The 230686-nt window shown below is 34.9% G+C and carries 176 protein-coding genes and 2 tRNA genes (2 of these 178 running past the window's edge); 100 read left to right on the forward strand and 78 right to left on the reverse strand.

The window, feature by feature from the left end; genetic code table 11:
- From ACJJVT_RS14105 to ACJJVT_RS14130, 6 genes are all read right to left on the reverse strand, one after another.
- A protein-coding gene (locus ACJJVT_RS14105; RefSeq protein ID WP_405399542.1) for a chitobiase/beta-hexosaminidase C-terminal domain-containing protein crosses the window boundary here: on the reverse strand, positions 1 to 345 show its 5' portion. The gene continues 450 nt to the left of window position 1, outside the view; only the first 345 of its 795 coding nucleotides appear in the window; it begins with the start codon at positions 343 to 345; its stop codon lies off the left edge, out of view.
- Entirely contained in the window at positions 342 to 1376 is a 1035-nt protein-coding gene (locus ACJJVT_RS14110) for a 6-bladed beta-propeller (protein ID WP_405399544.1), read from the reverse strand. Before ACJJVT_RS14110 ends, ACJJVT_RS14105 begins: the two co-directional genes overlap by 4 nt.
- Positions 1376 to 2869 (reverse strand): DUF1501 domain-containing protein, encoded by a 1494-nt coding sequence (locus ACJJVT_RS14115; protein WP_405399545.1) that lies wholly within the window; start codon positions 2867 to 2869, stop codon positions 1376 to 1378. The genes ACJJVT_RS14110 and ACJJVT_RS14115 overlap by 1 nt, the downstream gene beginning before the upstream one ends.
- Positions 2870 to 2871: 2 nt before the next feature.
- Positions 2872 to 5217, reverse strand: coding sequence for a PSD1 and planctomycete cytochrome C domain-containing protein (locus ACJJVT_RS14120; RefSeq protein ID WP_405399546.1), 2346 nt, complete (start codon positions 5215 to 5217; stop codon positions 2872 to 2874).
- Between the two features lie 189 nt (positions 5218 to 5406).
- Positions 5407 to 5934 carry a ribosome maturation factor RimM gene (gene rimM, locus ACJJVT_RS14125; protein WP_405399548.1) on the reverse strand — a complete coding sequence of 176 codons (528 nt, stop codon included), beginning with the start codon at positions 5932 to 5934 and terminating at the stop codon, positions 5407 to 5409.
- A 13-nt stretch (positions 5935 to 5947) separates the two neighbouring features.
- The gene (locus ACJJVT_RS14130) at positions 5948 to 6514 is read right to left on the reverse strand and encodes a 30S ribosomal protein S16 (protein WP_405399550.1); all 567 of its coding nucleotides are present in this window, start codon (positions 6512 to 6514) and stop codon (positions 5948 to 5950) included.
- A 401-nt stretch (positions 6515 to 6915) separates the two neighbouring features.
- Between ACJJVT_RS14130 and dnaE the strand changes: the two genes are divergently transcribed.
- From dnaE to ACJJVT_RS14170, 8 genes are all read left to right on the forward strand, one after another.
- Positions 6916 to 11352: a DNA polymerase III subunit alpha gene (dnaE, locus tag ACJJVT_RS14135; protein WP_405399551.1), complete on the forward strand. Its 4437-nt coding sequence runs from the start codon at positions 6916 to 6918 to the stop codon at positions 11350 to 11352.
- Between the two features lie 210 nt (positions 11353 to 11562).
- Complete coding sequence (gene trxA, locus ACJJVT_RS14140) at positions 11563 to 11880, forward strand: thioredoxin (protein WP_024481982.1); 318 nt, start codon at positions 11563 to 11565, stop codon at positions 11878 to 11880.
- A gap of 117 nt (positions 11881 to 11997) precedes the next feature.
- Entirely contained in the window at positions 11998 to 12927 is a 930-nt protein-coding gene (locus ACJJVT_RS14145; RefSeq protein ID WP_405399552.1) for a DUF58 domain-containing protein, read from the forward strand.
- A 72-nt stretch (positions 12928 to 12999) separates the two neighbouring features.
- Positions 13000 to 13073: transfer RNA gene (locus ACJJVT_RS14150), tRNA-Asp, on the forward strand.
- 401 nt (positions 13074 to 13474) lie between these two features.
- Positions 13475 to 13765 (forward strand): hypothetical protein, encoded by a 291-nt coding sequence (locus ACJJVT_RS14155; RefSeq protein ID WP_405399554.1) that lies wholly within the window; start codon positions 13475 to 13477, stop codon positions 13763 to 13765.
- Positions 13755 to 14459, forward strand: coding sequence for an SDR family oxidoreductase (locus tag ACJJVT_RS14160; RefSeq protein WP_405399555.1), 705 nt, complete (start codon positions 13755 to 13757; stop codon positions 14457 to 14459). Before ACJJVT_RS14155 ends, ACJJVT_RS14160 begins: the two co-directional genes overlap by 11 nt.
- Complete coding sequence (locus ACJJVT_RS14165; protein WP_405399556.1) at positions 14459 to 15781, forward strand: ANL family adenylate-forming protein; 1323 nt, start codon at positions 14459 to 14461, stop codon at positions 15779 to 15781. The genes ACJJVT_RS14160 and ACJJVT_RS14165 overlap by 1 nt, the downstream gene beginning before the upstream one ends.
- Complete coding sequence (locus tag ACJJVT_RS14170; RefSeq protein ID WP_405399558.1) at positions 15775 to 16398, forward strand: hypothetical protein; 624 nt, start codon at positions 15775 to 15777, stop codon at positions 16396 to 16398. Before ACJJVT_RS14165 ends, ACJJVT_RS14170 begins: the two co-directional genes overlap by 7 nt.
- Here ACJJVT_RS14170 and ACJJVT_RS14175 read toward each other — a convergent pair.
- Positions 16381 to 16560: a DNA methyltransferase gene (locus tag ACJJVT_RS14175; protein ID WP_405401042.1), complete on the reverse strand. Its 180-nt coding sequence runs from the start codon at positions 16558 to 16560 to the stop codon at positions 16381 to 16383. The two genes, ACJJVT_RS14170 and ACJJVT_RS14175, sit on opposite strands and share 18 nt — an antisense overlap.
- Before the next feature lie 402 nt (positions 16561 to 16962).
- Here ACJJVT_RS14175 and ACJJVT_RS14180 point away from each other — a divergent pair, with 402 nt between their 5' ends.
- Together ACJJVT_RS14180 and ACJJVT_RS14185 are read left to right on the forward strand one after the other, a co-directional pair.
- On the forward strand, positions 16963 to 18525 hold the full coding sequence (locus ACJJVT_RS14180; RefSeq protein ID WP_405399560.1) for an SIR2 family NAD-dependent protein deacylase: 1563 nt from the start codon (positions 16963 to 16965) through the stop codon (positions 18523 to 18525).
- A gap of 261 nt (positions 18526 to 18786) precedes the next feature.
- Entirely contained in the window at positions 18787 to 20478 is a 1692-nt protein-coding gene (locus ACJJVT_RS14185; protein ID WP_405399562.1) for a hypothetical protein, read from the forward strand.
- Positions 20479 to 20891: 413 nt separating this feature from the next.
- On the opposite strand, the gene ACJJVT_RS14190 is transcribed toward ACJJVT_RS14185, so the two are convergent.
- The 4 genes from ACJJVT_RS14190 to ACJJVT_RS14205 form a co-directional block, all read right to left on the reverse strand.
- Positions 20892 to 21122: a hypothetical protein gene (locus tag ACJJVT_RS14190; RefSeq protein WP_405399564.1), complete on the reverse strand. Its 231-nt coding sequence runs from the start codon at positions 21120 to 21122 to the stop codon at positions 20892 to 20894.
- Positions 21123 to 21219: 97 nt separating this feature from the next.
- Entirely contained in the window at positions 21220 to 22143 is a 924-nt protein-coding gene (locus ACJJVT_RS14195; protein ID WP_405399566.1) for a type IX secretion system membrane protein PorP/SprF, read from the reverse strand.
- Positions 22144 to 22158: 15 nt separating this feature from the next.
- Positions 22159 to 32052 (reverse strand): gliding motility-associated C-terminal domain-containing protein, encoded by a 9894-nt coding sequence (locus tag ACJJVT_RS14200; RefSeq protein ID WP_405399568.1) that lies wholly within the window; start codon positions 32050 to 32052, stop codon positions 22159 to 22161.
- A 345-nt stretch (positions 32053 to 32397) separates the two neighbouring features.
- Positions 32398 to 32667: a hypothetical protein gene (locus tag ACJJVT_RS14205; protein WP_405399570.1), complete on the reverse strand. Its 270-nt coding sequence runs from the start codon at positions 32665 to 32667 to the stop codon at positions 32398 to 32400.
- 246 nt (positions 32668 to 32913) lie between these two features.
- On the opposite strand from ACJJVT_RS14205, the gene ACJJVT_RS14210 reads away from it, so the two are divergent.
- Positions 32914 to 33204 carry a transcription termination/antitermination NusG family protein gene (locus tag ACJJVT_RS14210; protein ID WP_405399572.1) on the forward strand — a complete coding sequence of 97 codons (291 nt, stop codon included), beginning with the start codon at positions 32914 to 32916 and terminating at the stop codon, positions 33202 to 33204.
- Here ACJJVT_RS14210 and ACJJVT_RS14215 read toward each other — a convergent pair.
- A complete protein-coding gene (locus tag ACJJVT_RS14215; RefSeq protein ID WP_405399574.1) occupies positions 33115 to 33852 on the reverse strand; it encodes a WecB/TagA/CpsF family glycosyltransferase in 738 nt (245 codons plus the stop codon). The genes ACJJVT_RS14210 and ACJJVT_RS14215 overlap by 90 nt on opposite strands.
- A 561-nt stretch (positions 33853 to 34413) precedes the next feature.
- On the opposite strand from ACJJVT_RS14215, the gene ACJJVT_RS14220 reads away from it, so the two are divergent.
- Positions 34414 to 35901, forward strand: a complete 1488-nt coding sequence (locus ACJJVT_RS14220; RefSeq protein ID WP_405399575.1) for a right-handed parallel beta-helix repeat-containing protein — start codon at positions 34414 to 34416, stop codon at positions 35899 to 35901.
- A 15-nt stretch (positions 35902 to 35916) separates the two neighbouring features.
- Here the strand turns inward: ACJJVT_RS14220 and ACJJVT_RS14225 are convergent, their stop codons facing one another.
- The 8 genes from ACJJVT_RS14225 to ACJJVT_RS14260 all read right to left on the reverse strand — a co-directional run bounded on the left by ACJJVT_RS14225 (position 35917) and on the right by ACJJVT_RS14260 (position 51957).
- Entirely contained in the window at positions 35917 to 36852 is a 936-nt protein-coding gene (locus ACJJVT_RS14225; RefSeq protein WP_405399576.1) for a nucleotide-diphospho-sugar transferase, read from the reverse strand.
- On the reverse strand, positions 36849 to 37736 hold the full coding sequence (locus ACJJVT_RS14230; RefSeq protein ID WP_405399577.1) for a glycosyltransferase family 2 protein: 888 nt from the start codon (positions 37734 to 37736) through the stop codon (positions 36849 to 36851). The genes ACJJVT_RS14225 and ACJJVT_RS14230 overlap by 4 nt, the downstream gene beginning before the upstream one ends.
- A gap of 20 nt (positions 37737 to 37756) precedes the next feature.
- Positions 37757 to 39052, reverse strand: a complete 1296-nt coding sequence (locus tag ACJJVT_RS14235) for an oligosaccharide flippase family protein (RefSeq protein WP_405399579.1) — start codon at positions 39050 to 39052, stop codon at positions 37757 to 37759.
- 71 nt (positions 39053 to 39123) lie between these two features.
- Positions 39124 to 40386: a hypothetical protein gene (locus ACJJVT_RS14240; RefSeq protein WP_405399581.1), complete on the reverse strand. Its 1263-nt coding sequence runs from the start codon at positions 40384 to 40386 to the stop codon at positions 39124 to 39126.
- 42 nt (positions 40387 to 40428) lie between these two features.
- Positions 40429 to 42741 carry a GumC family protein gene (locus tag ACJJVT_RS14245; RefSeq protein ID WP_405399583.1) on the reverse strand — a complete coding sequence of 771 codons (2313 nt, stop codon included), beginning with the start codon at positions 42739 to 42741 and terminating at the stop codon, positions 40429 to 40431.
- Between the two features lie 111 nt (positions 42742 to 42852).
- Positions 42853 to 43644 carry a polysaccharide biosynthesis/export family protein gene (locus ACJJVT_RS14250; protein WP_405399585.1) on the reverse strand — a complete coding sequence of 264 codons (792 nt, stop codon included), beginning with the start codon at positions 43642 to 43644 and terminating at the stop codon, positions 42853 to 42855.
- Between the two features lie 202 nt (positions 43645 to 43846).
- Positions 43847 to 44539 carry a 4'-phosphopantetheinyl transferase family protein gene (locus ACJJVT_RS14255; RefSeq protein WP_405399587.1) on the reverse strand — a complete coding sequence of 231 codons (693 nt, stop codon included), beginning with the start codon at positions 44537 to 44539 and terminating at the stop codon, positions 43847 to 43849.
- Positions 44540 to 44574: 35 nt separating this feature from the next.
- Complete coding sequence (locus ACJJVT_RS14260) at positions 44575 to 51957, reverse strand: amino acid adenylation domain-containing protein (protein WP_405399588.1); 7383 nt, start codon at positions 51955 to 51957, stop codon at positions 44575 to 44577.
- Between the two features lie 528 nt (positions 51958 to 52485).
- Between ACJJVT_RS14260 and ACJJVT_RS14265 the strand changes: the two genes are divergently transcribed.
- Positions 52486 to 53361, forward strand: a complete 876-nt coding sequence (locus tag ACJJVT_RS14265) for a methyltransferase domain-containing protein (protein WP_405399590.1) — start codon at positions 52486 to 52488, stop codon at positions 53359 to 53361.
- Between the two features lie 8 nt (positions 53362 to 53369).
- Here the strand turns inward: ACJJVT_RS14265 and ACJJVT_RS14270 are convergent, their stop codons facing one another.
- Together ACJJVT_RS14270 and ACJJVT_RS14275 are read right to left on the reverse strand one after the other, a co-directional pair.
- Positions 53370 to 57353 (reverse strand): amino acid adenylation domain-containing protein, encoded by a 3984-nt coding sequence (locus tag ACJJVT_RS14270; protein WP_405399592.1) that lies wholly within the window; start codon positions 57351 to 57353, stop codon positions 53370 to 53372.
- Between the two features lie 474 nt (positions 57354 to 57827).
- Positions 57828 to 58079, reverse strand: a complete 252-nt coding sequence (locus ACJJVT_RS14275; RefSeq protein WP_405399594.1) for a hypothetical protein — start codon at positions 58077 to 58079, stop codon at positions 57828 to 57830.
- Positions 58080 to 58954: 875 nt separating this feature from the next.
- Here ACJJVT_RS14275 and gmd point away from each other — a divergent pair.
- The 3 genes from gmd (at position 58955) to ACJJVT_RS14290 (ending at position 62670) form a co-directional block, all read left to right on the forward strand.
- Entirely contained in the window at positions 58955 to 60067 is a 1113-nt protein-coding gene (gene gmd / locus ACJJVT_RS14280; protein ID WP_405399596.1) for a GDP-mannose 4,6-dehydratase, read from the forward strand.
- Positions 60068 to 60113: 46 nt separating this feature from the next.
- Positions 60114 to 61205 carry a GDP-L-fucose synthase family protein gene (locus ACJJVT_RS14285; protein ID WP_405399598.1) on the forward strand — a complete coding sequence of 364 codons (1092 nt, stop codon included), beginning with the start codon at positions 60114 to 60116 and terminating at the stop codon, positions 61203 to 61205.
- 118 nt (positions 61206 to 61323) lie between these two features.
- Complete coding sequence (locus ACJJVT_RS14290; protein WP_405399600.1) at positions 61324 to 62670, forward strand: exopolysaccharide biosynthesis polyprenyl glycosylphosphotransferase; 1347 nt, start codon at positions 61324 to 61326, stop codon at positions 62668 to 62670.
- Here the strand turns inward: ACJJVT_RS14290 and ACJJVT_RS14295 are convergent, their stop codons facing one another.
- The 13 genes from ACJJVT_RS14295 to dinB form a co-directional block, all read right to left on the reverse strand.
- Positions 62671 to 63540 carry a DUF808 domain-containing protein gene (locus ACJJVT_RS14295; protein ID WP_405399603.1) on the reverse strand — a complete coding sequence of 290 codons (870 nt, stop codon included), beginning with the start codon at positions 63538 to 63540 and terminating at the stop codon, positions 62671 to 62673. It lies immediately after the preceding gene.
- A gap of 246 nt (positions 63541 to 63786) precedes the next feature.
- Positions 63787 to 65358 carry a hypothetical protein gene (locus tag ACJJVT_RS14300; RefSeq protein ID WP_405399605.1) on the reverse strand — a complete coding sequence of 524 codons (1572 nt, stop codon included), beginning with the start codon at positions 65356 to 65358 and terminating at the stop codon, positions 63787 to 63789.
- Between the two features lie 114 nt (positions 65359 to 65472).
- Positions 65473 to 67788: a GumC family protein gene (locus tag ACJJVT_RS14305; RefSeq protein WP_405399607.1), complete on the reverse strand. Its 2316-nt coding sequence runs from the start codon at positions 67786 to 67788 to the stop codon at positions 65473 to 65475.
- Between the two features lie 80 nt (positions 67789 to 67868).
- A complete protein-coding gene (locus ACJJVT_RS14310; protein WP_405399610.1) occupies positions 67869 to 68726 on the reverse strand; it encodes a hypothetical protein in 858 nt (285 codons plus the stop codon).
- On the reverse strand, positions 68723 to 69742 hold the full coding sequence (locus ACJJVT_RS14315; RefSeq protein ID WP_405399611.1) for a Gfo/Idh/MocA family protein: 1020 nt from the start codon (positions 69740 to 69742) through the stop codon (positions 68723 to 68725). Before ACJJVT_RS14315 ends, ACJJVT_RS14310 begins: the two co-directional genes overlap by 4 nt.
- On the reverse strand, positions 69739 to 70512 hold the full coding sequence (locus tag ACJJVT_RS14320; protein ID WP_405399612.1) for a WecB/TagA/CpsF family glycosyltransferase: 774 nt from the start codon (positions 70510 to 70512) through the stop codon (positions 69739 to 69741). The genes ACJJVT_RS14315 and ACJJVT_RS14320 overlap by 4 nt, the downstream gene beginning before the upstream one ends.
- 5 nt (positions 70513 to 70517) lie before the next feature.
- Positions 70518 to 71621, reverse strand: a complete 1104-nt coding sequence (locus ACJJVT_RS14325) for a glycosyltransferase family 4 protein (RefSeq protein WP_405399614.1) — start codon at positions 71619 to 71621, stop codon at positions 70518 to 70520.
- Positions 71618 to 72526 (reverse strand): sugar transferase, encoded by a 909-nt coding sequence (locus ACJJVT_RS14330; protein WP_405399616.1) that lies wholly within the window; start codon positions 72524 to 72526, stop codon positions 71618 to 71620. Before ACJJVT_RS14330 ends, ACJJVT_RS14325 begins: the two co-directional genes overlap by 4 nt.
- A gap of 8 nt (positions 72527 to 72534) precedes the next feature.
- Positions 72535 to 73764, reverse strand: coding sequence for an O-antigen ligase family protein (locus ACJJVT_RS14335; RefSeq protein WP_405399618.1), 1230 nt, complete (start codon positions 73762 to 73764; stop codon positions 72535 to 72537).
- A gap of 15 nt (positions 73765 to 73779) precedes the next feature.
- Positions 73780 to 75021 (reverse strand): lipopolysaccharide biosynthesis protein, encoded by a 1242-nt coding sequence (locus ACJJVT_RS14340; protein ID WP_405399620.1) that lies wholly within the window; start codon positions 75019 to 75021, stop codon positions 73780 to 73782.
- A gap of 133 nt (positions 75022 to 75154) precedes the next feature.
- A complete protein-coding gene (locus ACJJVT_RS14345) occupies positions 75155 to 76264 on the reverse strand; it encodes a glycosyltransferase family 4 protein (RefSeq protein WP_405399622.1) in 1110 nt (369 codons plus the stop codon).
- 859 nt (positions 76265 to 77123) lie between these two features.
- Positions 77124 to 80153: a DNA polymerase III subunit alpha gene (locus ACJJVT_RS14350; protein WP_405399623.1), complete on the reverse strand. Its 3030-nt coding sequence runs from the start codon at positions 80151 to 80153 to the stop codon at positions 77124 to 77126.
- Positions 80154 to 80545: 392 nt separating this feature from the next.
- The gene (gene dinB, locus ACJJVT_RS14355; protein ID WP_405399625.1) at positions 80546 to 81760 is read right to left on the reverse strand and encodes a DNA polymerase IV; all 1215 of its coding nucleotides are present in this window, start codon (positions 81758 to 81760) and stop codon (positions 80546 to 80548) included.
- Between the two features lie 276 nt (positions 81761 to 82036).
- Here dinB and ACJJVT_RS14360 point away from each other — a divergent pair, with 276 nt between their 5' ends.
- Positions 82037 to 82942 (forward strand): hypothetical protein, encoded by a 906-nt coding sequence (locus ACJJVT_RS14360; RefSeq protein WP_405399627.1) that lies wholly within the window; start codon positions 82037 to 82039, stop codon positions 82940 to 82942.
- A gap of 1 nt (position 82943) precedes the next feature.
- Here the strand turns inward: ACJJVT_RS14360 and ACJJVT_RS14365 are convergent, their stop codons facing one another.
- Positions 82944 to 83897 (reverse strand): hypothetical protein, encoded by a 954-nt coding sequence (locus ACJJVT_RS14365; RefSeq protein ID WP_405399629.1) that lies wholly within the window; start codon positions 83895 to 83897, stop codon positions 82944 to 82946.
- Positions 83898 to 84170: 273 nt separating this feature from the next.
- On the opposite strand from ACJJVT_RS14365, the gene ACJJVT_RS14370 reads away from it, so the two are divergent.
- The gene (locus ACJJVT_RS14370; RefSeq protein ID WP_405399631.1) at positions 84171 to 85532 is read left to right on the forward strand and encodes a hypothetical protein; all 1362 of its coding nucleotides are present in this window, start codon (positions 84171 to 84173) and stop codon (positions 85530 to 85532) included.
- Positions 85533 to 85710: 178 nt separating this feature from the next.
- Positions 85711 to 86754, forward strand: a complete 1044-nt coding sequence (locus ACJJVT_RS14375; protein WP_405399633.1) for a DNA cytosine methyltransferase — start codon at positions 85711 to 85713, stop codon at positions 86752 to 86754.
- Positions 86755 to 86775: 21 nt separating this feature from the next.
- Here ACJJVT_RS14375 and ACJJVT_RS14380 read toward each other — a convergent pair whose 3' ends face one another.
- The gene (locus ACJJVT_RS14380) at positions 86776 to 87597 is read right to left on the reverse strand and encodes a type II CAAX prenyl endopeptidase Rce1 family protein (RefSeq protein WP_405399634.1); all 822 of its coding nucleotides are present in this window, start codon (positions 87595 to 87597) and stop codon (positions 86776 to 86778) included.
- Between the two features lie 155 nt (positions 87598 to 87752).
- A tRNA-Leu gene (locus tag ACJJVT_RS14385) sits at positions 87753 to 87832 on the reverse strand.
- Between the two features lie 191 nt (positions 87833 to 88023).
- Between ACJJVT_RS14385 and ACJJVT_RS14390 the strand changes: the two genes are divergently transcribed.
- The 3 genes from ACJJVT_RS14390 to pth all read left to right on the forward strand — a co-directional run bounded on the left by ACJJVT_RS14390 (position 88024) and on the right by pth (position 90353).
- On the forward strand, positions 88024 to 88965 hold the full coding sequence (locus tag ACJJVT_RS14390; protein ID WP_405401043.1) for a ribose-phosphate pyrophosphokinase: 942 nt from the start codon (positions 88024 to 88026) through the stop codon (positions 88963 to 88965).
- Between the two features lie 41 nt (positions 88966 to 89006).
- Entirely contained in the window at positions 89007 to 89636 is a 630-nt protein-coding gene (locus ACJJVT_RS14395) for a 50S ribosomal protein L25/general stress protein Ctc (protein ID WP_299798010.1), read from the forward strand.
- An 87-nt stretch (positions 89637 to 89723) separates the two neighbouring features.
- On the forward strand, positions 89724 to 90353 hold the full coding sequence (pth, locus tag ACJJVT_RS14400; protein WP_405399635.1) for an aminoacyl-tRNA hydrolase: 630 nt from the start codon (positions 89724 to 89726) through the stop codon (positions 90351 to 90353).
- Here the strand turns inward: pth and ACJJVT_RS14405 are convergent.
- On the reverse strand, positions 90350 to 91036 hold the full coding sequence (locus ACJJVT_RS14405; protein ID WP_405399637.1) for a hypothetical protein: 687 nt from the start codon (positions 91034 to 91036) through the stop codon (positions 90350 to 90352). The genes pth and ACJJVT_RS14405 overlap by 4 nt on opposite strands.
- Positions 91033 to 94797 (reverse strand): reprolysin-like metallopeptidase, encoded by a 3765-nt coding sequence (locus ACJJVT_RS14410; RefSeq protein ID WP_405399638.1) that lies wholly within the window; start codon positions 94795 to 94797, stop codon positions 91033 to 91035. The genes ACJJVT_RS14405 and ACJJVT_RS14410 overlap by 4 nt, the downstream gene beginning before the upstream one ends.
- 53 nt (positions 94798 to 94850) lie before the next feature.
- Here ACJJVT_RS14410 and ACJJVT_RS14415 point away from each other — a divergent pair, with 53 nt between their 5' ends.
- The 18 genes from ACJJVT_RS14415 (at position 94851) to ACJJVT_RS14500 (ending at position 113113) form a co-directional block, all read left to right on the forward strand.
- Positions 94851 to 95777 carry a bifunctional riboflavin kinase/FAD synthetase gene (locus ACJJVT_RS14415; protein WP_405399639.1) on the forward strand — a complete coding sequence of 309 codons (927 nt, stop codon included), beginning with the start codon at positions 94851 to 94853 and terminating at the stop codon, positions 95775 to 95777.
- Between the two features lie 2 nt (positions 95778 to 95779).
- Complete coding sequence (locus ACJJVT_RS14420) at positions 95780 to 97111, forward strand: HTTM domain-containing protein (RefSeq protein ID WP_405399640.1); 1332 nt, start codon at positions 95780 to 95782, stop codon at positions 97109 to 97111.
- A 155-nt stretch (positions 97112 to 97266) separates the two neighbouring features.
- Entirely contained in the window at positions 97267 to 98538 is a 1272-nt protein-coding gene (serS, locus tag ACJJVT_RS14425; RefSeq protein WP_405399641.1) for a serine--tRNA ligase, read from the forward strand.
- Between the two features lie 261 nt (positions 98539 to 98799).
- Positions 98800 to 101538: a T9SS type B sorting domain-containing protein gene (locus tag ACJJVT_RS14430; RefSeq protein WP_405399643.1), complete on the forward strand. Its 2739-nt coding sequence runs from the start codon at positions 98800 to 98802 to the stop codon at positions 101536 to 101538.
- A gap of 213 nt (positions 101539 to 101751) precedes the next feature.
- Positions 101752 to 103293 carry an amidase gene (locus ACJJVT_RS14435; protein WP_405399644.1) on the forward strand — a complete coding sequence of 514 codons (1542 nt, stop codon included), beginning with the start codon at positions 101752 to 101754 and terminating at the stop codon, positions 103291 to 103293.
- Between the two features lie 103 nt (positions 103294 to 103396).
- Positions 103397 to 104251 carry an endo alpha-1,4 polygalactosaminidase gene (locus ACJJVT_RS14440; RefSeq protein ID WP_405399646.1) on the forward strand — a complete coding sequence of 285 codons (855 nt, stop codon included), beginning with the start codon at positions 103397 to 103399 and terminating at the stop codon, positions 104249 to 104251.
- A 45-nt stretch (positions 104252 to 104296) separates the two neighbouring features.
- Positions 104297 to 104623 carry a DMT family transporter gene (locus tag ACJJVT_RS14445; protein ID WP_405399647.1) on the forward strand — a complete coding sequence of 109 codons (327 nt, stop codon included), beginning with the start codon at positions 104297 to 104299 and terminating at the stop codon, positions 104621 to 104623.
- A gap of 115 nt (positions 104624 to 104738) precedes the next feature.
- Positions 104739 to 106526, forward strand: a complete 1788-nt coding sequence (locus ACJJVT_RS14450; protein ID WP_405399648.1) for a tetratricopeptide repeat protein — start codon at positions 104739 to 104741, stop codon at positions 106524 to 106526.
- A gap of 75 nt (positions 106527 to 106601) precedes the next feature.
- Positions 106602 to 107234 (forward strand): DUF4286 family protein, encoded by a 633-nt coding sequence (locus tag ACJJVT_RS14455; RefSeq protein WP_324024191.1) that lies wholly within the window; start codon positions 106602 to 106604, stop codon positions 107232 to 107234.
- Positions 107235 to 107254: 20 nt separating this feature from the next.
- Positions 107255 to 108121, forward strand: coding sequence for a 16S rRNA (adenine(1518)-N(6)/adenine(1519)-N(6))-dimethyltransferase RsmA (gene rsmA / locus ACJJVT_RS14460; RefSeq protein ID WP_405399649.1), 867 nt, complete (start codon positions 107255 to 107257; stop codon positions 108119 to 108121).
- Complete coding sequence (gene mgtE, locus ACJJVT_RS14465; protein ID WP_405399651.1) at positions 108108 to 109463, forward strand: magnesium transporter; 1356 nt, start codon at positions 108108 to 108110, stop codon at positions 109461 to 109463. Before rsmA ends, mgtE begins: the two co-directional genes overlap by 14 nt.
- Before the next feature lie 117 nt (positions 109464 to 109580).
- A complete protein-coding gene (locus ACJJVT_RS14470) occupies positions 109581 to 109946 on the forward strand; it encodes a cupin domain-containing protein (protein WP_405399652.1) in 366 nt (121 codons plus the stop codon).
- A gap of 10 nt (positions 109947 to 109956) precedes the next feature.
- Entirely contained in the window at positions 109957 to 110901 is a 945-nt protein-coding gene (locus ACJJVT_RS14475) for a 2-hydroxyacid dehydrogenase (RefSeq protein ID WP_405399653.1), read from the forward strand.
- 1 nt (position 110902) lies between these two features.
- A complete protein-coding gene (locus tag ACJJVT_RS14480) occupies positions 110903 to 111358 on the forward strand; it encodes a DUF1801 domain-containing protein (protein ID WP_405399654.1) in 456 nt (151 codons plus the stop codon).
- 6 nt (positions 111359 to 111364) lie between these two features.
- The gene (locus tag ACJJVT_RS14485) at positions 111365 to 111751 is read left to right on the forward strand and encodes a VOC family protein (RefSeq protein WP_405399656.1); all 387 of its coding nucleotides are present in this window, start codon (positions 111365 to 111367) and stop codon (positions 111749 to 111751) included.
- A gap of 54 nt (positions 111752 to 111805) precedes the next feature.
- Positions 111806 to 112198: a TM2 domain-containing protein gene (locus tag ACJJVT_RS14490; RefSeq protein ID WP_405399658.1), complete on the forward strand. Its 393-nt coding sequence runs from the start codon at positions 111806 to 111808 to the stop codon at positions 112196 to 112198.
- A gap of 79 nt (positions 112199 to 112277) precedes the next feature.
- Positions 112278 to 112601, forward strand: a complete 324-nt coding sequence (locus tag ACJJVT_RS14495; protein ID WP_405399660.1) for an ArsR/SmtB family transcription factor — start codon at positions 112278 to 112280, stop codon at positions 112599 to 112601.
- Between the two features lie 11 nt (positions 112602 to 112612).
- Complete coding sequence (locus tag ACJJVT_RS14500; RefSeq protein WP_405399661.1) at positions 112613 to 113113, forward strand: GNAT family N-acetyltransferase; 501 nt, start codon at positions 112613 to 112615, stop codon at positions 113111 to 113113.
- Between the two features lies 1 nt (position 113114).
- Here ACJJVT_RS14500 and ACJJVT_RS14505 read toward each other — a convergent pair whose 3' ends face one another.
- The 3 genes from ACJJVT_RS14505 to ACJJVT_RS14515 all read right to left on the reverse strand — a co-directional run bounded on the left by ACJJVT_RS14505 (position 113115) and on the right by ACJJVT_RS14515 (position 116783).
- Complete coding sequence (locus ACJJVT_RS14505; RefSeq protein ID WP_405399663.1) at positions 113115 to 114935, reverse strand: GNAT family N-acyltransferase; 1821 nt, start codon at positions 114933 to 114935, stop codon at positions 113115 to 113117.
- An 81-nt stretch (positions 114936 to 115016) separates the two neighbouring features.
- Positions 115017 to 116264 carry an aspartate kinase gene (locus tag ACJJVT_RS14510; protein WP_405399664.1) on the reverse strand — a complete coding sequence of 416 codons (1248 nt, stop codon included), beginning with the start codon at positions 116262 to 116264 and terminating at the stop codon, positions 115017 to 115019.
- 36 nt (positions 116265 to 116300) lie between these two features.
- Positions 116301 to 116783 carry a GNAT family N-acetyltransferase gene (locus ACJJVT_RS14515; RefSeq protein ID WP_405399665.1) on the reverse strand — a complete coding sequence of 161 codons (483 nt, stop codon included), beginning with the start codon at positions 116781 to 116783 and terminating at the stop codon, positions 116301 to 116303.
- Positions 116784 to 116890: 107 nt separating this feature from the next.
- Here ACJJVT_RS14515 and fbp point away from each other — a divergent pair, with 107 nt between their 5' ends.
- On the forward strand, positions 116891 to 117901 hold the full coding sequence (fbp, locus tag ACJJVT_RS14520) for a class 1 fructose-bisphosphatase (protein ID WP_303598317.1): 1011 nt from the start codon (positions 116891 to 116893) through the stop codon (positions 117899 to 117901).
- A 53-nt stretch (positions 117902 to 117954) separates the two neighbouring features.
- Here fbp and ACJJVT_RS14525 read toward each other — a convergent pair whose 3' ends face one another.
- A complete protein-coding gene (locus ACJJVT_RS14525; protein ID WP_405399666.1) occupies positions 117955 to 118377 on the reverse strand; it encodes a TerB family tellurite resistance protein in 423 nt (140 codons plus the stop codon).
- A 102-nt stretch (positions 118378 to 118479) separates the two neighbouring features.
- Between ACJJVT_RS14525 and ACJJVT_RS14530 the strand changes: the two genes are divergently transcribed.
- The 5 genes from ACJJVT_RS14530 (at position 118480) to ACJJVT_RS14550 (ending at position 125318) form a co-directional block, all read left to right on the forward strand.
- Positions 118480 to 119508, forward strand: a complete 1029-nt coding sequence (locus ACJJVT_RS14530; protein ID WP_405399667.1) for a ligase-associated DNA damage response exonuclease — start codon at positions 118480 to 118482, stop codon at positions 119506 to 119508.
- A gap of 70 nt (positions 119509 to 119578) precedes the next feature.
- On the forward strand, positions 119579 to 121249 hold the full coding sequence (locus ACJJVT_RS14535) for an ATP-dependent DNA ligase (RefSeq protein ID WP_405399669.1): 1671 nt from the start codon (positions 119579 to 119581) through the stop codon (positions 121247 to 121249).
- A 49-nt stretch (positions 121250 to 121298) separates the two neighbouring features.
- Positions 121299 to 123770: a ligase-associated DNA damage response DEXH box helicase gene (locus ACJJVT_RS14540; protein WP_405399670.1), complete on the forward strand. Its 2472-nt coding sequence runs from the start codon at positions 121299 to 121301 to the stop codon at positions 123768 to 123770.
- A 14-nt stretch (positions 123771 to 123784) separates the two neighbouring features.
- Entirely contained in the window at positions 123785 to 124456 is a 672-nt protein-coding gene (gene pdeM / locus ACJJVT_RS14545; RefSeq protein ID WP_405399671.1) for a ligase-associated DNA damage response endonuclease PdeM, read from the forward strand.
- A gap of 58 nt (positions 124457 to 124514) precedes the next feature.
- Positions 124515 to 125318, forward strand: coding sequence for a tryptophan-rich sensory protein (locus ACJJVT_RS14550; RefSeq protein WP_405399672.1), 804 nt, complete (start codon positions 124515 to 124517; stop codon positions 125316 to 125318).
- Here the strand turns inward: ACJJVT_RS14550 and ACJJVT_RS14555 are convergent.
- On the reverse strand, positions 125315 to 126664 hold the full coding sequence (locus tag ACJJVT_RS14555; RefSeq protein WP_405399673.1) for a dihydrolipoyl dehydrogenase family protein: 1350 nt from the start codon (positions 126662 to 126664) through the stop codon (positions 125315 to 125317). The two genes, ACJJVT_RS14550 and ACJJVT_RS14555, sit on opposite strands and share 4 nt — an antisense overlap.
- A 126-nt stretch (positions 126665 to 126790) precedes the next feature.
- On the opposite strand from ACJJVT_RS14555, the gene mfd reads away from it, so the two are divergent.
- From mfd to ACJJVT_RS14580, 5 genes are all read left to right on the forward strand, one after another.
- A complete protein-coding gene (gene mfd, locus ACJJVT_RS14560; RefSeq protein WP_405399675.1) occupies positions 126791 to 130159 on the forward strand; it encodes a transcription-repair coupling factor in 3369 nt (1122 codons plus the stop codon).
- Positions 130159 to 130485, forward strand: coding sequence for a TerB family tellurite resistance protein (locus tag ACJJVT_RS14565; RefSeq protein WP_405399676.1), 327 nt, complete (start codon positions 130159 to 130161; stop codon positions 130483 to 130485). The genes mfd and ACJJVT_RS14565 overlap by 1 nt, the downstream gene beginning before the upstream one ends.
- Positions 130486 to 130635: 150 nt before the next feature.
- On the forward strand, positions 130636 to 130965 hold the full coding sequence (locus tag ACJJVT_RS14570) for a hypothetical protein (RefSeq protein ID WP_405399677.1): 330 nt from the start codon (positions 130636 to 130638) through the stop codon (positions 130963 to 130965).
- Positions 130966 to 130973: 8 nt separating this feature from the next.
- On the forward strand, positions 130974 to 131306 hold the full coding sequence (locus ACJJVT_RS14575) for a hypothetical protein (RefSeq protein ID WP_405399678.1): 333 nt from the start codon (positions 130974 to 130976) through the stop codon (positions 131304 to 131306).
- A gap of 162 nt (positions 131307 to 131468) precedes the next feature.
- Complete coding sequence (locus ACJJVT_RS14580; protein ID WP_405399679.1) at positions 131469 to 132788, forward strand: TlpA family protein disulfide reductase; 1320 nt, start codon at positions 131469 to 131471, stop codon at positions 132786 to 132788.
- Here the strand turns inward: ACJJVT_RS14580 and ACJJVT_RS14585 are convergent.
- Positions 132785 to 133444, reverse strand: a complete 660-nt coding sequence (locus ACJJVT_RS14585; protein WP_073241969.1) for an aspartate kinase — start codon at positions 133442 to 133444, stop codon at positions 132785 to 132787. The genes ACJJVT_RS14580 and ACJJVT_RS14585 overlap by 4 nt on opposite strands.
- A gap of 88 nt (positions 133445 to 133532) precedes the next feature.
- On the reverse strand, positions 133533 to 133892 hold the full coding sequence (locus ACJJVT_RS14590) for a YraN family protein (RefSeq protein ID WP_405399680.1): 360 nt from the start codon (positions 133890 to 133892) through the stop codon (positions 133533 to 133535).
- Between the two features lie 186 nt (positions 133893 to 134078).
- Between ACJJVT_RS14590 and ACJJVT_RS14595 the strand changes: the two genes are divergently transcribed.
- Positions 134079 to 135572, forward strand: a complete 1494-nt coding sequence (locus tag ACJJVT_RS14595; RefSeq protein WP_405399681.1) for a DUF1800 family protein — start codon at positions 134079 to 134081, stop codon at positions 135570 to 135572.
- 11 nt (positions 135573 to 135583) lie between these two features.
- Positions 135584 to 137287: a DUF1501 domain-containing protein gene (locus ACJJVT_RS14600; RefSeq protein ID WP_405399683.1), complete on the forward strand. Its 1704-nt coding sequence runs from the start codon at positions 135584 to 135586 to the stop codon at positions 137285 to 137287.
- A 56-nt stretch (positions 137288 to 137343) separates the two neighbouring features.
- Here the strand turns inward: ACJJVT_RS14600 and ACJJVT_RS14605 are convergent, their stop codons facing one another.
- Positions 137344 to 137523 carry a hypothetical protein gene (locus ACJJVT_RS14605; RefSeq protein ID WP_405399684.1) on the reverse strand — a complete coding sequence of 60 codons (180 nt, stop codon included), beginning with the start codon at positions 137521 to 137523 and terminating at the stop codon, positions 137344 to 137346.
- 211 nt (positions 137524 to 137734) lie between these two features.
- Here ACJJVT_RS14605 and metG point away from each other — a divergent pair, with 211 nt between their 5' ends.
- A complete protein-coding gene (metG, locus tag ACJJVT_RS14610; protein ID WP_405399685.1) occupies positions 137735 to 139825 on the forward strand; it encodes a methionine--tRNA ligase in 2091 nt (696 codons plus the stop codon).
- Positions 139826 to 139901: 76 nt separating this feature from the next.
- Here metG and ACJJVT_RS14615 read toward each other — a convergent pair whose 3' ends face one another.
- Positions 139902 to 142193, reverse strand: a complete 2292-nt coding sequence (locus ACJJVT_RS14615) for a hypothetical protein (protein ID WP_405399687.1) — start codon at positions 142191 to 142193, stop codon at positions 139902 to 139904.
- A 185-nt stretch (positions 142194 to 142378) separates the two neighbouring features.
- Between ACJJVT_RS14615 and ACJJVT_RS14620 the strand changes: the two genes are divergently transcribed.
- The 3 genes from ACJJVT_RS14620 (at position 142379) to ACJJVT_RS14630 (ending at position 146325) form a co-directional block, all read left to right on the forward strand.
- A complete protein-coding gene (locus tag ACJJVT_RS14620; protein WP_405401044.1) occupies positions 142379 to 144502 on the forward strand; it encodes a Tex family protein in 2124 nt (707 codons plus the stop codon).
- A gap of 8 nt (positions 144503 to 144510) precedes the next feature.
- Complete coding sequence (locus ACJJVT_RS14625) at positions 144511 to 145413, forward strand: histone deacetylase (RefSeq protein ID WP_405399689.1); 903 nt, start codon at positions 144511 to 144513, stop codon at positions 145411 to 145413.
- A 78-nt stretch (positions 145414 to 145491) separates the two neighbouring features.
- Positions 145492 to 146325 (forward strand): phosphatase PAP2 family protein, encoded by an 834-nt coding sequence (locus ACJJVT_RS14630; RefSeq protein ID WP_405399690.1) that lies wholly within the window; start codon positions 145492 to 145494, stop codon positions 146323 to 146325.
- 19 nt (positions 146326 to 146344) lie between these two features.
- Here the strand turns inward: ACJJVT_RS14630 and recQ are convergent, their stop codons facing one another.
- The 3 genes from recQ to ACJJVT_RS14645 form a co-directional block, all read right to left on the reverse strand.
- Complete coding sequence (gene recQ, locus ACJJVT_RS14635; RefSeq protein ID WP_405399691.1) at positions 146345 to 148429, reverse strand: DNA helicase RecQ; 2085 nt, start codon at positions 148427 to 148429, stop codon at positions 146345 to 146347.
- Between the two features lie 143 nt (positions 148430 to 148572).
- On the reverse strand, positions 148573 to 148905 hold the full coding sequence (locus tag ACJJVT_RS14640) for a single-stranded DNA-binding protein (protein WP_133686091.1): 333 nt from the start codon (positions 148903 to 148905) through the stop codon (positions 148573 to 148575).
- Between the two features lie 265 nt (positions 148906 to 149170).
- Positions 149171 to 149857: a GNAT family N-acetyltransferase gene (locus ACJJVT_RS14645; RefSeq protein WP_405399693.1), complete on the reverse strand. Its 687-nt coding sequence runs from the start codon at positions 149855 to 149857 to the stop codon at positions 149171 to 149173.
- A 209-nt stretch (positions 149858 to 150066) separates the two neighbouring features.
- Between ACJJVT_RS14645 and ACJJVT_RS14650 the strand changes: the two genes are divergently transcribed.
- On the forward strand, positions 150067 to 151569 hold the full coding sequence (locus tag ACJJVT_RS14650) for an ATP-binding protein (protein ID WP_405399694.1): 1503 nt from the start codon (positions 150067 to 150069) through the stop codon (positions 151567 to 151569).
- 22 nt (positions 151570 to 151591) lie between these two features.
- Here the strand turns inward: ACJJVT_RS14650 and ACJJVT_RS14655 are convergent, their stop codons facing one another.
- Positions 151592 to 152227, reverse strand: a complete 636-nt coding sequence (locus ACJJVT_RS14655) for a CatA-like O-acetyltransferase (RefSeq protein WP_405399696.1) — start codon at positions 152225 to 152227, stop codon at positions 151592 to 151594.
- A gap of 233 nt (positions 152228 to 152460) precedes the next feature.
- Here ACJJVT_RS14655 and ACJJVT_RS14660 point away from each other — a divergent pair, with 233 nt between their 5' ends.
- From ACJJVT_RS14660 to ACJJVT_RS14675, 4 genes are all read left to right on the forward strand, one after another.
- Positions 152461 to 152583, forward strand: a complete 123-nt coding sequence (locus tag ACJJVT_RS14660) for a CDGSH iron-sulfur domain-containing protein (RefSeq protein WP_405401046.1) — start codon at positions 152461 to 152463, stop codon at positions 152581 to 152583.
- Positions 152584 to 152692: 109 nt separating this feature from the next.
- Positions 152693 to 153985, forward strand: a complete 1293-nt coding sequence (locus ACJJVT_RS14665; RefSeq protein ID WP_405399698.1) for a Zn-dependent hydrolase — start codon at positions 152693 to 152695, stop codon at positions 153983 to 153985.
- A gap of 6 nt (positions 153986 to 153991) precedes the next feature.
- Positions 153992 to 154435 carry an SRPBCC domain-containing protein gene (locus tag ACJJVT_RS14670; protein WP_405399699.1) on the forward strand — a complete coding sequence of 148 codons (444 nt, stop codon included), beginning with the start codon at positions 153992 to 153994 and terminating at the stop codon, positions 154433 to 154435.
- Between the two features lie 57 nt (positions 154436 to 154492).
- Entirely contained in the window at positions 154493 to 156043 is a 1551-nt protein-coding gene (locus ACJJVT_RS14675; protein WP_405399701.1) for a M20/M25/M40 family metallo-hydrolase, read from the forward strand.
- Between the two features lie 4 nt (positions 156044 to 156047).
- Here ACJJVT_RS14675 and ACJJVT_RS14680 read toward each other — a convergent pair whose 3' ends face one another.
- The gene (locus ACJJVT_RS14680; protein WP_405399702.1) at positions 156048 to 158636 is read right to left on the reverse strand and encodes a cyclic nucleotide-binding domain-containing protein; all 2589 of its coding nucleotides are present in this window, start codon (positions 158634 to 158636) and stop codon (positions 156048 to 156050) included.
- A 203-nt stretch (positions 158637 to 158839) separates the two neighbouring features.
- On the opposite strand from ACJJVT_RS14680, the gene ACJJVT_RS14685 reads away from it, so the two are divergent.
- The 16 genes from ACJJVT_RS14685 (at position 158840) to ACJJVT_RS14760 (ending at position 172647) form a co-directional block, all read left to right on the forward strand.
- Entirely contained in the window at positions 158840 to 161995 is a 3156-nt protein-coding gene (locus ACJJVT_RS14685; protein ID WP_405399704.1) for a WD40/YVTN/BNR-like repeat-containing protein, read from the forward strand.
- 6 nt (positions 161996 to 162001) lie between these two features.
- Positions 162002 to 162574, forward strand: coding sequence for a pentapeptide repeat-containing protein (locus tag ACJJVT_RS14690; protein WP_405399706.1), 573 nt, complete (start codon positions 162002 to 162004; stop codon positions 162572 to 162574).
- An 11-nt stretch (positions 162575 to 162585) separates the two neighbouring features.
- Positions 162586 to 162690 (forward strand): DUF4177 domain-containing protein, encoded by a 105-nt coding sequence (locus ACJJVT_RS14695; RefSeq protein WP_405399707.1) that lies wholly within the window; start codon positions 162586 to 162588, stop codon positions 162688 to 162690.
- 89 nt (positions 162691 to 162779) lie between these two features.
- Entirely contained in the window at positions 162780 to 162992 is a 213-nt protein-coding gene (locus ACJJVT_RS14700; RefSeq protein WP_405399709.1) for a DUF6500 family protein, read from the forward strand.
- 306 nt (positions 162993 to 163298) lie between these two features.
- Positions 163299 to 163856: a hypothetical protein gene (locus ACJJVT_RS14705; RefSeq protein WP_405399711.1), complete on the forward strand. Its 558-nt coding sequence runs from the start codon at positions 163299 to 163301 to the stop codon at positions 163854 to 163856.
- 147 nt (positions 163857 to 164003) lie between these two features.
- Positions 164004 to 164513: an outer membrane beta-barrel protein gene (locus ACJJVT_RS14710; RefSeq protein WP_405399713.1), complete on the forward strand. Its 510-nt coding sequence runs from the start codon at positions 164004 to 164006 to the stop codon at positions 164511 to 164513.
- 207 nt (positions 164514 to 164720) lie between these two features.
- On the forward strand, positions 164721 to 165293 hold the full coding sequence (locus tag ACJJVT_RS14715; protein ID WP_405399715.1) for a Crp/Fnr family transcriptional regulator: 573 nt from the start codon (positions 164721 to 164723) through the stop codon (positions 165291 to 165293).
- A gap of 118 nt (positions 165294 to 165411) precedes the next feature.
- Positions 165412 to 165894 (forward strand): cupin domain-containing protein, encoded by a 483-nt coding sequence (locus tag ACJJVT_RS14720; protein ID WP_051941812.1) that lies wholly within the window; start codon positions 165412 to 165414, stop codon positions 165892 to 165894.
- Positions 165895 to 165927: 33 nt separating this feature from the next.
- The gene (locus ACJJVT_RS14725) at positions 165928 to 167025 is read left to right on the forward strand and encodes an L-dopachrome tautomerase-related protein (protein ID WP_405399717.1); all 1098 of its coding nucleotides are present in this window, start codon (positions 165928 to 165930) and stop codon (positions 167023 to 167025) included.
- Positions 167026 to 167158: 133 nt separating this feature from the next.
- Positions 167159 to 168097, forward strand: coding sequence for a cyclase family protein (locus tag ACJJVT_RS14730; RefSeq protein WP_405399718.1), 939 nt, complete (start codon positions 167159 to 167161; stop codon positions 168095 to 168097).
- A gap of 25 nt (positions 168098 to 168122) precedes the next feature.
- Positions 168123 to 169331 (forward strand): MFS transporter, encoded by a 1209-nt coding sequence (locus tag ACJJVT_RS14735; protein WP_405399719.1) that lies wholly within the window; start codon positions 168123 to 168125, stop codon positions 169329 to 169331.
- Between the two features lie 3 nt (positions 169332 to 169334).
- Positions 169335 to 170273: an aldo/keto reductase gene (locus tag ACJJVT_RS14740; protein ID WP_405399720.1), complete on the forward strand. Its 939-nt coding sequence runs from the start codon at positions 169335 to 169337 to the stop codon at positions 170271 to 170273.
- A gap of 57 nt (positions 170274 to 170330) precedes the next feature.
- Entirely contained in the window at positions 170331 to 171317 is a 987-nt protein-coding gene (locus ACJJVT_RS14745) for a TIGR03571 family LLM class oxidoreductase (RefSeq protein ID WP_405399721.1), read from the forward strand.
- Positions 171318 to 171372: 55 nt separating this feature from the next.
- The gene (locus ACJJVT_RS14750) at positions 171373 to 171753 is read left to right on the forward strand and encodes a VOC family protein (protein ID WP_405399722.1); all 381 of its coding nucleotides are present in this window, start codon (positions 171373 to 171375) and stop codon (positions 171751 to 171753) included.
- A 51-nt stretch (positions 171754 to 171804) separates the two neighbouring features.
- Positions 171805 to 172296 carry a DUF6265 family protein gene (locus ACJJVT_RS14755; protein WP_133686072.1) on the forward strand — a complete coding sequence of 164 codons (492 nt, stop codon included), beginning with the start codon at positions 171805 to 171807 and terminating at the stop codon, positions 172294 to 172296.
- Positions 172297 to 172647 carry a hypothetical protein gene (locus ACJJVT_RS14760; RefSeq protein WP_405399723.1) on the forward strand — a complete coding sequence of 117 codons (351 nt, stop codon included), beginning with the start codon at positions 172297 to 172299 and terminating at the stop codon, positions 172645 to 172647.
- 115 nt (positions 172648 to 172762) lie between these two features.
- Here the strand turns inward: ACJJVT_RS14760 and ACJJVT_RS14765 are convergent, their stop codons facing one another.
- Complete coding sequence (locus ACJJVT_RS14765) at positions 172763 to 173227, reverse strand: CBS domain-containing protein (protein WP_036151428.1); 465 nt, start codon at positions 173225 to 173227, stop codon at positions 172763 to 172765.
- 120 nt (positions 173228 to 173347) lie between these two features.
- Between ACJJVT_RS14765 and ACJJVT_RS14770 the strand changes: the two genes are divergently transcribed.
- From ACJJVT_RS14770 to ACJJVT_RS14785, 4 genes are all read left to right on the forward strand, one after another.
- On the forward strand, positions 173348 to 175630 hold the full coding sequence (locus ACJJVT_RS14770) for a M28 family peptidase (RefSeq protein WP_405399724.1): 2283 nt from the start codon (positions 173348 to 173350) through the stop codon (positions 175628 to 175630).
- Positions 175623 to 176429, forward strand: coding sequence for an SDR family oxidoreductase (locus ACJJVT_RS14775; RefSeq protein ID WP_405399726.1), 807 nt, complete (start codon positions 175623 to 175625; stop codon positions 176427 to 176429). Before ACJJVT_RS14770 ends, ACJJVT_RS14775 begins: the two co-directional genes overlap by 8 nt.
- Before the next feature lie 125 nt (positions 176430 to 176554).
- A complete protein-coding gene (locus ACJJVT_RS14780) occupies positions 176555 to 176929 on the forward strand; it encodes a hypothetical protein (protein ID WP_405399727.1) in 375 nt (124 codons plus the stop codon).
- A gap of 135 nt (positions 176930 to 177064) precedes the next feature.
- Complete coding sequence (locus ACJJVT_RS14785) at positions 177065 to 177769, forward strand: hypothetical protein (protein ID WP_405399728.1); 705 nt, start codon at positions 177065 to 177067, stop codon at positions 177767 to 177769.
- 196 nt (positions 177770 to 177965) lie between these two features.
- On the opposite strand, the gene ACJJVT_RS14790 is transcribed toward ACJJVT_RS14785, so the two are convergent.
- The gene (locus ACJJVT_RS14790; RefSeq protein ID WP_405399729.1) at positions 177966 to 178466 is read right to left on the reverse strand and encodes a hypothetical protein; all 501 of its coding nucleotides are present in this window, start codon (positions 178464 to 178466) and stop codon (positions 177966 to 177968) included.
- A gap of 63 nt (positions 178467 to 178529) precedes the next feature.
- Here ACJJVT_RS14790 and ACJJVT_RS14795 point away from each other — a divergent pair, with 63 nt between their 5' ends.
- Both ACJJVT_RS14795 and ACJJVT_RS14800 read left to right on the forward strand, forming a co-directional pair.
- Positions 178530 to 179471: an NAD-dependent epimerase/dehydratase family protein gene (locus ACJJVT_RS14795; RefSeq protein ID WP_405399730.1), complete on the forward strand. Its 942-nt coding sequence runs from the start codon at positions 178530 to 178532 to the stop codon at positions 179469 to 179471.
- A 122-nt stretch (positions 179472 to 179593) separates the two neighbouring features.
- Positions 179594 to 180016 (forward strand): hypothetical protein, encoded by a 423-nt coding sequence (locus ACJJVT_RS14800; RefSeq protein WP_405399731.1) that lies wholly within the window; start codon positions 179594 to 179596, stop codon positions 180014 to 180016.
- 109 nt (positions 180017 to 180125) lie between these two features.
- Here the strand turns inward: ACJJVT_RS14800 and rimK are convergent, their stop codons facing one another.
- The 6 genes from rimK to ACJJVT_RS14830 form a co-directional block, all read right to left on the reverse strand.
- Positions 180126 to 181499: a 30S ribosomal protein S6--L-glutamate ligase gene (gene rimK / locus ACJJVT_RS14805; protein WP_405401047.1), complete on the reverse strand. Its 1374-nt coding sequence runs from the start codon at positions 181497 to 181499 to the stop codon at positions 180126 to 180128.
- 38 nt (positions 181500 to 181537) lie between these two features.
- Entirely contained in the window at positions 181538 to 183064 is a 1527-nt protein-coding gene (locus ACJJVT_RS14810) for a bifunctional GNAT family N-acetyltransferase/carbon-nitrogen hydrolase family protein (protein ID WP_405399732.1), read from the reverse strand.
- Between the two features lie 116 nt (positions 183065 to 183180).
- Positions 183181 to 183504 (reverse strand): hypothetical protein, encoded by a 324-nt coding sequence (locus tag ACJJVT_RS14815; protein WP_299798197.1) that lies wholly within the window; start codon positions 183502 to 183504, stop codon positions 183181 to 183183.
- 2 nt (positions 183505 to 183506) lie between these two features.
- Positions 183507 to 184484 carry a deoxyhypusine synthase family protein gene (locus ACJJVT_RS14820; protein ID WP_405399733.1) on the reverse strand — a complete coding sequence of 326 codons (978 nt, stop codon included), beginning with the start codon at positions 184482 to 184484 and terminating at the stop codon, positions 183507 to 183509.
- A complete protein-coding gene (speB, locus tag ACJJVT_RS14825; RefSeq protein ID WP_405399734.1) occupies positions 184471 to 185409 on the reverse strand; it encodes an agmatinase in 939 nt (312 codons plus the stop codon). Before speB ends, ACJJVT_RS14820 begins: the two co-directional genes overlap by 14 nt.
- Before the next feature lie 93 nt (positions 185410 to 185502).
- Positions 185503 to 186915: an arginine decarboxylase gene (locus ACJJVT_RS14830; protein ID WP_405399735.1), complete on the reverse strand. Its 1413-nt coding sequence runs from the start codon at positions 186913 to 186915 to the stop codon at positions 185503 to 185505.
- Between the two features lie 484 nt (positions 186916 to 187399).
- On the opposite strand from ACJJVT_RS14830, the gene ACJJVT_RS14835 reads away from it, so the two are divergent.
- From ACJJVT_RS14835 to ACJJVT_RS14875, 9 genes are all read left to right on the forward strand, one after another.
- Positions 187400 to 188149 (forward strand): hypothetical protein, encoded by a 750-nt coding sequence (locus ACJJVT_RS14835; RefSeq protein ID WP_405399736.1) that lies wholly within the window; start codon positions 187400 to 187402, stop codon positions 188147 to 188149.
- Positions 188150 to 188945: 796 nt separating this feature from the next.
- A complete protein-coding gene (locus tag ACJJVT_RS14840; protein WP_405399737.1) occupies positions 188946 to 189764 on the forward strand; it encodes a DUF4412 domain-containing protein in 819 nt (272 codons plus the stop codon).
- A 10-nt stretch (positions 189765 to 189774) separates the two neighbouring features.
- The gene (locus ACJJVT_RS14845; RefSeq protein WP_405399738.1) at positions 189775 to 190395 is read left to right on the forward strand and encodes a hypothetical protein; all 621 of its coding nucleotides are present in this window, start codon (positions 189775 to 189777) and stop codon (positions 190393 to 190395) included.
- 7 nt (positions 190396 to 190402) lie between these two features.
- The gene (locus ACJJVT_RS14850) at positions 190403 to 192445 is read left to right on the forward strand and encodes a hypothetical protein (RefSeq protein ID WP_405399739.1); all 2043 of its coding nucleotides are present in this window, start codon (positions 190403 to 190405) and stop codon (positions 192443 to 192445) included.
- 2 nt (positions 192446 to 192447) lie between these two features.
- On the forward strand, positions 192448 to 194229 hold the full coding sequence (locus tag ACJJVT_RS14855) for an OmpA family protein (RefSeq protein ID WP_405399740.1): 1782 nt from the start codon (positions 192448 to 192450) through the stop codon (positions 194227 to 194229).
- Between the two features lie 17 nt (positions 194230 to 194246).
- A complete protein-coding gene (locus ACJJVT_RS14860; protein ID WP_405399741.1) occupies positions 194247 to 194687 on the forward strand; it encodes a hypothetical protein in 441 nt (146 codons plus the stop codon).
- Between the two features lie 66 nt (positions 194688 to 194753).
- Positions 194754 to 195395: a hypothetical protein gene (locus tag ACJJVT_RS14865; protein WP_405399742.1), complete on the forward strand. Its 642-nt coding sequence runs from the start codon at positions 194754 to 194756 to the stop codon at positions 195393 to 195395.
- 357 nt (positions 195396 to 195752) lie between these two features.
- Positions 195753 to 196316: a hypothetical protein gene (locus tag ACJJVT_RS14870; protein WP_405399743.1), complete on the forward strand. Its 564-nt coding sequence runs from the start codon at positions 195753 to 195755 to the stop codon at positions 196314 to 196316.
- Positions 196317 to 196413: 97 nt separating this feature from the next.
- Complete coding sequence (locus tag ACJJVT_RS14875) at positions 196414 to 199116, forward strand: CHAT domain-containing protein (RefSeq protein ID WP_405399744.1); 2703 nt, start codon at positions 196414 to 196416, stop codon at positions 199114 to 199116.
- Here the strand turns inward: ACJJVT_RS14875 and ACJJVT_RS14880 are convergent.
- Positions 199096 to 199833 carry a tetratricopeptide repeat protein gene (locus ACJJVT_RS14880; RefSeq protein WP_405399745.1) on the reverse strand — a complete coding sequence of 246 codons (738 nt, stop codon included), beginning with the start codon at positions 199831 to 199833 and terminating at the stop codon, positions 199096 to 199098. The two genes, ACJJVT_RS14875 and ACJJVT_RS14880, sit on opposite strands and share 21 nt — an antisense overlap.
- Entirely contained in the window at positions 199830 to 200402 is a 573-nt protein-coding gene (locus ACJJVT_RS14885) for an RNA polymerase sigma factor (protein WP_405399746.1), read from the reverse strand. The genes ACJJVT_RS14880 and ACJJVT_RS14885 overlap by 4 nt, the downstream gene beginning before the upstream one ends.
- 109 nt (positions 200403 to 200511) lie before the next feature.
- Here ACJJVT_RS14885 and ACJJVT_RS14890 point away from each other — a divergent pair, with 109 nt between their 5' ends.
- Positions 200512 to 201108 carry a hypothetical protein gene (locus tag ACJJVT_RS14890; RefSeq protein WP_405399747.1) on the forward strand — a complete coding sequence of 199 codons (597 nt, stop codon included), beginning with the start codon at positions 200512 to 200514 and terminating at the stop codon, positions 201106 to 201108.
- A 177-nt stretch (positions 201109 to 201285) separates the two neighbouring features.
- On the opposite strand, the gene ACJJVT_RS14895 is transcribed toward ACJJVT_RS14890, so the two are convergent.
- Positions 201286 to 201858 carry a RidA family protein gene (locus tag ACJJVT_RS14895; RefSeq protein WP_405399748.1) on the reverse strand — a complete coding sequence of 191 codons (573 nt, stop codon included), beginning with the start codon at positions 201856 to 201858 and terminating at the stop codon, positions 201286 to 201288.
- Positions 201859 to 202097: 239 nt separating this feature from the next.
- On the opposite strand from ACJJVT_RS14895, the gene ACJJVT_RS14900 reads away from it, so the two are divergent.
- Complete coding sequence (locus tag ACJJVT_RS14900; RefSeq protein WP_405399749.1) at positions 202098 to 203342, forward strand: MFS transporter; 1245 nt, start codon at positions 202098 to 202100, stop codon at positions 203340 to 203342.
- A 74-nt stretch (positions 203343 to 203416) separates the two neighbouring features.
- Here the strand turns inward: ACJJVT_RS14900 and scpA are convergent, their stop codons facing one another.
- From scpA to ACJJVT_RS14930, 6 genes are all read right to left on the reverse strand, one after another.
- Positions 203417 to 205579, reverse strand: coding sequence for a methylmalonyl-CoA mutase (scpA, locus tag ACJJVT_RS14905; RefSeq protein ID WP_405399750.1), 2163 nt, complete (start codon positions 205577 to 205579; stop codon positions 203417 to 203419).
- Positions 205572 to 206945 carry a methylmalonyl-CoA mutase subunit beta gene (locus tag ACJJVT_RS14910; protein WP_405399752.1) on the reverse strand — a complete coding sequence of 458 codons (1374 nt, stop codon included), beginning with the start codon at positions 206943 to 206945 and terminating at the stop codon, positions 205572 to 205574. The genes scpA and ACJJVT_RS14910 overlap by 8 nt, the downstream gene beginning before the upstream one ends.
- 106 nt (positions 206946 to 207051) lie before the next feature.
- Positions 207052 to 207858 (reverse strand): DUF6503 family protein, encoded by an 807-nt coding sequence (locus tag ACJJVT_RS14915; protein WP_405399754.1) that lies wholly within the window; start codon positions 207856 to 207858, stop codon positions 207052 to 207054.
- A gap of 293 nt (positions 207859 to 208151) precedes the next feature.
- Positions 208152 to 208307: a YqaE/Pmp3 family membrane protein gene (locus ACJJVT_RS14920; protein WP_073241915.1), complete on the reverse strand. Its 156-nt coding sequence runs from the start codon at positions 208305 to 208307 to the stop codon at positions 208152 to 208154.
- Between the two features lie 105 nt (positions 208308 to 208412).
- Positions 208413 to 208829 (reverse strand): response regulator, encoded by a 417-nt coding sequence (locus ACJJVT_RS14925; protein ID WP_073241913.1) that lies wholly within the window; start codon positions 208827 to 208829, stop codon positions 208413 to 208415.
- Between the two features lie 11 nt (positions 208830 to 208840).
- The gene (locus ACJJVT_RS14930; protein ID WP_405399755.1) at positions 208841 to 211141 is read right to left on the reverse strand and encodes a PAS domain S-box protein; all 2301 of its coding nucleotides are present in this window, start codon (positions 211139 to 211141) and stop codon (positions 208841 to 208843) included.
- A gap of 331 nt (positions 211142 to 211472) precedes the next feature.
- Here ACJJVT_RS14930 and ACJJVT_RS14935 point away from each other — a divergent pair, with 331 nt between their 5' ends.
- Genes ACJJVT_RS14935 through ACJJVT_RS14950 form a run of 4 tightly spaced genes read left to right on the forward strand, consistent with a single transcriptional unit; the run spans position 211473 to position 218747 of the window.
- On the forward strand, positions 211473 to 214322 hold the full coding sequence (locus ACJJVT_RS14935) for a TonB-dependent receptor domain-containing protein (RefSeq protein WP_405399757.1): 2850 nt from the start codon (positions 211473 to 211475) through the stop codon (positions 214320 to 214322).
- A 23-nt stretch (positions 214323 to 214345) separates the two neighbouring features.
- A complete protein-coding gene (locus ACJJVT_RS14940) occupies positions 214346 to 215644 on the forward strand; it encodes a DUF4249 domain-containing protein (RefSeq protein ID WP_405399758.1) in 1299 nt (432 codons plus the stop codon).
- Between the two features lie 7 nt (positions 215645 to 215651).
- Positions 215652 to 216959: a DUF4249 domain-containing protein gene (locus ACJJVT_RS14945; RefSeq protein WP_405399760.1), complete on the forward strand. Its 1308-nt coding sequence runs from the start codon at positions 215652 to 215654 to the stop codon at positions 216957 to 216959.
- A gap of 9 nt (positions 216960 to 216968) precedes the next feature.
- Complete coding sequence (locus tag ACJJVT_RS14950) at positions 216969 to 218747, forward strand: hypothetical protein (protein WP_405399761.1); 1779 nt, start codon at positions 216969 to 216971, stop codon at positions 218745 to 218747.
- Between the two features lie 29 nt (positions 218748 to 218776).
- Here the strand turns inward: ACJJVT_RS14950 and ACJJVT_RS14955 are convergent, their stop codons facing one another.
- The 4 genes from ACJJVT_RS14955 to ACJJVT_RS14970 form a co-directional block, all read right to left on the reverse strand.
- Positions 218777 to 219901, reverse strand: coding sequence for a glycerate kinase (locus ACJJVT_RS14955; protein WP_405399762.1), 1125 nt, complete (start codon positions 219899 to 219901; stop codon positions 218777 to 218779).
- 10 nt (positions 219902 to 219911) lie between these two features.
- On the reverse strand, positions 219912 to 221516 hold the full coding sequence (locus ACJJVT_RS14960) for a sodium:solute symporter (protein WP_405399764.1): 1605 nt from the start codon (positions 221514 to 221516) through the stop codon (positions 219912 to 219914).
- Positions 221517 to 221637: 121 nt separating this feature from the next.
- Complete coding sequence (locus ACJJVT_RS14965; protein ID WP_405399766.1) at positions 221638 to 222951, reverse strand: amylo-alpha-1,6-glucosidase; 1314 nt, start codon at positions 222949 to 222951, stop codon at positions 221638 to 221640.
- 178 nt (positions 222952 to 223129) lie between these two features.
- Entirely contained in the window at positions 223130 to 225805 is a 2676-nt protein-coding gene (locus ACJJVT_RS14970; protein WP_405399767.1) for a TonB-dependent receptor domain-containing protein, read from the reverse strand.
- A 195-nt stretch (positions 225806 to 226000) separates the two neighbouring features.
- Here ACJJVT_RS14970 and ACJJVT_RS14975 point away from each other — a divergent pair, with 195 nt between their 5' ends.
- Positions 226001 to 227026, forward strand: coding sequence for a LacI family DNA-binding transcriptional regulator (locus ACJJVT_RS14975; RefSeq protein ID WP_405399769.1), 1026 nt, complete (start codon positions 226001 to 226003; stop codon positions 227024 to 227026).
- Between the two features lie 51 nt (positions 227027 to 227077).
- On the opposite strand, the gene ACJJVT_RS14980 is transcribed toward ACJJVT_RS14975, so the two are convergent.
- The 3 genes from ACJJVT_RS14980 to ACJJVT_RS14990 all read right to left on the reverse strand — a co-directional run.
- Positions 227078 to 228619, reverse strand: coding sequence for an acyl-CoA carboxylase subunit beta (locus tag ACJJVT_RS14980; protein WP_405399771.1), 1542 nt, complete (start codon positions 228617 to 228619; stop codon positions 227078 to 227080).
- A gap of 28 nt (positions 228620 to 228647) precedes the next feature.
- On the reverse strand, positions 228648 to 230120 hold the full coding sequence (accC, locus tag ACJJVT_RS14985; RefSeq protein WP_405399773.1) for an acetyl-CoA carboxylase biotin carboxylase subunit: 1473 nt from the start codon (positions 230118 to 230120) through the stop codon (positions 228648 to 228650).
- A 107-nt stretch (positions 230121 to 230227) separates the two neighbouring features.
- Positions 230228 to 230686 carry the 3' portion of a biotin/lipoyl-containing protein gene (locus ACJJVT_RS14990; protein WP_405399775.1) on the reverse strand. 21 nt of this gene lie beyond the right edge of the window, so the window shows 459 of its 480 coding nt (coding positions 22–480); the start codon falls outside the window, past its right edge — the gene reads right to left on this strand; its stop codon occupies positions 230228 to 230230.

Below are 230686 nucleotides of genomic sequence, written 5' to 3' on the forward strand. Positions count from 1 at the left end.
AATCGCATGTTCTTTTACAATTTTTACCACTTCTAATTGCACCTCGTCACTTTCCAAATAATCTGAGTGATACATAATTGCTCTTATTACGGCGCTTTCTGCAATTTTTAATGGCTCATTATAAACTTTAGAGTCTTGATTTACTTCGCTGCCATCCAACGAATATTTTATAATTGAATTAGGTAAGTCCTTTACAAATTCAAGTGTTGTAAACGAATCGAAAAAAACAGCGGAAACCTTCATCTTCGGTGAAGCTAATTGAAACATTTCTGTTGCGGCATTTTGAGATATTCCAACTTTGCAGAACAACATTACTACAAGAGAAAAAATAATTCGCTTCATCATATTCTATTCAATTTTATAGGATATGTTTTTCCTGAATTCCACTGCGCTACATATAAATTATCATCATCGTCTACACACACATCATGCGGATGGGTAAATATTTTGATAGATTGATACATTGGCTTCAACATATTATTTTCATAAACAGGAGTGCATCCGCCTGGAGCAGAAATCAATTTATTGTCTTTATCTAAAATGGAAATAAAACCAGTGCCATCAGATCCGTCTCCAGACCAAATGGTTGCCAAATACACGTTATCACCCTTTATTACAGGTCTACATATAAACGCTCCGGGTAAATCTATGCTTTCTATAAATTTACCATCCATAGTAAAGCGTTTCAACTTATTCTGTTGTCTGGCAGTAATAAATAGCTCTGGACTTTTACCCCCTCTAGTATCAATACAAATACCGTGGGCATTATTAAAAAGGTGATCTGCATCGCCCCTACCACCAAAAGTCTGTAGCAACTCGCCTTTAGCATTATAACGCATAATATATTGTGCACCATAACCATCGGCGATATACACGTCTCCGTTTTCAGCAATGGTAGTTTCGGTAGGTATATATTCGTCTTTAGAAGTATATTTTCCTGATTCTTTCGGATAAGTAAAAACCTGTATTACCCTACCATCTATAGTTGTTTTTATAACTTCATGACGCGTATTATCTGATATATAAAGGAAATCTTCACCATTTTCAACATTCAAGGTCAACCCATGAGCACCTGGGTAATCGGTACCCCAAGTTTCTAATAACTTGCCCGAACGGTCATAAACGATGATGTTGTTTTTAGTGTGGTTGGTTAATAGTAAAATTCGCCCTTTAGAATCTTGCACCATTTCATGACAATCGTTCACCGGGTAATAATTCGGATTCAATGCGCCCCAATTTAAATCAATCTTATACTGATGACTACCATGCCCAATAATGGCATCTTTATACGCTAATAAATTTGCACCCACAGTGGAACAAGTCAATAAGCCCGCTGACGCGGCAGCAGTATTTTTTATAAAAGTTCTTCTCTCCATTAAGATAAAATATCTTTGATTACTTTGCCTTCTACATCGGTTAACCTAAAGCGTCTTCCTTGATATTTATAGGTGAATTTCTCGTGATCAATCCCTAATTGATGCAACATAGTCGCTTGAAAATCATGTACGTGTACTGGGTTTTCAGTAATATTATACCCAAATTCATCAGTTTCGCCGTAAACAATACCAGGTTTAATACCGCCACCTGCCATCCACATGGTAAAGCATCTTGGGTGGTGATCCCTACCATAAGTAGTATCTGTTAGCAGACCTTGAGAGTAGTTTGTTCTACCAAACTCTCCGCCCCAAACAACTAGCGTATCTTCTAGCATACCACGTTGTTTTAAATCGGCAATTAAAGCTGCAGAAGCTTGATCTACATCTTTTGCTTGTTTTTGAATAGCACCGGGCAAATTATCATGCTGATCCCAACCCATATGGTACAATTGTATAAAGCGGACATCTTTTTCTGCCAAACGTCTTGCCAACAAACAGTTTGCTGCGAATGTACCCGGAATCTTAGCATCTGACCCGTACATTTTATAGATATAATCTGGTTCACCTTCAGTATTCATAACATCAGGAACAGAAGTTTGCATTCTATATGCCATTTCGTATTGGGCAATTCTACTTTGTATTTCTGGGTCGTTAGATTCTTGATAATGCTGATCGTTCAGCTCAGCCAATTTATCGAGCATAGATCTTTTGACATCTGCTGTAGTTCCCTTTGGGTCATTTAAATATAGAACAGGATCTTTAGCCGCTCTAAACTGCACACCTTGGTGAAGAGAATGTAAAAATCCGTTACCCCAAAGTCTGGTATATAATGGCTGTCCGTTTGGTCTACCCGAACCTCTTGATAGTAGCACTGTAAATGCCGGTAAGTTTTCATTTTCACTACCAAGACCATAACTTAACCACGAACCAATACTAGGTCTGCCCGGTTGTTGAGAACCTGTTTGAAAGAATGTAACTGCAGGATCATGATTTATCGCCTCGGTATACATGGACTTCACGATACAAATATCATCAACCATTTTAGCCGTATAAGGCAACAAGTCACTTATATAAGTTCCGTTTTTACCATGCCTTTGAAACTCAAAATTAGAGCCTACAAGCGGGAATTTATCTTGACCAGAAGTCATACCCGTTAAACGTTGCCCGTTTCGAATAGACTCCGGTAAATCTTCACCTCTACGCTGATTCAATAACGGTTTATAATCGAACAATTCTAATTGTGATGGTCCACCACTTTGAAAAAGATAAATAACTCTTTTTATTTTCGATGGATGATGCAATGAATCTAATACTCCTTTTACTCCAGCTGGTCCGCTATCGGCAGTATACAATCCGTTTTCACCTTTTCTAAATAAGTTGGTGCCTAATAAAGATGCTAATCCTATTCCACCAACACCCATTGCTGCCTTTCCTAAAAAAGATCGTCTATTTAAAATTAGAGACCGCTCTTCTACTATTTTCTTCTCGCTCATAATTAGCCTCTATTTATGGTTTCGTCTAAATTTAAAATCGTGTGTGCCGTTAGGGTCATTGCCACTAGTTTCTCTTTATTCAGTTCTGTAGGCACTTCACTTCTACCAATACTTAAATACTCGCTTACCGAAACTTCACCACTCTCTACTTTACCCAACATTTCAGTGTAATAATCAACCAGCGACTGTACTTCAATTTCATTTGGTAATCGAGAAGTAGCTTTATAAAACAAAGTCTTTATCTGCTCATTCTCAGAATTAGGATGCGCAGTCATTTCACCCACAGCAGCTACTCTCGCAGCTTCCACTATCTGTGGATCATTTAGTAATACCAAAGCTTGCAATGGAGTATTGGTTTCTTGTCTTTTTACAGAACAATAATCTCTAGAACTACTATCAAAAGTCATCATACTAGGTGGTGGCACGGTACGTTTCCAAAACGTATATATACTTTTTCTATAGACATCCTTGCCTTCACTTAAAGTATACGATGCAGTACTTCCGCCGCCGCCACCGGTAGTTTCTTCCCAAATACCTTCAGGCTGATATGGTTTTACACTTGGTCCGCCAACTTCTTTATTCAATAATCCGCTAAAAGCTAGCGCTTGATCACGAATTGCTTCAGACGATAAACGTAATCGCGATGCACGTGCTAAATATTTATTTTCTGGATCTTGTTCTAATTTCTCAGGACTAGCTTTTGTGTCTTGTTGATAGGCTTCAGACATAGCAATGTACTTCAGCATCTCCCTAGTATTCCAACCTTCATTTTTATATTTAATAGCCAAAAAATCTAACAATTCCGGATGCGTAGGTAACGACCCTTGATTACCAAAATCAAACGAAGACGCCACAATTCCGCTACCAAACATTCGCTGCCACAACCTATTAACCGCAACCCTTGCCGTAAGTGGATGCTTATCTTCAAAAAGCCATTGTGCCAATCCCAATCTATTCTTCGGATAATCATCGAAGGAAAGAATAGACGTAGGAGTATCTGGAAAAACCTCATCACCATATTGATCATAAATACCTCTTTTCAAAATAAACGTAGACCTAGGCTGGTTCATTTCTTTCATCACCATTACCGGCACCTCTTTCATTTCACTTTTTTCAAGATTAATGAATCCGAGAATGTCATTTACTTCTTTCGAAGTAACCTTTATATATGGTTCTGGCAATTCTGCAGCATTAGCCAATAGTCCTTTTTCAGGAATATTATTAAAAAAACTATAGAATTGAAAATGTTCTTTTTGACTGATAGGATCGTACTTATGATCATGACAACGCGCACATTCTAAGGTCAAGCCTAAAAATGCAGTACCTAGCGTGGTATTTCTATCTTCAACATATTCAACCCGGTATTCTTCAGGAATCACTCCGCCTTCAGCAGTAATTTTATGATTCCTGTTGAAACCGGTAGCTAATATTTGTTCTAGATTGGCATTTGGCATTAAATCACCTGCCAACTGATATGTTACAAATTGATCATAAGGCATATTCTCTTTGAAGGAATGAATAACCCAATCTCGCCAAGGCCACATAGTGCGCTCAAAATCATCTTGATAACCATGAGTATCTGCGTATCGTGCAATATCCATCCATTCAGCTGCCATATTCTCTGCATAATCAACAGATAACAATAGTGAATCTATTATTTCTTCATACTTCTCTTTAGAAGGATCAGCCGCAAATTTTTCTAATTGATTTAAAGTTGGCGGAAGTCCGGTTAAATCGAATGTAATTCTACGTAGTAATTTCTCGCTACTTGCCCGATCACTCGGGGTCATATTTTTTTCCGTCAACTTATTTAAAACAAAAGCATCAATTTCATTATTCCCCCATTCCTCATCATTACCAGGTACTTCTTGTTGTGCTGGTGGAATAAATGCCCAATGCGTTTTATATTCAGCACCTTGTTCTATCCATTTTTCTAGAATCTTCTTTTCATATTCTTCTAAAACTAAATTAGATTCTGGCGGAGGCATAATTAAATTCGAATCATCACTAAAAATACGCTCGACCAAACTACTTTTAGTAGCATCACCAGGAACAATGGCAGCGTGATCTTTTAACTCGCCCAAAGCTCTGTAAGCCTCTTCTGCGGAATGAAGCGAAAGGTCACCTTCTACAGCGTTCTTATCAGGACCATGACATATAAAGCAACGATCAGATAATATGGGTTTTACATGAAATGTGAAATCAATTTTTTTAGGAATACTGTTTTGACCAGTACTATCATTTAACGCAATTGTTTTTTCTGATTTTGACGAACAACTCAACAATACACAGCAAGCAAGTGCCATGTTAATAAAACCGAGGGAGCTGCTCATAAAGTTTTTGGACATTGGTGCAGGTTTTTTAATACTGCATTGAACTTACAAACTTTACAATATAATAACAGTTAAAATTCGACCAATAACGAAGTAAAGAAGCTAGATACTACTAGAATTTTAAAAAATGAGGATAAAATTTATTATTATGATAAAATCTAAAGGTCGAACCTAAGATAATAACAATGTAAAATTGTAGTTAATTTACGAAAGATATAAATCTACAAGTCCTTCGGGTGTAGTGACGAAAATACTTTTGTTCTCGCGGTCTATTTTGGTAATGATATCATCACTAACAGGTATAAGCAGTTGCTTATCTTCTTTCTCCACTTCGAACAAGGCTTGCGCTGTAGTATCGTTTACACTTTGAACGATACCAATATCACCATGAACCGAGTCTATCATGGTAAAACCGATAATTTCGTGGTAATAAAACTTGTTACCCGTAAGTTTAGGCAACATGGTAAGTGGTAAATAGAGTCCAGATTTCATAATGCGGTCTGCATCAGATTCTGATTTCACCTCTTCAAAATCTATACGAAGTAAGTTCGATTTATGAAGTCGGCATTTTTTAATAAAAAATGGAACCAGATTGTTTCCTAAAGAAACGAATACTGATTCCATGTTTTCGTATATCTCGGGATCATCGGTATCTAGTTTTACTAGCACCTCACCTTTGAAACTATATTTTGAAACGATATTACCTAGGTAGAAACAATCTTCCTTTCGCATCGTTTCTTATAATTTAAGCTTTATCTTCTTCAGCAGCCGGAGCTTCAGTAGCTTGCTCTGGCTCGCCAGCAGCTTCAACAGCTTCTACCTCAGCATCAGCGTTTTCACCTTCAGCAACTTCTGGTAAAGCAGCAGCGGCAGCATCAGCAGCACGCTTATCGTTTACTTCTTTTTCTGCTTTTAACGCAGCAGCTCTAGCATCAGCTTTAACCTTATCTATACCACCAACTTTATCAGCAATAGCTTGTTCTTTTTCAGTAACCCAAGTATTGAATTTTTCTTCAGCTTGCTCTTCAGTTAATGCACCTTTACGAACACCACCTAATAAGTGATGCTTCAAAAGAACACCTCTATAAGAAAGAATAGCTTTAGCTGTATCTGTAGGTTGTGCACCGTTTTGTAACCACTTTACTGAACTATCAACATCAAGTTCAATAGTTGCAGGGTTTGTATTAGGATTGTAGATACCTAATTTTTCTAAGAATTTACCATCTCTTTTAGCTCTTGCATCTGCTGCAACTACCCAATAGAATGGTTTTCCTTTTTTACCGTGTCTTTGTAATCTAATTTTTACTGGCATATCACATTAATTTGTAGGGTGCCCGACCCTTGATTATTAATTCTAGTTTTTTAACTCGTTCGCCATCAGTGAGCAAAGCTAATCTGAAAGCGGGTGCAAATATAATTCAAATTGCTGAATTGGCAACAATGATTAATATTTATTTAAATAACCATAAAATTATTTCATTTTAATTCGGATGCAAAAATAAAAAAACCTCAACAAATACTAACAATTAACAACCCTCAGCCCTGTTTTACGAAAACTAAAATTTGATGAATTATACATAAATATATGCTCACAAATTCATCCGTTAATAACTCTTTGTAATTCTACTTTTTCGAACACCTCCTTTTTTGTAATTTTATATGCACTTTTTAGGTCAAGTAACTGACCGCTTTTGAACACACAGAAAATTCGCTATGTACCTCATCTTTGATACCGAAACCACCGGTCTTCCAAAAAACTGGAACGCCCCTATTACCGACACTGACAACTGGCCACGTTGTATACAGATTGCTTGGCAGTTGCATGACGAAATGGGAAAATGCATTGAGCACGAAGACTATTTGGTTCGCCCAGACGGATTCAATATTCCCTATGATGCCGAGCAGATTCACGGTATCTCTACGGAGTTGGCAGAGCAAAAAGGTATTTCTCTATCTGAGGTATTAGAGAAATTCAACATTGCCATGTCTAAAACAAAATTTGTGGTTGGGCAGAATGTGGGGTTCGATTTAAATATTATGGGTGCCGAGTTTCACCGTTTGGGTGTTGAAAATCCGCTACAAGAATTACCCATTTTAGATACCTGTACAGAGCACACCGCAAAACTTTGTCAAATTCCTGGTGGTAGAGGTGGTAAATTTAAGCTACCTACACTAACAGAACTACATCAATATTTATTTGGTGAGCCATTTGGCGAAGCGCATAATGCAACTGCCGATGTTGAAGCCACCACGCGCTGTTTTCTAGAGCTTATTCGTAAGCAACAGTATACAAAAGAACAATTAGATGTTCAGCCAGATTATTTCAAGAATTTCTCTGAGGCGAATCCGAAAGAGATTGAACTTATCGGTCTTAAACACATTAACCTAAAAAAGGCATCGAAAAAAATAGCCGATGCACTTTGGGCAAAAGACACTGGCGGGGTTTCTCAAGAAGAAATAGAAGAAAACTTAGCAACATTAGAAAATGCAAGTTTTGCCCATTTACATAATCACACCCAATTTTCCATTCTTCAATCGACTATAAGCGTACCTGCTTTAGTTGCAGCTGCCGCAAAAGCAAAAATGCCTGCCGTTGCCATGACGGATCATGCGAATATGATGGGGGCCTTTCATTTCGTAAACGGAGTACTGAACCATAATAAAGGTGTAGTATCTAGAAATGAAGCCAATCAAAAAAGATTCGAAGCCACACAAAACGGGACTTTAGAAGAAGGGCAAGAACCTTTAACTGAATTACCCGAGCCAGAACAAGAAATTACACCAATTATAGGTTGCGAATTTCAGGTCTGTGAAGACCACACTAACAAATCGCAAAAAGACAACGGCTACCAAATAGTAATGCTTGCCAAGACCAAACAAGGGTATTTGAACCTTGCAAAAATGTCTTCTATAGCATTCGTTTCGGGTAAGTACTATGTACCTCGTATCGATAAAAAAGTTATTGAGCAGTACAAAGAAGATGTCATGGTACTCACAGGTAACTTGTATGGTGAGGTACCAAGTAAAGTATTGAACGTAGGTGAAAACCAGGCTGAAGAAGCATTAATTTGGTGGAAAGAAACTTTTGGCGATGACCTTTATATCGAAATCATGCGCCACGGTCAAGAAGATGAAGATCGTGTAAACCAAGTACTAATTCAGTTTGCTAAAAAACACAATGTAAAGCTAGTAGCTACCAACAACACTTATTACGCAGAGAAAGAAAATGCACATGCGCATGATATTCTTTTATGTGTAAAAGATGGCGAAAAGCAAGCTACACCAATAGGCCGTGGTCGTGGTTATCGCTATGGGCTACCGAACCAAGAATACTATTTTAAGTCATCTGATGAGATGAAAGAGCTTTTTAAGGATATACCTGAAGCTATCATCAATGTTCAAGAAATCATAGACAAAGTAGACACCTTTACATTGGCTAGAGATGTACTGTTACCTGCTTTCGATATTCCTGAAGAATTTCAATTCGAAGAAGATAAATTAGATGGCGGTAAGCGTGGTGAGAATAAATTTCTACGCCATATTACCTATGAAGGCGCCAAGAAAAGATATGGTGAAATAACACCGGCTATTGATGAGCGACTTGACTTTGAGCTTAAAGTAATTGAGAAAACCGGTTACCCTGGTTACTTCTTGATTGTAGAAGATTTTATTAGGGCTGCAAGAACTATGGATGTATCTGTAGGTCCCGGTCGTGGTTCTGCTGCAGGATCTGCCGTTGCATACTGTTTATGGATTACGAATTTAGATCCTATTAAGTACGACCTACTTTTTGAGCGTTTCCTAAATCCGGATCGTGTAAGTATGCCCGATATTGATATTGACTTTGATGATGAAGGGCGTGGTCGTGTAATGGACTATGTAATCGACAAATACGGCTCTAATCAAGTAGCACAGATTATCACGTACGGTACCATGGCTGCCAAGTCTGCCATTAGAGATACGGCTCGTGCTTTAGATTTGCCTTTGCAAGATTCTGACCGCATGGCGAAGTTGATACCCGATATGTCTAAGCTAAAGAAGATTATTGGGATCGATGAAAAAGTCTTACGATCAAAGTTTAGATCAGAAGATTTAGAAAAAATAAATGAACTTTTAGCAATTTCTGAAGGCGATGGTCTCGAAGCAGAAACCTTAAACCAAGCCTATATTCTAGAAGGATCTGTACGTAACACCGGTATTCATGCCTGTGGGGTAATTATTACTCCCGATGATATTACCAAGTTCGTTCCTGTGGCACTTGCCAAAGATTCCGAGATGTACTGTACCCAGTTCGACAACTCTGTTGTGGAAGATGCAGGATTGTTGAAGATGGATTTCTTGGGATTGAAAACGCTGACCTTAATTAAGGATACCGTTAAAATCGTGAAAGCGAAACACGGTGTTGAATTAGACCCAGAGAATTTTCCGCTAGATGATGTAAAAACATACGAACTCTTCCAGAGAGGCGAAACTGTCGGTGTGTTCCAATATGAATCTCCTGGAATGCAGAAACACATGAGGGCATTAAAACCCACCGTTTTTGCAGATTTAATTGCCATGAACGCCTTGTATCGTCCTGGCCCGATGGAATACATACCTAGTTTCATTGCCCGTAAACACGGTACCGAAGAAATTGTATATGACCTTGATGCCAACGAAGAATACCTAGCAGAAACCTATGGTATTACGGTATACCAAGAGCAAGTGATGTTGTTATCGCAAAAGTTGGCAGACTTTACAAAAGGTGAAGCCGATGTCTTGCGTAAAGCGATGGGTAAAAAACAAAAGCACGTACTTGATAAAATGAAGCCTAAGTTCATTGAACAAGCTTCAGCAAAAGGACATGCCGTAGATAAATTGGAGAAAATCTGGAAAGATTGGGAAGCATTCGCAGCCTACGCCTTTAACAAATCTCACTCTACCTGCTACGCTTGGATCGCTTACCAAACTGCATATTGTAAAGCCCACTACCCTGCCGAATATATGGCTGCGGTATTGAGTAATAATATGAACGACATTAAGCAGGTTACCTTCTTCATGGAAGAATGTAAGCGCATGGGCTTAGAAGTATTGGGACCAGATGTAAATGAATCGTATTATAAATTTGCCGTGAACGATGCCGGTGCCGTACGTTTCGGAATGGGTGCCGTAAAAGGTGTTGGTCGTGGAGCTGTTGAAACCATAGTTGAAAATAGAAAAGAAGAAGGAGAATACAAATCGGTTTTCGATTTTGCAAAACGAATAGACCTTCGTGCCGCCAATAAAAAAGCATTTGAGAGTTTAGCGGTTGCAGGAGGATTCGACTCTTTCGGTGATACGCATAGAGCACAATATTTTCATAATGAAGGAGACGGAGTCACCTTTTTAGAGAAGACTATTAAATATGGTGCTAAGTTTCAAGAAAGCGAAAACTCTAGTCAAGTAAGTTTATTTGGCGATGCCAGTGAAGTACAGATACCAGAACCTGTGGTACCGCCATGTGAAGAATGGGGTACGATGGAAAAACTCCGCAGAGAAAAAGAAGTAGTAGGTATTTATATATCCGGTCACCCGTTAGATGATTTTAAAACCGAAGTAAAGGCTTTTTGCAATGCCAATATAGCTTGTGTACACGATTTACCTTCCTATGTAAATAGAGAACTTACCTTTGCCGCCGTAATTACAGACGTACAGCACAGAGTTTCTAAAAACGGAAAAGGATGGGCAGCATTTACGATGGAAGATTACACGGACTCTTATGAATTCCGGATTTTCGGTGAGGAGTATCTAAAATTCAGACACTTCTTAATGATCAATTCTTTTGCTTATGTTAAATTATTTGTTCGTGACGGATGGATGAATAAAGATACCGGCAAAAAAGGAGACCCGAGAGTGCAGTTCAATAGCTTTATGTTGTTACAAGAAGTTATGGAAACATACGCCAGAAAGCTTACGATAAAACTAAACATTGCCAATCTAAAAGAGGAGAACGTGCGCACATTAAAAGACACCTTTACCAATCATAAAGGAGAGCACAATGTCAACTTCATCGTTTATGAAATGCAAGAAAAAATTAAGGTAACTTTAAATAGCAGAAAACAAAAAGTAAATATTTCGACCGAGTTATTACAACTTTTAGAAAAACAAGACGTTCACTTTAAACTAAATTAAAGCAGTATGCATTCTTTATAGTAAGTAAAAAAGTGATTTTCGTATGAGACGGTAATTAAGCTTAACTTTTATTTAGCTTTATAATGTAAGAAATGAACTATATAAATTGATAAATTAGCTTGATACCTGAATAGGTAAAACGAATTGTTGACCTGTAAGGAAACAGAAGAATAATTGACTAAATTTGCATAATCAATAAAAGATATTAAGATGGCATTAGAAATAACAGATGCTACTTTTGACGAGGTAGTTTTAAAAAGCGATAAACCAGTAGTAGTAGATTTTTGGGCAGCATGGTGCGGTCCTTGTCGTATGGTAGGTCCTATCATCGACGAAGTTAGTACTGAATATGACGGCAAAGCTGTTGTTGGAAAAGTTGATGTTGATGCAAATCAGGAATTCGCAGCCAAGTACGGGGTACGTAATATACCTACCGTATTAGTTTTTAAAGGTGGTGAAATTGTAAGCAGACAAGTAGGTGTATCACCTAAGAAAGTTTATACAGATGCTATTGACGCAGCTTTGTAAGCACAACACACTTATATAAAAGATAAAAAGAGCTGGCATATGCCAGCTCTTTTTATTTGGCACAATTTTAATTCGACCAATACAGTTAGTTCATATGTCTTTATTATCTTTAGAAGTGTGAATCTACAATCAGAATTAAATAAATCATCTTTATTCTCTAACCTAGAGCTTCTCGCTAACCAAGTGGTAGAAGGTTTTATTAGCGGAATACACAGAAGTCCGTTTCACGGGTTCTCTGCGGAGTTTGCCGAACATAAAATCTATAACAATGGTGAAAGCACCAAACATATAGATTGGAAACTTTTTGCAAAGACAGATAAGCTATACACCAAAAGATATGAAGAGGAGACGAATTTAAGGTGTCACATGATTTTAGATAATTCTGCATCTATGTATTATCCGCAGGTAGATAATTTAAGTGTCGATTCTTTAAACAAAATAGGATTTAGCGTCTTAGCAATTGCTGCGTTAATGAACGTGCTTAAAAGACAGCGTGATGCAGTCGGGTTAAGCATTTATTCTGATAGTTATAATTATTACGCACCAGAAAAAGGAAGCGAGCGTCATTTTCAAATGTTATTAGCGCAATTAAGTGCAGTTGGTATGGCTAAAAATCCAACAAAAGAAACAAACACTTATACCTATTTGCATCAAATTGCAGAAAATATTAAACGTAGAAGTCTCATTTTTCTATTCACGGACATGTTTCAAACCGAAAAAAACGATGATGAATTGTTCGAAGCCCTCCGTCATTTGAAATATAATAAGCATGATGTCGTACTTTTTCACCCGATGGATAAAAATCGCGAATTATACTTCAATTTTGAAAATACACCGAAGAGATTTGTCGATGTAGAAACCGGCGAACATTTAGACTTATATGCCGACAATATTAAAGAAGCTTATAATGAACGTATTACCGCTTATTTATCTGACATAAAAATGAAATGCGCACAGTATAAAATTAAATATGTGGACATCGATATACACCGAGATTTCTCAACAGTGCTCAATACTTTTCTCGTAGAAAGAAATAAATTTCTATAGATTGAAAAAAAAGTAAAAAAAATGTTTGCGCAATACAAATAACTACATATATTTGCACTCGCTAAACGCCACGGTCTGGTAGTTCAGTTGGTTAGAATACCTGCCTGTCACGCAGGGGGTCGCGGGTTCGAGTCCCGTCCAGACCGCTAAAAGCTCTCAAGAAATTGAGAGCTTTTTTCGTTTCTTATCCTATGTAAATAAACACTTTACATTATAATTAATCATATTTGAGACCTCAAGAATTAGGGGTAAGGATTAAATTGAGCACCAAACTATGTAGTTTATTTGTTTTTAGTATAAATTTCAATTGGTGTTTTATCCTCATAAATCGAATTTTTCCAACAAATTTAATCCTCACTTAGACCCAAATTAGTGGATAAATTTATATCGTATTATTTTCGGTACCATGTAGGACTGGTTTTTAAATAAATTTGAATTATTGGTTTCTTGTAACTGAAGAAATACTTTTTTCCTAAAACACAATCGGAGTGGTTTTTATATCAGAGATGATTTTTTTGTATAAAAGAAAAAGACATAACTTTGTTTCATGAAAGAAAAAATTAAAGATAGTTTAGTAAAATTACTTGGTCAATTTGTTGATGAGAATGAAATTGAATTAAATAAAGAAATTAATCTAGATGAAAACATAAGATTAATTGGAACATCTTCAATTTTTGATTCTATGGAACTTGTCCAATTTATCGTTGAGGTTGAGAGTTTATTAGATGACGAATTTGAGATAAATATTGAACTAACATCAGAAAAAGCGATGTCCAGAAGAAACAGCCCTTTTATATCTATTAATACTTTATTAGAATACATAGTAGATGAATCATAAACAGAAAACCATTTTAATAACGGGAAACAGGAAAGGAATTGGACGGTATCTTTCCGAATTCTATTTAAAAAAAGGGTATAATGTCGTGGGGTGTTCTAGATCTGATTCAGATTTATCACATAAAAATTACACCCACTATTTATGTGATGTAAAAGTAGAAAGTGAAGTTAAAACAACTGTTAGAGAAATAAAAAAACATAAAGGGGGGGTTGATATATTAATAAATAATGCTGGTAAAGCCTCCTTAAACCATTCTATTCTTACTCCCTCTGAAACGGTTAAAGATCTTTTTGAAACTAACTATTTAGGTAGTTTTTTATTTTCCAGAGAGTGTTCTAAACAAATGATCAAAAAGAAATGGGGAAGAATAATCAACTTTTCTACAATCGCTGTTCCTCTTGATCTTGAGGGGGAAATGGTTTATGCGTCCTCGAAGAGTGCCATTGAGAAAATGAGTAGAATAATGTCTAAAGAATTATCAACGTACAACATTACTATTAACACCATAGGTCCAACTCCTGTATATACTGATTTGATTAAAGTTGTACCAAAGGATAAAGTTGAGGAAATCATAAATATGCAAACAATAAAACGGTTTGGATCCTTAGAAGATATTTCAAATGTGACTAATTTTTTTATCAGCAATGAGAGTTCTTTTATTACAGGTCAAAAAATATATCTTGGAGGAATATAATGATTGAATTAATCAAAAAATACGAAGGAGAATGTATAACTGACCTCAATGGTAGTTATACTTTTTCCGAACTTGTCGATCAAATAAATGAGTTTAAAAATCAGTTATCTAATAAGATTAGAAATCATGATCGAGTTTTAATCTATTCAGATTATACTTTTCACTCTATATCACTACTGGTATCATTATCTAATCTCAATATTAATATTATACCTTTAGTTAAAACTACGGAAGCAGAATATCAAGAAAAAGTTGAATCAGTTTATCCAAATTTGATTCTTTCATTTGATGACAATAATAAACTAATCACTAAAAATTCTACATTAACACCAAATAAAGAAGAGGTCTTTAATGATGTAAGTAAAAAGGGAGATACAGGTATAATACTCTTCTCGAGTGGTACTACTGGAAAACCCAAAGTAATGATCCAAAACCTCACCAAAATTATTTCATCGATTAAGACACCTCGAAGACAAAAATCCTTAAGGTTTATTATCCTATTAATGTTTGATCATATAGGAGGATTAAACACATTGTTTAATTGCCTGATCAATGGGTCTCCCTTTGTTATTCCGCAAGAAAGAAGTCCTTCATTAGTGATTTCTTTAATAAATAAACATCAAATTAATATCCTTCCCACAACACCAACATTTTTAAACCTTTTGATGATAGATGAGAGTTTTGATTCATCTAAATTAAAATCTCTAAAACTTATTACATACGGAACTGAACGGATGTCAGAAGTAATGTTAAATAAACTAAACTTAAATCTTCCCAAAGTAAAATTATTACAAACTTTCGGAACAAGTGAAACAGGAATTCTCAAAACACAAAGTAAATCATCAAATAGTTTATTTTTTAAAATAATTGATGAAGAAAAAAAAATTAAAATAGTAGGTGATGAACTTTATTTGAGATCAAAAACCCAAGTTAATGGATATGTAAATCATAACAATGATAGTTTTTTAAAGAATGGCTGGTATGCAACAGGGGACATCGTAGAAACAGATAAAGATGGTTACATTAAAATTATCGGAAGAAAAAATAAAGTAATTAATGTGGGAGGTTTAAAAGTTCTTCCGAAAGAAATTGAAGATGTTATCAATTTAGTAAATGGAGTTGATGATTCTACAGTTTTTTCAGAATTAAACAATCTAGTTGGCAACATTGTTTGTGCTAAAATTTTCACCCAATTAGAGAATACCAAAGAATTAAAATTAGAAATCAAATCAGTCTGTAGAAAAAATTTAGACAAGTATAAGGTTCCAGTTAAATTATACTTTGAAAAACTAGAAATGACAAAAAGAGGTAAGAAATGTTAAAAATAGGTTTATATGGTACAGGGGGGTTTTCTTTGGAGGTTTTTGATTTAATCAAAGATATTTACTCAAATACAAATTTCAATATTGATGAAAATGTTTTTTTTATTGATGATTTAAATATTAATAAAAATCATCTAGGATTAAATATTATCAAGTCATCAGAAATTAACTTTGAGAAATCAGAAATTATCCTAGCTATAGGAAATTCTATAGTAAGAGAAAAAATTGTAAATAGTCTTCCTTCAAAAACAAGATATGGAACTCTTATCCACCCGTCTTCTTATATTTCTCCAAGTGCTAAGATTGGAAAGGATGTAATTATTTCTCACCAATGTGTTGTTTCTTCAAATGTTCAAATATCATCCCATTCTCACTTGAATTATCAGACATGTATTGGTCATGAAACTAAATTGGGTAAATATTTTACCTCCGCGCCCGGTGTCAGATTAAGTGGAAATTGTAATATAGGTGAAAACGTTTATTTCGGGACTAATTCATGTACTATTCAAGGTGTAAATGTTAAAGACAATATCAAAGTTGGAATAGGATCAGTTGTTGTTAACAATCTTAAAAAATCAGGAACCTATATGTTCAACCCTTCAAAAAAAGTTTTTTAAATCATACCCTACAAAACTCCTCCCCAACTTATCGCAAACCCTTCCAGTAGTTCCACTTCCCACGAATGGATCTAACACTAATTCAAACTCTTTGGAAGTTTGAAGTATAAATGAGGTGATGATTTCCTCAGAAAAAGATTTAGATTTTATTTGAACCGAAATTAAGTACTCAACTCAGATAAATCATTTACTCATCAGGTTTTAAATTCACTCACTGATTACGAAATCAACAAATTCAGTACTCAATGAGTACAAGCATAATTTTTAAGTATCTGAATTATACAATTTTATAAATAGATTCGAGTCCCTTCCAGACCGCAAAGCAATTATGCTAAGCCTTGTAAACATTAAGTTTACAAGGCTTTTTTTATTTCAGGGGATGAATGAGGGGACGAATAAAATAAAAATATTTGAGATATTTTAAAACATCTACTCCAATAGTATTTTATATACTTATTCTTAAAATCAAGATACTACAAGTCCACAAGAGTTTTTCTTACAAGTATTGATTACTTTAGTTCTCATAAGAGAATTAGGTTTAAAATGTAATCAACTATCAATACAATGATTGTAGAACAAAAAATAAAAGACGCTATACTTCAAAATAATCTTGTAATTTTTGCCGGTTCAGGATTATCTAGTGATTTTAAATTACCCAATTGGAACAACTTAGTCAAGGATGTAATCAATAAAATTGGCAAGAAAGAATTCCAAACATTTATACCTGTTCTGGAAATGGAACTTATGCAACCAATTGAAGTTCTACAAAAAATCAAATCAGAGCACAGCCTAATCAAATCATACATAAAAAGCAATTTCAATATATCTCCCAGCTTAAATTTTGATGTACATAAAAAAATACTTGAATTAACAGGTCAAGTAATTACCACTAATTATGACAATACCTTTGAAATTGCTTCAAATAATTCAATTATACCTTCGGTTTACACTGATGCTTTTAATATAAATGAGATTAGTAAAAATGAAAATCCATATATATTTAAACTTCACGGGAGTTACAACGAACCTTCAAATTGCATAATTTTTGAAGAAGATTACTTAAAACTTTACAATTCTAATAGTGGCGCTATAGAAAAATTAAAAACTATTTTTTCTGAAAAAACCATACTTTTTCTAGGGTTTAGTTTTAGTGATCCTGACATAAACTTAATTTTTGATAATCTCGATAAAGCATTTGAAAATAATAACAAGCATTTTATCTTAACCAAAGAGCCCGAAAAATTTGATAAATTTAATTTCCTTGATACAATAAAAATCACAGATTATAATGAAATCAATAAATATGTTGAAGTTTGTTTAAAATATAAAAAAGAAGAAAAAAATAGTCGTACCATTACAACCAAGAAAGTTGGAATAAAAAGGAATAAACAAAAAATAGCTATTCTATCAGCTAATCCAATTAATTCAGATTATAGTTCTGAAATCATTCAAGTCATTAACAATTTCAACTCATTAGATAGTTATATTTATAAAGGGTGTTTAAATATTAAAACTTTACTGAATCTTGAAGATTATGATTTAATAATTTTAATCTCCAAAGCATACAAGTCTAATATATATATATATATCGAAGAAGACAATTTACAAAGCAAATTATTATCCGTCGAAGAGATTTGCGAAAACATCCCTAATGATACAATTCCTTTAGTATTTATAACAGATACTATTATTGCTCAAAATACTACAAACCCTTCTATATATTTATCAAGTTTCAAAAATTCAATTATAAAAAAATTCATTTACAAAACCTTAAAAAACAAAGAGACAATATATAAAGAAAGTGAAATTGTAATCAATCTAAAAAAGCTGGAATTTCAACCTTTCAAAAATGGGATTGCAACATTTAAGTCAATCTATGGTAATGATCGTGATTTAGATATTGGTAAAAAATCACTTACTAACATTGTAGGTCGAATTGAAGAACAATCTATAATTACTACAAGACTTATAAATATTATTAAATCCAATAAACTTCTTAATATAAAAGCATCTGGAGGTACAGGTAAAACAACCCTAATTAAAAAAAGTGCTTATGAACTATATAATAGGGGATACTACAAAGAAGGAGTAAACTTTAAAACTTGCGAAAGCATAAAAGATTATTAAGGATTTGAAGAACTATTAATAGAAGGGTTTAATCTTTACAATATTTCAGAGTTTAAAGAATATCTAGTACAAAATTTCAGCCAAAACAAATTAGATTTATTAGTAATACTAGACAATTTTGAAACAGTAAAAAACTCACTTAACAGTGATGAATTAAATAAGGTTAATGAATTATTAAGATTCGCAACTGATTACGCAAGTATAGTAATTACTTCAAGGGAAACGATTAATAAAAATGAAGATTTTGAAGATGTATACTCATTGACCCCATTAATTACAGATGATGCCTTAATTCTTTTTCAAAAATATTATGGTCTGATATCAAATGAAATAAGAATTTTAAGAAATGATATCCTAGAAGATTTACTCAACAACAATCCTCTTGCAATTAAGCTTGTTACAAATTCAAGAACAAAATTCAAACATATTTCAGAGTTAAAAGAGCAACTAAAAACTCATTTTTTCGAATCTACAAACGAAGATTTTTCAACTGTATTTAAAGATAATGCTGATTTAAATATTGAAAGAACAAGATCAATATATCAGTCAATAAATTACTCCTACTCAACTTTAGATAGTAATTCTCAAATTGCATTTCAACTTTTGAGCTTGTTTCCTGATGGCATTAGCCTATCCGATTTTAAGAAGTGCTTTAATAAAAGTACATCAAAAATTAAAATAAGCGATAAACACTTAAGAATCTTAAGAGACAAATCATTAGTTGAAGACTACAATGGTACTTTACAGCTTCAGCCAATTATTAGAAGGTTTTCAAATTTTCAATTTTCTAAACAACCTCAAGAAAAAAAGAAAAAATTCTGCGCAGATGCATATAGCTACAACTGTTTTATTTTAGAAGTTGTTGAGCATATTGAAAGGAAAAAATCGAGGACCGAATCTTTAAAAATATCTAGCTTATTTAAAAATAATTTTTTAAATGTTTTATCATATATACCTGATATAGAAATAAGTAAAGATAGCTCTGTACCAGAAAAAAAATACTTACTGAACTACATCTACAGTGTCAATGACCAGTTTATAAGCAGGAAAGAAGTATATGAATTCCTTGATAAATTAACAATAGTTAAAGAATACTTTGACGATTTACCAAACGCAGATACTCTTATTAAGGTTTTAGCTCTTAATAAGAGATATTATCACTTTGAATTTGATGCACCCTATAAGGAATTATCAAAATTATTTTCTGCTACGGAAATGGGTAAAAGAATCTTTAAGGAAGAAGATTATATAGAAAGAAGATTTAAATCTATGATTAGTGGTATTCATAGCATGGAAGGACACACACTAAGTAGAGTTGAATCATTTATCCAAAATGACCATATAAATTCATATTTAGACTCACATCTTTTCTATTTAGGAATACCCGATAATATATCTAGAAAAAAAACAGGATTTTATAATTTTGAGTATGATTTAATGCACAGTAATTGCAATGTAGAAGAATTAAAAAATTACATTGATTCTCTTTATATGGATGAACATTTAGAAATAATGCAATCCACGTATACTTTATCTAAAATTGAAAAACTGGATAAAAAAACAATTTCTAAATTAGTAGTAACAAATCCCTATACAAAAGGTCTTAAAGATTTAATGCTAGCTTTTAATTCAAAAAATGATGAAAGAAAAACAGCATATTTCATAAAAGCATTGAATAATCTTTCCCATATAAAATATTATTATCTTGAAGCATTATATTATTACTCTCTTTTCTTAAAAGAATACGACATCGAAAAATTCACTGAAATAAAGCAAGAAGGTTTAATTAAAAGTAAACAATTCCACTACCAATATATTCACCATTTATTTAGTAATATAGGCACCTCAAAACAATACAATTTTGATTACTCATTTTATCAGACAATAGGTCTTAAAGAATTTGTCACCAAACACAATGAGTTTTGGGAAGATGAATTTAAAAAGGACATATAAAATATAATTAAAAGTTAGAAAATACATAGAGCCTATTATTTTCAATAAGCCCTAAGTATTTTTTTACTCAAAAAAATCTATAATTAATTCAGCCAATGAGTAATCTACATGATTTGATAAGTTTTTAACATCAAGATATTTTAGAATTTCTTTTGACATTATCAAAAACTGACAATATATTTTTTCATCATCTTCCAATATTGTAAGAATTCTAAATTCATCTATTAAACAATGCCTAATCAAGTAAACAGAATAGTCAAACTCTACCATTTTAAGCTCATAATCTTTAAGTTGTTTTTCATTTGACTCAATCTTGCTCTTATCAAAAGTTAAATAAATGCCGAATTCTATATTAGAATCAAATAAATAATTCTCTAACTCTTTTTACTCTATTACATTCATTTTCATAACTCTCATTTCGCTGTTTTATTTTTATCGTCTAATCGTTTGTAAATTGGTAATGTTCTTCTATTCAAGTCTATACTTTTTACTTCTAAAAAAGTACGTTCCATAGTGTCCTTGACCTTGAAAGTGCCTCTTATGGAATTTAATCTTTCAAACTGTTCAACATATTCAACTGTGGTATAAAAATCCGTATACAGCCTTGAAATACGTTTAGAGTAGTTCTGTAAGTAGTAATTCAATTTTGTATTTCGTGAACATGTGTTTTCGTTAGTAGTTTAATCCAAACAAAAAAGCTCTCAATTTCTTGAGAGCCGTTCTTAATTTACACTTTATAGTTTAAAAGAATCTTGGTGACTTAATTATTCTATTACTAGATTTCAGCATGAATCTTAAAAAGATTTCGTGCGTACCAGAATTATATGCCGTTAATTGGGTGGTAGAAAAATCATAGGCATATCCCATATTTAACTGTGGTGTAATTTGCAATCCGAAAAGGGCACTTACACTATCATCCCATCTATAATTTAAACCAAGGGTTAATTTTTCGTTCATTAAGAAGTTTGCCGATACATCTGCCGAAAGTGGTGCACCTACAACATGTTTTACAAAAAATGAAGGTTTAAACTTCAAAAACGGATTTAAATCAAATACGTAACCACCAATTAAGAATATATGAATACGCTCTACAGATTCTGCTTCTTGTATTTCATCATAATGGGTATTTGTCAAAATATTCGGTGTAGATAATCCTATATATGCATTTTTAGTATAATAAAAAGCCCCTGCACCAATAGACGGTAACAGCTTTCCGTTTACATTTTCGTTTAAAAATACATCACCCTCATCTCTATACAATCCTTTGCTCCAATCTATACTTAAAAATCGTACACCGGCTTTTAATCCGAATGCAAGTTTATCTCCCTTTCTGTTTACAACTATTTGATGAGCATAATTACCATCAATGTAAGTTTCAGATGATGGTCCGATTTCATCTTGTACGATTGAAAGTCCAACGCCATCATATTTACCAATTGGGGAGTCTATACCGAAGGTCAGTGTTTTTGGAGCACCTTCTACACCCACCCATTGATTTCGATACAATGAAATTATAGCTAGATTACCTCTAGACCCAGTGTATGCCGAATTAACGGTCATTGTATTATAGTTATAATGGGTATACTGCGGATCCTGTTGAGCGAATCCTTCTGTAGTACCAATTAGAATTACTATTATTATCGTTATGTATAAGCTAAGCTTCATACCTATTTTAAAATTTTATCTTGTTATGTATAACCAACCTGTTTTTGGCTCTGAACCATCACCGAAATCGATTAGATAGAAATATGTACCTACAGGTAGTTTTTCTGATGCATTAACCGTTGCTCTTCCCATTGAGGTGCCATCCCATGTATTATCATAATTATCCATTTCAAATACTTGGTTACCCCATCTATTAAATACTTTTACATTATTATTCGGGTAATTCTCTATACACTCTATAAAGAACACATCATTAAAACCATCGTTATTCGGTGTAAACTTGTTGAATACGGTAAAACATTGTGCTTGAGTAACTACTGGTGTAGCTTCTGCCCTATCGTTATCTATATTAAGATCTACTTGATCCACATAAATTAACTCCGCTACATTGGTATAATCATCAACATCTGTTACGTTAACCGTCATTTCTAAAGATGCTGTTGCACCAATTGCTATACTTGGAATATCCCAAGTTGATGTTGTTTCACTATAGTCTCCATCGGTAGCTGTCGCAGCAACAAACTCATAACCTGACGGAAGCACATCTTCCACTCCGATATTTGTAGCGGCGTAAGTACTGTTATTAATAACAGTTACTGTAAATACCACAGTATCTTCAAAGAAGGTTTCCTCTTTATCTACGGACTTCGTTATTTCTAAATCTACCGTTGGCGCATTTATCATATGACTGACCTCATCATCTTCACTTTGATCTCCGTCATCATTATTAGGAGTTGAGTTCGGATCAAATTGATCAGATGAAATTACTTGTGCGATATTGGTATACTCATCTGCAACATTGTTAGGCGCATTTAAAGTCACCTCATAGCTCACTACTTGTGTACCTAGAGGCACATTGGCAAAGCTCCAAGTAATCACATTTCCAGAAACGCTACCACCGTTGTTTACTGTACCTAAAGTATAACCACTAGGCAAGGTATCTTCAATACTCACATTTGTAGCAATACCAGGTCCGTTGTTTGTTAAGGTCAATTCAAAGGTTACCGTATCTCCTGCATTTGGTGCTGGGTTCGATGCCGCACTTAATGCTTTATCCAAACTTAAATCTGCCGGAATTAATACGATTTCTGCGTTATCTTCATCATCTTCACTTTGATCACCATCATCATTATTAGGAGAGGAATCTGGATCTAACTGATCTACATTTACAATCTGCACCGTATTTAAATATTCATCTGCAGTATTTGTTGGTACATTAATAGAAGCTTCAAATGTTAATGTGGTAGTTGTACCGTTAGGAACATTCAACACCGTCCATAGAATTTCATTACCCGTTTGCACTCCACCGTCATTTACATTTACCACTGTAAATCCGGAAGGAATAATATTAGATATCTCAACATTCGTGGCATCATCGGTTCCGTTATTAACTACCTCAACAGTAAACGTTAATACATCACCCGGATTACCTGTACCTGGCGCAACGGTATTTATAATTTCTAAATCTGTTGATTGTAATCTTAACTCCACATTATCCTCATCATCTTCACTTTGATCACCATCATCATTATTAGGAGTAGAATCATTATCAAACTGATCCACCGCAATAACCTGTACCGTATTTAAGTATTCATCTGTCGCATTTACAGGATTATTTACATCTACATTAAAAGTCAATGTAGTCGTTGTTCCATTTGGTATCGTTAATCCGGACCAAGAAATAGTATTTCCGCTTTGCGTACCACCATCATTTATTCCTGTTACCGTAAAGCCTACCGGAACAACATTTTCTATACTGGCATTGGTAACGTCATCAGGACCATTATTAAGAACATCAACAGTAATTATCAATGCATCACCAGGATTTCCACTTGGTTGTGAAATTGTATTTGTCACTTCTAAATCTGCCACCTGAGGCACAATAAATGCAGATGCCTCATCATCTTCACTTTGATCTCCGTCATCATTATTAGGTACAGAATCAGAATCGTAATTTGTTGCCGAAGTTACCTGTGCAATATTCAGATATTCGTTCGCCGCACCTGTAGGGGCATTCACTATAGCCGCTATTTCTACCGATACACTTGCACCGTTAGCCAAACTAGGTAAAGTCCAGTTTCCAGTTGCGGAATCATATATACCATTAGCAGCACTACCTGTATCGCTAACATAAGTATATCCTGCGGGAAGCAAATCGTTAATTACAGTTCCGCCCGTATCATCACTAGGTCCGTTATTGGTCGCAGTTAGGGTGAACGTAACCGTATCACCAACATTAGGATTTGCAACATCTACTGAATGCGCTATTTCAATATCTGAAGTAGCATTCACAGTTATAGTTACACTATCAGTATTTTCGCAAGTATTGCCATCTGTACCTACCACCGTATATGTTGTTGTTACTAAAGGATATACCGTATCTCCATCAGAAACACTATTATCCCACACATATGACGTAGCACCAGAACCAGTTAAGGCTACCGGTTCACCAGCATTTATTGTGGTTACGGATGCATTAGCTATTACATTAGGCAAGGCATTTATTGTTAAGCTAACAGGAGTTCTAGTAAAACTTGTACAAGAACTAGCATCATCTACTTTTTCAGCATAATAAGTTACTGAACCTACAGCATTTAAAATCGGACTAGCGACTATATTACCACCAGTTGCAGCATCGTACCATACAATACTATAACCAGATGGCGCAGTTGCAGTTGCCGTAAGTGTTTGCATCGGACTCTCTTCACATTCCGTTTGGTCACCTCCGCTAATTGGTGCAGGCGGAGTTGCTTGAATGGTCAAGACCACTTCAGTTCTTGTACTACTTAAGCAGTTGGTCACATTCTGCACACTTTCGGCAAAATAAGATACCATGCCTACCGTATTCAGAGATGGATCTGCAACTATATTTCCTCCAGTTGCCGCATCATACCAAACTACAGTTGCATCTGCGGGAGGTGTTGCCGTAGCGGTTAATGTTTGAATAGGATTCTGTTCACATTCCGTTTGATTACCACCACTTATTGGAGCATCGACTACAGGACAAGCACAATCAGGTGCTGTAACTGTCAAAGTTTGCGTACAAGCATTTGGTGCCGTAACGGTCAATGTTAAATTATTTCCTGATGTAATATCTGATATCGTCCAATTATTTCCGCCGTTGTCAACTACAGTACCTTCGCTAGAAGTTACAATACCTTCGCTAACATCTACAGAAACTGAATATGTCAATAGATCAGGGGCACAAGTTGCTGCCGTAGCGATTGTAATATCAGGAGTATCTTGAATAATAAGTTGTACAGCAGTTCTTGAAAGACTTCTACAAGAAGTCGTATTATTTTCGCTTTCGGCGTAATAGGTTGCCGAACCTACAGTATTTAAAATCGGACTAGCAACTACATTTCCTCCCGTAGCGGCATCGTACCAAACTATGCTTGAACCTGCAGGAGCAGATACTGTTGCCGTTAACGTTTGAATAGGTGATGTTTCACATTCCGTAATATCTCCACCACTAACTGGAGCGGTTGGTGCTGCCTGAATAGTTAAGGATACTACTGTTCTAGATAAACTAGTACATGATGAAGTTGTATTTTCACTTTGTGCATAATAAATGGTTGTACCTACAGTATTGTGTGTAGGACTAGCAACAATATTCCCGCCAGTAGCTGCATCGTACCAAACTACATTTGAACCTGCTGGGGCAGTTGCTGTTGCAGTTAATGTCTGAATAGGATTCTGCTCACATGCTACTTGGTCACCGCTACTAGTTGGAGCTGTCGGAGCTGCTTCAATAGTTAAAACAACTGCCGTTCTTGTACTACTTAAACAATTCGTAACATTATCACGACTTTCGGCATAATAGGTTACTGTACCTGTTGTATTTAAAGAAGGGTCGGCTACTACATTTCCGCCAGTAGCGGCATCATACCATACTACCGTAGCACCCGCTGGTGGTGTTGCCGTAGCGGTCAATGTCTGAATCGGATTCTCTTCACATTCCGTTTGATTGCCAGCACTTACCGGAGCATCGACAACAGGACAAGCACAATCAGGAGCAGTAATATCTAAAGTTTGCGTACATGTGTTTGGTGCCGTAACCGTCAATGTAATATCGTTACCAGAAGTTATATTTGAAATCGTCCAGTTATTTCCACCATTATCAGTAACCGTACCTTCTGTCGATGTAATCATACCTTCGCTAACATCTACAGAAACTGAATAGGTCAATAGATCCGCTGCACAAGTTGCGGCCGTTGCGATTGTAATATCAGGAGTATCTTGAATAGTCAAGCTTACTGGTGTTCTTGTAAAACTTGGACAAGCACTGGTATTATCTTCACTTTCCGCATAATAGGTTACCGAACCTACGGTATCTAAAATCGGACTAGCGACTACGCTTCCGCCAGTAGCGGCATCGTACCAAACAATACTTGAACCTGCTGGAGCAGTTGCCGTTGCTGTCAAGGTTTGTACTGGTGATGTTTCACATTCTGTAATATCCCCTCCACTAATTGGAGCAGTCGGTGTAGCATTTATAGTCAACATTACTGCTGTTCTACTTCCGCTTACACAATTCGTTACATTATCACGACTTTCAGCATAATACGTAACCGTATTTATAGCATTTAGTGTCGGGCTAGCTACAATATTTCCGCCAGTTGCGGCATCATACCATACTACCGTAGCACCCGCTGGTGGTGTTGCCGTAGCGGTCAATGTCTGAATAGGATTCTCTTCACATTCCGTTTGATCACCTCCGCTTATAGGCGCATCCACTACAGGACAGGCACAATCTGGAGCAATAATATTTAAAGTTTGTACACATGTATTTGGTGCCGTTACCGTCAATGTAATATCGGTACCAGAAGTAATATTTGATATCGTCCAGTTATGTCCTCCGTTATCAGTAACCGCACCTTCGCTTGAAGTTACTGTACCTTCGCTAACATCCACGGAAACCGAGTAGGTCAATAAATCTGCCGAACAAGTTGCAGCTGTTGCAATCGTAATATCTGGCGTATCTTGAATCGTTAAACTTACCGGTGTTCTTGTAAAACTTGGACAAGCACTGGTAGAATCTTCACTTTCCGCATAATAGGTTACCGAACCTACGGCATCTAAAATCGGACTAGCGACTACGCTTCCGCCAGTTGCAGCATCGTACCAAACTACACTCGAACCTACAGGGGCTGTTGCCGTTGCTGTCAAAGTTTGTACTGGTGATGTTTCACATTCCGTAATATCCCCTCCACTAATTGGAGCTGTCGGTGTAGCATTTATAGTTAATACTACTTCCGTTCTTGTTCCGCTTACACAATTCGTAACATTATCACGACTCTCTGCGTAATAAGTTGCTGTACCTGTTGTACTTAAAGATGGGTCCGCTACAATATTTCCGCCAGTAGCAGCATCGTACCACACTACCGTAGCACCTGCTGGTGGTGTCGCCGTAGCTGTCAATGTCTGAATCGAATTCTCTTCACATTCCGTTTGATCACCTCCACTAATCGGGGCATCCACTACAGGGCAAGCACAATCAGGAGCAGTAATATCTAAAGTTTGTGTACATGAATTCGGTGCCGTAACCGTCAATGTAATATCGTTACCAGAAGTAATATTTGAAATTGTCCAATTATTTCCTCCGTTATCGACTACTGTTCCTTCGCTTGAAGTTACTGTACCTTCGCTAACATCTACGGAAACTGAATAGGTCAATAGATCTGCTGCACATGTTGCTGCTGTTGCTATTGTAATATCAGGAGTATCTTGAATCGTTAAGTGTACCGGTGTTCTATTTTCGCTTACACATGAAGTGGTCGTATTTTCACTTTCCGCATAATAAGTAACACTACCTACGGTATTCCACGTCGGACTTGCAACCACACTTCCGCCAGTAGCAGCATCATACCAAACAATAGTTGAACCTGCAGGGGCAGTTGCCGTTGCAGTTAATGTTTGAATAGAATTTTGCTCACATTCTGTTATATCCCCTCCACTAATTGGAGCAGTCGGGTTGGGGTTAATAGTTAAACTTACAGCCGTACGAGAATGACTTACACAACTTGTAGCATCATCTTGACTTTCGGCATAAAATATTTCAGTACCAACAATGCTCCATTCCGGATTCGCAACAACATTACCACCAGTTGCCGCATCGTACCATATAATTGAAGTCCCAGCCGAACTTGTAGCTGTTGCAGTTAAAGTTTGCGTTGGTGAAGCTTCACATTCCGTTTGGTCACCACCACTTATTGGAGCGGTAGGAGCTGCTTGAATTGTTAGGTCAACAGCTGTTCTTGTTGTACTTGTACACGCATTTACATCGTCAACACTTTCTGCGTAATACGTAATTGAACCGACGGTGTTCCAAGTAGGACTTGCGACCATATTTCCACCCGAAGCAGCATCATACCACACAACACTTGCTCCCGCAGGTGGTGTTGCGATAGCTGTTAAGGTCTGTATAGGGTCTTGCTCACATTCCGCGTGATCACCACCACTAGTTGGTGCGTTTACTGTTGGGCAAGCACAATTTGGTGCATTTATACTGATAGTTTCCGCGCAAGTATTGGCATCGGTTACGGTAACAGTAATATTATTTCCAGAAGTTACTCCCGATATTGTCCAGTTATTTCCTCCATTATCAGTTACTGTTCCCTCAGTAGAAGTTACCGTACCTCTATTGACATCGACAGAAACCGAATAGGTCGTTAAATCTGCAGAACAGGTTTGCGAACTTGGGGTAATTGCAATCGTCGGAGTTGAATTCATGGTTAATACCACTGCTGTTCTTGTCTCACTTATACAACCACTACTCGTAGTTCTACTTTCCGCATAATAGGTTACCGTACCCACTGCATTTAAAGTAGGGCTACCAACTATACTACCGCCAGTTGCCGCCGTATACCAATCAACAGTTGAACCTGCAGGTGCAGTTGCCGTTGCAGTCATAGTTTGTGTTGGATTACCTTCACATTCTATTTGATCACCTCCACTAATTGGAGCATCAGGTATTGCGTCAATAGTTAATGTAACCGGGGTTCTTGAAAGGGAAATACAACTGGTAGTGTCATCTTGACTTTCCGCATAATAGGTAATTGAACCTACTGTATTCCATTCAGGACTGGCTATAATATTGCCACCCGTTGCTGCGTCGTACCAAATTAAGGTAGTACCCGAAGCTACTGTTGCCGTAGCAGTTAAAGTTTGTATAGGATTCTGCTCACATTCCGTTTGATCACCACCACTGGTTGGAGCATTTGGTGCAGGTTGTATAGTAAGAGCTACTGGTGTTCTTGTAAAACTAGGACAACTAGTAACATCATCTTGACTTTCTGCATAATATGTTATAGTTCCTACGGTACTCCAATCAGGATTCGCCACTACATTTCCACCACTAGCAGCATCATACCATACTAGAGTTGCACCAGAAGGTACCGTTGCAGTTGCCGTTAGTGTTTGGATAGGGTCTTGCTCACATTCCGTGATATCTCCACCACTAGTTGGAGCTACCGGTGCAGGTTGTATAGTTAAGGTAACCGCAGTTCTTCCCACACTTGGGCAGCCATTTACGGTATCATTACTTTCTGCATAATATGTAATAGTACCAACAGTGTTTAATATTGGACTAGCCACTACATTTCCACCTGTAAGGGCATCATACCATATAATATTCGCTCCGGAAGGCGGTGTAGCCGTTGCCGTTAATGTCTGAATAGGATTTTGCTCACATTCCGTTTGATCGCCACCGCTTGTTGGTACAACCGGTGCTGTATTTACAGTTAATACCGCCTCATCTGAGATTGCATCGGAACAACTCGCAGCAGGACTAGTAGCTATTGCTCTATATCTATTACCGTTTAATGCCAACGTTACATTTGAAACAGTAAGTGTATTTGTATCTACATCGCTATATGGTGCAGTTTCAGTTAAATCGACCCAACTAGAGCCATCAAAAAGTTGCCATTGTATCGTACCTGAATCTGTAGCTACGGCATCAAAAGAAACCGAACCTCCTTCACAAACCGCTTCGTTTGTTGGTTGAGTTGTAAAAACCGGTGCATCATAAACATTTACTTGTAATCTGGTTCTACCACCTTCGCAAGTTGCACTTCCATTTATACTTGATTGTGATACCCAATATGATTGTTGACCTGAAACAGCAGTAGTTGGTACGGTAGTTCCTGGTAATTCATTTCCTCCGGTTGCAGCATCATACCACTTTAAATTTGTACCTGTTGCATGGGAATCTAATGGTTCTGCCTTGTCTCCTAAACAATAATCTACGGGAGAATCAACTACGGGAGCAGTTGGTATCGCATATACAATTACATCTATTTGGGTACGATCACTTTCACAAGTTGTTGAGTCGTCCGTTTGACTTACATAATATGAAGTCGTTCCAGCACCAGAAGTACTTGGCGTAGGTGCCGTTGAAGCGGCAGTACCACCAGTAGCAACCGTGTACCATTGTAAAGTATGATTTGATAAGGCTGTACCCGATAAAGGTATAGCTGTTTCGCCCACACAATATTCTATAGGACTATCGGCAGCCGGTGTCGGTGGCTTAGGTATTTGATATAAATCTATTGACAAAAAGTTTTCACTTGTACACCCATTGGCATTCTGTGAATACACTAAATAATTTCTATAAAACTCACCTGTATTAGGTGCCGTATATGTGGTAACACCCGTGGCTACCAAAGTACCATATTCATCGTACCAGTTAGCCGTTTCTCCACCTGCAACATCAACAGATACCGACATTTCAGGAGGCGTATCTCCCTCACAGTACATATATTCAGTTGTACCTGAAGGCGGGTTAACATCATTCTCTACAGTGATATTAAAAGATCTTTCCACGAAGTTTCCAGAAGCATCTCTCACCGTATAACGTATGGTAGTTGTACCAATATCGAATTGATCACCACTATTTAATCCCGTACCATCAGTTCTAAAAATTACATAATCCGCAATTTCACAACTGGTATCGTTAATGTTGGTAACGATAGTTCCAGGGATAAGCAAATCATCTAAATAAGCCTCCATTCCTGAATTAAATAAAGAAGTAGAAGAATATCGAATCTTAATTTGATAATTACCTACCAGATTAAAAGGAATGATTTCTTGTTGTACACCCGTTGTGGTATATATTTTCGAAAAGTAGCTAGAAGTTATCGTAGTTCCATCTTCATCTAAAACATCTAAGTGAATAGAAGGAGAATTATTAGTGCTTGATATACTGTGCGAAAAAGTAATTTCTCCGAATCCGTTAAAGTAAAAAACAGGGGTAGTCATTGAACTAGCAAAAAAAGTACCGCTAGAAATACCTGTAGAAACTAAATTTCTTGTTCCGTTTATGACTCCGCCACCTTCAATTGAAGAACGAACGAAGGTATAACATTGGTTAATTGCGTTTTCAAAATCTTGAAGCACGGAAGCTTCCCCTTCACCAGCCGGACAATTATCTGAAGCCGTAGGCTCTACCCAAGTATGAGCAGCTGTACATGTATCTGGATCAGCTGTTAAAGTTACATCTGTAGGAAAAGTGTCAAAAACAGGATCTTGATTATCTTCAACAGTTACATTAAAAGTACAGACCGTAACATTACCACCTGCATCTTCTGCTCTGTAAATTACAGCGGTTGTACCCGGAAGAAAAGAATCACCAGAACTATAATTACTTGTTACACTTACCGCATCTGCAGAAGCAGTTGGGGGAGTCCAAGTTACAACAGCACTACATTCATCAGTAGTATATGCTATGGATATATCTGAAGGTGGGCAATTTGAAAAAGTTGGAGGTACATCTACAGCAGCATCATAGGTTTCATCCAAAACCGTATGCGTTAAAATGCTATTAGTATATATATCATTAGCAGTTGAAAAGCTGGTTAAGCCCATCAACAGTAATAATGAAAAAAGTAGTTTAGTAAGTTTGGACATCATTGAGTTATACTTTGCTCTAATGATTTCATTTATTCTTAAATACTTAAAAAGCATTCGTAAATAAGTTCAATCACTATCTAGCAAAATTTAACTTTTAATGTCTTATATCAATATAATTGTTGTGAGATGCGGGGTATTCTGTTGTTATTTGCGATATTTTGTGGTTTTTCATCGATTAAATTTGCCTATTTGACGCATTTAATTATGTATTTTGTAAAAAACGCATTTAAAAATCCGATGAAATTTTGAAATTTATATTCCCTTAGTTGTATTAAAAATATTACTAACTATTAATTGACTATAATATAAATAGTTACATTAAAAAAAGATGTTTTAAGTATTTATTTAGACCAATTTTCTTCGCGTTCTCATCATTCGTTCTTGCATTATTTTAGCGTAAATAATCTGATTTTCTTCAATTTGCTTTTCTAATGAAGAAACTACGGCTGTAGCTTTTTCTTTTACAGCACTAACCACTTTCTTATTCTCATGTTTATTTGTACTATCGATTGTTAAATCATTCAATAAAGAATTCAATTCGTTAGAAACAGAACTTTTAGAAAGAGACTGTGTATTCTTCTCGTTAGAACTAGACTTAAATAGGTTTAAAAACATAAGGCGATAAGATTTTGAGGTTTTATATAAAACGACCGAAATGTAATAATAGTATAAATTAAGTAATCTTTTTCTTACATTAAAATTAAATGACGATTTCTTTATTCCGATTCAAACAACAAGGACTTAACATTTTAAGCTATAAAAGCGCGGTAAACCTTTATGATATTCATATTTTAGGGTACTTGTAAATACTAGAAAAGGAAAAAGAGTGTTGTCTTATTACAGAATCTACTTTTAGACACTATGTCAAAGAATTGGTATGTACTTTATGTTAAACCAAAAAATGAAAAGAAGGTAGCCGAAAGGTTATCGGCTTATCAGGTAGATGTCTATTGCCCAATGATTAAAGAAGTAAAGCAATGGAGCGATCGCAAAAAGACGATTTTCAACTTTAAAGAAAACTCTTTTCTGTTATTTAAACAGAAAACTAATAGTAGAATAGAATTAATTTCTAAATTTTGCTTTCAACAAATGCTTGCCAAATATTACACCGTAATATACATACCTTCTAAACATACGTTTAGGCTCCTTTAAAAGACGTCCAAACCACTCTAGTCCTAAACTTCTCCAGATTTTATTAGGTCTTTTAACGGTACCTGCATAAAAATCAAATACAGCCCCTATTGAGCATATTATTTTAGCATCTAGATTTTCTTTGTTGACATGACTCCATTTTTCTTGTTTTGGTGCTGTCATACCTACAAACAATACATCTGGCTTAAAACTGTTTACAGCTTCGATCATTGCCGCTGTATCTTCATCTGTAAAGGTTGGTTTATATGGTGGAGAATAGCTAGCAAAGGAAACGTTTGGGTATTCTTTTTTTAATCTTTCCCCAATTTTTAAAAGTGTTTCGTTTGACGCTCCTAAATAGAAACAAGATCCATGAATTTCATTCAATCTTTTCAATTGATATTCATGAAAATCTGCGCCAGCTATTTTCTTTACCGAAACTCCGTTTAGAAATCTTGACGCAATTACAATACCAACACCGTCAGGTAATATAACATCACTTTCTAACAATGCCTTTTTAAAGGTTGAATCTTCTTGAGAAATGCAATACGAATATTGATTAATTGTACTTACCAATAACTTAGATTTTAAAGGCAAATTATCAAGTGAAGTGTTAAATACTGGAAAATCCAGACATAAAACTTCAGTTTCGTTTTGTTTAATACTCATAGGGCTCTTGTAAGAAGCATGGTGCATGTATTTCACTTTTAAGCCTAAATAACTATTTAATCTCATTAATCAAGCAAAAATGATTTTAGCAAATATAACTTGCATCTATCATTAAATCCGAGTAAATGTATTACAAGTAACTAGAACATAAATATAGATTCGTTAATGTGTTATAGTTTGTGGTTTTTATGTAAAATTTTTAGTTAATTATACTTCCTGAATTATAAATTAACAAGTATAGTTACTAATGAAATATTAAAAATTTAAAAATAACAGTAGCCGATATTGATTATTAATAAAGAGAATATTTTTGATTATTTCTTTTTTTATATTGCCATACTAATATGGCAATATTATTTCATTGATTGCATTAAACCATATGTTATTACTGAATAAGAGTAATTAAAACAAGGTTGTATTTAAATCAAACTACACAAGAAGATATCATATTTGACTTAGTTAAAAAATAAGCCGTTAATCGAACTTACAATATGAAAGACAACATAAAATAAGAAACCTAGTTATCTAAAAGGAGTAGGCATTCAAACTAAACTAGAATTTATGTATTCATGGTTTGGTGAAAAAATTAGAATTATGGCTAAAACTAGACTTCAACCTATGTACTTCAATACTTCAATACTTTTTTTAATGGTATTAGTACTCCCTCTACTGCAACTGGGATCTTGTTCGTCGGATCACGATATTCTTAGCGAATCTATTATTAAAGATGCCGCTACAGAAGAATCTATTTTTATTCCAGTTCTTCAAATTACTGAGTTTAGCATTCAATCAATTGATAATATAGGTTTGACCTCAGATATTATAGGTGTAATCGATGAAGAAACAAATCTTATATATGTTGAAATTGATACCAATATCGTATCTACGCTTCAACTAAAACCTAACATTACCATTGATTCGGCTACAACGGTCGTACCCGATACAGATACTCCACAAGATTTTAGTGAAGAAGTTACCTATACTGTAACTTCTGAAAATGGGGCTGAAGAAAACTATACCGTAGTACCAACCATTGCTGAAACTGAGATTGTAGAACCCGAGGTTGAAGAAACCCCGTGTGCGAGCAATCGTCAAGATTCAGGACCAATAGTTGTCACTGAAAATAATCAGCGCATAGAAAACCTGCATATAAAAACATCAAATCAACATGGTATAGAAATTAATGGTTTTACCGGCGTGGTAATATCTAATTGTATTATAGAATACACTGGTGCTTATATGGGTATTAAATTCGCTGAGGCAGATAACCTAACTATTGAAAACTGTTCCATAAAATATACAGATGCTCCCTCTAGTGGACCTTTAGCGGATGCTACTAGAAATTGTATTGAAGGGTTTGATTCTGAAAATTTAGTGATTACGTATGTAAAAGTTGAAGATGGCTCTACAGGTATTCGATTAGATCAATGCGATAAATCTGTATTGACCTATATTGAAGGCCACAATATGAGAGGTCCTTTTCCTAGAGGGCAATTAGTACAATACGATAAATGCATTGGCGGATTATTGGAGAATTTTTCTGTAATCAATGACCGAGAGATTGCATGGACAGAAGATAATATTAGTATCTACAAAAGTGCCGGTCAACAGATAAAAAAAGGTTTGATAGTGGGCAACAATAGCCCTAGGGGTGTTGGTGTGATGTTTGAAGATCAAAATACCGAAGGTGCACGTGGAGGCACTGGCGGACTTGTTGAAGATGTTGACTTTTTGGAAATGGGCAACGGTGTTGCATCTTCAGTTGAAGGTTCTGGAAACGTAACCTTTAATAGATTACGTGCCAAAGAGATTATATGTGGCGAGTTAGGTCAAGGAAGAGGTACACCAGAATCTAACTCTTTAATATTTGCAGCTTTTGAAACTACCGGTGGCAATAAAATAATTGACTGCCTGGTTTATGAGTCATGCAACCCTACAAATATTATTTGGCCAGAATATAGCTTTGAAGTTGTAGACTACAGGGACGACATCGATTTTGAACCGAGAGACCCTATTGTACTTAATTTCAGCTGCCCTTCTGACAATTAATCTATTTCATAAACATTAACCCCAATTTGTATAACCAGGTACTCTGAGATAAGCAAATATTTTTCTACGTAGAATAGTTATTATAAAAAACTTTTTAAAATATCTTCTATCAGCTTTACCATCTCTTATAATAAAATTAGGATGGGCTAGTGGAAAACTAATATCAGAAGCTTTATTCTCTTGCCTTTTATCATTTGCACTTGTAGTATGGGTGGCATCTTCCCCAAAACCTAAATTTTGAATCATGTTTTGATGCGGAATAATTGATAATCCTGAATTGATCAATTTGGTATAATCCCATTGATAATCCCACCAAGTAACTTCTTTTGCATTGATTGTTTTTTCAACCTTACTAAGTCTGTATTTTTTCTCAATAAAATTAGAAAAGTACTTATCAAAATATCCTTTCTTTTTTAACTCCGGATACGTTGACACCTCATAATCATAATGTTTCCAAGCTCTTCTCCAGCTAGCCCAACCCCACTCATGACTGAAATTAGAGAAGTAATAGGAGTAATCTGAATCAGAAACCCATCCGTTCTGAAAATTAGAACCGCCAATATGCATAATCTGGCTATTATGTCGATACTTTTCTAACAGTTCTGAACAGAATTTAAAAAAGCTTTCTGATGGCAAACAATCATCTTCTAGTATAATGCCTTCTTCTTCATTTTCAAAAAACCAATCGATTGCTCTTTTTGGTCCTAACCCACAACCTATGTTTTCATCTCTAAACAGTGTTTTAACCTCACATTCCCAATCCACTAAATCTATAATAGCTCTAGTTTCTTTACAACGTTGATTGTCTTTACCATTATTTCGTGGTCCATCGGCCGCAACATAGAGTTTTTTAGGTTGCGCCTTTCGTATCATTTCAAAAACCTTTTTTGTTTGTTCAGGCCTATTAAAAATGATAAAAAGTACGGGTGCTTGTGGTGTGGTCGTTCTCATTTTAAATAGTCTTCATTTTTAAATAATTGCCAAATAATAGGGAATAAGGTTTTACCCCACAACAGTAAGAATGCAATTGGCAAATGATAAGGTAAATGACTTTTTACAAATTGTAAATATTCATTATAAGACAAACCCTTATGGCTATACAAAAATGCTATTCGGTCTTTTAAATTACTATTCTGCTTTAACCAATTTACACCATGATCATATTCACAATATCCACAGAAGCTGCTTGAAACATATGTTTTAATTCCATGTCGCAAAGCTTTCAATGTATAATCATAATCAGCAATTCCATGGGTGTATTTTTTTGAAAGTGAGCCAATTTCTTTATACACTTCTTTTGGCACTAACATAATATTAGCATTACCCAATTCACATTTTTGAGGAAACTCATTGTTAGGCATAACCATTTCACCCCTAAATAAAAACCAATTTAGAATTCTATGTCCGCCATAAGATATCTTCTTAGTTTCAGGATTTTGAGTAGGACCAACAATTATACTCTTAGGTTCATTTACATATTCCAAATCTCTAAACAATCTAGTAATGGTATCTTCAAAAACAATGGTATCGTCATTTAATAGTAAATAATAATCCGTATTTTTTTCATGCTCATTCGCATATTGCCAGGCCATTCGCATGCCGCCTGCCCAGAATAGACTTCCAGATCCTTGTATAATTTGAAGGTTATCAAACTTACCCTGTAAATACTCGGTTGTACCATCGGTACTACCATCATCTACCAAGAATATATTCAACTCGAAACCATCATCTAAAGTACATTTAGACAATGCTTGCAAACAGTTATATGTTTTCGTCTTACGATTGTGACACGTAAGCAAAACAGTAATTAATTTCTTTTCATTAGTTGACATCATCTCTACTTTATTTCAACTTACTAAGCTGTTAACTTTCGATTTTTTCTCATTTCAACATACACTTGGTATGGTGCTACTATTAATCCATTGACATTGGTTACTACAATCGCCATACATATTCCAAAAATACCGTAACCCATGTCTACTGATAAGAAATACGCTATCGGCACAAAGAATATGATTACAAATATGGAAATATAGAATTGTAAATTTACTTTACCCATTCCGTTCAATACACTGATAAATATTTCTGAAAAGCAATTTGATAGTACTATTAGGACAACACCCAATGAGGTTATAAATGGTATTGATATAATATCACCGATCCATAAATTATAGATAGTAGGTGCTAAGAATAATACGATAACACAACCTACGGCAATAACCACCCAAATAAGTAGTAGCTTCTTTATTAATTTTTTAATCCACGTATAATCATTATTTACTTGGGCATTGGTAACCGAACTCCACACCGGACTCAATATGATACCAAATACTAAAGAAGCAACGCTAAACAGCTTAAAAGCAATATTAAACTCGGTAACCTTCTCTGGTGAAAAATATTTACTTATTAAAAAATTACTCGTTTGAAACTGCACCATATATGCAATGTTCAAAAAGAAAAATTTAATACCAAGAGAAAATATAGAACTTAAAGTATCTGTAGTAGGTCTTTCTATTTTTTGTATCAAATCGCGTCTTTGAACTAAAAAGAAATATGCAGTAAATAAAAATATGGAAAGCACATTACTACCCATTACTACAAAACCTAAATTGAATAATGAAGGCTCAGAAAATTCTCTTAAATACAAAATACCTATTAACCCAAGCACATTACCTAATAAGATCGTTCGTGCAATCATTGCCGGTTTTTGAAGGGCAAATTGTATAGGGTTATAAATTTGAAATATAAATTGTAGACTAAAGAAGGATATTAAAAGAAAAATCAATTGCTGTAGTTCTGTTCGGTATGATGCATCTACACCTAGAAATTCATCCCATTTTATTTGATCCGTAAATACTACATTTAAGATAAATATGATGGTGGAAATTAATATCAATACTGCTGCCGTAGTATGTATTAATTTTCTTTGTTCTTTAATATCATCAATGGCTACAGCTTCAGAAAATTTATTTCGCAATCCGTTACCAAAACCTATATCTAACAATGTAAACCAGGTTAATACAGAACTTAAGGTCAACCAAATACCGTAACGTTCAGCATTTACAAAATTTATAACCAGTGGAACAAACAAAAAGTTTATAGCCGTACCCAAACCTCTTAATATCAACGAGGAAAAAACATTCTTAATCAACAGATTAGTCCTAGAATTTCCTTGGAAATAAGATTGGATAGTTACCCTTATGGAATTAAACCTTTTGATCATTATAAATTATTAGGTTTTTGCAATTCTAAATATTTTGTTCGGTAATTAAAGGATAAAGCTGAAAAATCTTGATTTTTAAATGTTGGCATAAAAATAAATATTACACAAATGGGTAACATTAGTATAGGCTCGCCAAAACTTAGAATTATTAAAATCAATATGGAGTAGATTACATATTCCATTTTTCTTAAATAAACCTTGCATAGTTTGCCATATCGATAAAGCAAAACGAAAAGACCTACCACACCAAACTTAGTTATGAAATCCATTATACCATTAGAAATATTGACATTATATTCATTAATATAATACTCGTCATATTGATTACTTACTCCTAAAAACAATTTCCAATCGAATTGCTCGTATAGAAAAATTACACTGGCAAATCTATTCAATGGAATTTGTCTCTCTACATTATCATAATAAGTTGATAGTTGCTCAAGCTCTTTTAAATCTCTAATATCTTGTTCATAGATTTCAACTATTTTTTCACCTAAGAAAGGCACATTAGGTATAGCAAGTGCAAATACGACTGCAAATACGATGATAGCCATTTTACTTCCTTTATTAAGTACTCGATATCTTAGGAAAAATAAAAGAAATACACCTAAATATGCCGTAGTAGATACTGTTGTTAAAATTGCCAATGTGATTATGAACGCCTCTTTATTCAACTTGAAGTCATTTATTAAAAAATTGAATAAAAGTGCTAAAGTCAAAAATGAACCGAAAGCACCAGGTTCCCAACAGAAGCCTGAATTTCTGTAATAATGAATATCATCAAAAGTGTAGAATATAAAATTAGTATACCTAAAGGACCCATCATTTACGGTAATACTTTCAAAGGCAGTACCAATTGCTTTAACTATAGCACCATGCTGGACTAATTGTAGCGCATAAAAAACAAGAGATACGATTGCTAAATGGGTAATCACTTTTACCAAATAATAAAGTGCCTTTTCTTTTAAAATTAAGCAGAACAAATATGAAGTGAATACGAACTTGAAAAAGTAAAATACATCACTAGTAAAATAATCAGATGGTAATTTGTTCAACTTAAATCGAACCAAAATATAAATAAAGAAGATACCCGCACTGACTAGAAAAAACTGAACATCTTTTTTCTTGAACCTTTTTAAATGAAAGGCAACAAAAATCATAAATACCTCTAAACCAAACCACGCGACATTATATTCAACTAAAAAATTGGCTTTAGAAGAAAATAACAGGAAAAGTAAAACTACAAGGTAGTATAAATTCATTCTGGTTTTTTACGTGTGCTTATGGCGGTTAATTGCTACTAGTTATTTAGTAAAAACATCATTCATCACCACCATCGGATTTTTAAACTTTTTATTTGTTCTAACGTCTTCTATAATGCTTAAATCTTCTAGAGTAGAATGTTTTGCACGTACCATATAAAGACAGCAATCTGTAAACTTTGAAAGCGCAAGGGTATCTGCCAACTTACCAATTGGTGCTGAATCGATTAGAATGTAATCGAACTCTTGCCTCAACTGAGCCATCAAAGTTTCCATTTTCTTAGAATTGAATGATTCTAGTCCGTCAACCTGTTCTGAACCCAAACCAATAGCAAATAGGTTTTCATTGTCTTTCACCGGAATCAACAGATCATTTACCGTAATCGTATTAAAAGGTTGATTAAGATAATTAGTAACTCCGTATTCCTTTTTGGTTTCACCAAGCGTTTCTATTAATTCTGGATTGTGCTTATCTAATTCTAAGATGACCACTTTAGAGTTTGATGATGCCAAGGCTACTCCCATATTAGAAGAAAAGAATGTTTTGCCTTCTCCTTTAATTGCAGAGGTAACCAAAACAGTCTGTACCTTCTTCTTAGAAAGAATAAAATCTAAATTCATTCTCATCATTCGAAAATCTTGAGCCAAGGCACTTACTTCTTCGCCTTTTTCTATTAAATTTTTACCAGATTTATTATGGGCAATTTCACCTATTACAGGTACACTTGTTCTTTTCTCAATATCGTTCTTGCCTTTCACTTTAGTATTCAAAATATCTCTCAAGTGAATAATAGCTATAGGTAATGCTAAAGCCATTAATAAGGCTATCAATACAAATAGTTTTTTACTTGGCGAACCAGATTCGTAATCAGTAATAGCTTTATCGATAACGGTAAAATTATCTTGCTTCGCCCCTACCATTAATGCTGCCTCTTCTCGTTTTTGAAGTAGGTATAAAAACAGATTTTCTTTAATACCTTGCTCTCTACTTATTTCAAGTAATTGTTGTTGCATTGCAGGTATTCTCTGTTTCTTTTCTGCAAATTGATCAGACCTATTTTTAATACTACCAATAGTACTACGTAGGCTTTGTTTTGATGTAGAAAGGCTACCCAGAATATTACGCTTTAATTGCGATAATTGATCTCTAATATCGACCATTCTAGGGTTATTCTCTGGCACTGTTCGTTGCAAACTTTTTCTATCGATCTGTAATTTGTTATAACTATCGATTAAATATGTAAGATTAGAACTTGAAACATTTAAAGAGTTTATAGTCGATTCATTATCGCCCCTCTTTAAATTACGTTCAATTGAACTCAGTACTTTTAACTCAATTTCAGAGTCAGCTAATTTGCGATCATAATCAATTTCTTGTTCTGAAAAAGAATTTGCATCTAACTCAACATTGGCAAGTTCATTATCTGTTTTAAACTGTGCCACGTTCATTTCTACTTCACTAAGCTCTGTAGAAAGAGTATTTAAACGATTATCAATAAATTTTACATTTTCTAGTGCTACAGCATTCTTTTCTAAAAATGCTTTATAACCGTACATTTCAACTAGACCATTGATAATATCTTCACCCTTCTCTGGGTTCGATTCTTTCAATTCAATATTTATAACCGAAGCATCTTTATTGACTACATAAATATTTAATACCTTTTTTACATAGTCATGTGCCAATTCATCAATATCTCTAAATTCGGCAACAAACTCAGTATCTTTCGAAGTCGTTTTTTCATTCTCTACAATATGAAAAATGCCGTATGGTTTTTCAATTTTATAACCATAATTATAAGTGTTATAGCCATAAGAACTTGAAGTACTAGAATCTGTTAAGGCATCTTCGAACTCTTCAGTAATACTAAAGCTATCTGCACCTTCAATTTTGATTTTTAAAGTAGTTTCATAAGCAAGTGAAAATAAGGTATCAACAACGATCTTAAAAGGCAGTTCTGAACCATATAATTCTATCTCAGGAAAAACATCAGGAGCTATAACCTTGGCTTGTAACGACAAACTATCTAAAACAGATCGCATTAAATGCACAGAAGTAAGTACTTCTATTTCGTTATTTACCTTTTCAGAGTTACTAAACGGATTATTATTCACCAAGTTATTACCCGATGCATCAATAGTAGCTGTTTCGTTCTTTAATAATATTTTGCTAGTAACATCATACGATGTTCGCACAAATTGCAAGGCAGCCACAGCTAAAGCCAAAAATACAATCAAAGAAATTAGAAAAAATTTCCACGATTTAAGGTATTTGGTCAACAGTGCTTTCAAATCAAAATTTTCTCCGTTTTCTTTAGAAGACATTTGTGAATCGAAATATTCCTTTTCAGTCATTACATTCAGTTTTATATGGTAGTTAAGCTACAGTACGTATAACCGATATAGATTGGTTATATCACTTTAAGTTTTAGGTAAACTCTTTTTTATAAGGATATATTGTTGCGTTTACTTGAAAGTAGAAATAGAGATTACCGCTAATGATAACGAACCTAATATTACTGAAAACCATTGGGCAGCGTTAGATGTATTTCTAACCTTTCTATCGTTAGGCTGAACATAAACAATGTCATTTGGTCTCAAGTAGTAATTCGGAGAGGTAAACAATTCATCTGAAGTTAAATCAATTCTTTTTGTACTCTTTACTCCATCTTCTTCACTGATCAACAATACGTTGTTTCTCTGTGCGTAAATGGTCATATCACCTGCCATACCTAAAGCCTCAAGTAACGTTACCTTTTCATTCGGAATGGTAAATACTGCAGGCTGATTTACTTCACCTAAAACAGAAACCTTGAAATTCATAAATCGAATATCTACAATCGGCTCCATTAATAATCTTTTAGAGATCAATTCTTCTCTAATATATTCTCTTAGTTCTTTCTTGGTCAAGCCAGAAACTTCTATTTTACCTAAAACCGGGAAACGGATGAAACCATCTTGATCGATTAAATATCCTATAGGTTGTGCACCACCAGCGTTATTGGCTAGATTGAACATCTCTGTAACCTCTGCATTTAAACTCGTTATGTTTATGCTTAACAAATCGTTCTTCTGTAATATCGGTTCTAATGGCTCAAAATAAGTAGCAAACGAATTGTTACCTACTTCATTGAAGTAAGAAGACTTTTTTGCACTACCACAAGATGAAATTTGTACTGCAACTAATACTAGCAAGGCATATTTAAGTACGTTTACTCTTGTCTTTTTTAGGTTAAATGGGGAAATAATAGCTTTCATAAATAAAATAATTTGACGCTTATAGTTATTAAACATGGTAAGGTTCAAAATTACTTCAAACAAAAATCTATTTCATCTTAATTCCGATATCCTAGTTTATAAAATCGTCGTAATAAAGAAATAACGTAATTATAACCGTATCAGTATGTAGAATACATTAAGAGGAGAACACTTTATCGGCCACATACGATGTTTACCGCCGTTATCGAAAAGACTTTAAGTTATTTACCGACCCAAAATCGGTAAGTAAATGGGCTTTTAGACCTGTAACTACTAAATTTTTTTTATGAATTAAGCTTTGAGTTGCTATATGACACTTATAGTCAACATCTATACTGATTTCATTTAAAAAATAGGGCTGGTCAGCGATGACTGTAGATTGATTGCTGATTTCAAAGGATTGTAAAGGAATATGCAAGCCAGACCCGTTAGATTTGACCACAGCTTCTTTTTGAGTCCAATAGATATAGAATTGCTCTAATTCTTTTGGTGCCCCAACTATGGCTTCATATTCTGATGGTGAGAATTGATCTTTGAAATCTTCAATAGCTATAGCATTGATTTTCTCTACATCAACACCAATATCACCCGCCGATGTAATTGCACAAACAATTACATCATTAGCGTGTGAAATGTTGAATTGAATAGATGAGTTTTCTAAAAAGGGCTTTTTATCCTTTGAGAAATTCATCTTGAGGTTATCTATATCTACTTGATATAAATTCTTTAATCCGTATGCTAAAAGCAACCTACCTAATATGGTCGATTTCGCATCTTGCCAACGTTTATATTTTGAATATTTACGTACAAACTCCTCCGAGAACATATGCTCTGCATCTGCAAAAAAAGCATCGTTGCCGTCATCGGTTAAATACGTAAATAATAGATGTGTCATTTAAAAAAGCAATCTCAGATTTAAAATTTTATATTTTAAATCTCAATTTTCATATAACCACTTTCTTGGCTAGCATCTGCTACATACCAAGCTGGTTGACCTTTTTCATCTCTACCCAAACGTGCACCAGGTACCGGAGGCGTATTTAGTTTATCAAAAGAAGATTGCGAGCTAACCACATGATTACCATTTACACCTTCTTTAGTAAGTATACCTACAGCCACCAATTCGTCTATTGAAGACAATAGTGTTTTCATTAAGAAATCAACGTCATCACTCGTATATGCTGTGGTTAAGAAACAAGGGAAACCGTCCCAAATATGAATTCCTTTTTCACGCATACTAACGAATAGCAATTCTGAATACGGAATATCTTTCTTGAATTTCAATCTCCACAAAGAACCAAAATAAGTGATTTCAATTGGGAGTCCGTCTTTTGCAAAAGTAGTATTCAAGCTTTTTACCATACGCTCTGTCATAGCAGACACATTTGCCTGCAGACTTGGACCTTGTTCTTTCATATGAAGCAAGGCTGCCTTTGAAGAAGCCAATGCTAATGGGTGACGTACAAAAGTACCTGCAAAGTAAGTAACACCTACCTCAGGATACGAGTCATCACCATATTGCCAAAATCCGCCATCAAGCGCATCCATATACTCTTTTTTACCTACAATAGCACCGATGGAAACTCCTCCGCCCATAACTTTACCGTAAGTTGCTAGATCTGCCTTTACATCAAATAATGCCTGTGCACCACCCGGATGCATTCTGAAACCGGTAATAACCTCATCGAAAATAAACGGAATTTCTTCTGCAGTAGTTACCTCTCTAACATTCTTTATAAATTCTACGGGTTGAAACTCTGGTCTACGACTTTGAACAGGTTCTATAAGCACTCCCGCAATTTCATGTGCTCTTTCTTTAATTATCTGTAAACTTTCGTCTGTTCCATAATCAAGAATCAACATATTTTGAACTGCTTCTGGAAGTATACCCGCAGCAGCCGGGAATGTTTTTTTCTTTTGAGAACCTCTTACAATGCCTTCATCGTTAATACCATGGTAAGCACCTGTAAATGCAACAATAAGCGAACGCCCTGTTACTGTACGTGCAATACGCATAGCACCAAGAACCGCTTCTGACCCTGTGTTACATAAAGCAGCTCTATCATGACCTGTAAATTCACATAGCAGTTCACAAACCTCACCCGCTAATGGGTGTTGTGGCCCTACTTCATAACCCAATTCAATTTGGTCATGCATCGCTTTTTTAATGAAATCTGGTTGATATCCAAAGAAACAAGAACCAAAACCATTTAAAGCATCTATATATTCATTACCATCTACATCCCATAGACGGTTACCTGAAGATTTACCGATTACTACTGGGTAAACCAACTCTTTGGTCAATGGCTTAAAACCAGATACTACTCTAGGATCTGCCATTTTAGCTCTATTATCTTGAGCGTAATTTTTACTGCCAATGGTTTTGGCATTGTACTTTTCAGTAAGTTGTTTTAAATATTCTGATTGTACTTGATCTAAACCCGTTGATTTCTTCTCAATTCTTGGTGAAGCACCGAACGGTTTTTTATGTTCAAGCTTTTCTTGTTCTGAACGAGCATCTAAACTAGCTGTACCGTTCACCACTTTTGCTGGCACAGGCTTTTGAACAGCAACAGGTTGTGGAGCTTGAGCTACCGTATTACCTTGTAATAACTGAAGTTGCCTACTTAATAAGTTAAGCTGTTCACCTATTAAGCCAATAGCCGTTTGATTGGTAGCCGAAGTATTATAATTAGCAGGAACAACTTGTTGCACGTGATTAACAGTGGCAACTGGTTGAGGAGCTGCTTCTGCAACTGGTTTTGGTGCCATTACATCTGCCGGTAAATTCTTATCTAGGTAATTGGCTAAAAGCTCAGGCGTATTGATATCTTCATTTAGCTGTCTAAATGTAATCGGAATCTTAAATTCTCTTTTACAAGTAATTGCCATTTGTGTTAGAATCAAAGAATCTAATCCTAATTCTAGAAAGCTGCTGTCTTTGTCGGCAACTTCAAGCTCAATTCCGTATGAATTTGAAATTAGCTCCGAAATTTTATTTAAAATAGAGACGTTTCTCATTGGTGCGGCACTTTTTGGTTTTTCTATTATTCTAGTTATCGGCTGATCGGCATTCAAATGGGTTCTTTCTTTAGGAATAGATACCAACGGGTCGATCCAGCATGGTTTACGGTCAAAAACATAGGTTGGTAATCTAAGTTTTTGCCTTTCTTGATTTGTGTATAAGGCGTTCCAATCTACAGTAAGACCAGTTAGCCATAATTTACCTAAAGCTTTCAATACCCCGTGATAAGAATTTTCATCTTTTTTCGGGATATGTAAAGAAGCCAAAGATTTTATATTTTTTGCACCTTTGTTCTGGCGACTTAAAGTGGTAAGCGTGTTACCCGGACCCATTTCTAACAATACCACGTCTTCTAACTTTACTATGGTATCCATAGCATCTGAAAAACGTACGGTATCTCTTAAATGGTTTGTCCAGTATACAGGATCTACAGCCTCTTCATTCGTAAGCCAAGTACCTGTAACGGTCGATATTATTGGTAGTTCAGGAATATTTAAGTTGATATTCTTCACCACATTACCAAATTCCTCTAAAATAGGATCCATCATAGATGAATGAAAGGCATGACTAGTAGCTATTAAGCGGTATGGTAAACCTTGTTCTTTTAAAAGTTCACTAAATTTCGTAACCTCATCATCTTCGCCAGAAACCACACAAAGTTTTGCAGAATTTACAGCTGCTATCGATAATGTCTTCGGAAGAATTTTTTCTAAAGATTCTTGATCTATTCTAACGGTTAGCATACTTCCTTTTGGAAGTCCGCTTACCAATATACCTCTCATTGAAACCAATTTCAAGGCTTCTTCTAAACTGAAAACTCCGGCTAAATGAGCACCTACAAATTCCCCAAGGCTATGTCCACATAATACGGTCGGCTGTATTCCCCAGCTCATCCACAATTGTGAAAGCGCATATTCTATGGTAAATAATGCAGGTTGTGTATAACGGGTATCTTTTAACTTGTTTTCTGCTTCCTCAGAATTCACATCCTGAAAAATAATTTCTCTGATATCTACATTAATAGAATCTAACAATAAATCGGCACAAATATCAACAGCTTCTCTAAAAACGCTTTCCCCTTCATAAAGGTCTTTACCCATATTTAAATATTGGGAACCCTGACCTGGAAGTAAGAATACAATCTCACTTGGCACCGTTTTTACTACCGAAGACTGTACTGCCTTTATATCGTTATCTACTAAAAACTCAGCAGCAGTGATTGCATCATCGGCTAAAATAAATCTACGATTATTGAAACTAGCTTTAGTAGTACTTAAGGTATAAGCAACATCTGCTATATTCAATTCTGGTTTAGTATCAATATGTTTTTTTAGCTCAGTTTCAAATCCTGCTAAACTGGTTTGTGTTTTTGCAGAAATAGGTAGTAATTGTAAAGGACGTTGAAATTTAGAAGTCTTCGCTTCCATTTCATACTCCTCTACTACAACGTGTACATTGGTTCCACCTACACCAAACGAACTTACACCTGCTCTTCTAACCCCTTCAACATTCCAATCCGTCAGCTTATTATTGACATAAAACGGACTGTTTTCAAAATCTATTTCAGGATTAGGTTTATCGAAACCTAATGAAGGTGGTATTACTTTATGGTTAAATGCTAAAACTGTTTTTATTAGACCGGCAACACCTGCTGCTGCAGTCATATGTCCCATATTACTTTTCACAGAACCTAATCCGCAGAAATTCCGCTTTTCTTGTGCTCCAAAGGCAAGATTTAGTCCGTCAACTTCTATAGGATCACCTAAAGGTGTAGCCGTACCGTGCGTTTCAATATAACTTATGGTATCTGGTGAAACATTTGCATCATTAATAGCTGCTGCAATCGCATTCGCCTGACCCTCTGCACTAGGTGCCGTAAAGCTACCTTTATGTCCACCGTCATTATTGATACCAACACCTTTTACAACGCCGTAAATAATATCACCATCTTTCTTAGCCTCTTCTAAATCTTTCAATATAATTGCACCCGCACCATCACTAAAAACGGTACCCCTTGCTTGAGCATCAAAGGGTCTACAATGACCATCTGTACTCAGCATAGACCCTTCTTGATACAAGTGACCGCTATTCATTGGGGCAGTAATACTAGACCCACCTGCAACAGCAATTTCACATTGTCCGTTACGTATGGCTTCAACTGCCTCGGCAATTGCCAATAACGATGTAGAACAAGCTGAATGTATACTTACCGCCGGACCTTTTAAATCTAACTGGTATGCCGTTCTCGATGCTATATAATCTTTCTCATTTGCAGTGTCTAACTGCAGTTGACCAATAGTTTCTACTATTTCACTATTAGGCAGTATATTCTTTTTATAATATGTATTTGTACCCGTACCGGCATAAACCCCTACTCTACCTTTATAATGTTCTGGTAAATGACCTGATTGCTCAAGTACTTCCCAAGCCAGTTCTAAAAACAAGCGTTGCTGTGGATCCATTGCCTCGGCAAATTTCGGCGTCAGTCCGAAAAAACGGGCATCGAATGTTTTCGCTAGCGGCACAATACCTCTTGCGGCAACATACAAACTGTCTTTACGTGTAGCTTCAGGTATACTTTGGTCTAATTCTTCTGGAGTAAAAAATGAAATTGTTTCTTTTCCATTCTTTAAAACATCCCAAAATTCATCGATAGTATTAGCTCCTGGAAATCTACCTGACATGGCAATAATTGCTACATCTTTAGATGCATTGGCATCTTTCTTCTTGTACTTAAATTCCAGAGGTGCATTCTTATTATTTCCATCAAGAAATAATGAAAGAGATGCTATAGTCGTGTATTGATATAACTTGGTTACAGGTATACGAATACCCGTTGTCTTCATCATGGCATTGGCGACCTTTTGTGCCATGAGTGACGTACCACCCATTTCAAAAAAGTTATCATCTAAGCCTATACCAGATATACTTAATTCTTTTTCCCAAATAGCCGCAATATTCTTTTCTATTTTGGTACGTGGTTTTCTAAAAATTACATCTGAACTAGATCTTTCATAAGACGGTTCAGGCAATTTACTTTTATCAATTTTATCGTTGGCATTGGTAGGAAACTCATCTACCCACATAAAGAAAGCAGGTACCATAAATACCGGCAATTTTTCTTCAAGTCCCGATTTTAAATCACTAATTGATGGTTTCTCACCGTTAGCCTGCATATATGCAACCAATCTCGTTTCACCATCTTTATTGGTATTGGCTAAAACAACCGCTCTCTTTACACCTGAAATTTCATTTAAGGTAGATTCAATTTCACCGAGCTCTACTCGGTGACCACGAATTTTTACTTGGTGGTCTATTCTACCAACGAATTCAAAATTACCGTCTGGCAACAAACGTACTAAATCGCCTGAGCGATACATTTTCTCGCCTGGTAAAAAAGGATTAGCGGCAAACTTTTGCTCGCTAAGCTCTGGTCTGTTTAAATAACCGCGTGCAAGACCATAGCCAGAAACACATAACTCCCCAATAACACCAATAGGCTGCAATTGGTCTTGACCGTTTACAACAAACGTAGATAATGTAGGTATAGAATTACCAATATTAGAAACATTGGTTCTGATGTCCTCATCATCAATCATTTTAAAAGTTACAAATACCGTAGTCTCTGTAATACCATACCCATTTACAAATTGTATAGCTGGGAATTTTTGGTGCCATTTCTCTAAATACTTAGGAAATAAAGACTCGCCACCAAAAATGACATATCTTAATTTTAAATCAACATCGCCATCGGGTAAGCTACCCATGATATTCAAGAAAGAAGATGGTGTTTGACTTAAGACGGTCACTTTCTCTCTAATAACTAGGGACATAAATTCATAGGGGTCCTTAATTACCGAACTAGACGGGATAATTAATTTTCCACCGAACAACAGCGCACCGTACATTTCCCAAACCGAGAAATCGAAACAATACGAATGAAACATGGTCCAAACGTCAGTTTCATTAAAATCAAACAACTGATTATCATGTACGAACAAACTAACAATATTTGTATGTTCTAACATTACCCCTTTTGGGTTCCCCGTGGTACCAGAAGTATAAATGATATAAATTAAATCGTTAGGCTTTAAGTCAACACCTGTAATTTCTTCTGTAGAATAATCAGCTATTGTTGCATTAAATTCTTTTATTGTAGCTGCATCTACCGTAAAGTCGCAGTTACTATCTTCTTTTATATATTCTTTTCGTTTATTGGGGTAATTAGGATCAACAGGCACATATGCTGCACCAGCCTTCATAATACCCACCATACTGATAATAAGCCATTCGCTTCTTTCTAGAATCAAACAAGCCAAGTTACCTTTAATGGCCCCTTTTTTCTTAATTAAATAGGCTGCAAATTGATTGGAAAGTTTATGCAGTTCCTTATAGGTTAGACTACTATCTTCATATACTACCGCTATTCTATTCGGTGTCTTTTCAGCTTGTTCATTTAAAAGATCAACAATGGTTTTTTCTCTTGGGTAATCTACATAAGGTGAGTTGAAATCATTCAATATGGTAGATTGCTCTTTTTCTAATAGAATATCAATACTTCCTATCGCAGCAGATGGTTGTTCAATTAAACGTGACACCAAAGTCTTAAAGTGCACCATGAACTGTTCCATCACATCTTTATCGAAAACATTTTCATTGAAAATAACATCGAAATTGATATGCTCATCAGCAATATCCAATACTACCTTAATATTTGAAATAGAATCGACTGCGCCAACAAACTTGATAGCATCACCTGCATTTGAAATAGCAGGCGAGTTTTTTATAGCATTTATCGCTAGTACAAAATCTAAAACAGCATTCTCACCATTGTCCTTAACTAGATTAAAATCTTTTAAAAATTTATCGGTCGGGTATGGATTCGCTTTATGTAAAGCAAGTATCTCTTTTGTTTGATTATTTAAAGTAGTAAAGTCTGCAGTAGGGTCTATGTTATTTCTAAATAGTGATAGCTTATTATGAGCATTGTCGTTATCATCGATAGTTAAACCAAATGCAATATCAATTTGATTCGTGTATCGCTGTAATAGAACACTTAATGCCGTAATTAAAAATACTTCAATCTTAATATCGCCAGCTAAACTAACTTTTACTTTACTAGTAACATCACCAGAAAATCGGGTACGCAACAACGACCCTTGACCAACGCTATTCTTTACAGTAAGCTTTCTACTCGGCAGGTCCAATAATTTTACATCATCCAATAAAACATTCTTCCAATAGGCTATTGTAGAATCAGTTATTAAATTCACTTTTTTGGCTTCCATTATAAAATGATAATTAGATATAGACTTGTGGGGTTGTTATTTACTTATTTTCAAAAGGAAAATCATGATCGTTTTAAAACGCTATATGAATAACTTAATAATTATATAAAAATTTTAATTCATTAATGCTTTACGAATACTTTTAATTAAAGTTCCTGTATAAAATAATGTAAATAGACAATGCAGTAAAATTACTAAATATCATAAACATTTTTGTTTCAAACAAGTAGCGCAAAAGTAGTATTTTGATAATTAAAATTAAATAAAATATTGTTTATCAGTTACTTACATTGAATAATTATACTGATTGCGTCATTCATTATTTTTTTATCTCCTAAAATTTCATCGAGAAAAAAATAACGTTCTTCGAAATTGAATTGAGATTGCAAAATGAGGCCAAATAACCATAGTTTATAAGCAGATTTCGTCGGTAAATAACTGTAAATATTTACCAATGATATTAAGTTCTTAAAAAAGTTTTCGACAAAAGAACTATTATTACATATCAATTCTTTATTTCACCCCGTGATGAAAAGTAAAATTGTAATTCTTATTGGGAAGATTCTCCAGTTATTAATGCCGAAAAAAGCAAAAGAATTTGCTGAAAATGGCATGACGATAACAGATAAAAAATCTATACACCTGATAGATCTTTTTATGCGTAAAGCGCTATTGAAGAAGGCGGAGCAAGAGTTGGATTACGCAAAACTTTCTAAATTTCACGAAGCTTACTGGAAAAAACAAGGTGCCACTTATTTCTCTGCAACTGATGATTCTTTTGAAAATTCATTCTTACCTGAATGCACGTTTTTATTCGATCTTCTGGAGTTAAAATTATCTATGGAAAAACATAATTTTCATACGATTGTAGAAATAGGATGCGGCAATGGAAAGGTATTGAACTATTTAAGTACCAAATTTCCGAATGTTGATCGATTTGTTGGAATTGATCTTAGTCAACAACAAGTATCATTGAACAAGGATGGGTATTCAGGAAATGAAAAGCTTGAATTTGTAGCCTCTGATGGTTTTGAATGGGCAAATACCCACGCTACAGAGAACATGATATTTGTTACCTCTAGGGGTGTGCTAGAGTACTTTACAGAATCTAAACTACAAGAATTTCTATATCAATTAAATGCTCTGGGTAAAACAACGTTTATAGCTATTGAACCCAACGGAGTACATCATAATTTAGAAACCAACAAGACATCTCAACCCTACGGATATGAACGTTCGTTTTCACATAATTATGAGACCTTATTTAACACCGCCGGCTTTGACCTATGGCATAATACCAAAAAAGACAAGGGCTTAGATTATTACCTAAGGTATATGGCCGCAGATAACTACAGTAACATAGCCACTAGATCTTCAGCTCTATCCAAATCTCTAGTAAGATAATTAGAACCTTAGTTATTGGTATCTAACACTTTTTGCAGCGATGCTGATAAAACCTTATCATTTGGCGAATAAAACATACTCAGGTGGTCCCCTGGTACATAGTGTAGCTCAATACCCTTTTCAGCAAAAGATTTCCAGCCGAGATTTACGCTATCGTGTGTATAATCAGTTACCTCTTCAATTCTAAATAAGTCGACCTTTATAGCTAATGGTTGTAAATGATATTTATCGACAACCTTATTATGCTCAATAATTCGACTTTCATACTCCCAATCATAATCCGTTTTGGCTACTGTAGCTTTATCTTTCTTTAATCTTAAATACAATTTCTTCAAGTTAGCTTTAGTGACTCCGATTCTATATTTAAATCCTTCTACACTTGATAATTGCTTTAAAACATGTAGGGTCTTATTCGCTAAATAATTAAAATACGCCATCTTTTTGCCTAAACTGGTACTCTTGCCATAATGTGCATATGCGTAGGTATCTAACAGCGCTAAAGCAGAAATCTCTTCTCCTTTTGCCATTAATTGTTTTGCCATTTCATAGGCGATAATACCACCAGATGAATAACCCGCCAACTTATAGGGTCCTTTTGGCTGTGTTGCCAAAAGCGCTTCATTATAATGCGCTGCTATTTCTTCGACCGAGGTCAATAGTGACTCTTTACCATCTAAACCTTTTGCCTGAAAACCGTAAATAGGCTGATCAGCATCCATATGATCTTTTAGTGTTTTAAAAGAAAGTATATTTAAACCTGCACCGTGAACAATGAATAAAGGTGTTTTAGATCCATTAGGCTGAATAGGTACCATAGAATCCCAAGTAACTACGTTTTCTTCTATTTTTAATAAACTCGCCAGACTTTTAACCGTTGAATATTCAAATAATGAAGATAAAGGTAATCGCTGACCAGATTTCTCCTCTAGCCTAGTCATTACTTTTGCAGCAATTAACGAATGCCCACCTAATTCAAAGAAATCATCGTTTAGATTAACGTTGTCTAAAAACAAACACTCTTTCCAAACCTCTGAAACCAATTTTTCGGCTTTTGTAAACGGTTGAATACTTTCTTCGTTAGTAGTGATGATATGCGTGTCATCTGGTAGACTTTTTCTATCTAATTTACCGTTAATAGTTACGGGCAGTTTATCTAATTTAATATATTCATGAGGTAACATAAAAACTGGTAACTCCGCCGCTAATTGCTTCTTCCAAAGTGCTACGTCAGTATCCCATTCGTTACCATTATAAACTATATATGCTTTTAAAGCATTGTTTCTAACATCGGTGGCTGCTGATTGAATTCCTTTTAGTTTATTTAAAGAATGTTCAATTTCTCCGAGTTCTATTCTATGTCCGCGAACTTTAACTTGTCCGTCTTTACGACCTAAACATTCAATTTGACCGTTTGGCAAAAGCTTACCTAAATCTCCTGACAAATACATTTTAGTATTAGCATCTGCTTTAAAAGTATTGGTTACGAAACGTTCATTTGTAAGTTCTTCTTGTCCTAAATATCCATTGGTTACTCCGTCGCCACCAATTGCTATTTCTCCAACTTCGCCAGTTCTCACAGGTTTACCGTTGGTATCTAGAATATAAATATCGGTATTTGCAATAGGCTTCCCTATGGTAATCGGATCATCTTGATCTGATATGTTTGTCAGAATACAACATACGGTAGTTTCCGTCGGACCATAAATATTCCATACTTCATCAACCTTTTCAAGTAATTTTAATGAAAGTGCTTTGGAAACCGGTTCACCACCAATAAGCGCTTTAATATGCAATGGTTTTTTCCAACCAGAGTCCAATAAAATTTGCCATATCGTTGGCGTTCCCCAAATTACGGTTATTTCATCTTCTATTGCTTTTTGTAATAAAAGATGTCCATCTTTTCGTGTTTCTTCATCGACCAATACCACACTGGCACCATGAACCAATGGCAAGAAGATCTCCATCACCATCGCATCAAAAGATATGGTGGTAGTTGCAAATATTTTATCGTTCTGTGTAATACCTGGCTCTTTGCCCATCGAAAACAACAGGTTAACAACATTATTATGTGTTACCTGAACTCCCTTTGGCTTTCCTGTAGATCCAGAAGTATATATAATGTATGCTCCTGCATCAGAAGGTACATTTACATCAATTATGGTTTCACTAGTTTCGTTTGCTTTGATTCTTAATTCTTCAATAAAAATCGTTTTAGCACCATGCTCAAGTGCTTGTTTTGATTTGTCACAAATAAAGAAATTTGATTTAGCATCTGAAATCATCAATAAGGTACGATTATCAGGGTAGACGGTATCTATCGGCACATATCTAGCTCCGCACTGAAGAATTGCAAATAAAGTTGCAATTAACTCAGGTGATCTTTCCAATGAAATAGCTACTGTATCTCCGGGTCTTATGCCTTTTTCCCAGAGGTAAACAGCAGTACTATTAATTTTTCGCTGTAACTCTGCGTAGGTAACCTTCTCATTTTTAAACTCTAATGCAATTGCCGTTGGTGTACTTGTAGCTTGCTTATATAATAACTCATGAAGGGTAGTGTTTGGATAATCTAATGACACTCCCGTTACAATACTATCTTCGTTAGCTCTATTTAGTATTTCAGACAATTTAGCATTAGGCTGTTCAATCAATTTATTTAAAATGGCATTGAACGTTTCACCCATAGCCTGTATAGTACTTTCTTCGAACAAGTTGGTATTATAAGACCACTCCAACACTATATTGTCTTTCGACCCTGTTGCATTCAAGAATAATTCGAAAGTCTCATACTCTCGTTCGTTACTATGGTATTGATACGAAAGTCCCTCAAAAGTAACGCCTTCGTCCAAGTCCATATCAACATTAAAAACTACCGGTACCAATGGCACTCTACCCGGAGTTCTTGGAATGTTAAGCTTCTTTAATAAGCTACCAAAAGACAATTCTTGATTTTCGAAAGCATCAAAATTGGCAGATTTTCTTTTCTTTAAATACTCTATAAAACTGTCGTCAATATCAAGATTACTTTTCATCGGTAACAACTTCACACAATGCCCAACAAGATGTTTTGCCCCCATTGATGATTGCCCCGCAACAGGCAACCCAAGCACAATACCTTCTTGTTCGGTAATCTTATATAGCAAAATTTCAAAAGCCGCCATTAAAGTAAGTACCAAACTAGAGTTACCTTTAATTCCGGTTTGCTTAATACCTTTTACTACATTTTTATCTAATAACTGGTTAATACGTGCACCGTTATAGGTTCTCTTTGTTATTTGTTTAAAATCTGTCGGAAGATTAGTTTTCGGTATATCGTTTTGAAAAACCTTCAACCAATATTGTTCGGTTTGATTGAATTCAGGACTTAGTTTTATTTCATTTTGATGCGCCACATATTCCGTATACGGTACAGCATCCGGAAGGTTATGAGATACATTTTTGACCTTTGCAGAATATAAGGCTCCTAATTCTTGCATGATAATACCTAAAGACCAACCATCACATACAATATGATGCGTAGTCATTATAAACTGAAATTTATAAGCTTCAGTTCTAAGTACGGCAAATCGTATTAATGGTTCTTTCGTTAGATCAAATGCTTTACCAGTATCGTTCTTTGTATAGTTTTTTATGGCAGCTTCCTTCTCTTTAGCAGACAAACCAGCGTAGTCTTGCAAATCTATGTTTGCGATGATGGAAGCAAATACATTGATAAATTTTCCATCGGGACTAAATACAGAACGTAAAGCTTCATGCCTACTAATAAGCATGTCAACAGACCATTGCAAGGCGGTAATATCTAAATTACCTTCAAATTCAATAGTCAATGAGAGGTTATACGCCTTATTCGCATCGTCACCACCAAAATAACAAGAATACCAAATTTCTTCTTGCGCATCTGTAGTGTGCAGAATATGTTTTATCTCTGGACCTTCAAAAGGGTTAAAATGTGTTAGTACTTCCAAGCTTCTTAAATAATATAGGTTATGCAATTCAAAATTTTGGGGAACCAACAGTCACAAAGATCTTATAATTTAAAGTTTCTTTATTCCTTTTAATCAAGTATTTATTACTTATTTAAAAACAAATTAAAGATATCGAATTCATTAAACGAACATCATCATGGCTGTGATTAAAAATTTACAATTATTACATTGTGCGATAAATATATTATTAATCTAAAGAATAGAAATTTAGTTTCGCTGATGTGTAGTGAATACTAGATGTGCGTTTTAATTGGCAAAAAAATCGAAATTTTATAGGTGATTTTTAAACTTTTAGACGTTTATTAATTGGCTAAAACGGGTAAACTCTATTAGCCATTGCGTTTAATTTTAAAACAAAAAAAGTGTAGGAATGAATTACTTAAAATTCAATACTACACTTTATATTAAGTACCAATTGAGCACTACTTGTTTAAAATAGAAAACACTTTCATAAAGAAAACATTCTCATTTTCTAATCGCCTAAACTTTCAATAACCTTTCGGTCATAATTTTGGCGTACAAAATTTGATTTTGCTCAATGGAGTTGAATGCATTTTTAACTTGTGCACTCTTAGATTTTTCACGAGCCAATACGTTATCGGTTTCGTTACTCTTCGCACTTTTCTTTAAGCTAAAATAAGGCTTAAGGTGCATGTAGCAATCTTCAAGAGAAACTAACTTTTTCTTCTGATAAGGAAATGTTAGCTTCCCGTTTAAAATGTTAGATATCATCGTATGGTGGTTTAAGTTGATAAAATAACGGGGAAAAACAGTAAAAATTATATATCTAAGTAAAAATCTGATTTCTAAAACAATAGAGATAAAAATTGAACTTTGATAAAATAAACTTAAGCTAAATATTGATAACCACACCAATTTTATACGAATATTACCAAATTTTAACAATTTTCAATGCATATTGATAACAATACAAAAATTATTTGGGTATCCCTAAACCTAATTATTCAAGTACTTTATTAAGAAATCTGCCTCTGCATATATAAATGTAAAACTTCAATGATTTAAAGCGTAATTATATCATTGACTTAGTCACAATAAAAAGATTAATAATTATGAAGTCAGAATAGTATAAAAGCTTCAATAAGATTAATTGTAAACTGATATATTATGATTTTAAGAATCAATATACTAATGATAACCTTCAACATAATGAATCATCAACAAAGAAATTCTGTATTTATTCATAATTCATTACCATTACAGCACTTTATAATCATAAAAATAGCACAAAAACACAGTTTAACGATTATATGATTAATTGGTCTAAGGTTTGTTTGCATTGATCTGTAATACACAAATAATATCCTAAATTTGCTGCACAACCATTAACCATAGTTACAAGATTAAGAATATTTACATTTAATCTTAATAACTTCTGATACTTTAATTATTGTTATCTCGTTAATGGTAAAATTGAGCTTTTGCCTTCAATAATCTAGTTATACTAATTAAGAAACAATCGTTTAATTTCTGTAAACTATTACGCTATTATTCAGTGTATTGTAGAATACTATGATACTTGGTAATAGTTAAAATTGAAATTGAAATTGAAAAAAAAAACATTTATAAATCCATTTTACAAGAGTATGAAAGTAGCATTAATTACCGGAGTCACAGGTCAAGACGGCGCCTATTTGAGTGAATTTTTATTAAAGAAAGGTTATCAAGTACACGGTCTTAAAAGAAGAGCGTCTATGTTCAATACTGATAGAATTGATCATCTTTATCAAGATCCACATATTGAAAACAGAAATTTTGTACTTCATTATGGTGATATGACTGACAGTACTAATCTTATTAGATTAATACAAGAAATTCAGCCAGATGAGATTTACAACTTAGCGGCAATGAGCCACGTTCAAGTTTCATTCGAAGTTCCAGAATATACCGGTAATGCAGATGGTTTAGGTACACTTAGAATTTTAGATGCCGTTCGTTTATTAGGTTTAGAGAAAAAGACACGTATTTATCAAGCATCCACTTCAGAATTATATGGTAAAGTACAAGAAGTACCTCAATCAGAGACTACTCCTTTTTACCCACGTAGCCCTTATGCAGTTGCAAAAATGTATGCATTTTGGATTACAGTAAACTATAGAGAGGCTTACGACATGTTCGCATGTAATGGTATTCTTTTTAACCATGAATCGCCGATTAGAGGAGAAACTTTTGTTACTAGAAAAATAACAAGAGCAGCAGCAAGAATTGGTCTAGGCTTACAAGATAAAGTATACCTAGGTAATTTAGATGCACAAAGAGATTGGGGTCATGCTAAAGATTATGTTCGCATGATGTGGATGATTCTTCAAGCTGAAGAGGCAGAAGATTGGGTAATTGCTACGGGTAAAACTACTCCTGTTCGTGAATTCGTAAGAATGGCGTTTGCAGAAATGGGTATTGAACTAGAATTTAAGGGTGAAGGTGTTGAAGAGAAAGGTTATATTAAATCATGTTCTAACCCAGATATACAAGTAGAAATCGGTAAAGAAGTTCTTGCGGTTGACCCTAAATATTTTAGACCTACAGAGGTAGAATTATTAATTGGTGATGCAACAAAAGCAAATACTAAATTAGGCTGGATCCCTGAATATGACTTACAAGGTTTGGTAAAAGACATGATGACAAATGATTTAAAATTGATGCAAAAGGATCAATATTTGAAAAAAGGTGGTTATGTAACCTATAATTATTTTGAATAAATAATTATCAATATCAATTCTTATAATCATAGGTAAATAATACCAAATGTTAAATAAAGAAGCTAAAATATATATCGCGGGTCACCGTGGTCTTGTGGGTAGTGCAATAGTTAAGAATCTTGAAAGTAGAGGGTATTCAAATTTAGTTTACCGAACACATAAAGAATTAGATTTAACTAATGCCATAGACGTTGCGACCTTTTTTGAGGTTGAAAAACCATCTTATGTTATTCTTGCTGCTGCCAAAGTTGGTGGTATCGTTGCGAATAACACCTATAGGGCAGATTTCATTTATGAGAATCTAATGATTCAAAATAATGTTATTCATCAAAGCTATGTTCATGGGGTGCAAAAATTACTCTTTTTAGGTAGTACCTGTATTTATCCTAAAAATTGTCCGCAACCGATGAAAGAAGATTATTTGTTGACCGACGTATTGGAGTATACGAATGAACCTTATGCCATTGCTAAAATAGCAGGTATAAAAATGTGTGAGAGTTACAATTTACAGTACGGCACAAACTTTATTTCTGTGATGCCTACCAATTTGTATGGTCCAAATGATAATTTCGATTTAGAAAAGTCGCATGTATTACCTGCATTAATTAGAAAGATGCATTTAGGTAAGGCTTTGGAAAATAATGATTGGAATACAATCGCAGAAGATTTAAATGCGCTACCTATTGAAGGAGTAAATGGAAAATCATCTGAAAAAGAAATACTTGCCGTATTAGACAAGTATGGCATTAAAAGAAAAGATGACACCATTTACCTAGAAATATGGGGTTCAGGTAAACCGATGCGAGAGTTTTTATGGAGCGAAGATATGGCAGATGCCTGTGTCTTCTTGATGGAGCAGCGAGATTTTAAAGATTGTTATTCACATGACACCAAAGAAGTGCGCAATACGCACATCAACATTGGTACTGGTGTAGATATCACCATTAAAGATTTAGCTGAACTTATACAGCAAACAATCAATTTTAAAGGTGAATTATACTTTAATACCGACAAACCAGATGGAACATTAAAGAAACTAACAGATCCCTCAAAATTACATGACCTAGGATGGAAGCATACGGTTTCTTTATCACAAGGAGTTGAACAAGTATATTCTTGGTATACCACTAAGAATTAATTATTTACCTACAGATTTCTATCAAACTTAATTTAGCGTTGACCTTCAGCTTTACAGCTGAAGATCAACCTTAATAACCTATCATTAGCTCTTTGACCAACCATTACTAAAAGCTTAAATGAAGAGATCGAATTTCATAATACCATTATCATTTGTGGTGCATATACTGTTAATTAACCTAACACTATATGCATACATACCCGATACCTATTTTAATGGTTATAGCATACTTTATTATAATCTTACATGGCTTATAACCACGTATAGCTTAAACTTCTACCCTACAGCTAGAAGAGATGGTTTTATGACCAATCTTAAAACGTTTGTTGTACTATTTGTTATTTATGGCTTGGTCTATTTCACATCATTTGTATTCTTAGGCATGCCCTCGCATACACCTTTATACCTATCATTGGTATATGTGCAAATTTGTTTTCTACTGACTTTGTTTAGAGTACTATTCTATTGGTCTAAAAAATTATATCGAGCCAAAGGATTCAATAGTACTAGAGTCGTTGTGATTGGTAAAGACAAAAACCTACAAAAGTTAAAACGCATTTTCGATAATCCAGAATATGGGTATCGGTATATGGGCTATTTTGATAATGTAAAATCAGATCACCCAACCTGTCTGGGCGATATTGAAAGTTCTTTTAATTATATTTTTGAAAATAATGTTGAAGAAGTGTATTGCATGGCTTCAAAATTATCTAAGGCTGAAATACAGTATGTCATGAAAATAGCCGATAATAGTCTTAAAAGAATAAAAATCATCCCCGACAATAAAGAGCTTTTTTCTAAAGCAATGTCCTTAGAATTATATGGAGGTGTCCCTATCTTAAACTTAAGAGCTTCACCTTTAGATTTAGACTATTCAAATTTAATAAAACGAACTTTCGATATTCTGGTTTCGAGCTTTGCCATATTGTTTGTACTGTCGTGGTTAACACCCATTGTCTATATATTAATGAAAATTGAATCTAAAGGACCTTTGTTTTTTAAACAACAACGACACGGCGTCAATAGAGAGGTCTTTTGGTGCTATAAATTTAGATCAATGACCAAAAGTACTACGAGCGATACTCAAATGGCCACCAAAAATGATGTCAGAATTACGAAATTGGGCAAAATTCTAAGAAAAACCAGTATAGATGAGCTACCCCAATTTTTCAATGTTTTAATGGGAGATATGAGTGTCGTTGGTCCAAGACCACACATGGTGGTGCATACACAAGAATATGAAGGATCGGTAGATAAATATTTAGTGCGCCATTTTCTAAAACCAGGCATCACAGGCTTAGCCCAAATACAAGGTTGTAGAGGTGAAATTATAAATCGATCAGATATTGTAAACAGAGTTCGATACGATATTTTTTATATGGAAAAATGGTCGCTTGCTTTAGATGCTAAAATTGTTTTCTTAACGGTTTACAATGCTATTAAAGGCGAAGCTAGAGCCTATTAATTACTTCTTTTTGAATATGCTTTTAACGCCGTTGAATAGTAACAGCGCCGCAAACCCAATGATAAGTCCTACAAGAAACTCTACTATAATACTCGGTACATTAGGAAGCAGGTGATGTAGAAAATCAATATTATGGACAAATATTCCGCCTGAAACTAATAGTAAAGCTATAGTTCCTATAACCGATAAAGCCTTAATTACTTTAGGTAATGCATTAACAAAAAACCTACCTATTTTATCGGAGATACTATTCTCTTGTTCGTTTAAGTTGATTAATCGTGTACCAAACTCATCCATACGTACAATTAGAGCTACAATACCATAAACACCAACGGTAGCTAATAAAGCCACAACAGATACTACAGCAATCTGGGTTACTAAAGGCTCCTTTATAACCGCACCTAAAGCAATGATAACTATTTCTATGGATAATATAAAATCTGTTACTATCGCAGATTTTACTTTGGTTTTCTCTAATTCTAGAATCTCTTCTTTGGTCATTATCTTAGATTCTGCAGTAATATGCTCATGCTCGTGAGGTACAAAAAATTCGTGAATTTTTTCGGCACCTTCAAAAGCAAGATAAATTCCACCAAGCACTAAAACTACCGTAACTGCCCAAGGCAAAAAGGCACTTAGTAAGAAGGCAATAGGTAGAATGATAATTTTATTCAACAACGACCCTTTCGTTATCGCCCATAATACCGGTAATTCACGCTGAGAGACAAAGCCTGAAGCTTTTTCTGCATTTACGGCTAAATCGTCACCTAAAATACCAGCCGTCTTCTTAGTGGCTATTTTACTCATAGCAGCAACATCATCTAAAAGTGCTGCTACATCATCTAAAATTGCAAAAAAACCTGAAGCCATGTATTTCTAATTTTTGTTAAAAATAATTCAAACAAAACATAATTCAGAATTCTATACAAGTTAATGTTGACTTAAGGTACATTTTTACTGGCTTAGCACACTTTTGAAATTTAGAGATTTAGAGATTTAGTATACCGACTGTACGAGCAATAAAGCTTAAAGATTAAAAAACGCAATAAATTTAGTGAAATGGTAGAATTAAATATAAAAAAACAAGAAGTATATAAATTAGAAATTTAATCAAACTTAGTTAATTTGCTGCCATTCACTTCCATCACTTTGCAACCAAATAACATTATTACTTGGCAAAAAGCTTATTCTATCACCTTTCATATCGACATACTTTAGATTAATTTGCACAGGAATACTATTCAAGTTTTTAAGTATAAAAATGTGACCTAGGTTTGAATTTAACGCACTAGGCATTGAAATTTGTATAACAGTAGATGTTATTAATAAGGTTTTATCATTTATAGAAATCGCCTCCTTCTTCTTAGTCAATTTTCTAATAGCATTTAAAGTTGATTCTGCATTATTCTTATATGTGCCGGTGGAGGTTGTTATACTACCATCAACTATTAAATCGCCTCCAACGTGAAGTGTTGCTTGAGGTACCTGCACTTTAATACCGACTCTTAGATTAGGGGTAGCCCTAAATACTTCACTTCCAGCTACTGAAAAACCAATATCCCCAGTTGGAAGCCAAAACATACCCGAATTAAAAGCTAGTGAAAAATGATACCCTGGAAAAGCAATTGTACCTGCAGCATTACTAATTCTGTTTGTCCGCATAATACCATTCACATGCAAACTATTTAAGGGTGTAGAAATACCTACACCAAGTCTTTTATTAACGTTATCCCAAAATAAATTATCATTATCTTGAGTTGGATCACCTGTTGTATTATTTGCAAAAAAAACAGAACCTGAATCACCAAAATGTCTACCATCAACATTACCTATAAAAAAAGTAGTTTCAATATCTTGTTCATCCGTATAAGTATAAGTTCCATCACCATTATTTACTAAAGTTGAAACCACAGCAGATTGAGTATTGTTTAAGTCAAAAGTAGTTTCAACATCTTCTTCATCTGTATAAGTATAAGTCCCATCGCCATTATTTACTAAAGTTGAAACCACAGCAGATTGAGTATTGTTTAAGTCAAAAGTGGTTTCAATATCTTGTTCATCAGTATAGGTATATGTCCCATCACCATTATTTACTAAAGTTGAAATTAAAGAAGATTGCGAATTGTTTAAGTCGAAAGTTGTTTGATTAGATGCTTCGTCGGTATAAGTAAAGGTGCCATCACCATTATCTTCTAAAGTAGAAATTAAAGGTGTCTGAGAAACGTTTAAATCTATAATTGTTTCAACCCCAAGCTCATTTGTATATGTAAAAGTATTATCGCCATTAGAAGTCAGTGTTGTTGTTGATTCGTTAGCACCGTTAAAACTAAAAGAAAAATCATTTCCATTAAAAACGTTAAAAGTACCATCACCGTTTTCTATAATTGAAACATCATTGAGATTTGTATTTGAACACATGTTAATCCAATTGTTACCGTTGAAATAATGCAAACATTTTTCGTCAGTATTATATACAACTGCCCCCTCAAGAGGAGTCAACAGACTCATTTGAATGTTATTCATTCTATTAACTACAAAAACTTTTGTAGAACTATCAAGTTCTAAAAGAGAATTTGGATTCAAATTTTGTGGATTGTCACCAATTTTAATTTGGCTGTAAGTAATATTTACACTTAGAACAGCTATTAAAATATAGGTAATAACACCAAATTTACTTTGTAAATACATCTGATAATTTTTTAGGAATAAAGTCTGTCTGTAAAAGGTTAATTCTAATACTTATTTAAAAATTATTAATTAAACTATTCTGTATGAGCACTTTATCATATCAGCAATAAAATTTTAAACACCATAACCGTATTTATATCCGTAATTATACGCTTTACTTTTATTTAACTTAACATCATTTAGAACATAAGCCATATTACGAAGCTTTTGATTTACGAAGAGTTCTTCTGAATATTGTAATAAGCGTTTGTCCGTGAAATCAGCGCGTGCAACAAATAATGTAACATCAGCCAATTCAGAAATGACCAAAGTATCTGCTACTAACATGGTGGGTGCTGTATCCACAATTATATAATCAAATTTTAATTTCACCTTAGAAATAAAATTTATAAAACGTTCGTCTGACAAAAGTTGAGCAGCATTTGGCGGTACTCCACCGCTAAAGCAAACCTTATGAAATGAATTAGCACCAATACCGTTTTCTATACAATCATTTAAATCTACGTATTCATCACTTAAGTAATCTGAAAGTCCAAGAATATTCCTTTCTACATTAAATTGATTATGTAATTGCGGATTTCTTAAATCTGCACCAACCAATAATACCTTCTTTTTAAAACTTGAGTATGACAAAGATAAGTTTAAGGCAATTTGAGTCTTACCTTCTCCCTCTACCGCAGAGGTAACAAATATTACTTGACCTGTATTTTTCTCTTTATTAGGTAACAAATAGTCTAAATTAGTTTTTAAAATTCTAAAAGATTCTGCTCCTAATGAACGATCATCAAAATCTGAAAGAACAGCTACATTATCTAAATGTGGAATTTCTGCAACTACAGGTACACGTTTAACTAATCTTGTTATGTCATCTTTAATCTTAATAGTATTATCTAAGGCAAATTTTATAAAAAGAAAACCAAAGGGTAATAATAAACCCATTAATATGAATGCAGGTAATATAATACTCTTATTTGGAGAAATAGGTGCTGTTTCAGTTAAAGCAAAATCTACAATCTTTATTGATGGTGCTGTAACAGCAAAATTAATTGCAGCTTCCTCCCTTTTTTGTAATAGCAGTAAAAATAAATTTTCTTTAATACTTTGTTGACGTTCTATAGAACGTAGTAGTTTTTCTTTTTCTGGTAGGCTAGAGAAAATTGAACTTGCGTTATTTCTCTCAAGATTTAAGCGACCTAAAGATGTTCTAAGTTGTCCTTGATAAACATTTATAGTTTTAATAATGTTCGATTTGGCTTGATCTAACTGAGAAGATATTGTAACTAATGTAGGGTGACTCTCCCCTACAGTTAAACTTAGGCGTTCACGCTCCAATGCCATTTGATTATAAGCGTTCACTGAAGAATTTAAACCCGCATTATCCAAACCTATATTTACAGGTAATAAAGCGTATTGAGATTGGCTTATTACTGTCTTTTTTAAATCAGAGGCTAAGGAAATTTGCGTTTGTAGTTTAGCAACTTCATCTTCAGTTTCAGCTTTTCTCTCTATTGAAACTTCAGTATCAGATTGAATATAGGAAAGGTTATTTTTTCTTTTAAAATCTTCTTTACCACCTTCAATAGAATCTAATTCTGTTGTTAAATATAAAAAACGTTCATCTATAAATTCCAACGTCCTTTTGGAAACCTGTTGTCTGTCTAAAATACCATCTTGATTGAACTTTGAAATTATACCGTTCAATATTGTTTCAGAAAGTTCTGGACTTTCACTATTATAAGACAAATACAATGTTTCACTCTTATTCTTAGAAATATCTACAACTAACCGTTTTGATAGTGCTAGTACTGATTCTTTCATATCATTAATTCGAACTTCAAAAATCTTGCTTTTAGAATTCGAGAGTATTTCAGGATCATTTAAGGTTACCTCAATTGGATAATTTGATTTATTAAATAAATTTACAACTGAGTCAAGGGATTGTGTATTACCCTGAGAATCGGTTATAGTGGGGGGCGAAGTCTCAAAAGACAATTTAAAAGTTATACTCTTTTTTATTTTATCACTAGAGAAAAGTTTTTTTATTTCAAAAGGAGCTTCATAAATTCTACTACTTTTAACATTACCTACTTCATAATAGGATATGTCTAGATTTAACATCTTAACAACTTGTTCCAATAGCCGAAAAGATTTAATTACTTCTATTTCATTATCAACATTTACACTAGAATTACCTGTTAGAGCAGCTAAAGGGTTTGCTGCTATATCTAATTCCTTACTATCGTCTATTAATTGGATTTTTGCTGTTGTCTTATAAATTACAGGAGCATATCTTACATAGAGATAGCCTAATAATAAAAAAGCAAAAGCAGCAACCAAAAACCATCTCCAATATTGAAGGTAATTTAGAAGATTTTCTTTTATCTTAAAAGACTCCACTTCATTGTCCAAAATATAATGCGATTCTTTCATTTTAAAATAATTATTGTCTAAATTATAATTCAAAGATTATTAAATCGTTTGATTGCTAATTACTTATTATAAAAATTAAGCTACAGTGCTAAGTCTAATAACTTTTTAGTCTCTAGTATATGATTTGGGGTAGATGCCCCAAATAATACAGAATCAACACCTTTAATAGAATTAATATAATCACTTGCCGAATCAGGTCTGATAGCACCAGAAGCCAAAAAGGACATTGCTATATTATAACTATCCTCTTTTGCCAGTGTATTTTCAACTTCCTGTTTTGATGGGTTCATTCGGAATCCAATTTTATTTATATTACTTACAATAATTGGATTATCCATTTTTAACTCATTTACCAAAACATCATGCAGTTTTACATGGTTCATTGTAAAAAAACCAGCTTTTACATTATATTTTTCCTTAGCGTATTTAACAAATTCATTAAGTATATTATGCATACCGAGACCTAAAAGTAAATCTGTTACTATATTTAGCAAGAAAATTCCTTGAACGTTCATACCTTTAAGCAGCTTCATTTCAGAATCAACAAGTAACTGCATAATAGGAATAGGATTAGCTGTAACAAGCGAGCCAACTCCCTTGAGTCCAGACAAAATTTTATTACCAGGGGTAAACTTACTTATCATCTCAAATGGACCTAAATCAACCAAAGCAGCTGCGTATTTATGAGCATAGGGCATACTTGGGTAGAGTTTAAAATCGTCAAACTTTGGATTCTTTTTCATTTTTTCAAAGACCGGTTCCAATTGGTCGTGAGTAGTAAACATAAAGCTCTTAATACCAATATCATTTACATATTCCAAAGTTTTATAAATATCATCAGAAGTTCTGAATCTTTGTGCCTGTTTTATAGACGTTTGCTCTGACATATGGTTTACGCCAAAAAACTGATTATCACCAAAAATAACTTTATCCATCATCTTAATTTACTATTCAAATTCATTATATCTTCCATTAACCTGTCAGCAATACTAGCATCATATAAAGATGACTCAGACTTTTCAATTTTCCCATTAACTAAATCCGAGAAATTTATTAATTGTCTAGTAAAATCTTCTCCACGTAGGTAATAAGGTACGTCCATGTTTTCATCAGTAACAAAAAGTTGATTCCAACCTTTAACCAAAGACAATTCCTTATTTTCCTCGTTTAGATAAATACTTAACTCCTGTTTGCCAGCATTTAACTTACCTTTTGTGCCCATAATTTCTATTGAATTGGTAGCCTTTCTTACCGAACTGTCAGACCAATTAATATAATTGAAACCAACTATAGAATTATTATGAATTAACGTTGAATAAACCAGATCGTCAACGTTAGTAGAGAATACCTTCTTCAAAACAGCAGAAGAAACTGTAACATCAGTACCAAAAAAATAATTAGACAGATCTAAGCAGTGAGGTCCATAGTCAAAAAGGCAACCACCACCCTTTGAATAATCATTTCGCCAACCTTTGGTATTTTCTTTAAGAATAACACCACCAGTCATTTTGTTTACATAACTAGTAACATTTCCAATTACACCTGCATCTAATAATTTTTTTACTTTCTGAAAAATAGGGTTAAACCTATTGACATACCCAACTTGCCCCTTAACATTATGTTTAGCAGCTAAATCAATTAATTGTACACTTTCAGAATAACTTAATGTCAAAGGTTTCTCAATAAAAATATGCAACCCTTTTTCAATACATTCTTTAGCTATCTCAAAATGATAACTATTAGGCACCAATATCATAACTGCATCTAATTCTAGTTCAGATATCATCTTTTTATAGTCGCTATAACACTTAAAATCTGTGTTCTTTTCTATAACTCTTAACAGAGGTTTAGAAGTATCACATATAGCTTCTACTTTTATATTAGCTGTTTGATTGGCTATAGCCAAATGGCTTAGCCCCATTTTACCTATACCTATTAAAGCAATTTTCTTCATTTTATTTTTCCTATTTTTTTAATTCCATCTCCAATTGCACTGAACATGAATTGATAACTATTTAAATTTCTTTTGAACATTCTTGGTTCTAGAATAAGTCGATACAACCATTCAAACCCTAATTTTCTAAATGGAAGTGGTGCCCTTTTCGCTGTTCCGGCATAAAAGTCGAATGCAGCCCCTACACCAACTGACCATGGTATGTTTAATAATTCTTTATTTTCTGCAATCCAATTTTCTTGTTTTAATAAACCTAAACCTACCCAAATTATGTCAGCATTTGAATTGCTTACTTCTTTCAGCATGCTACTTTTCTCTTCCTCATTCATCGTTCTAAATGGAGGACAAAAAGTGCCTGCAACCTCTAATTTCGGAAATTTCAACTTTAAGTTCTCTACCAATAAATCTGCTACCCCTTCTTTACCTCCATAAAAAAAATGACGCCACCCGTACTCTTGTCCATATTCACAGCACGAAAGCATAAAATCTGGACCATTAAATCTCTTTATGCTTTGACCTTGAAACTTTCCTGCGATAACAGAGCCAATTCCATCACATAACGAAAATGTAGCTGATGTCACATACTCATTAAATTCGGGTAATCTCTTAGCATAGTACATAGCCTCTGTGTTAGTAATACCTATATGCCTCTTCTTTCTATCACCCTCTATAGAATTTTTCAAATAATCTAAGAACACCTCTTTAGGGTAAGAGTGCACGGGTATACCACTAACCAAAATCGGTTTAAATTCTTCTTCTAAATGCTTCATCAACTTTAATTATTTATTTTATGAAGAATGTTTATAAAATTATCTTCAAATACTTTGTTGGTGAATTTTTCTTCATAAAATTTACGCCCTTTATCACCCATTATTTTCCTCATTTCCGGATTTATTATTAAATCTTCTAATTTAACTGCCAAATCTTTAATGTTATTTTTTTCAATTAAATAACCGTTTTCATTATTAATAACTATATCAGGAATACCCCCCTCAAAAGACGACACTATTGGCAATGAATATTGCATAGCCTCAAGTAAAACTAAAGGAAAACATTCATTGTGGTAATAGGTAGGAAAAACAAAAATATCAGCTTTAGAAAAAGCTAATTCTTTTTCTCTACCAAATTGTTTTCCTTCATATGTAACGACATCCTCTACACCTAAACTATTAAGTTTTTCTTGAAACATTTCTCGGTCAATATCGCCCTCTCCTCCTATAAAAGTACAGTCAAAATTCAACCCTCTCCTTTTCAGCAATAAACATGCTTCGAGAAGTACAAATACTCCTTTAGACTCTATTAAATTGGATAAAAACAAAAGGTGAACTCGGTCTTCACCACCTTTGTTTTCTATTACAAGTTCATGAACATTTGTATCGACAATACCATTAGGACAATAAAAGATATTTCGAGATTCCACGTACTTTTCTATATCAAATAATAAGTATTTTGAAAGCAAAATTACTTTAGTATTATTAAAAGTTAATTTATACAATAAATTATCTAAAAATCTATGCTGATATAATGAAACTCCCTTATTATGAAAATGTAATACCAGTTTCACTCTAAAGATTTTTGCAAACAAAACCACAACAAAATCTTTGTAAAACGCAATACCTTTTGCGGTAATGGCCAAATAAACCAAATCTGGTCTATTAAAAAGAAGTTGTTTTAAAATAGAAATCAGAATCTTTATGTAAAGTAAAATTTTTCTAAGTCCTTTTCTGCCATTGTCATCAAGACTTTTAGAAGTCATTAAATTTATATAAGATGTCTTAAATTCAGATTTAATTCTGATATTATCCATTATAAACTTACCTACAACAGAAGAACCGTGAACAGGCGGAGGAATATGCAATATGAATAGTACTTTTTTCATATTTTAATTAATCCTTTTATTTTCTCTAATAGTATTGTACTTGTAGAAAAAAAATATGCAAATTCCTTAACCAATGTTTGGTCCATTTTAGAATATTTTTCAAATTTAAAGTCTCTTTTATTTTCGTAATCTAACCTCGACTTAAAGCGAGTTGCACCTGCTGTATGTGTAGCATCATCACCAAAGCCAATATTTGATAATTTTGAAATAGTTGGAAATACCGTTTTTTGATTTTTCTTAAATTGATTATAACAAAACCGTATAGCCCATGAATCTATTTTACCATTCATTTGATTATTTAACATACGCACTAGGTCTGAACCACCTTTTTTAAATCTTTTCTTTTCTTCTCTATTTACTTTGAACGCTTCATAATCAGAAATCTCCCAGTCAACAGAATTCCAACGGTCTTTCCATGTCCCCCATCCCCATGATGAAGCACGATAACCGAAGTAATAATCTTTATTTACTGGCAAACTTGGCATGTTCAGTGTAAACCCAGAAATAGAAATAATATTTTCATCATTTCTATAAAAGTCTAAACTTTGCTCCATAAAATCTAAAAAATTAGGTGAAGTAATCAAATCATCTTCCAAAACGATTACACTATCATTAAATTCCAATATTCGACTTACTCCATCGATAATAGATTTTGCTAATCCTTTATTTTGTTTAGCTTCATTAATGCTAACCGATTTAAAACCATCAATTGAATGAAGATATTCTCTTACCTTGTTAACTTTTAATTTTTCTTGCTCTGAACGCGGTCCATCTGAAAAGACATTTAAATGATAATTTTTAGCTAAAAAATTATACTTTAAAGCCTCTACTGTTTTTACAGTTTCCTCAAGACGATTAAACGTAAATAAGCATATTGCAGCATTTTGATTTTTAGAATTCTCCATAGTTTGCATTATGCCTTTATTGTTAGCTTTGCAACCCTCATTTGAGAGTTATTCATCATTAAAATAAAATAGAATAGAACTGAAATTAACATGAAAGGTTGTGTCAAATAACTTTCAACCGTACCTCCAATCAGAATAGCAGACATTATTGCTTTTTCTATTCTGGTTAATGAATTCCAGGATTTAAATAGAATCCAAAAAAATAATAGTAATACCAACACCCCTCCACCGGCTAGTAATTCAACAATAGATGAATGAAAATATAAAAACTCAAGAGTGTCTAAATAATGAAATCCTGTACCTATATTATTTTTCAATACAATATCGTTTAAATTAAATAAGCCACTCCCATTAAAAATTCCTTTTTGAAATACTTCAACTAATGCAATTCGCCAAATTTCTAATCTACCAGAAGACAAACTATTTAAACGATCTACAGATACTCCGTATACTATTTCATCAAAATAAAAGATGAAAAGTGGTGAAATTATTAAGAGCAAAGCATATAAATAATTTTTAACATTGTATACCACAAAATAATATAGCGGTGCAACTACAACAATTAAAAGCGCATTTCGAGAAGAAATAAATGCAAAAAAGGCATACAATATTATCTGTAATAAATTTAATTTAGAGTTATCCTTTTCAATGTCATTAAAACGCATATAAAAACAAACTAAAAAACCTGTTGTTGCATACAACCCAAAATGAATTTTATCTTGAAAGAATCCACCAAATTCTCCTAAATCATCGCTAAAGTCAACATTGGCGATAAATGACAAGAAGAACCAAAAAATTAGATTCCAAAATAAAGCAATACGAAAAACTTTAAAAATTTCAATCTTTGTATGTTGATATGATTTACTCTTTTTTTCTTTAAAATATACTCCCCACAATATCTTCGTCATAAAAAAATAATAAAACACATAAAAGAAAAGTGTTAAATTATAAATAAGGTTTCCAATTTTATTTTCATGAAATACATTAATTATAGAAAAAAATACCAATAAAATATAAATGAGCAAATAAGCCCAATTATTCTTTAATTTGACACTGTACCCTGTTCGGTTCAAAAATGGAGTAAAAACTAAAATGGAAATTAAAATAATAGCCAATTTACCATACATACCTATAAATTCTACAATCTGAAAAGACTTTATCGAATTCATTACTATAAGAGTAATAAAACAAAATATAAATGTTTTAACTAAATTTTGATAAGTAAAAAAATTAATCATTCTTGCTGTTCAAAATTATTGAGCGAATATTCGACGATAAATAAAATAATAGATAAGCTGATAAAAAAGATTTTCGATAAGCATGGTATAAAATACGCCATACAGCCCGTAGTTCGATATTAAAAAATACCCTAGAACCACTGCAATAATACTTCTTGGAATCAGAATATAGAAACCAACATCTGTTCTTTTGATAGCATTTAAAGCTATTTTATTAGGTTGAAAGAAAATATTTATAGCTTGGTAAATAAATGGGTACACAATCAACAACCCTAAGTCATTGTATTGTACCCCAAATAATAATGACACAATATTTTGACCTAAAACATATCCTATAATAATCAAGAGAAAAGCCATTGAACCAAAAACAATTTGCCATTTTGTAGTTAAAGACCTTACATCATCATAATTGTTATTCTTTTTGACGAAAATAGGTAATAAGTAAGAAGACAAAGCGGTTAAAACTGGGCTTATTAATCCAGCAACACTCATTAGAACTGCAAAAATTGCAATATTATCTTTACTAGAAAGGTATAATAAAAACCATGGATAAATATTAGAACTAATATGAAATAAAAAGTTCGCTCCTAATAACCATTTACCTACTTTCCAATTTACTTTCCAATAGCTTAAATATTGTTTCCATATAATTTTTCGCCTTTTACTATTATTGATTAAATAAATTATAGTGGTAGACAAGTATATTACTGAAGCTATTCCTAAAAAAATCTCTATCCTTTGGATTTTTAAAAAAAAGATAAAAAACAACAACGTACCTAAGGCTATCGAGCAAACTAATCCATAAATTAAATTTTGTTTAGTCTTACGTTCACTAAGTAGCGTTTCTCGTACAAAAAAATACGATGAGTGAGAAACTAAATATAGTAAGAAAAAAAGAAATCGTTTGCCATTCCATATTTCAAAAGACAAAAAATAAAATAAAGGAAAAAAGAGGCATAATAAAATTGTAAAAAGCAATTTAAGATTCAAGTTAAATTGAAAATATCCCTTATCAGAATCCATATTAAAGTCATTAAGACTAATGGCATAAGGTTTAGAGATGATAGAACTTTGAAAACCTAATACAAATAAGGCTATAGAAAAAAGCAGAACAAGATCAGCATAATCTATTTTATCGTAAGTTCTTACCAGTACTATTGTAGTCAACAAGGTAATAATACTCATTAGCCCCTGATCAAGTACAACGCTAATTAGCCTTGGTATTTCAGCATTCGTTTTTGTAAAAATGTTTTTCAACTTGATCACTTTATACACAATTAAAAGAATGTCTATTGTAATGTTTCATTATAAATTATGTTTTTATAACTCTTGCGTAATTTACACTAAGCATGTTCAACTAGTTAAAATTAACTAATCACATAAATGAATTTTACAATTTAGGAATCTCTATTTTAATTTTACCGTTGCGTTGTACCAGTAAGAATGGAAATAAACAAATAAGTGGCAATACTACACTAATTATATATAGTTGTACGGTTAAATACAAATCGCTTAAAACAAATGCTATTTGAATTACAAAAATATTACAAATAGCTACTATTAAAGTCGATTTAATATGTGAAAAACCATTATCTAAAAGACGGTGATGTATATGGTTACGGTCTGCCGAAAATGGACTTTTACCATTATTTATTCGTATAATAAATACCCTAACCGTATCTAAAATTGGATATGCCAATATTGCTAACACCATAATAGGAGCATTAGAAACAGTATATGCTGTTTGTTCCATTTCATTAACACTTAAGAATGATATAGCTTGATAAGCTAACAAAAAACCAAGAAACAAAGACCCAGAATCTCCCATGAATAATTTACGTGAACGAGACAAATTATATCGTAAAAAACCCAGTAATACACCAATTAAACTAAAACTGACCAATACAAATAAGTATTCTTTGTTCATTGCAAAATAAACACCAAAGGAGGTATTCACAATAATAGCTACAGAAGATGCCAAACCATCTATGCCGTCTATCAAATTAAACGCGTTAATTATAAACACAAATATAAATATGGAGAAAACTACCGAAAACACATAGTGCAAATCACCCACACCAAACATTCCATAAAAACTCTCTATTCGAACATCTGTACATAAAACAACTAGCGCAGCAGAAAATATTTGTCCAACAAATTTCTTTTTAGGGGAGAGATCTAATAAATCATCTTTTATACCAAGAAATAAAAGTATAATTATACCACCTAATATCGATAATAACTTTATTAAATCTTCTTGATTAAGCTTGGTAAGAATACCAAGTAAAATAATAGCTAATGAAAAGGTTATAAACATACCTATACCGCCAAGTGTTGCTGTTTTATTAACATGACCACTTCGTTCAATAGGATCGTCCATCAATTTCTTTTTATGTGCCAAATATATAATTACCGGATATATTCGCATTGACACTAAAAGTGAGAAAACAATTGAAAAGAATGCTAAAAAGTAAATGTTGCTAAATAAATCGTAAATCATAATCGTTATTTGTCTATTATCATCCCCCCGAGGGAAGGGCATGAACAACTAGACCAAAAACACAAGTGCATTTAGATATTGAATACGAAATACTATAACCATCTTAAAAAAAGAGGGTTATTACTTAATGGTTTTGTTAGTGTTCTAACACAAAAGTATTCTTTATTTTTTCTTTTTCTTAACGTATTAACCATCTTTATTGTTTGTATTCGACGAACTGCATGATTAATTCGAAATACTGCATTAATATATTTTTTTAACAAGATTACACTTACAATTAAATTATCCACTTACTGAGACTTTTATAGCTATATAGGGCATTTGAGAAGGTTTATCATCTATAAATCGACCAAAATAAAATATAACTTCAATAGCTCTAGCATTTAGAGATGATACTGATTTACCCTTATAATTTTCTGCTTTTTTAATAAAAATGTGTTTAAATATTATTTCTGGTAGTATTATAAGTAAAAAAACTTATTAGTTAATCGCATATTCTACCAGTTAAACACCAATACCTCTTTTCAAGCTAATTTTCACCCCAATAACAACCAAACAAACCCGTAAATTGCCTTCATGAAAAAACTAATACAATTCTTAGGTGCCTGATACGGTGCTAAAAAAATAGGCGGAGGTAAATGTGGTTGTATAGGAACCTTTTTTGTGTTCCTTATACTTTTCTGGATATTAGGTTATGTGCTTGATGCTTTTTAAGGATGGTTGTTAGTTGTTGGTTGTCGGTTGATGGTTTTTGCGCTATACGCTGTACGCGTAATTTGCGCTAAGCGCGTTGCGCATTACGAATAGCGGTTTCTCTCTTCTCTATTTTCTATACTCTATTTTCTGTTGTTCCTTTAATCTATTCTCTAACTTCTATTTTCTCTTCGCCAGTTATCTTTTTATCAAAAACCTTTGCACTAGTTTTCATATCGGCATACCTTGGATCTTGAATGAAGTCTTGTTTTATTAGTTTAATGACTTCTATACTCAAAAAACCGAATTCACTGACTACTTTTCCATAGAACCTATAAATTCCTCTTCCTCTAAACATATATTTTGCCGCTACTGGTGGAAATAACACGGCATCAAAAACTTGCCCTTGTTGGTCTAATAGTGTTGCAAAGTACATTGCTTTACCGGTGTGGGTTTTTGCTCGCTTGATAGTAATCAGATATCCGTAGATATCGATATTTCTATTTAAATACTTTTCAAAATCTTTACTACCAGAACTATTCAACGGTATCACCTCCAATAGTTCAAACGGACTACATAAACTAAACCCTAACAACTCTAATTGCGTAAAGGCAACTTCTAAATTGGTACTGTACAATGACGGAATTTCAAAATGTTGCTGTTTTGGCGCGAACAGTTTTGGGTGGTCTATTTTCTTGGTTTTGTTCAAAAACAAGTGTGCTTTCCAAAGGAGTTCGTGTTTATTGGTATCCGTAAACCGGAAGGCATCAATACGTATTAAAATACTGACTTGTTCTATGGAGATGATCAACCTATCCAAGAAATCTTCCAACGATATAAAATCACCTTTTACAAAGCGTTCTTTTAAAATACGCTCCATTACCCGTTGTTCCAATTCCCGCAAATAGCCTAATCCTAAATACAAATCCTTACCATAAATACGATTACCTGCATTACTTTTATTAACGCAAGGCGAATGTATCGTTGCGCCCAACATACGAGCTTCATGCACGTAGAACTCAGGCTTATAAAACCCGCCACCATTATTAAGAACTGCCACCATGTATTCTAACGGATAGTAGGCACGTAAAAACAAACTCTGGTAACTCTCTACGGCATACGATGCCGAATGCCCTTTAGCAAAAGCATAGCCTGCAAAACTTGCTACTTGGTCCCAAATTTCTTGAATGAGTTTCTCGGCATATCCTTTTTTACGACAGTTGTCCATAAACTTGTCTTGCACTTTTTGAAACTCCTCTCGAGAACGGAACTTACCACTCATACCGCGTCGTAATACATCAGCTTCGCCTAGATCTAGATCTGCAAAATGGTGGGCAACTTTTATCACATCTTCTTGGTAGACCATTACTCCGTATGTCTCTGGCATAATTTCTAACATCACCGGATGCGCCAGCTCCTCTGCCCTGCCCTTGTTACGATGGCGAAGAATATACTCGCGCATCATTCCGCTTTTAGATACTCCCGGGCGAATAATAGAACTTGCCGCTACCAAACCCAGATAGGTATCAACTTCTAGCTTTTTTAATAACATCCGCATGGCGGGAGATTCCACATAAAAACAACCCATGCACTGTGCTGTTTTTACTAAATTATTGATTTTAGGGTCTCTCTTAAACGCCTTGATATCATGAATATCAAACTTGGCAAATTCCTCGGGTCGGTCACGTTCTAAAATATCAAGCGTCTCCTTTATTTTGGAGAGTCCGCGTTGAGCTAGAATATCGAACTTAAAAATACCGACATCTTCAGCGATAATCATATCGAACTGTGTGGTTGGGAATCCCTTTGGCGGCATATTGGTCGCCGAAAACCAGTGAATAGGTTTTTCGGTAATTAAGATTCCGCCTGCATGTATACTCAGGTAATTAGGCATACCGTGAAGTAGCTGTGTGTACTTCAATACTAAAGTTGATATAGTATCTAACCTGCTTGCCTGAATATTACCATCGCACAGTAAATCTATTTCATCTTTTGGCAGACCGAAAACTTTACCAAGCTCACGAATAACTCCCCGAGATTGGAAAGTAACGTAGGTACCCAACAATGCGACATTTTCAAAACGATTAAAAATATACTCCGTCATAACCGGTCTGTCTCGATGCGAAAAATCAATATCAAAATCGGGCGGATTCACACGATACAGATTTATAAATCGCTCAAAATACAAATCGAGCTCCATAGGATCTACATCGGTAATAAAAAGCAGGTATGCCACAATACTATTGGCACCACTACCCCGACCTACATAAAAGAAATTCTGTTTTCGGGCATAGGTGACAATATCCCAATTGATAAGAAAATAAGAGACAAAATTCATCTCTTTAATGAGGTACAGCTCTTTCGCTAAGCGATCCAACACAGCCTGGTCAATTTCTGGGTAACGCTTGGGCAATCCCTCGTGACATAACTGCTCTAAAAACACCTCATCTTCTTCGGTACTGCTTAAATACTTACTTAAATTCTGAGGTTTTCGCCCTGTAGTAAAATCGAAATGAATGGAACAGACATCCATCAACTGCTGGGTGTTCTCAAGAATAAAACTATGTTCAGAAAAGTGCGCCGCCAAGTTTGGTATCGCATACATATGTTCATCATCACGCGCCTGTTCGGTAACCGATAACATGCTCAATAAGGTGTTGTTGTCTATAGCGCGTAACAAACGGTGTGCATTAAAATCGCGCTTGTTTCTGAACGTGACTGGCTGCAGCAATACAATTTTATCGCGCTGCTCTAATAACTTTGAAAACCGGAGTCGTTTTAGCTCATTTACAGAAACCCCAATAAACTCATGCGCAGCAAAGACTTTCTTTTCACTCTCTAGAACTTTCTCAAAGGGATAAATAACAAACACCTCTTTAAACTGCGGAGCGATATCGGGTATTTTCTTGTTTTGATGTATGTGATGCGACAGAAAATTATTGAGTTCTAGAAATCCCTCATTATTCTTTGCTACACCTACAAAGCAAGGTTCTACTCCGTTTCTGAAATCAATACCCAAAATAGGTCGCACATCAAATTCGGGTGCTTTACGAACAAAGTTTAAACAAGCCGATGTATTATTAATGTCCGTCAACACCAATTGCGTTACCCCATGCGCCTTCGCTAATTGCAAAAGCTCAATCTCGGAGAAAGTCCCGTAGCGAAGGCTGTAGTATGTGTGGTTGTTTAGGTACACTTTTTTCGTTGTTGGTTGTTCGTTGTTGGTTGTTCGTGTTTTGCGCTTCGCTTTTTGGTTGATGGTTTTTTGCGCTGAACGCTTGACGCTACGCGCTATACGCTGTGCTTTTGGTTGATGGTTTTTTTGCTTCGCTATGCGTAGTGCGCTTTTTATTGTTCATTTTTTGCGCTTCGCGTGTTGCGCAGTGCGTTTTCTCTCTTCTCTATATTCTATATTCTTTTTTCTAACTCAGCACTTCACTTCGGCTACGCTCAGTGAACGGGTTTCGTCTTTGCGAGGTATTTTGCGCTTAGCGTGTAGCGCAATGCACATTACGCTTTCTCTCTTCTCTATATTCTAACTTCTTTTCTCTTTTCAACAACCAACAACGAACAACCAACAACCAACAACTAAATTTTCCTATGCGCCAACACAACAGGTGGCAATCCGTTGAAAGGGTTATGCATTCTTCCTATTGTTTTTGCCCCCATGCCCGATGCTCGCAGTACACTTTTGTCTCCGTATCGTTTTCGAATATTATCCATTGCATTATAGAGGCTTAGTATTTCTTCGGTATCATCAAAAAGGTTGATTTGATAATTACCAGATACCAAATGACTGAAACGTATACCAATCAACCGTACTAATAACCTACGGTTATATAAGTTTTTGAACAGGTCTAGAATTTTAGGTATTAGAATATGGTCTCCGCTGGTATATGGAATACGCATTTGCTTTGAATAGGTATTAAAATCTGAATATCGAATCTTTACTGAAATACAAGCGGATAACTTATCTCCACGTCGTAATTGATATGCCAGGTTTTCGGTCATGGCGATGAGAATACCACGTAATCTGTTTACATCAATCGTATCTTTATTAAAAGTGCGTTCAGTAGAAATCGATTTTCGCTCACAAAACGGAATCACAGGTGTATTATCTATCCCATTGGCACGATTCCATATTACTCCGCCATTAGCACCTAAAACCCGCTGCATTACTTCCATCGGCATCTCTTGCACAGTTCGTACTTGTCGCAAACCAAGATTCCGTAAGGTCTGATAGGTTTTATCGCCTACCATTGGTATTTTTTTTATGGATAACGGAGCAAGAAAAGGCTTCTCCAACCCCTCATCTATCTTTAACTGATTGTTTGGTTTCGCCTCATTAGTCGCTACTTTAGAAACCACTTTATTCGCTGATAACCCGAAGGAAATGGGGAGTCCCGTTTCACGAATAATCCTCTTTCGCATTTGAGAAGCATACTGGTAGCAACCAAAAAAGCGATCCATACCGGTAAGGTCTGCATAAAACTCATCGATACTCGATTTTTCGAATACCGGTACGTACTCCTTAATAATTTCCGTCACTACATCCGAGTGTTTACTGTAGTCACCTGCATTACCTCGAATTACAACAGCATCAGGACACAGTTCGCGTGCCATTTTCATAGGCATACCAGAATGCACTCCGAATCCGCGGGTTTCATAACTGCATGCCGCTACCACGCCACGGTCTCCCGTACCGCCTACTAATAAAGGTTTGTTCTGCAACTCACGATTATTGAGTCGCTCTACAGATACATAAAAAGTATCTAAATCTATATGAAGTATTGTCTTGCTCATAACTATCCCTCTAAAAAATCGGGATAGCTAAATTATGGATTATTTCCATTTATTAGGATTATTTCCATTTTTTAACATTAAAAAATAATAGCTATAAGTATTATATAATTAGTAAAACAGCTGTTGAAAAAAAATTAATATGACCTAAATGAATTAAAAGGCTCTTGCTATTATATTAAAATGGCATAAATTTTCGTTTAGTGTCATATATCTTGTAGATTATAGAAGTCTTAAACAAGAATCGTTTAATACCATCTTTAAGATAATACAGTACACATGCGCCAAATTTATTTTATATTTTTATCTGCCTTACTATTAGTATCTACTATTAGTTTTGCGCAAGATATAGCTACCATAAATATCGTTTCCCCAAATGAAAGCACTGTCTGGAATATTCCCGATAAAATTGCTTTACAATGGAATACCGTAAAAATAGATACTAGCAAGTCCATTCGTTTTTTTCTAGTACGTAATGAAATGGTCGTACAAGAACTGGGTTCTTTTAAGAATGATGGTTTTGAAGACGGAATAGAATTGGCGAAAAATATTGGATCCGGCAATAGATATCAAGTGGTTGCCATAGAATTATTCCCCGATGACAAATTCAATATTGCTAAAAAGGCTACTCCGTTCTTTTCGATTACAAACGCAGCATCTGACGAAAGAAAGAAAAAGCAGCAATTGGCAAATGCCAATACAGTAGCACCGAAAAATAAGAAGTCTAGATCGAAAGCAAAGAAAAAAGCAAAAGAGAAAATAGCACCTAAGCGAACTGCAGTTGCCAAGGCAGAAAAAAAGCCTGAACCTACAACCGAAAGCAAACCTGAAGTTAGAGATAGCTTCGATGGTAGAAAAATTTCATATACCAAAGAATTCGAATTCAACTCTGAAGATATTGTTATAAAAATATGGGATCACGGCAGGCAAGATGGCGATATTGTATCTATCTATCTGAACGGCGTTCAAGTAATTAAAAAGTACTATTTAACCTATTGGAAAAAGGAATTCAAAATTAAACTTGACCCAACAAAATCTAACGATTTATTTCTTTACGCCCATAATTTAGGCGATTCGCCACCAAATACGGTTTCGGTAGAAATATCTGATGGTGAAAAATCTGAAAACATCGTTTTGAACTCCGACCTAAAAAGTTGCGAGGCGGTATTGATCAGTGTAAAATAAGTTATCCTTTCATAAACTGAATTAGATAAGCAATTAGAATACTCACGAAAAGACCCATGTTTACTTTAGCAAAATCATTGACTAACATTTTATAGGTTTTCTTCAATTCTCCTTTTTTTAAACGGTAGCTTATAGCAATTTCTCTACCCGCCAAAATCCCTATAAACGCCCAAGTGGTACTCATTGGTATGGTGTTTACTGATGTAAAAAAGAACAATAACAACGCATAACAAGCATCTATTATAGTTGCCGAACGAATATGTTGTGTATTTGATTTTTGATTCACTATACCTTGAATCTTGCCTCCTTTCGAATTAAATATATAGGCCATAATAAGCAAAATGAGCGCTAAGGAAAATACTAATTCGTAAAGTGATAATTGCCTTGGCAGAAATACAAAAATATTGGCAAAATCTTGTATTAACCACTGCGACCAAAGAAAGCCTGTTGAAAACCATTGCGCAACGATCCAATAAGGTCGCTGCTTTTTCTTATCCATTAATCGAATAGATGCCGGAGATTCAAATTTTTTCGTCAAAAACAGATACAACACAAATGCGGCAACGAAAGCCAGTGAATATCCGAATACCGACTTAAGAATCATTTTTTCTATCAATTGACTCGATGAAAAAACACTTAAAATCATAAACGTAGTACTTGCAGGTATACCAAAACGAGTAATTACCATTAAAGAAATCGGAGCCAATAAATACCACCAGGGCATTGGATCAGGTAGCGGAATATTCGACAACCTACCATAAGAAACATCACCACCGTTCATATACCAGCCATAAACTAAAGTTGCCGTTAAAATAGAGCCTGCAAAGCCCCATAAAAGCCACCATTTCACATTTGCGTTAGATGTCATAAACGTACCTAAGGTCTGTATAACATCATTGGCAATTACCGCGTAAGCAGCTACAATAAAACCTAAATAAAAAATGTATTGTTCCATTTATAATTTTGACATATAGCCTTTTTTACCACTAACAATCAATGCATTACCCTTTAAAAAATAAAGGTCGAAAGTAGTACTAAAATTGATACGCCGATTTTATTTTATGAACTATTTATCAGTCCTTTTTTCTACTACAAAAAATCATTTCACCACCTTCTTACACCCACCACAATTGTTCAAGACATAAGCATTAAAAGAAACAGATGCCTATCTTTAAAGCACAGCCTAACGCAAAAATCTAATTAGGTAGCATAACTATTATTACTATAAATGCCATTTAAAACTTTCCTTGATGAACCCGATAACTATAAAAATCGATTTGATTTTTATGAACAAGGCGGCTCACCTTTATTGCTTGAAAAGTTTATTGAAACTATTGAGCAGCAAAGAGGTGATATTGAAGAAATCAACATTTCTTGGTATTTGTACAACAACCAACATTTGCATGACTATCTAAAAGAAGTAGCAGCAGATGGCATTATCGTGAATGTCATTACGATACCATTAGAAGGCTATGACAATAACAAACCTAAATTTCTAGAAAATCTTATAACGGGAGAAAAGTCAGACAAAAGTGCGACCAAATATAATTTAGCAAGAAAAATTTATGGGGAAATGTACAGATCAACATTGCACGAGCATTTTAATTTATATGTGTTCCCTCATTTATATGTACGCAGTGCCCGCGTAAAAAAATTCTCAAGAGGCTCTCTACCCTATTCATTACATATTAAATCGGCTTACATTAAAAAGAAAAACGGATATCTAATACTATTGAGTTCATCCAATTTAGCAGTACGAGATTTGGTGAAAAACGAATCTATGATTTGCATAGAAGACGAACCAAACTATGAGGAGAACATAAAAGCATTTTACAAGAATCTGATCCGTAATTCAATTGCTATTAAAGATTACAAAACGTCTTTAAACACTACATGCAATACGTATGATAAACTTGAATATAAATTTTCAAATTCGGCATTTATTACTGCACCATTTTATGACAATTCAGCGAATATTCTAGAAAAAACATTATCAGAACATATATTAGCAGCAAAAGAAAGAATTATAGTTTGCGCTCAGCATTTGGCAGCGTTTAATTACAAATTCAATGCTAAGCATCATGCTACTATCAATAAAAGTGAAATTCGTAAAGGTATATTAGGTAATGTAATTGCCATGACGAACAAAGGGATAGAAGTAACTTTTTTATCACAGACTTTTGCACCTTTAACCGAAGATGCAGAGAAATTTAAAGAGATGAAATTTAGAAGACCTGCGAACGCAAATAGTTTTCAGCAATTCTACAGTAAGATCAAGAGCTCTGAGAATATTGAATACTTTGTAAATGAGCACATACACTCGAAATTTATTCTCATTGATAATATGCTAATTTACTGTTCTTATAATTTCACTCCCACCCAATTTATCTATCTAGACAACGTGAATATCACTCAATTCACCAACATGCCAGAATTAAACTATAGCGGAATACATTGCGAAGTAGGTATGCATCTTGTTATTAAAGACCAAAATACCATAAAGGCTTTTGAAAATAATGTTACAAGTATTAAACGTAAGAAGGAAACCATACAAGTAACTAACTTTGGGTGCAAGCCCACGAGGCATTAAATTGAAAACATAATTAATATTTAGACGCAAGCATAGAACATTCAAATCTCAATTACCGAGTAAAATAGATGATTGATTTAAAAGCAATTTGAAATTCTAAAATGTATTTTTGCCTTCATGTGATGAGTTTCTAAAAACCCTTTTAGAGAATCTAAGAAATATAGAATAGCGTAAGAAAATGAATATAGTATCCTTTTTTGCTGGAGCAGGCGGACTAGATCTTGGTTTTGAACAAGCTGGTTTTAATGTGATATGGGCAAACGAATATGATAAAGATATTTGGGAGACATATGAAAAGAATCACCCCAATACTACATTCGACAAAAGAAGTATTGTTGATATACCTGCGGATGATGTACCCGATTGTGACGGAATCATTGGTGGACCGCCATGTCAAAGCTGGAGTGCCGCTGGTGCCGCAAGAGGTATTCAAGACAAAAGAGGACAGTTATTCTATGATTTTATTAGAATACTGGAAGCCAAGCAACCCAAATTCTTTTTAGCAGAAAACGTAAGCGGAATGCTAATTGGCAAACACAGTACAGCGCTAGATGGCATTAAAAAGCTTTTAAAAAATGCTGGTACAGGTTATGACCTTTCTTTTCAAATGCTAAATGCATCAGACTACAATGTACCCCAAGACAGAAAAAGAGTTTTCTTTATAGGCATTAGAAAAGACTTGAATTTCAAATATGAATTTCCGACCGAAACCTTTCCTAAAATTACTCTTGAAACAGCCATTTCAGATTTAAAGGATGCGGCAATACCTGCGCTAGAATTCAATAACACTAATGGCAAAAAGTGTACTATTCCCAATCACGAGTATATGATCGGTGGTTTTTCAACCATGTACATGTCTAGAAATCGTGTTCGCAATTGGGACGAACAATCTTTTACCATACAAGCAGGTGGCAGACACGCACCTATACATCCGCAGGCACCAAAAATGAAACTTATTGAGAAAGATGTTCGCGTATTTGTACCAGGTAAAGAAGATTTATACAGAAGGTTAAGCGTACGAGAATGTGCTAGAATACAGACTTTCCCCAATGACTTTACCTTTCATTACAAAAAAGTGGCAGCAGGCTATAAAATGATCGGTAACGCAGTACCCGTTAACTTAGCGAAGTTTTTAGCCGAGAGTATTATGGCTCAATTAAAGGCTAATGAAACTAAAGTAGCTAAAGATAAAAAAGCTAAAGCTTATAAGGTTTTAGAATAGTCAAAAACTATATCATTAGTATTACTCGCCTATTAGTTCTTTTGTTTCCGCATTCATCTTCGGCGGCATAAAATACATAAAAACCAACATGATAAGAAAATAAAGAACCGCAAATGTAGTATAGGTATTGTCACCCGCATCTGGTGAAATCGGCAGTAAAACAAGAGACATATTTAACATCGATTGTATTACCAATACACATATTCCACTTTTAGTTTTTGAGTATACAATAGCACACATACCAGCAGCTCCCATCATATTTAAAAACAAGGGCCATACCGGTAAATCTTCTATTACTCCGACATTTATAAAAACGGAAGGTAACCACCATAAAGACCACACAAAACCGATAACCTGAGTTGCGTAAAATGGTTTAGTAATTTTCGAAAGTTCACGAAATGCATATCCGATCCATACCACTTCACCTAGAAATGCCCAAGACAAAAGAAATAAAGTGAATTTTAAGCTTGGTATATAAATTTCGAAATCTAGAATGGACATATCTCCATTGTAAAAAGCTACAATTACCAATGTCATCAAACCTATTATAAATGCGAATAGTAAACTAAATAGATACCATTTTGGGTGCACTTTCCAAATTAGCATAGGTCTAAACAAATTCTTTATGCCCTCATTGCCTTTTGTGATTTTTACAATAAAAAGCAATAAAAACATTAGTGCGTAAAAACGACCGTTGGTATATGGGAAAAATTCAATTACCCCCTTACTTTTCAAGTAAGTAATAACAAAATTAAGTAAAGGCGCGAGTGCTAAAAACACCCATATTTCATACTTCTTTAGAAAACCGACCATTTTTGGAACCATAAATAAATTACTAGTCATATTTCAACACTACCCATTTATCATTTTAAACACAAAACTTCAGATAAATATAGTTTATGCTAAAGTAGTTTAACTATACTTTATTATACATAATAATCTCTAAAAAATAAAAACCCCTAACAATCTAACAATAAGATTACTAGGGGTTTCAAAAGTACTCGAGGCGGGAATCGAACCCGCACTCCGAAGAACTGGATTTTGAATCCAGCGCGTCTACCAGTTCCGCCACTCGAGCATATTTTACCATTAAGACACGGCATCCTGTAAAACAGGACTGCAAAACTAAATAATTATTTTCTTTCCAACACCAAAAATATCAAGATTTATGCATTAGCAACCGAATTTAATTTTTAAATTTGCACCTCCTTAAAAACAAAGACCTCAATAAATTATTGAAGCAACTGTTTGGAAAACAATAAGAAAGACATGCCATACCAAGTTCCACAACCGAAAATATTTGCTTGTACACAAAGTAAAATCTTAGGCGAGAAAATCGCTAAGGCTTATGGAACCGAATTGGGTAAAATATCTTTTTCTCGTTATAGTGATGGGGAGTTTCAACCTTCTTTCGAAGAATCTATTCGTGGAACGCGAATCTTTATTATAGGTTCTACACATCCTGGTCCTGAAAACTTGATGGAAATGTTGCTAATGATAGATGCTGCAAAAAGAGCATCTGCACGCCATATTACAGCAGTTATGCCATACTTTGGTTGGGCAAGGCAAGACAGAAAAGACAAACCTAGAGTACCTATTGCTGCAAAATTAGTTGCTAAAATGCTGGAAACAGCAGGTGCTACTAGAATTATTACAATGGATCTACATGCTGATCAGATACAAGGGTTCTTTGAAAAACCTGTTGATCATCTTTTCGCATCTACGTTATTTTTACCATACCTAAAAAACTTAGGTCTAAAAGACCTTACTATAGCTTCACCAGATATGGGTGGTTCAAAAAGAGCATACGCATATTCTAAAGCATTAGATAGCGATGTTGTTGTTTGTTACAAACAAAGAGCTAAAGCAAACGTCATCTCTCATATGGAGCTGATAGGTGATGTAAATGGTAAAAATGTTGTACTAGTAGATGACATGGTAGATACTGCGGGTACATTGACCAAAGCAGCTGATTTAATGATGGAGCGTGGTGCTCTTAGTGTTAGAGCTATAACCACACATGGTTTATTGTCAGGTGATGCATACGAAAAAATTGAAAAATCGAAATTAACGGAATTGATCATTACCGATTCTATTCCGATTGAAATAAAGAGTGATAAAGTAAGAGTATTAAGTTGTGCTAATCTATTTGCCGAGGTAATGGATAAAGTTCATAACAATAACTCTATTTCTTCTAAGTTCTTAATGTAAGTTAGAAGCAAAAACAAGAATATTAATTTTTAATACATATAATGAAGTCAATTACAATTAAAGGATCAGAAAGAGAAAGCGTGGGCAAAAAAGCAACCAAAGCCTTACGTAATGCTGGAAAGGTTCCTTGCGTAGTATACGGAGGGGATAAACCATTACACTTTTCAGCAGATGAACTAGCGTTCAGAGATTTGGTTTACACTGCAAATGCGCACACAGTTGCAATTGAATTAGATGGTGGAGCTTCTGTAAAAGCAATCATGCAAGATATTCAGTTTCACCCTGTAACAGATGCTATCATCCATATTGATTTCTATCAATTATTCGATGATAAAATGGTTACTATGGATATTCCTGTAACATTAGAAGGAAATTCACCAGGTGTACGTAACGGTGGACGTTTATTGTTCAGAAAACGTAAACTTTCTATTAAAGCTTTACCTGGCAAATTACCTGATTTCTTCAACATTGATATCTCTAAGTTGAAAATCGGTCAGAACATCGATGTAGCATCATTATTAAATGATGATTTCACGATTTTACACCCAGATAGCCAAGTTGTAGTACAGGTTAAAACTGCACGTACCGCTGTTGTTGAGGATGAAGATGAAGAAGGTGAAGAAGGAGCTGAAGGTGCAGAAGGTGCATCTGAAGAAGCTGCTCAAGAGTAGTCTTTACAATTTTAAGATTCATAATAAAGCATCCTGGTACTTGTATCAGGATGCTTTTGTATTTTTATCAATTAAATCACAATACAAATGTTCGGTTTTCTTAAAGCTCTTTTTACAAAACAGAACATCATACTTGAAGAGAAAGATCCCATGAAGAAATTTTTAATCGTAGGCTTAGGTAATATCGGTGATGAATATGCAGAAACCAGACATAACATTGGCTTTAAAGTACTAGACGAAGTAGCCAAAGTAAACGACTTTACTTTTGAAACTGTTAAGCTTGGTGATATAGGGTCATACAAGGTAAAAGGAAGAACTATTATTTGCCTTAAACCTTCTACATATATGAACAGAAGTGGAAAGGCTCTGAAGTATTGGATGGATAAAGAAAACATACCTCAAAGTAACATTCTAGTAATAACAGATGACATCAACTTACCGTTTGGCACTATTAGAATTAAAACCAAAGGTAGCAACGGTGGTCATAACGGACTAAAAGACATAGAGCTATTTCTACAGACCATACTTTACAATAGGTATCGTTTTGGAGTTGGCGCCGATTTTGGTAAAGGGAGACAGGTAGAATATGTATTAGGGCAGTGGAGCGAAGAAGAAAAAGCACTAATGCCAGAACGATTAAAGAAATCAACCGAGATTATAAATTCGTTTGCTCTAGCCGGTATTGCTAGAACTATGAATCAATTCAATAATTCTTAAAGCACTTTAAAAGTAAATACACCAGTATCTGATCTATTACCCTCTTCGTCAATAACGACAACTTTCCAGTAGTACACCGTATCTGATGTTACAGATACTTTAATACTCGTTACTGGCGATGATAATTCTCGAATTAAATTTATTGGTGGTGTTTCTACAGAGAAATACACTTCGTAACTAGCGATATCATCATCTAAATCAGCAGCAGACCATGTTAACTCAACCTCATTATTAATATCTTTAAAAACATTATCTGAAGAAGCCGGACTTATAATAGTTGCAGGAAAAGGTGCAAATGTGGTTCTAGATCCAGAATTATAAAAATACCACTCTTTACTAGATACCGTTTGCTCTACTTCACTATTTCTAGAGCGTACAAGCCATGAAAATTGCTCGCCTTTTGCCAAAGGTAATTGAGCAGAATTCGATGCCGAAACAATGGTCTGTACTGTACCAGTGGCGATATTGGTAACACGTAATTCATAGGTCTCTGTATTATCTGCCGATCCCCAGCGAAACTCAACCCTACTCGTCTCCTCTCCTAAACTACTACCTGTAGTACATTCAGAATTTTCTTCTGGAAATACCAAAAGCACTGCTTCAGGTGGATTTGCAGCACTTTTCTTTTTACAACTCGTAACAGCCATAAATAAACACGTAATAAGTACTAAAAAGCGCATCATTCTTTAATTACTTTAGAAGTTCCATTTATTGTTCTACCCACATACTTTAAGTAATAAATACCCGTAGACAGTGAACTCAAATCTAAACTTATGATTCCGTTTAATGGCTGTATAGAATTACTAGAAATATATCTACCGTCGGCACTAAAAATACTTACAGTTACTTCTTCGTGCTGAGCACCTAAATAGACTTGAACAATATCTTTTACAGGATTTGGATATACAACCGGCTGTACATAAAAACCTATCTGCTCTTCATAAACACCTTGGCATGGTATATCTGTAAAAACTTTTAAAGTATTCAATCCTTTATCTAAATCTAACGCCACTGTAGATTCTTCTGTTTGTATCGCTACTCCGTTTAGTTCTATAGTATAAAATGATGCCCCGTTCATTTCAAGTGTTACTTGAGAACCATCTACGGCTATTTTAGAAGTTACATTAAGTGGCGAAGGTTCTGTAATCTGCACTTCAACACAATACTCTTGGTACGCGATAACGCCATCTGTACCCGTCATACACAAAGTATATGTACCAGATTCTAAATTTGCTAAATTAAAGGCATTCGAAAAATTCTGTGTTAGATTTAATCCATTGCCAGAAACTACTACCTGGTAATCTAGCGCCAACTTTGGCACAATAGAAAGCGAACCATCGTTATTATCTCTACACGTTTCACTTTCTAAGCTAACAATAAAGTTCTCAACAGGAAAACGATATATAGCGCAACCAGAAGCATCTACCTCTTGACCGGCAGGCGTACCTAAACATAAATCATCACCATCATCAAACACTCCGTCATTATCAGCATCTGGTCTAAAATCTCCCTCTACGCAAGCTTCAAGAATAAATGATTTTAAACTACCACCATCTGAAGGAGCGTTATCCTTAATCTCTAAAGTCCATTCACCCAATATAGATTCTCCATTAAAGGAACTTAAACTTCCTAAAGGTTTTACCGAACCACTAATACCAGGATTAACCGAACAAGTAAATGCCGGACTATCATCATCAAAAGTTGCGTCAATATTTCTTGAATCGCCGCATGAATTAGAAACCAATGTCACCGTAGTACCTGCGGGCGAGGTTAGACTAATGACCAAATCAGCCAAAAATGTATGCTCTATATCGAGTTGCACATTGATGTCTGCAACAGGCAAATCTTCAAAAAACACAATTTTAGAAGTAATCACTGGTGTACCGCTACTTGATATAGCGATTGGCATACCTGTAGCACTTTTTGTAGCGCAATTAAATTGAACCGTAGAAAAGCTAAAAGGGGTACTAAAAACACCTTCACCACAATCATTCTTTGGCTTTACCCTCCAAAAATAAGTACTATTATTATCTAAAAGCGTAGGCGAGAACGAACTACCATTAACAGTACTCGATTCTATAACATTCGTAAAAGCAGCATCATCTGCAATTTCAACATCATACTGCGTATTACCAACCGATGTTCCCCATTCTAACAACACATCGGTAGACGCGTTCTCAAAACTATCAACAGGTGAAATTAGAATTACTTCCTCAAAATTATCATCGTAAATTCTTAACTGCAGTATAATTTCTTTTGTTACCGTATCTGCTGTGGCTAAAACCCGAACAGGATAAATACCAGGATCTACCGTATCAATTCCTTCAAAATCAACTGTAACCAAAGTGTCGTCTGCATCTGCGACAGCAGGTGCAAACGTTGCTGTAATACCTATTGGCAAATCAAGTACGCTAAAGGTACTTTCTTCATCAAAACCTAAATCGGTTTCATAGGTAAAATCAACACTTAGATCATCTGGCTTACAAATATCAAAAACAACCTCTTCAAAGTTAAGAACGATCTCTGACGGAGTTATAGAAAAATTTACATCATTAACGGCAAAGAAAATATTATCATCCGCTTTGATCATAATACGCCCTGTACTTGTCGGAATATTTGGCACAATTATAGTCTGACTACCATCATTCAATGTATTTTCTACCAATGTAATAGGAAAGGTGATACCACGATCCGTAGATAAAAATATAGAAACGGTTTCAGCGCTTATAGGTGAAATATCAGTATTGGCAACATCCCAAGTAATAGTCTGCACCGATCCAGCTTCAAAAGACTCTTCTACAGCTTGAGAACTTATTAAAAATGGTCCGGCTTCATTGACTACCGAAACTGACATTTCATCAGAATCTGATTGTCCGCCATTTAAAGCATTATCACGTACGGTCAATGAAAAATTCAATTCACGCCCTACATTAGAAAGCGTTTCCCATGCAGAACCAGAAGTTGGCACTGTCTGGGTTAGTTCTCCGCTTAAGATTCTATTCAAACTAGGAAAATACCGTTCTGAAGTAAGTTTAGGTGATAAGGATCTAAAATTTGCCCCAGCCGGGTTATCAGGTCCGAATGTTGCCTGCGTTACTATTCCGTTATCAATCTGTTCCCAAGTATAACTAAGCACATTTGCCACATCAACATCAGTCGCCTCGCCCGAAAGCACAAAAGGAGTTCCTTTAGGTATCACGTAATCTGTTAATGGAACAATAGTAGGCGGATTATTTACAAGTGCCTCAGTTACTCCGCATGAAACAGTTTCTAAATAATCTCGTATTTGAACTATGCTTACATAATGAAAGTAATCATCACTATTAGAGGCTACATTATTTACCCCTGTTATGCCCGCATACCCCATGATTGTTGTACCACTAGCTGGCTCGACCTGTACCGTTGTACCTTCTGAAATATGTGAAAAAGAATGATTTGCCCCAAACTGATGCCCCATTTCATGAGCAACTAAATCAATATCAAAAGCATCACCAACCGGTGAAGACAATGTTGTATAACCACTACCCTTTCTACTATCTGTACATACAGCGCCAATAAAACCAGAGTTACCGTCTAAGGTATTATCCTGTTGATTAAAAAGGTGCCCAATATCATAATTAGCCTCACCAATAACAGATGTTAATGTATTTTGAACTTGAGAGCTTAAACTACCCGTATAAGGATCAGTTTCTGGATCTGTATAAATTACAAGGTCTGTATTTGCAATCAATTCTAAGGTTATGGCTAAATCGCGTTCAAATACGGCATTAATTCTAGTTAATGTTGCATTAATGGCAGCAAGTGCATCAGCCTTTGTTCCTCCATGAAATGCAGTGTATTCACCTGAAGCTGAAATAGCAACTCTAAATTTTCTTAGTGTTTGATCATCTACCAATTTAGCCGTAAGGTTTTGCGAATATTCTTTAACCTCTGGCATCGTTTTACACACAAAATCAATATCACGCTCGTCTTGCTCTGTTCTTCTATATACTACATAGGTGTCGTCAGCAGATTTCTGCATAAATAACGCTCCGTTTTCACCAGAAGTGCTCATCGTACTTTGAATACCTTTAGGAGAAACACTAAACCTAATTTGCTTAGTAGCATCATGTAGGGCGATACCCTTATATGATTTTATAGATGGATATTTGAGTGCTAATTCTTCAGAAAAAAGATGGGAATCTTCCACTAAAAAGGGGACTAGCTTGCCCGTTTCATCTGGAAAATAAATGATATTGGAAGTTTTATGCGCTGAAAGTGCTTGTAAAAATTGTTGCTGATTAAGGGTAAAAGCCGTTCCTTTATTTACTCTTAACTGTTGCTTAGTGAATTGCTTAGCCTTATTATTCAATTCCGTATTTTTCCAATAGGCAGTCTGTGCCATACCGGAAAAGGAAAGAAATACTATGGTAATTGTAAAAACTAGGCGTAATTTTGCAATCATTAAGAGGCTTTTAACTCAAAATCAAATATAAGTCTTTTTATTTTCTATCATAGGTGATTACAGTCCGCAACATTTCTAAATACAAAGAAGAACATCCTACGGTCATTACCATAGGCACCTTTGATGGTGTACATATAGGTCACCTTAAAATACTTAGTAAAATCATAAATCATGCCAAAAGTACCGAATTAAAATCTTCGGTTCTTACGTTTTTTCCGCATCCGAGAATGGTCTTACAAAAAGATGCGAATATTAAACTACTAAATACCATAGACGAAAAGATTCATATTTTAGATAAACTTGGTCTAGACGTACTTATAATTCACCCTTTCACCAAAGATTTTTCTAGACTTACGGCTATTGAGTTCGTACGTGATATACTTGTAAATACCTTACATATAAAAAAAGTGATTATTGGGTATGACCACAGATTTGGACGAAATAGAAATGCCAATATCTCAGATTTAATCACTTTTGGCAACACGTATGATTTTACGGTAGAAGAAATTCCTGCTCAAGAAATTGATGACGTATCGGTTAGTTCTACCAAGATCAGAAAAGCATTAGAAGATGGCGATATTGAAACCGCTAATAGCTATTTAGGCTATGAATATATGCTTACCGGTACCATTATAAAAGGTAAGGGCATTGGCAAACAATTGGGCTACCCAACAGCAAACCTTGCTATAGCTGAAGATTACAAGCTAATACCTAAAAATGGTGCTTACGTTGTAAATAGCATTTTAAATGGTGTCGTTGTTTACGGTATGATGAATATTGGCTATAACCCAACCGTAAATGGCACAGAGAAATCGATAGAAATCAATTTTTTCGATTTTGATGAAGATTTGTATGACCAAAAAATTCAGATTAATATTTTGGTTCGCTTAAGAGATGAGCATAAATTTGAATCTATTGATGCTCTAAAAGCTCAATTGGCCAAAGACAAAGAAAAATCGCTACACTATATTAAAAGGTAATTATGCTCAACAGGTTATTATTTCAACGCATAGATAATAGCCCGTTAATCATCTTTCGTATATTTTTCGGCATACTCGTCTCCTTAGAATGTTTTGGCGCTATTGCCACAGGCTGGGTAAAGCGGAATCTAATTACACCAGAATACACTTTCCCTTTCATTGATTTTGAATTTCTACAACCATTACCTGGTTATGGCATGTATTTTTACTACTGCCTAATGGGTATACTTGGGTTATGTATTGCCGTAGGCTTCAAATACAGGGCTAGTATAATTTCATTTACAGTGCTATGGACTGCAACGTATTTGATGCAAAAAACAGCTTATAACAATCATTACTACTTACTCATATTAATAACATTAATCATGTGCTTTTTTCCTGCGGAAAGAAGTCGATCGTATGATGTTAAAATGAAACCTGAACTAGAAAGCAACTCTATGTATGCTTATGTAAAATGGGCGGTAGTGTTACAATTATTTATTGTTTACGTGTACGCATCAATTGCCAAAATGTATGGCGATTGGCTTGATTTTAGCACGATAGCCGTATTAATGAATTCAAAAAAGAACTACTGGCTAGTTGGCGATATTTTACAAGAACCGTGGATACATAGTATAATTGGATCAGTTGGTATTTTGTTTGATTTACTCATTGTACCAGCTTTACTTTGGAAACCAACAAGAAAAGCGGCTTTCTTTATTTCATTATTCTTTCACCTATTCAATTCCGTCATTTTTCAAATTGGTATTTTCCCTTACTTATCGATTGCTTTTAGCGTCTTCTTTTTTGAGCCAGAAACTATTCGCAAGATATTTTTCAAATCTAAGAGACCGTATACTTCGTCAGAACAAATTGTTCCAACACATAAAAACGCGCTTCTATTAGGCTTTGCTGTATACTTTATGATTCAATTACTACTGCCCATTCGACATCATGCTATTGATGGTGATGTGCTTTGGACAGAAGAAGGACACCGAATGAGTTGGAGAATGATGTTACGCAGCAGACAAGGAAAAGGCACGTTTAAAGTGGTAGATAAAGACACTAAAGAAACGTTTATCATTAAACCGAAAGATTATGTTTCTCGCGGTCAAGAACGTAAAATATTTGCCTACCCAGATTTTGCATGGCAGTTTGCCCAATATTTAAAGAAAGAGTTTGAGCAAAATGATAGAGATGTTTCAGTATACCTAGAAAACTCTAAGATCAGCATCAACCGCAAACCTTTTGTACCCTTTATAGATTCTAAAACTGATCTAGCAGCAGAGACTTGGTATCAAACAAAACATCACGACTGGATTCTACCTGCCAACTTCGGAAGCCCTGAAAAATAATATATCTATAAAAAATAAGTTCTTATATCTAAGAAAACTTAATAGATTCAGAACAATTTGACTAAAAACCATATTAATCGTTGTTTAGTCTCGAAAAGTAAGCTTTAGAAATTTTAGTTTAATGTAAATTTGTTTTTAAATACAATACATCCATAATGTTACAAATACAGACCATTAGAGATAATCAAGAAGATATTATCCTTGCCCTTGGAAAAAGAAATATTGATGCCCAACCCTTAATTGAAAAAGTGCTTCAATTAGATGAAAAAAGACGTGCTGCCCAAACAAGTTTGGACAACATTTTGGCAGAATCGAATAAAATTTCCAAAGAAATTGGTGTATTGTACAAAACAGGAAAAGCTCAAGAAGCTAATTCTCTAAAAGAAAAAACGGTAAAGCTGAAGGAAGAGTCCAAACAATTAGGTGATGACTTAAACTTAGCGGAAGAAGAGTTACAAACACTGCTTTATCAATTACCGAATGCTCCACATACTTCTGTAAAGAAAGGTTCTACAGAAGAGGATAATGAAGAGATATTCAATGAAGGTGAAATACCTAAGTTAGTAGAAGGCGCCTTACCGCATTGGGAGTTGGCAAAGAAATATGATATTATAGATTTTGAATTAGGTGTTAAAATAGCAGGTGCAGGTTTCCCTGTATATAAAGGAAAAGGAGCTCGTTTGCAACGTGCCTTAATTGCCTATTTCTTGGATAAAAACACTGAAGCAGGTTATACTGAAATTCAGGTGCCGCACTTGGTAAACGAACTTTCAGGTTATGGAACAGGTCAATTACCAGATAAAGAAGGTCAAATGTACCATGTAACGGCAGATGACCTTTATTTAATACCGACTGCAGAGGTTCCTGTAACCAACATTTTTAGAGATGTTATCGTAAATGAAAGTGATTTTCCAATTACATATACGGGCTATACTCCGTGCTTTAGAAGAGAAGCGGGTAGTTATGGTGCACATGTACGTGGCTTAAACCGCTTACACCAATTCGATAAAGTTGAAATTGTACGCGTAGAACACCCTACTAAATCATACGATGCTTTAGATGGAATGGTTGAACATGTAAAGAACATTCTACGAGAGCTGAAACTACCGTACCGTATTCTAAGACTTTGTGGTGGTGATTTAGGTTTTACAGCTGCACTTACGTTTGACTTTGAAGTGTTTTCAACTGCACAAGACAGATGGTTAGAAATTAGCTCTGTCTCAAACTTTGAAACATACCAAGCTAATAGATTAAAACTTCGCTTTAAAGACGAAAACGGTAAAAATCAACTAGCACATACCTTAAACGGAAGCTCTTTGGCATTACCGCGTGTATTAGCCGGAATTCTAGAAAATTACCAAACTGCAGACGGAATTAAAATTCCTGAGGTGTTAGTACCTTATTGTGGTTTTGATATGATTAACTAATACCAGTTCTTTTTACATTACTTTATGGCTTAAAATATATTTTGAGCGGTCTGATTGTGTTTACAATTTGGACGAAGATTAATGATATTATATGTTGATTTTAGTTTCTTTTTAAACAGACGGAACTAAAGATGTGAACAGTTCATCGAATTTTTTACGCTCTCAAATAAATTAAGATAATCCCTACAAAGATTAGCAATTGAAAATTGTAACTTGTGCTGACTCACGTTGTTTACTTACAACAAATTCAACCATAATTGCATGAGATTTTGCTTATTATTCTTTGCCATAACATTTGTGCATTTATCACAAGCCCAGGTTACTCCGGCAGAAAGAGCGGCATTATTAGCCTTTTACAATGCAACTGATGGTCCAAATTGGATTAGCGAAAATGATGCAGACCTTACTAATGATTGGAATTTTATAGGACCAGTAACTGACGATTGGTATGGTTTAACTGTAGTTGGCGGCAATGTTGTTGGCATTGACATGAACCCTACAAATACTAATATAAGCTCAAATAATCTTACAGGAGAGCTTCCCTACGAAATAGGAGACTTGGCTTACTTACAAGTTCTTGATGTAGGCATACAAAATCTAAGCGGGCAAATACCCGATAGATTAACCGAGTTAACTGAACTAAGATATCTACGATTAAAAGCAAACCAGTTTACCGGTCCTATTCCAGATACTATTGACAATCTTACAGAACTCGTTTTTTTAGATTTCGAAAACAACGAATTTAATGGTGAAATACCGGTAACAATTGCTCAACTCACAAACCTTCAAACATTAAGACTTAGAGGTAATCTATTAACTGGAGAAATACCAATTGAAATTACCGACATGATTAGCTTAAGAATTCTACGTTTAGGCGTAAATCAATTTACCGGTTATGTATATCCCGAATACGGCAATCTTAGCAACCTTACAGAACTAGGTCTAGGAAACAATCAACTTACTGGTGTGATACCTATTGAACTTCAATCTTTAGTTGAATTGAGAATTTTAATTTTATCGACCAATGAACTAACAGGTGAATTACCTATTGAATTAAGAACCTTAATAAATGCTGAATATATAAATTTTTCAAATAATAATTTAACAGGGATCATACCTACGGAATATGGAGAATGGGTTAGCATGATAAATCTTGTCATGGCAGGTAATCAACTAACAGGTCAAATTCCAGAAAGCTTTAATAAACTTACTAATTTACAATACCTTGATTTGGGGGGCAATGAACTTAGCGGTACTCTTTCACCCTCTTTTTCATCTTGGAACGAAATCATAGACTTAAGCTTGGGGCAAAATCAATTTTCAGGTAACATTCCAGATAGTTATGCCTCTTTTTCTAATTTAGAAAGATTGACTTTAAGCGACAATCTCTTTTCTGGAGAATTATCTCCGTTATTCTCTCAATGGTCAAGTATCACATCTATTTATTTAAACAATAATAATTTCAGCGGAGAAATTCCAGATACTTACTCTGCTTGGGTAACTCTAGAATCATTAGTAATTTCAAATAATCAATTTGGAGGCGAATTACCTCCATCATTCAGCAATTGGCTAAGCGCAACCTATCTCGCTTTTGGAGAGAATTTTTTTGATGGCGATTTACCTAACTTTACTGGAGTACTTTCTACGACCGATGTTTTACAAATAAATGATAACAGATTTCAATTTGGCGATTTTGAAAATGAATTCGACCATTACGACCAAAATATTCTTGGGTTTTCCGATGCAGACCAAGCCAACGTAAATGATATTGAAACTTTTGATAATTGCGTAGGTTCTGGCATAACGTTATCTACGATAGTCAGTGGTACGGCCAATGTTTACCAATGGTTCAAAGACGGCTCTCCCATATTAGGAGCAAACGACGCTGATCTAATTCTTGATCCTTTAAGCGTAACCGATGCGGGAGTATATACTTGTGAAATTACAAGCACCATAGTAACAGACCTGACCCTAGAGCGAAACCCGATCACTGTTACAGTGAACGATAACGCTCCTACCGCCAATGAAATTACTGATATTACTGTTTGTGATTTAGATGGTGACGGATTTGCAATGTTTACAATTAACATTACAGACCTAGAATCTCAAACAATAGGAAATCAAACAGGATTGACAGTTTCCTATTTTGATGCTACAGGTAATCTTCTAATTCTAACCGACGACTTTACCAACACCATACCTAACACACAAACTGTAACCGTTCGTGTTACCAATTCAAGCGGTTGCGAAGATGAGACTTCGTTTAACTTAACTACCACAACACCTGTCACAGCCGAACAATTTGACGACACAACAGCATGCGGCAGTTTTACGTTGCCAGAATTAGATTTAGGCAATAATTACTACACACAACCTAATGCCCAAGGCTCTAAGTTACAGGCTGGAGAAAATATCACCGCAACACAGACCATTTATATTTATGCAGGTATAGGCGATTGTGCTGACCAAACTAACTTTACGGTCACCATTATACCTCTAGTAACAGTAGAAGAATTAAATGATGTAACAGAATGTGGCGTATTTACCTTACCACAATTAAACAACGGTAGTTACTACACTCAAAGTGGTGGAACAGGCACTTTAATGAATAGCGGCGAGGTAATAACACAAACCCAGACTATTTATATTTATGAAGAGAATGATACTTGTTTTGCCGAATCTAGTTTTCAAGTAACCATAGATTTTATTGCTTGCGAAAATTCTGATGAAGCGATAAAATTGAAGTTTCCCAATTTCTTTACTCCTAATGAAGATGGCACTAATGATGTATGGGAGGTTGACCAAGATTTTTTCACCCTAAAGGGTACAGTTACCATTTATGACCGATACGGAAAATTTCTTTATCAGTTCAATGCCGAAAACGGAAGCTGGAACGGAACTTTTAATGGCAGAAGACTTACTGCAACAGATTATTGGTATAGGTTTGTTGAAGAAGAAGGTAATACAATTGTTACTGGACATTTTTCACTTAAAATATAATACAACACCTCCTTGTCAAATTAAAAATCTTAATAATTCAAAGGCTATTAATGTAACATTTTCTTAAAATATATTAGCCAAAATGAAGTATTCATGAAAGTACTTCTAATGAATGAATTTTTACACCCAACCCCATCAATATTCATTATTTTAGTAAAACGTTCAATTTTCATTAGTAACATGGGTTGACAAAATCTTAAAATCTTCTACATTATGAACTTCAAATTCAATTACTATTTATTGATTATCAGTTTGATATTATTCAGTTGCTCTGATGAAAAAATCACGGAAAATATAGAATTTGATATTGAAGAACTGACCATTTCTGACATTCATAAAGCATACGAAGCTAAAACCTTTAATAGCCAACAATTAGTACAAGCATATTTATATAGAATTGAAAAATATGACACTTTAACAAATGCACTAACCACAATAAATGAAAATGCTCTTGACATTGCTAAATCTCTTGATGAAGAATATCAAAAAACAGATATTTTACGTCCATTACATGGTATTCCCATAATTGTAAAAGACAATATTAATACAGAAGGCTTGCCTACTACTGCGGGCTCACTAGCACTGCAAAACTATATACCCGAAGAAGATGCGTTTATTATAGAAAAATTAATAGAAGCAGGTGCTATAATCATAGCAAAATCTAACATGGCAGAATGGGCATTTAGCCCAATGCATAGCGAAAGTTCCACAGCCGGTACTACTAGAAATCCTTATAACACAGATTACGTACCAGCAGGATCCAGTGGTGGTACTGGCGCTTCGATCGCTTCTAATTTCGGAACAATTGGGCTAGGTACAGATACCGGAAATTCAATTAGAGGACCATCATCACATAATGCTTTGGTAGGCTTTAGAACCACTCTAGGCTTAGTTAGTAGAAGCGCAATTGTTCCTCTTTATTTGAGAAATGATGTAGTAGGACCAATGTGTCGTACTGTTGAAGATGCAACTAAAGTTTTAGAAGTTATTGCAGGCATAGATACTAAAGACCCACTTACAAAATATTCAGAAGGAAAAACACCCGAAGGTTATACGCAATTTCTTAAGAAAGATGCACTAAAAGGTTCTAGAATAGGTGTTCTGAGAACATTAAGTGATGATAATCCGCATCCTGAAATAACTCAATTATTTAATAATGCACTTCACCAATTAGACTCTCTAGGAGCTTCGGTAATTGATTCGGTTATCGTACCTGATTTTCAAAATTTAAGACAGAACCAATGGTGTGCAACATTCAGAACAGATGTAGAAACTTTTTTAGAAGACTACGTTAAAAATGATTCCTTAAAAACCATTGAAGATATTATTGCTGCTGGAAGTACATCCGATTTTGCTAGAGAAAGGTTAGTTAGAAATGCCGCACACTCGGGCAGATGGGAAGATTCGGACATACCATGTTTAGATGCCTACACAGATATACGTAGGGTTGCTTTTAGAGAAGCTATTGAAAACGTGATGGATTCTTTAAAGTTAGATGCCATTGTATACCCATCATGGAACAACCCACCAGCCCCAATTGACCAATTTCAAAAAGAATATAAAGGAGATAATAGTCAGATAATTAGTCCGCATACCGGTCAACCGGCATTTACCGTTCCTATGGGTTTTACAAGTGGAAACTTACCAGCGGGACTCCAGTTTTTAGGCAGAATGTATGATGAGCCTATTTTAATAGGACTTTCGTATTCTTATGAGCAGGGCACTAAACACAGAAAACGGCCAGTATTGAAATAATTGACAAAAGAGAAATTAGAAAAATATAGACTATTTGTTAATCTAAGGCGTATATAAACAAACAGAAATAAAATCTGTGATTACCTTGCCTTAAATAACTCTTATGAAAAACAGTATCCTACTAATTATACTTTTAAATTTTATAGCCTGTAACAATCAAGATGACAGTATTATTACAGAAGATGTAACTGAGGATTTATCGGAAGAAAATGAAAATTTTAACGCCATACCAGTTTTCAACCACGCCTATATTGAAAATTTTGAAGTAGACCAATTGGCGTACATTGCTTTAAATGCTACAAATGCATATGTATTAGTTGACCCATTCGAAGATGACGTTGCAGAATCAATCGCTGAAATTAAAGCCAACGAAAATCAATTAGCAGCCTATATCAGTATTGGTACAGGTGAAGACTGGAGAGATGATTTTAATGAACTTCAACCTTTTTTAACTACCGAACAATGGGCAGAGTGGTCAGGTGAATATTTCGTAAACACTACGACAACCGGAATAATCGACGTGATGAAAGCTCGAATAGATAAAATTGCAGATTTGGGTTTTGATTGGGTAGAGTTTGATAATATGGATTGGGCATTGTATGATGAAACACGAGAAACATATAGTATAGAAGTTTCGAAAGAAGAAGCAATTACCTACTATCAAGAACTTTGCAATTATGTACATGAAAAAGGAATGAAGTGCATGGCTAAAAACTTCGTTGAGAATGCCGAAGATTTTGACGGCGTTACTTATGAATCTTATAACGATGATAAAAATTGGTGGGATACTTCTGGTGCCCAGAGTTTCTTGGATGATGAAAAACTCGTTATTATAATTCATTATAACGAAAGCAACTGCGACCAAGTATACAAAGATTACCAAGCGATTTACAACGAAGATCTTTCATTTATCTGTGAAGACACCACAACAAAAAAGTACCTTCATTACAATGAATAGGTAAAAGAGATTATCGACCTTTACTTTTACTAAATCTGTACAATTATGAATTGGGCACTACTAATAATCGCCGGTCTTTTCGAGGTAGCCTTCGCTTTTTGTTTAGGCAAAGCCAAAGAAACTAGTGGCAACGAAATGTACTTGTGGTATGTTGGTTTTTTAGTCGCACTTGGTATAAGCATGATACTATTAGTGAAAGCGACACAAACATTACCAATCGGTACTGCATATGCCGTATGGACAGGTATTGGTGCCGTTGGCACAGTGTTAGTCGGTATATTCGTATTCAAAGAACCAGCTACTTTTTTACGTATACTTTTTATTACCACATTAATAGGTTCTATCATAGGCCTTAAAGTAGTATCTCATTAATGAGATAGCCATTACAAGATTCGCTCACTAAAAATTAAACCTGTTATCGCATAAAATCAAGTGCTTGTTAGCATCTACTTAACAACAACTTACTGCATTCTATGTATATTTGATTATGCGCTTTATCTTTTTCGTAATAACATATTTAGCACTATCAACATTCGCCTTTGCTCAAGATGATTTCTTGGCAAAGCAATATTTTGCCGACGGTGATTTTGAAAGAGCTGTTGTTTTTTATGAAAAGCTCGTAGAGAAAAACCCTAGAAGAACGGAATACGTTCAAGATTTGGTTGCTTGCTATCAGCAGTTAGAACGCTACCAAGAAGCTGAAGATTTTTTAAATCAGCGCCTAAAAGACCGCAACCCCTACCCAACATTATTAATAGACCTAGGTTATAATTATGCCCTTCAAGAAAAAGAAGAAATGGCACAAACCTATTATGATAAAGCGTTGGACATCATCTCTAAAAATCCTAATTATGGATACGCCATAGGTCTACAATTTCAAAAATACAGTCTTTTAGACATGGCTATAAAAGCCTTTCAAACATCAATGAAGTTAAATCCGGCATTAAACTTCAACTTTCAGCTTGCCAGAATTTATGGGGAACAAGGCAATGTAGAAGCGATGTATAATTCATATCTAAATCTTGTTATTGATGGTAAAACATCTAAATCGAACATTCTAAGAAGTATTGATGATTTTATATCTGAAGATGCTGAAAACAAAAACAACATCCTATTAAAAAAAGTATTGTTAGAGCGTGCACAAAAGAATCCTGATATTCTTTGGAACGAACTTTTAAGCTGGTTATTTGTTCAGCAAAAGCAATACGGCAGTGCGTTTAGGCAAGAGAAAGCCATTTCCAAACGCATGAACGGTAGCTCTACCACTCGCTTAGAAAACTTAGGCAATGATGCCCTTGACAATGAAGAACCTGAAGTTGCCAAAGATATTTACAGTTACATTATTGAAAATACCAGCAATAAAATAACACAGTTAGATGCCGAATTGAACCTCATTGATATTGAACTATTAAATGCTTCTGGCAATCAATTAGATGCTATTCAAAAAAAATACGATGCCTTAGTAGATGAATATGGTTACAAAACGCAATCGTTACAACTTCAGGTGGCCTATGCTAATTTTCTAACTTTTACAAAGAACAATCCAGCGCCTGCAGAAAAATTACTGAAAAATAGTTTAGAGTTGCCATTAAGTGACCGAGGTACCGCATATTTAAAATTAGCATTAGGCGATATTTTGGTCTATGACAAAAAGTTTAACGAAGCACTCATCTACTTCTCTCAGATTCAGCAAAAATTAAAGAACGATGTACTTGGTCAAGATGCCCGCTATAAAGTAGCACAAACTAGTTTTTACAAAGGTGATTTCGATTGGGCTTTAACCCAATTAAAGGTGCTTAGAAGTTCTACCTCGCAACTAATTGCCAACGATGCTATGCAGTTGAGCTTACTAATTTCAGACAATTCACTTGAAGACTCTACGCAAACTGCTTTAAAAAAATATGCAAGAGCCGACTTTTTAGCCTACCAGAATAAAACCTATGAAGCAATAACCGCATTGGGCGATATTTTAGAAAATCATAAGGGCGAAAAAATTGAAGACGAGGCGCTTTTAAAACAAGCTCAATTATTTGAGAAGCAAAAAAAATACGAAGAGGCACAACTAAACTATCAGAAAATCATCACATTTTACGGTAATGGAATTCTAGCTGATGATGCCTATTATGCTTTGGGTGAATTGTATAGAAAAGTATTGAACGACCCTCAAAAAGCAAAAGAGCAGTACGAGAAGATTATCTACAATTATCAGGACAGTTACTACTTTCCTGAAGCCAGAAAGAACTTTAGAATTTTAAGGGGAGACGCCATAAATTAAAATCAGGTATTATCTAATTCGTTTTAAGCCCTAGTTAAACTAACTTTGCATTTCAATTAGAACTTGATATAACCCATGTATATATATAACGTTACCACGAATATAGAAGAAACTGCACATGAAACCTGGTTGCAATGGATGAAAGAAACTCATATTCCACAAGTGCTATCAACTGGTAAATTCTTAAGCGCAAAATTCTCAAAAGTACTAGTTGAAGAAGATATGGGCGGCTTCACTTATTCGGTACAATATACCGTAAAAGACAAAGCTACATTAGAAAGATACTATGAAGAAGATGCACCTGCGCTTATAGAAAGTATTCAGAAGAAATTTGCTGGTCAGTTGGTTTCTTTTAAAACCGAATTAGAAGTGGTAGATGAATTCTTTGTTCAAAGAGCAACTGCCACACACTATCTATTTACGTACGGAACTTTACAAGAACTAGAAGTACAATTGGGAGTTTTCGCAAGACCTTTAAACGGATTCGAAGACGAATTACCTTTATATACATTATCTGACATAAAAGTGGCTGACCTCTACCCTACTTTGCAGCATACAGGCGTTAAGGAAGATGCCATAAAAGGGCAAGTTTATACCCTATCTCATCAAGAGCTACAAAAAGCAGATAGGTACGAAGGTGAAGCTTACGAGAGAATTGAAATTCAATTAGCTTCAGGAAAAAATGCTTGGGCATATATTGCAAAATAAGGCACCGTTAAATTAGAGCTATGGGAACGAAAAGAAAGAAGAATAAAGGTGATAAATATGCTCATAAAAAGCAATACGAAAAAGGTCCTGTAAAAGCAAAGAAATACCTAGGCCAACACTTCTTAAAAGATGAGGACATAGCCCGACAAATAGCCGAAACACTATTACAACAAGATTATAAGAATGTAATAGAAATTGGTCCGGGTACTGGGGTACTTACTAAATACCTTCTTTTAAGAGATAGCAATTTAGTGGCTATGGATTTAGATACAGAGTCTATCACCTACCTCAACGAGAACTTTCCGTTAGAACACCCTAAAGCATTTGAAGGCGATGGTACTTTTAAAGTCATTGAAGCCGATTTTTTAAATTATGATACTTCAACCCTTTTCGGCGATGAGCAATTCGGTATCACCGGTAACTTTCCATATAATATCTCTACTCAGATAGTTTTTAAAATGTTGGAGCTTCGAAATCAAATTCCTGAATTTTCGGGGATGTTTCAAAAAGAAGTCGCGCAACGTATTTGCTCACCAGAAGGTAGTAAGGCATACGGTATTCTTTCGGTTTTGGTACAAGCTTTCTATGAGGCAGAATATCTTTTTACCGTTGAACCAGATGTTTTTGATCCTCCGCCAAAAGTACAGTCGGGCGTTTTACGATTAACCCGCAAAGCGAATTTTGAACTTTCTTGCGATGAGCAACTTTTGTATCGTGTGGTAAAAACTGCATTTAATCAACGCAGAAAGACATTACGTAACAGTTTAAAAACATTTACATTATCAGATAATTTAAGAGAAGATACTATATTTGACCTTCGACCAGAACAATTGGCGGTCGACGATTTTATAGCATTGACGAACAAAATAGCAGATGACACCCTTTAAGCTGACCGAAGAATTTGTAGTAGAAATAGAACAGCTCATTGAACAGAACAATGATACTGAACTTAATTCTATGCTAGGTGCTGTGCATTATGCCGATGTCGCCGAAATCATTAATGAGTTAGATGAAGACAAGGCTACTTATCTTATTAAACTGCTTGAAAGTGATAAAACCTCTGATGTACTTACCGAGCTAGATGAAGACGTTCGTGAGGCCATTTTAGGCAATCTTTCATCTCAAGAAATTGCTAGCGAATTAGAAGAGCTAGATACTGATGATGCTGCAGATATTATTGGTGAATTACCTAAAGACCAGATACAAGACGTTATCTCTAAAATTGAAGATAGAGATCACGCAAAAGATATCGTTGACCTATTAAGATATGCTGACGATTCTGCTGGCGGACTTATGGCAAAAGAGCTTGTAAAAGTCAATGAAAACTGGAATGTGCTCACCTGTGTAAAAGAAATGCGGGCACAAGCGGAGAATGTAACTAGAGTGCATTCTATTTATGTAGTAGATGATGAAGACAAACTAAAAGGAAGATTATCGTTAAAAGATTTATTAACCACTTCGACAAAAACTCACATTAAAGACGTCTTTATAAAAAACGTAGATTCTGTTAACGTCAACGAAGATCCCGAAGAAGTGGCAAGAATCATGACTAAATATGACCTTGAAGCTATTCCTGTAGTTGACGAAATAGGTAGATTGGTTGGCCGTATTACGATTGATGATATTGTAGATGTCATAAAAGAAGAAGCTGAGCGCGATTACCAAATGGCAGCAGGTATATCTAGAGGCGTAGAGGCAGATGATAGTATTTGGGAACTTACCAAAGCAAGACTACCATGGTTAATTATTGGTATGTTCGGTGGTATTGGCGCTGCAAGTATTATTAGTAGTTTTCAAGAAGTAATGAGTACTTTTCCAATCTTGCTGATTTTTGTTCCATTAATACAGGCTACTGCAGGTAATGTCGGCGTACAATCATCGGCTATAATGGTGCAAGGTCTTGCTAACAATACAGTTAAAGGAGAAATATTAAACAGATTATTAAAAGAATTTACCTTGGGCTTAATTAATGGTGTAGCCATAGCCGCCATAGTATTGGTTATAAGTCATTTCTTCTTTCACACTAGTTACTTAATTTCAATTACGCTTTGTGTTGCATTAATCTCCGTAATAATAATTGCCGCCCTAATTGGCACCTTCATACCTGTATTTTTAGATAAAAGAGGCGTGGATCCCGCAGTGGCTACCGGTCCGTTTATTACAACAGGAAATGATATTTTCGGTATTTTAATCTACTTCTCTATTGCCAAAGTAATTCTTGGCATTTAATAAACCCCGCATCTTCTTTTTAGAATAGTTGCGCTTTGCGTATCTTACTATATCAAATTTTTCATTCACAGAAAATAAACGACCCTTTTATTCTAAAGCAGGATAAAACTAATACACATGAAAAGTATTAACCTAAAAGAAAAGTATGATCATGTAAATGATTTTTGGCATCCGCACCAAATAGGTATTGTTGACAATATGCAAGTGCTATTGGCAAAGATCAAAGGTGAGTTTGTATGGCATGCGCATGAAAATGAAGACGAACTTTTTCAAGTTGTAAAAGGCACGCTTTATATGCAATTTCGAGATCGAACAGAAGTTGTTCAACAAGGTGAAATTATTATAGTACCCAAAGGTGTTGAGCACTGCCCCATGACCAAAAACGATGAAGTGGTACAACTCATGTTATTTGAAAAATTAAGCACCGCACATACCGGTAACGTTAAAGACGAAAAAACACAAACAGATTACCCCAAAATATAATTAAACATAAATGAAAGTATTACACGTAGATATAAATCACCCACTAATAATTGAGCAATTTTCTGAATTAGGTTTTCAAAACGATGAAGATTATAGCTCTACAAAAGAAGAAATAGAAGCCAAGATCGAAGAGTATGACGGACTCATAATTCGAAGTAGATTCTCGATAGATGCTGCCTTTTTAGACAAAGCAAAAAACTTAAAATTTATAGGAAGATTAGGCGCCGGTTTAGAAAATATAGATACACAACATGCTAAGTCGCTCGGTATATTTCTTGCTGCCGCACCCGAGGGCAATCGTAATGCTGTAGGTGAACATGCTTTAGGTATGCTTTTATCCCTTTTTAATAAGCTGAACACGGCAGACAAAGAAGTAAGAAGTGGCAAATGGGATCGCGAGGGCAACCGTGGCATTGAGCTAGAAGGTAAGGTTGTTGGTATTATAGGCTACGGTAATATGGGTAAAGCATTTGCTAAAAAGCTAAAAGGTTTTGATGTAGAAGAAGTTATTTGTTACGACATTCAAGGTGGTATAGAAGATGAAAATGCACGTCAAGTAGGTATTATAGAATTTCAAAATAGAGTCGATGTCATTAGCTTACACGTACCACAGACAGAATTAACTATAGGTATGGTCGATTCAGAGTTTCTTGAGAAATTTAAAAATCCGATTTGGATTATTAATACCGCCAGAGGTAAATGCATTATAACTACAGCTTTGGTAGATGCCTTAAAATCTGGCCAAGTTCTAGGGGCAGGTTTAGATGTGTTAGAATATGAAAAAGCATCTTTCGAAAATATGTTCACAGATGATAATTTACCTGAAGCATTTCAATACCTAATTAAATCTGATCAGGTAATACTATCACCCCATGTAGCAGGGTGGACGGTTGAAAGCAAAATTAAATTAGCACAGACTGTAGTAGACAAGATAAAAGCTAAATTTTTGGAGTAACATGAAATACGAAGCCAACTCACCAGACGAATATATTGCTCAACTACCACAAGAACGCAAAGTGGTAATTGAAAAGCTAAGAGGTATTATTTCAAAGAATTTACCCGATGGTTTTGAAGAGCAATTAAGTTATGGCATGTTGGGCTACGTAGTTCCACATTCTTTATACGAACCAGGGTACCATGTAAAACCAGAACTACCTTTACCTTTTATTAATTTAGCTTCTCAGAAAAATTTTATAGCACTTTACCACTCCGGCATTTATGCAGACCCATCTCTAATGAACTGGTTCAAGAACGAATACCCAATTCATTGCAAACGCAAACTAGACATGGGCAAAAGTTGTGTTCGGTTTAAAAGTATGGGTGATATTCCTTACGAATTGATTGCAGAACTATGCACTAAAATGACCGCGACAGAATGGATTAGTTTATACGTGAAGAATATCAAAAAATAAATCGATATGAAAAAAAGAGTAACAGGTTTAGGCGGATTCTTTTTCAAAACGAAAGATCCTGACCATTCTAAAAATTGGTACAACAAGCATTTAGGGCTTAATACAGATCAATACGGTTGTACATTTTGGTGGAAAGACAAAGAAGGCAACGATTGCTCAACACAATGGAGTCCCATGAAAGACGACACCAACTATTTTGAACCTAGTCAATCAAGTTTTATGATGAATTTTAGGGTAGAAAATCTTGTAGAACTATTAGAAGTACTCAATGAAGAAGGAGTTACGGTGGTCGGTGAGATGCAAGAATTCGAATATGGAAAATTCGGATGGATTTTAGACCCCGACGGAAATAAGCTAGAACTTTGGGAACCAATTGATAAAGCATTTCTATGATGTTAAAATAATCGCTACATTTATCGCTTATAATAACCACCAAACAACAAAAAAATGTCAGACGAGAATAAAGATTTTGGAGATAAGGCAGAAGAATCTGCTAAGGAATTTAGCGAAGGAGCTAAAAAGACGGCCAATGAATTTACTGCAGGAGCAAAAGAAGCTTTCAGTGGAGGCGGAACAGAAAACAAAAAGGTTTTAGTTGGTATTTTAGCTATTGTACTTGGTTCTTTAGGTGTTCATAAGTTCATATTAGGATATCAGAAGGAAGGTTTCATCTTATTAGGTGCGAGTGTAATTGGTTACATAACTGTTTGTTTTGTAATTGGAGGTTTTATACTAACCGCTACCGCGGTAATAGGTTTAATTGAAGGTATCATCTATCTAACAAAATCAGACGAAGAGTTTTACAACACCTACCAAGTAGGCAGAAAACCTTGGTTCTAAATAACCTAAGCCAGTTGAGATTTCATCTGGCTTTTTTTATATTTAATATCATCGTAATATAGCAATATATAAATATGAAATGGGAATAACTAAAACACAAATATTTAATGTAGAACAGAATCAGTTGGCGATTATATTTAAGGTACTATCCAACCCTGCACGCATTGCCATTTTACAATATATAAGTCAGCAAGATGCGTGTATTTGTAATGACATTGTTGATGAAATTGGTTTAGCTCAGCCAACTATCTCGCAGCATTTAAAAGAGCTCAAGAGTATAGATTTAATTAGAGGTGAAATTGAAGGTAAAAAAGTATGCTATTGCATAAATCTTCCGAAATGGACCGAAATACAAACGGTATTGAATTCTTTCTTCGACACCACTAAAAGCAATTGTTGCTAAAAAAATTCGATATGAATGCTATAACAATAAGAACCATGTTGCGGATAGATTGGGAATTCGTTGCCAATATTTACAAAGAAGGCATTGATACTGGCATAGCAACATTCGAAACCAACGTACCCACATTTGAAGTTTGGAATAAAGCACACATGAGCACCTGCCGTTTTGTTGCCGAAAGCAATACTGAAATTATGGGCTGGGTTGCCCTCTCCCCTGTTTCTAACAGATGTGTATATGGTGGTGTCGCAGAAATAAGTGTCTATATTTCTAAAAATAGCCGTGGCAAAGGTTTAGGCAAGTTATTGTTAGAGCATGTTATATCGGCAAGCGAACAAGAAGGCTTCTGGACGTTACAATCTGGTATCTTCCCAACAAACTATGGTAGCATTAAAATTCATGAAGCTACAGGCTTTAGAATGATCGGTAAACGCGAGCGTGTTGGTAAATTACACGGCAAATGGGTAGATAATGTACTTTTTGAAAGACGTAGCAGCGTTGTTGGTATAGACTAAATTACGCTTCTGCTTCAGGATTTTGAGACTCCAATAACTTTCGTTCCAATTCTGCTTGAAATTCCTCCATAACTGGTTTTACGGTACTCTCAGGTAAATCGGCAATTTTAATATACATTAATCCGTCTACCGAGTTATTGAATAATGGATCCACATTAAACGCAACTACTTTTGCATTTTGTTTGATGTACTTTTTAATTAATACCGGCAAACGTAAACTACCAGGTTCTACCTCATCTATTAAACGATCGAATTTATTTAAATCGGCTTGGGTTTCATCAAAAACGAACTCCTTATCAGCATCCTTCAATTTCACCTTGAATTCCTTTTTAGGTCTTATGTATTGCGCTACATAAGGATCCCAATAATTAGACTTCATAAACTCGATCATCAACGATTTAGAGAAGTTCGAAAACTGATTACTGATACTTACCCCACCTATTAAATACTTATGTTCTGGAAATCTTAAAGTCGTATGCACAATCCCCTTCCAAAGTAGAAACAGGGGCATTGGTTTTTGCTGGTATTCTTTAGTGATATAGGCACGACCCATTTCAATAGAGTGCTCCATCATATCATATAATTCTGGTTCTACTCTAAAAAGATCTTGAAGATAAAAACCATCAATACCATGTTTAGGGAAAATTTCAGAACCCATGCCCATTCTATAGGCACCTACAATACATTTAGCCTCAGAATCCCATAAAAAAAGATGATGATAATAGCTATCAAAACTATCGAGATCAATAGCTTTATTCGTTCCCTCACCAATGGCTCTAAAGGTTACTTCGCGCTGTCTTCCAATTTCCTTCAAAATAAAAGGCATATCCTTTTCCGTAGCTAGAAAGACTTCATAATTCTTACTTTGAAGCAAACGACAATCTTTCTCCCTAAGTTTCTCAATTTCACCTTCCATAACCTCTTTACGAACCGCATCAGCAATTTTCTTAGGTTGCTTGGGTATTTTAAGGGAAGTAGGTATTTGATCTATTAAACGCTCTTTCTCATATGCGTTAGACAACATATAGGTTTTGCGGCGTAACAAATCTGTGTATTCTTCTAAACTTGTCTGTTCTTTTTGGGTAGCGACAGAAATCGGCTGCCCAATTCTCACCTTAATAGGTCTATTTCTTTGAGAAAACACCTGAGAAGGAATCATTGCTGTTCGTAGCGAATCTCCCAACTTAGAAATTCGGTAAAACAACGAACTATTTTTGGCGTGAAAATAAATAGGAACAACAGGTACATTTGCCTTTCTAATCAATTTTATGGCAGCTTCTTCCCAAGGTTTATCTACAATGAGCTTACCATCTTTATGGGTTGAAACTTCACCAGCAGGAAAAACCCCTAATACGTGACCATTTTTTAAATGCTCTAAAGTTTTCTTGAATCCGGCTAAATTACTTCTGGCATCTTTATGTTCGCTAAACGGATTTACAGGTAAAACAAAAGGCTCTAGCGGCACCATTCTTTGCAATAAGAAATTAGCCATTATCTTATAATCTGGTCGTTGCTTCACCATTAATTTGAACAACAAAATACCATCAATAGCACCCAACGGGTGATTGCTAATAGTCACATACGGACCATCTTTTGGCAAACGTCTAAAATCTTCCTCTGGAATTTCATAGTCAATTTCAAAATGCTCTAGAATTGCATTTGCGTAATCTTCACCCTCTAAGTGAGCAATAGTATCATAATAACGATTAATGCCAGATAATCTAGTTACCTTCAACAGCACCCAACCAATAAAAGTACCAAACACTCCATATTTGGAGAGCTTGAGAGCATTGGCAATTTCCTTCGCGGTAACTAAACCCATAAATCATCATCGATTAGACTGTAAATATAGGAAAATAGCCTTTGTAGCTACCTATTAAAAATTATTGAAATGACCTTAAAATTACTTCACAACCAACTGCACCGTTTCTGTACCACGTTGTTCTAATAATAACTCATGACCGTTCTGCAACGATTCTAGCGCTTTAGTATTAAAATGTCTGATAGTGTATAGCGAAACATTCTCATGATGCGCCACTTTAAACTTGCTTTTCAGTTGCTGTAAAAGTGCATCTAAGCCTCCAAATTTATTATCGATACAAACAGAAAAACTAATGGCAGAATTTTGAATGAGATCAACCTTTATTTTATGCTGATGAAATAATTTAAATAGCTCACTAATACTATCTTCAACAATAAAAGAGAAATCTAGAGAAGACAACTTCATTAAAACCTGATTTTTCTTCACTATAAAACAAGGCACTTTTGGTTCAATACCAACACCTTTGCCAACCGTAGTTCCTTTACCTGTAGGATCAACAAATGATTTTACATGAAGCGGAATCTCTTTTCGCTGTAAAGGTTGTAATGTTTTTGGGTGAATTACAGATGCCCCATAAAATGCTAACTCAATAGCTTCTCGATAAGATATATTATTAAGCAATTGCGTTTCTTTAAAATATCTAGGATCGGCATTTAAAACGCCCGGTACATCTTTCCAAATCGTAACAGAATCTGCATTTAAACAATAGGCTAAAATTGCAGCAGAATAATCTGAACCTTCACGACCCAATGTGGTAGAAAAATTATTATCATCGCTACCCAAAAATCCTTGTGTAATATTCAATACTTTTTGATCTATCGTAGTAACGTTCTTTTGAGTACGCTCCCAATCTACCGTAGTATCTCTATAATTACTATCTGTTTTAATAAAATTTCTAACGTCTAACCAATTATTAGCGATACCTATTTCTTTAAAATAAGCACTGATAATGGTAGTAGAAATCAATTCTCCGTAACCAACAATTTGATCGTAAACGAAGTTATAATTAGGCGATTTATTCCATACTAAGAAGCCGTTAATTTCATCGACAAGCACCTTTATTTCCTTATAAATAGCATGTTGTGCATTAGGGAATAGTTCAGATACAATATCTAAATGATAATCAACCATTTCGGCTACCTTAGATGGTATATCTTTTTTATCATTGAAATAAGCATTTATAATATCTTCCATAGCATTGGTGGTCTTACCCATTGCCGATACTACCAATAGCGTATTTTCATACCCTACTTCTTTCAAAACCTTAACTACATTTTTAACCGCATTTGCATCTTTAACCGATGCTCCTCCAAATTTAAAAACTCTCATATGCTATTGCTCTCTAAATTTTATAGTTCTTCTTAATTAAGCTAATGCGCTTAAATATTCTTTCATGCCAGTTTCATCTAACTGAACAACATCCCAATCACGCATTACATTGGCTCCTTTACTTTCGTAAAAACCAATTGCGGGCTCGTTCCAATCGATTACTTCCCAACTTATTCTTTTTACACCTAATGCATCGCCATATTTAACGACTTCATTTAAAAGTGCGGTACCTAAACCGCTACCACGCATTTCTTCTGTAACAATTAAATCTTCTAAATGAATAACGGGTCCTTTCCAAGTAGAATACCGAGGGTACACCAAAGCCATACCCACAATTTTATCATTCTTTTCTGCAACAAAACAGTGAAACAATTTCTGCTTACCAAATCCATCTTCCTCTAAATTCTGAACACTCACTTCTACGGCATCATCTTCCTTTTCAAAAGAGGCGAGTTCTTGAATTAAGTGAAGCACTTGCTTCATATCTTCTCTTTGGGCAACCCTAATTGTATAATCCATAATTGTTACAAATAAAACACAAAGTTATAAATTTAAAAAATGTAATTAAAACGAAAATTGAACGTTTAACAAAATACACGATATTTGTATAAACCATAAACTAAAAGATGTCTCCAAAAAGAAATCAGACCCTAGGGGAATTTATTATTGAAAATCAAGATTCATTTCAATATTCCTCAGGTGAATTATCAAAGCTTATCAATGCCATTAGATTAGCTGCTAAAGTTGTTAACCACGAGGTGAGCAAAGCAGGCTTAATCGATATTTTAGGCGGAGTTGGCGAAACCAACATTCAAGGTGAAGATCAACAAAAACTTGACCTGTTTGCCAATGACAAATTTATTCAGACTTTAAAAAACAGAGAAATTGTATGCGGTATCGCATCTGAAGAAGAAGATAGTTTCATTAGTATAAATAGTAATGACGACAATCATCAAAATAAATATGTAGTGCTGATAGATCCATTAGACGGATCTTCTAACATTGATGTCAATGTTTCGGTAGGTACTATTTTCTCTATTTACAGACGTATAACTCCCGTAGGTACACCCGTAACTATGGAAGATTTTTTACAACCAGGTAATCAGCAAGTTGCTGCAGGTTATGTAGTATACGGTACGTCTACTATGTTAGTATATACAACTGGTGATGGTGTAAACGGCTTTACGTTAAACCCAGCTTTAGGTACTTTTTACCTATCTCACCCAAATATGAAGTTTCCTGAAAATGGCAGAATTTACTCTGTAAACGAAGGAAACTATGTGCATTTTCACCAAGGGGTAAAAGATTACATTAAGTATTGCCAAATGGAAGAAGATGATAGACCCTATACCTCTAGGTACATAGGATCTTTAGTTTCTGACTTTCATAGAAACATGATTAAAGGTGGTATATACATGTACCCAAAAAGTAGCGTAAGTGAAAGTGGTAAACTAAGATTGTTATACGAATGTAACCCTATGGCTTTCTTAGCCGAGCAAGCAAACGGAATAGCAATAGGTGGTAAAAATCGCATTATGGATATTCAACCAACAGAACTCCATCAACGTGTTCCGTTCTTTTGTGGAAGCAAAAACATGGTCGAAAAACTACAAGAATTTTTAAATAAATATCATTAATAAAAAAAGGGGAGCAAATTGCTCCCCTTTTTTATTTTTACTTTATTCAAAGCTTAATGTTTTACTAAGTATAAATAGTCATCAAAATCTATTCTACCACCAAAAATAGCTATAGAACGTTCGATAATAGCATCAGCTTTTTCACCTGTAAAGCCAAGACCAATAGCATATTTCTTTATTAACAGTCTTTCTTCATCGTCAATTTCATGATCAGAATATACAATTCTGAATAAATCATATAAACGCTCTAATCTTTTTTCAGAATCTGGAGTAGAATCAATCGGGTATTTATTCTCTTTCTTAAAAACCTCTAAATACTCAGACTCAGTGATATCTAATTTAGTAGCGAAACGATCTAATAATTTTTTTTCTTCAGTACTAATTTCACCGTCAATAGACGCTAAAGTTGCCAAAGCTGCGAAATGAGCTAAGTTTCTTCTGTGCTCACCGCTACTATATAAATCTGCAAAAGACATATCTTATTTTTTAATTATTGAGCAAATATAATTTTTTTAGAGGTCATAGTTTAGTTTGTCATCAACTTTGTTTGCATGCGAAATTTGTAACTTGTTGTCGCTATGAAAACTCCTCTATTACAATTTACTGCTAATGGCATTTATTGCGAAAAAGCCAAGGTCTATCTTGACCCGTGGAAACCAGTAGACCATGCCATTATTTCGCATGGGCATGCCGACCATAGTAGATACGGTCATAAAAAGTATATTACCCATCATAGAAATGTTCCAATTATTCTACATCGATTAGGTGAGATTAATGTTGAAGGAAAAGAGTGGGGCGAAACTTTTATAATAAATAACGTAAAATTTAGTCTTCACCCAGCAGGTCATATAATTGGCTCATCGCAAATACGTGTTGAACATAAAGGCGAGGTTTGGGTATTTACGGGGGATTATAAAACTGAAAATGACGGCATCTCTACTCCGTACGAACCTATAAAATGCAACACCTTTATTACCGAATGTACTTTTGGGCTACCAGCTTTTAAATGGACGCCACAAGCTGAGGTTCTAGAGAATATTAATAATTGGTGGGCAGAAAATAAAGCTGAAGGCAAAACATCTATTCTTTTTGGGTATAGCTTAGGTAAAGCTCAGCGTCTATTAAAATACTTGAATACTGATATTGGCGAAATATACACCCACGGCGCTATTGAGAATATGACCGAGGTATTGCGACCATTAGTAGATTTTCCAAAAACTACATTGATTACGAGAGAAACAAAGAAAGGACAACTACTTGGCAATATCGTTTTAGCACCACCAAGTGCACATGGCAGTACATGGATAAGAAAAATGGTGCCTTATGTAACTGCTTCCGCAAGCGGATGGATGACCTTTAGAGGTGCCCGAAGACGAAGAGCAATTGACAAAGGCTTTGTATTAAGTGACCATTGCGATTGGACGGGGTTACTTGAAAGTATTGAAGCTACAGGCGCAGAAAAAATCATTTGCACACACGGATACACCGATATATTCTCAAAATACCTACGCGAGCAAGGGTACGATGCAAGAACTGAAGCTACACAATATGGCGAAGAAGATAGTTCTTCAACATCTGAAGAAGAAAAAGTACTAATAGAAACTTAAGAATATTTATGTTGAAAATAAATTTAATTTATAATCCAATTAAATACCCCCTTTGGGGGAAAGGGGGCTTATGAAAAATTTTGCCCTACTCATAAAAACATTAGACAGTACCAATAAAACTACGGTTAAGGTACAGGCACTGACCAACTACTTTTTAAAGGCTAACGATGCCGATAAAGTATGGACAATAGCGATATTATCTCATAGAAGACCGCCACGACCAGTGAACACTACCCTTCTAAGAACTTGGGCGTCAGAATTGGCGAATATTCCATTATGGCTATTTGAAGAGAGCTACCATATAGTAGGTGATTTAGCAGAGACCATTGCGTTGGTGATACCCGCAGCAAATCAGTCATCAGATAAAAGTCTGACCGTATTTTTAGAGGAAATGATTGCCTTAAAAAAGAAAACCGACGAAGACAAAAAAGCATATTTATACGAAAACTGGAAAGTACTTAACTATTACGAGCGTTTTGTGTTTACAAAACTCATTACTGGAGGATTCAGAATTGGAGTTAGCCAAAAACTGATGACCAGAGCATTAGCCAAAGCAACCGAGATAGATGAGGATATTTTAGCCTATAAACTAATGGGTAATTGGGACCCTAACGCTATTTCTTTTCAACAATTGGTGCTTGAAGAAAATGAGAGCGATTACCTGTCAAAACCATATCCGTTCTATTTGGCTTATGCTATTGAAGGCGAAGCTTCAGGCTTAGGCGATATTCAAGAATGGTCTGCAGAACATAAATGGGATGGTATTCGTTCGCAAGTAATTCTTAGAAACGATGAAATATTTGTGTGGAGCCGTGGTGAAGAATTAGTGACCGATAAGTATCCGGAATTTAAAAAATTCGTAGGTGTTATTCCTAATGGAACTGTCATTGATGGTGAAATTCTTCCTTATCCCAATGGAACTATCGGAACGTTTAATGACCTACAGACTAGAATTGGTCGTAAAAATATATCCGCAGCATTATTAAAAAAAGTTCCGGTTATTTTAAAAGCTTATGATATTTTAGAGTGGGAAGGAAAAGACATTCGCCAAACACCTTTTATAGAACGCAGACGCATTTTGGAAAACATGTTTACGAGTGTGTTTTCTGCTCCGCTAAATAAACCTAATTCAAATAAAGAAGATAGCCAAAGTGAGGTCGCTGAGCGGAGCCGAAGTGATATCCCTCTTTACCTTTCTGAAACAATGCATTTTAATTCTTGGGATGAATTAACACGAGAAAGAGACCGATCACGTGAAATGCATAGTGAAGGACTCATGCTTAAGAGAAAAGATTCTCCTTATTTAGTAGGTCGAAAAAAAGGTGACTGGTGGAAATGGAAAGTAGATCCATTAACTATTGATGCCGTACTTACTTATGCCATGCGCGGACATGGAAGACGAAGTAATCTTTTTACAGATTATACCTTTGCCCTTTGGAAAGATAATGAAGAAGGAGAAAAAGAACTGGTTACGTTCGCTAAAGCTTATTCCGGATTAACAGATGCAGAATTCAGAAAGCTTGATGCATGGATAAAGAAAAATACCTTGGAGAGGTTCGGACCCGTACGAAGTGTTACTCCGCATCATGTATTCGAAATTGCTTTTGAAGGTATAGCATTATCAAAGCGTCATAAAAGCGGAATCGCCACTCGTTTTCCAAGAATGTTACGATGGCGAAAAGACAAGAATATTCATGAAGCAAATACGCTTGAGGATTTGAAGGGATTAATACCCAATTAAATAATACTAAAACCAACTTAAATAAACAGATTGCTTCGCTTTGCTCGCAATGGTAAAAAGACAAGAACTTTACGATATCGCCGAAAATTGGTTTCAAGAACAAGATTGGAAACCATTTAAATTCCAAAAAGATACTTGGAAGGCATTTCTACAGGGTAAAAACGGGCTACTAAATGCTCCTACAGGCAGTGGAAAAACCTATGCATTATGGTTTCCTATTGTGTTGAATTACATAAAAAACAATCCTGATTATAAGACAAAGCATAAAAAGGGATTAAAGGCTATTTGGATTACCCCACTTCGCGCTTTATCCCAAGAAATAAAGCAATCTGCAGAACGCATTACCTTAGATCTAGGCACACAAATGACCGTTGGTATTCGCTCTGGAGACACGACTACCAAAGAGCGCGCGCAACAAAAAAAGCAAATGCCCGATTTGTTGATTACAACACCGGAAAGCTTACAACTATTACTAGCTACAAAAGGCTACGAGAAAATATTTAAAGATTGCACTGCTATTGTGGTAGATGAATGGCATGAAATTTTGGGTACCAAAAGAGGTGTACAAATGGAACTTGCATTATCTCGCTTAAAAAATGTATCGCCGCAATTAAGAATTTGGGGAATCTCGGCCACCATAGGTAATTTAGAACAGGCTAGAGATGTATTATTAGGCATAGAATCAAAAGCACTTGAGAATTCCGTCCTCATTAAAGCTAACATCAATAAGAAAATAACGGTAAAAAGTATCATTCCAAAAAAGATGGAAACCTTTCCCTGGCGTGGTCATCTAGGGCTTCATTTGTTAGAAGAAGTTGTACCTATTATCAACAACAGTAAAACCACATTACTGTTCACCAATACCCGTAGTCAATGCGAAATTTGGTTTCAGAAAATTCTTGAAAAACACCCTGAGTATGCCGGTGAAATGGCAATGCACCATGGTAGTATAAATAAAGAAACACGAGTTTGGGTAGAAAATGCCATTCGCAATGAACAGCTAAAAGCAGTTGTTTGTACCTCAAGTTTAGATTTGGGGGTTGATTTTGCCCCAGTGGAAACCGTTATTCAAATTGGAGGACCAAAAGGTGTTGCCCGGTTTTTACAACGCGCAGGGCGTAGCGGTCACCGTCCAGGTAAGGAAAGTGTAATCTATTTTCTACCCACGCATGCCATTGAACTTATAGAGGCTTCGGCATTACAAAAAGCAGTAAAGCAGAATACGGTTGAAGATCGCATGCCATACCTCAACAGCTATGATGTCTTATTACAGTATTTAACCACTTTGGCGATTTCTGACGGATTCTATCCTAAAGAAATCTATCAAGAAATAAAACAGACGTTCTGCTACCAAGCCCTTACCGAAGAAAAATGGCAGTGGTTATTGAACTTCTTGGTAATGGGCAGTCAAAGTTTACAGAGCTATGACGAATACAAAAAAGTAGAAATTGAAGAAGACGGTAAATTTAAGGTGAATAACAGAGGTGTGGCGATGCGACACCGTTTTCAAATCGGGACTATTGTCGGTGATGTTAATTTATCCGTCAAATACCAAAAAAGTGGCTACATTGGTTCTATTGAAGAGTTCTTTATTTCAAAATTAAACAGAGGTGATGTATTCACATTTGCTGGTAGAAATTTAGAATTCATTCGGATAAAAGAAATGACCGTTCAGGTAAAAAACTCGAATAAGAAAACCAATAAAATTTCGAGTTGGATGGGTAGTAGACTTACCTTATCTGCTCAAATGTCAGAGTTACTTAGAAATGAATTATACAGTTCTAGCGAGCCTATTAAAAATCAATCTGCAGAAATACGAGCTTTAAAACCTCTTTTTGACCGACAACGAAGAGATAGCATTGTACCCAAACCATCAGAATTTCTAATTGAAACCTTTAAAACTCGCGATGGGTACCATCATCTCTTCTATCCTTTTGAAGGTCGTTTTGTACATGAGGCAATGGGCAGCTTACTAGGGTATCGCATTAGCTTGTTATCACCTATTACTTTTTCATTGGCGTTTAATGATTACGGTTTTGAGCTACTATCAGATCAACCTATAGACATTCAACAAGTGTTAGATAATGATTTGTTCACCACAGATTTTATGCTCGACGATTTACAGAAAAGTTTGAATGCCACCGAAATGGCGCGTCGTCGTTTTAGAGATGTCGCCATTATTAGCGGTATGGTCTTTACCGGATACCCCAAAAAAGGTATTAAAATGAAACACTTACAAAGCAGTTCGCAATTATTATTTGATGTTTTTAGAGATTACGAGCCCGACAATTTACTGTTTCAACAAGCATTTACCGAGACCTTTGAACACCAATTAGAAGAAGGACGTTTAAGACTTTCTTTAGAACGTATTGCAACACAAGAAATCGTTTGGAAGGCGTGTGAGCAACCCACACCATTCTCTTTCCCTTTAATTACCGAGCGTGTGGGGCGCGAAAAATTATCAAGTGAAAAATTGGCTGACCGAATTAAAAAAATGGCTGCACTATTGATGAAGAAATAGGTAATTTTGCATCGATGACCCATTCCATTATCCTTCATAATCAAACTTTTGAAATGCACTTCTCTGGCGCTCTTTTTTGGGTAGAGAAATCAATGTTAATGATCAGTGATGTTCATTTAGGCAAAGTATCACATTTTAGAAAATACGGTGCCGCTGTACCACAACAAGCTGTACAGCAAAATTTTGATACACTAACCTCGGTAGTGAATCATTTTAAACCAGAATCGATAGTTTTTTTAGGTGATTTATTTCACTCTGCATTAAACACAGAATGGCTTCTTTTTGAACAATGGGTACAGGCTACTCCACAAGAAATAATTTTAGTAAGCGGTAATCACGATATTATTTCTCCGCTGAAATATGAAGAATTACTTATTAAAGTGATTCCCGAAATGATTATAGATTCTTTTCTACTAACCCATCACCCAGAAGAACGAGATAGTTTATTCAACTTTTCTGGACATATACATCCTGCAATTAAACTTAGCGGATTAGGAAGACAATCAGTTCGGTTGCCTTGTTTTTACAAAACCGAACATCAAATGATAGTACCGGCATTTGGTGAATTTACAGGAACATTTACCTTAGAACCTTGTGATGGTTGTGAGATTTACGCACTTTTAGGCGATGCAGTATTACCTGTTCCTATAAAAGAGGTGAAAAAGAAGGGTAATTACCGAAAATAGTTCGTTTAATACGCTAAAGAGCATAACTTTATAAGATAACCACAATAGCTTTACAGTTATGAAAAAGAAATTATCCGTTCTTAATTTGGCATCTGTTATTCTAGTAATTGTAGTTAATTACATTTCACAAGCATTTTCTCTTAATGATACTACCATTGGTGAAATGAGTGCTCAATATGCAAACTTGTTTACTCCCGCACCATATGCTTTTGCTATTTGGGGTCCAATCTTTTTAGGATTACTTGCTTATGGTATTTTTCAAGTAAAAAGAGCTTTTTTCAGTGATAAACCTAATGATTTTATTGAACAAACTGGCTACTGGTTTTTCTTGGCGAATATTTTAAACTGCTGCTGGGTAATTGCATTCATGTACAATTACACCGGACTTTCAGTGGTTATTATGTTCGGAATACTGCTTTCATTAATTAAGATTATTCTAAACACCAATATGGAACGTTGGGATGCCACTATTTCGGTCATTGCATTTGTTTGGTGGCCTATTTGTTTTTACAGCGGATGGATTACTGTAGCCACCATTGCAAACATATCAGCTTTTTTAAGTAAACTAGATTGGAACGGGGGAGTATTATCAGAACAAGCCTGGACGATAAATATGATTGTAGCAGCTGTCATCATTAATTTACTAATGATTTGGAAAAGAAATATGCGAGAATTCGCCCTTGTAGGCATTTGGGCATTATTCGCCATTTATGTAAGACATAACGAATCAAATATCTACATTGCATACGCAGCAATGACGGGTACGGTAATCCTATTTATTGCCATTGCTTTTCATGCCTTCAAAAATCGAGAAACTAGTCCGTTTAAAAAGCTACAAGAACGATTACAAGAAAAATCTTAAACCATACTTTTTATATCATTACCCCAAGACGGATAAGAGAATATAGTAGATTTAATATCCTTATCTGTCATTTTATTAGCGATAGCTAAAGTAAATATATTGATGGTCTCACCAGCATCAGGACCTAATAGATGTGCACCAACAATTTCGCCTGTTCTATCATTCATGATGATTTTGAAAGCATATAAAGGTGCATTTATTCGCTTGGCATTAAACCAATCGGTTGCAACCTCAAAATTTACTCTTATGTTTTTATAACGGCTACGTGCTTCTTCTTCAGAATACCCAACAGTAGCCAAATTTGGAGAAGTAAATACAACAGATGGAATTACAGGAACCTCTAACACTTTATCATTTCCATTTATAATGTTCTCTGCAACCACATAACCTTGTCTACCAGAAAGCGGAGTCAACGGTAAGTTCTTATCAGATACATCTCCACAAGCATAAACATTTGCGTTACTAGTACTTTGTAAGTACGCATTTGTTTCTACACCTTTATCGCTAAAATCAACATTGCCTTTTTCTAAATCTAAACTAGCCAATGCGGGTACACGACCAGCGGTATTAAAAAATGCTTCGCCTTCAATAGTCTTCTCCTTCCCTTTTGACTCATAGGTTAGTGTCAGTTGTTTACGTTTCTTTTTCAATGCCTTAGTTGTAGCCTCAAAAATGAAATTAATCCCAAGTGTTTCAGAATATTTCCTAAGCTCAATAACCAAATCTTCGTCAAAAGCATGCAGAGGTCTTTTACCGGTATCTATTACCGTAACCATAGCTCCAGCTCTTGCCGCCATATGAGCAAACTCCATCCCAATATAACCTCCGCCAACAAAAACAATTTTCTTCGGTAGCTTTTTTAGGTTTAAAAAATCATCACTCTCTTTAAAATGTTTCGCTCCAGGTAAAGTCAATGTTCTTGGCACCAAGCCCGTAGCAATGACAATTTTCTTAGCGATGATTTTTTTACCTTCTACCAATAAAGTATTCTTATCTAAAAAAGTAGGAGATTGATGAAACAACGTAATTCCTAATTCTATCAAATTATGCTCTGTAGAAGCAGGTATATTAGAAGTGAAATTTCGTTTGAACTTTTGCAATTGCTTCCAATCAATTTTCGCAGTCCTACTTATGCCTTTTCCCTTTAAATTTTCACTGAACTCGTAGGCTTCTATTGCACCAAGTAATATTTTCTTAGGATCACAACCTCTATTTGCACAAGTGCCACCAAATTCACGATTATCGGTAATGGCAACTTTTAAATCTTTAGCCACACAGGCTTTAGCAACTGTTTGCCCCGCAACACCACTTCCTATTACAAAAACATCAAACTCATTATCTTCCATATCACTTTTCTTTTTCTGCTACACACCAAGGTGCAACTTTTTAGAGGCAATCTGTAACCCATATTCGATAATAATGAGTCTTATCCATTTCTTAGGTATGCGTATATTTGTAAAAATTTTAAACTGTTGAGTCATTCTTCTATCCAACAACGGTATAATCAGTCTCCCCAGATAGGGAAACTGCAAAATACTATTGCCGATTCTGAAAAATCAGAATCCAAAAACATTCAATTAAAAGGTCTAGTAGGGTCATCACTTTCATTTGTGCTTACCAGTATATTCAATGCAGAAGACCGACCATTCTTGGCGGTTTTTAATGACAAAGAAGAAGCTGCCTATTATTTAAATGACCTAGAACGCCTTATTGGCGAAGACAAGGTACTTTTTTACCCAGGTAGCTACAGAAGACCTTATCAAATAGAAGAAACAGATAATGCCAATGTACTTTTACGTGCCGAGGTTTTAAACAGAATCAACTCTAGAAAAAAACCAGCAGTAATAGTCACTTACCCCGACGCACTTTTCGAAAAAGTAGTCACCAGAAAAGAATTAGACAAGAACACCCTGAAAATGAAATTAGGGGACACACTTTCTTTAGATTTTTTAAATGAAATTTTATTCGAATACAAATTCAAACGAGTAGATTTCATTACCGAACCAGGCGAGTTTTCGGTTCGTGGTGGTATTGTAGATGTATATTCTTTCTCGCACGATGAGCCTTATAGAATAGAGTTTTTTGGCGATGAAATAGACAGCATTAGAACCTTTGATGTAGAAACACAACTTTCTAAAGAAAAGGTAAAATCAATTACCATTGTGCCGAATATGGCCGATAAGTTTTTGATTGATAAAAGGCAGAGCTTTTTAACCTACGTGGCATCAAATACACTAGTTTTTGCTAAAAATACCGACTATTTATATGATAGATTAAATGATTTCTTTGAAAAGGCAAAAGAAGCTTTTACAAAATTATCAAAAGACATTAAGCATGCCGAACCCGAAGAGTTATTTATGGGCGGCGAAGAATTTAGACAACAACTATCTAGCTTTACTCTTTTAACCCAAGATGCAAAAAGAGATGCTATCGACTTTGTCGAATTCCACTCTAAACCACAACCTTCTTTTAATAAGAAGTTCGATTTATTAATTGAGAATTTAAATAGTTATAAAGACAAAGGCTACACCAATTACATCTTTTGTGCCAGTGAGCAGCAAGCAAAGCGTTTTCATGATATTTTCGAAGAGGTTAACGAACATGTACATTATCAAATTATTGTTTCTCCGCTATTTCAAGGCTTTATAGACGATGACCAAAAACTGGTTTGCTATACCGATCATCAAATTTTTGAACGTTACCACAAATTTCATTTAAAGAATGGTTATGCCAAAAAGCAAGCCATTACACTGAAGGAAATTAACAAACTAGAGATTGGTGACTATGTAACCCATATTGATCACGGTATTGGTAAGTTCGGCGGATTACAGAAAATAGATGTTGAAGGCAAAAAGCAAGAAGCTATAAAATTGATGTATGGTGAGCGTGATATTTTATACGTAAGCATACATTCGTTACACAAAATTTCAAAGTTCAACGGTAAAGATGGTGCACCGCCAAAAATTTATAAACTTGGTTCTGGAGCTTGGAAAAAAATTAAGGATAAGACCAAATCGAGGGTTAAGAAAATAGCGTTTAACCTTATCAAAATTTATGCAAAAAGAAGGCTAGAAAAGGGATTTCAATATAACCCAGATAGTTATTTGCAGAATGAACTTGAGGCTTCGTTTATTTACGAAGACACTCCCGATCAAAGTACCGCTACCGAAGATGTAAAAAGAGACATGGAAAGTGAGCGACCTATGGATCGTTTAATTTGTGGTGATGTAGGATTCGGAAAAACGGAAATCGCTATTCGGGCAGCATTCAAAGCCGTTGATAATGGCAAACAAGTAGCAGTTTTAGTACCTACTACTATATTAGCCTTTCAACACCATCGTACTTTTGCAGAACGATTAAAAGATATGCCGGTAACGGTAGATTATCTGAACAGATTTAGAACAGCAAAAGAGAAAAAAGAAACCATTCAACGACTAGGCGAAGGCAAGGTCGATATCATTATTGGCACCCACCAATTAGTGAACAAAAACGTTCAATTTAAAGATCTCGGGTTATTAATTGTTGATGAAGAGCAGAAATTTGGAGTTGCCGTAAAAGACAAATTAAAGTCTATTAAAGAAAATGTGGACGTACTCACGTTAACAGCAACGCCAATACCTAGAACACTTCAGTTTAGTTTGATGGCTGCTCGTGATCTTTCTACGATTACAACGGCACCGCCAAACAGGTACCCTATTGAAAGTCAGGTTGTACGTTTTAACGAGGAGATTATAAGAGATGCCGTTAGTTATGAAATCGAACGTGGCGGTCAGGTATTCTTTATTCATAATAGAATAGAAAATATAAAAGAAGTAGCCGGTATGATTCAAAGGTTGGTGCCCGATGCAAAAGTAGCAGTTGGTCACGGTCAAATGGATGGAAAGAAATTAGAAGCCTTAATGCTTGGCTTCATGAATAGTGAGTTCGATGTTTTGGTATCGACAACTATTGTTGAAAGTGGGCTGGATGTTACAAATGCCAATACCATTTTCATAAACAACGCCAATAATTTCGGATTAAGCGATTTGCACCAAATGCGTGGTCGTGTCGGTCGTGGAAATAAGAAGGCATTTTGTTACTTTATTACTCCACCGTACGAAGTAATGACCAATGATGCCCGTAAACGTATTGAAGCATTAGAACAGTTTACCGAATTAGGTAGCGGCTTTAATATCGCCATGAAAGATTTAGAAATTCGTGGTGCAGGAGATTTGTTAGGTGGCGAACAAAGCGGATTCATCAATGAAATAGGTTTTGAAACCTATCAGAAAATATTAGCTGAAGCCATCGACGAATTAAAAGAAAATGAGTTTAAAGACCTTTACGAAGAGGTCGAAGGTAAGCATGAGAAGATTTTTGTTAAAGAAACTCAGATAGATTCTGACTTCGAATTGCTCTTTCCAGACGATTATATTAATAATATAACTGAAAGACTAACGTTATATACAGAGCTGAACCAGGTAAAAGACGAAGCAGCCCTTCAAAAATTTGAGGCACAATTAGTGGATCGCTTTGGCGAATTACCAGAAGAAGCTCAAGATCTATTAAATTCTGTTCGAATAAAATGGATAGCAAACAGCATTGGTCTAGAGAAAATAGTGATGAAACAAGGTAAAATGATTGGATACTTTTTAAGCGACCAACAATCAGAATTTTATCAGACTTCAACATTTACTAGGGTTTTACAATATGTACAATCGCATGCACAGCAATGTAAAATCAAAGAAAAAAAGACCCGAAACGGATTACGCTTGTTATTAGTTTTTGAAAATATAAGATCTACTGATAGAGCATATTTGGCATTAAAGCCTTTAGAAATAAAAGAAAAAACAATTGCATAATGGAATTTGAAATACCAGAAAAATTGGCGATGGTTCATTTAATCGATTCGGTTATTGTAGCCGATGGCGAAGTGCATAACGGCGAAATTAATGCCCTAACAAAATTGATGACCATCATTGACTTTGATAGTAATTTCTTGATTCAGGCCAGAAGTATCGATTTAGAGCAAAGTGTAAACATCTTAAAAGATATGCCTGAGGATAAAAAAAGTAAACTAGCCCAAATATTAAAAGACGTAGCCATATCTGACGGCTATATTCATGAGAAAGAAAGTGATGTTATACGACATGTCTTCTCTGAAATAGGGCTCTCTAAAAAAGCATAATAAATTTTAAATGGACAAGGCTTAATATCTTGTGCTCAAGTATTTTAACAAGTACTACTCATAACTTTTAATAATGTTGTAAAACTCCTTCCACAACCATATTAAAAAGTCTCATCGTTTTCCTTATCTTTCAACTCCAAAATAAATAGAATGGAGTTTGAAGAATTTGTAAAAGCAGCCTTTGTAAAGATGATTTATGAAGTTATAGCGGCTGACGGTAAAATTCACCCTGGCGAGCTAGAAACTTTAAATAAACTTAAAGACAAAATCGGTTTTGACGATGCATTTTTAGAACGCGCAAAGTTATTAGAGTACGATAATGCTTTAGTAACACTCTACAATTTACCACACGAACAAAAGAAAGCCTTAGTAGAGGTCCTTGATGAAGTTGCTATATCTGATGGTGATATCCATAAAAAAGAAATGGACTTAATCATCGATACATTCATTAATATTGGACTTGGAGAAGAAACAGAGTAATTAAAAGTATGATAGATTTTACAAAAGAAGAGAAATTAGCTCTAGTAAAGATGGTAGACTATGTTATTCTAGCAGATAGCAAAGTAGACCCTGCAGAAATGCGATATCTTACGCAACTAATGGACCGCTTTACTTTTGACAGTTTCTTTGTAGGTCAAGCTAGAAATTTAAATAAAGACAAAGCTTTTAAAATTCTTAATCAAATGTCTTTACCTAAAAAGAAAGAAGTGGCTAAACTTTTAGATGAAGTGGCTATTTCTGATGGATTTGTTCATGATAAAGAGCTGATAAAAATAACTGAAGCGCTAGGTCATATGAATATTGAAAAAGAATTTTCATAAGCTTTTCAAAATTAAAGCCCACAATTGCTTTCTGAATATTACTTTTATTGACTTTACCGTACGCTTCATTACATCAGTGGACTATAAAGATTTATAAAAAATCACACCACACTTTGTTAGAAGCTCAATAAATATTGGTCCGATAATTGTTTTAAAAAAAGTATGAAAGTTCTTATTAGTATTTGCCTCCTATTTATTTCATTAAGTATTCAAGCCCAAGGTTCCATTGCCGGAAACTTTTCCCCTCCTAAAGATTTTAAATGGTTGATTGCCTATGAGCTGACCCCGAATGGTGAACGCTATAGCGTTGACGGTGCCGTAAGAGATGGTTCATTTGAGCTAGAAATGCCCTTAACCGCTCAAGCTGGTATGTACAGATTGGTATATGCCGTGCCACAAGATGAGTTTTATATCGATGTCATTTACAATAAGAAAGAAGATGTAAAATTCAATTTCAATCTTAAAGATGGCTTGACCATTACCAATTCTGAAGAAAATAAGTGGTACCGAGAATACTTTTCTAAGATAACTGCTGCACAAGATAAACTTATAGAGTTTTATGAAACCAATAACGAATCGAATAAAGAGTATACAAGCATTATAAAAGAATTAAATGCGATACAGACCTCTTTTGAAGAAAAGCATGCTACAACTATTGCCCATAAATTCATTAAGGCAAACAGAAGTTACATTCCGTCAGAATTTGAAGATTTAGAAACATTTCTTAAAAATAAAAAACAACATCATTTTGACCATTTAGCAATTAGTGACCCAGTACTACAGGGTTCTAATTTCTTAACCGATAAATTCGCTAGTTATGCTTTTTCAGCACTGCCTACAGATATTACTACAAAAGAGCAATTAGCGATTGAGGTCAACAAAAACGTAAAAACCACAGCTGAGTTTATAAAAACTACCCCGATCGGTTTTCAAGAAAGGGCTATGCATCAATTATGGAAAATAGCCGATGTAAATGATATGCCAGCTGTGCAAGATTATATTTTCAAGAACCATTTGAAGAAATTGGCAGTAACTAACAATAATCAAAAATTGGTCGATGAGCTAGAACTGGCATCTCGATTAAGAATTGGAGCAGTATCGCCAGATATTACTTGGCAGGCAAATGGTAAAAAACAATCGCTTTTAGCAATGGAAGAAGCCGAGAACTATTTGCTAGTTTTCTGGAGCAGCACCTGTTCGCACTGCTTAAAAGAGCTTCCTGCATTACATGAAGAAGTCAAAGAGTACGACAATCTAAAAATAATCGCTGTAGGGCTAGAAGATGATGATGTAAACTGGAAAGAAGTTTCGGCAACATTACCAGGTTTTAATCACGCTATAGCATTAGGTAGATGGGAAAGTGAGTATGCAGATACTTTTGGCATACAAAGCACACCTACCTATTTTATATTGGATAGTGAAAAACGTTTTTTGGCAAAACCAACATCTGATAAAGAAGTTGTAGAGTTTTTAGAAAACTAAAGTGCCTTTAAATCCTTTATTGTTTTAAAAGCCATATCTACTTGAGCATCATTTACTAAAATGGTAAACTCATTTGTGGTTGAAATTACTTCATAAAGAACAATTCCTTCCCATGCTAACCTTTGAAAAATAAAGTAATAAATACCAGGTACTGAAACGTTTTCTGCAGGTAGTTTTACAGTAATCGATGAAAGCTCTTCGGCTTTTTGAGTACACTTTTCGTCTTTAAACAGTCTTTCAACTGTTTTATCCATCACATTACTAATTACTATGTTGATTTCGTTTACACCACGGCTAGAGGTATAGAAAACGTCTTGATTATTGTTGATCTCTTCAAGCAACTTAGCTTGGTGCACCAATATTTTATCTGAAGCTAAAAAAGTGTAATCGGTAAGTGAAGATCTTACGGTGATCTCACCAATATTTTTCAACACTTTTAGAATTTTATGGGTAGCCCTAAATTCCAAATCATCAGACAGGCGTTTTAATGCCATTACAATTGCGCCATTGCGAATGTCTTTACCTAATTCATGCTCAATCTCTGGTTTCACTATTCTGGATAACGATGTAAGATTGATGATGCCCTGTGCTAGAGCACTTTGTAAAAATGGCTTTTTCTTAATGTACTCTTCAACGACTGATGATATTGTTTTCATTTTACTGTATGGTTGTTGTGCAAATATAACAACTTGTTATAAATAAAACAAAATGTTTTTTAATAAATCTACTCTTTTAGTAGATTACTCAGAAATGGTAAAAGGCAGATTCTAAATGTTCTAACTCAAATTGGCTCTTATTTTTCAGTATGGTAATGATATCAAAACGTACCTCAACATCTAAATTATTATCGGTAACATAGTGGTCGGCCGCCATAACCAATAGCTTAATTTTTTTAGGTGTAACCGTCTCTGCAATATTTTGAATAAAATCTGAACTTCTTGAACGCACTTCAACAATTGCCAGTACGTCTCCTTTTTTAGCTATAATATCAATCTCGGCTTTTAGATATCTGTAATTTTTATATATGATGGCATACCCGTTCTTTTTAAGATAATCTACCGCTATCTGTTCCCCTTCTTTACCAAATTCATTGTGTTTTCCCATGATGTAGTTCGCAGATTGTGTAATTCATCGAAAAAACAGGAATTTCACCGTCTTTTTATCAATAAATCTCGTTATTTGAAATCTGATTATCGAAAATAGATAGTTTTAAATACTATACCAAATTTCGAAACGTTTAGCATAGAAGCCCCAACTCTACGAACGTAATACAAATGCCTATTTAAGAATATGGAATATTTCATTAATTGTAATACTTCTACTCTTGCTCCGTACACAGCTAATTTAGATCAGCTGAGAGCAGCTCATTTATACCGCCGATTAGGTTTTAGTGCCTCAGTGGCCACTATTAATCAAGCAACCGGTCAATCTGCCGGTGCATTGGTAGATAGTTTGGTAAATGAAGCTTTGAATATGCCCGAAATAGCTACACCTGCATGGGCAAATTGGAACAATGACAATTACCCTGCAGATAGCGACGCAAGCAATCAACTAAAGAGAGAGCAAAAATCTGAATTTCAATTGGCTTATGCCAATGGTCTTTTGAATAACAATTTAAGAGATCGTTTGAGCTTTTTCTGGAGCAATCATTTTGTTACTGAATTAGAGGTATATAATTGTAATTCTTTTTTATACCAATATATAGACTGCCTTCAACGCAACTCTTTAGGTAATTTCAAAACCTTTACTAGTGAAATTGGTTTAACCAATGCCATGTTATACTATTTAGATGGTGTGTACAATAATGGTAACAATCCTAATGAAAATTATGCTCGTGAATTATATGAGCTATTTACTTTAGGTGAAGGTAACGGGTATACTGAAGAAGATATCATTGAAACAGCAAAAGCCTTAAGTGGTTATGTAGAACGTGGCGAAGTTGGTTGTTCAGCTGTAGCCTTTGATGCTACCAAGCATGATGAAGGTTCTAAAACCATATTAGGCCAAACTGGTAATTGGGGATATGATGATGTTATAAACATACTCTTCGAACAAAGAGCTCCTGAAATAGCAGAATTCATCTGCCGTAAGCTATACGAATTTTTTGTGCACCCAGATTCTAGAGATGATGCGAATAATGCTCAAATGATTATTGACGGCATGGCTGCGACATTTGTAACCAGTGACTTTGAATTGGCACCAGTGTTAAGGTTACTATTTAAGAGTCAGCACTTTTTCGACGATGAAGCTATTGGAGTAATTATAAAGAGTCCGGTAGATTTCTATTTCAACACACTAAATGAATCAGGCTTTAGCTATACCGATACTAATGTTGCTGAAATGGTTAATTACAGTGCATTATTAAGTCAAGAAATATTTGAACCTTTTGATGTTGCCGGTTGGCAAAGAGACAGGTCTTGGATCAACACCAATTTTATGATTGGGCGTTGGCTTACCATTGAAAGCATATTAGAAGAATTCTATATGGCCGACAATGAGCAGTTTAGAACATTCGGACTCGAAATTTCAGGAAATGCAGGTTTAACAAGCTCCAACCCCGACGAGGTTGCTAGACTTATAATCGATTTCGTTTTAACCAAGGGACTTCTAAATGAAGAAGAATATGCCAAAGCATTTGCCATATTCAGAAGTGATGTAGAAGATGTTTACTACGAAGGTGGTAATCAAGAATCTTGGACGTTGGCTACTTGGCAACAAGGTCCGTTTCAAGTATACCTCCTTTTTCAGTATTTAGCTAGACAACCTGAGTTTCAATTAAAATAACACCTACTCTTATGTGCAATACACACCACTCCCCATTCAAAGGCCTACAACATGAAGGTCATGATGAAGAACATAAAACATGGAGCAGACGCTCTTTTTTACAAGCAATGGGCATTGCGGGCTCGGGCTCTATGATGCTAGGCGCAAATATGTTATCGGCATCTGCCCCATCGCCATTATCGGCGGGCATATCAGCTGCCGAAACAGATAATATATTAATCTTAATTCGCCTATCTGGTGGTAATGATGGTTTAAGTACGGTTATACCTATTGAACAATATGATAGTTATGCTAATGCGAGACCCAATATATATGTACCAGAAAGTAAGGTTTTAAAATTGACTGATGAATTTGGTGTACCATCGTACATGAGTTCTTTGGCACCAATGTGGGAAGAAGGCCAGTTTAAGGCCGTACACGGTGTAGGTTACGAAGGTCAAAGTTTATCGCACTTTACAGGATCAGATATTTTTGCGAATACAGATATAGAGACAACCGGATTCAGCGGTTTAAACACCGGATGGATGGGTAGACATTTTGAAAACATGTACCCTGATTATTTAGTTAATCCGCCAGCTGCACCGGCCGCTATTCAAATAGGTCAATTTGGTAGTTTGGTTTTTCAAGGTGACGAAACTAACTACGCTTTCGTAACATCTAATGTTGATCAACTAGAAGAAATTGCAGAATCGGGCGTTGTATATGGTTTAGATGACACCTTGTTCAACGACTGTATGTACGGTGACCAGTTGAAATTTTTACGAGGAGTAGCAAATACAACCTATGAATATTCTGGTATTATTCACGATGCTTACACACGTGGGCAAAACCAAGTAGAATATCAAGACAATAGCTTTGCCCGCCAATTGGCACTTATTGCAAGGTTGATAAAAGGAAACTTAGGCACTAAAGTATTTATGATTTCAATGGGTGGTTTTGACACTCATGGTAATCAACCACAGGCACATGCCAAATTAATGACAAATCTATCTGTAGCGGTAAACAATTTCTATGAAGATATTGCCTTTACCCAACAAGATGATAAAGTATTGAGTATGACCTTTTCTGAATTCGGACGACGAATTTTTGAAAATGGATCTAATGGTACCGATCATGGTAAAGCCACACCGACCTTATTTTTTGGATCAGGTTTAAATGGTAGTGCATTTGTTGGCGATCACCCAACATTAGACGACCCAGATGGACGAGGAAACTTAGAATACACGATGGATTTTAGAGATCTCTACGCTACCGTTCTAGCAGAATGGCTATGTGTAGACATACCATTGGTTGAAGCGCATTTATTGAATTACAAACCGTATGTACCGGTAGACTTAGGCTTTAGTTGTAGTGGAGAAGCTTTCCCTGACATTGTATATAGCGATGGTGAAGTTACTCCTCCTGTATATCCAGATGAACAAGCGGAAACTCCTTTTAACCCAGACTTAATAAATGCCGTAGTGCACAAACCTTTTTATCCTACGGATAGTACACCACATATCTATTTAGAAATGCCATTTTCGGCACATGTAGATATTGAACTTTTTAATATTCTTGGTCAGAAAGTCGGCACAGTTTTTAACGAAATGATGTTTGAAGGTTCTACCGAAATAAATATACGAGAGCGCATGCCCGAACAGCTATCAACAGGTAAATACATTTATCGTATTAATGTACAAAACCAAAAAATGAGTAAATCAGTGATGGTAGCTTAATCTGTTTCCCACTATGTAAAAAGCCCTATTCAAGTAAATTGAATAGGGCTTTTTAATTATGCTAGTTTAGTATTGTTCATTTTAGACTCAAATCTAAGTTCTTTTATAACTCGCTGATTCTTATCCTTATACAGCCGAACAACATCTTCTTTAGTACTTTCTATGTCTTTAGTTTCTGTAGTAAGCTTCTCTAAACTATTATCAAGCTTTAGCTTTTTTGAATTACCAACACCCATATCTTTATATGATTTAGTTAATAAATAGGTTTTTTCTTACAATAGAACAGATTTTAAACCGTTTTAGTATATTTTTCACTCGCGTAAATCGGTTTTACATTGAACTTCATTAAAATATTGACCCAAATTACATTTTAGAACAAGTTACAATTGCGAAGTAATTAGTTATTCTCCCTTCAAATTCAGTATTTTTGTAGCTTAATTTATTTTGATGTCCGATATTAAAACACCCTCTAGATATACGATTACTGCTGCTTTACCATACACAAATGGTCCAATACATATTGGTCATTTAGCAGGCGTTTACGTACCAGCAGATATTTATGCTCGTTACCTGAGATTAACAGGTAAGGACGTTGCCTTTGTTTGTGGTAGCGATGAACATGGTGTAGCCATTTCAATGAAAGCAAAAAAAGAGGGCGTTACCCCAAAAGATATTATTGATAAGTACCATGCAATAATTAAGCAGTCTTTTGTCGATTTCGGTATAACCTTCGACAATTATTCGAGAACCTCTGCACAGGTTCATCATGATACGGCTTCAGAATTCTTTATAAATCTTTATGATAAAGGAGATTTTATTGAGGAAACTACGGCACAATTATATGATGAAGAAGCACAGCAATTTTTGGCAGACCGTTTTGTAATTGGTACCTGCCCAAAATGTGGTAATGAAGAGGCGTACGGAGATCAGTGTGAAAATTGTGGGTCTAGTTTAAATGCTACCGATTTAATAAATCCGAAATCAACTATAACTGGAACAGTACCTACAACTAAAGAAACAAAACACTGGTTTTTACCTTTAGATAAATACGAGGACTTTTTAAGAGAGTGGATTTTAAAAGGTCATAAAGATGATTGGAAGCCAAATGTATACGGACAATGTAAATCATGGATCGATGGCGGACTAGAGCCAAGAGCCGTAACCAGAGATTTAGATTGGGGAATACCCGTACCTGTACCAGGTGGTAAAGGCAAAGTATTATATGTTTGGTTTGATGCACCTATCGGATATATTTCATCTACCAAAGAATGGGCTGCCCGTGAAGGAAAAGATTGGGAACCGTATTGGAAAGACGAAAACACAAAATTAGTTCACTTCATCGGGAAGGATAATATCGTTTTTCACTGTATTATTTTCCCTTCTATGCTGAAAGCAGAAGGCAGTTATATACTACCGGAAAATGTACCGGCAAATGAATTCTTGAATTTAGAAGGAAACAAACTATCTACTTCTAAAAACTGGGCAGTTTGGTTGCATGAATATTTGGTCGATTTTCCAGAAATGCAAGATTCGCTTCGTTATACTTTAACAGCAAACGCACCAGAAACTAAGGATAACGATTTCACTTGGAAAGATTTTCAAGCACGAAATAATAATGAACTAGTAGCCATTTTAGGTAATTTCATTAACAGAGTCGTGGTATTGACCAACAAGTATTACGATGGCAAGGTACCTGCTGCAGGAAACTTAACTGATGTGGATACTGAGACACTTGAGCAATTATCAAAATATCCAGAAATCATTTCAAGTTCTATTGAGCGCTACCGTTTTAGAGAAGCAGGTCAAGAATTAATGAATCTTGCCCGTTTAGGTAATAAATACTTAGCCGATGCAGAACCATGGAAAGTGATTAAGGTTGATGAAGAACGTGTAAAAACGATTATGAATATCGCTTTACAAATAGCAGCTGGCTTAGCTGTTCTAAGTGAACCATTTTTACCGTTTACATCTAACAAGCTTAAGAACATTTTAAATCTATCTTCAAATTCGGAGACGGAGCGTAGCGAAAGTCTAAAATGGGATGATGTTTCAACAAAAGAAGCATTACTACAACCTGAACATCAAATAAATCAAGGAGAATTACTATTTAGAAAGATAGAGGATAGTGAAATTCAAGCGCAACTAGACAAATTAGAGGCGACCAAAAAAGCGAACGAATACGAAAACAAGAAAGTAATGCCACAAAAAGATACTATTACATTTGATGATTTTTCAAAACTAGATATGCGTGTAGGTACTATTATCGAAGCTGAAAAAATGGCAAAAGCCAAAAAGCTTTTAGTTTTAAAAGTAGATACAGGTTTAGACGTTAGAACTATTGTTTCTGGTATTGCAGAAAGCTTTAAACCAGAAGATATTGTAGGTAAAAAAGTAACTGTACTGGTCAACTTAGCGCCAAGAGCATTACGTGGTGTTGATAGTGAAGGCATGATTTTGATGACTGAAAATGCCGATGGTAAATTGGTATTCGTTAATCCAGATGAGGATAGTGTTGGTAATGGTGAAGGAATCAACTAGAGAACAATTTCAATTAATTAAAGAAGCCTTAGTGAATATTCACTAAGGCTTCTTACTTTATAGTTGAGAAGATAAATTAACGTCTTTCTAGCATTAGTTTATCTTTAAGTGCATATTTAGATTTAATGATACGCTTTACCGATTTAGATTCGTAAACATCATGTAATCTTTTAGCAGCGTCTAATTTTAAAGATGCTGAACGTCTATTTGCTTGAACGCTAAATGACTTCCCAGTAGAGGTGTCTGTAAGATTACCGTCTGCATCATAAAACTCAGATCGTACATAAATACCATCTTCATAAAACTCAATTAAATATAGTTGCCCATTTGCTAAATAGCCATCAACGGTTATTAGAATATTGTTCTCGTAGTTATAATTATAATACTCCTCAAGAACTCCTTGAACATAATACTCTTCATATGAAACATAACCTAAATCATTATAGTAATATGCTACAGACAAAATTCCATTCGCATCATAACCTTCTGAACTTATTCTATTACCGTTTTCATCATTTTCATAGAGATACGTATAGTCAACCACACCTAATTCAAAATATTCAGTTTTAATCCAATAGCCATTTTCGTCATAATAATCGACCCAATTGAGTTCGTTAAAGGCATCGTACGAACGAGTTTCTTTAACAATTCCATTATCATAGAATTCATAATTATAATAGTCAGTTAAAACCCCCTCTTCGTCAAAATATTCAGTTTTTTGAATTGCATAATATCCCGTAGAAAGTATTACCCAGTTATTGGCATATGAAAAAGTAATTTCCGAATTATCATTATACTGATTTATCATTTCAACATAGGAACCATCAGACTCATATGTGGTACTATAAGTTAATAATCCATTATTAAAACTTTCAGAAGAAAGTAAATATCCTCCTTGTAAGGTTCGAACCTGCTGAAAACCATCACCAGTTGTAAAAGTATTGGCAACTACCAACTCATTTTCATCGAACATAAATATGTTTTCGAATGAGGAAGTATAATCTTGACCTACCGTATTACCGTCAATATTCAATTCGGTAAGGGTATTGGCTTCATTATAATTTAATGACCAAACTTGAGTAGAACTAGACACATTCTCATATGGCAAATCATCTTGATATTGTGATGAATACTCGTTACTAGAAGTATTACTGATTTCCGAAAAATTTTGTTTCTCGTTATATTGAAAATTAGTAGTTGACGTATAATTACTATTAGAAAAATACTGTCCTTCTATATCATTGGTCTGAGAAATATCATTTATCGATTGAGATATAAGTTTTCCATCTTCATAGGTGTTTATATTAGTTTTCTCTCGACTATAAACATTTGTTTCTTGAGTAATATTTTCAACATAAGACAAAGCTTTGTTTTCTTCATTCCATTCAGAAATTTTAATAAAACGTTGGGTGTTTGACGCACCACTATCATAAACAAGTTGCTCTATTCGATTAGTTGAGTTATATATTAAATCAAAAGAATTAGAATACGAACTAATTGGGTATCCATATGTACCCCCTAACAATCTCGGACTCACATCTAATTTAACTAATGTTGAGGGTAAACCTAAATCATTGTAGTTTGTAAAAGTAAGCTCATGCAAAACCCTACCCGAATATCTTAAAACAATATTTGTAGAAAATAATGTTCCATCTGCATTAAAAGAATTTTTATAAACCGCAGATTTTGGTATATCGGCGGCGTATAAAGACTCCAGTAACGGAAGCAAATGTGTTAATGCCAAATTGTCTTGCGGAGTATATTCTAAGCCCAAAGCAGTTGCCATATTCGCTGCAGCTGTTTCAGGATACACAATGTTTAAATAAGCTCCTGTTTGTTTAGATACATTGATTACTATATCTGCAAGAGTAGATGAAACGCTACTAGAAAAATCTACATTTTGTACGCCCAGTGCAGCGGTAATATCTGCAGTTAAGTTAATACCATTGCTATGATCTTGATCTTCATCCAAAGTTTGTAAAAAAGCCGCTATATTTTTAGAAATTGGACTTTCAATACTCGCACTAGCATCTGCCACTTGAGCAATATCTATTGGTGTAATTTCTTCTTTTGCTATAATGGAACCAATTGTTACCTCACCTACTTTAAAGGTGATTTCTTCCCCTTCTACGTACTGAAATTCTCCATTCTCATTGGTAAGTCCATCTTGGGTTGCAGTTTCAAAAGTTAGTCCTTGCACTGCGGCATCAATAAACTTTCCGGTAAGTACGGTTACAGAAGTGGGTTCATTGGGCAGCTCTTGTTCTTCTGGTTTTACTACTTGTGTTTCTTCTACTGTGTCATCATTTTTACTGCAACCCATGGTCAACAATAATGCACAAAAAATTGTAAATACTTTTACTTTCATAATGGTTTAGTTTTGGTTAATAATTAATAATATATAGAATCAGCTATGTCTCCATGACCGTGATATTTTAATGCGAACCGGGGGAGAATTATTAGGGGGAGAATACTATTGACAAATAAATACCTTCTACTGCTTGATTTCAATACCTAATAATGGGTATTTTTAAAAGTTCTAAACGATTTTACATGCAATTACTGCCGTACATACTTAAATATACCCAGCTACCTGAGAAGGGAATTCAAAATACTATTGAGCTTTTAAATGCTGATTGCACCATACCTTTTATATCAAGATATCGTAAAGAAAGAACTGGTAATTTAGATGAAGTACAAGTTGGTGCAATCGTTCAGTTTAAAGAACAATTTGAAACATTAGAAAAGCGTAAAAAAGCCATTATAAAAGCTGTTGATGAACAAGGCGTATTAACGGCTGAGCTAAAACAAAAGTTTGAGAATTCTGAAGACCTTACTCAGTTAGAAGATTTATACCTCCCTTTCAAAAAAAGTAAAAAAACAAAAGCTGAAGTAGCCCGTAAAAACGGATTGGAGCCTTTAGCAAAAATCATTATGGCGCAACGTAATGATGATATCGAGTTTACAGCCTCTAAATACCTTAGCAAAGAAGTAGAAAATGAAGATGACGCTTTAGAAGGAGCGCGCCACATTATTTCTGAGTGGATCAATGAACGTACAGATATAAGAAGTTCCATAAGATCTCAATTAGCACGATTTGCCATTATTAGCACCAAAGTAATTGGCACTAAAAAAGATGATGAAAAGGCTCAGAAATTCCGAGATTATTTTGAGTGGAGCGAACCGTTGAATAAATGTCCGTCGCACCGATTACTTGCTATTTTACGTGCCGAATCAGAAAAATTCATCCGGGTGAAAATTGAGTTGGATGACGAACGGTTACTCGATAGAATCGAAAATAGAATTATAAAAACAAATAATGCCTGCGGTAAACAAATTGAGCTTGCCATTGCAGATGCATACAAAAGATTATTGTTTCCATCCTTATCCAACGAACTATTAAAAGCAGCAAAAGAGAAAGCAGATGATGATGCCATTGGTGTGTTTTCTAATAATCTTAGACAATTATTATTGGGAGCTCCCTTAGGCGAAAAACGTATTCTTGCCATAGACCCTGGTTTTAGAACGGGTTGCAAGGTGGTTTGTTTAGATGCTCAAGGTAACTTGGTACATAACGAAACTATTTATCCGCATGCGCCACAAAACGATATTGGTGGCGCCATAAAGAAATTAAGTTCGTTGGCAAATGCCTATAAAATAGAAGCTATTGCCATTGGTAATGGTACGGCATCTAGAGAAACAGAGCAGGTTGTAAAGAAGGTGATTTTTAATGACCCGGTAGAAGTGTTTGTAGTCAGTGAGGCCGGAGCATCTATTTACTCCGCCTCTAAAATTGCGCGAGATGAATTCCCAAATTACGATGTTACCGTACGTGGTGCCGTTTCTATCGGCAGACGTTTGGCTGATCCACTTGCCGAACTGGTAAAAATTGATCCAAAGTCTATTGGTGTTGGACAATACCAACATGATGTTGATCAGAGCAAGTTAAAAAACTCTCTTGATACGGTTGTTGAAAGTTGTGTTAACTCTGTAGGCGTGAACATCAATACTGCTAGTGTACCATTGCTAAGTTATGTTTCTGGCATTGGTCCTAAATTGGCAGAAAATATCGTTGCTCAGAGAAAAGAGAAAGGTGCTTTTAAAAGCCGAAAAGATATTATGGATGTGCCGCGTTTAGGCGGAAAAGCCTTTGAGCAAGGTGCAGCTTTCTTACGTATTAAAGATGCTAAAAACCCTCTTGACGATTCTGCCGTACACCCAGAAAGTTATGGTATAGTCAAGCAGATGGCGAAAGATAAAGGGACAGAAATTTTATCGCTGATCGGGAACAAAACAGTACTTAAAGAAATTGACCTACAAAAGTATTGTACCAATGAAGTTGGGCTACCTACCTTAGAAGATATTCGCTCAGAGCTTGAAAAACCAGGTCTTGATCGTCGAGAAAAAGCCAAAGTATTTACCTTTGACCAAACCATTAAATCGATTACAGATTTACATAGCGGGCAGTTGTTACCTGGCATTGTAAATAACATCACCAACTTCGGTTGTTTTGTAGATGTCGGCATTAAAGAAAGCGGACTAATTCATGTTTCTAACCTATCTGATTCATTCGTAAAAGATGTAAACGAACATGTACACTTACATCAGCAGATTATTGTAAAAGTTTTAGACGTCGATGTTCAAAGAAAACGTATTCAATTGAAGCTGCATAAATAATTGAACCGATGCTAAAAATAGCGAATCACCCAATATATAAACATCCGTTACCAGAGGGGCATCGTTTTCCTATGGAAAAATATGAGTTATTACCGCAGCAATTAATTTATGAAGGTACATGCACCGAAGAAAACTTCTTTGAACCAGAAATACCAAATGATAAACATATTGTAGCAGTTCACGATCCTGAGTATTTCTACGATCTGTTGAATATGATGATTTCTCCTAAAATGGCACGTAAAATAGGTTTTCCCCTTTCGGAAGATTTAGTAGAGCGCGAACGTATAATTGCCGACGGAACCATAAAAGGATGCGATTTTGCTTTAGAATTCGGAATTGCCATGAATATTGCCGGCGGAACACATCATGCCTATAGCGACCACGGCGAAGCATTTTGCATGTTAAACGACCAAGCAATTGGCGCTAGGTACATATTGAATAAAGGTCTTGCAAAGAAAATTCTCATTGTAGATCTAGATGTGCATCAAGGAAACGGAACAGCAGAAATATTTCAGAATGACGATGCAGTTTTTACATTCTCTATGCATGGAGAAAGTAATTATCCGTTTAAAAAAGAACAGTCAGACTTAGATATTCCCTTACTAAAAGGAACCGATGATGAAACATATCTTTCTATACTAAAGGATAATTTACCCAAATTAATAGTTAAAGTTAAGCCAGATTTTATCTTTTACCTCTGTGGTGTTGACATTCTAGAAAGTGACAAATTGGGCACACTTAGTATGACATTGGAAGGGTGTAAAAAACGAGATGAGTTTGTTTTAACTACTTGTCACAACTTAAATATACCAGTACAATGCAGTATGGGTGGTGGGTATTCGCCAGACATTAAAATCATTGTTGAAGCACACGCCAATACATTTCGATTGGCACAGAAACTTTATTTTTAGGACTATTTCAGACTTTTTGAGCAAAACAAAATACCTATTTGATTCTATTTTAAACTAGTATAACTTTAAATTTGCAATATGAAAAATCTAATAATCCTCTTAGGCATAACCTTTTGTATTTCATTAAACGCACAAGACTCCGTTAAAGATTCTACAGAAACACGGTGGGATATGTTTAAGTACGATGTGGGCAGTATGTTTACAGGAGTTGGGTATTCGTATGCGCGTCCATTTCATTGGAAAGGTAATCAATGGGCTCAATTTGGCGCTGTTGTAGCTGGTACCGGGTTAGTTTATTTAGTAGATGATGAAACATCAAGGTTTATAAGAAACAACAGAGAAGGCATACCAAGAGTTGTTCGTGATTATGGTGAATTCTACGGTAGTCCTTCAAATAATTATTTAGCAACATCAGGTGTATACGCCGTAGGGTTAATTACCAAAAACGAAAAATTACGAAGAACGGGAGTATTATTGATATCATCAGCCACTTCTGCTGGACTTCTTCAACAAGTATTAAAATCTGTAGTAGGTAGAGCAAGACCTTTGGCAGATTTAGGCAAAGACACCTTTGATCCTTTCAATTCAAGTAGAAACTTTCATTCGTTCCCGTCTGGGCATGCTTTGCTTGCCTTTACCAATGCATATGCAATTGGAAAACAATTTAAAAATCCGTGGGTAAAAGCAGGTATTTACACATTAGGCGCTATACCGGGTATTTCTCGTGTTTGGGATGGCCAGCATTATTTAAGCGATATGGTATTCGCTTTTGCAATAAGTATAGCAACCGTTGAATCTATAGATAAATATCTAGACAGAAGATATGATGAGAAATACAACAACCATAAAAAAATGGTAAGTTGGAATCTTAATTTTGGTCCTGGTCAATTGGGCGTAACGGTTAATTTTTAAATCGGACAAATATCCATTTTTAAGAATCTAACATATACAGCGCAAACTTAATTTTCCAATACGGCATTTTCTCTTCGAAGAATTCAAAATAGTCTTTTAGACCTGTGGCTTCTGTAAGTTCAGATTTTGCTTTTTCTATCTCAGCTATCTCTTTTGAATCAACAAACTGATTTAAATCAAGATCTTCACCCTCGGCATGCTTTTTCATTAGATGTCCGTATATCGTATTCTCAGACAAATTTCTTGACGTAGCAATTTCAGAAACTGTAGAACCTTTTCTGAATAATTCAAAAGTTTGGTCGTGTGTTGCTTTTTTTGATTTCTTAGCAGGAGCATTTTTAGTTATTTCAGCAATAAACACATCTGCGTACTTTTCTAACTTCGCCTGTCCTACTCCAGAGACTTGCATAAACTCCTCTCTATTTTTAGGGAGTTTAGCCTCCATATCTTTTAAACTCGCGTCACCAAAAACAACATAAGCAGGTACATTCTGTTCCGTTGCAATTTGTTGTCTAAGTAAACGAAGCTTTTCGAATAAATTTGTTTTCGTAGTTCGTGATTTTGCCGCAGCCTTTTTCTTTTCCGCTTCCTTTTGCAACACTGCTAACTGCACTTTTTTTCCTGAAAATAAAACTTCCTTTGCCTGTTCAGTTAATCCGAGTCTTGCACCTTCCCTGAAGTTTATATCCAATACACCCTGATTCAATAGCTGAATAACATATTGCTGCAGGTCTAACCAAGAGACATCTTTTATAGCGCCATAGGTTTTTATGTTCTGATAGCCTTTTTCTAAAACGTGCGCATTCTGCGCACCTCTTAAAACATCGATCACCATACCCATAGGTTCTCGCTCTTTTAAACGAGCAACACCTGAGCAAACTTTTTGCGCCAATAATGTAGCGTCAAAATAAGCAGGTGGTGAATTACAGATATCACAGTTTCCACAACCTTCGCTAACTTGCTCACCAAAGTAATTTAATAGTGCAATTCTACGGCAGCTTAGTGCCTCTGCAAATTGCTGCATACGCTCCAATTTTGCATATTCAACATCGGCATTTTCACTTTGTGTTATAAACCTACGCAACTGAGCCACATCGGCAAAACTGTAAAATAGTAAGGCGTGAGCTGGGAGTCCGTCACGACCGCCACGACCAATTTCTTGGTAGTACCCTTCTATATTCTTTGGAAGGTTATAGTGAATAACCCAACGCACATTACTCTTATCTATACCCATACCAAAAGCAATGGTTGCTGCAATAATGGGCACCTTATCCGTAATAAATTCTTCTTGAACAGTAGAACGTTCATCAGAGGACATACCTGCATGATAGGCTTTGGCTTTAAAACCGGCATTACGTAATTTCTCGGCAATAGACTCCGTACTTTTTCGACTAAGGCAGTAAATAATTCCGCTTTCGTTCGGTCTATCATCCAAAAAATCGAGAATATGTTTTATTCGATCTTGAGCAGGTTTTACATCCAAATACAAATTAGGTCTATTGAAAGATGCTAAATGACGCTCAGCATTCGTTATTTGTAATTGATCTGCAATATCGTCTTGCGTAGTTTTATCGGCAGTTGCCGTAAGTGCCATCACCGGAATATTCGGGAATCTTCTTTTTAATCCGCCAAGTTGAGTATATGCAGGTCTAAAATCATGTCCCCACGATGAAATACAATGCGCCTCATCTACTGCAAAAAGACTAATTTTTAAGTTACCAAGTATGTTATTAAAAAAGCCTAAACTCTCTGGAGCAACATAGAAGAGTTTCAACTCCCCTCGCTCTAATTTACCAAGAATCTCTTGCTGTGTTTCTTGAGTCTGAGAACTGTTATAATATTCAGCTGCAATTCCGTTAGCTTTTAAGACATCTACTTGATCCTTCATTAAGGCAATCAGCGGAGAAATTACAATTGCAGTACCTTCTAAAGCCAATGCCGTAAGCTGATAACAAAGGGACTTACCACCACCAGTAGGCATAATCGCCAACACATCTTTTTTACTAAGTGCATCTTCAATAATGGATAATTGATTCGGTTTAAACGAATCGTATCCAAAGTGCTTTTTTAATAATGGTATTAAGTCTTTTTCTGTTGTAATCATGTTTTGCAAAAATAGTGTTTGAAAATGTCTTTAGCAGATGTTTTCACAGGATTAGATCTTTACGATGCACGAAGCAATCTGTCAATTTCGTGTTCCAAACCAACAGATCACTTCGTCGCGCCTCCTCGTGAAGACGTATTAACCTACTTCCCCAACATCAACAACTCATTACACCTTACTTCTGTAATGTATCTTTTTTCACCTTCCTTAGTTTCATACGAACGGTGAGTAAGTTTACCTTCTATAGCAACTTGTTTTCCTTTGGCTAAATAGTTTTCTACAATCTCAGCTGTTTTTCCCCAGGCAACTATATTATGCCATTGGGTATCATCAACTTTTTCACCTTTCGCGTTTTTATAACTATCTGTAGTAGCGATAGAAAATTTAGCCAATTTGGTACCACCTTCTAAGTTTACGATTTCTGGGTCTTGCCCTAAATTACCAATCAACTGTACTTTGTTTTTTAATGCGTTCATCTCTCTAAATTTTATGGTTTAACAGTTCATACTATCTAGCCATTGTGACTCGACACTGCAAACCTAGAACAGCATTGAAAGATTAATCGGTTTGCAAACACTTACTTTCGTTTGTTATCGTTTACAGTCGTTTATAAACTTTTATAATACTGTTATACAGTTATTTAAAAATATATCAAAATGAAATAAAAAATAGAATAATCTATTAAATAGTTGAAAAATGCAAAAAAAAATCCGAGATGTTAACCTTAGAAAATGAGATTAATCAAATTTTACGATACAACCACCAGTTCATATCTCTGGTTAATTCGTATCCTAATTTCTGATATAGTGGTATAGCCAAATTTCCTTTATTGGTATGCAGAATAGGTGTTTTATTTACTTTCAAAATCTCTTTTGTAGTATGCGCGATAAGTTGTTTTGCCAATCCTTTTCTGGTATAATCTGGGTGAGTTACCACCGCACTTACTTCTATAAAAAGATTGGTTTGCATTCGTTGACCAGTTATCGAAACCAATTTCCCGTCTTTAAAAATTCCGTAATAATTACCCATTTCAAAGGTTCTTCTACGATAATAACCGGGCATTACCAACCAAATTAAGTCATACACTTCATCAATATATTCATCGGTCAGTAAGACAATATCTTCTGTTATTGAAACTTCTGGTAGTTGATTTAATACCATTTGGCAACCATCAATTTTCTTCTCTAGAGCAATTTTAGCTTCATCAATAAACGGAGTCTGATTCTCTGAAACGAAGAAAAAACTATCTGTCGTATTTATATATTGCTTGGAAGCTTTTTCTGTCTTTGATTCATCGAAAAAAGACCCAAAAGTGCACACCTCTTGATCATAAAACTGAACGCCGTCATATACAACAACAAACTTTTTATGTGTTTCATTTAAGGAATGCCAAACCGGATTTTTAAGCTGCTCTTCTAACTTTACCATTCTATTGTGAATCAAATCTTGTGCAAATTATTCAATCTTAAAACAATATCACATCTTACTAAACATAAAATTGAATTTAATACTTGTATAAAAAGAAGCCTACCTAATATTGGCTCATTCTCAATAAAAAATTATAAATTCAAAGAGCAGAGATGATAAAGGGCATTTCAGATTCATATCTCCCCACTTAATAAATTTATAGTTTATATATGGAAATCACTGATCTTAGGTATATAACAAATATTGTCTTTACGTCCATTTTTGGTGTTTTTGGCATATACCACCTATTATCATTTCTTGTTTTAAGGCATAAAATTCTACTGTACTATTTTATTCTAATCTTCGGATTGACTTTACATTGGAGTTTATCTCTCATCATTCATGGTACTTTTAGCGAACAGGTTACATTAATCGCCAGTAAAACCTCACTTACCACAGCAATGATATCCACTTTTGGGCTATTAATGTTTACCAAAAGCTACCTGAACATTTCTCAAAACAACCACCCAACATTAGCTACAATTTATAAAGTATTTGCAATAATCATGATTTGTTTACCTGGTTTGCACATTCTAAATAACATAATAACTAAAATTGATTGGTTAAACAGTTCTCTAGTCATGCTAGCTGCCATCATAGCTTTATCAACTGCACTTCTCAGCTTATTTTCAGGAATACGTTTGTACAAAGCTGAAAAATTTAATAAATATTATTTATATTCTTACACTCCTTACCTGCTCGGTTCATTTCTTTATATAGGAGCATGGTTTTCACAAAAGTATTTTAATATAGATACCGACCTTGTAATACTACTAACCTCAATTCTTGTGACTTTTCAATTATTTCTTTTCTCTCTATTAATTAGCTACAAATACAAATCAATTGAAGACAATACTATAAAAATTCAGATTGAAGCCAATAGTAAACTAACTACAGAGGTTGAAAAACAAACAAAACATTTACAAATAGCAAAGCAAGATTTAGAATACCAAAACGGGGAACTTGAAAAAGTAAATAAGCTGAAAAACAAATTATTCTCACTACTAACCCATGATGTAAGAGGACCTCTTAATAATGTTGGTACAATCGTAGAAATGATTGAAAGTCAGTTAGAGGAAAGTGAACTAAAGGAGATTACAAAAAAATTAAAAAATGAAGTAACCGATAGAATTTCTATGGTTAACGTTCTGCTTGATTGGTCTTATAATCAACTAGAAGGTGTCACTTTGGATAAAAAATTATGCAATTTAGATTCCATATTTAATTCCATAAAAAACGAATTTAAAAGAATAGCAATTGATAAGGATATAGACTTAGAACTGGCAATTTCTTGTCAAGAACTCTACATTGACGAAAATATGTTAAAAGTCATTCTACGTAACCTGACCTCTAACGCTATAAAATTTAGCAAGGAAGGTCAAAAAATAATATTGTCCTCCAACTGTACATCTGATATAGTTACTATAGGGGTAAAAGATTTTGGATTAGGTATGAATACCGACTGGCAAAACAGTACGGACAATAATAGTGGTCCTACCATTAGAAAAGGAACAATTGGTGAAAAAGGAACCGGATTCGGGTTAATGATAACAAAAGATTTTGTAGAAATGAACGGTGGAGAAATAATTTGTAAGAGTGAAATAAATAAGGGTACCGAGTTTATTTTAAACTTTAAAAACTTAACAAATGAACAAGCAATACCTCAAATCTAATTTACTGACACCTTATTAAAATTTAAACCTCACCATTTAAAGACATTAAACGTTGAAATTCGGCAACGAACAAACCTACTTCATAGCCATCCATTAAAGCATGATGTACATGTATTGATACAGGCATAAACCTATGCTCACCATCCCCCGTCATTTTACCAAATGAAATCTTGGGGCAGCTATCTGCAAATTCAAAATGTCGCGCATGGGAAACGGAAGTAAAATCGAGCCACGGCATGCTAGAACAATGTAATACATTGACACCGCATTCTGGCAAATCCAATCCCGTTGATTTTTTCACCTCTTCTATTACCTTATTGGCAGCATCTCTAAATTCATTAAATGACTCCTTATATTCAATATAAGAAAAACCGAATGTTCCGTTATCCCTACCAATGGTTGGCGATGCATGAACATGATCATACTCGAACACCTTACCATCTTCAATTCGGTATTTAAACGGAGTTATGGCATTAGCCGCCTTTAATGTTCTATGTAAATAAACCAAGAAAAATGAGTTGCCAGATTGTTTCGCATAATCATAAGCTTTAGAACAATTTACCTTTACGGTTACCCCATGAAAAGGCTCACTGAACTGTGAAAAAAATTTGAAATGACCTGCCCTATTCCAATCCGCTATATTTAATTCTTTTTTCATCTATTTGTTGACCTTGATTTTAGGTTTTACACAGTTTTATTCAGCAATAAATATACAACCTCAAATTTCAATTTAAAATTGTGATAACTTGTACTTTTCAAATAAAGGATGTTATTTCACTTTTTATAAATTATTATAATACATTAAAAAACTAAGTAAGAAAACAAAGACCAATGCACTACAGATATTATTGTAACTAATAACAGACCGTTAAAAATTAAAGGGAAATTACAATTCAATTAGCATCGGGTGAAATTGTTACAAAAGAAGGAACTACAGGTTTTTGTCGTTGCGGAGTTTCAGAAAACAAACCATTTTGCGATGGATCGCACAGAAAAATAGAATGGATAGGATAACTAATCAAAATTCTAATACATAAATTATTAGGTGTATACTACATCTCAATAGTATACACCATTTTTGAAATATTCATAGAGAGATAAAAACGCTTTACCATATAGGATCATGAAAAAATATAAGAATATAATTACTTTACTTTTAATTATTAGTCCTTTATTAGGTATTGCTCAAATCTCGGTGAATCAAGACCGATTAGAAAAGCGTATTCTAGATCTTGCCCAGTTTAACATTCAAGAAAATGGTGAAACCGAACGTGTTGCTTTTAGTGATGCCGATGTTGCTGCCCAGCAATGGGTTATTGAGCAATTAAAAGCTATGGGCATTCAAACCCATATCGATTATGCTGGCAACGTAATTGGAATACGAAAAGGGACAAAACCAAATATGAAACCTATCTCATTTGGCTCACATATAGACCGCGTTCCGCATGGTGGCAATTATGATGGCTGTGTTGGTAGTATGGCTTCTTTAGAAGTTCTTAAAGTGCTTGATGAAAATAAAGTCAAAACCAAACATCCTTTAGAAATTATCATATTTTCTAATGAAGAAGGTGGTGTTGTAGGTAGTAGAGCAATCGCCGGTCATTTGAATAAAAGTGCTTTTGGCGTTAAAAATTCAACAGGGTACACCATTGGCGAAGGTATGATGAGATTAGGTGGAGATACCACCAGACTAGCAGAAGTGGCTCGTAAAAAAGGAGACGTTGCTGCCTTTATAGAACTACATATTGAACAAGGAGGCACTCTTGAAAAAGAAAATTTAGAGATTGGTATTGTCAAAGGAATTGTGGGACTTAAATGGTGGAATGTTGAATTCAACGGTTTTGCCAACCATGCAGGTACAACACCAATGAATGCCAGAAAAGATGCATTATTAGCAGCCTCAAAATTCATCATCGCAGTCAATGAGGTTGCCACAAGTTTTGATGGTTCACAAGTTGCAACTGTTGGTAGAATAAAGTCAGAACCAGGAGCACCTAATGTAATTCCAGGTCATGTAGTTACGAGTCTTGAAATTAGAGATTTATCTTCTGAGGTTATTGAGAAGGTATATATTGCTATCGAAAAAAGAGCAGAAGAAATTAGTACTGAATCGGGAGTTGAAATTTCCTTTAAAAAATTAGATACCACAGCAGACCCAGCCATCATGGATTCAACCATACAATCTGAAATTGAAAAAAGTGTTCAATCTCTTGAATTGAGTTACAAATCAATGCCAAGTGGCGCGGGTCATGATGCCCAAGATATGGCACTTATTGCACCCACCGGAATGATATTCGTACCAAGTAAAAACGGAATTAGTCATTCTCCTAAAGAATTTACTTCTGCGGTTGACATGGCAAATGGTGCTAATGTATTATTACAAACTATTTTGGCTTTGGACGATAAGCTTAAATAACATTTTATGAGAGACAATCAATCCATACATATAGAACAACTTCTAAATGCATCAATTGAGCAGGTATGGAAAGCATTGACCAATGTGGATGATATGCGACAATGGTATTTTGATGTTATTCCTGATTTTAAGCCAGAGGTGTCTTTTAAAACTAGCTTTTTAATTACGAATGGTGGTCGAAACTTCACTCATAATTGGATTGTAACGACCGCTATTCCAAAATCTAGAATTAGTTACACTTGGACCTTCGATGAATACCCAGGAGAAAGCATCTCTACATTTGAGCTATATGAGAAGGAGCATCAAACACTACTTACGGTCACAAGCGAAATCACAAAAGATTTTCCAACACATATTCCAGAATTTAAAAGAGAAAGCGGAGAGGCAGGATGGTCGTATTTAATTAAGGAAAGCTTACCTCTCTTCCTTCAAAAATCAGACAAATTTTAACAGCAATCTTCTACCCTTAAATTAGTACCTTAGTTCAACTAACAAACTATCTTGAACATGAAAAAAGGACTACTCATTTGTGCATACTTTCTATGCACTACCATCGCAATTTCGCAAACTACAGAAGACATTGTCAATGCCATTGAAAAAGAAGGCGTTGAAAACTCGCAATTAGAGCAATTAGCTTACGAATTAATGGACCTCAACGGACCACGTTTGGTTGGAACACCAGAAATGAAAACCGCACATGACTGGGCAATAAATACCTATAAAAAATGGGGTATTGCTGCCGAAAACCAACAATGGGGAACTTGGAAAGGTTGGCAGAGAGGCATCACTCACGTAGATATGGTATCGCCACGTGTAGCTTCGCTTCACGCCACACAATTGGCATGGAACCCAGGTACAAGTTCTAAAGGTGTTACCGCATCTTTAATTACATTGCCTAGTTTCAAAGACTCCTTATCTTTTGTAAAATGGCTTCCTAATGTGAAAGGAAAAATAGTTATGGTGAGCATGCTGCAACCTACAGGTAGACCAGATGAAAACTGGGAAGAATACGCAACAAAATCATCCTTCGAGAAAATGAAAACGGAGCGCGATTCTATCGAAAAAATATGGAGACAGAATATTAACAATACAGGCTACACGAGTAGAAATATCAATGCTGCATTTGAAAAAGCAGGTGCTGTTGGTATTGCACAATCCAGATGGTCTGAAGGTTTTGGCGCTAACAAAATATTTAGTGCAGGTACTGATAAAATTCCTGCAGTGGATATTTCTTTAGAGGATTATGGAATGCTGTACAGAATGGTTGAACATGGTGCAGACACTAAAATTAAAATAGTAGCCGAATCTAAAGACCTAGGCGTGGTACCAACATTCAATACCATCGCAACCATACCTGGCACTGAATTTCCAGAGGAATATGTAATTCTTTCTGCCCATTTCGATTCTTGGGATGGTGGAACGGGAGCAACTGATAACGGTACTGGCACAATTACCATGTTAGAGGCTGCTCGAATTCTTAAAAAAGTATATCCGAATCCGAAAAGAACGATATTAATTGGACATTGGGGAAGTGAAGAACAAGGTTTAAACGGTTCTCGTTCATTTGTTGAAGACCACCCAGAAATTGTAGCTGGCGTACAAGCTGTTTTCAATCAAGATAATGGTACCGGTCGTGTTGTTCGCTTATCGGGACAAGGTTTTCTACATGCCTATGATTATTTAGGGCGTTGGTTAGAAGCCGTACCAGAAACGTATAAAAATGAAATAGAAACTACCTTCCCAGGGTCACCTGGGCGTGGTGGTTCTGACTACGCTTCTTTTGTTGCTGCTGGTGCACCTGCTTTTTCTTTAAGCTCTCTTAGTTGGGATTATTGGAATTACACATGGCACACCAATCTAGATACGTATGACAAGATAGTATTCGACGACGTACGTAACAATGCTATTCTAACGGCTATTCTTACGTATATGGCTTGTGAAGATCCAGAGAAAACATCGCGCGAAAAAGCCGTGTTAGGTATTAACCCAAGATCTGGTGAAAAAGGAGAATGGCCAGCACCAAGAACACCACAACGTAAAGGTGGGCAAGACGAATAACTAATTATAATTGATTTTCAAGTTCAAGGCTATCCGCTGCTTGTAGTGCTTTCTTAATTGCAGTACTCCACAGTGCATAGCCTTGTTTGTTTAAATGCAATCCGTCAGAAAGGTATAATTCCGGTATCGGTCTATTATCGGTAGTAATCATTTGTGCAAATACATTGATGTATTGTGCATTTAATTCGGTAATAAAATACTTGGACAGCATTAAATTAGTTTCCATAATTAACGGAATTAAAGCTTCTCGCTCTACACTAGGTTTAAGACTAATCAATGCCAATTCTGCATCAGGATATTTATCTTGAATCAATCCTACTAATTCCACACAACCAGAAAGTACCTCTTGCGGAGTTTTACCACTATTCAAATCGTTCTCTCCCGCATATAGTACTATTTTAGACGGATTAGCTTCTGTAAAAATCTCATCAAAATAATGAATACACCATGCAAATGTAGATCCTCCAAAACCAAGGTTCACCACATTGAATGGACTAAGATCACGCTTCATGTTTACCCATAAACGCACCGATGAACTTCCGTAAAAAGCTATCAAGTTTTCTTGGGTAGGTAATTTAGCTACGCGTCTTTTAAGTCGTTTTATTTCATTGCACCAAATAGCAGGTGGCTCTTCTAAATTATCAGCACCCGAACTAGATACATTTAACTGTTCAGCTCTTTCAATAGCTTTTTTGACATAGCCTTGGTATTCTACTTGATATTGCTCCATAAAAGCATATAAATCTTTATTGTTTTTAGAAGGTACTTTTTCACTGAGCAAAAAAGGTTCTTTAATGGCACAGTAGTATAAAGATTTACCAATTCTATGATCAAAATTTACCATGACTACAGGTATTATATACGGCTCTGGATCCGTATGCAATGCCAATTTAAAAGCGCCCATTTTAAAAGGACCGGGAGATTCATCTGTTCTGTAAGAGGTGCCTTCAGGGCTTATAATTAAGTTGTATTTCTGTTTTAAATGTTTAGATGCTTCACTGTAAAAAATACTTCTTGCCTCTTCTTTTCTATTACTAGAAGTTTCATCAGATTCTTTGGTATATACATTTATATAGCCAAGGTTGTCGTAGTAATTCTGATGACCGTATTCTTGTCCCTGCCCTATTCTAACTGTTCTAATACCAGGTTCCTCGTATTTTTTATATAAAACCATGGCACTTAGAAAATGAGAATCCAGGGTAATCTGAAAATTATTATTTAGTGTATAATGTGGGTCATTGATCAAGTGATTATAAATAAAAATGTTACCGGTATCATTAGGCAAATTATCCCATCCTTCAATAATATAGGGTACGTTTTTAAACACCTTCATGGTCAACTCGGCACAAACCTTTCTATTTTGTTCAGCATCTTTACTGTTCTTTTCTGCTACATTCTCATAAATCTGCTGTAAACCGCTTATAAACTCATGCTCTTTTTGATCTTCGCCCAGCAGTTCTAAACTTAATGAGGCTATATGGCGTTCTAGAGCAGTACCATTTTTAACCAATCCTGTTAAGGCATCATAAGCAAACTGCTTGGTGGTATTACTTTTTAATAGATGTGGCACTTGGTGTAAAGGCGATGATAATAATAGGCGAGATTTATTATTCTTTATCAATTGATAAACGGCCTGCAGATTGTGCTTGCCCAACAAGCCAACGTAACGTACAAAAGCAGCATTTAGCTGATTGCCCATAAGCCACAATAATCGCTGATAAAATTGACCTTCAAAAGCATCATCAATTTGAAACAATTTCATTAAATCGCCTTCAGGAATAAAATAAGCAGAAGTCTTTGTGTTCGTAATAGCAGAGCAAATATCTTTCTCCTTCAATAGGCATGACCACCCAAATACAAACCCCGAGTTCTTAATAGATCGTTGTTTAATTTCAATTGTATTCTCTATTCGCTTAATGGTAACTTCTCCGTGAATGAGAATAAACAACCCATTACTAGAACCGTCTTGTACATATAAAACCTCATCGGGTTCATATTCCCTACGTTCTGCCAACGCAGCTAAAGCCATTAAATTTTTTTCTTCAAAATAATCCAGGAATGGAGAGCGTCGCATTAAAGAAACAATCTCTTCTTGTTCAGAAACGGGAGAGATAAAAAACTGTCGGTCTTCAACAAAAGGCTGAAACCTTACGGGACTCAATAATTCGGTTTGCTTCGTTAAGGCAGTATGCAATACACGGTACAATTTTGAACCAATATTTTTCAATAAAATATTCTGATGTCCTTTTTTTAAATACGTGTCTAGCTCGTGAAATGGAATTTCAAAAAAAGATGCTTTTGGTGATGCAACCGTAGCTTTATATGTAAATCTTTTGGGCGTATTGAATCCGTTTAAACCAATAGTAGAAAAAGGTTCTGAGTTTTGACAAACGAGAATATCACTTTCAGGATTATCAAGTGAAATGTAATAGTTGACACTACCTTCTATAAGCCATCTAAACGTTCTTACTTTTTTATGAATATAACTGATGGCATATCCTTTGGCGTATGTTTTTAACGCTCCGTTCGGGAAATATTCTTTTAATTTTTCAGTAGTTATTTCTTGCTTTAAAACTCTATTTTGGTGTATCATACTCCTCCTAACTTAACCAGATAAAAGCGAAAAAAAAAGGACTGCCAACATTAAAACCAATTTGTCATTTTAGCAATTTGATATTGGTTAAAACCATAAAATTCACCCCCTTAAACTCAGAATAACCAAATTCAATTTATAGACTATCATTTTACACAGCCTTTTATTATCTTCCCTATTCAACAACTAATACAGACCACACCATGAAAATCATCAGACTTTTGCTCGTGCTTGTCATTATGGCACCGTTAGCATTACAATCTCAACGAAGAAAAAGTAAAATCACCCAACCAACCGTTAAACTAGAAGACTCTCTATTTACAGGATTAAAATGGCGAAATATTGGTCCGTTTAGAGGTGGTAGAAGTGTAGCTTCAACCGGTGTTATAGGTCAGCCCATGATTTATTACATGGGAACTGTTGGTGGCGGAATATGGAAAACTACGGATGACGGAATTACATGGAAGAATATTTCTGACGGATTCTTAAAAACCGCTACTGTAGGTGCCATTTCCGTATCTGAAAGCAACCCTAACATTGTAATAGCAGGTATGGGCGAACATGCAGCCCGTGGTGTAATGACCTCAATGGGCGACGGCGTATACAAATCTACCGATGCAGGTAAAACCTGGAAACATATGGGACTTGATAAAACTAGACATATATCTGATATTATTATAGACCCTACCAACCCCGATATCATTTTTGTATCCGCACAAGGTGCCCAATACGGACCTTCTTCTCAACGAGGAATCTATAAGTCTACAGATGGCGGTGATACTTGGAAAAATGTACTTTTTATAGATAACATTACCGGGGCATCTGCTTTATCTATGGATATGAACAACCCTACCATTTTATATGCAGCTATGTGGCAACACAGACGTTTTCCTTGGACGATGGAATCTGGCGGTAAGAACTCAGGCATTTACAAATCTACCGATAGCGGAGAAACATGGGAGCAATTAAAAGAAGGTTTACCTAAAGAAATGGGTAAAGCGGGTATTTCAGTTTCTAGAGCTAACCCAGAGCGTGTATTTGCTGTAATAGAAGCGGAGGGAGAAAAAGGTGGCGTATACCGCTCTGATAATGCCGGTAAAAAATGGACTCTAATAAACAAAGACCGTATCAATATTACACGCTCTTGGTATTACATGGAGATTTTTGCCGACACCCAAAATGAAAATATCGTTTACGTATTAAATGCACCTGTAACAAAATCTATTGATGGTGGAAAATCTTTTACGCCATTACCTACGCCACACGGTGATAATCACGATTTATGGATAGACCCTTTGAACAATCAACGTATGATCAACTCTAATGATGGAGGATCAAATGTTTCTAATAACGGTGGTAAAAGTTGGAGCACACAAGAGAATCAAAATACTGCACAATTCTACAGGGTAATTACAGATAATTTAGTGCCTTATAACGTTTATGGCGGGCAACAAGATAATTCTACCGTAGCGATTGCCTCTAGAACAAATGATGGTGGTATCGACTGGAAAGATTGGTATGCCGTTGCTGGTGGCGAAAGCGCATTTTTAGCCTTTGACCCAGATAATCCTGAATTGATATATGGTGGAACGTACCAAGGTAATATTGATAAGTGGGATGTAAATACCAAAGAATCTAAACCAATTAAAGAATACCCTGAATTAGGCTTAAGTATATCACCAGAAAATGCAAAGTACCGTTACAATTGGAATGCCCCAATTATCACCTCGCCCCATGATAGAAAAACCATTTACCATGGTGGTAACGTTGTTTTCAAATCTACGGATGAAGGTCAAAGTTGGTCGGTTATAAGTCACGATCTAACGAGAGACGAAAAAGACAAACACGGTCTTGGCGGCGGTCCGTTTACCAATGAAGCTGCTGGCGGTGAGATATACAATACACTAACTTATTTAACTGAATCTCCGCATGAAGAAGGTGTAATTTGGTCTGGTAGTGATGATGGTTTGGTACATGTAACCAAAGACGGTGGTGCCAATTGGGCAAATGTTACTCCCGCAGGTGCAAAGGAAGGTATCATAAACAGTATTGAAGTGTCTCCTCATGATCCCGCAACAGCTTACATTGTTTTGATGCGATACAAGTCGATGGATTTTGCCAACTACATCTACAAAACCACAGACTACGGTACTACATGGACAAAAATTACTAATGGCATCACAGGCGACAATACATTTACGAGAGTAGTCCGCGCAGATAAAAAGGTAAAAGGGCTTCTTTACGCAGGTACAGAAACAGGCTTATACATTTCTTTAGATGATGGTTTACATTGGCAAGCATTACAATTGAACTTGCCCTTAACACCGATTAATGACCTTGTTATTCAAGACAATGATTTGGTAGCGGCAACTGCCGGTCGTGCCTTCTGGATTTTAGATGATTTGGCGGCATTGCAAAATGCAACCACTCCAAAACAAGCATTAAATATTTTTAAACCAAAAGACACCTATTTGTTTATTGGTGGATACAACGAAAAACCAGTTTCTGGATTAGGAAGCAACCCTAAAAGCGGTATTACTTTCGATTACTATCTAAGCGAAGCTCAAGACAGTACCGAGCTGAAATTAGAAGTTTTAAAGGATGGAGCGGTAATTAGAACTGTTACCAATCAAAAAGATAAGAAGTTTAAATCATGGCCAGGCGGACCATCAAAACCAGCACTTTTAGCTTCCAAAAAAGGATACAACCGTTTTACATGGGATTTTAAAAGAGACCCATTACCGGCAGTAGACAAAGTCTTTGTTCTTGGCGGATTAAATGGTTCTACTGTTGGTCCTGGAGACTATGTATTAAGACTGACTTTAGGCGACCAAATTGCAGAAACCACGGCAACTATATTACCACACCCAAAATTGAAAGCCAGCATGGCAGATTATGCCGAGCAGCAAACCATGATGACAACCATAGAAGCTACTGTTGAAGAAATTCACAATGCGGTAAACGATATGCAATCGGCAAAATCGCAATTAAAACAGTATGGTAAATTACTTGCAGATAATGAAAAAGCAGAAGCACTATTAACTCAGGGCGATTCACTGACTAAACGAATTACCACTTGGGAAGAAAACTTGATTCAGCCTAACCAAAAAACTTTTCAAGATGTGATTAATTTTGAAAATAAACTGAATTCACAATTATTGAATTTAAGAGGTTATATTGATGCTACAGAACCAAAAGTTACTTCAGGAGCTAAAGAAAGATTACGAGATTTATTGGCAACATGGAACACTTTTAAAACAGAGCATAATGCCATAATCAATACTGAAATGAAAGCTTATAACAGCTTGTTTCAAAGTCTAGAAATTCCTGCAATCATAATGCCGGAAGCACAAAAGTAAACGGAATTGGAGAAATTAATACTAGATCAAACTTTTAAGGGACAAAATTATACAGCCACTCGATTACCAAGAGCGGAGTATGAAAATTGCATTTTTGAAGGCTGCGATTTTTCTAAGGGATATGTAGATAACCAAACCTTTTTAGAATGCGAGTTTATAGATTGTAATTTGAGCAATGCGAATATTGTCAATACGACTTTTCAAGAAGTAAAATTTTCGCATTGCAAACTCATGGGTTTGGCCTTCCAAACCTGCAATGCTTTTTTGATGGATTTTTCTTTTTTTGATTGTAACATGAGTTTTGCAATTTTTACAGAATTAAAGTTAGTAGGTCAAGTTTTTGTGTCTTGCAATATGGAAGAAGTAGATTTCGGAGATTGCGATTTAAGCAAATCGAAATTTGATGAGTGCCATCTAGAAAGAGCTGTATTTGAAAGAACCAACCTTCAAAAAGCTGATTTCAGCACAGCAATAAACTTTAGTATAGACCCGGACAATAATACGATGACAGGCGCTATATTCTCAAAAGATAATCTTGAGGGATTATTGCAGAAACATAAGCTTAAGATTTTAAAATAAAATAAAAAACTATGTACGAATATCAATATGTAAAAATATCAATAGGTGGAATATTTAACTCTAAACCAAAATCAAACTATAAAGAAATTATAGCAGCTAAAGCCAAAGAAGGATGACGATTTGTTCAAATTTTCGCACCTGGCACATCCACTTATGGCTCAGCATCTTATTTTGAATTGATTTTTGAAAAGAAAGTAGAATAAAAATGAACAAAGAAATAAAAGCAAAAATTATACAAGTTTGCGATACTAAGATAGCCGCAAAGGGAGAAAATGTAGGATTATCTTTCTATGCATTCTTCAAGAACAAAAATGACAATCCTGAGCTTTTAATGGAAGTGGCTCATTGGTGGATTTTAGAACATAAGCTAGACCATTTTGAAAAAGCGGTGAAGATTAAAGAGATGGTACTTTCATGAAAACATACAATAAGTTCAGCATAATTATCTGCTTGATTATAATATGTTTAAATCTATCGATTGATTTGGATACAAGTAATCTTATAAAGGTTAATTCTAATTATTCTTCTAATTCAGGTCTGGGACATGCAATGGTTTCAATACTTAGATTTTACGGTACGATAATAATCACTGGGATTCTTTTCATCATATCGATATTCATCGCTATTTTAAACAAAGATTTATATAAACCTTTTACAATTTTAAATCTGGCAATCATAATCTTAACGGGAGCTTTACCACTTCTTATGAATTAATATTTCGAAAATGAAAAACACCATTTTAATTCTATTTCTAATTGGCGTATTCAATAGCTGTAACAATCAAAAAATAAATCACAACGAGGCTGTTACTACATATTACAAGGCTTTTGATTCTGGCGAATTCAACAAAATCAAAGAAGTGATTCATGATAGTGTCACTTTAATTTCCGGTGATTTCATTATGCCATTTGACAAGAATACATTCTATGAATTCTATACATGGGATTCCATATTTGAACCATCATATGAAGTAATTGAATTGATTGAAGATAACGATGATGTCATTGCAACTATCTCTCAAAAGAATATACGTAATGCCTTTTTAAAGAACAATCCGCTAAAGTTGAATGTCAAAATATCGTTTGTATCAGGTAAAATCACAAAAATTGAAGAATTAGATTATATAGATGTCAATTGGGATACATGGTCGCAACGCAAAGATTCCTTAGTTAGTATGGTAAAAATAAACCACCCAGAATTAGATGGTTTTGTGAATGACATGACTATGAAAGGAGCTGTTAATTATTTACAAGCGATGGAGTTGTATGATAATAGAGATTAGACATGTTAACAAAAAATCGTTTCATCTCATCTAATAAGATAATTAATAAATATTAACACTTATTATATTTAATTATCTTTCGCACATATTTACATTTGAAATATCATAACAACAATTATTAACTAATTATTAGTCAAAACATTAACCATGAAAAAAATCACTTTATTACTAGCCATATTTACTATCGGCTTTACGTACGCACAATCACCATTAGAAGAAGGAGCATTGCAAGCAAATGCAGGATTTGGCTTTTCAGGCTGGGGAACTCCTATTTACGCAGGATTAGAATATGGCGTAGCACCAAATATCTCTGTTGGTGGAGAATTATCTTATCAAACCTATAAATACGGTAGCGGATTTGGTGGAGACTACAAGAGCACTATATTCGGTGTTACTGGAAATGGTAATTACCACTTTAATGAGGTATTTGAAATTCCAAGTCAGTGGGATTTATATGCAGGAGCTAATTTAACTTACTACAGCTGGTCAACTAAAATCAACGGAAGCACTGTTGATGATGTGGACGTTGATAATTTTGGTATTGGTTTACAAATAGGTGGTCGCTATTTCTTCGATGATAACTTTGCAATAAACCTTCAAGTAGGTGGCGGAAACGTTGTAAGTGGTGGAAGAATCGGAATCACTTATAAATTGTAAGAATAATTATTATATCAACAAGGGATGATTTATTAGTTTGTAAATTATCCCTTGTTTTATTTAAATACAATTGATGTCCTTTTTTGTATTCAATTAAACAATATAAAATCATTAACAATATCTTCCAGCATTTTTCTTAATTTACTATATAAGAACACTTTATAAATTTACTATCCCTTTTATAGCTTAGGAGCTTATTTTTACCATATGGAAGACAAGTTACAGTTACTAAAACAACATTTTGAAGAAATCGTTTCTTTAACTGATGAGGAGTGGAATTTTGTTAAATCGCACTTCGAATTTAAAAGTCTTAAAAAACACCAATTTTTAATACAAGTTGGACAACCTGTAGACTTTGAATATTGGATTATCAAAGGCTTGGTAAAAGCGTATTCCATAGACGAAAAAGGCAAAGAACATATTCTTCAATTTGCTATGGAAAACTATTGGGTGAGCGACCATTGTGCTTTTCAACATCAAGAACCAGGGACTATTTTTGTAGATTGTCTTGAAGATTCTGAGTTTTTCTGTTTGTCTTTAGAGAACAGGGAAAAGATTTGTTTTGAAGTCCCTGCCGTTGCCAATTTTTTCAGAATTAAATCGAATCACGGTTACATCAATCTGCAACAAAGAATCTTATCTTTACTTACTATGACCGCAGAAAGTAGGTATGAGTATCTATTAAATAAACTCCCAACATTAATACAACGCGTTCCTAAAAAATTAATCGCTTCCTATTTAGGCGTATCCAGAGAGACTTTAAGTCGTTTTAACAGCTAAAAGTGACCTAAATCACTTTTCAAGATTGATATACATCACAAAAAATCCGTGATGTATGTCCTCGCACACCCCTTGGTTTTCATAGAATTTTGTATCGAACAATTAAATACAATGTACTATGAAAACTACAAGAACACTTTTTCTATTATTTACAGTAATTGCCATAGGTTTTAACGCCTATGCGCAAGAAGACAAAAGACCGTTAATGGGTAACTCCTACGGTATTATCAATATTGATGAATACGTAACACTACTTCCTAAAAGTCATAACGGCATCATCAAAGACATCAGATTAATAGACCGCGAACACGCAGGTGTTAGAATCTTTAGGTTGTATGACGAAGTGCCTATGCACTACCATGCAAAATCGGATGCCTACCTCTACATTTTAAATGGCAAAGCAGAATTTTATGTTGCCGATAAAGGTCCTGTTGTTGCTGGAAAAGGAGACTTATTGTTTTGGGGCAAAGGTACAGCACACGGTAACGGAAAAATTTTAGAAGGTCCGTTAGACGTACTCGTTTTTGATGCCATTGCCAGAGACCCAAGCGATGTTATCTGGGTAGACCCATCAACCCAAAAGAAATTTTTAGGCAACTAATCAAATCACATTCAATTTTAAAAAACAATAACGATGAAAACAATAACAATTATAAAGACAGTCTTGTTCGCATTTGTAATGAACTTTACACTACTAGCACAAGCACAATTAGAAACTATAGCAACATTTCCAGAATCTAGACCAGGGAATATAACAGTGTCTAACGACGGAAGAATATTTGTAACAATGAGTGCCTTAAGCGCTTCAAAATATATGGTGAAAGAAATTTTGCCTAATGGAGAAGCCATTCCGTTTGGTGATAAAGAATGGATTGTAAAACCAGAAAACGGAAGTATAAAAGGTATCAATTCAACCATCGGAATTCAAGCCGATGCTAATGGAATTCTTTGGGTGTTGGATATGGGTAACGTAAAGCAAAACCAGGCACCAAAATTGGTTGGATTTGATTTGGTTACCGGTAATGTCACAAAGGTTTTTCCTATTCCGAATACGGTATTGTCATCAAAACCTTTTTTACAGGATTTTGTGATTGATGTAAAAAATAACACTGCTGTAATTGCAGATATGACCGATGCTTTAAATCCGCCTATTGCACCTGCTTTTGTAGTGATAAACTTAGAAACAGGTTATATAAGACGAGTTCTGGAAGGGAATGCATCATTTTTGTCTGCTGATGAGCCAGTGAAAATTCACGGTAGATTAGTCTCTCACAAAAGAAAAGATGGTACAACTATTCAGCCAAGATATCCTTTAAACCCAATTTCTATAGATGATGAAAACAAGTATATCTACTATGGTGCAATGGGAAACACTAAAATTTACCGCATTCCGTCTGCCGTATTAGCAGATGAAAGCAAGCAAGATAGCGACCTTAATAAGTACATCGCGTTTTATGCCAACAAACCAAAATCTGACGGATTTAAAGTGGGTGCAAACGGTAAAGTATATGTCACCGATGTTGAAAATTCAGCTATTGTAGAAAGTACGCCTGCTGGAATGAAAACCATTGCGCAATCTAAAAAAGACCTGTCTTGGCCCGATGGTGTTGCCATACACGAAAACTACTTGTACATCGTAGCCAATCAGCTACATAATCTGCCTTTGTTAAATAAAGGAAAAGATGCTAGTAAACCGCCTTATTTGGTATTAAAAATGAAGCTTCAAGATTAAATAAAATTAAAAATAAGGTGATGTATGAGCAGTGTTAACTGTGACATACATCACTTTAAAATGGTGATGTACATCCTCGCACACCTCTTGCTTTAATCGGAAATTTGTATCAGAAATTTAAAAACATATTAAAATGAAAACAATAGTAAATACATTAAAAACAATTGCCTTAGCAGCTACACTTTTCACTACTTTAACTACAAACGCACAACAAGTACCAACGTCACCTTATGGTGCTGACGATGAAATTGGCGCACTAAACCTTTTGAATGAAGAAACAGTTTTGGATGCGGTAAAATTGGTTAAAAAAGGAAAAGTATACCGCCTAGGAATGGTGGTGAATGCAGAAACCGCAGCTTTCCGTCACAGATACTTTCATATTGAAACTTTACAGCCAGAAACTGCTGCTGCAGGTTCTAACAAATTCACTTATGTAGATGACCAATTAATTGGTTGGACAGGTGTTGGGTCTCAAATTAACGGATTGGCACATTATGGTAGAGACAATGTGCATTATAACGGACATAAAGTAGAAGATTTTTTAACCGTTTCTGGTGTTAAAAAATTAGGGCTAGAAAAATTACCTCCAATTGTAACTAGAGGTATTGTTTTGGATATGCGCTCCTATTATAATCAAGATATTGTAAAAGAAGGTACTGTTTTTACAGTTGAAGACATTAAAAAAGTAGCCAAAAAACAAGGCATTGAAATCCGTAAAGGAGATGTGGTTCTGTTTTATACAGGATGGACCAAATTAATGGGTAAAGATGACAAACGCTATTTAGCTGGCGGACCTGGAATTGGTACAGAAGCTGCGCATTATTTAGGTAAAAAAGGAATTGTAGCAGCCGGTGCAGACAACTGGTCTTTTGAGGCTGTACCACACGAAAACAGCGAACTTTCTTTCCCTGTAAATCAAATGATGGCAACCGAATACGGTGTACAAGTTTTGGAAAATATTCTTGTAGATGAGTTGGTTGAGGATAAAGCTTGGGAATTCCTTTTTGTATTAGGTCACCCTTTATATGAAGGCTCTACGCAAGTACAAATAAACCCTGTTGCCATTAAATAACAATAACAAAAAACAATTAGAAATTATGGAAACATCAACAATACATAGAGATACTACGGTAGCCAAAAAGAAGAGCCTACCAGCAGCATTATGGGCATTAACCATAAGTGCATTTGCCATAGGAACAACGGAATTTGTAATTGTAGGTTTATTATCTACCGTTGCAAACGACCTAGGCACATCATTAACATCAGCAGGATTATTAGTAAGTCTGTACGCCATTGGTGTTGCCATTGGTGCACCTATTTTAACTGCATTAACGGGTAAAATTCCTAGAAAACAATTACTAATGGGTATCATGTTACTATTTATAATTGGTAACGGATTAGCAGCTATATCTCCAAGTTTTGAGTTATTGTTATTATCAAGAGTCGTAACAGGTTTTGCTCACGGTGTATTCTTTTCTATTGGGTCTACCATTGCAGCTAGTTTAGTTCCAAAAGATAAGCGAGCAACCGCTATCTCTATAATGTTTGCAGGTCTTACTGTGGCTATTGTAACTGGTGTGCCTTTAGGAACATACATTGGTCAGAATTTTGGGTGGAGAGCAACCTTTATTGGTGTTGCCCTTTTAGGATTAGTAGGTGCAATAGCTAGTTTAGCTTTGGTGCCTAAAAACATAAAACAATCTGCACCATTACGATTTATTGACCAATTAAAAGTGATTAAAAATCCGTCTATTTTATTGGTGTTAGCCATTACCGCATTTGGTTATGGTGGTACATTTGTCACCTTCACATATTTGACGCCATTATTGGAAGAAGTAACCGGTTTCTCTTCAAATATGACCAGTGTATTCCTTTTAATTTATGGTATCGCTATTGCCATAGGAAATATTATTGGTGGTAAAGTATCTAACAACAAACCCGGAAAAGCATTATTGGTAATGTTTGCGTTACAAGCCATTGTGTTGTTTGTTTTATACTTTACGGCTTCTAGTCAGATTTTTGCAATAATAACCTTATTTTTTATGGGAATACTTGCCTTTTCGAACGTGCCAGCATTGCAATTATACGTTGTGAAAATGGCTGAAAAGTACTTACCAGGAACAGAAGACGTAGCATCTGCATTAAACATCGCAGCTTTTAACGTAGGTATTGCTATTGGTGCTTACGTAGGCGGAATGGTTGTAGAATCGAGCTTAGGTATTGAAGCAACACCTTGGGTAGGTGGTATTCTAGTGATTGTAGGATTCTTGTTGACCCTAGTTTTATTCAAAAAAGAAAAAATATAAATAATGACTGCATTAAAATTTAGAAATAACGACGAAATGCCAATTTTAGGCTTAGGAACTTTTAGATCTGAACCTAATGAAGTGTACAATGCAGTACTTTCCGCTATTAAAATTGGATATAGACATATAGATTGTGCTGCGGCTTACGGAAACGAGAAAGAAGTAGGTAACGCCATTGCTGAAGCAATTAAAAAAGGTTTGGTTAGGCGAGAAGATTTATGGGTGACTTCAAAATTATGGAATGCTTCTCACGGTGAAGAGAATGTAATTCCTGCGTTGAATCAAACTTTAGAAGATTTACAACTAGATTATCTAGACCTGTATCTTATCCACTGGCCAGTAGCTTTAAAAAAAGGAACAGAAATGCCAGAAAAAGCATCCGATTTTATTCCGCTTTCAGAGGTGCCATTAACCAATACTTGGAAAGGTATGGAAGCTGCTTTAGAGCAAGGTCTTGCAAAGCATATTGGCGTGAGTAATTTCAATGAAAATCAGCTTAAGGAAATAATGGAGAGTGCAGTGCATCAACCAGAGATGAATCAAGTGGAAATGCATCCGTTTTTACAGCAAGAAGAATTAAAAACATTCTGCTTACAACACGATATTCTGCTAACCGCTTACGCACCTTTAGGTTCGCTTGTAGATAAAAACACCACGCTACGTTTGTTGGAAAATGATACGATAAAAAACATAGCCGACTCAAGAAAAATGTCGCCTGCACAAGTAGCATTGGCATTTACGATGCAACGAGGTATTGCGGTCATTCCTAAATCGATTAATGAAGCACGATTACTTCAAAATTTAGAAACGATAAACCATACACTTACTGAAGAAGATATGGCGTTGTTGAAGGATTTAGATAAAGGACACCGTTTTATTGATGGCAAATTTTGGGAAGTTGAAAATGGACCATACACTGCAGATAGTATCTGGAATGCTTAATCCCATAATTCATCAGGAGTCTTAACGGATGCCTGATGAATTTAATAAAAACACACTATGAATCAATTTGATAAACTATATAGACCAGGCAAAATGACACTTGGTATAGAGTTTCCTTTAGATAATGATTGGTCATCAGAAGGAAATCGCAAACGTTTGGAAGATAACAGACCTTTTGGCGTGCCCGATATTTCTAACCATTTGGCATTAGCAAAACAAATTGATGAAGCAGGGTTCGCTGCTTTATGGATGCGAGATGTTCCTGTATATGACCCTAATTTTGGTGATGGTGCTCAATTGTTTGACACCTTACCGTACTTGGGATATTTATCTGCTGCTACCAAAAACATTTTGTTGGGTACAGCTGCCATAGTATTGCCTCTACAACAGCCTATAAAATTGGCAAAAGCTGCTGCTACCATAGAAAATTTAAGTGACGGAAGACTTTTGTTAGGTTTGGGGTTGGGCGACAGACCTGTGGAGTTCCCAATGTACAATATCGATTATAATAAAAGACCAGAAATCTTTAGAAACAATCTTGATATCATTAAAGAAGCTTGGAAAACGAATAGCGATTTAAAATCTAAATATGATTTTTTAAATAGCGGTATTGAAGTCTATCCTAAACCGAAAAAAGACATTCCACTTGTAGTAGCTGGTCATTCAGGACAAAGTATTAATTGGATTGCAAAAAACGCGCAAGCTTGGTTTAATTACCCACGACCCTTAGCAGTAACTTTAGAAAACAGAAAATACTGGTGTAACGCCTTGTATGATGAAGACCAAGCGGCCAAACCTTATATTTCGGCCATACATTTAAACTTAGATCCAAATGATAATGCTACTTTTAAACCACAGCGTTTCGGTGGTACAGTAGGTATCAACCATCTTACCGAATATTTAAAGTCCTATGAAAACGTTGGTGTCAATCATATGGCAATAAACCTTAGAAAATCTGAAACTCCGGTTAGTGAGGCTATTGCTAAAATTGAGGAAGTAGTTTTGCCGCAATTCTTAAATAATTATATCGTTAATGAATTATAATTTTCGATAGAAGGTAAACAACAAGGCTATTTGAAAAAAATAAAATTAACACTTCATGAACAAAGTACACCACACCGCAATCATCTGCTCAAATTACGAGGTTTCTAAACAATTTTATACTGAGGTTTTAAACTTAGAAATTATTCGAGAGGTATATCGAGAAGAGCGACAATCTTACAAATTAGATTTGGCATTGAAAGGTGACTATATAATTGAATTGTTCTCTTTCCCTAATCCGCCTAAAAGACCGTCAAGACCAGAGTCTTGCGGATTGCGACATATTGCATTTGAAGTAGACAATTTAGAAAAGATTATTGCACATTGTAAAAAACACGATGTATTAGCAGAACCTATTCGTATAGATGAGTTTACCAACAAGCGATTCACCTTCATTGCTGACCCAGATGACTTGCCTATAGAGTTTTATGAAAAATAAGCGAAGTCGTTTGTAAACGTTTAATTTGTATCTTGTTGCAAATACTAGAACATGAAATTTTTACTGCTTTTTTTACTTTCCTCAACGTGTTTACTACAGGCACAAAATACGGTTTCTTTTGAAGAAGGAATGATGAGTCCCGCCGCAACATTAAACAATATAGAATGGCTTGCAGGACATTGGAAAGGAGAAGCATTTGGCGGAATTGCGGAGGAAATATGGAGTCCGCCTGCAGATGGTTCCATGATGTTCTCTTTTCGATTACTCGATAAAGGTGAAGTAAGTTTTTATGAATTCGGACATCTTATAGAAATCGATGGCACGCTAATGCTACAACTCAAACATTTCGATGCTAATTTAAGTGGTTGGGAAGAACGAGATGAAAATATAGAATTTAGATTAGTTAAAATAGAAGAGAACAAATTTTACTTTGATGACTTAACTATCGAGCGTATCTCTGATAAAGAAATAAACATGTATGTTGAGGTTGGTGAAGAAGACGGAACATCGAACGAAGTCACCTTTAATTACCACAGGCAATAGATGAAAAAGGAATGTTTAGAATGCGGAAAAGAAGTTATGGGCAGAGTCGACAAAAAGTTCTGCAATGATTACTGTCGCAATACCTTTAACAATAAAGTAAACCCAGACAGCAAAAACCTTATTAGAAATATCAATAATAAGCTTCGCAAAAACCACCGTATTCTTGATAGCTACAAATTAAAAGACGGCAAAACGAAAACCACCCGAATGCGGCTAATAGATAAAGGTTTTGACTTCGACTTTATCACCAATCTATACACCACAAAAAAAGGGACTACCTATTACTTTCTATATGATTTAGGGTACCTACCATTAGACAATGATTTCTATATGATTGTAAAAAGAGAGTAGCTGGCTGTTGGCTGTTGGCTGTTAGCTGTAAACATTATATAAAAAAAAAGTCTCCTTTTAGGAGACTTTTTTTATAAGTTAACTTCTTACTTTGTACTTCTTACTTAATAAAAATCTATTTCCAATTATGACCACTTAATTTAAGTGCGGCCACAACGATATCTTTTCTACTTATTTGCCCTACCAATATTCCGTTTTTCATTACTGGCAGTCTTCTTCTATTATGTTGTGCAAAAATACCTGCTGCATCAAAAATTGAAATATCATGAGGAATCGTTTCTACTGACTTTGTCATGAAATTCTCTACACTCTTATCTAAAATAGGCTGATTGAAGTAACGACTTTCAGAAATTTGCTTCATACAATCGGCTTCAGAAATGATACCGACCAGAAATCCGTTATTATCTAAAACCGGTCCACCAGATATATGATGTTTGGCAAATTTCTCCATTACGGCTAAAATTGAATCATCTGGCGAAAAAGTGATTAACTTAGTGGTCATATAATCAGCGACCAGTATTGGGGCTTCAAATTCCTTTTTAAATACTTTTCGAACACCTTGAAAGCTTTTGATTCCCATGATAGTTTATTTAGAGGTTGATTACTAAAGATAACAAATAAAACGAATTTTACTAATATTTTTCGATGTATACCTATTTATACTCAGTATTTTAGGACTTTTTAAAAGAATATCATAATCATGAGAAAAACACCAACCGTATTAACTTTACTTCTTATTATTCTTGCCACATATTGGAGTTTTAGAGTGTTACTACCACAATATAGTGAGGGCGAAACGGTCGCAGAAACTGAGTTTTCTACCGATAGAGCCTTGCAACATGTAAAAGAAATATCAAAAGAACCACATGGTGTCGGGTTTCCTGCACATAGGACTGTCCGTAATTATATTACTGCAGAACTCCAAAAGTTAGGTTTGGAAACTTCTTTACAAGAAGGGTATACCGCTGGTGATTGGGGTAATTTGAGCAAAGCAGAAAATGTATTGGCGAGAATTAAGGGAAGTGAATCTGTTAAGGCCTTATTACTGCTAAGTCATTATGATAGTAATCCGCATTCTTCATTAGGTGCTAGTGATGCCGGTAGTGGTGTTGCTACAATTCTAGAGGGCGTAAGGGCTTTTTTAAGGACTAATACCACACCTAAAAACGATATCATCATTCTCATATCCGATGCTGAAGAATTAGGTCTTAACGGTGCCGATCTATTTGTAGATAAACATGAATGGCTGAAAGATGTTGGCTTGGTTTTAAATTTTGAAGCTCGTGGTAGTGGTGGACCAAGTTATATGTTAATGGAGACCAATAGAGGTAATAGTAAATTAATTACTGAATTTATAGCTGCAAATCCTGAGTTTCCAGTAGCAAATTCACTTGCCTATAGTATTTATAAGATGTTACCCAATGATACGGATCTAACCGTATTTAGAGAAGATGGCGATGTAGAGGGGTTCAACTTTGCGTTTATTGATGATCACTTCGATTACCATACCCAAATAGACAATTATGAAAGATTAGATAGAAACACGCTGGCTCACCAAGGCAGCTATCTAATGCCATTATTAAGCTATTTCAGCAATGCTGATATCACCAACTTAAAAAGCCTTGACGACAACGTATATTTTAACGTACCCTTCTTTAAAATGGTTTCTTATCCGTTTTCTTGGATTATGCCCATGCTTGGTATCGCTATTCTCTTTTTCATCATCCTATTAATCTCTGGATTCAGAAAAAAAGTGTTGAATGGAAAAGATATTTTAAAAGGATTTATTCCCGTACTCTTCACCTTGGTTGTTAACGGAGTAGTAGGGTTCTTCAGTTGGCAATTTTTGAAATGGCTTTACCCAGGTTATAGTGATATACTACACGGTTTCACCTATAATGGTCACGCCTATATATTTGCTTTCACCCTATTTTCATTAGGTACTTGTTTTTATGCCTACTATAAATTTAAAGTGATTAAAACAGCGAATTTATTGGTCGCTCCTTTTGTAATTTGGATTATCATTTGCGGACTAGTAGCGGTGTATTTACAAGGTGCTGCATTTTTTATTATACCAGTATACAGCTTTTTGGTTGCCTTTTACGTGCATATCAATCAAAAGAATCCAAATGCATTTTTACTAGTATTTCTTGGTATTCCTGCCTTATTCATATTCGCACCCTTCGTGAAAATGTTTCCGGTTGGCTTAGGTCTCAAAATGTTAGTGGCTACTACTCTATTGACGACATTAATCTTCTTTTTATTACTTCCCTTGGTTACCAAATACAGAAAAAAAGGTGCCTTGGCATTTTTAAGTTTCTTGTTGTTTGCAGGCTTTATGGCATCTGCGCATATGAACTCTGGCTTTACTAACGATAGACCGAAACCAACTAGCTTACTATATGTTTTAGATATCGATGAAAATAAAGCGAAGTGGGCAACTTATGAGCATCGACCTTCTGACTGGACTTCGCAATACATCACCAAAAAAGCTGCAGATACTCTTCTTTCAAAAAAGACAATAAGCAGCAAATACGGCTCTAATTTTACGTTTACAAATGAAGCTCCATTAAAGAATGTACCAAAACCAACTATTGAGGTGCAACTAGATACTATAGTAAATAATATTCGTGCAGTTCATTTATGTATTACTCCAAATAGACCTATAAACCGGTTGGAAGTTTTCACCAATGATGTTGATATTTTAAAGGCAGATGTAAACGGAATAGAACTGTCTGAGTATTTTCTTAAAAATAGATATGGAGGTAGACTGATTACACATTATATCAGTGATAAAAATTACACGGACATTATGCTAGAAGTACCTGTGGAACAAGAATTGGAACTTACCATATATGAAGCTTCTAATGATTTACTTACAAATGGATTGTTCACGATACCAAAGCGAAAAGAAAATCAAATACCAATGCCATTTGTATTGAACGACGCCATATTAACCATACAAAAAGTGAAATTTGAATAAGAAAATAGGCGTAATTGGTTGTGGATGGATGGGTTTACCATTAGCTGAAAGTTTAATAGCTAGCGGTTATACAGTTAATGGAACTTCCACATCTAATGAGAAAATATCGGTATTAAAAGAAAGAGGCATCACACCGTTTAAAATAGCTTTATCCGAGAATGAAATTAATGGTGATATCGATGCATTTCTTGATTCGGTTTCAGTTCTTGTTATAAACATTCCTCCCAAATTAAGAGGAAAAGGCCCTAAAGAAAGTTACATCGCAAAGATTACATTACTTCACCAAGCTATTAAAAAATCGACAGTAAAAAATATCATATTTGCAAGTAGCACGGCAGTTTATGGTAATACAGAAGGTACTGTAACCGAAAAAACGGCACCTCAACCCACCACTGAATCTGGCATACAATTAGTACAATGCGAAGACCTTTTGAAAAACGACAAAGAGTTAAATACAACGATCATTCGATTTGGCGGATTAATTGGACCCAACAGACACCCAGTAACGATGTTATCGGGTAGAGAAAACCTTAGTAATGGCGACGCACCAGTTAACTTAATTCATTTAGATGATTGTATTGGTATTATAAAAAAGGTCATAGAATGTAACCATTATAATAATATATTGAATGCAGTATACCCTGAGCATCCGACGAAAAAAGAATATTATACGTTACAAGCGGCTAAAAGAGGAATACCAGCTCCACAATACACTGCAACAGGGCAAAATCAAAAATTAATCTCAATTTGTAGTATTTTTCTTATTAACAACTATAACTTTCTTACATCCATAAACTAACCCTTCACAACACTTAGCTTCCCTTTCACAACAAATACCTGAAAACAGCGTTAATATATTGTTGGTTTTCAACTACTTATCGACGTATGACATACCTTTGTTTAACAATATAAAGCCATATTATTATGAAGAAAGATAAATTACGGGAGAGGGTTTTAGTTGAATTAGAGAAGCTCATCTCCCTAAGTTGCAAGAACCCAAACGGTTCTAAAAAGTACGAAGAACTACATATTGCATTATTGAAAAAATACTATAATGCAACAAATGTAACAATAGACTATCATCGCCATAGAATTAAAATGGAGGTTATAGAAGACGATAGCCTGTATGACCCTAAAACGGTAAATACTTATTTACCAACATTTTACACAAACTTATTATTTAATAACTTGTGTAAGTTTCTAATTTCATGTGTTGAAAAAGACAATAAGAGTATTGGCTTTTATACACAGCTTTTAAATTCTTTTAGAAAATCTAATAACAGGTTAGAAATAGCTTAAGAATTTAAAAACTATTGAAGTTTTAAAAAGGCGCCTTGTAGGGCGCCTTTTTCATTTCTAACATTTAAACCTTTCCTTAACAGGATCATACAGATTATTTTAATAGTTTAGCGCACTTTAAAAAGAACAAGAAAGATGAAAAAATCAGTTTTAATAGTTGTAGCTGCCGTATTATTATCAGGTAGTTATGGATATTCACAAACCAAATCAGAATTACTAAAGCATTACGAAGCATTTTATGATCAAATGCGTTTACAGGGCGATGTTGATGGTGTAATCAATGCATTGACACACTTAAATATTTTATCTCCATCTCAACAACGAAATGACACCCTTGCCTATATTTATGCAAATGACAATCAACATTTACAAGCACTAAACATTATCGGAATCGAGAAAGTAGATTCTGATTCTAATTTAGCTATTCAAGTAAAAGCAGTTTCATTAAAAGCATTGAATCAGCCAAAAAGAGCCTTAGAGCAGTTTGAAGCATTAAACGCAAGAGAGCCAAATGCATACCTTGCCTATGAATTGGCTGATTTAAAAGTACAAACTGGCGATAACGTTGGTGCAATGAAGCATGTTGAATATGGTATTACCAATGCTACAGATGACATGACATACGCATTCTATGAGCGCCAACAACCATACGAAGTTCCTTTAAAAGCTGCATTTATTCATGTAAAAGCACTTATTCAATATGGTATGGACAAGAATAATATTGATCAAGCAATCGCTACTTTAGACGAGGCATTGGCTATCGACCCAAATTTCAACTTGGCAAGTTTAAGCAAGCAAGCTCTGACTTCTAGAAAAGAAGCTCCTGAAGAGAAAAAATAATAGTGTATTATTATTGAAATAAAAAAGGCGAATCTTACAGATTCGCCTTTTTTGTTAATTTATTTTTAAGCACTTTTAAGAGCAAATCGGTTGGTACGGTTATTAATAAGAAACAGTATACCGCTTTCTAAAGCCCTTCAATATTCCTGAAACCCAGAAACCTTCATTTGTGCATTAAGCAACTCATCGAACTAGATTAATTGTCTTCATTTTTAAGTAATTCATCTGGCAAGGTATTATTGACTACTACATTAAACTGGTTTCTTAAATCATTATAAGCAGTGATCATTTGTTTCATAGATTCCTTCGGATTTTGTATATACTCCAAATCACCCTTCGTTTTTAAGACATAGGTTTTAAATAATTTCTGTCTGCCTTTTATCTGCGGAATATTGAATTTCTCTGGATACTCGCCATCTTCCATTAACTTTTGATTCTCTACTAACTCATCTATCACAAACTGAAAATCTTCAATATTTTCAGAAGTATAAATTTTATCAAAACTCTTCTCTAAGGTATTATACTCTAGCCAGTCTTTTAATATTTTCTGTGCTTTAGCATCGACTCGAATTTTAGTAGGTAGGCTATCTGTTGTTTCTTCCCAACGAGATTCTCGAATAGTAGTATTCTCTTGTGCAGCATCTTTACAAGAAGCAGCTAGTGTAACGATTAATAAAAAAAAGATAATTTTGGACATAAGCGAATGTACAAATTTTAAGAAAAGGTATCTTTATCTCAAATTCATTTAACGCAAATTTTAATGTCAAAATACATATTGATTATTGGGGCCTGTGGTCAAATAGGAACAGAATTAACCTTAACGCTAAGAGAAAAACACGGTGGTGAAAACATTATTGCTAGTGATATTAGAGAAGGTAACGATGAATTAATGCAATCTGGACCTTTTGAAATTTTAGATGCCACCAATTACGATGCCTTAGAAGAAGTAATCGCCTATTACGATATCTCTGAAGTCTACCTAATGGCTGCGATGTTGAGTGCTACAGCAGAAAAATTCCCCATGCGTGCGTGGAACTTGAATATGAATACGCTTTTCAATGTATTGAATTTAGCAAAGGATAAAAAAATAGAAAAGATTTTCTGGCCGTCAAGTATTGCCGTTTTTGGTCCGAATACTCCCAAAGAAGATACTCCGCAAAACACCATAATGGAGCCAAGTACCGTGTACGGAATAAGCAAGCAAAGCGGAGAACGTTGGTGCGAGTATTATTTTAATAAGTTTAATGTGGATGTAAGAAGCATTCGTTACCCGGGGCTTATTAGTTGGAAGACCATGCCAGGTGGCGGAACAACAGATTATGCCGTAGAAATTTACCATAAAGCCCTTACGGAAGGCTCATATACTTGTTTTCTAGAAGAGAATACTAAATTACCTATGATGTTCATGGACGATGCCATACGTGCCACTTTACAGATAATGGAAGCACCAGAAGAGAACATTAAAGAACGTTCTGCCTATAATTTGGCGGCAATGAGTTTTACGCCCAAAGAAATGGCAGAAAACATAAAGGCTGTGCTACCAAAATTCAAAATAGCCTACGAACCCGATTTTAGACAAGAGATTGCCAACTCATGGCCAAGTAGCATTGATGATACCAATGCACAAAACGATTGGGGTTGGAAGGCTGAATTCGACCTTCAAAAAACGACACAAGTCATGTTAGAAAATTTGAAGGAATAACTAGTGAACAAGTGCATTTAGTCATATTAGTTTAAATCAATCGCTGGTTACCCCATTTCGATTTTATACTTTATAGTATATTAATCCGTTATTCACAGGAAACCAACCTAAAATTCAAAATTATGATTTACGGACTTACATTAATTATTCTTGGAATATTAGCAGTGCCTTCATTGCTTTTATCAAAAAAACCAAATGCAAAAGAGCTATTAGACAAAATCACACCTTATCAAGGTTGGATCGGACTAATTTTCTGTATCTGGGGTATCTGGGGTATCATTAGCGCAGTATTAAACCTTGGTATGCTTGGTAGTTTTCCGATTTGGTGGATTACCTGGATAGCTGTTAGTATTGTTACTGCAGTATTAGGCTTCTTATTAGGTTATGGCATGATTCAAGAAATGCTTTTATCTAAAAATGCAGAAGCGATGAAAAAAGGAGAAGAGTTAAGAGCTAAACTTGCACCATTACAGGGCAAATTTGGTTTAGCAGCTATTGGTCTTGGTGTTTGGGCTATTATATCGAGTTTAATGTTTATGGGATAATCCTATAAATTATGCCCGAACCACTATCAAGGTTCAACTTATAATATAAAAAGAGGTTACCTTTTCAGGTAACCTCTTTTTTTGTTTTTACACTACTTAAAATTAGAACTTAGTTGATAAACTTCAATCGCTTTTCAATTGCCATAATCATGGCATTGGCGATGTCTTTGCCTGTCGCATTTTCTATACCTTCTAAACCTGGCGAAGAGTTTACCTCTAACAATAATGGTCCTTTATTAGAACGAATAATATCTACACCTGCCACTGCAAGGTTCAACACCTTTGCTGCTTTTAACGCCAGTTTCTTCTCGTCAGCAGTAATCTTGATGATAGAAGCTACACCACCTTGGTGAATATTAGCTCTAAATTCTCCTTTTTGCGCTTGGCGTTGCATACTTGCCACTACTCTACCATTTACCACGAAGCAACGAATATCTTGCCCGTTTGCTTCTTTAATAAACTCTTGCACCAATATGTTGGTATTAACACTCTTAAAAGCGTTAATAACACTTTCTGCAGCCTTATTGGTTTCTGCCAGAACAACACCTTTACCTTGTGTACTTTCAAGAAGCTTAATAATTAACGGAGCACCATTAACCATTTTGATTAAATCTTTGGTATCCATCGGTGATTTTGCAAACCCTGTAATAGGAATATGAATATCATGATTAGAAAACAACTGAGAAGCGAACAACTTATCTCTAGACTGCGTAATTGCTTCGGCAGAGTTTTGACAATACACTCCCAAGTTATTAAATTGACGGATCAATGCACAACCGTAAAAAGTAACTGAAGGTTTAATACGCGGAATAACTGCATCATAATCCTTTAAAATAATACCACCACGATATCTAATTTCAGGCGAATGTGCATCGAGCTTCATATAGGCTTGCTCTACATTCAAGAAATGTATTTCATGCCCTCTAGCCTCAGCGGCTTCCATGATTCTTTTATTACTATACAAATTAGGATTACTTGCAAGAAGTGCAATTTTCAATCCTGTTTTCTCTTTGTAGTAAGGAGCATATAACTTATTTACATCACTATCATCAAAATCTTGTAACTGATAATTTAAAGCAGGGTTTACGATAAATCGCTCATTCAATGCTTCTCTACCCAATAGCATTCGAAACTCCATCGTATCTCTATTTGCAAGCGTCAGTTCAATTTCAAAAGTATCTTCACCAATAGTAACCGGAGTTTTGATGACCAAACGTTCTTCAGATATACCCGATGAACTTTTTACCATTCGGCGAGCAACCAATCTTGCCTGGCATTCAATGGCAATACTGCGATTTTCTTGCAAAGGGCTCACCTCAAACTTTACCCATTCTTGACCACTTTTTGTAATTATTTTAATGTTGGTAGCTTGTATGGAAGATGTTTTCGCTCCTGAATCTACCCTTGCTTTAATAGCAGGTATACCCAAATCATTAAACACACACCACTCTTCACTACCTATAATCTGTAAATTATCCAATATTATTGTTTTTTACCTCCTGTTATAATAACGGAGTTTTATTATTTCTTTTTTAACTCAAACAAATCTGTTCTTCTATCTTTTAAATTGCGTACCGCACCAAATTGATTAAGTTCTCGCAATAGGTCAATATCTACATCTGCGATTAAAATCATTTCTGTATTCGGGGTAGCTTCTGCCTTTATACCATTGGTTGGAAAAGAGAAATCGCATGGTGTAAATACCATAGATTGTGCAAATTGAATATCCATATTCTCAACATTTGGCAAGTTACCTACACTACCGGCAATAGCCACATAACATTCATTTTCTATTGCACGAGCCTGAGCGCAATGACGTACTCTAGAATATCCGTTTTGTGTATCGGTCAAGAAAGGTACGAACAAAATATCCATACCATCATCTGCTAGTATTCTACTTAATTCAGGAAATTCAGAATCATAACAAATCAAAACTCCTATTTTACCACAATCCGTATCAAAAGTCTTTAGCTGCGTACCACCTTGCATTCCCCAAACTTTTGCTTCATCTGGAGTAACATGCAATTTTTCATAGCGTTCCATACTACCATCTCTTCTACATAAATAACCAACATTATACAAACGACCATCTATCATTTCAGGCATACTACCAGAAATAATGTTGATGTTATAAGAAATCGAAAATTCAGAAAATTTCTGAACTATGGCTTGAGTATGTTTTGCCAGCTCTCTAATAGCATCGGCTGTAGACATATGATTATTTCCCGCCATCAAGGGTGCATTAAAAAATTCTGGAAATAACGCAAAATCAGATCTATAACCAGAAACAGAATCTATAAAAAATTCGGCTTGTTGTAAAAGTTCCTCTAAGTCTTTATAAGGGCGCATTTGCCATTGAATCAATCCTAAACGAACAATTGATTTTTTGGTAGCCGCCTTTTTATTAGGCTTTTGATAATAGATATTATCCCATTCCATCAAAATAGCAAAGTCTTGCGATGCCTTATCACCATCTAAATACCCTTTCATTACTTTAGCAGGATGAAAGTCGTTACTTATTTGAAAACTCAGTACCGGATCATGAATTTCTTTACGACGAACCTTAGCAATATATTCTTTTGGCGAAAGTTCTGCAGCATGTGAATGATAGTTAGGCATACGACCACCAAATACAATACTTTTTAGATTTAACTTTTCACATAGTTCTTTTCTGTAGTCATACAAACGACGCCCCAAACGAAGACCTCTAAAACTAGGTTTTATGAATACTTCGATACCGTAAAGCACATCACCTTCATCATTATGCGTATCGAAACTATACTTACCCGTAATTTGTTCGTAGGTATGGGTGTCATCAAAAGAATCATAATCAACAACTATAGACAAAGCTACACCTGCCAATTGACCGTTAATTTTGATAACAACCTGCCCTTCTGGAAATTTATCGATTAAAGATTTTATATGTTCCTCTTTCCAATATGACCCAGGCATGTTGGCATAAGCAGAAATCATAGCTGTTTTCAATTCTTGATAATCATCAAGATCCAAAAACTTTAATTCAATATTTTCAATTTCGTCAATTTTCATTTATCTGTTGTAAGCACAACGATATTTAGTTTAATTTTTATGTGTAATTAATTTTTCCGGCTTACTTAAAGCAAACCGGAATTTAAGTATGTAATCTTAGTAGTGTATTAGAAGAATTAATCTTCGTCTGCACCATCGACCATATCTTCAGGATCTGGCTCAACTACTGCTGTTGGATCATCATCATCGAAATCTTCATAATCATCCACATCATAATTTTCCATTGTATACTCAAGCTTGGCACTGATTTTTACCAAATATTTGGTGTCTTCAGTTAAAACCTCAACTGCTTCGATACGTTCGCCTTGTCCGTTTCTGAAAGAGATGATATTACGATCATCGTACCCATCTGGGTATCTGTCTACCAAAAGCTTAAGAACCTCTGGCGTCAATTTTTTAAAATCCACAATGACTCTGTTTAAATGTGCGTTCTTGTCCATAATTACATATCTAATAGGTAAGCAAAAATTAACGGTGCAACAATTGTCGCATCACTCTCAATTATATATTTGGGTGTATTAATATCTAATTTACCCCATGTTATCTTCTCGTTAGGCACTGCACCTGAGTAAGAACCATAACTGGTGGTACTGTCACTAATTTGACAGAAATAGCTCCAGAACGGTGTATCTGTACGTTCCATATCTTGATATAACATCGGTACTACACAAATAGGAAAATCACCAGCGATACCACCACCAATTTGGAAGAATCCGATTCCTTTTTGCGAATTTTCAGTATACCAATCTGCCAAGAAGGTCATGTACTCGATACCAGATTTCATAGTACTAGCTTTCAACTCGCCCTTCATTACATATGAAGCAAAAATGTTTCCCATAGTACTATCTTCCCAACCTGGGCAAATGATAGGTAGGTTCTTTTCTGCAGCAGCATACATCCACGAATCTTTAAGGTCAATTTCGTAATACTCTTCAAGTACTCCAGAAAGTAACATTTTGTACATGAACTCATGTGGTAGAAAACGCTCTCCTTTATCATCGGCATCTTTCCAAATTTTGAAAATATGCTCTTGTAATCTTCTAAAAGCTTCCTCTTCTGGTATACAAGTATCTGTTACCCTGTTTAAACCTTTCTCTAACAGATCCCACTCGTCTTGCGGCGTCAAATCTCTATAGTTAGGCACACGTTTGTAATGAGAATGCGCTACCAAGTTCATGATATCTTCTTCTAGGTTTGCGCCTGTACAAGAAATGATTTGCACCTTATCTTGACGGATTACCTCTGCAAATATTTTACCTAATTCTGCAGTAGACATAGCACCAGCTAATGAAACCAACATTTTGGCACCATTTTCTAACTGCTCTTCATAACCTTTTGCAGCATCAACTAATGCAGCGGCATTAAAATGCAAATAGTATTTTTCTATAAAATTGGTGATAGCACCTTTAGTCTTCGTCATCTTCAAATTTTGAATTTGTGTTAGCTTTATAATCTATGTCAAAAGTATTGTCATACTCTTGATCGAAATCTTGCCCTGCAAATTTATAGCTGAGCATTTTATAATATAATTTCGCCGCCAAGAAATCTGACGATTTATCGTTTTTATTAGGGCACAGTTCTACAATATCAAAACCTACCACATTCTTTTCTTCAAAAACCTGCTTTAAGAATTCCATTGTTTCGTACCAAAGCAATCCGCCTGGTTCTGGAGTTCCTGTAGATGGCATAATAGAAGGGTCAAAAGCATCTAGATCAAACGTTATAAATACGTTCTCTGTCATAGCTTCAACCACTTTATCTGTCCAATATTCATCATTGACCATATCATGTGCGAAGAAAGTTTTCTCTTCGTCCATAACCGTCTTTTCAATAATATCCATAGAACGAATACCTACCTGAACTAAATTGGTAGTCTGGCTTGCCTCATATACCGCACAAGCATGATTATACTTGGTACCTTCATACGACTCTCTTAAGTCGGCATGCGCATCTATTTGCAACACTGTTAAGTTATCGAAACATTCATTAAAGGCACGTATAGAGCCAATTGAAATAGAATGCTCACCTCCAAAAAGGGTCACAAACTTATTACGTTTAATAAAGTCTTTAGTAACAGCATGAACTTCATTAACCACAGCCTCTGCCGAACTGTTCTCAGTTATAGGCTCGGTTAAGTGAATACCTTGTTTATAAACCTCAGAATCGGTTTCAATGTCATACAATTCCATGTTTTCAGAAGCTTCTAAAAAAGCTTCCGGACCTTTGTCCGCTCCTTTACCCCAAGTACTGGTTCCGTCATAAGGAACAGGTATCAAGATAATTTTTGATTTTTCAAGTTGTGCGAATTCATCGGAAATTCCGGCATAATTCTTAGATGTACTCATGATATTTTAGCTATTATTAAGTGGTTTTTTAGTACTATTTTCAATTCTATATACGTATTTCTATAACTGTCGGTCGTTATAACCAAACTATTTTTATTCATCTTCAGCGGTAACATCATACCCTAAAATGTCTAGTAAGTCTTCTGCCTTTTGCTGAGCTCTAAATTGTTTGTAAGTGAAGTTGCCATTTTCATCTTTATCAATTAATATATGCTTTGGTTGCGGAATTAAGCAGTGTTGTAAACCGCCATACCCACCAATAGATTCTTGATATGCACCTGTATTGAAAAAGCCGATATATAATGGTTTCTCTCTCTTATATTTTGGTAAATAGATAGCATTCGTGTTTTGCTCGCTATTATAGTAATCATCACTATCACAAGTCAATCCGCCTAACAATACACGCTCATACTCATCGTTCCAACGGTTAATTGGGAGCATGATAAATCTTTTGTTGATTGCCCAAGTATCTGGTAATGTTGTTATGAAAGATGAATCGATCATATTCCATTTTTCACGATCATTTTGTTGCTTCTGGTATAAGATCTCATAAATAGCACCACCGCTTTCACCTACCGTAAAGCTGCCAAATTCAGTAAAAATATGAGGAACAGGAACATCTGCCTCTGAACACGTAATATTGATCTGATTTAAAATTTCGTTGATCATATATTGGTAATCATACTCGAAAGCCAATGAGTTTTTAATCGGGAAACCGCCACCAATATTCAAGCTATCTAATGAAGGGCATATCTTCTTTAAGCGAACATATACTTTTAAACATTTTACAAGCTCGTTCCAGTAATACGCATTATCACGAATACCAGTATTGATAAAAAAGTGAAGCATTTTTAGCTCTACCTTATCATTATCTTTTATTTGGTTTTCGTAAAACGGAACAATGTTTTTGTACCCAATACCTAAACGAGAAGTATAGAACTCGAATTTTGGCTCTTCTTCTGATGCTATACGAATACCTACTTTAAAAGTATCGTTAATAGCATCTGACAATAAATCTATTTCTTCGTAATTATCAATAATTGGTACACAGTTCTGGTGTCCGTTATTGATTAAACGAGCAATATTGTCAATGTATTTTTCACGTTTAAATCCGTTACAGATTACATACGTTTGATCGGTTAGTTTTCCGTCTTTCTTAAGCTTTTCAATAATATTGATATCAAAAGCAGAAGAGGTTTCCATATGGATCTCGTTCTTAAGCGCTTCATGCATTACATGTTGAAAATGCGAACTTTTAGTACAATAGCAATAATGGTACTTACCTTTATAGTTATTCTTTTCAATAGCGTTTGCAAACCAGTTTTTAGCTCTAAGAATATTCTCAGATATTTTTGGCAGGTATGTAAACTTTAAGGGGCTACCGTATTTTTCGACCACCTCGTTTAAAGGTATGCCGTGAAACTGTAAGTGCTCGCCATTTAAATTAAATTCTTCTTGTGGAAAATAATAAGTTTGATCAATAAGATCAATGTATTTGGTATTCATGAAATTGAATATTATATAATGATGAAAATATGATTATGATAAATATAGTAACTAACCTAAAGACTTAAAGTTAAGAAAACGTAACTTTAATAGGCAGGAAATCACACCAGAATTTGCTTCTGAGTAGTAGGAATAAAAAAGTAATCATGCTGACTTTGCATGATAGTAGAAAATGAGTTGGAAGTTTGCTTTACTAATCGGCAACCTATCTTATAAGCCATTTGTGAGAAACACTTCCAATTTCCCTCAAACCCGAACATAGAATAATGGTACATAATGTTCAGCTAAAAGCTTGAAATACCCAACATACAAAGTTGTATACTAGGACAGGACAAATGAAATCAAAAAAAATGAAAAAACAAGGGTTTTTATTTTTTTTACAACAATTAACATTTTTTAGAAAAATCAATTAAAAAATATTTCAAAATAGAATATAACTATCTTATTTTTAGTAGATTACAAAACTAAAACGAAATTCATAAAAATGAAAAAATCTTATATAAAACCTCTATACCCGTTTCTATTTTTATTTTTCACCATAAGTTTGGTTTCATACGGTCAAATTCCGCCCGGAATTTATGCAGATACCATTCAAAATAATGGTTCAAAAACAGTGCATCAGGTAAAGGTAAATGATGACTATTTTATTTATAATGAATATGAAATTGAACCCGCAAGATTTATAAAATCTGTCGGCGGATTTATTCAAATTGAAAACACGGCATCAAATACCCTTTTAGTGGTTCTTTTAGAATTTAATTCTGAATACGAAAATGATGCCGTAAGGCAACTTTCTATTCCCATTGAGATGGATGGGGAGAAGCTTAAAATGAACTGGTTTCAACAGCTAACTTTAGCACCTATCTTTCCTTCAACTCAAGATTTGGATGGTGCTTGGCTTTTTGCAACCAGAGGACCAGATACCGGGCAAGAAAGAAGAGGGGAAGAAAGCACAAGAAAAACCTTAAAACTTTTAATGGACAATACCTTTCAGTGGATAGCTTACGACACAGAATCCTATAAATTTTCGGGAACTGGCGGCGGAACTTACACTGCTGAAAACGGAATCTATAAAGAAGAAATAGAGTTCTTTTCTAAAGATAATTCTAGAGTTGGCGCCCAACTAGAATTCAGTTATAAACTTGAAGGAGATGATTGGCACCACACAGGAAAAAACAGCAAAGGCGAACCAATGTATGAGATTTGGAGCAAAAGAATAATCATGGGATTATAATTGAAACACTGATTATTAGTCTGAACACCTTCTAATTCAGATATGTATTACTAGGTAATCAGTATCGAAATACAAAAACGCTACCATTCATCGAAAATTCCAAAAGGAGACTGCTACCCTATTATACTTTTTATAGTTTAGCTGAAAATTCCTACTTATGTCTAACTACATTAATCTTTTCGGATTTTTCGCGATTTGTCTAATTGTTGCCTTTTTGCTAGTATTTATTTTTAGCGAGAACAAGAATTAGTTCAGCTAGATCTATTCTATTTAAATACATTAGTCATTACTATATGGCAAAAGAAAAGCCGATTAAATAAATCGGCTTTATAGAACTAACTCAAATTATGAACGTATCCTACTAAAAGGCATCGCAAAAGTATAGTTCTATGCCTACTGAAAAGTGATGTAAACATCAACCATCTGTTATTATATTGATATTACCGTATACATTAGTAAAATTTTAATTTACACTCTTAATATAGTGTTATAAAGAAGTTTGTCATTGAACACCTTCAGAACACATCTCTTCATACAATTCCACACTACAGCAAACCACTCATAAACAAACAATTACATAACTAACTATTCACTACTTGCACGTGTCTACATTTCGTAGTTAATCAATCTCCTGTATTTCTAAAGTCGAACTGACTTTAATGAAAAACTACAAAAGTCACAAAGGCTCAATTGAAGGTTTCAAGGAAAAACATTAAAAAATATTGTTCAGAAAAAGATTGATGTTAACCTTTTTTAAATCGCGTCATTAAAAGGCAAACGATTAAAAAGGAACATTATGAAAACCATTAAACTAATAGCAGTCTTATTTGTATTCATTGGCACCACTAATGCAAATGCGCAATTTTTCAAGAAACTAACAGAACGTGCACAAGAAGCAGCAGCACAAACTGTAGAAAGAAAAGTTGCTGAAAAAACAGAGCGAGAAACCGAAAAATCTTTCGACACTGTATTTAATAATAAAGGCAGAATGTTCAAAAATAAAAAAACGAAAAAACTAGAACTATACTCTTTTAGTCATGAATACGTCATGGAAATTAAAAGTGATGGAAGCACGACCGACATTACCTACTATTTAACAAATGATCATGAATATATAGGCAGCTCTTTTAATATGAAAGATGCTTCTGAATTCGTAACCGTAATGGATCTACCCAATGAGGCTATACACACCTTTATGAACATGGGCGGACAGCGAACAACAAATTCGGTGCAATTAGATTTAGAAGATGCGCCTGAACTAGCCATGAACAATGATGACTATAAAATTTCACAAACAGGTCAAACAAAAGATATTTTAGGATACGAATGTGAAGAGTACCAAGTAACCGGGCCGCAATTATCAGGTTCTGTATGGATAACCGAAGATGCTGATATATCGTTCCATACCGCATATTCAAGTTTACGAACAAAGAAATTTAAAAATATAAAAAAGGGAATCGACCCATCGTGGTTAAGCATTATCGACGGATTGGTACTTGAAATGGATATGATCGATTATTCACAAAAAAAAGCGAAACCCGTACATATGATATGTACCGAACTTATAGAAAAAGACTTTAGCATTAACACCTTAGATTATGAAAAATCATTTTAAAACACTTAGCATGAAACACACAATAGCACTCTTGTTCATCTTTCTTTTTATAGCATGTACCGAAACCCCTAAAAAACAGAATACCAGCGAACCAGATAGTGTATCGGCTTCGTCAAAACAAGAAGAAAATAGTTCAAATACCTCAGGCGATTATAATTCTCTGTTTAATAATAACGATTGTGATATGAGCATTGCCGAATTGGCAGAAGTGCTCAAAGTACCAGAATCTAACCTAAATAAGTTGGATAAAATTGGAGGAAACAAATGTTCTTTTGATTTGAAAGGATTTGGCACAAATACTTTAGATGGTGACTCAAGAATTTCATGGAGGTCTACCCCTAGTTCAAAAAAACAGAACAAGAAAGAAATAGCAAGTTACCTAGAGAGAAAAGAAGCTGGGCTAAAAATAATGGGGATGGACATAGAATTAGCAGAAACCGGCGATTGTTACATAGCCCAACAACCTGCTCATGGTAGAATCATAATTTACAATGAAAATTATGACGAAGCATTTTTAATACACTACGGAATTAAAAGTGCAAATACAAATCGTACCAAAGAGCAACATGAAGAGTTACGCCTTAAAATGACAGATTTGGCGAACTATTTATTACAAAAACACAGAAAATAGCAATGTCATGAAAAAACTACTACTCCATATTATTCTATTATTCAGTTTTGTTGCATTCGCACAAGATGAAATAAAAATGCCCGAACTGGATACGGGTAATCAAGTCTATACTTTAGAATTTAGTCCAGATTCACAGAATAAAGAAGTGATTTCAGCTTACATGCAAGGTGAAACTGAAAAAGATTCACTACGTTTTTGGGCAGAAGGCACTACATTACTTCAGAAAATAATGGTTACCGTTATTTCTGATGAAGATTCTGATATTAAAGTAGATATTGTTAAAGATAATTGGACAGATAGTAAAATTAACGGTCGAACCAAAAATGGCTTATTCCAAGAATCTTTTGAAACCGCTGGAAAATTTGGAATTGTAGTAACTAGTTCAATACCAAATATCACGTTTCAACTTGCCGTTTGGACTACAGGAGAAAAGATACCTTTCATGGGTAATTTGTATTATCCTGTCAATGAAGCAGCTGCTGAGAGAAGTGGTCAAGTACTTAATACCTCAAACTCTAATTCTCAAGCACAAAATAGTATTGTACCAAATAGCACGAACACAATACTTTACGTTGTAATAGGGTTTTTCAGCATTATCACTATTTTATTAGTATTACTATTGGTTAAGAAGAAATCTGCAAAAACGCTTCTCATTTTAATTTGCTTTGTTCTAGGTCAACAAATTAGTTCTGCTGGTGCTAGACCATCCCTTTCTGAAGTATTTACTGGAGCATTGAAATTTGTTCATGAAAATCATGACGGAATTCAAGATTTTTTTGAGGGGGCAAATAATGTTGCGAACGAAATCATGAGACGGTTAAGTGCCGACGACGACGATGCTCAAGCAAACGCAGATCCTAGAGGAGGTCCAAGGCTACCCTCTTCATGTATACCACCGCAATTTGGGACTAACAGAAATGGTGACAACAACACTAATGGTCCAAGCATGCAAGGCTCTAGTAATTCATCAAGCTCAGATTCATCTTATGAACCTCTTACTACATCATCAAATTCTAATTCTGATGGTAGTGATAATATTAATTATGATGAATATAACTCTTCAGGACTTCCGGTATATGATAGCAACAACGAACGTATCAATTACCCTATAACCACCGATGCTGGTCGTCCGAAATATGATATTAACGGCAATCCTATTCAGTATCGTGAACCAGTTCATAATGATGAAGTTGGCCCTTATGGAAGACCAGTATATGACAGAAACAACAAACCTATAGAGTACCCTGTTTTTGGCGACGATAAGCGCCCTAAATATGATATTAACGGCAATCCTATACAATATGCAGAAGGTGAAACAGAGTCTAGACCAGCATTAGATGCCAATAAGAAACCTATTGAATATGATAATTATGACCGTCCTAAATATGACAACAAAGGAAATCCTATAAACTATCATCAAGATGATGTCGAAAATCCTCAAAAACAAAATAAGGATAATGATTTCCCTGTTGATGAGAATGATAATACAGAAAAAATTAAAACCAATAAGTCTAATGATATCCCTTTCGTTTTGTCAAAAAGTGTAAAACTCATTGACGCAATTGATGGCAACCTTAATTCTTTAAAATTAAAGAATGCCGACTACGAATTTATGTATGCAGAAGCCAGTATTTTAGGTTCATTTTCAACCTTCATTCCAAATAAAAATGACAATGAAGCAGGCTGTGCATGTTTAGAAAAAGAGTACGACAATCTTAATAACAGGCGTTTAAATTTAGAACGACTTCGGGTCATCTATGCACATTCGATGAAAAAAATAAATGCGGGTATAGCATTTGGCGATAACGTATCTGGGGTTCATGGCGTATCTGGTTTAGCATGGCAAAGTCAAAAAATGATCATTCTAACAAAATCTATTCCCACCTTAAACAAAGCATATGATGACAAATATTCTGAAATGATACACGCACTTGAAGAAAATTTAAGGGCAATAGAAAATTGCGAATCCATGCTAGGTTATGACAATTGGTACAACCATGCAGGCTTCATTTACTTTCAATTTATGGCAGATAAATATAAAAGACAATAATCATGAGAAATTATATAATATATCTGATATCGCTCTTGCTCTTTCTATCATGCGGTGAGACCAAAAAAAATGAAGAAATTTCTGAAGAACAGTTAGAACTACAAACTGGTCGCGATGATGAAACCAATATTTCATCTGATGACCTAGAAAAATCTATGGAGCAATTAGGCGACCTGTTTGATATAGGCAATAGTGATGAGAACTCTGATAATGACTCCCCAGAAGCTAATGCTTTAAAGATGCTATTAGAAATGAGCGGGGCTGATAGCCAAGGCTCAGAAGATTTAGGTTCTTTTGATGATTTATTAAAGACTGATGCCATACTTGATTTGTTAGAAGCAAGCGGAGTGTCTAGAGAAGAAATGCAAAAACTTATAAACAACCCAGACAGCCTAAAAATTTTAGCTCAAGCAGCAATTGAGAGTAGAAAGCTTGAACTTTATAATGAACCAGAATTAAAAGGTAAACTATCTAAAGAACAGTTGACTTCAAAAAATACACCAACGGGAGTTTCACTTGAAGAGGCTATTTTAATAGTTCAAGCAGAATCTGGACCTGAAGCTACTATGGCAAAACTTAAAACTATAGATTCTTTAGCGGGCACCAATGTCATGGAAAAATTGGACTTGACCGAAGCAGGATATGTTATGCGCGATATTGAACGCAAAAATGAAGAACCACCTACTGTCGAAGAAACCAAGAAAATAGAAGTGCTGAAAAAAGTAACTGGACAATTACATAGCGTCAAAGAAGCCGATAAAGTTTTGGCTGATCTTGAAAAAACTGAAAACCACATCAACTCTGGTGCGTTAAAAGCGAGCCCTAGATATCAAGAAACTATAAAATATCGTAAAAAAATTGTCAAAGTATTCCAAAAAGATTTCGAGAGAAAGGCTAAAGCAGCGAAAGATAAATTTCAAAAATTAAACCCTGATCTCTATTTTGGTGATGAAGCCGGTGAAACATATGTTGGGCATATGAAAAAGGCAGTATACCTCCCCCTAGGGCAACTGTCGTTTGCCGATCAAGTCGTAAAAGCCAATCATCCATTGTTAAAAACGCAAGAAGTAAATAATGTTATAGGCGAACCAGATGTACTACAAGGTTTCGATATAGAAGACATCATCGGAATTCATAGTCTGGGTTTAGGCGGTAGTATAACCATACGATTTACTGACAACGCATTAACCGATGTAAATGGTCCTGATCTGTACATTTTTGAAATAGGGCAAATTGAGCCGACTAATTTAGAAATTTCCAAGGACGGTAAAGAATGGATTCATGTTGGTAAAATTGATGGAGGTGTTGCTGAAGTAGATATTTCACCCTTTGTAGAAAAGGGCGAACTATTTTACTATGTACACCTTACAGATTTAAAAATGGAAAGTGGGTTACCAGGTGCAGATGTAGATGCTATAGCTGCAATTGGCGCAGCTATGCGATTAAATCTTGATAGCAAAGTTCTATTTGAAACGGGTAAATCTAATTTAAAACCAGAAGGTCTTATTGCTTTAAAAGAGCTTGCAGAAAATATAGCCGTACTTAAAAAAGGTAATGTAATTGTAGAGGGTCATACAGATGATGTAGGAAGCGCAGAAACCAACCAAAAACTATCATTAGCTAGAGCCAAAAGCGTCTCCGCCGAATTAAAAAAACTAATTCAAAGTAGTAGTTTTCGTTGGAAAGAAAAAGGCTTTGGAGAGTCGCAACCTTTAGTTGAAAATGACACCGAAGAAAACAGAGCCAAGAACAGAAGAGTTGATGTTCTTATACTACCCAATTAATATCTAAATAGTATAAAATGTCAAAACCATTTTTTTATATAAGCTTAATAATAAGCCTCATATGTATTAAATCTGTATACTCACAATCTTCACCAGATAGTTTATTTGGAGGCTGGAAACTTATACAAATAAGTGGTGGGCTAGGAGGTTATGGTCATTCAAATCCTAATCACAATGCTATTATATTTTCATCTGATTGTAAATTCAGGGCTTATTTAAAAGGTTCATTAAAATCTTCAGCAAATTTTTATTTAATAAAATCCAAATCAATATATAGCAGTACAGATAGTATATACCATATTGAAATAGAAGATAAATTCCCTTTCTGGGGCTCATTTACCGTTAACAACAAAAAATTATATGTACGTGATGAAATACATGATGGATTTACCCATGTATACCAAAGGATATATACTAGAGAGAAAATTGACCAATTACTAAAAAAAGAAAGTTATTAACTCATGAAACATTTAATATACCATATACTTCTAATATTGCTAACTACTAGTTGCTACTGTCAAACAATGACACAAAACGAAGTTACTAGTCTTGTAGAAATTTTAAATAACAAAACAGCAAACAACATTCAACTAACTTTAACACAAAACAAAGCTGAATTAAATTGGTATAATTCCATAACTACCCTTCATATAAAAAATAAACTAGATTTTTCACCAAAAAATGACTCTACTACAATAAAAAAAACAATACAACAAACGAAAAATAGACAAACCGGTCCAATATACTTCAAATACAATTTTGAGCCTGCCACAAGTGTTGAAGTCAATTTTAGAGCTAATAAATACGGTAATGTTTTTTTGACTTTAAAATTTAATCCTCAAGACACTATAAACATTAGAAGTCAACTAAATGATTTCTCATGTGTTCACAGAACTTCAGATTCGTCACCACATATAGTTCAATGGTCTGGGGACACCTATATCAGTTTCTTACTAAACCCAATAAAAACTGACGATACCATTCAATTTAAGGTACAGGGTATAACCATAAGTGGAAAATTTGCAAGAAAAGACCAAAAACCAATCCATAAAGAGTACTCCAAATATTTTAGGAAAGATCTAAGACAGGCATTTGAAACATTTTTTAATCAAGCTGCATTCAAACTAAACGACAACAATAGTCTTATCATTGAAAAAACGATGTAGGATCTACAGACTCCTGAACTATTTTTCTAAACATTGTTAACCTTTCTCACCTATCTGCATTAATTGTAAATAACAATTAAAACACGAAAGATGAAAACAATTTTACGCACAATTCAGGTTACCATAATGATATTTCAGTTACAGCTAAATCAAAAAAGTCTAACAGTACTTTTTCTTAATGCTGAAAAAACTTAAATAATATCAATCATACCGTAAAACATACCAGTGTTACATTCCAAACGGCACTTGTTACATGTTTTATAGGTTTTAACTATTAAATCACATATTTTTAAGTGTAACCAACTGATTTTTAAACTATAACTAAATCAATTTATTAAAATTTAAAATTACTACATCATGAAATCTAAACTATTATTAATTGTAATGTGCAGTGTGGTTTTATGCGCCTGCGATAAAGATTTTACCGGAACCATTACAAACAAAGAGAAAATAGAACTAACCAGCGAAAATTTTATTTATGAAGGTGACCTAGAAAAATATTATATAAATAATGAAATTCAACTTATAGACATTAAGTTAAAGAATGCAACAGCAGATGAAGCTAAAGAATTGCTAATTGTAAAAGATGAGTTAAAGCAACGTTATGCCCAAATCTTGAGTTTTGACGAAGTAACGAAAAGGTGGCCAGTACCTTGTGATATGCCTAATGGCAAATGTGTTCCAGTAAGGTTTGAGTACTTTGTATTCAACAGTAAATTTTCTCAAATAAAATGTACCATAAGTACCATTACTGGAGAGGTATTAACGACTAAAGACAAATTGAGTCCATTACCAGGGGAAGCACATTTACAATATTTAGAAATCAATGCTAAGGGTTTTGGTGATCAAATAATCATTAAAATCGAAAAAACTGATGAATTAGGAAATACTTTAATCTACAATCAAAGCTTAGGTTTATAACAGGTTTAGTATTTTAGTGTAATGGCTCTAAAATTCAAGAAGCCCTATGCCTGTGTTTAAGAAAATAATTTACCTAATTTGCTTTTGTCCCATTTGTTTGTGGTCACAACAATTAACGCTTTCAAAAATAGATTCGTTAAATGAAAAAGCAGAACAGTTCTATTATTACGAAAAAGATTCTGCCTACTTCTATTTTGACCAGGTCAAAGAAATTGCAAAAACAATTAATAGCGATTCTATACTTATAGAGTCGCTATTTAATTCTACAGGAGTTTCTAGCTATCATTACGATTTAAGTAGAATGAGCGCCAATCTTAGCCAACTAGATTCTTTAATTTCCGGTACTACCATTTTAAACACAGATAACTCAAATATTCTACTGTATTACCAAGGTGACTATTACCTAAAATTATTAGAATACTCCAAATCTCGAGAAGCTTTTGAGAAGATTATAAAGAACAATAATTCATTAACTACAAAAAGTGAAACGGTAACAAGTTTAGCCTCTGCGGCTTATAGTTTCCTCGGTAAACTTTATATGATAGAAGGTAAGTATGACGATGCCAAGTCGTTATACAGAAAAAACATAAGAGATATTCAAAAATCAGAAAATGTTGATTTAGAAGCGTTAACCGGCAATTATAATTTGCTTGCCGAAGTATTAATAAAGGAAAAACAATATAAAGAAGCGAACACCTATTTGCTTAAGGCATATGCTTATAATAAAAAAGAAAAAAATACCAATTCTGCAATTTCCAATGCATTCCATATTGCTGAAAACTATGGTTATCAATTACAAAAAGATAGTGCCCTTTTATTTCTAAATGACTCTAAAAAATTATTTCAAAACAAACCTATATTTCAAGTAAAATACCATTTAAAGAAAGCGATTATCCATAAAAATAATTGGGAATATGAAATTGCTATAATTGAAATAGATTCGGCTATAAATAGTATCAAATATAATTTTGAAAAACAAAAAAACTCTGATTTAGAAATTGCTTACAATGAAAAAGGGTTACTTCTAAACCTTTTGGGTTTTCATGAAAAGGCATTAGTAAATTTCGATTTGGCACTTAAAACATCCTTAGACAAAATGGACAAGGATCCTAACGCCCTAAAACTATTTAAAAATAAGGCTACGACTTTAAATTTAAACAGAGATAATGAATCTTACTTAAAGGCAACTGCGGTGGCAAACCAGGCCACAACTTTTCTTAATCATATAAAACCAAGTTTTAAAAATTCTACCGATAAATTGTTTTTAATAGAAAATGCTTATCCAATTTTTGAATCTGGTATAGCAGCATCTCAAAACTTATATAAATCATCTAACAATGGTATCTATATAGATGAAGCTTTTCAATTCTCTGAAAACAGTAAATCCGTCTTATTGCTAGAAGCTCTATTATCTTCTAAAGCCACAGAATTTGCTAAAATTCCAAAAAAAATATTATCACGAGAAACTCAATTAAAAGCAGAGATTACACATATTGAAAAACAAATCGCCGTTTCAGAAAATTTAGAAGAAGGTATAGAAGACCAACTATTTAACCTCAGACAAGAACTTCGTAATATGGTAGTCGATATTGAAACCAAATACCCAGCGTACTATGACTTAAAGTATAATAATAAAATAAAAACACTGCCTGAAGTACAGGATAATCTTTCGAAAAACGAACTCTTTATTTCCTACTTCTACGGTAACCAAAATATTTACAGTATTGCTATTTCAAAGAATGAAAAATCTTTTTATACTATTGAGATTACCGATGAACTTGAAGAAAATATAAGCGACTTACATGCTATGCTTTCTAATCCAATATCGAAACCTGATTCACTTTCTAAGTTGAGTCATAAATTGTATCAAAAACTACTAGGTCCAATATTAGAGTCGCATCCACAAGAAAGAATTATACTTGCCCCAGATGGGTTGTTGAACTATATACCTTTTGGCAGTCTGGTTACCAATGAGAGAGAGCGTCGCTACTTGATAGAAGATAGAACCATTAGTTATGTTAACTCAGCTACTTTGTGGTCTCAATTAAATAGCAAAGAACAAAACAGTGCTAACCTACTAGCATTTGCACCTAGTTTTAATGCTAATATACCTTCAGACGGAACCCGTTCTCAAGTGTTAGGCAATTTGCCACACAACAGAAATGAAGTTCAGCAGATATTGACATCTTTTACCGGCAAATCTTTTATAAATGACCAAGCTACGCTTCAAAATTTCACTGCTACGTTATCAGATTACTCGGTTTTACATTTGGCAACACATGCCGTATTTAATGATAAAAATCCCGAATATTCCTATTTAGCTTTTACTCCAAAATCAGAATCTGATGATTTACTTTTTGTAAAAGACTTATATAACTTAACCTTAAATGCCAGTCTCGTAACTTTAAGTGGCTGCGAAAGTGGTATTGGCGAACTTAAACGCGGAGAAGGTTTTTTAAGCCTTGCCAGAGGTTTTTTCTACAGTGGTGCCGCAAGTATATCAAGTACGTTATGGAAAGTGAACGACAATTCATCATCTAAACTCATGGGCGAGTTCTATGAAAATTTAGCGGATGGCAAACCGAAAGATGCATCTTTAAGAGAAGCCAAACTCTCCTTTTTAAAAAAGAACAAAGAGAATGGACTGGCACACCCCTACTATTGGTCTGGTTACATTATTCAAGGAAACACCCAACCTTTAGTTACCTCAACTAAATGGCAATGGTATTTGTATGGAGGTATTATTTTTGTCTTTTTTATTTTTCTGGGAAGAAAGAAATTAATTCAACTCTTTAAGTAACTTCGTTGCTTCTTCTTTCTTATATGTTCCCATATCTATAAGTTGTTCCAATAAATTTTCAGCTTCTTCTTTCTGTTCTAATTTAAGGTTTGCAAGCGCTGCATACCAATATCCCTCATCTTTAAACTCACTATTTATTGAAATAATTTCTTGGAATTTATCTGTCGCCTTTAGATAATCTCCATTGGCAAGGTAAGCTTGACCTAGGTAAAAATCTACATAATCTAACCCGGTCTTTTCTTTTAATTCAATAAAATATGTAATGGCAATATCATAATCATTGGTTTCATAAGCTTCAAAAGCTAACCGTTCTAATGACTCGTCAGAAACATCGCCACGAGTTATCGTATAAAACGTATTAGGATATTTCTCATAATTGGAAGCATACAATTCTTCTGTTCCATTAAACACATCAGAATTAAATACAAACCAACTCAAACCTACCAACAAAGCAATACTAGCAGCAATACTTAATGGTTTCCAGAAATTTTGTTTCTTCTGACTAGGTGCACCACTTAATTCAGATTCAAAACCTTGTAACTTTTTCTTAAGACTGTCATTTTCAGTTTTGCGTACAACAGATTTTAAATTCTTCTCAAATTCAAACCGCGTTTTAAATTCGATATCACTTTCCACCAGCTGATCAAATGTAATCTTCTCAGTTTCGGTTAATGAACCGTCAAAATATCTCAATAATAATTGTTCTTTATCCATCATAATTTGGGGGCATTTTTAATGGCTTCTTTTAATGTTTTTAAACATCTAGATTTCTGACTTTTTACCACATTTTCACTGTTATAATTTCCTTCTGCCATAATCTCTTTAATGTTATACTGTTGGTAGTAGAAAAGCTTTAATATTTTTTGACATTTTTCTCCTAATGCATCAAAGTACTTCTTTAATAATTTTTGTTCTGGCGACAAAGCATCATTGTCAATATCAAATGCTTCGATTTCGTTATCTATTTCTTCTACTCTATTCAATAATAATTCATTATTTGTATGCTTATTTCTTTTTCGTAATCGCTCCATAATCTTATACTTACCAATACTTATTAAATAAGTACTTAAAGAGCTTTTCAAAGTTGTTAATTTTCCATTTTGGATATTCTCATACAGTGCCACATAAGCATCTTGATAAGCATCTAACACCTCTTCATCTGCCAAAGAATATCTTTTGGCAAAATTTATGAATAGCTCACGATTCTCTTCATATACCTTTTTAAAAGCAGATTCAGAACCTTCTTTAAGTGCTTGAAATAAAGTTTCATCTGAATGATTTTCCATTTAATGCATTTACGGATAAATAGTTAACACTTAAAAGTAAAAAATTAAAGTGAATGTTAACCTTTTCTTCTAATTAGCATGAATATATGCAACCAAAAACTATATAAAAATGAAAATAGCAATCCTCCTATTTATTTGTACAGCATCTATAACCATGAACGCTCAACTTATAATTGATGATTTTACCACTGGTCAAATAACCAATTTGACTTTTACCGATATGAATGAAAATAGAAAACTGCAAACAGGTAATCATATTATTGGTCAAAATCGACAGATATTTGCAAAACTCAATCAAAATCCTTTCGAGCATAATATGCAGTTAAGTATAAAAAAAGGAATCCTTGTCATGAGCTACGGTTATGACACTCGGGGCACTACTTATATAAACTATGGCGTCAATAAAAATGGAAATGCTCCACTAAATATAGATGCCAGTAAATACAAGTCTTTAAAAGTAGAATTTGAGGCTAAAAGTACGGTAAACGGCATCAACTTGAATCTTTATACAAACACCACTTATGCTGCATACGGCAAACATGTACCGGCTCGTGAAGGTAAGTTCGTCTTTACCATTCCGTTTTCAGAAATAAAGCCAACTGGCGATGATTTTACATTTTCCGATATCGATTTTATAAGACTACAACTTGACTCTAGAAGTAAAACTGGCTGTAACATGGCGATAACCAAAATTTGGTTCGAATAAATATTTAATAAGCTAAAAAAGAAATCATGAATTAAAAGAAAATAAATCTCAAAGTAACAAGGTTGTAAATAGCTTATCGATTTCTTCTTATGAAAATGATGTAACGTTATAAATGTCTCTCTTAACCTATTCTATATTAAACTTTATTAGCAATATAAAAAGTATAGGCTGTCTAGTCTACTCATAAACCTCAACGACCATTTCAACCTCTACAGCCATATTACCAGGTAGAGACCCCATACCAACTGCGGCTCGTGCATGTTTTCCTTTATCTCCAAAAACGGCAACCATTAAATCAGAATAGCCATTAATTACTTTCGAGTGGTCCATAAAATCTGGCGAGGCATTTACCATACCATGTACACTAACAATTCTCTTCACTTTATTTAGATCACCAAGTTCAGCTTTTAAAACTGATAATTGATTGATACCGACCTCACGAGCAGCTTGATAACCTTGCTCAATAGTTAAACTATCGCCTAGTTTACCAATAATATTTTCACCACTAGCCTGTTTTGGACCTTTACCTGCTAAAAACATAAGATTACCTGTTCGTACCGCATGAACATAATTTGCAACTGGTGTACCTTGATTACGTAATACAATGCCTAAACTATCTAAAACAGCTTCTGGGTTATAATTAGTGTCTGCTTTAGCACTTGTAGTTCCATTTTCTACCATAGTTGGCTTGTTTACATCGCCACAACTCAGAACAAAAGTGGCTAGAAGAATTAAAACACAGTATTTCATAGTTTTTAAATTAAAGGTGGTTATTTAAGACTACAAGGTACCTAATACTTCATTATCAACACAATACCTTTAAAATCGAAATATATTGCATTGCATAAAAAACATTAAAAATTGTATAAACACTATTTTTTGTGCTTTCTGTCGCACTTAAGGTATCATTTTACTAAAAAAGCACTGTTATTATTTCATTTTTATTAGTTTAGCAAATTATGCAAAACAACAACTAAATCAATTTAAATATGGACAGTTCTAACTCAACTTCTAAAGTAAATGCAAATAGGCTCTTTTATGCCAGCTGTTTCGCATTAATTACCACGGCATTCTCTTTTGCCATTGCGGCAGGTATATTGGATCAATTAAAAACTGAATTAGAATTAAGCGCTAGTCAAGCGGGATTAATAACCTCTATGTGGTTTTTAGGTTTCCCAATTGCAATGGTAATCGGTGGCTTAATTTATCATAAAGTAGGTGGCAAAGTAATTATGCAGTTTGCATTTTTTGCACATGCCATTGGTATTTTACTATTAATCTTTTCTGGAAGTTATATTGGACTTCTAGTAGCTAACCTATTAATAGGTCTTGGTAACGGATGTACCGAAGCTGCTTGTAACCCTATGATTGCAGATGCTTATAAAGGCAATAGAATGAGTACGATGCTAAATAGGTTTCACATGTGGTTTCCTGGTGGTATCGCTGTAGGTAGCTTGTTATCTGGTTTCATGACAGATTTCGGTATCATAGGTCAAAACCAAGTATGGTTATTATTAATACCGGCTGTTATTTATGCATTTTTATTTTATGGCCAAACTTGGCCTAAAGCAAAAGTGGAAGAAGCTGCTACCATTAGCGGAAACTTAAAAGGTATGTTCACTCCCCTTTTCTTATTTATAGGAATATGTATGGCACTGACCGCAATTTCTGAATTCGGACCAAACCAATGGGTAGGTCTTATTCTATCTAAAAGTGGTGCTGAACCAACATTAATTTTAGCATTGACCGCTGGGTTAATGGCTGTAGCACGTTTCTTTGGAGGAAGCATGGTAGCCAAATTTAACCAAACGGGAGTTCTATTAGGATCTGCAGTTCTAGCGACTTTAGGCATCTATTTATTTAGCACACAAACAGGAGCTATGGCTTATGTTGCTGCTGTAATATTTGCACTTGGTGTTGCTTACTTCTGGCCAAACATGATTGGTCTAGCTGCAACAAAAACACCAAAAACGGGTGCGTTAGGTATGTCTATCATTGGAGCAATAGGTATGTTCTCTTCTTCTATCTTTCAACCGATCATTGGTGGTTGGATTGATGCTGACAGAGCTGCTGCAGAAGCACAAGGTTTTACTGGTGATGAATTAGAGTTGATTTCAGGTCAAGAAACTTTAGGTACTATGGTTCTATTTCCTGCTATTTTAATAGTTCTATTTACCATTCTATACTTCTGGCTAAAGAATAAAGAAAGTAACGTAGAGGTTGCCGCTGCGTAACCACCACAATTAATATAAAAAAATGCCGAGCAATTCAATTGCTCGGCATTTTTTATTTGATTTAATGTCAGTGTTTACTCTAGAAGCAATTCTAACAATTGTATCGCTGCATCACTAATTTTGGTACCTGGTCCAAATACGGCAGTAGCACCAGCTTCTTTTAGAAAATCATAATCTTGTTTAGGTATTACACCGCCAACAATAACCATAATATCTTCGCGACCATAGCTTTTAAGCTCCTTTACCACCTCTGGCACTAAAGTTTTATGTCCGCCAGCGAGCGATGAAATTCCTAATATGTGCACATCATTTTCTACCGCCTGCTTAGCCGTTTCTTTCGGAGTTTGAAAAAGCGGACCTATATCTACATCAAATCCTAGATCGGCATACCCTGTAGCCACCACTTTTGCTCCACGATCATGACCATCTTGTCCCATTTTGGCAACCATAATACGTGGTCTACGACCATCTTTTTCTGCAAATTGATCTGCTAGCTCTTGAGCCTTTCTAAAACTTGAATCATCTTTTATTTCTCTTGAATACACGCCTGTAAATGAATTTATAATTGCCTTATGTCTGCCAAATGCCTCTTCAAGAGCACTACTTATTTCGCCTAAAGTGGCTCTTTCTCTTGCGGCATCTACTGCTAAAGCTAATAAATTTTCTTGCGACTCACCATCCTCTAGCTTACTTTTAGCCGCCTTGGTCAATGCCTTCAGCTTTTCGTTTACTACATCTGTATTTCTACTTTTCTTTATTTCATCTAATCGCTGCAATTGCTGTCTGCGAACTTCTTTATTATCAACTTCTAAAATTTGAAGTTCATCTTCTTCGGTCAATTGATATTTATTGACGCCCACAATTACATCTTGCTGACTATCTATTCGTGCCTGTTTTCTAGCGGCAGCTTCTTCAATTCTAGTTTTAGGAATACCTGTTTCAATTGCCTTGGTCATACCACCAAGACTCTCAACCTCTTCCATTAGCTCCCAAGCCTTATGCACCAACTCATGCGTAAGTTTCTCTACATAATAACTACCTGCCCATGGGTCTACGGTCTTGGTTATATTCGTTTCTTGTTGAAGATATATCTGAGTTTCCCTAGCAATACGCGCAGAGAAATCTGTAGGCAACGCTATTGCCTCATCTAAAGCATTTGTATGTAGGCTTTGCGTACCGCCAAAAACGGCTGCAGAGGCTTCTATAGTCGTTCTTGCTACATTGTTAAATGGATCTTGCTCCGTAAGGCTCCAACCACTAGTTTGGCAATGCGTTCTTAGCATCAACGATTTTTCGTTCTTCGGATTAAATTCTTTCACCACTTTTGCCCAAAGCATTCTTGCTGCCCGCATTTTAGCAATCTCCATAAAGTGATTCATGCCTATTCCCCAGAAAAAGGAAAGTCGCGGTGCAAAATCATCAATCTGTAATCCAGCTTTTATTCCTGTTCTAATATATTCTAATCCGTCAGAAAGTGTATACGCCAACTCTAAATGTGCCGGAGCTCCAGCTTCGTGCATATGATACCCCGAAATACTAATACTATTAAATTTAGGCATGTATTTACTGGTGTACTCAAATATATCTGCAACTAATTGCATAGATGGTTTCGGCGGGTAGATATAGGTGTTCCGCACCATAAATTCCTTAAGAATGTCATTCTGTATAGTACCCGCTAGCTTATCTAACGAAACACCTTGTTCTTCAGCAGCTACGATATAAAATGCCATTATTGGCAATACCGCACCGTTCATGGTCATAGAAACAGACATTTCGTTTAGGGGAATACCATCAAAGAGTACTTTCATATCTTCAACACTATCTATGGCAACACCTGCTTTACCAACATCGCCTACTACTCTTTCATGATCACTATCATAACCTCTGTGGGTAGGTAAATCAAAGGCGACCGATAATCCCTTCTGACCTGCTTTTAAATTCTTTCTATAAAATTCATTACTTTCCTTAGCAGTTGAAAATCCGGCATATTGCCTAATCGTCCATGGGCGTAAAACATACATGGTCGAATAAGGTCCGCGTAAAAACGGCGGTATACCCGCAGCAAAATTTAAATGCTTGATATCGGCTATATCTTCTTTAGCATATTTCTTTTTTAATGAAATTGTTTCTGCCGTAGTAAATGTTGATTCTTCGGTTTCTAAGGCACTACTCTCCTGATTATTACCTTGAACTCGAGAATCATTCAATTGAATATGTTGTAAGTCTTTTCTACTCATGTGATAAACGGTTTTGCTCTAGTTCTTCTGCCAATCGTTTTTCGATAATCGGAGTAATCAATGTTTTTCGAGGATTCTTTTTTACGAACGGATACAATTCTATTTCCTGCGCCATTTTATCATTCTCATTTTGATACGCATTAGAACCTACCAAAACTGTTTTCTTAGTATTGAATTTCTCTTGTTGCTTTTGAGCACTATCAGCAATTCTATTCTGAATTGTATGATTTTTTAGCTGCTTTAAAAATCCGCCATCCTTTTCAATTGCCTTAAACAAAATCAATGCTTTCTCAGCTAATTGCGCGCTTATGGTTTCAATATAATAACTGCCTTCTGCCGGATTTTCCACTTTATCAAAATAGCTTTCTTCTTTCAATAAAATAAGCTGATTAAAAGCTATACGTTCTGCAAAGTCATTATCTTTTTTATATTCTGAATTATAATTTAAATTAAATACAGCATCAGACCCGCCTAGTACCGCAGACATGCATTCTGTAGTAGTTCTAAGCAAGTTTACATTATAATCATAAATGGTTTTATTTCGTCTAGAAGGTTGTGTAGTAATGTGACATGGAATAGCAATATCATATGCTTGGGCAAGAACGTTCCAAAGATTACGCAACGCTTTTATCTTCGCAATTTCAAAGAAATAATTACCACCTACAGCTACCTTAAAATCTATGCTCTTAAGTTTAGCGAGATTTCCGCGCTCCTGTAAAATATTTAAATATTCATTGGCATGAGATAAGGCATCTGCCAATTGTTGCACCATATCTGCACCAGCATTTTGGTAAAGAGATACATCTACACTCAATAAGTTGTCAATATTAAGTGCTGCCAGATCATTAACTAGATTAATATCTGAAGGCATAGATTCATACCAGTTCCCTAATTTTGCCAAATGACCAATAGGATCAATTTGAAAATGAATTTTTTTGGAATCAGTAACCTTATCTAGCGTTTTAGTAATGTAATCTTTAGACAAAAATTGCATATCAAAATAGACATTGACAGCATTTAAGTCAATATTGTTCAAAAGAGTAGCGCCATCTACTACATCAGTAGGAATAACAAACCGAATAGCTTCAGCTCCTTTTGCTATATATTTCAGTGCCTTTTCATTAGCCATTATGGCATTACCTGAGTAAATTGCCTGACCAATATTCCAAGAAGTAATATGAGAAGAGGTAACTGTTATGTGCTCTAAATCTTCAGCATGGTAAAAAGGCTTTACTTTAATACCTTCTGGAGAATTCCATACCACTTCTTCGTTATAATCTTTCCCCTTTAAATCATATTGAATTTTCTGTTTCCATTCTTTTTCAGAAACGGGATTGAAATTGTCAAATAAGGTCTTACCCTTCATACAAGACGGAGTTTAATTAAAAAACAAGTTTGTTCAATGTGCGTTGAAAAAGAATCAAACACAGTCTTTCAAAGATACGATAAGTAAATTGTGTTCCTGAATGACCCTATTCTATATGTTCTGCATTTAAGTTACGAACATCTTCTGTTTCTATTCTAGATAACTCTTTTAACTCATCTTTTTCGAAAAGGGCTGGAAGTTCTTTTAACGGAGTACCAATAGGTGCTTCCCAATTTATGTAATCTTGAAAACGAATACCATCAATAGTCCTCGGGTTATAAGCACTTCTAAAACGTACACCACCGTCATTTGTGCTATAGCTGTATGCTAGATAATTTATGTAGTTCGATTTTTTATTTACCCAATACATAAAAATATCGTCGTGGTCTTTACCACCACCCTCTTTACCGAAAGTGACCCTTATAACATCATAATCTTCACCCTTAATAACAGTTTCACCAACATTTTCTTTATGTACTGCCTTATCGTTTAGTTTATGTGGCAACGTGGCAAAATAAATAACTGAATTTAAGGCATTACTATGTATTGAAATATCCTTTTCAGAGAGGTCGACTGTTTTGTCATTAATAGTTCTAATAAATGAACCATTTTTAAAATTATCTTCAATTCTATTGCCTAGACTATCTTTAAAATTAACACGATAAGCAGATCCGTCAGCATTATTAAACATGTATAATTTATCTCTAAACACAAATTCATAATTAGCACTATCATAGCGACTACCACCATGTGCTTTAATCGCATTTTTAACTATTGACACTGCACTTTCCTTATCTAATTCTTGGGTAGATTGTTCACTTTGCCCTTCGCTACTGCCACGTTTATCAACATCTTTACAACTAACAAGCGATAAAAAAACAACTCCGAAAACAATACTTAAAAACTTATTCATATTATAAATGATAAAATTAAAAATGGATGATAAATATCTATAAAACACTTATTGATTTTTAATAAATAATAGTCGAATGAGATAGTTATACCTAACGCGCCAAAGTTATTATATAAAAGAATGGCCAAGTAGGTAGATTATCATAATTAATGTTAATAAGAAGCTGATTTTCAAACATAGAAGAAGACTATTTTTAAAAAGAAACCGCACTAACTATCAATACATGTTGATGATTAGTGCGGTTTACTTGTCTTTGCCCATATAATAATGATCAAGACTAAATGAAATAATTGTTATTCTTGATTTACAACAAAAGCATGAATTACCCCTGGCAACCAAGCCAACATAGTCAATAGTATACTAACTAACAATGTTGTACCAATACCATGTTTAAGAAAAACAGCTAATGGTGGTAATAAAATATTTAGAATTATTGTGAGTAAAGACATTTTTTAAATTTTTAGGTTTAGTCAAAAATGCTAGGGTTAAACTGTTTAGCTTAACTCGATTCAATAGTATAATAGCCTAAAAACAATAACTCACCTCTTTATGATTTAATCTTTTCGATCTTCTAATAAGTCTTCAATAATGGCTTTTAATCTATTTAAACCAATTGGTTTAACAATGTAATCAGAAATTGCACTTATTTTCTTTGCCCTTTCTATATCTACAGGATCCAATGAAGAGGATACCATATAAATAGTAATCTTTTTACCTACTCTAGGTTTAATTTTTATGTACTCTTCCATGAACTGAAATCCGTCCATAACCGGCATATCAATATCTAAGAAAATAACATCAGGAAAAACAGAATCTTGATCAAGATTATCAAGCATAAAATCTATTGCCTCTTCACCATCTGAAAATGCCATAATTTCCATAGGCAGTTTCGTTGATTCTAGTGTTTTTACCATTGTAAAACGGTAAATTGAATCATCATCAACAATACATGTTTTTAAAACATTATTCATAGTAATCTTAATTAAAATATTATTGTAAAAGTTGTGCCAATATTGACTTCACTTGTGGCGGTAATAGTACCACCCATAGCTTCAACTTGAGTTTTTGTTAAAAATAAACCAACACCTTTTGCATCTGGATGTCTGTGAAAAACCTTATTAAGTCCAAATAATTTATGACCGTGTCTTTCAAGATCAATACCCAAGCCGTTATCTTTAAATGTAATGATATTTCTACCATTCTTAATCTTAGATTTTACTATTATTTCTGGCTTTCTATTTTTTGCCCTATATTTTATGGCATTCCCAATTAAATTCAGGAAAATGCTATCCATATATATTCTATTATAGGTAATAGTTGACAGTTCTGTAAAATCTCCTTTTATAACAGCACCTGAAGTTAGAATTGAACCACCTAATATTTGCGTCGTATCTTCAAAAATATCATTTAAATCTACACTTTCCAATTCTTCTTTAGCATCACTGATTTTGGTTTTTAATGCCTCTATTAATGTATTCAATGTTAGTGTAAGGCGATCAATTACGGTATCGAATTTACTGAATATATCTAGACGTTCTTCATCATCATCTGAAAGCTTATAAATTTCCATTAACGAGTTTAAATTAGCAACGGGAGCTCTCAAATTATGTGAAGTAATATGCGTAAAATCTGCGAGTTGCTTGTTTTGATACGAAAGCTTTTGCGCAACAATTTCTAATTCTTCTTTAGCCCTTATAAGCTTTAATTCCTCTTCTTTAGATTCGGTAACATCTTGGCAGGTACCAAACATTTCGATCATTTCACCTTGTTCGTTCGCTATAACCTTACCAACCAAATGTATTGTTTTTACAACGCCGTTGCCCGTAATAATTTTATGTGTAAAATTGTAAAATGTCCTATCATTAGCAGACTTTTTAAAATATTCTGCAACTAAGTCCTTATCCTCAGGATGTACAAAACTATAATAGGTGTCAAACTTTAATTCAGTCACGCTCTCTTCAAGCTCAAAAATCGTATATAGATTCTCTGACCACTGTACTCTATCTAAAACAGTATTCCATTGCCAGTGACCAATTAAGCTAAGTCTTTCAGCAAAATTCAGTAGGTCATTCTTCTTTTTCAATTCATTTTTGACATCTTTTATTTTTGAGATATCAGTTACTACTGAGATAAATCCGTCGTTTTTACCCTCACAACTATTAATCGCCGTAATTGAAGTCAAGGTCGAAAACGTAGAACCATCCTTTCGACGAAACGTCCATTGCCGTGTGTCGTTGATATTTTCATTTCGATAATTATACTGAGTATCTGCGACAAAAGAATCACCTCTAAACAAGAGGATAATATCTCTTTTAAATTCCTCTAATTCCTCTTTTACAAGATAAATTTCAGGTTTATTCAAACCTATCATTTCATTGGCAGTGTACCCTAACAATTTTTCGGCACCACTATTAAAGCGATTAATTACACCGTCTGCATTAGTTGTAATTACTGCTATAGCATCTGAGTTGAAAATAGCTTCTAATTCTGCATGAGCAATAGTTAATTTCTGCTCTGAAATCATCGATGAAGTTATATCTTGGGTTATTCCAAGAATTTTTACGGGAATATCATTGGTAAGCTCTACCTTCCCTATAACTTTTACCCATCTATTGTTACCTTTAGCTGTCTTTAGATTTAGATTTAAATTAACGGGAGTACCTATTTCTTGAGCTTCTTTTAGTGACTCTAAAACACGATTACGACTTTCTTCATCTTCAAAGAAATCCAATCCAGAAGCGATTGTCGGCTCGTAATCCAGAGGAACCTCATGAATTTCATACACCATACTACTCCAGGTTACTTTTTCTTGTATAAGATCGATTTCCCACGTACCTATTCGTGCAATTTCGCTGGTATCGCTTAATATGGTATTGAATTTTTTTTCCTTTAACTCTTTCTCTTTCTGTTCTGTAATATCGCCAGTATGCATTAAGAGTCCGCCAATTTCTCCTTCAGTATTATACCATGGTCTTACATCCCAATAAATCCATTGAATGGACCCATCTTTACGATAAAAAGGTGCTTCATCACATATATCTATTGCACCTTGTAAACATTGTTGATGCTTAGCTTTCCAATCATCACCTATTTCTGGGAAAATATCATAATGAGACCTTCCAATTATAGTTTCTTTTTCTAGTTTAAAATCTTGAACCCATTGCTTGGACGCTGCCAAATACACCATGTTAGTATCTAACATAGCTATTGCTGTTGGCGTTTGTTCAATAAATATTTGGTGGTGCTTTTCCAAAAGCTCGGTATTATTAAGGTATTGACTCAATTTTTAAATTTTAACAAGTAATTAAGTTAAAAATAGTAATAAAATACTGATATATAATGAAATGAGAGTATGACGAGTAAAAAAGTAATCTATAAAAATATTGCTGCCATTACTAATTTTGAAAGTCTACGCCATGAGAATTAGTTAAATAATTATTACCGATGTTTAAATTATAAAATGCTTTTAACAAATGACTTAGACATAGGTCATCATATTCGTAAAAAATCAACTTCTTATTTTTAATTATTTAAATAATCGGTGTAATTATTCTAAAAATCACATTTTGTGATATTATTCTTTTTCATACCTTGTAGGAATCCAACCAACCACCATGACCTCACAACAAAAAGATAATTGTCTATTGCTATCAATTATTGCAAATATTTCGTTCTCAAATACAATTAAACTTCATAATAATCTTTTATTATTCCTTTTGTTTATCATTGGAATTTCAAATACCTATTCTCAAGAATTGCCAACAATTAATGGTCAATATGCTGCAATACCATTACAAGAGGTACTTATTGATATTGAAAAACAAACAGATTTTGAGTTCTTTTTCATTGAATCATGGATTAGCGGAGTTATTATTACTAAAACCTTTGACAATGAAAATATCAATAGTGCTTTACAATCAATTTTCGAAAACACTTCATTAAATTTTTATATCGAAAAAACTTCTAATCGAATAGTTCTATTAGAAAATACCATTGTTTATGATGAATTACCAAATAGCTTCTTTGGACTAGAAGAAACAGAGCAAGAAAATGTCGTTATTAAACAAAAAACAAATATTCCACCACCCACTTTTTACAACACCACAAACCAAAATAAACAAGAATATAATATTGCCAAAGTAGGCAAAAGTGATCCTAATAATCTACAAGAAACATACCTTCTTAGCGGCAAGGCTATAAATTCTAAAACTGGAGATCCAATTCAGGATTTGGCAATACGTGTAAAAGGAACCAACCAAATTACCGTAACCGATGTCACTGGGAACTATAAACTAGAATTACCTGCAGGATATAATGAGCTAAGTTTACGTGCCATGGGTATTGCAGCTACAGTCCGCAAAGTAATCATGTTCAATAATGGTAGTTTAGATTTATTGATGGAGGAGGGCCTACAACAATTAGACGAAGTTGTTGTAGAAGCAGATGCATTTAAAAATGTTGAAGAATCTATTACAGGAAGTGAACAAATAGATTCTGAGGAATCTAAAAACATTCCGTTAGTATTAGGAGAACGCGATATTTTATCTGTTGCCAAGGCATTACCAGGTATTTCATCTGCTGGTGAAGGTGCAATGGGCTTAAATGTTCGTGGTGGTAAAACAGACCAAAATTTAGTTTTGTTAGACGATGCTGTTATTTACAATCCACAGCACTTTTTCGGAATCTTTCAAGCGCTGAATCCGTTTACAACAAAAGGTGTAGACATTTATAAAGGAGCTATACCCGTTGAGTTTGGTGGAAGAATATCCTCGGTTTTTGATATAAGAACCAAAAATGGAAATGTTGAAAAATTTTCAGGCGAAGGGTCAATTGGACCTGTTACAGCAAACTTAGCATTAGAAATTCCGCTAGAAAAAGAAAAATCTTCACTTGTAGTTGGTGGTAGAGGTGCTTATGCAGATTGGATTTTAAGATCCTTAGATGACGAAGCTTTAAGTAATAGTAATGCCTCTTTTTTTGACGGTATTCTAAAGTATCACAATAAAATAAATGAGAAAAATGAGGTAAAAGCTACTGCTTATTACAGTAGAGATGCTTTTAGCATTACCTCAGATTCATTATATAATTATGATAATCGTCTTTTTTCTGTTCGCTGGGATCATAGAATAGGTGACAAAACAAATAGTGCGTTAATTGTCGACAATAGTAATTACGGATTCGGAATTGATTTTGACGGAGAAACAAATACAGATTTCAATTTAGATTACAGCATTAACGAAACCGAATTAAAATATAAGCTTCGTACTTCGTTAAACGATAAACACACTTTAGACTACGGTGGTTCTGCCAAGTACTATTCTGTTAATCCGGGGAGTATTGAACCAGACGGAAGTGAATCTGACGTCAATGAAATTTCTATTGATAACGAACAAGCCCTTGAGGCTGCTCTTTTTATTGGAGATGAAATAACCGTTAGTGATAAACTTTCTGTCAATTTAGGAGTAAGATATGCGTTTTTTGCAGCATTGGGTGAAGCTACCCAAAGAACCTATGAAGATGGCATGCCAAAGAACGAGTCTACCGTTCAAGATACATTAGCCTATTCTAGCAATGAAAATATAAAAACCTACGGTGGACCAGAAGCCAGGGTTTCCGCTAGATATTTATTCACGCCTGATTTTTCGGTGAAGGCAAGTCTTAATAATTCGTATCAATTTTTACATACCCTTTCTAACAATACTACGGTTTCACCCATTGATACTTGGAAACTTTCTGATTTAAATATTGACGCTCAAAAAGGATACCAAGCTTCTTTAGGCTTCTATAAAAATTTTAAGGAAAACGAGTACGAATTAAGTATTGAAGGGTATTACAAGAAAATGGAAAATGTGCTAGATTTTAAAACCGGCGCCAATCTCTTCTTAAATGAAAATGTAGAAACACAGATATTACAGGGAGATGGAAAGGCATACGGTGTAGAATTTCTATTGAAAAAGAAAAGTGGTGATCTAAACGGATGGCTGAGCTACACCTACTCTAGATCTTTATACCGTTTTGACAGTGAATTTAGCGAAGAACGAATCAATAACGGAGAATTCTTTCCTTCCAATTTTGACAAGCCCCATGATGTAAGTGTTATTACCAACTATCGTTTTACAAAACGATATAGTATTTCTGCAAACTTTGTGTACCAAACTGGTAGACCTATTACCTACCCTGTGGGTACATTTAGGTTCAATAATGCAGATTTTGTTGCTTTTAGTGATCGAAACGAATTTAGAATACCAGATTTCTACCGTTTAGATTTAGGTCTTAATATTGAAGGAAACCACAAGAAGAACAAACTGGCACATAGTTTTGTTACCATATCGGTTTACAATGTATTGGGTAGAAACAATCCGTATTCAGTGTTTTTTGTTACTGATGACGGTGAAGTTAAGGCATTGCAAAGTTCCATTTTCTCCATTCCTATTCCGTCAATCACCTATAATTTTAAATTCTAGCATTGTACCCGAACTCAATTCACATGAAAAATTTATTTCTTTTACTTATCTCCATTACCCTTCTAGCTTCTTGCATAGATGAGGTTGATTTAGGTATAGATGGTAATGAAGATGTATTGGCTATTTTAATTGTAGAAGCCACATTAACCAACGAGGTAAAACATCATACGGTCACCTTAAGTAGAATGGATACCTTAGTTGACCTCGGTATTGATTCCATCTACAACCCGTACACACCTATTCGTGATATAAACAGAGATTTAGTTCGTTACGAAGCTAATGCAACCGTATCTATAGAAAATGACAATGGTACCACCTATTCTTTCAATGAAGCAAGCCCGGGTGTTTATGAATCGAATATTGAATTTGCTGCAGAAATGGGTAATGCATATCAATTGAATATTCTCACATCAGATGGAAAAAGGTACTCCTCGACCAACATGCGAATTGAAGGTTTAGCAGCTATCTCTAATCTTTATGCGGAAAAAACAACAAGTGAATCTGGAGCACAAGGTATTGGCATATTCGTAGATAATACTGTAGAATCAGGTACCGTTCAAAACTTAAGATACACTTATGATGAAACCTATAAAATTATAGCTCCGAATTGGTCTCCAGAAGCTTTTAAACTCACGAACTACGAACCATGTGCGCTACCGTTGGTCACTTATGATCTAGAAATTATAGAACGAGAAGAAGAGCAACAAGTATGCTATGGAAATAACCTTTCTAATACAATCATACAAGCTCAACAGGGTAACTTAGGTAACAATATTACAAAGTTTATGGTACGCTTTATTGACCAAGAAAACTTTATCATTAGCCACAGATATAGTATTGAAGTTGCACAATTGGTTTCTAACGCGGCATCATTTAGTTTTTATGACCAACTTAATAACTTCAGTCAAACCGGTAATATCTTTTCTCAAATACAACCTGGTTTTTTAGAAGGCAACTTGTCTTCAGACAATGGTTCTCAAGGTACCGTAATCGGTTTTTTTGATGTGGTATCCGTTTCTAAAGAAAGGCTCTTTTTCAATTATACCGATTTTTATCCGAACGAAGAATTACCACCATACCCTTTTAATTGTAGAGAATTGACCGCACCAGAATCTCATGTTTCTTTTTGTTTTAGTGGTCCAAGAGGACCTAATCCTTGTCCGCAATCGGTTATACAGCAAATAGATCTTGATTTAATAAGTTATGTGAAGCCTAATGTTAATGATGTAGACTGTGGCGGACCACACATATTTGTACCAAAAGTTTGTGGAGATTGCACTGTTTTAGGTAGTAATCTAGAACCTAAATTTTGGACTGAATAATTATAATATGTATAAAAAAAGTCTATTTCATTGTCGCAAATTGGTTTTATTAGTTGTTCTAACTTTTGGCGCCTGTGTGGAAGAAATTGAAATTGAGACACTAAATGAAAATGAAACTCAGGCAGCGTTAGTAGTCGAAGCAGTTTTTACCAATGAGGCTATTACCCAAAAAGTCTATTTAAGCAGAAGTTCGATACGATTAGATTTAGAAACAGATACAGTTTACAGTCCGTATATACCTTTAGGTAGTAGACCTTTAGACAGTATTGAAATGGAAGTTGGCGCTACGGTTTCCTTACTAAACGAAAATGGGGAAGTATATTCATTCACTGAAGATGAAGATGGTATTTATCTATCTAATACTCCATTCGCATTAGAAATGGGTACCAACTATACTTTAGAGATCAATACAAATAATGGCACAGGGTATATATCTGACCCCATAACCGTATTAGGTACTTCTGCGATAACTAATTTATATGCCGAAAAAGCTGAAAATGATAATGGAGAGGAAGGTATAGCCATATATGCAGACAGTGAACCTATATCGGGTAATGCAGAGTATTTTAAATATACCTATGATGAAACCTATAAAATTGTTGCTCCCTATTGGCAAAATTTCGAGTTTGAACTAACAGATTACGATGGTATTGATGATACCGCAGATTATAGCTTAGAAGTGGTAGAAAAAACAGTTGAAGACCGCATCTGCTACAATACCGTTTCATCCAACACTATAGATTTACTCAGTACGGCAGGCATTACCCAAGACAATGTTTCTAAACATAGTGTACGGTTTATCACGAAAGATAATTTCATAATCGCACAACGATATAGCATTTTAGTACAGCAGCAAGTACAATCTGCAAATGCACATTCTTTTTTTGAAACCCTACAAGCATTTTCTCAATCGGACAATGTGTTTTCTCAAGTACAGCCAGGAGCCATTTACGCAAACGTACATCGTAAAGATGGCAGTTTTGAAAATGTGTATGGTTATGTAGAAGCTGTTGGGGTTACAGAACAGCGTATCTTTTTAAATTACGAAGATTTCTTTCCTGAAGAAACTCCACCATACGCCTTTAATTGCGGATTTGAGACTGCTAAATTGTTTAATAGTCCCTTTGACCCCTGTCCCCAAGGATTACTAGAAAGAATTGATATAGGAACGGTAACTTACTATTCCGATTATATAGAAAACCTGGTACCCAATGCAAACCCTATTTGCGTGGGTCCATTTATTTTTGTGCCTACAATTTGTGGAGACTGTACAGTTTTAGGTAGTAATATTAAACCAGATTTTTGGGTAGATTAAATAGCACTTATGAAGACAACACAAATACTTACCGCAATAATCATTTTAATAGCTAATCTTTGTCATGCCCAATATGTAATCAAAGATGGTAGCGACCTATTAAACCTAAAAAAAGTGCCCCAAGAAAAGGCATATGTGGATCATAACGGACCATTAGTACTTTCTGGCGAATATCTTTATTATTCAATTCACTGCTTTAATGCACAAACCAATAACCCTACTAACATTAGTAAAATTGCGTATGTAGCTCTCGTTAACGAAGCAAGGGACTTTATTTTTGAACATAAAGTGAAGTTGAGCAAAGGGCATGGCTATGGTGATTTCTTTGTATCTACAGAGATACCATCTGGTAGGTACAAACTTTTAGGTTATACCCAATGGATGAAAAACTCAGGTTTATCTCAAATTTTTAAAGATGATATTGTTATCATTAACCCGTATTTGGTAGACCAATCTACCCTTCTAGAGAATAAAACCGATGCGCTAACGTCAATTTCAACTGATGCTATTTCGGTTTCAGACTCATCAGCAATTACAATCAGAACTAACAAATCTACATACCAACCTCGAGAGAAAGTAGACCTGAACATCAAAAATTATAAAGGAGCTTTAGGACATGGTTTCTATAGTATTAAAGTGAAAAGAAAGGAAGAGATCGCTATTCCACCTTCCCTTAATTCCGTTACCTATGGTAATACATATTTCAATACCGATAAAGAAATTAAACAGACCATTGGCGATAGCATATTTTTACCAGAACAGCGTGGAGAACTTGTTTACGGAACCATAAAAAATAGTGAGACAGGGTTACCCGCTGAGAACCTTCCCGTAGTTATTTCTATTCCTGGAAAAGAATCATTATTGAAGTTTTCTAAAACCGACCAAAATGGAAATTTCTATTCTTACATACGCAAAGACCGTAAAAATCCAATGGCGGTAATACAGGTTGAAGACCAAAGCGAAACATATACTGTTGAATTAGGAACACCGAGCCATATTGATTTAACCGACCTATCATTTGCAAATTTCATTTTATCAAAAGAGCAGGCAGAATATATAAAAAACAGAAGCGTATTAAACCAAATAGAAAATCAGTTCTATAGCGCCAAGCCAGATTCTATTTTACAAAGTAACCCTATTGATATATTTAATGGTGGTATACCAGAAGTTATCGCTCTTGATGAATACACACGTTTTCCAACCCTTGAAGAAACTTTGGTTGAAGTGGTACAATTCGCTGGATTTAGAAAAGCGAATACTAGTGATACGTATATTAGAATTGGACAGGATTTTAAATCTTATGATGAAGAATATAACGACTTCCCAGCCATTGTTTTAATAGACGGTGTATTCATACCTCATCATGAACAAATAAGAACATTTGATGCCCGTAGAATTGAAAAAATAAGTTTAACCAGAGACCAATTTCGTTTAGGTCAAAAAGAATATCAAGGCATCATTTCTATAGAAACTTTCGATGCAGATTTTCTTGACACCTATACTGCAGATAATAGCCTAATAGTTCCGTTTACTCAACCCGTAGCCAAAAAGAACTATTTTGTACAAACCTATAAAACTGGGGATACTTCGTTTAACAGAATCCCAGACTACAGAAGAATGCTATATTGGAATCCAAATTTAAATATACAAGACAGCTCTTATAATTTTGAATTTTTTACTTCAGACTTAGAAGGAACTTATGAGATTATTTTAAACGGATTTACCACCTACGGAAAACCTATACATGTTATTAAGGAAATTAATGTGAGTAGCGTTGACCTAAATTAATAAGGTAAATTTACGTTCTATAATTATCTTCACTTCAACAAACTAGCAAAATTGTACGATGCATTTACAAGATTTTCGCTGCTATTTTCCGTAGCTTCTTTTAAAGTAGAAATGCCTCTTACAATGGAAGAAACATAGGCTAGTCCGAATTTCTTTTGCTGTGCTACGCTTATACTTACCGACCCACACAAGGCTGCAACAGGTATATTTTTAGAGGATGCCGAAGTAACAACACCGTCAATAGTTTTACCAGAAAGGGTTTGTTCATCTAGCTGACCTTCGCCGGTTATAATCCAATCTGCCCCTTTGATAGCGTTATCAAAATCTGCTAGTTCTTTTATTAAATTATTACCTGAAATTAATTCGCCGTTCAGAAAAACAAGGGCTCCACCACCAACACCGCCAGCTGCACCAGCGCCACTAACTTTCTGTAAATCGATTTTATAACGATTTTTTATAATTTCTGCAAAATTGCATAAACCTTGATTCAGATAGATTATCTCATTTTCAGAGGCACCTTTCTGTGCCCCATAAATATAGGCGGCACCTTGTAAACCATAAAACGGATTGGTAACATCGCAGGCAACCTTAACAGTTATATTATCAAGGCGATTATGCTTATTGGAATCGTCGATTGTTTTCACCTTAGAAAGGTTCTTACCAATAGGAGATAGTTCTTGTCCCTTATCATCTAAAAAACGATACCCCAATGCATTTACCATACCCATACCACCATCATTTGTGGCACTACCACCGATACCCAAAATTATTTCTGTAGCTCCTTTTTCAAGTGCATCATAAATTAATTCACCAGTACCAGATGTTGTGGTTTCCATACAATTGAATTCATCAACATTCAGCAGTTTTAATCCTGATGCCTCAGCCATTTCTATATAGGCTATTTTGGTTTCATCAGAATATAAATAAGAAGCATTAATAGGTCTAAAAAGGGGGTCGTTTACGGTTATGGTAACCGTTTCTCCTTTTATATAATGCTTAGCAACTTCCATGGTACCATCGCCACCATCTGCCAAAGGTCTTTTTATAATTTCGGCATCTTTAAAAACCATCTTTATACCCTCTTCTACGGCATCGCAAAATTCGAATCCGGTTAAGGAGCCTTTAAACTTGTCGGGAGCTATTACGAATTTCATCGGCATATTTTTAATTCAGAATATTAGGTAATGAAATACTGAACAATACAATAATCACAAAATAGCCCAATAATATTGCCACCTCTTTTTTACCTGAGTAGTAGGTAACCTCTAGACCTTCGTTCACTTTTCTTTTTACGGTATAACTCACAGCAAGAGCAACTAAAATTGTTACCAAACAACCTAAAGCATTCCACCAGAACCAAAATATTTGTGGTACGTATAGCCATAAGTAAATATTGAACAACACCCCTACTACGATACCGATATTGGCACCAAGTGCATGTGTTCTTTTAGTAAGAATTGCCAAAATAAAAGCTGCTAAAATAGGACCGTAAAAGACAGAACTAATTTTATTAATAACTTCTATAACAGTACCTTCAATATTACCTGCAAAAAATGCAAAGAACAGACATACCAGACCCCAAAAAATAGATAGTAATTTTGAGTAGGTCATGTACTTTTTATCAGGCATGTTTGGATTGAATCTTTTCACAAAATCTTCCATAGTTACCGCAGATAAAGAATTCACTGTAGAACTCAACGTAGACATAGCTGCAGACATAATGGCCACAATCAAAATACCTATCACTCCATTAGGAAGGTATTTTATGATAAAAACCGGCACCATTAAATCTGCCTTTTTACCGGCTAGAGAGCCAATATTGGCTTGATACACAGTTTCCATCTGTTCTTGAAAAGTTACATCTTGCATTAATAATGTACCCAGTACAAGCCCCATAATACAATAGGTCAATGTAAAGGGAAAACGAAGGAGTCCGTTTGCCATCATCAATTTTTTCAGGTTAGACATGCTACTAGATGATAACAATCGCTGCGACTGAGTCTGATCTGTACCGTAATAAGAGGCATAAAGAAAAAATCCGCCGATTACCATGGGCCAAAAACCGAATTCATCATTTCCATCAGCATTGTTGAAACCCCATTTACTAAAATCTACAGCAGTAATTCTATCGGTATCCACATGGGTAAGAAAATTATCTACTCCGCCAAGCTCACTAAATCCGAAATAAAGACAAATGATAATACCTATAAACAGGATACTCATTTGAATAACATCTCCCCAAATCACCGCTTTCATTCCGCCTTGAAAAGAATAAACCATGGTTATGAGACCAATAATTAAAATAGAAATCCAAAACTCTAATCCGATAGTAGCTTGTAAAATTAACGCCATGGTATACACCATAACACCTGTAGCTACCGATCTACTAATTTGAAAAACAAAGCTTATCAATAATCGAGAAGAAGCGTCGAATCGTGTTTCTAAATATTCATAAACACTAACTATACCTGATTTATATAACGTTGGCAATACTGCAATTAATAAAAATGCCATAGCCAAGGGCACACCTAACTCATAGGTAAGCCATTGCATACCACCACCTTCTTTTAGACCTACAAATGCAGGTGCGGAAATAAAGCTTATAGCAGATAATTGTGTTGCCATTGCTGATAAACTTAAAGGCAACCATGATGTTTTACGACCACCTAAAAAGTAATCACCACCCGTGTTATTATCCTTGAACATAAAGCCCAATCCTAAAAAACCCACTAGGTAAACGACAATAATAATGTAATCTACATAATTCATATCCTAGTTTTTATTTTTTTTAATCAAAAGCCCTACTCCTAAAATACCCATTATATAAAATCCGATTAAAAAATAGTCAATGTAATTCATTTTTAAACCTTTAAATTTTTTATAAAAATCACTATGGTGTATTCACCATATCAATAAACAAAGCTGCACTCCATGAAAAATTGTTGCCGCCATAACCAGGCGTGTTTTCTTCACCAGTATCTTTTCTACAATCAAAATATTCGTAGAAGCCATATTTCTCTATAAGCTCAATACTATCGTGCTTCATGCGTGCTGCAACATCTGCAAATCCATAATTTTTAAGTCCTAGAAAAAGCATCCAGTTCATATTGATCCAAACAGGTCCTCTCCAGTATTTTTTAGGATTAAATCGATCATTTGTAGGATCAAAAGAAGCACAAAGGTATTTGTCGTCTCCTCCAAACTTATCCATCATAGTTTTTACTAAAACCTTCGCTCTTTCTGGAGAAGGGATGTTTGCAAACAATGGAGAAAAAGATGAAGATGTTATATGCCTAATAGGTTTTTCATTTCTTAAATCGTAATGCACATAAGCACCTAATTCAGCATCAAATAATTTATTATTAAAGCTTTCAATGCTTTTCGATTGCCATTTTAAAATGGTCTTAATTTTATCTTCATTTCCACCAATCATAATGTACATATCGACTAATGCCTGATTAGATTTAATCAACATGGCATTGAACAAAGGATCTTGAACCAAAAAGGGTGAAAGCTCCGCTATTTTAGCATCATCATAATTGTTTTCCTTGGCAATATCTATGATATGTAAATAGTGATCATATTCTCTTTTAGTCGGGCGCTGAGATGCATCTACATGTGTAGTATCTTTTCTAACAAAAGTATATTCTGGCGGATTCATCGTTTTCCAGATATCATCCCAAACAGGAGAATTATCTGTACCAGATTCCCAGTTGTGATAGATGTACACCAAACCTTCATCTTGAGGATCTCTATTTGAATAGAAGTAAGCGTGATTTTCATATACCTTATCAATTTCTTCTTTGATAAAATTTAGCATATCTTCTTTATCTTCTGCAATACGATACATTTCTTGCAGTACAAAACCCGTTACCGGTGGCTGCGTCATGCCCGTAGATCTATACTTTTTTGAAGATAATGGGTGTAATTCAGATTGATGAAAATCTGCCCCAGGAAAATAAGAATCGTTCTCTGTATGAAAAACGATATGTGGTATAAAACCATTACCCCATTGTGCATCAAGTAAGGTTCTCATTTCGGTTTTTGCCTTTTCTACATCGTAATGAGCAAAACCTATGGCAATAAATCCAGAATCCCACTTCCATTGAAAAGGATATAAACCTGCACTAGGTATAGTAAAACCACCTTCTTGAAAATTTGCATCTAATACTGCAATTGCTTTTTTATATAATTCTTCCTTCATATTATCTAGTAAATAACCTTGGGACAAGCCCGCAAGGCATTGAATTGAAAACATAATTAATATTTCGACGCAAGCGTCTGAACATTTAAATCTCGATTATCGAGTAAAAAAACACATTGGCAATTCTCCAACCACCAATGTGCTTATCAAATAAACTTAAACTAACAACAAATACTTTTTAGAAATTAAAGGTCGCCGTAACGAACAATCTTCTAGGTAAAATTGGTCTACCAACAAAAAACTGAGACTCTGTTTGACCAGCTGAACCTGCTCTAGGATTACCTTCTGTAATACCATCACTATCGAATAGGTTAAAAACTGACACCCCTAAACGAACCGACTGGTTGTTATCTTCTTTTGAAAATGTATAACCTGCACCTAGTCTACCTATTGTTATGGCATCTAATTCTATATTATTGGTGTCATCTGTAAATTTTGCACCAGTATAGTTGAATCCAAAATTTGCATCGAAGGCAGCATTGTCATAATACAATCCTAATCCACCCAATAAGTTTGGCTGTCTTGCCAATTCGTTACCTACATTAGCTTCTGTAGAAGTACCATTTACTAAATCGAAATCGGTATTCTTTGTAATCTCATGGTCTTGATATGTTACATTACCACGAAGATTTAAGTATTGTGCAATAGAATAATCTCCAGTAGCTTCAATACCTATTGTTCTTGTATTTTGTTCTGCTCTTGTTTCATCTATTAATTGACCACCTACAATTGCTTGGCGAATAGATACACGATCTTTAAGACCTACATAGTACCCTGCAACAGATCCTGAGAATTTCTCGTTTCCGAATTTGGCACCAGCTTCAAATTGAATAATATTTTCAGCATCATAAGGACTTTCAGAAATACCAGGTACCGGAGCAAAACCTCTTAATTGCGGAAAGAAATATCCTTTAGAGAAGTTAGCATATAGGTTGGTTGTTTCAGTTAACTCATACAAACCAGCTAAAGACAATGCCCAAGCACTTGCATTTACTTCTGTTCTTAAGAAAGAACCATCTGCAGTTTGTACATCGCTAAGTTCTGTAGTAATATCTGGAGTAGAATAAACGGTTTCGCTCATAATGCCACCACGACTGTTGATTGCATCTGTATGTTCCCATCTGAAACCAACATCAAAGCGCCATCTGTCTAAAATCATCTCATCTGTAACATATAATGCCACTCTATTTTGAGAAAGAAAGTTATTAGCTGTCTGACCAATACGGTTATAAAGTCCGCCTTGCGAATACACTACATTATCGCCACCAGCATCGGTATAATTTAAGTTTACCAATTGAGGGTTATTGTTGAATTCTGTCAATACTCTATATTGATAGTTAACGTCTTCAGCCTCTGTACGAGCTATATAAGAACCAACAGTAATGTTATGGTTACCACCATTTGCTGTTTCAATAGATTTTGTCAAATTAATTTCGCCAGAGTAATCTGTCATTGGGCGTAAACGATCTACATGTAAATTGTCGATTACTAAATCATTACCATTAATTTGAGAACCTGACCCACTTTGGTAAGCAGCAGTATACCCTAAGTTACCAGGAGCAATACTTTCTACATAATTATCTAAAGTGATAGGATTTCCGTTAGTACCGTTACCACCAACATAAAGTGCGAAATTGTGTTTGTAGTTGGCATATTTAATCTTAGAAGTCAATTTAAGATCATCTTCAAATCTGTAATTGAAATCTCCCATAATGTAACCACCTGTAGTTGCAACACCATCTGCAATCGGACTATTATATGTTCCACCAGGAGTGTTAAATGAGGTATTAGCTAAGTCACCAGATAATAACTGTTCAACTGGGTTACCATCATTACCGTTTATACGCTCTCTACTACCACCACTTAATGGAATAGGAAGGTAAAATTGTGCCTTATCGTCAATAAACTGTCCGCTTAAAGTAAAAGAACCGTTATCGAATTTCTTTTTGATGTTACCTCTAAATTGAACACCTTTTGTTGGTAAACCTACATCAATAGGACCTCTATCATGACGTACAAAACCTGTAAAGGCATAATAGGTATTAGAATCTTCACCACCTAATTGACCACCAGAATAAAAATCTGTTTTAATTCTACCTTGGTTGGCAACTTCAATATTAATAATGTTACCAGGGTTTGTATCACCTGTTTTACTTGTGTAGTTGATAATACCGGCAACAGAACCTGCACCGTATAATACGGCTGCACCACCACGAACAAATTCAACACCTTTAAAACCTATATCTGGCCTTGCATAGACATCATGCGCAGAAGAGTTTAGTCCGAAAGAACTAATCAAAGGCATACCGTCATACTGTAAAGGATTAAAAACATACTGACCACCAGAAGGCAAACCTCTAACGAATATGTTACTAGCCGTTTCACCACCACCACCTTCAGCGGTAATACCTGGTACACTTCTAAGAATATCTGCCTGACTGTTAGCGGATAGCTTAGTTATTTCTTTCATCTTTACAGAGCTAATAGATAAAGGAGCCTGCTTTTGAGAACGAAATGTACTTGAAGCCGTTAGTACAACTTCATCAAGTTGCTGACCACCTTCTTGCAGCACTACATTGACAATTTGTGCCGTACCGTTTAAGTCCAATGATTTGTCAACTGATGTAAACCCTATATATGATACACGTAAAATCTGAGCACCGGTAAGGTCTGTTGAAAAAGTAAAATTACCATCAAAATCTGATGTTGTACCCGATGTACTACCTGTAATTAAAATGTTAGCACCGGGAATTGGCTCTCCTGAACTGTCTGTTACGGTTCCTGAAATATCGGTCTGTGCAAAGGAGCTTGCACTGAATAGAAGTCCGATTACCGCAAAAATAATTTTCTTCATAATGTTTGAGTTTTTTTTAAGTTGAGTCGATTCAAATTATCAAATCGTTGATTATGAGACCAAATTATATGAATACCGCATTCTGTTAACCAAAAATTAACGAAATTTCTATGCAAACGTTTGCACAAACGTTTGCAATTTATTTTGTAGTATTGTATTTCTGATAAAATCATCATAATTCACTGATTTTCAATTATGAGTAAAAAGAGAAATACCACATTAAAAGAGTTATCTAAAGAATTGAGTCTGTCGATTTCCACAGTTTCTAGGGCTCTTAATGATCACCCCGATATTAGCCAGGGCACTAAAGAGCGGGTTAGAAAGCTGGCAAAGCAAATGAATTATGTACCCAATTTATTTGCGAGAGGCTTTAGATCTCGTGAAACACATATACTTGGTGTAATTGTTCCCAACATATCTCATTTGTTTACCTCAACTATTTTAAAGGGAATTTTGGAGGAAGCCGAACTACGCGGATATCGTGTTATTATTTCAGAATCGAACAATAATGAAGCAAAACAGGTGGAGATGCTGAATACCATGACCCAATTTGGGGTAGATGGTGTGCTAATGTCTTTATCTAGAAAGACAACCAACGTTGAAGAAATATTAAAAATACTAAATCGCATACCAATCGTGTTATTCGATAAAGTATCAAGTAAAATACCCTGTACACAAGTTGTAATCAATGAAGAGGAAGCTGCATTTAATGCCGTTGAGCATTTAATTGAACTGGGCAAACAGCGTATTGCCATTATTAAGGAAACGGAGAATTCTTATAATTCTGAAAAAAGGTATGCCGGTTATTTAAGAGCCTTAAATCAATACCGCATTCCTGTACGCAATAAGCTTATTTTAAGTACCGAAGATATTTCTTTAGGTAACGGAAGACGATTGACCAACATTCTATTAAGCATGAAGAAACGCCCTGATGCTATTTTCGCCATAACAGATAATGCTGCCATCGGCGCAATAAAGGCACTACATAAATTCAAAGTAAAAATACCTGAGGAAATAGCTGTAGTAGGTTTTAGTAACTCCATTAACTCCACCATCGTGAGTCCCGCATTAACCACAGTAGATCAACCAGGTGATAAAATAGGACGTACCGCAGTCCGATTTTTAATTCAAGAGCTTGAAAACCCGACCAATGATGTAATGACAAAAACTGTTGAAATCAAAACTAGCCTTATCGTTAGGGATTCTTCTTTTATGGTGTAACGTTACAGGACCTCTTAAAATAATTAGATATACGCTTTTCAAAGCCGAATATTACAACGGAATATTACCATGCTTCTTCTTGGGTAAAGTAGCTACTTTATTCTCTAGCATAGTGTACGCTTTTATTAATTTTCTTCTGGTATCTTTTGGTAGAATTACCTCATCTATAAACCCTCTTTGTGCTGCGCTATATGGGTTAGCAAATAATTCTGCATATTCTGCTTCTTTTTCTGCCAATTTCGCAACAGGATCATCAGAAGCACTTATTTCTTTCTTAAAAATAATTTCACTTGCGCCCTTTGCTCCCATTACTGCAATTTCTGCACCTGGCCAAGCATAATTTAAATCGGCTCCGATATGTTTAGAGTTCATTACATCATATGCACCACCGTACGCTTTTCGCGTAATAACCGTTACTTTAGGTACAGTTGCTTCACTTAAAGCATATAATAACTTTGCACCGTTGGTTATAATCCCGTTCCATTCTTGATCTGTACCCGGTAAAAATCCTGGTACATCTACCAATACTAAAAGGGGAATATTGAAACAATCACAAAAACGAGTAAAACGTGCTGCCTTTTTTGAACTATCAACATCTAAAACACCAGCTAAACTAATAGGCTGATTGGCAACAATACCAATACTTTTACCTCCAAGTCTTGCAAAACCTACAACGATGTTGTCGGCATATGCTTCATGAATTTCAAAGAAGGTATCTTCATCGATAATTCCGTTAATAACATTACGCATATCGTAAGGTTGATTTGCATTCTCAGGAACAATATCTTCTAATACATCGCGAACCTCATTACCTAACTCAAATGGCAAATCTGCTGGTTTATCTTCGCAGTTTTGAGGCATATAGCTAATCATCTGCTTAATCTGATTGATACATTGAATATCATTCGCAGCCGTTAAATGTGTTACTCCAGATTTGGTCGCATGTGTTAAAGCACCACCCAATTCTTCTGAAGTTACCTCTTCGTTTGTTACCGTTTTTACCACATTTGGCCCTGTAACAAACATATAACTAGAGTTCTCTACCATTAAAGTAAAATCGGTCATTGCAGGCGAGTAAACTGCACCACCGGCACAAGGACCCATTATGGCAGAAATTTGAGGAATTACTCCCGATGCCATTACGTTCTTATGAAAAATATCGGCATAGCCACCTAATGAACGAACCCCTTCTTGAATTCTGGCTCCTCCACTATCATTCAGACCAATCATAGGCACGCCTATTTTCATAGCCATATCCATAATTTTACAAATTTTTTCGGCATGGGTTTCAGATAGCGCACCACCAAAAACTGTAAAATCTTGTGCGAAAACGCAAACTTGCCTTCCGTTAATAGTTCCGTAACCTGTTACCACTCCGTCACCATAGAAAACTTGTTTTTCCATGCCAAAATCTTTGGTACGATGAGTTACTAAAGCTCCCATTTCTTCAAATGAGCCCTCATCTAACAAAAAATGGACACGTTCGCGAGCAGTTAACTTTCCTTTGGCGTGCTGTTTATCAATACGTACTTGACCACCACCTAATCTAGCCAATGCCAGTTTTTCTGCTAATATCTCTTTATTATCTTTCATTCTAGTCGTTCAAATCCTTTTTGTAATTCTACACCCTACTCTTCTTCCAATTTGAAGAAACCTTAGTCGGAATTTTTACTATTTTATCATTTTCTAAATACAGCTTCAAGGCAACTAATGCCGCTATTCTTCTTTCTTCAGCATACTGCTTTTCTAAATGCTCTGGAGAATAGTAGTTTTTGACAAAATGTGTATCGAAATTCCCTGATGTAAAAGCCTCATGCTCACATACAAATTTGCCAAAAGACAAAGTTGTTGCAACACCTTCTACTTTATAATTATCAATAGCTTTTATCATTAACTGAATAGCCTCTTCCCTATTCTTTCCATAGGTAATCAACTTAGAAATCATGGGGTCATAATAAATGGGAACCTCCATACCTTCTTCAAAGCCATCATCAACACGAATACCTTCCCCAACAGGAGTTTTATAAGTAGATAATGTACCGATACTCGGCATAAAATTAGCTAACGGATCTTCGGCATACACACGAACTTCAAGCGCATGACCTGTTATTTTCAAATCCTCTTGGGTAAAAGCCAACTTTTCGCCACGAGCTACTTTTATTTGTTGCTCTACCAAATCAATACCAGATATTAACTCAGAAACTGGGTGCTCAACTTGCAACCTTGTGTTCATTTCTAAGAAGTAGAAATTCTTCTTTTCATCAAGTAAAAATTCCACCGTACCAGCACCTACATAATCACACGCTTTCGCCACTTTAATAGCAGCTTCGCCCATCGCTTTTCTAATTTCAGGAGTCAAAACTGCTGACGGAGCTTCTTCCACTACTTTTTGATGCCTTCTTTGCACACTACATTCCCGCTCAAATAAATGAACCGTATTGCCATGCGTATCGGCAAGTACTTGAATTTCTATATGTCTAGGAGAGCCTACGTACTTTTCTATAAAAACAGAACCATCACCAAATGCAGCTAGTGCTTCACTGATAGCTCTATCCATTTGTTCTGGCAAATCTTTCAAGTTTTCAACAACACGCATTCCCTTACCGCCACCACCTGCAGAGGCTTTTATTAAAATAGGGAAACCTATTTGCTTAGCTACCTTTTCAGCCAAAGCAACGTCGGTTATTGCCTCTTCAATACCTGGCACCATAGGTATATCATAATCACGAACCGCTTCTTTCGCGGCTAGTTTATTCCCCATAACCTTAATAGCATGAGGCTTAGGACCAATAAAAGTAATGCCATTATCCTCAACCATTTGTGCAAAAACAGCATTTTCACTTAAAAATCCGTAACCCGGGTGAATACCTTCTGCTCCCGTCACCTTTGCCGCATCTATAACCTTCTCCATTACCAGATAAGATTCTGATGATGGCGCAGGACCTAACAATACTGCTTCATCGGCAAATTTTACGTGAGGCGAATGGCGGTCCACTTCTGAATAAACGGCAACTGTTTTTATTCCCATTTTCTGGGCAGTCTTCATTATTCGTAAAGCAATTTCACCTCTATTGGCTATTAGTATTTTTTTCATTTAAAACTTAATTTACTCGATAATCGAGATTTAACTAATGGGAACTTTTCTCGAATAATTAAAATCTTCATATTCTAAAATCCCATAAGGATGCCTTAATATATTTTCTATTCCATTTCAATGATCACCTGTCCTTTTTCTACAGCGTCGTCTTTCTTAATCTCAATAGATTTAATAATTCCTTCACCTTGCGCAAGAATAATATTTTCCATTTTCATTGCCGACAATACTAATAAGGGAGTACCCTCTACAATCTCTTGACCTACCTTAACCATTATATCAACAATTAACCCGGGCATTGGTGCTTTTACCTCATTCAATTTTTGAGTCGTTACTGCTAGCAATCCCATTTTTTTGACCTGCTGATCGTACTCGTCTTCAAGTTTAACTTCGTAAATATTTCCGTTGATAGACAATGACATCGTCTTGTTCATAAAATCGGAATGCACTATCTCCACCTCAAAAGCAGTATTATTATCTAAAACATGAAGATTTTTTGCATTCACTTTAATGCTATCTAAAGAATCGACATCGCTACTATTGCAGTGTAGCTCTTCTTCGTTTAC

The sequence above is a fragment of the Maribacter sp. Asnod2-G09 genome (genome assembly GCF_045063795.1).
GTDB lineage: Bacteria > Bacteroidota > Bacteroidia > Flavobacteriales > Flavobacteriaceae > Maribacter.

What these genes read in the sequence shown, in the direction of transcription:
- ACJJVT_RS14110 (WP_405399544.1), bottom strand. Translation starts at nt 1,376, where the DNA reads ATGGAGAGAAGAACTTTTATAAAAAATACTGCTGCCGCGTCAGCGGGC.
- ACJJVT_RS14115 (WP_405399545.1), bottom strand. Translation starts at nt 2,869, where the DNA reads ATGAGCGAGAAGAAAATAGTAGAAGAGCGGTCTCTAATTTTAAATAGA.
- ACJJVT_RS14120 (WP_405399546.1), bottom strand. Translation starts at nt 5,217, where the DNA reads ATGTCCAAAAACTTTATGAGCAGCTCCCTCGGTTTTATTAACATGGCA.
- rimM (WP_405399548.1), bottom strand. Translation starts at nt 5,934, where the DNA reads ATGCGAAAGGAAGATTGTTTCTACCTAGGTAATATCGTTTCAAAATAT.
- ACJJVT_RS14130 (WP_405399550.1), bottom strand. Translation starts at nt 6,514, where the DNA reads ATGCCAGTAAAAATTAGATTACAAAGACACGGTAAAAAAGGAAAACCA.
- dnaE (WP_405399551.1), top strand. Translation starts at nt 6,916, where the DNA reads ATGTACCTCATCTTTGATACCGAAACCACCGGTCTTCCAAAAAACTGG.
- trxA (WP_024481982.1), top strand. Translation starts at nt 11,563, where the DNA reads ATGGCATTAGAAATAACAGATGCTACTTTTGACGAGGTAGTTTTAAAA.
- ACJJVT_RS14155 (WP_405399554.1), top strand. Translation starts at nt 13,475, where the DNA reads ATGAAAGAAAAAATTAAAGATAGTTTAGTAAAATTACTTGGTCAATTT.
- ACJJVT_RS14160 (WP_405399555.1), top strand. Translation starts at nt 13,755, where the DNA reads ATGAATCATAAACAGAAAACCATTTTAATAACGGGAAACAGGAAAGGA.
- ACJJVT_RS14165 (WP_405399556.1), top strand. Translation starts at nt 14,459, where the DNA reads ATGATTGAATTAATCAAAAAATACGAAGGAGAATGTATAACTGACCTC.
- ACJJVT_RS14170 (WP_405399558.1), top strand. Translation starts at nt 15,775, where the DNA reads ATGTTAAAAATAGGTTTATATGGTACAGGGGGGTTTTCTTTGGAGGTT.
- ACJJVT_RS14180 (WP_405399560.1), top strand. Translation starts at nt 16,963, where the DNA reads ATGATTGTAGAACAAAAAATAAAAGACGCTATACTTCAAAATAATCTT.
- ACJJVT_RS14195 (WP_405399566.1), bottom strand. Translation starts at nt 22,143, where the DNA reads ATGAAGCTTAGCTTATACATAACGATAATAATAGTAATTCTAATTGGT.
- ACJJVT_RS14200 (WP_405399568.1), bottom strand. Translation starts at nt 32,052, where the DNA reads ATGATGTCCAAACTTACTAAACTACTTTTTTCATTATTACTGTTGATG.
- ACJJVT_RS14205 (WP_405399570.1), bottom strand. Translation starts at nt 32,667, where the DNA reads ATGTTTTTAAACCTATTTAAGTCTAGTTCTAACGAGAAGAATACACAG.
- ACJJVT_RS14210 (WP_405399572.1), top strand. Translation starts at nt 32,914, where the DNA reads ATGTCAAAGAATTGGTATGTACTTTATGTTAAACCAAAAAATGAAAAG.
- ACJJVT_RS14215 (WP_405399574.1), bottom strand. Translation starts at nt 33,852, where the DNA reads ATGAGTATTAAACAAAACGAAACTGAAGTTTTATGTCTGGATTTTCCA.
- ACJJVT_RS14220 (WP_405399575.1), top strand. Translation starts at nt 34,414, where the DNA reads ATGTATTCATGGTTTGGTGAAAAAATTAGAATTATGGCTAAAACTAGA.
- ACJJVT_RS14225 (WP_405399576.1), bottom strand. Translation starts at nt 36,852, where the DNA reads ATGAGAACGACCACACCACAAGCACCCGTACTTTTTATCATTTTTAAT.
- ACJJVT_RS14230 (WP_405399577.1), bottom strand. Translation starts at nt 37,736, where the DNA reads ATGATGTCAACTAATGAAAAGAAATTAATTACTGTTTTGCTTACGTGT.
- ACJJVT_RS14240 (WP_405399581.1), bottom strand. Translation starts at nt 40,386, where the DNA reads ATGAATTTATACTACCTTGTAGTTTTACTTTTCCTGTTATTTTCTTCT.
- ACJJVT_RS14245 (WP_405399583.1), bottom strand. Translation starts at nt 42,741, where the DNA reads ATGACTGAAAAGGAATATTTCGATTCACAAATGTCTTCTAAAGAAAAC.
- ACJJVT_RS14250 (WP_405399585.1), bottom strand. Translation starts at nt 43,644, where the DNA reads ATGAAAGCTATTATTTCCCCATTTAACCTAAAAAAGACAAGAGTAAAC.
- ACJJVT_RS14255 (WP_405399587.1), bottom strand. Translation starts at nt 44,539, where the DNA reads ATGACACATCTATTATTTACGTATTTAACCGATGACGGCAACGATGCT.
- ACJJVT_RS14260 (WP_405399588.1), bottom strand. Translation starts at nt 51,957, where the DNA reads ATGGAAGCCAAAAAAGTGAATTTAATAACTGATTCTACAATAGCCTAT.
- ACJJVT_RS14265 (WP_405399590.1), top strand. Translation starts at nt 52,486, where the DNA reads ATGAAAAGTAAAATTGTAATTCTTATTGGGAAGATTCTCCAGTTATTA.
- ACJJVT_RS14275 (WP_405399594.1), bottom strand. Translation starts at nt 58,079, where the DNA reads ATGATATCTAACATTTTAAACGGGAAGCTAACATTTCCTTATCAGAAG.
- gmd (WP_405399596.1), top strand. Translation starts at nt 58,955, where the DNA reads ATGAAAGTAGCATTAATTACCGGAGTCACAGGTCAAGACGGCGCCTAT.
- ACJJVT_RS14285 (WP_405399598.1), top strand. Translation starts at nt 60,114, where the DNA reads ATGTTAAATAAAGAAGCTAAAATATATATCGCGGGTCACCGTGGTCTT.
- ACJJVT_RS14290 (WP_405399600.1), top strand. Translation starts at nt 61,324, where the DNA reads ATGAAGAGATCGAATTTCATAATACCATTATCATTTGTGGTGCATATA.
- ACJJVT_RS14295 (WP_405399603.1), bottom strand. Translation starts at nt 63,540, where the DNA reads ATGGCTTCAGGTTTTTTTGCAATTTTAGATGATGTAGCAGCACTTTTA.
- ACJJVT_RS14300 (WP_405399605.1), bottom strand. Translation starts at nt 65,358, where the DNA reads ATGTATTTACAAAGTAAATTTGGTGTTATTACCTATATTTTAATAGCT.
- ACJJVT_RS14305 (WP_405399607.1), bottom strand. Translation starts at nt 67,788, where the DNA reads ATGAAAGAATCGCATTATATTTTGGACAATGAAGTGGAGTCTTTTAAG.
- ACJJVT_RS14310 (WP_405399610.1), bottom strand. Translation starts at nt 68,726, where the DNA reads ATGATGGATAAAGTTATTTTTGGTGATAATCAGTTTTTTGGCGTAAAC.
- ACJJVT_RS14315 (WP_405399611.1), bottom strand. Translation starts at nt 69,742, where the DNA reads ATGAAGAAAATTGCTTTAATAGGTATAGGTAAAATGGGGCTAAGCCAT.
- ACJJVT_RS14320 (WP_405399612.1), bottom strand. Translation starts at nt 70,512, where the DNA reads ATGAAGCATTTAGAAGAAGAATTTAAACCGATTTTGGTTAGTGGTATA.
- ACJJVT_RS14325 (WP_405399614.1), bottom strand. Translation starts at nt 71,621, where the DNA reads ATGAAAAAAGTACTATTCATATTGCATATTCCTCCGCCTGTTCACGGT.
- ACJJVT_RS14330 (WP_405399616.1), bottom strand. Translation starts at nt 72,526, where the DNA reads ATGGAGAATTCTAAAAATCAAAATGCTGCAATATGCTTATTTACGTTT.
- ACJJVT_RS14335 (WP_405399618.1), bottom strand. Translation starts at nt 73,764, where the DNA reads ATGATTAATTTTTTTACTTATCAAAATTTAGTTAAAACATTTATATTT.
- ACJJVT_RS14345 (WP_405399622.1), bottom strand. Translation starts at nt 76,264, where the DNA reads ATGATTTACGATTTATTTAGCAACATTTACTTTTTAGCATTCTTTTCA.
- dinB (WP_405399625.1), bottom strand. Translation starts at nt 81,760, where the DNA reads ATGAGCAAGACAATACTTCATATAGATTTAGATACTTTTTATGTATCT.
- ACJJVT_RS14360 (WP_405399627.1), top strand. Translation starts at nt 82,037, where the DNA reads ATGCGCCAAATTTATTTTATATTTTTATCTGCCTTACTATTAGTATCT.
- ACJJVT_RS14365 (WP_405399629.1), bottom strand. Translation starts at nt 83,897, where the DNA reads ATGGAACAATACATTTTTTATTTAGGTTTTATTGTAGCTGCTTACGCG.
- ACJJVT_RS14370 (WP_405399631.1), top strand. Translation starts at nt 84,171, where the DNA reads ATGCCATTTAAAACTTTCCTTGATGAACCCGATAACTATAAAAATCGA.
- ACJJVT_RS14375 (WP_405399633.1), top strand. Translation starts at nt 85,711, where the DNA reads ATGAATATAGTATCCTTTTTTGCTGGAGCAGGCGGACTAGATCTTGGT.
- ACJJVT_RS14380 (WP_405399634.1), bottom strand. Translation starts at nt 87,597, where the DNA reads ATGACTAGTAATTTATTTATGGTTCCAAAAATGGTCGGTTTTCTAAAG.
- ACJJVT_RS14390 (WP_405401043.1), top strand. Translation starts at nt 88,024, where the DNA reads ATGCCATACCAAGTTCCACAACCGAAAATATTTGCTTGTACACAAAGT.
- ACJJVT_RS14395 (WP_299798010.1), top strand. Translation starts at nt 89,007, where the DNA reads ATGAAGTCAATTACAATTAAAGGATCAGAAAGAGAAAGCGTGGGCAAA.
- pth (WP_405399635.1), top strand. Translation starts at nt 89,724, where the DNA reads ATGTTCGGTTTTCTTAAAGCTCTTTTTACAAAACAGAACATCATACTT.
- ACJJVT_RS14405 (WP_405399637.1), bottom strand. Translation starts at nt 91,036, where the DNA reads ATGATGCGCTTTTTAGTACTTATTACGTGTTTATTTATGGCTGTTACG.
- ACJJVT_RS14410 (WP_405399638.1), bottom strand. Translation starts at nt 94,797, where the DNA reads ATGATTGCAAAATTACGCCTAGTTTTTACAATTACCATAGTATTTCTT.
- ACJJVT_RS14420 (WP_405399640.1), top strand. Translation starts at nt 95,780, where the DNA reads ATGCTCAACAGGTTATTATTTCAACGCATAGATAATAGCCCGTTAATC.
- serS (WP_405399641.1), top strand. Translation starts at nt 97,267, where the DNA reads ATGTTACAAATACAGACCATTAGAGATAATCAAGAAGATATTATCCTT.
- ACJJVT_RS14430 (WP_405399643.1), top strand. Translation starts at nt 98,800, where the DNA reads ATGAGATTTTGCTTATTATTCTTTGCCATAACATTTGTGCATTTATCA.
- ACJJVT_RS14435 (WP_405399644.1), top strand. Translation starts at nt 101,752, where the DNA reads ATGAACTTCAAATTCAATTACTATTTATTGATTATCAGTTTGATATTA.
- ACJJVT_RS14440 (WP_405399646.1), top strand. Translation starts at nt 103,397, where the DNA reads ATGAAAAACAGTATCCTACTAATTATACTTTTAAATTTTATAGCCTGT.
- ACJJVT_RS14445 (WP_405399647.1), top strand. Translation starts at nt 104,297, where the DNA reads ATGAATTGGGCACTACTAATAATCGCCGGTCTTTTCGAGGTAGCCTTC.
- ACJJVT_RS14450 (WP_405399648.1), top strand. Translation starts at nt 104,739, where the DNA reads ATGCGCTTTATCTTTTTCGTAATAACATATTTAGCACTATCAACATTC.
- ACJJVT_RS14455 (WP_324024191.1), top strand. Translation starts at nt 106,602, where the DNA reads ATGTATATATATAACGTTACCACGAATATAGAAGAAACTGCACATGAA.
- rsmA (WP_405399649.1), top strand. Translation starts at nt 107,255, where the DNA reads ATGGGAACGAAAAGAAAGAAGAATAAAGGTGATAAATATGCTCATAAA.
- mgtE (WP_405399651.1), top strand. Translation starts at nt 108,108, where the DNA reads ATGACACCCTTTAAGCTGACCGAAGAATTTGTAGTAGAAATAGAACAG.
- ACJJVT_RS14470 (WP_405399652.1), top strand. Translation starts at nt 109,581, where the DNA reads ATGAAAAGTATTAACCTAAAAGAAAAGTATGATCATGTAAATGATTTT.
- ACJJVT_RS14475 (WP_405399653.1), top strand. Translation starts at nt 109,957, where the DNA reads ATGAAAGTATTACACGTAGATATAAATCACCCACTAATAATTGAGCAA.
- ACJJVT_RS14480 (WP_405399654.1), top strand. Translation starts at nt 110,903, where the DNA reads ATGAAATACGAAGCCAACTCACCAGACGAATATATTGCTCAACTACCA.
- ACJJVT_RS14485 (WP_405399656.1), top strand. Translation starts at nt 111,365, where the DNA reads ATGAAAAAAAGAGTAACAGGTTTAGGCGGATTCTTTTTCAAAACGAAA.
- ACJJVT_RS14490 (WP_405399658.1), top strand. Translation starts at nt 111,806, where the DNA reads ATGTCAGACGAGAATAAAGATTTTGGAGATAAGGCAGAAGAATCTGCT.
- ACJJVT_RS14495 (WP_405399660.1), top strand. Translation starts at nt 112,278, where the DNA reads ATGGGAATAACTAAAACACAAATATTTAATGTAGAACAGAATCAGTTG.
- ACJJVT_RS14500 (WP_405399661.1), top strand. Translation starts at nt 112,613, where the DNA reads ATGAATGCTATAACAATAAGAACCATGTTGCGGATAGATTGGGAATTC.
- ACJJVT_RS14505 (WP_405399663.1), bottom strand. Translation starts at nt 114,935, where the DNA reads ATGGGTTTAGTTACCGCGAAGGAAATTGCCAATGCTCTCAAGCTCTCC.
- ACJJVT_RS14510 (WP_405399664.1), bottom strand. Translation starts at nt 116,264, where the DNA reads ATGAGAGTTTTTAAATTTGGAGGAGCATCGGTTAAAGATGCAAATGCG.
- ACJJVT_RS14515 (WP_405399665.1), bottom strand. Translation starts at nt 116,783, where the DNA reads ATGGATTATACAATTAGGGTTGCCCAAAGAGAAGATATGAAGCAAGTG.
- fbp (WP_303598317.1), top strand. Translation starts at nt 116,891, where the DNA reads ATGTCTCCAAAAAGAAATCAGACCCTAGGGGAATTTATTATTGAAAAT.
- ACJJVT_RS14525 (WP_405399666.1), bottom strand. Translation starts at nt 118,377, where the DNA reads ATGTCTTTTGCAGATTTATATAGTAGCGGTGAGCACAGAAGAAACTTA.
- ACJJVT_RS14530 (WP_405399667.1), top strand. Translation starts at nt 118,480, where the DNA reads ATGAAAACTCCTCTATTACAATTTACTGCTAATGGCATTTATTGCGAA.
- ACJJVT_RS14535 (WP_405399669.1), top strand. Translation starts at nt 119,579, where the DNA reads ATGAAAAATTTTGCCCTACTCATAAAAACATTAGACAGTACCAATAAA.
- ACJJVT_RS14540 (WP_405399670.1), top strand. Translation starts at nt 121,299, where the DNA reads ATGGTAAAAAGACAAGAACTTTACGATATCGCCGAAAATTGGTTTCAA.
- pdeM (WP_405399671.1), top strand. Translation starts at nt 123,785, where the DNA reads ATGACCCATTCCATTATCCTTCATAATCAAACTTTTGAAATGCACTTC.
- ACJJVT_RS14550 (WP_405399672.1), top strand. Translation starts at nt 124,515, where the DNA reads ATGAAAAAGAAATTATCCGTTCTTAATTTGGCATCTGTTATTCTAGTA.
- ACJJVT_RS14555 (WP_405399673.1), bottom strand. Translation starts at nt 126,664, where the DNA reads ATGGAAGATAATGAGTTTGATGTTTTTGTAATAGGAAGTGGTGTTGCG.
- ACJJVT_RS14565 (WP_405399676.1), top strand. Translation starts at nt 130,159, where the DNA reads ATGGAATTTGAAATACCAGAAAAATTGGCGATGGTTCATTTAATCGAT.
- ACJJVT_RS14570 (WP_405399677.1), top strand. Translation starts at nt 130,636, where the DNA reads ATGGAGTTTGAAGAATTTGTAAAAGCAGCCTTTGTAAAGATGATTTAT.
- ACJJVT_RS14575 (WP_405399678.1), top strand. Translation starts at nt 130,974, where the DNA reads ATGATAGATTTTACAAAAGAAGAGAAATTAGCTCTAGTAAAGATGGTA.
- ACJJVT_RS14580 (WP_405399679.1), top strand. Translation starts at nt 131,469, where the DNA reads ATGAAAGTTCTTATTAGTATTTGCCTCCTATTTATTTCATTAAGTATT.
- ACJJVT_RS14585 (WP_073241969.1), bottom strand. Translation starts at nt 133,444, where the DNA reads ATGAAAACAATATCATCAGTCGTTGAAGAGTACATTAAGAAAAAGCCA.
- ACJJVT_RS14590 (WP_405399680.1), bottom strand. Translation starts at nt 133,892, where the DNA reads ATGGGAAAACACAATGAATTTGGTAAAGAAGGGGAACAGATAGCGGTA.
- ACJJVT_RS14595 (WP_405399681.1), top strand. Translation starts at nt 134,079, where the DNA reads ATGGAATATTTCATTAATTGTAATACTTCTACTCTTGCTCCGTACACA.
- ACJJVT_RS14600 (WP_405399683.1), top strand. Translation starts at nt 135,584, where the DNA reads ATGTGCAATACACACCACTCCCCATTCAAAGGCCTACAACATGAAGGT.
- ACJJVT_RS14605 (WP_405399684.1), bottom strand. Translation starts at nt 137,523, where the DNA reads ATGGGTGTTGGTAATTCAAAAAAGCTAAAGCTTGATAATAGTTTAGAG.
- metG (WP_405399685.1), top strand. Translation starts at nt 137,735, where the DNA reads ATGTCCGATATTAAAACACCCTCTAGATATACGATTACTGCTGCTTTA.
- ACJJVT_RS14615 (WP_405399687.1), bottom strand. Translation starts at nt 142,193, where the DNA reads ATGAAAGTAAAAGTATTTACAATTTTTTGTGCATTATTGTTGACCATG.
- ACJJVT_RS14620 (WP_405401044.1), top strand. Translation starts at nt 142,379, where the DNA reads ATGCAATTACTGCCGTACATACTTAAATATACCCAGCTACCTGAGAAG.
- ACJJVT_RS14625 (WP_405399689.1), top strand. Translation starts at nt 144,511, where the DNA reads ATGCTAAAAATAGCGAATCACCCAATATATAAACATCCGTTACCAGAG.
- ACJJVT_RS14630 (WP_405399690.1), top strand. Translation starts at nt 145,492, where the DNA reads ATGAAAAATCTAATAATCCTCTTAGGCATAACCTTTTGTATTTCATTA.
- recQ (WP_405399691.1), bottom strand. Translation starts at nt 148,429, where the DNA reads ATGATTACAACAGAAAAAGACTTAATACCATTATTAAAAAAGCACTTT.
- ACJJVT_RS14640 (WP_133686091.1), bottom strand. Translation starts at nt 148,905, where the DNA reads ATGAACGCATTAAAAAACAAAGTACAGTTGATTGGTAATTTAGGGCAA.
- ACJJVT_RS14645 (WP_405399693.1), bottom strand. Translation starts at nt 149,857, where the DNA reads ATGGTAAAGTTAGAAGAGCAGCTTAAAAATCCGGTTTGGCATTCCTTA.
- ACJJVT_RS14650 (WP_405399694.1), top strand. Translation starts at nt 150,067, where the DNA reads ATGGAAATCACTGATCTTAGGTATATAACAAATATTGTCTTTACGTCC.
- ACJJVT_RS14655 (WP_405399696.1), bottom strand. Translation starts at nt 152,227, where the DNA reads ATGAAAAAAGAATTAAATATAGCGGATTGGAATAGGGCAGGTCATTTC.
- ACJJVT_RS14665 (WP_405399698.1), top strand. Translation starts at nt 152,693, where the DNA reads ATGAAAAAATATAAGAATATAATTACTTTACTTTTAATTATTAGTCCT.
- ACJJVT_RS14670 (WP_405399699.1), top strand. Translation starts at nt 153,992, where the DNA reads ATGAGAGACAATCAATCCATACATATAGAACAACTTCTAAATGCATCA.
- ACJJVT_RS14675 (WP_405399701.1), top strand. Translation starts at nt 154,493, where the DNA reads ATGAAAAAAGGACTACTCATTTGTGCATACTTTCTATGCACTACCATC.
- ACJJVT_RS14680 (WP_405399702.1), bottom strand. Translation starts at nt 158,636, where the DNA reads ATGATACACCAAAATAGAGTTTTAAAGCAAGAAATAACTACTGAAAAA.
- ACJJVT_RS14685 (WP_405399704.1), top strand. Translation starts at nt 158,840, where the DNA reads ATGAAAATCATCAGACTTTTGCTCGTGCTTGTCATTATGGCACCGTTA.
- ACJJVT_RS14695 (WP_405399707.1), top strand. Translation starts at nt 162,586, where the DNA reads ATGTACGAATATCAATATGTAAAAATATCAATAGGTGGAATATTTAAC.
- ACJJVT_RS14700 (WP_405399709.1), top strand. Translation starts at nt 162,780, where the DNA reads ATGAACAAAGAAATAAAAGCAAAAATTATACAAGTTTGCGATACTAAG.
- ACJJVT_RS14705 (WP_405399711.1), top strand. Translation starts at nt 163,299, where the DNA reads ATGAAAAACACCATTTTAATTCTATTTCTAATTGGCGTATTCAATAGC.
- ACJJVT_RS14710 (WP_405399713.1), top strand. Translation starts at nt 164,004, where the DNA reads ATGAAAAAAATCACTTTATTACTAGCCATATTTACTATCGGCTTTACG.
- ACJJVT_RS14715 (WP_405399715.1), top strand. Translation starts at nt 164,721, where the DNA reads ATGGAAGACAAGTTACAGTTACTAAAACAACATTTTGAAGAAATCGTT.
- ACJJVT_RS14720 (WP_051941812.1), top strand. Translation starts at nt 165,412, where the DNA reads ATGAAAACTACAAGAACACTTTTTCTATTATTTACAGTAATTGCCATA.
- ACJJVT_RS14725 (WP_405399717.1), top strand. Translation starts at nt 165,928, where the DNA reads ATGAAAACAATAACAATTATAAAGACAGTCTTGTTCGCATTTGTAATG.
- ACJJVT_RS14730 (WP_405399718.1), top strand. Translation starts at nt 167,159, where the DNA reads ATGAAAACAATAGTAAATACATTAAAAACAATTGCCTTAGCAGCTACA.
- ACJJVT_RS14735 (WP_405399719.1), top strand. Translation starts at nt 168,123, where the DNA reads ATGGAAACATCAACAATACATAGAGATACTACGGTAGCCAAAAAGAAG.
- ACJJVT_RS14740 (WP_405399720.1), top strand. Translation starts at nt 169,335, where the DNA reads ATGACTGCATTAAAATTTAGAAATAACGACGAAATGCCAATTTTAGGC.
- ACJJVT_RS14745 (WP_405399721.1), top strand. Translation starts at nt 170,331, where the DNA reads ATGAATCAATTTGATAAACTATATAGACCAGGCAAAATGACACTTGGT.
- ACJJVT_RS14750 (WP_405399722.1), top strand. Translation starts at nt 171,373, where the DNA reads ATGAACAAAGTACACCACACCGCAATCATCTGCTCAAATTACGAGGTT.
- ACJJVT_RS14755 (WP_133686072.1), top strand. Translation starts at nt 171,805, where the DNA reads ATGAAATTTTTACTGCTTTTTTTACTTTCCTCAACGTGTTTACTACAG.
- ACJJVT_RS14760 (WP_405399723.1), top strand. Translation starts at nt 172,297, where the DNA reads ATGAAAAAGGAATGTTTAGAATGCGGAAAAGAAGTTATGGGCAGAGTC.
- ACJJVT_RS14765 (WP_036151428.1), bottom strand. Translation starts at nt 173,227, where the DNA reads ATGGGAATCAAAAGCTTTCAAGGTGTTCGAAAAGTATTTAAAAAGGAA.
- ACJJVT_RS14770 (WP_405399724.1), top strand. Translation starts at nt 173,348, where the DNA reads ATGAGAAAAACACCAACCGTATTAACTTTACTTCTTATTATTCTTGCC.
- ACJJVT_RS14780 (WP_405399727.1), top strand. Translation starts at nt 176,555, where the DNA reads ATGAAGAAAGATAAATTACGGGAGAGGGTTTTAGTTGAATTAGAGAAG.
- ACJJVT_RS14785 (WP_405399728.1), top strand. Translation starts at nt 177,065, where the DNA reads ATGAAAAAATCAGTTTTAATAGTTGTAGCTGCCGTATTATTATCAGGT.
- ACJJVT_RS14790 (WP_405399729.1), bottom strand. Translation starts at nt 178,466, where the DNA reads ATGTCCAAAATTATCTTTTTTTTATTAATCGTTACACTAGCTGCTTCT.
- ACJJVT_RS14795 (WP_405399730.1), top strand. Translation starts at nt 178,530, where the DNA reads ATGTCAAAATACATATTGATTATTGGGGCCTGTGGTCAAATAGGAACA.
- ACJJVT_RS14800 (WP_405399731.1), top strand. Translation starts at nt 179,594, where the DNA reads ATGATTTACGGACTTACATTAATTATTCTTGGAATATTAGCAGTGCCT.
- ACJJVT_RS14810 (WP_405399732.1), bottom strand. Translation starts at nt 183,064, where the DNA reads ATGAAAATTGACGAAATTGAAAATATTGAATTAAAGTTTTTGGATCTT.
- ACJJVT_RS14815 (WP_299798197.1), bottom strand. Translation starts at nt 183,504, where the DNA reads ATGGACAAGAACGCACATTTAAACAGAGTCATTGTGGATTTTAAAAAA.
- ACJJVT_RS14820 (WP_405399733.1), bottom strand. Translation starts at nt 184,484, where the DNA reads ATGACGAAGACTAAAGGTGCTATCACCAATTTTATAGAAAAATACTAT.
- speB (WP_405399734.1), bottom strand. Translation starts at nt 185,409, where the DNA reads ATGAGTACATCTAAGAATTATGCCGGAATTTCCGATGAATTCGCACAA.
- ACJJVT_RS14830 (WP_405399735.1), bottom strand. Translation starts at nt 186,915, where the DNA reads ATGAATACCAAATACATTGATCTTATTGATCAAACTTATTATTTTCCA.
- ACJJVT_RS14835 (WP_405399736.1), top strand. Translation starts at nt 187,400, where the DNA reads ATGAAAAAATCTTATATAAAACCTCTATACCCGTTTCTATTTTTATTT.
- ACJJVT_RS14840 (WP_405399737.1), top strand. Translation starts at nt 188,946, where the DNA reads ATGAAAACCATTAAACTAATAGCAGTCTTATTTGTATTCATTGGCACC.
- ACJJVT_RS14845 (WP_405399738.1), top strand. Translation starts at nt 189,775, where the DNA reads ATGAAACACACAATAGCACTCTTGTTCATCTTTCTTTTTATAGCATGT.
- ACJJVT_RS14850 (WP_405399739.1), top strand. Translation starts at nt 190,403, where the DNA reads ATGAAAAAACTACTACTCCATATTATTCTATTATTCAGTTTTGTTGCA.
- ACJJVT_RS14855 (WP_405399740.1), top strand. Translation starts at nt 192,448, where the DNA reads ATGAGAAATTATATAATATATCTGATATCGCTCTTGCTCTTTCTATCA.
- ACJJVT_RS14860 (WP_405399741.1), top strand. Translation starts at nt 194,247, where the DNA reads ATGTCAAAACCATTTTTTTATATAAGCTTAATAATAAGCCTCATATGT.
- ACJJVT_RS14865 (WP_405399742.1), top strand. Translation starts at nt 194,754, where the DNA reads ATGACACAAAACGAAGTTACTAGTCTTGTAGAAATTTTAAATAACAAA.
- ACJJVT_RS14870 (WP_405399743.1), top strand. Translation starts at nt 195,753, where the DNA reads ATGAAATCTAAACTATTATTAATTGTAATGTGCAGTGTGGTTTTATGC.
- ACJJVT_RS14880 (WP_405399745.1), bottom strand. Translation starts at nt 199,833, where the DNA reads ATGATGGATAAAGAACAATTATTATTGAGATATTTTGACGGTTCATTA.
- ACJJVT_RS14885 (WP_405399746.1), bottom strand. Translation starts at nt 200,402, where the DNA reads ATGGAAAATCATTCAGATGAAACTTTATTTCAAGCACTTAAAGAAGGT.
- ACJJVT_RS14890 (WP_405399747.1), top strand. Translation starts at nt 200,512, where the DNA reads ATGAAAATAGCAATCCTCCTATTTATTTGTACAGCATCTATAACCATG.
- ACJJVT_RS14895 (WP_405399748.1), bottom strand. Translation starts at nt 201,858, where the DNA reads ATGAAATACTGTGTTTTAATTCTTCTAGCCACTTTTGTTCTGAGTTGT.
- ACJJVT_RS14900 (WP_405399749.1), top strand. Translation starts at nt 202,098, where the DNA reads ATGGACAGTTCTAACTCAACTTCTAAAGTAAATGCAAATAGGCTCTTT.
- scpA (WP_405399750.1), bottom strand. Translation starts at nt 205,579, where the DNA reads ATGAGTAGAAAAGACTTACAACATATTCAATTGAATGATTCTCGAGTT.
- ACJJVT_RS14910 (WP_405399752.1), bottom strand. Translation starts at nt 206,945, where the DNA reads ATGAAGGGTAAGACCTTATTTGACAATTTCAATCCCGTTTCTGAAAAA.
- ACJJVT_RS14915 (WP_405399754.1), bottom strand. Translation starts at nt 207,858, where the DNA reads ATGAATAAGTTTTTAAGTATTGTTTTCGGAGTTGTTTTTTTATCGCTT.
- ACJJVT_RS14920 (WP_073241915.1), bottom strand. Translation starts at nt 208,307, where the DNA reads ATGTCTTTACTCACAATAATTCTAAATATTTTATTACCACCATTAGCT.
- ACJJVT_RS14925 (WP_073241913.1), bottom strand. Translation starts at nt 208,829, where the DNA reads ATGAATAATGTTTTAAAAACATGTATTGTTGATGATGATTCAATTTAC.
- ACJJVT_RS14935 (WP_405399757.1), top strand. Translation starts at nt 211,473, where the DNA reads ATGACCTCACAACAAAAAGATAATTGTCTATTGCTATCAATTATTGCA.
- ACJJVT_RS14940 (WP_405399758.1), top strand. Translation starts at nt 214,346, where the DNA reads ATGAAAAATTTATTTCTTTTACTTATCTCCATTACCCTTCTAGCTTCT.
- ACJJVT_RS14945 (WP_405399760.1), top strand. Translation starts at nt 215,652, where the DNA reads ATGTATAAAAAAAGTCTATTTCATTGTCGCAAATTGGTTTTATTAGTT.
- ACJJVT_RS14950 (WP_405399761.1), top strand. Translation starts at nt 216,969, where the DNA reads ATGAAGACAACACAAATACTTACCGCAATAATCATTTTAATAGCTAAT.
- ACJJVT_RS14955 (WP_405399762.1), bottom strand. Translation starts at nt 219,901, where the DNA reads ATGAAATTCGTAATAGCTCCCGACAAGTTTAAAGGCTCCTTAACCGGA.
- ACJJVT_RS14960 (WP_405399764.1), bottom strand. Translation starts at nt 221,516, where the DNA reads ATGAATTATGTAGATTACATTATTATTGTCGTTTACCTAGTGGGTTTT.
- ACJJVT_RS14965 (WP_405399766.1), bottom strand. Translation starts at nt 222,951, where the DNA reads ATGAAGGAAGAATTATATAAAAAAGCAATTGCAGTATTAGATGCAAAT.
- ACJJVT_RS14970 (WP_405399767.1), bottom strand. Translation starts at nt 225,805, where the DNA reads ATGAAGAAAATTATTTTTGCGGTAATCGGACTTCTATTCAGTGCAAGC.
- ACJJVT_RS14975 (WP_405399769.1), top strand. Translation starts at nt 226,001, where the DNA reads ATGAGTAAAAAGAGAAATACCACATTAAAAGAGTTATCTAAAGAATTG.
- ACJJVT_RS14980 (WP_405399771.1), bottom strand. Translation starts at nt 228,619, where the DNA reads ATGAAAGATAATAAAGAGATATTAGCAGAAAAACTGGCATTGGCTAGA.
- accC (WP_405399773.1), bottom strand. Translation starts at nt 230,120, where the DNA reads ATGAAAAAAATACTAATAGCCAATAGAGGTGAAATTGCTTTACGAATA.